Source organism: Streptomyces sp. NPDC045998 (assembly GCF_056430285.1).
Genome location: NZ_JBWKLJ010000003.1, coordinates 57672 through 285340 on the forward strand (window position 1 = coordinate 57672; position 227669 = coordinate 285340).

A 227669-nucleotide genomic window follows, 5' to 3' on the forward strand; every position below is an offset into this window, starting at 1 on the left:
GTCCATCTCCTCACGGACGACGCGGGCGACGTTCTCCAGGACCTTCATGCCGAGCGGCAGCCACGACCAGATGCCCGCGGCGTTGCGGCGTACGTAACCGGCGCGGACGAGCAGTTTGTGACTGAGCGTCTCGGCGTCCGCCGGGTCGTCGCGCAGTGTCTTGACCATCAACCGGGACATGCGCTGGACCTGGGCCATGGGGAACTCTCCTGCGGTGAAAAGTGTGATGCCTAGGAGGTTAGCCGTGGGTCACCGCCCGGCGGAAATCAGTTCCCGCGCGGGGCGTCGCCGCGCCGCCGCAGCGGGAGCGGCGCGCCCATCACCGCGTACGGCCGCGCCGCGCTCGGGAAGTGGACCCTGCGCGCGAGGTCGTGGTAGCCGAGGGAACGGTAGAGCATGCGGGCCGGGCTCTCCGTGTCGATGGCGGAGAGGATCGAGCGCGGCTGCGCGGCGGCGTCCGTGATGGTGGTGATCAGCTCGCGGCCGATGCCCCGGCCCTGGTACGCGGGGTGGACGTGGAGCTCGGTGATGACGAAGGAGTCGTCGAGCCAGCCCTCGTTGCCCTCGCGGACGAGGTAGGGCTGGACGACCGTCGACCACCAGTGGGCGCGGTCGTTGGGCATCCCGTACACGAAGCCGACGAGCCGCCCGTCGGGCGTGGTCGCGCCGTAGGAGGTGGCGCCGGGGCAGAGCAGGTGGCGCAGCACGATGTGGCGGCGTACGCCGATCTCGTCCTCGCTCAGTCCGAAGGCGAGGGCCTGCACGGCGAGGGCCGCGTCCACGCGCGCGGCGAGGTCGACCGGCCCGACCGCGACGCCGTCGACGTCGTCCGCGTCCCGCACGTCATCCACGTCTTCCATGGGCGAACCCTAGCCTCAGAACAGGACGCTCATGAAGGCCCCGACCTCGCGGAAGCCGACGCGGCGGTAGGCGGCCCGGGCGGGGGTGTTGTAGTCGTTGACGTACAGGGAGACGACCGGTGCGACGTCGGCGAGGGCGTAGCGCAGGACGGCCGCCATGCCGGTCTCGGACAGGCCGCGGCCGCGGTGTTCGGGGGCGACCCAGACGCCCTGGATCTGGCAGGCCTGCGGGGTGGCGGCGCCGATCTCGGCCTTGAAGACGACCTTGCCGTCCTCGACGCGGGCGAAGGCGCGGCCCGCGCCGACGAGCTCGGCGACGCGCGCCTGGTAGAGGAGTCCGCCGTCGCCGGCGATCGGCGAGATGCCGACCTCCTCGGTGAACATCGCCACGCACGCCGGCATGATCACGTCCATCTCGTCCTTGCGGACGCGGCGGACGAGCGGGTCGGGGTCGACGTCCGGCGAGGGCCGCTCGGTGACCATGAGCGGCTGGTGGGGGCGGACGTCGCGGGCCGGGCCCCAGCTCGGTTCGAGCAGCCGCCACAGCTGGGCGGTCGGTTCGGCGGGGCCGACGATGGAGGAGCAGCGCCGCCCGGCGCGGCGGGCGCGGTCGGCGAAGGCGCGGACGGCCTCGGGGCCGGCGCAGATGGGGACGAGGTTGGCGCCGGAGTAGCACAGCGAGGTGAGCCGCCCGTCGGCGTACCAGCCCCACATCTCGCCGCCGAGGCGCCACGGGTCGAGCCCGGCCGCCCGCACGCGTGCGGTGACGAACGCGTTCTGGACGGGGTCGCTTTCGAGGATGGCGAGCGCGGCGCCGAGGTCGCCGGGTTCGAGGACCCGGGTGGTGGTCTGCGTCAGCACGAGGGGGCCTCACCGTGTTCCGACAGGGTCCTGGCACTGTACCTGGCGGCGCGGGAGGAGGGGCAGGACGGCCGGGACGGCGACGAGCCCCGCCGGGGGTGCGGCGGGGCTCGTCGGTGTGCTGGCCGGCGTGCTCGTCGGCGTACGTACGGTGGGGTCAGCCGGCGACCGAGACGGTGGGCTCGCCGGAGGCGATGCCGTCCTTCTCCATCTGCTCGGCGATCTTCAGGGCCTCTTCGATGAGGGTCTCGACGATCTTCGACTCCGGCACGGTCTTGATGACCTCGCCCTTGACGAAGATCTGGCCCTTGCCGTTGCCGGAGGCGACGCCGAGGTCCGCCTCGCGCGCCTCGCCGGGGCCGTTGACGACGCAGCCCATGACCGCGACGCGCAGCGGGACCTCCATGCCCTCCAGGCCCGCCGTGACCTCGTCCGCCAGCTTGTAGACGTCCACCTGGGCGCGGCCGCAGGACGGGCAGGAGACGATCTCCAGGCGGCGCTGGCGGAGGTTCAGCGACTCCAGGATCTGGATGCCGACCTTGACCTCCTCGGCCGGCGGCGCGGACAGCGAGACGCGGATGGTGTCGCCGATGCCCTCGCTCAGCAGCGCGCCGAAGGCGACGGCCGACTTGATCGTGCCCTGGAACGCCGGGCCCGCCTCGGTCACGCCCAGGTGCAGCGGGTAGTCGCAGGCCGCGGCCAGCTGGCGGTAGGCGGCGATCATCACGACCGGGTCGTTGTGCTTGACGGAGATCTTGATGTCGCGGAAGCCGTGCTCCTCGAAGAGGGAGGCCTCCCACAGCGCCGACTCGACCAGCGCCTCGGGGGTGGCCTTGCCGTACTTCTGGAGCAGGCGCCGGTCCAGCGAGCCCGCGTTCACGCCGATCCGGATGGGCACACCGGCGTCACCGGCGGCCTTCGCGATCTCCTTGACCTTGTCGTCGAACTGCTTGATGTTGCCGGGGTTCACGCGGACCGCCGCGCAGCCCGCGTCGATCGCCGCGAAGACGTACTTGGGCTGGAAGTGGATGTCCGCGATGACCGGGATCTGCGACTTCTTCGCGATCACCGGCAGCGCGTCCGCGTCGTCCTGCGTCGGGCAGGCCACGCGGACGATCTGGCAGCCCGAGGCCGTCAGCTCGGCGATCTGCTGCAGCGTGGCGCCGATGTCGGACGTCCGGGTGGTCGTCATCGACTGCACCGAGACCGGGGCGTCGCCGCCGACCGGGACGCTGCCCACCATGATCTGCCGCGACGTGCGCCGGTCGGCGAGCTTGGTGGGAACGGACGGGATACCGAGAGAAATCGCGGTCATCTGGTGTGCAACCCCAAGGTGTGGATCGAGGTCCCGAGATCGGCGGGCTCCAGGTTTGAGGTTACAGCCCCGGGGTGAAGGGGCCGGACACCACGGGGTGTCCGGCCGCCCGTCCCACTCGCACGGCTGTACCCACTCGAAGGGGGACGGCCGCCGCTAGGAGATCCTCACCGGGTTCACGATGTCCGCGACCAGCACGAGCAGCGTGAAGCAGATGAAGATGCCCGCCACGACGTACGCCACCGGCATCAGCTTCGCCACGTCGAACGGCCCCGGGTCGGGGCGCCGGAAGACCTTGGCCACGGTGCGGCGCAGGGACTCCCACAGGGCGCCGGCGATGTGCCCGCCGTCCAGCGGCAGCAGCGGCAGCATGTTGAAGAGGAACAGCGAGAGGTTGAACATCGCCAGGGTCAGCAGGAGCGTCGCCACGATGTTCGGCGCCGGGATGTCGAGGTTCATGACCTCGCCGCTGATCCGGGCGGCGCCGACCACGCCCACCGGGGAGTCGGCCTTGCGCTCGCCGTCGCCGAAGGCCGCGTCCCACAGGTCGGGGATCTTCGACGGCAGGGCGATGACGGAGTCCACGCCGTCCTCGATCATGTCGCCCATGCGGGACACGGACTCGCCGAAGGTGAGCGGCTCGATCACGGTCCGCGCCTCGAAGCCGAGGTAGCCGGCCCGGACGTACTTCTCGGCGATCACCTCGCCGTCGGCGTCCTTGGCCATCACCGTGTTCTCGATGAGCTTGGGGTGCAGGACCACCTCCTGGCCGTCGCGCACGACGGTGACGGTGGCCGGGCCGATGGTGGAGCGGATGCGCTCGGAGAGCGTGGGCCAGTCGTGGACGGGGTCGCCGTTGAAGGCGACGATCCGGTCGCCCACCTTGAGTCCGGCCGCCTGGCCGGGCGAGACCGGGTCGCCCGCGGCGCACTTCTGCCGGTCCTCGCTCTGCTGGATGACGCACTTCTGGACCCCGGCGACCTCGGTGGTCTGCTTCTGCATGCCGAAGGTCATGCAGACGCCCACGAAGATCGCGACGGCGAGCACCAGGTTCATGAAGGGGCCCGCGAACATCACGATGACGCGCTTCCACGGCGCGCGCGTGTAGAACAGCCGCGTCTCGTCGCCCGGCCGGAGCTCCTCGTACGCCGCCGAGCGGGCGTCCTCGATCATGCCCCGGAAGGGCGAGGTGGAGCGCGCCTCGATCCGGCCGTCGTCGCCGGGCGGGAACATGCCGATCATGCGGATGTAGCCGCCGGCGGGGATGGCCTTGATGCCGTACTCGGTCTCGCCCTTCTGCCGCGACCAGAGGGTGGGGCCGAAGCCGACCATGTACTGCGGGACGCGGATGCCGAACATCTTGGCCGTGGTGAGGTGGCCGAGCTCGTGCCAGGCGATGGAGACGAGCAGGCCGACGGCGAAGACCGCGATGCCGAGGAACGTCAACAGGATCGTCATGCGCGAGCCTCCGCCATGGTTTTCTCCGCCAGTTCACGGGCCCGGGCGCGGGCCCAGGTCTCCGCCTCCAGGACGTCCGGCACCGTCAGTGAGGTTCCCGAGCCGGGTGTGCCGTGTTCCGCGACGACCGCGGTGACCGTGTCCATGATCCCCGTGAAGGGCAGCCGGCCGTCGAGGAACGCCGCGACGCACTCCTCGTTCGCGGCGTTGAAGACCGCCGGGGCCGTGCCGCCGAGCTCGCCGACGTGCCGGGCGAGGCCGACGGAGGGGAACGCCTCGGTGTCCAGCGGGAAGAACTCCCAGGTCGAGGCCGTGGACCAGTCGAAGGCGGGGGCCGCGTCCGGGACGCGCTCGGGCCAGCCGAGCCCGATGGCGATGGGCCCGCGCATGTCCGGCGGGGTCGCCTGGGCGAGGGTCGAGCCGTCCGTGAACTCCACCATCGAGTGAACGTACGACTGCGGGTGCACGACGACCTCGATGCGGTCGAAGGGGATGTCGTAGAGCAGGTGCGCCTCGATGACCTCCAGGCCCTTGTTGACCAGGGTGGCGCTGTTGACCGTGATGACCGGCCCCATGGCCCAGGTGGGGTGCGCGAGGGCGTCCTCGCGGGTCACGTGGGCCAGCTCCGCCTTCGTACGGCCGCGGAAGGGGCCGCCCGAGGCGGTGACGACGAGCTTGCGGACGTCGGCGCGGGTGCCGGCGGCGAGCGCCTGGAAGAGCGCGGCGTGCTCCGAGTCGACCGGGATGATCTGGCCCGGCTTGGCGAGCGCCTTGACCAGCGGCCCGCCGACGATGAGCGACTCCTTGTTGGCGAGGGCGAGGGTGCGGCCCGCTTCGAGGGCGGCGAGCGTGGGCGCGAGGCCGATGGAGCCGGTGATGCCGTTGAGCACCGTGTGGCAGGGGGAGGCCGCGACTTGGGTGGCGGCGTCCGGACCTGCGAGGATCTCCGGCAGCGGCTCCGAGCCGGGGCCGGAACCGTACAGCTCGGTGAGCGCCTCCCGCAGCGCCGGGACCGCGTCCTCACGCGCCACGGCCACCGTGCGGACCCGCAGCCGGTGCGCCTGCTCGGCGAGGAGCCCGGCCCGGCCGCCCGCGGCGGACAGGGCCGTGACACGGAACCGGTCGGGGTTGCGCAGGACCAGGTCGATGGCCTGCGTACCGATGGACCCGGTGGAGCCGAGGACGACGATGTCCCGGCGGCCTTCGGCCGGATCGAAGGCGATGTGCGGGTCTGCGAGGGGAGATGGGCTGTCGCTCATGCCCCCATTCTTGCCGCAACGGGCGGGTGCCGGGACCGCGCCCCTACGCGCCGCCGCCCGTGGCCGACTGGAACTTCTCCCACTGGGCGGTGACGACCTCCTGCGGGACGCCGCCGAAGTCCTTGGTGTCGAGGACGTCGGCGCGGAAGGCGAGGGTGGTGGAGCCCGAGCGGACGACGGTGAGGTACTCGTACAGCCTGAGATCCTTGTTCTTGACGTCCTGGAGGGTGAAGCGGAACGCCTTCGCCTCGTCGCCGACGGCGGGCGCCTTCAGCGGCTCGACCTTCAGGTAGCGCGCCTCGACGAGGGCCCGGTCCTCGGTGAAGCCTGCCGCGCAGGCGGTGCCCGCCTTGGTCAGGGCGGCCATGACGGCGGTGGCGTCCTTCGCCGCGTACGAGCGGAGCTGGACGGTGACGTCGACGGAGCGCAGCTCGCCGTCGACGGAGAGCCTGCGGTTCACCTCCGCGACCGGGTCGTGGGCGGTCGCGCCCTTGACGAGGCTGACGAACGGCTGGCAGACGGCCGGGTCGGCGGTGTAGGCGTCACGAAAGGGGCCGTCGCCGCCGAGGAAGGGGCTCGCGGTGTACGCGCCCGCCTTCTCGTCCTCGGCGAAGGCGGCGGCGGTCAGCTGGGCCTCGGTGAGGGGCGCGGGGGCTTTCGCACGCGCGGAGGGCTTGGCCTTGGGGTCGTCGGGCTCCCCCGCGCCGCACCCGGCCAGCAGGAGCATGCCGCCGAGCGCGGCGGCGACGCGCCCGGTCCGTCCGTACCGCTTTCCCGCCCCGTACATCCGTGCTCCCGTTCGTCGTCGAGATCGTGGTGATCTCGGCTCGATTATGGGTGCCGGTCGTGCCGGGGCGGGCCCGGGGGCCGAAAACGGCGGGTCAGCGGATCGGGCGGTGGACGTTCTCCCTGGTCGAGGGGCCGGGGGTCGCGTCGGCGATCCAGGGGCCGTCGCCACTGGGGTCGAGGACCCCCTCCTCCAGCCAGGTGTACGTGCCCGAGAGCACGCCCTGGACGACCTTGCGGTCCAGGTCGTCGGTGTTGTGCCAGAGCCGGCCGAAGAGCTCCTCGACGCGGATGCGGGACTGGCGGCAGAACGCGTCCGCGAGCTGGTACGCCTCGCGGCCGTGCTCGTCGGCGGAGCGCAGCAGCTCGGCCCGGACGCACGCGGCGCTCATGGCGAAGAGCTCGGCGCCGATGTCGACGATCCGGGCGAGGAAGCCCTGCTTGGTCTCCATGCGGCCCTGCCAGCGGGACATGGCGTAGAAGGTGGAGCGGGCCAGCTTGCGGGAGGTGCGTTCGACGTAGCGGAGGTGGGCGGCGAGGTCCGGGTGGCCGGCGGGGTGGAACTCGGCGTACGAGCGCGGCAGCTGGCCGGGGCCGGCGACGAGCTTGGGCAGCCAGCGGGCGTAGAAGGCGCCCGCCTGGACGCCCGCCTTCGCCTTGTCGCCGAGCGTCTTGTCGGGGTCGATGATGTCGCCGGCGACCGCGAGGTGGGCGTCGACCGCCTCGCGGGCGATCAGCAGGTGCATGATCTCGGTCGAGCCCTCGAAGATGCGGTTGATGCGCAGGTCGCGCAGGAGCTGTTCGGCCGGGACGGGCCGCTCGCCGCGGGCAGCGAGGGAGTCGGCGGTCTCGAAGCCGCGGCCGCCGCGGATCTGGACCAGTTCGTCGGCCATGAGCCAGGCCATCTCGGAGCCGTACAGCTTGGCGAGGGCCGCCTCGATGCGGATGTCGTTGCGGTCCTCGTCCGCCATCTGGCTGGAGAGGTCGACGACGGCTTCGAGGGCGAAGGTGGTGGCGGCGATGAAAGAGATCTTCGAGCCGACCGCCTCGTGGAGGGCGACGGGCTTGCCCCACTGCTCGCGTACGCCGGACCACTCGCGGGCGATCTTCAGGCACCACTTGCCGGCGCCCACGCACATCGCGGGCAGCGAGAGGCGCCCGGTGTTGAGGGTGGTCAGCGCGATCTTCAGACCGGCGCCCTCGGGCCCGATGCGGTTTGCGGCGGGGACGCGCACCTGGTGGAAGCGGGTGACGCCGTTCTCCAGGCCGCGCAGGCCCATGAAGGCGTTGCGGTTCTCGACGGTGATGCCGGGTGACTGGGCCTCGACGACGAAGGCGGTGATGCCGCCCTTGTGGCCCTCGGACTTCGGTACGCGGGCCATGACGACGAGCAGGTCGGCGACGACGCCGTTGGTGGTCCACAGCTTCACGCCGTCGAGGACGTACTCGTCGCCGTCGGGGACGGCGGTGGTGGCGAGGCGCGCCGGGTCGGAGCCGACGTCGGGCTCGGTGAGGAGGAACGCGGAGATGTCGGTGCGGGCGAGCCTCGGGAGGAAGGTCTCCTTCTGCTCGGTGGTGCCGAAGATCTTCAGCGGCTGCGGTACGCCGATCGACTGGTGCGCGGAGAGCAGGGCGCCGACGGCCGGGCTGACGGAACCCACCAGGGCGAGGGCCTTGTTGTAGTACACCTGGGTGAGTCCGAGGCCGCCGTACTTGGGGTCGATCTTCATGCCGAGGGCGCCGAGCTCCTTGAGCCCGTCGATCACGGCGTCGGGGATGCGGGCCTCGCGCTCGATCAGCGCGCCGTCGATCTTCGTCTCGCAGAAGTCCCGCAGTTTGGCGAGGAACTGCTCCCCCCGCTGGACGTCCTCGTCGGGCGGGAGCGGGTGCGGGTGGATGAGGTCGAGCCGGAAACGGCCGAGGAACAGCTCCTTGGCGAAGCTGGGCTTGCGCCAGTCCTGTTCGCGGGCGGCCTCGGCGACCTGGCGGGCTTCGCGCTCGGAGACCTTGGGCTTGTGGTGGGGGCCGGACATGGTGGGCTCACCTCGCCGCAGTCGGGGGCGGCCGGCCGGTGCTCGGGCCGACCGGTTACTCGACCGTACCTACCCGATTCCGGCCCAGACGAAAAGGCGGCCGGAGCCCCCGCACAGTGGGCTCCGGCCGCCGGTCTGGGCCGTACGAGTGACGGGCTGTTACAGGGCCAGGCCCGTGAGGACCAGCACCCGCTCGTACGTGTAGTCGTCCATCGCGTACCGCACACCCTCGCGGCCGACGCCCGACTGCTTGACGCCGCCGTACGGCATCTGGTCGGCGCGGTAGGACGGAACGTCGCCGACGACCACGCCGCCGACCTCCAGGGCGCGGTGGGCGCGGAAGGCGGTCTGCAGGTCGTGCGTGAAGACGCCGGTCTGGAGGCCGAACTTGGAGTTGTTGACCTCGGCGAAGGCGGCGGCCTGGCCGTCGACCTTGTGCAGGGTCAGGACCGGGCCGAAGACCTCCTCGCAGGCGAGGGTGGTGTCGGCGGGCAGGTCCGCCAGGACGGTCGGGGCGTAGGTCGCGCCCTCGCGCTTGCCGCCGGTGAGCAGCGTGGCGCCGCCCTTGACGGCCTCGTCGACCCAGGACTCGACGCGCTTGGCGGCGTCCTCGCTGACCAGCGGGCCGACGTCGGTGGTGTCGTCGGACGGGTCACCGGTGCCCTGCGCCTCGACGGCGGCGACGACCTTCGGGACGAGCCGGTCGTAGACCGACGCGTCGGCGATCACGCGCTGCACGGAGATGCAGGACTGGCCGCCCTGGTAGTTCGAGAAGGTGGCGATGCGGGTCGCCGCCCAGTCGAGGTCCTCCTCGGAGGCCCAGTCGGCGAGGACGACGGCCGCGGCGTTGCCGCCGAGCTCCAGGGTGCAGTGCTTGTGCGGCACCGACTCCTGGATGGCGTAGCCGACCTTGTCGGAGCCGGTGAAGGAGATCACCGGCAGGCGCTCGTCCTTGACCAGGGCGGGCATGGCCTCGTTCAGGACGGGCAGGACCGACCAGGAGCCGGCCGGCAGGTCCGTCTCGGCGAGCAGCTCGCCCAGGATCAGGCCGGAGAGCGGGGTGGCCGGGGCGGGCTTGAGGATGATGGGGGCGCCGACGGCGATGGCCGGGGCGACCTTGTGGGCGCACAGGTTCAGCGGGAAGTTGAACGGCGCGATGCCGAGGACGACGCCCTTGGGGAAGCGGCGGGTCAGGGCCAGGCGGCCGACGCCACCGCCGTCGGTGTCGAGGCGCTGGGCCTCGCCGCCGTTGAAGCGGCGGGCCTCCTCGGCGGCGAAGCGGAACACGGACACCGCGCGGCCGACCTCGCCGCGGGCCCACTTGATCGGCTTGCCGTTCTCGGCGGAGATCAGCTGGGCGATCTCCTCGGTGCGCTCGGCCAGGCGCTTGGACACGTGGTCCAGGGCGGCGGCGCGGACGTGGGCGGGGGTCGCGGCGAACTCGTCGACGACCGCGTGCGCGGCGGCCACGGCCTCTTCGACCTGGGCCTCGGTGGGAACGCTGACCTGGCCGACGAGGCGGCCGTCCCACGGGGAGGTGACGTCGAAGGTGGTCTCGCCGGTGGCCTGGCGGCCGGCGAGCCAGAAGGCGGTGGCAGTCATGTGCGATCCCGGCCCTTTCGAAGCTGTGCGGAAGATGGGGGGTTCTGCGTTCTGTTCACACGGTAGGGCCGGGCGGCCGGGCCGTGGTTTGTCCGGGATGGAGTGGTGCGGGGAGCCGGTTTCGCCGTTCCGTACGTTACGACCGGCGCGCGGGGCTTCCCGGGCGGCGCTCCGTGCTCACGATGAGGCACACGCCCGCCACGACGATCGCGCCACCGAGGGCGATGGGCCAGGTCACGGCCTCGCCCAGGACCAGCGCGCCGAGGGCGACGGCCACGACGGGGTTGACGTACGCGTACGTCGCGACGAGCGACAGCGGGGCGGTGTGCAGGAGCCAGGCGTACGCGGTGAACGCGAGCAGCGACCCGAAGAGGACGAGGTAGGCGAAGGCGGTCCAGGACCGGGCCGAGACGGCGGCCGGATCGAGGCCGTGGTGCTCGCCGCGGACGAGCCCGAGCGCGAGGCAGCCGAGGCCGCCGACGACCATCTCGTACGCGCTGGTGGTGAAGGGGTTCTTCGGCATCCGCAGGCGGGAGGAGGAGAAGGAGCCGACGGACCACAGGAGGGCGGCCGCGATCACCGTGAGCACGCCCCCGATGCGAACGTCGCCGCTGAGGCCCGGGAGCGTGAGGATCGCGAGCCCGGCGAGGCCGAGCAGCACGCCGGCGTACGCGCCGGGGCCCGGGCGCTCGCCGGCCGCGGTGCGCAGCAGGACGACCCAGGCGGGCACGACGGCGACGAGCAGCGCGGCGAGGCCGGACGGCACGGAGGTCTCGGCGAGGACGACGAGGCCGTTGCCGCCGAGGAGCAGCAGCAGTCCGACGACGGCGGTGGAGGCGAGCTGCGCGCGGGTCACCTTGAGCACGCCGGGGCCGTGCCGCCACGCGAGGAGCGCGGCGAGCAGCACGCCGGCGACGACGAACCGGGCGCCGGCGGAGAGGAACGGGGGCATGGTCTCGACGACGACCCGGATGCCGAGGTAGGTCGAGCCCCACACGACGTACACGATCGCGAGCGCGGCCCAGACGGCGCCGCCGATGCGGCGGCCGCCGGGCGGAGGGGTCGGGGGTGTGGTGGTGCCTGCGGCGGCCGGATCGACGGCGGGGCTTGTCATGCACTGGAGATTATGGATTCCCGGGGCCCGCCATCAAGAAATCTGCCCGATTCCGGGCAGGATGAGGACGGTTGGCTGGATTCCCGCCCCCCGCGGGCTGGTACGCGGTCGTCGCCAGCTCCCGGGCGGTGCGGACGAACTCCCGCACCGCGCCGGTCGCGTGCGCGGCACGCCACACCAGGCCGTAGCCGAGGGGGGCGGCCCCCGCGAGCGGTACGTAGGCGACGCCGGGCCAGGCGTGGTACGTGGCGAGGTGCGCGGCGGCGAGCAGGCCGCCCCGGCCACCGGCGACCATCGTCAGGGCCTCCTGGAGGTTGGTCACGGCGGGGCCCCGGCCGATCGGGCGGCCGCCGGGCGTGCGCGCCGGGCTGTGGAGCTCCCGGCGGTAGGGCGGGAGGTCGCCGTCGACGGTGAGCAGCGGCAGGCCGGCCAGGTCCTCGTACGCCACCGACGCGCGCGCCGCCAGCGGGTGGCCCGAGGGGACCGCCAGCACCCGGGCGTCCGACAGCAGGGCGGGGCTCGCGGCCAGGTCGTCCTCGCGCACCGGCAGTTCGATCAGCTGGACGTCGAACTCGCCGCCGCGCAGCTTGCCGTACGGGTCGGCGAGCGGCACCTCGCAGACCTCGACGGCCAGCCGGGGGTGGCGGGCGCGCAGGGTCTCCACCGTGCGCATCACCAGCTCCCCCGTGAGCGGCGTGGAGAACCCGGCGTACAGCACGCCCGTCACGCCGCGCGCCTCGGCGGTGGCGCGGGCCATGGCCTCCCCGATGGCCCGGTGGTGGGGCGCGACGTCGTCGCGCAGGCGCCGGCCCAGGTCGGTGAGGGCGACGCGGCGGCTGGTGCGGACGAAGAGCGGCGCGCCGACGCGGCGCTCCAACCGCTGGACGAGCTGGCTGACCCGGGCCCGGGACAGCCGCATCCGGTCCGCCGTACGGCCGAAGTGCAGCTCCTCGGCCAGGAGCAGGAAGCACTCCAGTTCGTCGCGTTCCACGGTCGGTCCCCCCGCGTGAGCCTTGCGCCTCGATCGGTAAGCGTGACTGAACGAACGTCGCGCTCTTCGCCGTTGTTCCCCCGGACCGGCCCGCCGAGGGTGGTGGGGACACCGACTCCCCACTCTCCCAAGGGACTTCCATGAGCACGCAGACGACAGAGACGAGAACGCGGACGGGTACGTCGGGGCTGCGGCCACGCGAACGGGGCATGCTCTTCGTCCTGTGCGGCGCGATCTTCCTCGAAGGCATCGACGTGGCCATGCTGAACGTGGCGCTGCCCGCCATCCGTGCCGATCTGGGCCTGTCCACCGGCGCGCTGCAGTGGGTCATGAGCGCGTACGTCCTCGGCTACGGCGGCTTCATGCTGCTCGGCGGGCGCGCCGCCGACCTCTTCGGCCGCCGCCGGATGTTCGTCTTCTGGCTGACCGTCTTCCTCCTCTTCTCCGGGCTGGGCGGCTTCGCCACCGAGGGCTGGACGCTGATCACCGCGCGGTTCGTCACCGGCGTGGCCGCCGCGTTCATGACCCCGGCGGGCCTCTCGGTCATCACCACGCACTTCGAGGAGGGGCCGCGCCGCACCAAGGCGCTGCTCGTCTACTCCGGTACGGCGGCCGGCGGCTTCTCCATCGGGCTGGTGGCCGGCGGTCTGCTCGCGGCGGCCGACTGGCGGTGGGTGTTCTTCGCGCCCGTCGCGCTGAGCGCCGTGATCCTGCTGGGCGCGCTCGTCTTCGTACCGACGTCACCGCGCCCGGACCGGGCGGGGCGGGGCATGGACCTGGCGGGCGCGGTCAGCGTCACCGCCGCGATCGTGCTGCTGGTGCTGGGCGTCGAGCGGGCCGCGCACGGCGGACTCGGGATGACCCTGGCGACCGTGGGCGGGGGCCTCGTGTGCCTGGCGGTCTTCGTGGCGGTGGAGCGCCGCTCCCCGGCGCCGCTGGTGCGGCTGGGGATCCTGCGGTCCGGGGCGCTGGTGCGGGCGAACCTCGCCGGGCTGCTCTTCGCCGCCGGTTTCTTCGGCTTCCAGTTCCTGGTGGTGCTCTACCTCCAGGAGCTGCGGGGCTGGTCCACGCTGCAGACGAGCTTCGCGATGATCGTCATCGGGGTCGACGCGATCCTGTCGCCCACGCTCACGCCGAGGCTGGTGAACCGCTTCGGCAACGGCCGGGTGATCTTCGGCGGGCTGCTGCTGGCCGCCCTGTCGTACGCCCTGTTCCTGCCGGTCGGCGCGGACTGGACGTACCTCGCGATGTTCCCGAGCCTGATCGTCCTCGGGCTCGCGTTCTCGCTCGCGTACGGGCCGCTGACCATCGTCGCCACCGAGGGGGTCGACGAGGAGGAGCAGGGGCTGGCCGGGGGGCTGCTGTACACGTCGTTCCAGTTCGGCGCGGCCCTCGGGCTGTCCGCCGCGGCCGCGGTCAACGCCGCCGCGACCGGGGACGCGGGTACGCCCGAGGCCCTGCTCGACGGCTACCGGGCGGCCCTGTGGGTGCCGCTCGCCACGGCGCTGGCGGCGGTGGCCGTCGGCGCGTTCGGGCTGCGGGCGCGGGGCGGTACGCAGGGGGCCGGGGGGCCGGCGGACGTCTCGGAGCCCGCCGCGGCGCGCTGAAACGAATCAGCGGAAGCGTCAGCGGGGCGCCGGGGCCTCGCCCGTGGCCTTGAGGGCGAGCCACAGCTCCATGCGCGCGTCCGGGTCGTCCAGGGAGCGGCCCAGGATCTCCTCGACGCGGCGCATGCGGTAGCGCAGCGTGTGGCGGTGGACGCCGAGGTCCGCCGCCGCCGCGTCCCACTGGCCGTGGCGGGAGAGCCAGGCGCGCAGCGAGGCGACCAGGTCGCCGCGGCCGGTCGCGTCGTGTTCGTGCAGCGCGCGGAGCAGGCCGTCGGCGAAGGCGCGCACGGCGTCGTCGGCCAGCAGCGGGAGCACCGAGCCGGCGGCCAGCTCCTCGTGCTCGACGAGCGCGCGGCCGCGGCGGCGGGCCACCGAAAGGGCCTGCTCCGCCTGCTTGTACGCGGAGGCGGCGGCCGTCGGGCCCGTCGGGGCGGACAGGCCGATCACCAGCCCGGCCTCCTCCGCCTCCTTCTCGGCATACGCGTCGCACGCGGCGGCCACCGCTCCCCCGTCGGCCGCGAGCACCACCAGCCGTTCCTCGCCCTCGGGCACCGTCAGCACCGTCTCGCCGGTGCGGGCGGCCGCCGTCTCCAGGGTCTCGGCGAGGGCGGTGAGGGCGGGCTCCGCGCCCGGGTCGCGGTCGCCGGCCGGTTCGGCGATCAGCAGCCGGAACGGGGCGTCCAGGATCCCGCCGTACAGGTCGCCCGCGACCGCCCGGGCGTGGTCGGGCTGGCCCGCGAGCATCATCCGCAGCACGGCCGCGCCGAGCCGCTGCTCGGCGGCCTGGAGGGAGCGGGACCGTTCGGTGGTGAGGGTGAGCAGGGCGATGGCGGAGTGGACGGCGTACCGCTCCGCCGTGCCGAGCGGGGCGCCCGTGCCGACGGCCAGCGCGCCGCGTACGCGCCGCCCCGTGCCGAGCGACTGGAGCTCGACCCGGTCGTCGGTGCCGCCGACGACCGCGCTCGCCGGGGCCGACCGCTCCCGCAGCCGCTCGACGTCGGCGGTCAGCCGGGCCGCGCGCCGGGCGGCCCAGTCCGGCGCCGCCGCGAGGACCTGGCCGGAGGCGTCGTACAGCGCGGCCCAGCCGTCGACGTGCGAGGCGAGCCGTGCCACGACCGCCGCGGGGCCCTCCGCGAGCGCCGCCCGCGTCATCTCGCGCTGTGCCTCGAAGCCGGCCGTCACGGCCCGGTACTGGTCGGCCGCGAGCGCCGCCGAGACCGCCTTGGAGATGGCGAGGAACGGCGTGCGGCGCGGCACCTCCAGCAGGGGCAGGTCGGCCTCGCGCGCCGCTTCCAGCAGCGCGTCGGGGATCTGGTCGTAGTTGACGCCGACCGCGAAGCCGAGGCCGACCACGCCCGCGTCGGCCAGCCGCTTCACGTAGCGGCCCATGGCCTCGCGGTTCCCGGCGTCCAGCTTCATCGCGGTGACCAGGAGCAGCTCGCCGCCCTCCATGTACGGGACGGGGTCGGCGAGCTCGCTGACGTGCGCCCAGCGGACGGGTGTGTCGAGGCGGTCCTCCCCGGCGCGGACGGTGAGCTTCAGCGCCGAGTGCTGGACGAGCGAGGCGAGCGTGAGCGGCATGGCGGAACCGTCGGACTTTCGAGGAGGGATTTTCGCCGTCCCGTATGAACGGCTCCCTTCAATTCTGCCAGCACGTATGACAACCGTCTTACGTGCGCAGATCGACCAGAAGCGGAGGGGTGTGTTCCCCTCGGACGCCTGTCAGGGACAGTACGGCATGCCCCGGCGGCACCGCGTGGGCGAGGTCCGAGGCGGACCAGCGCTGCCGCTCCACCTCCCGCACCGTGACCGCCTCGGCCGTCGCGGCCTTGCCGGTCACCAGGCGGCGCAGGAAGTGCAGCGCCTTGGTGAGCGGCTCCTCCGCGATGATCTGCCGGTTGGTCACGTCCCGGGTCTGCACCCACTCCGTGCCCCAGGTCTCCGCGAACCGGCCCCCGTCCCACGCCGCGAGCCCCGCGAACGCCATCCGGCACCCCACCGCGCCCAGCAGCGGCCCGCGCAGCGCCTCCGGTACGTCCTCCAGGGTGCGCAGCGCCAGGACGACACCGGCGTGGGCCGAGCGCAGCCGCTGGATGGCGCGTACGGAGTCGGCGGTGACGGTGTACGTGGCGTCGTCCAGCACCAGGCAGGCGAAGAGGGACCGGTCGCCGCGCGCGAGGGCCGCCTCGGTGAACTGCGCGAGCAGCAGCCGCGCCACGATCCGGGAGGCTTCGGCGTGCCCGCGCTCGGGCAGGTCGACGCGGACGCGCAGCGGGTGCTCGATGGCGCGCAGCGAGAAGACCGGGGTGGCGCTCCCGCGACCGCCGCCGCCCTCGCCGCCCTCGCCCCCTTCGCCGCCCCCGCGGAAGAACCGGGCGAACGCGGGCCGGTCCAGGAACGCGATCCGCTCCGCGAGCAGCACCGCGACGTCGTCGCCCCGCTCCGCCTGGCGCGCCCGGGCGTCGAGCTCCCGCAGCTGCGCCGGGTCGCCCGCGACGGCCGCGCGCAGCGCGGCCAGCGCCTCGGGCGCCCCGCCGAGCAGCTCGCGCAGCTCCGGCACCGCCGGGAAGTGGCCGTACGCGGCGCGGTACGGCCCGATGAGCTGGGCCAGCGCCGTCGCCGCCCGGCGGCTGTCCGGCACGAGGTCGCCGACGAGCGCCTCGGCGAGCATGCGGGCGGCCTCGTCGGGGTCGTCGGCGCCGCCGTACAGGTCCAGGTCGTGCGTGGAGTCCGGGCGCCCGACGCGTACGACGACGTCGAAGGCGGCGTCCGGCGCCAGGGCGGCGCCCTGGGCGGTCACCGCGACGACGGCGGCGCGGTTGGCGAGGGCCTGGAGGCACAGGGACTCCACCACCGGCCGGATCACCCGGACGGTCTTGCCGGACCCGGCGGGCCCGACCGCGACCAGCGAGGTGCCGAGCACCCCGGGCTCCAGCGCGACGCCGGTGGTCCGCCGCGCGTAGGGGTTGCGCGGGTGGTCGGCGGCGGTGCCGATCCGCACCTGCCCGGTCGCCAGGTCGTGCACGGCGGTCCGGACGGGCAGGTCCCGCACGCCCGAGGGGTGCGCGCAGGCGGCGGCGCCCTGCGCCCGTACGGCGTCGGCGAAGGCCGCGAGCCGCTCCGGGTGCGTCCGTACGCCCTGCCAGGCGCGCCGGATGCGGGCGTAGTCCACGTCGCCGAGGGCGCCGGAGCGGGTGGCCTCGGCGAGCCGCGCGGCGGCCTCGGCGAGCCCGGCGGCCCGCAGCTCGGGCCAGTCGGCGGGGTCGGCCTGCGGCTCGGCCTGCGCAGGCGTCGGTCCGGTCCGCCGACGCCCGAACACGGGCCAGGTACCGATCCTCCCGAGCACTGCGACGACAGCGACCGTCAGGCCCACGTAGTAGAGATTCGACGTCCACTCCAGCCACCAGACCGTGCGCGGCATCTCACGCCACACACTCGGCAAGAGGATGAACAGCGGCCACAGCGGTACGCCATACCGGTGCCAGATCTCACTCCAGGCGCCGACGCGTCCCATGCCGACCGCGAGCAGGCTCAGACAGAAGGCGTAGTAGGTGTAGGAGGCAAATACCTGCGCCACGTTCCCTCGCCAGGAGACCGGCGTGAAAACGTCCAAGGGCCAGACCCAGTAGGAGCCCAAGTATCCGTTCCACAGCAGCGACCACAGGAGCCAGCCGCTGAGCAGGGCGATGAGTGCGCCGGCGAAGAGGCGGCGGGCCGGTACGGCCTCGGGCTCCTCCTGGGGCCGGGGGCGGTGGCCGAACCGCCACACCCCGGGCTCGGCGTCCGGCCGTGGGGTGCGCAGCCAGGCGACGACGCCGCCGGTACCCCCGCCGGTGGGCGCGGCGGGCGGGTGCGCGGGCCGCGGCGGGTGCGCAGGCGGCGGTACGGCGGGGGCGCCGGCGGTGCCGCCGCCGGACGCCCCTTGCGTCCCCTGTGCCCCCTGCGTTCCGTACGTGCCGTACGTACCGTCGGTGTCCATGAACCCCTGCCCCCTGACCAGCCGGGTCGCGCGCGTCTGTGCACCTGTCAATCTAGTGGGCGGACCCCTCCGGGGACGCGGATCGGCGGTCCTATGTCCGCAGCGGACAACGACACGTCCTTCATCACTCCCTATCGGCGCATGCCCCCACCCCTTCCCCCCGCCTAGCCTGCGGAAGAAAGAGCAATAGCGTCCGAAAGACCCCTTCCCAGGAGCCCCGCATGACCGAAATCCCGCAGGAGCGCCGCGTCGTCACCGCCATTCCCGGCCCGAAGTCGCAGGAGCTTCAGGCCCGCCGTCTGTCCGCGGTCGCGGGCGGCGTGGGCTCCGTACTGCCGGTGTTCACCGCCCGCGCGGGTGGCGGCGTCATCGAGGACGTCGACGGCAACAGCCTGATCGACTTCGGTTCCGGCATCGCCGTGACGTCCGTCGGCGCGTCCGCCGAGGCGGTCGTGCGGCGGGCGAGCGCCCAGCTGGAGCAGTTCACGCACACCTGCTTCATGGTCACGCCGTACGAGGGCTACGTCGAGGTCTGCGAGGCGCTCGCCGAGCTGACCCCGGGCGACCACGCCAAGAAGTCCGCGCTGTTCAACAGCGGTGCCGAGGCCGTCGAGAACGCGGTCAAGATCGCCCGTTCGTACACCAAGCGCCAGGCCGTCGTCGTCTTCGACCACGGCTACCACGGCCGTACGAACCTGACGATGGCGCTCACCGCCAAGAACATGCCGTACAAGCACGGCTTCGGTCCGTTCGCCCCCGAGGTCTACCGTGTGCCGGTGGCGTACGGCTACCGCTGGCCGACCGGCCCGGAGAACTGCGGCCCCGAGGCCGCCGCGCAGGCGATCGACCAGATCACCAAGCAGATCGGCGCCGAGAACGTCGCCGCGATCATCATCGAGCCGGTGCTCGGTGAGGGCGGCTTCATCGAGCCGGCCAAGGGCTTCCTCCCGGCGATCGTGAAGTTCGCCAACGACAACGGCATCGTCTTCGTCGCGGACGAGATCCAGTCCGGCTTCTGCCGCACCGGCCAGTGGTTCGCGTGTGAGGACGAGGGCATCGTCCCGGACCTGATCACGACCGCCAAGGGCATCGCGGGCGGTCTGCCGCTCGCCGCCGTCACCGGCCGCGCCGAGATCATGGACTCCGTGCACGGCGGCGGCCTCGGCGGCACCTACGGCGGCAACCCGGTGGCCTGCGCCGGTGCGCTCGGTTCCATCGAGACGATGAAGGAGCTCGACCTCAACGGCAAGGCGAAGCGCATCGAGGAGGTCATGAAGGGCCGCCTCTCCGCCATGCAGGAGAAGTACGAGATCATCGGTGACATCCGTGGCCGCGGCGCCATGATCGCCATCGAGCTGGTCAAGGACCCGGCGACCAAGGAGCCGAACCCGGAGGCCGCCGGCGCGCTGGCGAAGGCCTGCCACGCCGAGGGCGTGCTGGTCCTGACCTGCGGCACCTACGGCAACGTGCTGCGCTTCCTGCCGCCGCTGGTCATCGGCGAGGACCTGCTGAACGAGGGCCTGGACGTCATCGAGGCCGCGTTCGCGCGCATCTGACGCACGGGCTCTTCACACGCGGTCCGACGCACCTGTGAAGAGGTTGTGGGGGGCCGATGGCGGGATGGAGATCCCGCTGTCGGCCCCCCGCTTCTCTGCCGTACGGTTTCCGCAGATGAGAGAGACACCTTCCAGGCCGGAGCCTCCCCAGCCCCGTCCTGGGCGTGCCTTCGCGCACACCACCGGGGCCTTCGGCTCCGGAACTCCTCACCGATCGGACAGTCGCCCGCCCCATACCCCCCGGGGCGTGCGGCGCACCGGTCACGGCGACCGCCCCGGAACAACCCCCCCTGTTCCGGGGCGGTCGGCATTCCTCCCCGTGGCGGCCCTGGTGCTGTTCGCGGTCGTCACCTGGCAGGTCGCGGTCCACGGGCCGCTCGCCCGGCTGGACGAGCGCGCCGGGCGCGCCGTCGCCGGACGCGGACCGGCCCCCCTCACCGAACTCCTCGCCGACCTCGGCAACCTCCAGGTCGCCCTGCCCGTCCTCGCCGTCGCCCTCGCGTACGCGGTGTGGCGCGGGCGCCGCCGGGCGGCGCTGTGCGCGGGGCTGGCGATGGCGCTCGTGCCCGCCGTGGTGGTGCCGCTGAAGGTGCTCGTCGACCGGGTGGGGCCGCTGACCGCCGAGACCGGCTACTACCCGTCCGGGCACACGGCGACGGCGCTGGTGGCGTACGGCGGGGCGGCCGTCCTGGTCCACCGGCGACGGCTGCTGCCCGTCGCCGCCCTGCTGACGGTGGCGACGGGCGTCGGGCTGGTGCTGCGCGGCTACCACTGGCCGCTGGACGTGCTGGGCAGCGCGTGCCTGTTCGCGCCGGTGCTCCTGGGCCTGGGTTACGCCGCCCGCCGCTGAGCCAGCAGCTCCGCCAGGCGCGCCGCCGTGTGGTCGGTGAACGGCACGCTCGCCATCAACTCGCAGGGCGCCGCCCCGATCGTGCGGGTGCGGACCAGACCGGCGGCGCGGGCCTCGGCGCCCAGGCGGGGGAAGAAGGTGCCGTTGTCGTCGCCCACGTCCGGCGCCTCGACCCACACCCGCCGCCCGCCGATCGGGTACGGGAAGCGGCGCAGCTTGCGGCGGTGGTGCGGAACCAGCGACTCGGCGTAATGGAGGAACGAGTTCCGGTTGTGGCCGACGCCCAGGAGGAGGATGTGGGCGCCGAGTTCGTACAACCGGGCGAAGGCGGATCCCGCGCCCAGGGCGTACGCCAGGGGCCGCCCCTCCGTGAGGCTGCGGGCGTGCGGGCCGATGGCGGCGACGGAGGCCTGGGGGTGGCCGCCGCGCAGTCGGCCGGGGTGGGCCAGCACCGCGTTGGGGAGGGCGCCCATCGGGGTGGGCAGCGCGTCGTGGAAGTCCGGCACCGCCCTGCGGGCGCTCTCCACCTCGGGGTCGAAGGGGTCGCGGGCGTACGGCGCGGGGTCGGCGACCTGGGGCGTGAAGGTGGGGACGACGACGGTGCCGGAGTCCCCGACGCAGCCGAGCAGCGCGTCCAGGACGGCGCGGGCCCCGCCCTCCACCCTGCCGAAGGCCGACAGGGACGCGTGCACCATCACGACGGCTCCCCGGGGCAGGCCCAAGGCCTGGAACTCCGCCCGCAGGCGGGCCGTGTCGAGAGCCACCTACTCCGCCCAGGGGGAGCCGGTGATGACGTCGACGAAGTTCGGGCGGACGTAGCCCTCGGTGTAGCGCTCCAGGACATCGGCCTTGACGTTGCCGAAGGTGGTGTGGGGGCGGTGTGCGATGCCGTCGTTGAAGGCCTGGAGGATGCGGCGCTTGAAGTCGGGGCGCGGGTGCGCGGCGACGACCGCGGCCCGCTGCCCGTCGGAGACGTCGTCGTAGCCGATGCCCAGGACGTCGAGCTCGACGCCCGCCGTGACGAGGGCGATCTCGGGGGCCATGTACGCGGGGATCTCGGGCGTGGTGTGCAGGGCGATGGCCTCCCACACCACGCGGGCGCTCTCCTCGGGCACCCCGTGCCGGAGCAGGAACGCCCGGGCGTCCTCGGCGCCGTCGATCTCGAAGCGGCGGGTGGACCCGCGGTGCGCCTCGGTGAGTCCGAGGTCGTGGAACATGGCGCCCACGTAGAGCAGTTCCGGGTCGAAGACCAGTCCGCGGTTGCGGCCCTGGAGCGCTCCGAAGAGGTAGACGCGGCGCGAGTGGTGGTAGATCAGCTCGTCGGCGGTGTCGCGTACGAGCTCGGTGGCCTCCTTGGCGAGGGCGCTGTCGGGGATCGCGATGTCGGCGATGGTCATGCGGGGGCTCCCTGAAGAGAGGTGGAGGGCGGACCGTGTTGCCAGGACGGTAGGGGCGGCGCGCCCGGCGCCGCCCGTCCCGGAGCGCCACTTCGTCAGGTCGCGCCCCGGCCCGCCCCCTCGCTCACGGCCTGTGCCGCCGCCTCGCGAGCTGTCCCGCCGCCGCGTGCAGCGCCAGCTCCAGCAGCGCCGGGTCCGTCAGGGTCCCCCCGCCGTCCGGCCACACCAGCCAGCGCGTGCCGCCGGTCGCCCGGCCCGGACAGGGGTACGGCACAACGAGCCAGGTGCCGCGCCCGGCGGCGCGCATGCCGGTGCCGACCCAGCGGGCGGCCGTGCCCGGCGGGACGAAGAAGCCCATGCGGGCGTCGCCGAAATCGGCGAGGACCGGGCCGGGGTGGTCGACGAGCCGGGAGAGCACGTCGAGGGCCGGGTAGCCGAGCTCGCCGGGCACGATCAGCACGTCCCAGCGCCGCCCCGCCGGGAGTAGCACCACCCCCGCGGGGCTGCGCTCCCACTCCCACCGGCACGCGACGGGGTCCGGCGCCGCCGACACCAGCCACTCCACCGCGCCCTTGCCACCCGAAGCCCCCCAAGCCCCCGAACCGGTCATCGTCCACAGCCTCCCTGTCCGTGCCTGTGCCTGCCCTGCCGGGCAGTGCGTTCACACGGGGAGAGGCGGGTGAACCCGGATCATTACGCGGGTCGCGCCGATGGCGTGGTCAGCTGTCGAAGCCCAGCCCCAGCCGGTCCATCGTCCGCAGCCACAGGTTGCGCCGGCCGCCGTTGGCGTCGGCCCTCGCCAGGGACCACTTGGTCAGGCCGATGCCCGCCCACGCGAGGGGTTCCGGCGGGAAGGGCAGCGGCTTGGAGCGGACCATCTGCAGCTCCGTGCGCTCGGTGCGCTCGCCCGAGAGGAGGTCGAGCATCACGTCCGCGCCGAAGCGCGTCGCGCCGACGCCCAGGCCGGTGAAGCCGGCCGCGTAGGCGACCCGGCCGGCGTGGGCCGTGCCGAAGAAGGCGGAGAAGCGCGAGCAGGTGTCGATGGCGCCACCCCACGCGTGGGTGAAGCGGACGTCCTCCAGCTGCGGGAAGCAACGGAAGAAGTGCTCGGCGAGGGTCAGGTACGTCTCGGGGCGGTGGTCCAGCTCGGAGCGCACGCGCCCGCCGAAGGGGTAGACGGCGTCGTAACCGCCCCACAGGATCCGGTTGTCGGCGCTGAGCCGGAAGTAGTGGAACTGGTTGGCGCTGTCGCCGAGGCCCTGGCGGTTCTTCCAGCCGACGGCCTCCAGCTGCTCGTCGGTGAGCGGCTCGGTCATCAGGGCGTAGTCGTAGACGGGGACGGTATACGCGCGGACGCGCTTGACGAGCGACGGGAAGACGTTGGTGCCGAGCGCGACCTGCCGCGCGAGGACCCTGCCGTACGGGGTCCGCACGGCCATGCCGCCGCCCGCGCGGACCAGGTCGAGGCCCGGGGTGTTCTCGTAGACGCGTACGCCCTGTTCCAGGCAGGCCCGCTTGAGGCCCCACGCCAGCTTGGCGGGGTTGAGCATGGCGACGCCGCGCCGGTCCCACAGGCCGCCGAGGAAGGTCGGGGAGTTCACCTGGGCGCGTACGGCGTCGCGGTCGAGGACCTCCAGCCCGTCGGCGAGGCCCAGGCGGGCGGCCGCCTCGTACACCTCCGTCAGCTCGGCGAGCTGGTGCGGTTCGGTGGCGACGTCGATCTCGCCGGTGCGCTCGAAGTCGCAGTCGATGCCGTACGCGGCGACGGCGGCCTCGATCGCATCCAGGTTCTGCTCGCCCAGCCGCTCCAGCGTGGCGAGCTCGTCCGGCCAGCGGGCGAGACCGTTGCCGAAGCCGTGGGTGAGGGAGGCGGCGCAGAAGCCGCCGTTGCGGCCGGAGGCGGCCCAGCCCGCCTCCCGGCCCTCGATGAGCACGACGTCCCGCTTCGGGTCGCGCTCCTTGGCGAGGAGCGCGGTCCACAGGCCGCTGTAGCCGCCTCCGACGACCAGCAGGTCGCAGTGGTCGGTGCGGGTGAGGGCGGGCTGTGGGGCGGGCTTGCCGGGGTCTTCCAGCCAGAAGGGGACGGGCTGGGCGTCCGAGAGTGATGGTGCAGCGGTACGCATGGCGGCTGGGGCCATGGTTTCCAACTCCCTCAGGTTTCTAGGGTTGTGCGGTGCGCTTCCGCCGGTTGGCCGCGACCTGTCCGGCGAGGACCACCAGGACCGCGATGACGAACATCGCCGTGCCGATGACGTTGATCTGTACGGGCGTGCCGCGCTGCGCCGAGCCCCACACGAACATGGGGAAGGTCACGGTCGAGCCCGCGTTGAAGTTGGTGATGATGAAGTCGTCGAACGAGAGCGCGAAGGCGAGCAGCGCGCCGGCCGCGATGCCGGGTGCGGCAATGGGCAGCGTGACCCGCAGGAAGGTCTGCACGGGACCGGCGTACAGGTCGCGGGCGGCCTCCTCCAGGCGCGGGTCCATCGACATCACGCGTGCCTTGACCGCCGTCACGACGAAGCTCAGGCAGAACATGATGTGCGCGATGAGCACCGTCCAGAAGCCCAGGTCGGCGTTCATGTTGAGGAAGAGCGTCAGCAGGGAGGCGGCCATGACGACCTCGGGCATCGCCATCGGCAGGAAGATCAGCGAGTTGATCGCGCCGCGCGCCCGGAAGCGGTAGCGGACCAGCGCGAAGGCGATCATCGTGCCGAGGACGGTGGCGCCGAGCATGGCCCAGGCGGCGATCTGGAGGGAGAGCGCGAGCGAGCCGCACAGGTCGGCGACGCCGCACGGGTCGCGCCACGCCTGGGTGGAGAACTCCCGCCAGGTGTAGTTGAAGCGCCCCGCCGGGTCGTTGAAGGAGAACACCATCACGACGACGTTCGGCAGGATCATGTAGGCGAGGGTCAGCAGACCCGCGATGACGACGAGGTTCTTGCGGAGCCAGCGCATCAGACCAGGTCCTCCGTTCCGGCCCGGCGGATGTAGACGGTGACCATGATCAGCACGATCGCCATCAGGATGAAGGACAGCGCGGCCGCCGTCGGGTAGTCGAGCACCCGCAGGAACTGTGACTGGATGACGTTGCCGACCATCTTGGTGTCGGTAGAGCCGAGCAGCTCGGCGTTGACGTAGTCACCGCTGGCCGGGATGAAGGTGAGCAGCGTGCCGGAGACGACGCCGGGCATGGACAGCGGGAAGGTCACCTTGCGGAAGGTGGTGGCGGGCGACGCGTACAGGTCCTTGGCGGCCTCGTGCAGCCGGCCGTCGATGCGCTCCAGCGAGGTGTAGAGCGGCAGGATCATGAAGGGCAGGAAGTTGTACGTCAGGCCGCAGACGACCGCCATGGGCGTGGCGAGCACCCGGTCGCCCTGGGTCCAGCCGAGCCAGTTGGTCACGTCGAGGACGTGCAGCGCGTCGAGCGCGCCGACGACCGCGCCGCCGTCCGCGAGGATCGTCTTCCACGCCAGCGTCCGGATGAGGAAGCTGGTGAAGAACGGCGCGATGACGAGGACGAGCAGCAGGTTGCGCCAGCGGCCCGCCTTGAAGGCGATGAGGTACGCGAGCGGGTAGCCGAGCAGCAGGCACAGGAAGGTCGCGGTACCGGCGTACAGCAGGGACCGCACGAACTGCGGCCAGTACTCGGTGAAGGCCTCCCAGTACGTCCGGAAGTGCCAGGTGACCTCGAACCCCTTCTCCAGGGAGCCGGTCTGCACGGAGGTGGAGGCCTGGTAGACCATCGGCAGCGCGAAGAAGACGAGCAGCCAGAGGATGCCGGGCAGCAGCAGCCAGTACGGGACGAGCCGCTTGCGGGCGGCCGGCTTGCGTACGGCCGGCTCAGGTGCGGCGGCGGGTGGGGCTTCGGGGACTTCCGTGGTCGTCGTCACGCGGCGTCCTCCACCTTTTCCACGCCCGCGTCGATGTCCTGGGCCGCGTCCAGACCGAAGGTGTGCGCCGGGTTCCAGTGCAGGACGACCTCGGCGCCCGGCGCCAGCCGGGAGTCGCGCTCGATGTTCTGCTCGTACACCTGCAGGCCCTGGCCGGCCGGGCCGTCCACGACGTACTGCGTGGAGACGCCGATGAAGGAGGTGGCGGTGATCCGGCCCCTGACCTGGTTGCGCCCCGTGGGGATCGCGCTCGCGTCGTCGGCGTGAGCGAGCGAGATCTTCTCCGGGCGGATGCCGACGAGCACCTTGCCGCCGACGGTGGTGGGGGCGGAGCACCGGTCGGCGGGCAGCCGCAACGTGGCGCCGCCGGCGGTGGCGGCGAGGTCGGAGCCGGCCTCGACGACCTCGGCCTCGATGAGGTTGGAGGTGCCGAGGAAGTTGGCGACGAAGGTGGTGCGCGGGTTCTCGTAGAGGTCGGCGGGGGCGCCGAGCTGCTCGACGCGTCCGCCGTTCATCACCGCGACCGTGTCGGCCATGGTCATGGCCTCCTCCTGGTCGTGCGTGACGTGGACGAAGGTGATGCCGACCTCGGTCTGGATCCGCTTGAGCTCCAGCTGCATCTGGCGGCGCAGCTTGAGGTCGAGGGCGCCGAGCGGCTCGTCGAGGAGGAGGACCTGCGGGTGGTTGATGAGCGCGCGGGCGACGGCGACGCGCTGCTGCTGGCCACCGGAGAGCTGGTGCGGCTTGTGCCCGGCCTTGTCGCCGAGCTGGACGAGCTCCAGCATCTCGTCGACCTGCTTCTTCACGGACTTCACGCCGCGGCGGCGCAGCCCGAAGGCGACGTTCTCGTAGATGCTCAGGTGCGGGAAGAGGGCGTAGCTCTGGAAGACGGTGTTGACGGGCCGCTTGTACGGGGGCAGGTCGGTGACGTCCTTGTCGCCGAGGTGGACGGTGCCCGTGGTGGGCTCCTCCAGGCCGGCGATCATGCGCAGGGTGGTCGTCTTGCCGCAGCCGGAGGCGCCGAGGAGGGCGAAGAAGGAGCCTTGCGGGACGGTGAGGTCGAGGGGGTGGACGGCGGTGAAGGAGCCGTACGTCTTGCTGATCCCGGAGAGGCGGACGTCGCCGCCGGTGGTGTTCGTGCTGTCAGTCATGGGTTGCGGTCCCCAGGGGGTGTCGAGGTCGGACGAGGGGGTGGGCTCAGGCACCGATGAGCTTGGCGAACTTCTCCTCGTACGCCGTCTCTTCCTCACCGCTGAGGGAGCGGAAGGCGCGGGACTTCGCGGCCATCGCCTTGTCCGGGACGATCAGGGTGTTCGACGCCAGCTCGGGGTCGATCTTCGCCAGCTCGTCGCGTACGCCCTCGACCGGGCAGACGTAGTTGATGTACGCGGCGAGCTGCGCGGCGTTCGGCAGCTCGTAGTAGTAGTCGATGAGCTTCTCGGCGTTGGTCTTGTGCCGGGCGTTCGCCGGGACCAGGAGGTTGTCGGTGGAGGTCATGTAGCCGGCCGCCGGGATCGCGAACTTGATGTCGGGGTTGTCGGCCTGGAGCTGGATGACGTCGCCGGCCCAGGCGAGGCAGGCGGCGATGTCGCCCTTGTTGAGGTCACCGGTGTAGTCGTTGCCGGTGAAGCGGCGGATCTGCTGGGTGTCCACGCCCTTCTGGAGGCGGCCGACGGCGGCGTCGAAGTCCGCGTCGGTGAACGTCCCGGGGTCCTTGCCCATGTCGAGGAGCGTCATGCCGATCGAGTCGCGCATCTCGGACAGGAACGCCACCCGCCCCTTGAGCTTGGGGTCGTCGAGCAGCTGGGTGACGGAGTCGACCGTGCGGCCGCCGGTGGCCTTCGTGTTGTACGCGATGACCGTGGAGATGCCGGTCCAGGGGTACGAGTGGGCGCGGCCGGGGTCCCAGTCGGGACGGCGGAACTGGCTCGACAGGTTCGTGTACGCGTTGGGCAGGTTCGCCGGGTCGAGCTTCTGGGCCCAGCCGAGGCGGATGATGCGGGCGGCGAGCCAGTCGGTGACGCAGATCAGGTCGCGGCCGGTGTCCTGGCCGGCGGCGAGCTGCGGCTTGACCTTGCCGAAGAACTCGACGTTGTCGTTGATGTCCTCGGTGTACTTGACCGTGATCCCGGTGCGCTTGGTGAACGCCTCCAGGGTGGGGCGGTGCTTCTCGTCCTCGCTGATGTCGATGTACTGCGTCCAGTTGGAGAAGGCGAGCCGCTTCTCCTTCGCCGAGAAGTCCGTGGAGGCGGGACCCTCGCCCTCGCGCTTGGCGGGTGGGATGCCACAGGCGGTCAGGCCGGTGAGTCCGCCGAGCGTGAGCGCGCCGACGCCCGAGGCGCGCAGCATCGAACGGCGGGTGAGGGCTCCTCTGCCGTTCGTCAGGCTGCGCCGCATCGCGGCGAGTTGTGCCGCGGAGAGGCTGTCGGGCTCGTACTGCTCCATGCGCTGTTGCCTTTCGGTGCGGGCCGTTACGGGCTATCGGTCCCCGAAGATCGTGCGGTGCCAGTCCTTCCGGGCGACCGCCGTGTTGTCGTACATCACGTGCTTGACCTGCGTGTACTCCTCGAAGGAGTAGGTTGACATGTCCTTTCCGAAGCCGGATGCCTTGTAGCCCCCGTGCGGCATCTCGCTGATGATCGGGATGTGGTCGTTGACCCAGACGCAGCCGGCCTTGATCGCGCGGGTGGCGAGACCGGCGCGGTAGACGTCGCGGGTCCAGGCGGAGGCGGCGAGGCCGTACGGCGTGTCGTTGGCCAGCCGGATGCCTTCCTCGTCGCCGTCGAAGGGCAGCACGACCAGCACCGGGCCGAAGATCTCCGCCTGGACGATCTCGCTGTCCTGCGGAGCCCCGGTGATGAGCGTCGGCCGGTAGTAGGCGCCGTCGTTGTGGGGCGCCACGCCGCCGGTGACGACGGTGGCGTACGCGCGGGCCCGGTCCACGAAGGCGGCGACGCGGTCGCGCTGGGCGTGGCTGATGAGCGGCCCGAGGTCGGTGCTCTCCTCGAACGGGTCGCCCAGGCGTACGGTCGCCATCAGGTCGGCGACCTGCTCCACGAAGGCCTCGTACAGCGGGCGCTGCACGTAGGCGCGGGTGGCGGCCGTGCAGTCCTGGCCGGTGTTGATGAGCGCGCCGGCGACCGCGCCGTGGACGGCGGCCTCCAGGTCGGCGTCGTCGAAGACGACGAAGGGCGCCTTGCCGCCGAGTTCGAGGTGGAGGCGCTTGACGGTGGCGGTGGCGATCTCGGCGACGCGCCTGCCGACGGCGGTGGAGCCGGTGAACGAGGTCATCGCCACGTCCGGGTGCCCGACGAGGTGCTCGCCCGCCTCCTTCCCCGCCCCGGTGACGATGTTGACGACACCGTCCGGGATGCCCGCGTCCGTGGCCGCCCGCGCGAACATCAGCGAGGTCAGCGGGGTCAGCTCGGCGGGCTTCAGCACGATGGTGTTGCCCGCGGCGATGGCCGGCAGGACCTTCCAGGCGGCCATCTGGAGCGGGTAGTTCCACGGCGCGATGGAGCCGACGACGCCGATGGGCTCCCGGCGGACGTACGAGGTGTGGTCGCCGCTGTACTCGCCCGCCGACTGGCCCTGGAGGTGGCGGGCCGCGCCCGCGAAGAAGGCGGTGTTGTCGACGGTGCCGGGCACGTCGAACTCCCGCGTCAGCTTGATGGGCTTGCCGCACTGCAGCGACTCCGCCTGCGCGAACTCCTCGGCGCGCTCGGCGAGTACGCCCGCGAAGCGGTGCATCGCCTCGGACCGCTCGCCCGGAGTGGCGCCCGCCCAGCCGGGGAGCGCCTCGCGCGCGGCGGCGACGGCCGCGTCCACGTCGGCCGTCCCGGCGAGCTCGTAGGTGAGGACGTCCTCGCCGGTCGCGGGGTCCACGACGGTGTGCGTACGCCCGGAGGTCCCGGCCCGTGCTCGCCCGCCGATGTACTGCGCGCCGGCCGCGAAGCGGTCCCGCACGTCCTTCACCTGGAAGCGGTTGCCCATGACGCTCTCCGTTGTCCCGGCCTGAATTGAGTGCCGATCCTGACAGAGGCCCGCCTACCCAACAAGGGATTCCGTTGTTGCCTTTTGGTTACGCGACGGAATCGGTCGACCATGTGTCGCGTGGGCGCGGGAAACCCGGTACGGAGTGTCCGTGGCGGCTGTCAGACTCCCGTGCATGGAGAAGATCGAAGACCTGTTGGCGCAGGTCAACAGCGGTAAGCGGGTGAAGTACCTGCACTTCTGGGGCCACCGGCCGAGGCCCGACGGCACGATCGGCGCGAGCTGCCTGAGTCAGTGGTGGCCGGCGCCCTTCACCGTCGACGGCGTGCGGTACGCGACGGCCGAGCACTGGATGATGGCCGAGAAGGCGAGGCTCTTCGGGGACGCGGACGCCGAGCGGGCCGCCGTGGAGGCGCGGAGCCCGGCGGCCGCGAAGACGGCGGGGCGGCTGGTGCGGGGCTTCGACGAGGCGATATGGGAGCGGGAGCGGTTCGCCATCGTGGTCGCGGGCAGTGAGCACAAGTTCGGGCAGCACCCCGAGTTGCGGGAGTACCTGCTCTCCACGAACACCCGCGTCCTGGTGGAGGCCAGCCCGCTGGACCGCGTCTGGGGCATCGGCCTCGCCGCCACGGACCCCGACGCCTCGAACCCCGCGAAGTGGCGGGGCCTCAACCTCCTGGGGTTCGCGCTGATGCGGGCGCGTACGACGCTCCGCGCGGCGGGGGTCTGACGGACGCGCCCGCGAGCCCCCCGCCGTCCGGCGGGAGGTCAGTCGCGGGAGACGACCAGCGACGTGGCGAAGGGGTCGCGGTCGTCCCGGGAGCTCTCGCTCTCGACGATCGCCCAGATGATGAACGCCAGGAACGCCGCGCTGATCACCGTGCCGATCGCGCCGAGGATGATGCCCGCCGTCGCCATCTCACTGTTCGTGGCCTCGCCGCGCTGCACCCTCTTGCGGCCGATGATGCCGAAGATCAGCGCCAGGACGCCCGGGATGATGCCGAGCCCGTAGAAGCAGAAGCCGACGACGGCGACGATGCCGAGGACCATCGCCGCGATGCCCAGGCCGTTGGCCGGGGCGGGCGTCCAGCCGGTGTGGCGGCCGTAGGACGGGGGCGGGTAGGCGGCGGGGGCGGGGTAGGGCTGGGTCGGGTAGCCGTAGCCACCGGGGGACGTCGGGGCCGAGGCGGGCGCCGGGTAGCCGTACGGCCCCGGGGCCGGCTGGGCGGGCCCGCCGGGGGCTATCGGGGGCGGCGGGACGTCCCCGCCCGCCGGCATGGACGTCACCGTCGGCTGCTCGTGGACCGCCGGCGGCTTGACCGGCTCGACCCGGTCCTGGGGCGGCCTGCTCTCCGGCGGAGCCCAGGGATCGTTCGCTTCGCTGTTCTCTGGCATGGGCCTCCCCCATCGTGTCCCGCCATGCTAACGACCGCCCTACGATGATCCCTGACCAGCCCGGCCGCGCACCCAGGAGGCCCCGATGACCGATCCGCACCCCTTCATCGCGGGGCTGCCCAAGGCCGAGCTCCACGTCCACCACGTCGGCTCCGCCTCCCCCCGCATCGTCGCCGAACTGGCCGCCCGGCACCCCGACTCCAAGGTACCGACGGATCCCGAGGCGCTCGTCGACTATTTCGTCTTCACCGACTTCGCGCACTTCATCGAGGTGTACCTGTCGGTGGTGGACCTGATCAGGACGCCGGAGGACGTCCGGCTGCTCACCTACGAAGTCGCCCGCGACATGGCCCGGCAGAACATCCGGTACGCCGAGCTGACGGTCACGCCGTTCAGCTCGACGCGGCGCGGCATCGACGAGAAGGCGTTCATGGCGGCCATCGAGGACGCCCGCCTCGCGGCCGAGAGCGAGCTCGGGGTCCTCCTGCGCTGGTGCTTCGACATCCCCGGCGAGGCCGGCCTGGAGGCCGCCGAGGAGACCACGCGGCTCGCGGTCGACCTGCGCCCGGAGGGCCTGGTGTCGTTCGGGCTGGGCGGCCCGGAGATCGGCGTGGGGCGCCCGCAGTTCAAGCCGTACTTCGACCGGGCCCTCGCGGCCGGCCTGCACTCGGTGCCGCACGCGGGCGAGACGACCGGGCCGCAGACCATCTGGGACGCGCTGCGCGAGCTGCGCGCCGAGCGCATCGGCCACGGCACCAGCGCGCCGCGGGACCCGGAGCTGCTGGCGTACCTCGCGGAGCACCGCATCCCGCTGGAGGTCTGCCCGACCTCGAACATCGCCACCCGCGCGGTCACGGACATCGAGCAGCACCCGATCAAGGAGATGGTCGCCGCCGGGGTGCTGGTCACCGTCAACTCCGACGACCCGCCGATGTTCGGCACCGACCTGAACAACGAGTACGCGGTCGCCGCCCGGCTGCTGGAGCTGGACGAGCGCGGCATCGCCGAGCTCGCCAAGAACGCCGTCGAGGCGTCCTTCCTGGACGCGGCCGGCAAGGCGAGGATCGCCGCCGAGATCGACGACTACACCGCCGCGTGGCTCGCCCGCTGATGCCCCCGGTCACCGTCGTCGCGCACCGGGGCGACCCGTACCGCGTCCGCGAGAACACGACGGCGTCGATCCGTTCGGCGCTCGCGCGCGGCGCGGACGCCGTCGAGATCGACGTACGGCTCACCCGCGACGGCGTCCCGGTGCTGCTCCACGACGACACGCTGAAGCGGCTGTGGGGCGTCGACCGGCGGCTGGACCGGCTCACCCTCGCCGAGGTGCGCGAGCTGACCGGCGCGGAGGGCGTGCCGACGCTGGTGGAGGCGCTGGACGCGATCGGCGGCGGGCACCGGGTGATGATCGACCTGCCCGGCGCCACGGAGGCGGCGGTGCGGACCATCGTCGGGACCGTGCACGACTGCGGCGCGGCCGAGCGCGTGTACTACTGCGCCGGCTCCGCCGCGATGCTGCCGGTACGGGCGGCCGACCCGGCCGCCGAGATCGCGCTGACCTGGACGACGCTGGCCCCGCCGCGTCCCGTGCTGCTGGACGCGGTGGCGCCGCGCTGGCTCAACTACCGCTTCGGGCTGGTCAGCCGCGCGCTGACCGAGCGCGTCCACCGCGACGGGCTGCTCGTCTCGGCGTGGACGGCCGACACCCGCAGGACCATGCGCCGGCTGGTCGCGTGCGGCGTCGACTCGATCACCACCAACCGGGTGGACACGCTCACCTCGGTCCTGCGCGGCCGGTAGCGGTCTCAGACGGGGAGCGCGCGGCGCACCCCGCCGACCGGTTCCGTCAGCGACTCCAGGCGCTTGATCATGCGGTGGACGATCAGCAGCGGGATGACGCCGAAGACCCCGAAGGACATGTCGATCACCGACCACCAGAAGGGGATGTCCCGGATGGGCCCGCAGATCAGCGCCAGCGGGACGATCCCGGCGCAGGCGATCATGCCGAACTCGATGACCCAGATGTTGCGTACGGGGTCGCGGTAGGGCCCGTAGAAGGCGACCGCGATGACGAGGTGCGCGAAGGCGAGCCAGTCGGTCCCGTAGAGCAGGAAGGGGTAGCGCTGGTCGGCGGTGTCGAGGCCGACGCGGACGCGCCCGATCCACTCCGCCAGACCGGGGAAGGTGTCGGCGACCGGTGACGCCCAGCCGTTCAGGGCGCTCTCGGCGAGGTGGAGCTCGGTGACGAGCGGAAAGGCCGTCAGACCGCTCAGCACCAGACAGACGATGAAGAACACCAACCACATGCGTATACGCCGCAGAAGGGCGCGGGTCTCGCTCATGTCCGCAGCGTACGCCGGTGTTTACGCGGCCTTTACCCCACCCCCGGCACTCGGGGCGCCGCTGTGCGAAGATCCGAGCGTGCAACCGATCACCGCTGAAGACCCGGCCTGGATAGGCCCGTACCGCCTTCTCGGACGCCTGGGCGAGGGCGGGATGGGCCGTGTGTACCTCGCGCGCAGCGAGGGCGGCCGGACCGTCGCCGTGAAGCTGATCCTCCGTCAGCTCTCGCAGGACGGTGAGTTCCGGCAGCGGTTCGCCCAGGAGGTCGACGCGGCGCGGAGGGTCGGCGGGCGGTGGACGGCACCGGTCCTCGACGCCGACACCGGGGCCGCGATGCCCTGGGTGGCGACCGGGTACATCCCGGGCCCCTCCCTCTCGGAGGTCGTCGGCAAGGACCACGGGCCGCTGCCCGAGGAGTCGGTACGCGCCCTGGCGAGCGGGCTGTCCCAGGCGCTGGGGGCCATCCACTCCGTGGGCCTGGTGCACCGCGACCTGAAGCCCTCCAACATCCTGGTGACCGTGGACGGTCCGCGGGTGATCGACTTCGGCATCGCCCGCGCGCTGGACGCGCACAGCGCCGCCGGTGACGTCAGGACCCGCACCGGCGCGGTCGTCGGCTCGCCCGGCTTCATGGCGCCGGAGCAGGTGCGCGGCGGGGCCATCACCCCGGCGTCGGACGTGTTCTGCCTGGGTGCGGTGCTCGCGTACGCGGCGACGGGGCGGACGCCGTTCGGCAGCCTCGACAGCGGCGTGCACAGCGTGATGTACCGGATCGTGCAGGAGGAGCCGGACCTGACGGGTGTGCCGCCGAGGCTCGCCGGGCTCGTCCGGGCCTGTCTGATCAAGGACCCGGCCGGGCGGCCCTCCGTCGCGGAGCTGATCGAGGCCACACGGGACGCCGAGCCCGCCGGGGCCTGGCTGCCGGGCGCGCTGCTCGCGCAGCTCGGGCAGCGGGCGGCGCGGCTGCTGGACGCGGAGGCGCCCGCCTCGGCGGCGGCCACCGTCGTGCCGGGGCCCGCCCCGGCGCCGGCGCTCCGGCAGCTGCCGCAGCAGCCGACGCCGCCGCCGCACCCGGGGCCGTACGGGCCCACGGCGTTCCCGACCCCGCCCCCGGGGCCCGGCCCGTATCCGTACCCGCACCAGCCCACCCCGCCCCCGGCCACCCGGCCGCCGATGAGCGGCGGGCGGGTGACGCTGATCGTCCTGGGCATCGTGTTCGGGCTGCCGCTGGCGGTCATCGTGCTGCTGGTGATCATCGGTGTGCTCGTCGGCGAGGAGGAGGAGCCCGAGATCAAGGAGCCGGTGGGCGCCGTACCCGGCGCCTATCTCGGCTCCTGGGAGGGCACGATGGGGTCGGGGTCCAAGAGCGAGTTCGCGGGGCGCCTCGACATCGTCCAGGGGCAGAAGAACGAGACGGTCGCCACGGTCACGTACACCCTGCCCCACGCCCTGTGCGAGGACCGCGTACCGCTGGTGTCCGCCGGTCGCGAGAAGATCGTCCTGGGTGCGGGCACCCGGGTCCGGCACGTACCGGAGGACACGAAGGACTGCGACGAGCCGGCCGCCGAGCAGACCCTCAAGGCGCAGCCGGACGGCACACTGCTGTGGCAGGCGGGGGGCAAGTCGACGACGCTCCGCCCGGCCGAGACGGGCGACACCGCCGTGCCCGCGCGGTTCCTGGGCACCTGGGGCATGGCGGTCACGCCCGGAGGCAAGGCTCTGACGCTGACGATCGAACAGGGCGCCGTCGGCACCCAGGCCGTCACGGCGCGCCGTGCGGATTCGTCCGAGGAGAGCTGCCAGTGGAAGGGTGAGCTGTCCGGCGCGCAGGGCGACCGGCTCGTCGTCGGGCCGCTCCTCCCGGCCAAGGCCGCCTGCCGCGAGCAGGGGTCGATGGTGCTCACCCCGGCGGACGACGGGAAGCTCTACGTGAGCCGCCCGGAGGCGCCGAAGGGCGTGGACCGGGAAGTACTCAGCCGCGTCCCCTTCGCTACCGGCGGCCCTGGGGTCGCTCAGTAACCGTGGGCACCCCCCACGACGGCCCGGGGCGCGCCTCCTGACGGCGGGCGTGGTGCACGACGGCCCGCGGGCCGCTTACTGAACGGCGGGCGCGGTGCGCGACGGGTCGGGGCCTGCTCACTGCCCGTGGGCGTCGCCCTCGACCGCTCGGGGCGCGCCTACTGACCGTGGGCGTCGTCCTCGTCCGCCTCGACCCCCTTGAGCGGCTCGCCGCCGCCCGTCCCCTCACCGGGGCGGAAGCCCTCCGCGGCGCTCGCCGTACCGGGGACGGTGCGGTGGCCCGCCTGGCGCTCGGCGCCCGAGTGGGCCCCGGGCTCCTTCTCCGCCCGCTCGCGGGCGCGTTTCTGCGGCGTCTTGTCCGGTGTCCTGTCGGGCGTCTTGTCGTTCATGGCCCGCGGGTACCCGCCCGGGAGACGCCCATACGCCGGAAAACGCGGACCGGGAAACGCCGAGCGGGCGGACCGGAGACCCGGCCCGCCCGCGACGGTATTCCCGAGGGGATCAGCCCAGCGAGGTCATCACGTGCTTGATGCGCGTGTAGTCCTCGAAGCCGTACGACGACAGGTCCTTGCCGTAACCCGACTTCTTGAAGCCGCCGTGCGGCATCTCCGCGACCAGCGGGATGTGGGTGTTGATCCAGACGCAGCCGAAGTCCAGGTTCTTCGACAGGCGCATGGCGCGGGCGTGGTCCTTGGTCCAGACGGAGGAGGCGAGGGCGTACTCGACGCCGTTCGCGTACGCGACGGCCTGCTCCTCGTCCGTGAAGGACTGGACGGTGATGACCGGGCCGAAGACCTCGTTCTGGATGATCTCGTCGTCCTGCTTGAGGCCGGAGACGACGGTCGGGGCGTAGAAGTAGCCCTTGTCGCCGACCCGGTGGCCGCCCGCCTCGACCTTGGCGTGGGCGGGGAGGCGCTCGATGAAGCCGCTGACCTGCTTCAGCTGGTTGGCGTTGTTGAGCGGGCCGTACAGCACGTCCTCGTCGTCCGGCTGGCCGGTCTTCGTCTCGGCGGCGGCCTTGGCGAGCGCGGCGACGAACTCGTCGTGGATGGACTCCTGGACGAGCACGCGGGTGGCCGCGGTGCAGTCCTGGCCGGCGTTGAAGAAGCCCGCGACCGCGATGTCCTCGACGGCCTTGGCGATGTCGGTGTCCTCGAAGACGACGACCGGCGCCTTGCCGCCCAGCTCCAGGTGGACGCGCTTGACGTCCTTGGCGGCGGACTCGGCGACCTGCATGCCGGCGCGTACGGAGCCGGTGATGGAGGCCATCGCGGGGGTCGGGTGCTCGACCATGGCGCGGCCGGTGTCGCGGTCGCCGCAGATGACGTTGAAGACGCCCTTGGGGACGATCGAGCCGATGATCTCGGCCATCAGCACGGTGGACGCCGGGGTGGTGTCCGACGGCTTCAGCACGACGGTGTTGCCCGCGGCGAGGGCCGGGGCGAACTTCCAGACGGCCATCATCATCGGGTAGTTCCACGGGGCGACCTGGGCACAGACGCCGACCGGCTCGCGCCGGATGATGGAGGTCATGCCCTCCATGTACTCGCCGGCGGACTTGCCCTCCAGCAGGCGGGCGGCGCCGGCGAAGAAGCGGATCTGGTCCACCATCGGGGGCACCTCTTCGGTGCGGGTGAGCGCGAGGGGCTTGCCGGTGTTCTCGGACTCGGCGGCGATGAGGTCCTCGGCGCGCTCCTCGAAGGCGTCCGCGATCTTGAGGAGGACCTTCTGGCGCTCCGCCGGGGTGGTGTCCCGCCAGGCGGGGAAGGCGGCCGCGGCGGCCTCCATGGCGGCGTCGACGTCGGCCTGCCCGGACAGCGGGGAAGTGGCGTACACCTCGCCGGTGGCCGGGTTGACCACGTCGATGGTCCGTCCGTCGGCGGCGTCCCGGAACTCCCCGTTGATGTAGTTGCGCAGACGACGCAGCTCGGTGGTCACTTGCCACCCCTCCTGTCGGTCTCGTGGTGCTCGGTGCTCGGTGTCCAAGTGCTGGACAGGCCCACCCTAGTCGCTGTGGCGACGTTTTCGACAGGCCCGACGCTCTAGAACTTCGGATTCAGTGGTATTCGATCACCAGAACAACGAATTTCCTCGTTCTCGGCTTGCGCGAGTGACGAGACTCGGTGCACAGTGGATGCGTGGCCAGTCGAAGCGCAGAGACCAGGACCGGGAATGGATCGTCCCCCGCGATCGATGCCGTGTCCCTGGCGATCATCGAACAGCTCCAGGAGGACGGACGCCGTCCGTACGCCGCCATCGGCAAGGCCGTGGGCCTCTCCGAGGCGGCCGTGCGCCAGCGCGTCCAGAAGCTCCTCGACCAAGGCGTCATGCAGATCGTCGCCGTCACCGACCCGCTCACCGTGGGCTTCCGGCGGCAGGCGATGGTCGGCATCAACGTCGAGGGCGACGTGGAGCAGGTCGCGGACGCCGTGACGGCCATGGCCGAGTGCGAGTACGTGGTGATGACCGCGGGCTCGTTCGACCTCATGGTGGAGATCGTCTGCGAGGACGACGACCACCTGCTGGATGTGATCAACCGGCGCATCCGCACACTCCCCGGCGTGCGCTCCACCGAGAGCTTCGTCTACCTCAAGCTCAAGAAGCAGACCTATATGTGGGGAACCCGATAGCCGTGAGCAAGGACCTCTCCAAGACCGCCTACGACCACCTGTGGATGCACTTCACCCGCATGTCGTCGTACGAGAACAGCCCCGTCCCCACCATCGTCCGCGGTGAGGGCACCTACATCTACGACGACAAGGGCAAGCGCTACCTCGACGGCCTCGCCGGCCTGTTCGTGGTCCAGGCCGGCCACGGCCGCAAGGAGCTCGCCGAGGTCGCCGCCAAGCAGGCCCAGGAGCTCGCCTTCTTCCCGGTGTGGTCCTACGCCCACCCGAAGGCCGTCGAGCTGGCCGAGCGCCTCGCCAACGAAGCCCCGGGCGACCTCAACAAGGTCTTCTTCACCACCGGTGGCGGCGAGGCGGTCGAGACCGCCTGGAAGCTCGCCAAGCAGTACTTCAAGCTGGTCGGCAAGCCGACCAAGTACAAGGTCATCTCCCGCGCGGTCGCCTACCACGGCACCCCGCAGGGCGCCCTGTCGATCACCGGCCTGCCGGGCCTGAAGGCCCCCTTCGAGCCGCTGGTCCCCGGCGCGCACAAGGTGCCGAACACCAACATCTACCGCGCGCCGCTCTTCGGTGACGACCCGGAGGCCTTCGGCCGCTGGGCCGCCGACCAGATCGAGCAGCAGATCCTCTTCGAGGGCCCCGACACCGTCGCGGCCGTCTTCCTGGAGCCGGTGCAGAACGCCGGTGGCTGCTTCCCGCCGCCGCCCGGGTACTTCCAGCGGGTCCGCGAGATCTGCGACCAGTACGACGTGCTGCTCGTCTCCGACGAGGTCATCTGCGCCTTCGGCCGCCTCGGCACGACCTTCGCCTGTGACAAGTTCGGCTACGTGCCGGACATGATCACCTGCGCCAAGGGCATGACCTCGGGCTACTCCCCGATCGGCGCCTGCATCATCTCGGACCGCCTGGCCGAGCCGTTCTACAAGGGCGACAACACCTTCCTGCACGGCTACACCTTCGGCGGCCACCCGGTCTCCGCGGCCGTCGGCCTCGCCAACCTCGACATCTTCGAGAGCGAGAAGCTGAACCAGCACGTGCTCGACAACGAGGGCAACTTCCTGTCGACCCTGCAGAAGCTGCACGACCTGCCGATCGTCGGCGACGTCCGCGGCAACGGCTTCTTCTACGGCATCGAGCTCGTCAAGGACAAGGTCACCAAGGAGTCGTTCAACGACGACGAGACCGAGCGCGTCCTGTACGGCTTCCTCTCCAAGGCGCTGTTCGACAACGGTCTGTACTGCCGTGCCGACGACCGTGGCGACCCGGTCATCCAGCTGGCTCCGCCGCTGATCTCGAACCAGTCCACGTTCGACGAGATCGAGCAGATCCTCCGGGCCACCCTCACCGAGGCCTGGACGAAGCTCTGATCGAAGAAACGTTCCGGGACCGCCCTCACGGTCCTTGATCGTCCGATCGTAGGCTGAACGCGGCCCGGGTTTGCCCCATCCGAGTGATGTGGGCGACCCGGGCCGTGTGCTTTTCGTACGCCCGGTCATGTATTCCTACGGTGCGCAGTGACCGATCGGCCTGACCTTCGTTCCCCCGTACGGGGGAATCCGATACGAGCTGAGACCGAGGTGTACGCCATGGTGGCCCCGCCGGACAACGACGTGCTCTGGGCACGTTCCCTCCACCACACCCACAGCGGCTCCCCCGCCCTCAGCGGTGTCTCGCTCGGTGTGCGCGAGGGCGAGATCCTCGCCGTGACGGGCCCCCGGGGGTGTGGCAAAACGACACTGCTGCGCTGCCTCTCCGGCCAGCTCGTCCCCCAGGACGGCGAGGTCTGGTTCAACAGCACCCCCGTCCACACCATGAACGCCCTCCAGCGCGAGCGGCTGCGCCGCGACCGGCTCGGCTGGATCGACCCGCACCCCGCCCTCCTCCCCGAGCTGCGGGCCTGGGAGAACGCCGCCCTGCCGCTGCTGCTGCGCGGCTCCTCGCACCGCGCCGCCAAGGCCGCCGCCATGGAGTGGCTGGAGCGGCTCGACATCGGCGACTGCGCCCGCAAGCGCCCCACCGCGCTGACCCAGGCACAGCGCCAGCGCGTCGCCGTCGCCCGCGCCCTGGTGCCCATGCCGACGGTGCTCTTCGCCGACGAGCCCACCGCGCCGTTGCACCGCGCCGACCGGGCGCAGGTGCTGCGGACGCTGACCGCCGCCGCCCGCTCGCACCGGATCACCGTGATCCTCGCCACGCACGACGCGGACGTGGCCGCCGTCGCCGACCGCACCCTCCACCTCCTCGACGGGCGGCGCGTCAACGCCGACGCCGTACGGCTCCACGACGCGGAGGGGCGCGACGCGTGCTCGCTCTCCGTCTAGCCCTGGGCGCCCACCCCCTGGTCCTGCTCCGCAGGCTGCTCGTCGCGGCCGCCTCGGCCGGGGTCGGCTTCCTGCTGCTGTGCGCGCTGGGGTACGCCGTCGGCCACCCCGGCGAGTCCGCCGCCGCCCTGCGGCGCCTGCTGTGGTGCGCGCTGCCGCTGGCGGCGACCGTGCACCTCGCCGTCGCCGTGGCCCGTACGGACCCCGGTACGCGGCCGCGCCCGGGCCTGTCGGCGATCGGGCTCGGCCCCGCGCGCATGACCGCGCTCGCCGCCGCGTCGACCGCCGTGTCCAGCGCGCTGGGCTCGGCGGTCGCCCTGCTGGTCTTCCTGCACCTGCGCGGCGACCTCACGGGTCTGCCGTTCGACGGGGCGGCGTCCGAGCTGCTGGCGGCCGGGCAGCCGCTGCCCCTGGCGGGCGCGCTCACCCTGCTCGCCGTCGTCCCGCTGACCGCCTCCACGGCGGCGGCCCTGGTGCTGCGCCCGCGCCGCACGCCCCTCCCCCGGGACGGGGGCGCCCCGCGGGAGCACGAGGAGCCGGCCGCGCGCCGCCCCCTGACCACCCCGGCCGACCTGCCGTGGGGCGTGGCCCTGATGGCGGTCGGCCTCGCCCTCGGGACGTACGCGGCGCGCGGCGCCTCCGCCGAGGCGGCGGTGCCTCCCCGCGGCGTGCTCGGCGGGTGGGTGCTCACCGCCGTGGGCCTCGTCCTCACCGGGCCGGGCGTCGCCCACCTGTGCGGGCGGGCCCTCCAGGCGCTGCGGCCGGGCGCCACGCGACTGCTGGCCGGGCGGGCCCTGATGGCGGAGGCCCGGCGCATCGGGCGGCCGCTGGGCGTGGCCTGCGCCGTGGCGTCCGCCACCCTCACCGCGACGATGCTGTACGGGGACGGGAGCGTGCGCCCCTTCGGCCCGCTGACCGGACTGGGCGCGAGCCTCGTCCTCGGCTGCGCCGCGGCCACCCTGCTCACCGCGGCGCTGGAGTCCCGCCAGACCCGTGTCGACACCAAGGACGCGCTGCTGCGCCTGGGCGCCTCGCGCGCCCTGCTGCGCATGGCCGCGGGCCTGCGCGCCCTGGTGCTGCTGGTGGTGTTCGCGCCACTGACCTGGGCCGTCGCGGAGCTGGCGGCGCTCCCGCTGCGCCGGTGAGGCGCCCGGCTCCGGTGCCTCCACCCGCACCCCGGTCGTAGGGGGCCGTCCGTCCCCGGAACGACGGGGGGCCTCCGGTCCGTCCCAGGACGGACCGAGGGACGGGCTCACGGGAGGAGGTGGCCGCAGCGCCCGCTGCCTAGCGTGATCCGCGTGAACCGGCTGCCCCGCGGCGCCACCGCCGCCCTGATCGGCCTGTCCCTCCTCGCCCTCGGCGCCGGCACGGCCCAGGCGTTACCCGCGCCCGCCACGCCGCCCCACGCCGTCGCTCCGCCCGCCGTGGGCGAGCGCGTACGCCTCGAACTGCCCCGCCCCACCGGGCCGCTGGCCGTGGGGCGCGACACCCTGCACCTGGTGGACTCGGGCCGCCCGGACCCGTGGGTCCCGGAGGCCGGGGCGCGGGAACTGATGGTCTCGCTGTACTACCCGGCCCGCCCCGGACACGGCCGGACGGCGCCGTACATGACCACCGAGGAGGCGCGGGCCTTCCTGGAGGACCGGAAGCTCGCCGGCACGGTGCCGGCCGAGACGCTCGCCGGCACCCGTACGCACGCCCGCCCGGGCGCGGCCCCCGCACGCGGCACCTTCCCGCTCGTCGTCCTGTCGCCCGGCTTCACCGCAAACCGCGCGACCCTCACACTGCTCGCCGAGGACCTGGCGAGCCGGGGGTACGTCGTCGCCGCCGTCGACCACGCCCACGAGTCGGTGGGCACCGCGTTCCCCGGCGGCCGGCTCCTCACCTGCGTCGCCTGCGACAAGGTGCCGGAGGCCGGGATGGAGGCGGTTCCGCGCCCCCGCGCCCTGGACGTCTCGTTCCTGATCGACCGGCTCACCGGTCGGCACCCGGCGTGGCGGCACGCGCGCCTGATCGACCGCACGCGGATCGGCATGGCGGGCCACTCCGTCGGCGGCGCCTCCGCCGCCGCCACCATGGCGGGCGACCCCCGCGTGCGCGCGGGGGCCAACCTGGACGGCGGCTTCTTCGGCGCGGTGCCCGCCGGCGGTCTCGGCGGCCGGCCCTTCATGGTCATGGGCACCGAGAAGAACCACGACTCGTGGGTGGAGAGCTGGCCGAGCCTCGACGGCTGGAAGCGCTGGCTGACGGTGACCGGTTCCGGGCACTACACCTTCACCGACGTACCCGTCCTCGCCGACCAGCTGGGCCTCCTCCCGCCGGACGAGCCGCTGTCGGGCGACCGCTCGCAGGCGATCACCCGCCGCTACGTGGCGGCCTTCTTCGACCTCCACCTCAAGGGCGCGGCGCAGCCCCTCCTGGACCGCCCGTCGGCGGAGCACCCGGAGGTGGTTATCCACAGGTCCGGCCGACCGGCTCGGTGACGCCTATCGTGGCCGCATGGCACACACTCACCGGCACGGCCACGACCGTGAGATCGAGACCCTGCGGGAGTTCGACGAGGTCGTCGCGCGCGGCGGTCTCGTGGGATACCGCGTCCAGTCCGTCGACCTGACGGACCGTACGTCCGCGCTGCTCGCCACCCCGGTGACCGGCGCGATATTCCTCGGCTGCCCGATGGAGCCGGACGCGGCGGCGAAGGTGCGCGCCGAGGGGGCGCTCGTCTTCCCGCCCGTACCGGACCTGCCGTTCGACCCCTATCGCGGCCTGCTGTACTCCCCGGACGAGCTGTACGCCGGCCTCGACGGCGGCGGGTACGAGGCGACGGCCGACGCCCGCGCGTACGCGTGGTTCCAGCGGACCAAGGCGGACGGGGACGTCTTCGCCTCGATGCTGCGCGCCGTGCACGACGACTCGGTCTCCGACGCGCTCGACGAACACCTCGCCGGGGCGCGGGTCGTCGGCGTGATGGGCGGCCACGCCATGGCGCGCGGCACCGACGCGTACGCCGGTGCGGCGCGCCTCGGCCGCACCCTCGCCCGCACCGGGCTGACGGTCGCGACCGGCGGCGGGCCCGGCGCGATGGAGGCGGCCAACCTGGGCGCGTACGCCGCCCCGTTCGAGGACGCCATGCTGGAGGAGGCGCTGCTGCTCCTCGGCAAGGAGCCGTCGTACGGCGCGTCGGTGGGCGACTGGGCGCGCGCGGCGTTCGAGGTGCGGTCGCGCCGGCCCGGGGGCGGCGACTCGGTGGGCATCCCGACGTGGTTCTACGGGCACGAGCCGCCGAACGCGTTCGCCGGGCACATCGCCAAGTACTTCTCCAACGCCACACGTGAGGACGGCCTGCTGGCCCGCTGCACCGCGGGCGTCGTCTTCCTGCCCGGCGCGGCCGGCACCGTGCAGGAGATCTTCGACAACACGACCCCCAACTACTACGAGTCGCGCGGGGAGCCGACCCCCATGGTGCTGGTGAACCGCACGCACTGGACGGACCACCTGCCGGCCTGGCCCCTGCTGCGGGCGCTGGCCGCCGAGCGTTCAATGGAGGCCCGGATCGCGCTGGTGGACACGGTGGACGAGGCCCCGGAGGCGCTGGCGCGGCTGACGGCCGCGTAGGAGCACGCGGGAGGCGGTGGGCCGGGCGCCGTTTCGGGGGCGGAATCGGGGCAACCTGCGAGACCAACAGCCTTTGGGCACAAGCGGATCGAGGAAGGCAGTCCATGTCCACTGTCCTGATCGTCGTCGCCCTCGTGGTGTTGGTGGCCCTCGCGGGCGCGGCGTTGTACTTCTGGAAGAGCCGGTCACGCGGGCTCGACGGCCCCGCGCTGAAGCAGCGGTTCGGGCCCGAGTACGACCTGGCCGTCGCCCGCCACGGCGGCGACACCGAGGCCGCCGAGCGGGAGCTCGCCGGGCGGGTCGAGCGGTACGGCCGCCTGCGGCTCCAGCCGCTCGCGCCCGAGGCCCGCGAGCGGTACACCGAGCGCTGGGAGGCGCTGCAGAAGCGGTTCGTGGACGCGCCGCGCGAAGCGGTCGCGGAGGCGGGCGCGCTGCTGGACGGGCTGGCGCAGGAGCGCGGCTTCCCCGCCGCCGCCGACCACGCCCACGACGAGCAGGTGGCCGCCCTGTCGGTGCACCACGCCGGGAGCGTCGACGCCTACCGCCGCGTACGCGGCCGGGCCACGGGCGCGGCGGACGGCGTCGGCGCCGGTACCAGCGCCAGTACCGGCACGGAGCAGCTGCGTACCGAACTGCTCGAAGCCCGTCGCCTCTTCGACGAGCTGATAGCCGACGGGCGCCGGACGCCCCACCGGCACCCGGAGGCGCGCGGCGGCCGCCATGTGCCGCGCCCGCGCCTGTCGCGGTCCTGAGCGGAAGGCCGCTGTGACGACCTCCACTCGCCCGCCGGCCTCCACAGGACCGGCTTCCACGGGCACCGGGGCCGCCGCCCGCCCCGGTGCCCCTTTCCGGCGCCCGCGCCTCCGGCTGCGTGACGTCGTGCTGGCCGCCGGGCTGGTGGGCATCGTCCTCTGCGGCACCGCGACCATCGCCCGCGCCGCCGCCGACGACGCGTCGGGCGTGCCGGGCGCCGTGCTCGCGGCCCTCGGCCTGGTGGCGGTCGCCGCGGTCCTGGTCCGGGCCGCGGCGCGCCACCGCCGCCGGGCCGCCGCCGCGAAGGCTCCCGCGGACCCCGTCGACTACGACGCCATGGACCCGAACGCGTTCGAGCTGGCCGTGGCGGAGCTCTGCGTCCGGGACGGCTGCGTGGACGTCGAAGTCGTCGGCGGCGCGGGCGACCTCGGCGCCGACGTGGTCGCCACCGCGCCCGACGGGCGGCGCGTGGTGCTCCAGTGCAAGCACTACGGCCCGGGCAACAAGGTCGGCTCCCAGGACCTCCAGCGCTTCGGCGGCACCTGCTTCGCGGTCCACGAAGCCGACGTCGCCGCCCTCGTGACGAGCAGCGACTTCACCGAACCGGCCGCGGAGTACGCCGCCCAGTGCGGCATCGTCTGCTGCGACCGCGCGGCGCTCGACGCCTGGACGGAGGGCACGGGCCCCGCTCCGTGGTCCCCCGGCCGGTGAACCCCGCGAAAAGAGCCGCGCCGGAAAGAGCCGCGCCGGAAAATCCGGTGCCCCGGGCCGGCTCGGCTCGCTACTCTCGCTGACGCGCCGTCACACGATCGCGGCGCGCCATCCGGCCATCGAGCCGACCGGCCATCGAAGGGAGCCCGACGTGCGTGACCACACCGCCGTCGCCGTTCCCCGGTCGCGGTACGACGTGATCCCGGTGTCCTCGTGGGCCCGGTGGCGGCTGCGCGGCCGCCACCGGATGCCCGTGACGAGCATCTGACACCTCACCCTCGCCGCCGCACGCCGACGCACGCCCGCGTCGGCGTGCCCCGGTCCGCCCGTCCCGGGAATCGCGCCGCCCTGTTCGCGATCACCCGAAAGGCCCCAGGCCATGCGCACGCCCATGCGTACCGTACGCAACCTCGGCATCCTCGCCCACGTCGACGCCGGGAAGACCACCCTCACCGAACGGATCCTGTACGCCACCGGCGCCACCCACAAGCGCGGCGAGGTCCACGACGGGACGACCGTCACGGACTTCGACCCGCAGGAACGCGACCGGGGGATCACCATCTTCGCCGCGGCGGTCGGCTGCGTCTGGGACGGCCACCGGATCAACCTCATCGACACACCCGGCCACGTCGACTTCTCCGACGAGGTGGCCAGATCGCTGCGGGTCCTCGACGGAGCGGTCGTGGTGTTCGACGCCGTCGCGGGCGTCGAGCCGCAGAGCGAGGCGGTGTGGCGCCAGGCCGACCGGCACGGCGTGCCGCGTATCGCCTTCGTCAACAAGCTCGACCGGGCCGGTGCCGACCTCGACACGGCGGTCGCCTCCTTGCGGGACCGGCTGGGCGCGGTCCCGCTGGTGGTCCAGCTGCCGATCGGCCGCGAGGGAGGTTTCACGGGCGTGGTGGACCTGGTCCGCATGCGCGCGCTGCTCTGGGAGGGGGAAGGCGCCGGCTCGTACGCGGAAGGCCCGGTCCCCGACGCGCTCCGCGACGAGGCGTACCGGCGCCGCCGGCTGTTGGAGGAGGCCGTGGCGGAGCTCCATCCGGCGGCGCTGGAGGAGTTCTGCACCGGGTCCGGGGTATCGGACGGGACGCTCGCCGCGGCGCTGCGCGACCTGACCCTCGGGGGCGAGGGCGTGGTGGTGCTGTGCGGTGCGGCGTACCGCGACCGCGGGGTCGAGCCGCTGCTGGACGCCGTCGTGGCGTACCTCCCGTCGCCCGCGGACGTCCCGCCGGTGCGCGGCACGCTGGACGGCGCGGTGCGGGAGCGGCCCGCCGACCCCGGGGCGCCGTTCGCCGCGCTGGTCTTCAAGGTGCAGGCGACCGCCACCGGCCGGCTGTCCTGCCTGCGCGTGTACGCGGGCACGGTACGGAAGGGGGACGCGGTGCTGGACATGGGCACGGGCCGTACGGAGCGGATCGGCCGGATCCTGCGCGTCCAGGCCGACCGGCACGCGGAGGTGGACCGGGCGTCGGCCGGGGACATCGTCGCGGTGGTGGGGCTGAAGGGCGCCCGCGCCGGGACCACCCTGTGCGCGCCCGGCGACCCGCTGGTCCTGGAGCCGCCCACGGTGACGGACCCGGTCGTGTCGGTTGCGGTGGAGCCCCGCCGCGGCCTGGACACCGACCGGCTGGCGACGGCGCTGGCCCGGCTGGTCGAGGAGGACCCGTCGCTGACGGTGCGGACCGACCCGGAGACGGGTCAGACGGTGCTGTCGGGGATGGGCGAACTGCACCTGGAGGTGGCGGTGGAGAAGGTCCGCCGGGCCCACGGCCTGGAGGTCCGGGTCGGCCGGCCGCGCGTGGCCTATCGGGAGACGGTCGTGCGCGGGGTGTCCGGGCTGACGTACCGGCACGTCAAACAGGACGGCGGCGCGGGCCAGTTCGCCCATGTCGTCCTGGACGTCGAACCGGCCGACGGCGAGCAAGAGAGCGGGGACGAAGGGTTCGTCTTCCGGTCGGCCGTCGTGGGCGGGCGCGTACCGCAGGAGTACGTCCGGGCCGTGGAGGCCGGCTGCCGGGACGCCCTAGCCGAGGGGCCGCTGGGCGGCCATCCGGTGACCGGGGTGCGGGTGACCCTGACCGACGGGGCCACGCACGTCAAGGACTCGTCCGAGACGGCCTTCCGCACCGCCGGCCGGCTGGCGCTGCGTGAGGCGCTGCGCGCGAGCGTGGTGACGCTGCTCGAACCGGTCGTCGAGGTCACGGTGACCGTGCCCGACGACGCCGTGGGCGGTGTGCTCGGCGACCTGGCGGCACGCCGCGGCCGGGTGTCGGGCTCCACCACCCGGGCCGGCACCGCCGTGCTCACGGCGACCGTGCCGCTGGCGGAGCTGTTCGGTTACGCGTCCCGGCTGCGGGGCCGCACCCAGGGCCGCGGCACCTTCACCACGCGGCCGGCCGGGTACGCGCCCGTACCGGCGGGGGTGACGGAGCAGGTGCCGAAGGTGGCGTCCCGCTGATGCGCGGGCGGCCCCGCCCCCGGTCGGGCGGGGCCGCCTCGGCGGCGGCGGCCCTACCGCTCCTGCTCCCGCAGGAAGGCCCGCAGCGGCTCCACGTGCCGGTCGGGGCGGCGCCACAGGGCGCGCAGGTCCTCCAGCAGGTGGCGCTCGGCGGCGATCTCGCCGTGCCTGTAGCGGCGGATCACCGGGTGGAGGAACGCCGACTCGTGGGCCCGCTCGGGCACGGGGCTGCGGCGGATGGCGAAGATGTCGGCGTGCTCCTGGCGGCCCCAGCGCAGGCCCAGGGTGTAGAAGTCCTCGCGGTCGCCGAAGCGGGCCACCGCGTAGTCCTCGGGCAGGTCCTCGTAGTGCCGTACGCGTACGCGCCCGTCAACGGTGTCGAGGACGAACACGTCGACCAGGTACTCGAACTGGGTCCACAGCGCCGAGGACCAGTTGACGCGGTCCAGCATCGTGTCGGCGAGACGGTCGGGATCGGCGTCGACGACGGCGTACTCCAGCGGGCGACCGTCGTACCGCTCGGCGAGGAGGCGCGCCAGGGTGCGCAGGTTGTAGCGGAAGCCGTCGATGAAGGGCGAGGCGGCGTGCTTGGTGTCGCGGGCCTGGGCGAGGGTGCCGGCGAAGTAGAGCCCGTCGACGTTGGCCGACTGCCAGTCCGGCCCGGTCGCGGGAAAGCGCCCCGACGCCACGAGCTCCGGGCGGCAGTCCTCGCCGAAGGGCGTGTCGTCCATCCGGAAGCCGGTGCACCGGATGACGGTGTCGTACTCCAGCGACTCGCGCTCCCCCTCGGCGAGGGTGTAGGTGATGTCGACCCGGTACGCGTCGCCGGCCGGGCGTATCTCGTCGATCTCGCACTCCAGGACCCCGTGCAGGGTCTTGAACCAGTAGCCGTCCAGCAGCGCGCCGTACTGTCCGCGTACGTCGCCGGGGTGCTTGCTGTGCCAGGCCAGGCGCGTCGGGTGCGGGGAGGCGAGGTGGAGGAGGGCCGCGTGGTCGAGGAGCGGGGTCGCGGTCTCGAAGGCGGAGTTGCCCTTGCCGATGATCAGGACGCGCTTGCCCCGGTACGCCTCGGGGTCGAGGGGCGCGGACTCGTAGCCCTGCGCGTACTCGATCCCCTTGACGGCGGGGACGTACGGGCCGCCCCACCCGGTGGCGACGATCAGGCAGTCGCAGGTGAAGAGGCGTCCGTCGGCGGTGGTCAGGCGGAAGCCGCCGCCGCCGCGGCGGATCTCCGTGACGTCGGCCCCGAAACGTACGTGCGGGACGTGGGCGCGCTGGAAGTCCTCCAGGTACGCGGTCATGGTGTCGGCGTGCGGGAACCAGTCGCCGCTGTAGTCGGGGAACAGCGGCCGCGCGGTGGGGGACAGCAGCGAGTTCCAGTCCCAGCGGAGCCGGATCTCCGGGTCCTCCTCGACGGTGTGCACCTTGTTGAGGGAGATCAGCCGCCGGTGGCGGGGGTAGCGCCGGAAGAAGCCGCCGGGCGCGTCCTCCCGTTCCAGTACGACGTGATCGGCGCCGGCCGCCGTCAGGAAGCACCCGAGCTGGAGCCCCGCCGGCCCCGCCCCGAGCACCACGTAGCGGTGGTGCTCGCCCGTCCCGGCTTTCCCGTCCGCTGTCACCATCGGCGCCTGCCCCCTCCGCCGCGCTCCGGATCGCATGGTGCCGCCATCATCGCCCGGTGGCGGCCGCCGCGCAGGGCGGTCACCGGCCACTGCGCCACGCCTACGCCGTCCGTCCCGCGCGCGGGACCGTCCTGTGCGTAGGGCCCGTCAACGGCGGCCCGGGTCGGGGAATCCCTCCGCCCCCGTCTGCGCGGCCAGCCACCGCACGGCACCGGCGAGCGAACCCGCCGCGGCGGCCGCGGCCCGCTGCCGCGCGGCCCCGCAGCCGTGGCGCAGGAGCCACCGCAGCCCCGTCTCCACCAGGTCGGCGTCCCCGTGGCGCACCAGCGCCGGGCGGGCGTACGCGACCATCCGCTCGGCGAGCAGCGGCGCGGGGACGGCCCTGCCGGTGGCCACGTCGAGCCCCACGCCGTCCAGCCCGTCCCGGGCCGCCCGCCAGTAGGCGGCGCGCAGCACCTCCGCCGACGGCGCGGGCGCGGGCTCCCCGCGCTCGCCCTCCCGCAGCGCCACCGTGACCAGGGCGCGCACCAGGGCCGCGAGGAACGCCGATTCGGCCGCGGTGCCGGTCATGTCGGCGACGCGCACCTCCAGGGTGGGCAGCCGCGCCGAGGGGCGTACGTCCCAGAAGACGGTGCCGCGGTCGACCAGCGCGCCCGACTCGGCCAGGGCGCCGAGGACCTCCTCGTAATGCGCGGGCGAGTGGAAGTACGGCGGCGGGCCCGCCACCGGCCAGCGCCCCCAGGCGAGCGCCCGCCAGGTGGCGTAACCGGTGTCGCGGCCCGCGAAGTACGGGGAGTTGGCCGACATCGCGAGCAGCACCGGCAGCCAGGGGCGCAGCCGGTTGCCGACGTCCAGGGCGCGGGGCAGGTCGGGGATGTCGACGTGCACCTGGAAGGCGCACATGGACATCTCGTCGTGGAGGGCCCGGTAGGTCGCCATGCCCTCGGCGAAGCGCTCCCCTTCGGTGAGGGGCGGCGGGACGACGTCACCGAGGACGGGCAGCCCGGACGCGACGACCCGCAGCCCTTCGCGCGCGGCGGCGCGGGCGACCGTGCGCCGCAGGGCGAGCAGTTCGTCGCCCAGGTCGCGGGCGTGGCGGTGCGGGGCGCTCTTGGTCTCCACCTGCAGCGTGGTGATCTCCGCGGAGAACCGGCCGGCCGCGCCGGGGGCGCTCGCGCAGTGCTTCAGTACGGCCGGGGCGCCGGGCGCGGCGGCCAGGGTCGCGGCGTCGACGAGGAGGAGCTCCTCCTCGACCCCCATCGCCGGCATGTCGTACGCGTCCATGGAGCCCTCCCACCACGGTTCGGGTGCCGTGCGGACCGCGCCCACCATGACAGGGAGCTGACGGACCGTCAACGACGCGCCGCCGCCCGCCGCCTCAGTCCAGCACCACGACCTCGTCCGCCGCGAACGTCACCCCGACCACCGCGCCCTCCTCCGGCGCGTCGCGCAGGGCGCACTCCGCCTCCAGCGGCGGGCCGGTCTCCGGGCGGAGCCGTACGGCGACGTGGTGGCCGCGGAAGGTGCGGGCGTCGACCTGGCAGCGCAGGCCGTCCGCCGGGTCGCCGAGCCGGACCCCGGCGGGGCGGACGAGCAGGCGGGCGGCGCCCTGCGGGGCACCGGCGGGCACGGGGACCTTGCCCCACGCGGTATCGGCCGCCTCGCCGGCGACCGTCGCCGCCACCACGTTGTCGAAGCCCAGGAAGCGGGCGACGAACTCGGAGGCCGGGCGGCGCCACACCTCCAGCGGCGTGCCGCTCTGCTCGACGCGCCCGGCGCGCATCACGACGACCCGGTCGGCGAGCGCGAACGCCTCGCCCTGGTCGTGCGTGACGGCGAGCACCGTCGTCCCGAGCCGCCCGAACAGGTGCCGCAGCTCCACCACGAGCCGCTCCCGCAGCCCCCGGTCCAGCTGCCCCAGCGGCTCGTCGAGCATGAGCAGCCGGGGGCTGGGCGCCAGGGCGCGGGCGAGGGCCACGCGCTGCTGCTCGCCGCCGGAGAGCGCGGCCACCGCCCGGCGCCCGGCGCCCGGCAGGCCCACCAGCTCCAGCAGCTCGGTCACGCGGGCGGCCTGCTCCCGCTTCGGGGCGCCGCGCATGCGCAGCCCGAAGGCGACGTTCCCGGCGACGTCCCGCTGGGGGAAGAGCTGGTGGTCCTGGAACATCAGCCCGACGCCGCGCCGGTGCACCGGCACCCCGGCCTGGTCCGCGCCGTCCAGCAGCACCCGGCCGCCGTCCACGGGCTGGAGACCCGCGACGACCCGCAGCAGGGTCGACTTGCCGCTGCCGCTCGGGCCCAGCACGCACACGATCTCGTGGTCGGCGACCGCGAGGTCCACCGCGTCGAGGGCGGCGCGGGCCCCGAAGCGTACGGTCACGCCGTCTAGGCGCAGCATGGTCAGAACTCCCCGGAGCGGTTGACACGGATACGTTCGAGCAGCAGCAGCGCCACCGCGCACACCACCATGAGGATCGTCGACAGGGCCATGGCCTGTCCGTAGTTGAGCTCCCCGGGCCGGCCGAGGAGCCGGGCGACGGCCACCGGCAGCGTCGGGTTGTCGGGCCGCGCGATGAAGACGGTCGCCCCGAACTCGCCCAGCGACACGGCGAACGCGAACCCCGCCGCCACCAGCAGCGCCCGCCGCACCAGCGGCAGGTCCACCTCGCGCCACACGCGCCACGGCGACGCCCCGAGCACCGCCGCCGCCTCGCGCAGCCGCTCGTCCACGGCCCGCAGCACCGGCAGCATGGTCCGTACGACGAAGGGCACGCCGACCAGGGCCTGGGCCAGCGGCACCAGGATCCACGACGAGCGCAGGTCGAGCGGCGGCTCGTCCAGCGTGATGAGGAAGCCGAAGCCGACGGTGACGGCGGACACGCCGAGCGGCAGCATCAGCAGCGCGTCGAAGCCGCGCACCAGCCGCCCGGCCCGCCGGGTGAGCGCCGCGGCCGCGAGCCCCCCGACGGCCAGCGCGATCGCGGTGGCGGCGAGGGCGTACTGGAGCGAGTTCCCGATCGCCTCGACGGGCGGCACGAGGAAGGTCCCGCCGCCCGCGTCGGCGTCCTGCAGGGCCCGGTAGTAGCCGAGCCCCCCGGCGAAGGAGCGCTGCACGAGCACCGCGAGCGGCAGCACGAGCAGCAGCGCGACCGTCACGAGGACGGCACCCAGCAGCGCCCACTGCCCGGCCCCGCGCGGCCGCCGCGCGGTCAGTCCGGCGTCCACCAGCTTCAGCGCGGTCTCCCGCCTGCGGACGGTCCAGGCGTGCACGGCGAGGACGGCGCCCACGGCGGCGAACTGCACCAGGGTGAGCACGGCCGCCGTCTCCAGGTCGAGCAGCTGGGCGGTCTGCCGGTAGATCTCCGCCTCCAGCGTGGCGTACGCGGGCCCGCCGAGGATCTGTACGACGCCGAAGGAGGTGTACGTGAAGAGGAAGACCATCAGCGCCGCGGCGGCCACGGCGGGCGCGAGCGCGGGCAGCGTCACCCGCCGCCACGCCCCGAACCGGGAGGCGCCGAGCACCCGCGCGGCCTCCTCCTGGCGCGGGTCGAGCTGCGCCCACAGGCCGCCGACCGTGCGGACGACGACGGCGTAGTTGAAGAAGACGTGCGCCAGCAGGATCGCCCACACCGTGGTGTCCAGCCGTACGCCCCACAGCCCGTCGAGGAGCCCGCCCCGCCCGACGAGCGCGAGGAAGGCGGTGCCGACGACGACGGTCGGCAGCACGAACGGCACGGTCACCACCGCCCGCAGCACCTGCTTGCCGGGGAAGTCGAAGCGGGCGAAGACGTACGCGCCCGGCAGCGCGACCAGCAGGGTCAGCGCGGTGGAGGCGAGCGCCTGCCAGGTGGTGAACCAGAGCACGTCCAGGATGTCCGGGCGGCCCAGCACCTCGCCGAGCCGCCCGACCTCCCAGGCCCCCTCCCCCGTCCGCAGGCCCCGGCCGACGATCGCGGCGACGGGGTAGGCGAAGAAGAGGGCGAAGAAGGCCACGGGCAGGACCATGAGCCCCGCCCGCAGGCCCGTACGCCTTACTTCAGGACGAGCGAGGACCACGACTTGATCCACTGGTCACGGTTCTCGGCGATCTTGGCAGGGGCCAGGGTGTGCGGCTTGTCGACCGTCACTCCGTGCTTGGTGAACAGCTCCGGCAGCGTCGCGTCCTTCGCGACCGGGTGCACGAACATCTGGAGCGGCATGTCGTCCTGGAACTTCTTCCCGATCAGGAAGTCGATCAGGGCCTTGCCGCCGTCCGGGTTCTTCGCGCCCGTCAGCAGGCCGGCGAACTCGATCTGGCGGAAGCAGGTGCCGGTGGAGACCCCGGTCGGCGCCTCGGCCGGCTGCGGCGTGGCGTACAGCACCTCGACCGGCGGGCTGGAGGCGTACGACACGACGAGCGGCCGGTCGCCCTTGGCCTGCTTGCCGCCGGCGGAGCCGGAGAACTCCTGGTTGTAGGCGAGCTCCCAGCTGTCGACGACCTTGACGCCGTTGGCCTTCAGCTTCTTCCAGTAGTCCTGCCAGCCGTCGTCGCCGTACTGCGCGGCCGTGCCGAGCAGGAAGCCGAGGCCGGGCGAGGACCGCTCGGGGTTCTCGACCACGAGGAGGTCCTTGTACTGCGGCTTGGCGAGGTCGTCGAAGGTCTGCGGCGGCGCGAGCTTCTTGTCCGCGAAGTACTTCTTGTCGTAGTTGACGCAGATGTCGCCGGTGTCGACCGGCGTGACACGGTGCTTGTCCTGGTCGAGCTGGACGTCACCGGGGACCCGGTCGAGGCCCTTGGCCTCGTACGGCTCGAAGAGGCCGTTGTCGAGGGCGCGCGACAGCAGGGTGTTGTCGACGCCGAAGAAGACGTCGCCCTGCGGGGCGCCCTTGGTGAGGATCGCCTTGTTGACGGCCTCGCCGGCGTCGCCGCTCTTCAGCACCTTGACGGTGTAGCCGGTCTCCTTGGTGAACTCCTTCAGGACGGCCGGAGAGGCGTTGAAGGAGTCGTGGCTGACGAGCGTCACGGTCTTCGACTTCGTCCCGCCGCCGGCGGAGTCCTTGGCGGACTCTCCGCCGCAGGCGGTGAGCGTCGTGACGCCCAGCGCGGCGGCGAGCGCGCCGACCGCGATCTTCTTGGTGGTGCTCACTGAGATTCCTCCTGGGGGTGTCCAGGAAGAGACGCGGCCCCGCCCGCCGCGATCGTGCGGCGGGCAGGGCGCAACAGCTCGAGTAACGACCGAACTTCCTACCCAGAATGACCTGGGCGAGGTTCAGAGGGTCTGCGGCCTGGACGGTTGCCGCACTCTCAGCGCTGTGGCGCTCCCCTGTCGGAATATGCAGATGTGTTCGAGCTCAGACTACAAGGTCAGCGTTCCGCGGCCGCGAGCTGTCCACAGGCGCCGTCGATCTCCTGCCCGCGGGTGTCCCGGACGGTGACCGGTACGCCGTGGGCGGCGATCGCCTCGACGAACGCCTTCTCGTCCTCGGGGCGCGAGGCGGTCCACTTGGAGCCGGGGGTCGGGTTCAGCGGGATGAGGTTGACGTGGACGCGCTTGCCCTTGAGGAGGCGGCCCAGCAGGTCGCCGCGCCAGGCCTGGTCGTTGATGTCGCGGATGAGGGCGTACTCGATCGAGACGCGGCGGCCGGACTTCTCGGCGTACTCCCAGGCGGCGTCCAGCACCTCGCGGACCTTCCAGCGGGTGTTGACGGGCACGAGGGTGTCGCGCAGCTCGTCGTCGGGCGCGTGCAGCGAGACGGCGAGGCGGCACTTGAAGCCCTCGTCGGCGAAGCGCAGCATCGCGGGCACGAGGCCGACGGTGGAGACGGTGATGCCGCGCTGCGACAGGCCGAGGCCGTCGGGCTCGGGGTCGGTCAGCCGCCGGATGGCGCCCACGACCCGCTTGTAGTTGGCGAGCGGCTCGCCCATGCCCATGAAGACGATGTTGGAGAGGCGGGCGGGGCCGCCCGGCACCTCGCCGTCCCTGAGCGCCCGCATGCCGTCGACGATCTGGTGCACGATCTCGGCGGTCGACAGGTTCCGGTCGAGGCCGGCCTGGCCGGTGGCGCAGAAGGGGCAGTTCATGCCGCAGCCCGCCTGCGACGAGATGCACATGGTCACCCGGTCCGGGTAGCGCATGAGGACCGACTCGACGAGCGTGCCGTCGTGCAGGCGCCACAGGGTCTTGCGGGTGGTGTCGTCGTCGCACGAGATGTGCCGTACGACGGACATGAGGTCGGGCAGCAGCTCGGCGGCGAGCTTCTCGCGCGAGGCGGCCGGGATGTCGGTCCACTCGGCGGGGTCGTGCGCGTACCGCGCGAAGTAGTGCTGGGAGAGCTGCTTGGCGCGGAACGGCTTCTCGCCGATCGCGGCCACGGCTTCCTTGCGCTCGGCGGGCGTGAGGTCGGCGAGGTGCCGCGGCGGCTTCACGGCCCCGCGGGGGGCGACGAAGGTGAGCTCTCCCGGGGCGGGGCGTGGCATGACCTGGTACTCCTCAGTAAAGACGAGGCCGCGGTACGTGAGCCGGGTGACCTCACCGGATGGTCCCCGTCCCGAAGGGGCCACGGGGCCGAAAGGGCCCGCCGCTCCGATGCGACGAGCCCTTCCAGGGTAACCGGACGGCGGTTCGGCCTGTTCCCGTCAACCCGTGCCGACGAACAGCACCAGCAACAGCCACACCACCGGCGCCGTCGGCAGCAGCGAGTCCAGCCGGTCCATACCGTGCCTATATGCGGCTACCGCCGCGTGGCGCCATGGCCACCGTCAACCCGTGCCCACGAACAACACCAGCAACAGCCACACCACCGGCGCCGTCGGCAGCAGCGAGTCCAGCCGGTCCATGATGCCGCCATGGCCCGGGAGCAGGGTGCCCATGTCCTTGATGCCCAGGTCCCGCTTGATCATCGACTCGCCGAGGTCGCCGAGCGTGGCGCTCACCGCGACCGCGAGGCCCAGCAGCAGGCCCTGCCACCAGGCGCCGCCGTCGATGGCGAACTCCATGCACAGCGCGCCCGCCGCCATGGCGAACGCCACCGCGCCGACCAGGCCCTCGCGCGTCTTGCCGGGGCTGATGCGCGGCGCGAGCTTCCGCTTGCCGAAGCGCCAGCCGACCGCGTACGCCCCGGTGTCACTGACCACGGTCAGCAGCAGGAAGGTCAGCACCCGCCACGATCCGTCGTCGGCGGTGAGCATCAGCGCCACGAAGGTCGCCAGGAACGGCACGTAGAAGGCGGCGAAGAGACCGGCGGTGACGTCCTTGAGGTAGCCCTCGGGCGGTTCCGTCATCCGCCACACGAGCACGGCGAGCGCGGTCAGCGCCATCGCCACCCATGCGCCCTCGGCGCCGCGTACGTACCCGGCGACGACCATCGCCACGCCGCCCACCGCGAGCGGCACGAGCGGGGCCTTGATGGACTTGCGCTCCTGCAGGCGCGAGGTGAGCTCCCACAGCCCGACCACGACGGCGACCGCGACGACGCCGACGAACACGTCCTTGAGGATGAAGAGCGACGCGATGACGACCGCGCCGAGGCCGACGCCGACCCCTATGGCGGCCCGCAGGTCGCGCCCGGCCCGCTTCTTCGGCGGAGACTGGTGGGGCTGACCCGGCTGACCCGGCTGCTCCGGAGGCTGCGTCGCTCCCGACGGCGGCGTGGGCATGGGCTCCTGCGGCATCTCGTCACGGAACAGGGGACCGCTCAGCCGAGCGGTCCCCCGGTCACGGTGGTCGTCGTCCTGGTCTCCGCCGACGTGTCCTCCGGCGTATCCGCCAGGGGGAACATCGGCGGGTACGACGGGCATGGGGCGGGTCCGGCCCGCTTCATGCCCCTCATATGCGGGGCCCGCCGGGGTCTCCGGGGCGTGTGCCCCCGGAGCGTACCCCTGGTCGGGCGGACCCCAGTGGCCGCCTTTCGGCGGGGTCCCCCAGGAAGAGTCGTTCATCAGACCTCGAGCAGCTCGGCTTCCTTGTGCTTGAGCAGCTCGTCCACCTGCGCGACGTACTTGTGGGTGAGGTCCTCGAGGTCCTTCTCGGCGCGACGGCCCTCGTCCTCACCGATGTCGCCGTCCTTGACCGCCTTGTCGAGGGCGTCCTTGGCCTTGCGGCGCACCGAGCGGATCGACACCTTCGAGTCCTCGGCCTTGCCCTTGGCGACCTTGATGTACTCGCGGCGGCGGTCCTCGGTGAGCTCGGGGAACACCACCCGGATGATGTTGCCGTCGTTGCTCGGGTTGACGCCGAGGTCCGAGTCGCGGATGGCCTGCTCGATGTTGCGCAGCGCGCTCTTGTCGAACGGGGTCACCACGGCCATGCGCGGCTCCGGCACGGAGAACGACGCCAGCTGGTTGATCGGGGTCACCGCGCCGTAGTAGTCCGCGACGATCTTGTTGAACATGGCGGGGTGCGCCCGTCCGGTACGGATCGCGGCGAAGTCCTCCTTGGCGACCAGGACGGCCTTCTCCATCTTCTCCTCTGCCTCGAGGAGGGTCTCTTCGATCACCACTTGCTCCTGCGTGTCTTGAGTAGGCGCGTCTTTACGCTCTGCACGGTGTCCGACCGGCAGGGCTTTGTCCATCCCCGGGATCAGGGCACCGGGGAGGGTGGGTCAGTTCCTGGTGCCCTGGTCGCTCACGAGAGTGCCGATCTTCTCACCCTTCACCGCGCGGGCGATATTGCCCGCCGCGAGCAGCTCGAAGACCAGGATCGGGAGGTTGTTGTCGCGGCAGAGGGTGATGGCGGTGGCGTCGGCGACCTTGAGGTCGCGCGAGAGGACCTCGCCGTACTCCAGCGCGTCGAACTTCACCGCGTCCGGGTTGGTCTTCGGGTCGGAGTCGTAGACCCCGTCCACACCGTTCTTGCCCATGAGAAGCGCCTCGGCGTCGATCTCCAGGGCGCGCTGCGCGGCGGTGGTGTCGGTGGAGAAGTAGGGCATGCCCATACCGGCGCCGAAGATGACGACGCGGCCCTTCTCCAGGTGACGGACGGCGCGGAGCGGGATGTATGGCTCGGCGACCTGGCCCATGGTGATGGCGGTCTGGACGCGGGAGTCGATGCCCTCCTTCTCCAGGAAGTCCTGGAGGGCGAGGCAGTTCATGACCGTACCGAGCATGCCCATGTAGTCGGAGCGGGCCCGGTCCATGCCGCGCTGCTGGAGCTCGGCGCCGCGGAAGAAGTTGCCGCCGCCGATCACTACGGCGATCTCCGCGCCGTCGCGTACGACCGCGGCGATCTCGCGTGCGATGGCGTGTACGACGTCGGGGTCGACGCCGAGGCCGCCTCCGCCGGCGAACGCCTCACCGGACAGCTTCAGCATGAAGCGGCCGGCCTTTTTGCCGTGGTTGTCGTCGCCTTGTGCGGCGCCCTGATTCATGGAGATCTCCTCGTGCACATACGAAGAAGGCCATTGCCGGGGTAACTGCTCTCCCTAGCGGCAATGGCCTCCTCGTCAGATCTGCGGGCGTCCGGTCGCTCACGCGCCGACGTCCACGTGGGCAACCCTACTGGGCGGCCCGGTCGATCGCGTACCGGCTCAGATGCCGACCTTGATGCGGGCGAAGCGCTTCAGGGTGACACCGGCCTCGTCCAGGACCTTCTGGACGGACTTCTTGTTGTCCAGCGCGTACGGCTGGCCCAGGAGGGTGGCGTCCTTGAAGAAGCCGTTGAGGCGACCCTCGACGATCTTCGGGAGCGCGGCCTCCGGCTTGCCCTCGGCGCGGGTGGTCTCCTCGGCGACGCGACGCTCGGCCTCGACGACCTCGGCCGGGACGTCGTCCTTGGAGAGGTACTTCGGGGCGAACGCGGCGATGTGCTGCGCGATACCCTTCGCGACCTCGGCGTTCTCCTTGTCGAGCTCGACGAGGACGCCGATCTGCGGGGGCAGGTCGGGCATGGTGCGGTGCATGTACGCGGTGACGAAGCCGTCGCCGAACTGCGCGAAGCGGTCCAGGACGATCTTCTCGCCGAGGTTGGCGTTGGCCTCGTCGACGTACGCCTGGACGGTCTTGCCGGGCTCGATCTCGGAGGCGAGGAGCGCCTCGATGTCGGCCGGGGAGGTCTTGGCGACGTGCTCGGCGATCGCGTTGGCGACGGCCTGGAACTTGTCACCCTTGGCGACGAAGTCCGTCTCGCACTTCAGCTCGACGAGGACACCGGAGGTGTTGTCGCCGGCGATGAGGGAGACGACGGCGCCGTTCTCGGCGGAGCGGCCCTCGCGCTTGGCGACGCCCTTCTGGCCCTTGATGCGCAGGGCCTCGACGGCCTTGTCGACGTTGCCGTCGGACTCGTCGAGCGCCTTCTTGCAGTCCATCATGCCGGCGCCGGTGAGCTCGCGGAGCTTCTTGACGTCAGCGGCGGTGTAGTTCGCCATGATCTGTGAATCTCTCTCGAAGTCTGGAAGATCTACGAAGATCTACGGGTGGACGGCGGGGGCAACGCGCGCCCCCGCCGTCATCCGAACCTTGAAAGGTCAGGCCTGCTCGGCGTCCGCGGCCGGAGCCTCGGCAGCGGCCTCGGGGGCCTCGGCGGCCGGAGCCTCGGCAGCGGCCTCGGCCGGCTTCTCGGCGGCCTCGGGAGCCTCCTCGGAGGCCTCCTTCTTGTCGCCCTCGAGCAGGTCGCGCTCCCACTCGGCCAGCGGCTCGCCGGCGGCCTTGTCGCCCGGCTTCTGGTCGCCGGTGGCGGCGCCGGAGCGGGCGATGAGGCCCTCGGCGACGGCGTCGGCGATCACGCGGGTGAGCAGGGTGACGGAGCGGATCGCGTCGTCGTTGCCCGGGATCTTGTAGTCGACCTCGTCGGGGTCGCAGTTGGTGTCGAGGATCGCGACGACCGGGATGTGGAGCTTGCGCGCCTCACCGACGGCGATGTGCTCCTTCTTGGTGTCGACGATCCAGACGGCGCTCGGCACCTTCTGCATCTCGCGGATACCGCCGAGGGTCTTCTCCAGCTTGGCCTTCTCGCGCGAGAGCACGAGAAGCTCCTTCTTGGTCAGACCGGACGCGGCGACGTCCTCGAAGTCAATCGCCTCGAGCTCCTTCAGACGCTGAAGGCGCTTGTAGACGGTGGAGAAGTTGGTGAGCATGCCACCGAGCCAGCGCTGGTTGACGTACGGCATGCCGACGCGGGTCGCCTGCTCGGCGATGGCCTCCTGGGCCTGCTTCTTGGTACCCACGAACATGATGGAGCCGCCGTGCGCGACGGTCTCCTTGACGAACTCGTAGGCGCGGTCGATGTACGACAGCGACTGGAGCAGGTCGATGATGTAGATGCCGTTGCGCTCGGTGAAGATGAAGCGCTTCATCTTCGGGTTCCAGCGACGGGTCTGGTGACCGAAGTGGACGCCGCTCTCCAGCAGCTCCCGCATCGTGACGACGGCCATGGCCGTATCTCCTTGGAATCTCGGTTGTGTCCTGACGCCCCGACGCGCTGCTGCCACAAGGGACCGAAGAGCGCTACCACGACTTTTGAGGGCGGTGGCGGGGCGTGCGAAGTCGACCCGGTGGCCCGGGTCGCCAGAAGAAGTGTACGGGACCCGGGCACCGCCGGGTGACGGCGCTGTCCACAAGACCTTCGGAATCCACAGCCCCCGGCGGGCGCGGCTCCGGTGCCCCACAGTCGCCCCATGCGCCTGATCACTCTGCTGCTCACGCTCGCGACCGCCCTGACGGGCTCGACCGTCCCGCCGGTCCCGCCGGTCCCGCCCGGCTCGGCCGTCCCGCCCGGCTCGGCGGGCACCTGGCCGGTGGGGCCGCCGCGACCACCGGTCGTCCGCGGCTGGGAGCCGCCCGCCTCCCGGTACGGCCCCGGCCATCGGGGCGTGGACCTGGGCGCCGCACCCGGCACCCCGGTCCGCGCGGCGGCCGCCGGCCGGGTCACGTTCGCGGGGCCGGTGGCGGGCCGCGGCGTCCTGACGATCACGCACCCGAGCCCGGGGCCGCCCCTGCGTACGTCGTACGAACCGGTCGAGCCCCTGGTCCGCGCGGGCGCCGAGGTCGCGAAGGGCCAGGTGGTGGCGGTCCTGACCGCCGTGCGGCCCCACTGCGCCCCGACCTGCCTCCACTGGAGCCTGCGCCGGGGCGACACGTACCTGAACCCCCTGGCGCTGGTGCCGCGCCGGCCGTCGCGGCTGCTGCCGCTGACGGGCCCGTGAGGCTCCTCGGCGGCGCGCCCGCCCGGCAGGCCGCCCGGCGGGCGCGGCGTACCGGCTGTGCGGGGGCCCGGCGGGCGCGGCGTACCGGCCGGGTGGGGGTCCGGCGGCGCGGCGGTCAGCTCGCGGTGCCGCCCACGCCCCGCAGGGCCAGCGCCACCGCCGCCTCGGCGATGGACGACGGCTCCTCGGCCGCGCCGAGCTCGATGCGGCGGACCGCCGCGTCGACCATGCCCTGCAGCAGCATCGCCGTCAGCCGGGGCTGCTCCTGCCCCAGCTCCCCGAGCGCCTCGACGATCATGGCGATGAGCCCGCCGTGCGCGGCGCGGATCTTCTCGCGTGCGCCGTCGTCCAGTTCGCCGGCCGAGATCGCGACGACGGCCCGGTGGCGCCGGTCCCCGACCAGCTCCAGCTGCTTGCGGACGTACGCCTCGACCTTGCCCTCGGGCGTGTCCGCCCGCTCCATCGCCGCCTCGACCTCCGCCGCCCACACGGGGAAGTCCACCGCGCACAGCTCCTCCACCACGGCGGCGCGCGAGCGGAAGTACTCGTACACGGAGGACCGGGCCAGGCCGGTGCGCTCGGCGAGGGCGGGGAAGGTCAGCGCCTCCGTACCGCCCTCGGACAGCAGGGAACGCGCGGCGTCCAGCAGGGCGCCGCGCTGCATGGTCCGGTGCTCGGCCACGGAGGCCGCTCGAATCCTGGGCACGGCTCCACTTTACGGTTTACGGCCGTCCGTTCGACCTCGGCGTGAGAGATCGGCGGCTCAGCGGCCGACGTCCGCCAGCTTGGCCCGCAGCTGGAGCACGGACTTGGTGTGGATCTGGCTGACCCGGCTCTCGGTGACGCCGAGCACGTTGCCGATCTCGGCGAGGGTCAGCCCCTCGTAGTAGTACAGGGTCACCACGGTCTTCTCCCGCTCGGGCAGCGTGTTGATCGCCCGGGCGAGCAGCCGCCGCAGCTCGCGGTCCTCGGCGACCTCGACGGGGTCGTCCGCCGCGGTGTCCTCCAGCGTGTCCATCAGGCTGAGCCGGTCGCCGCCCTCACCGCCGACGTGCAGCAGCTCCTCCAGGGCGACGACGTTCGCCAGCGACAACTGGCTGAAAACCGCGTGCAGTTCCTCCAGCGCGATGCCCATCTCGGCGGCGACCTCGCTCTCGGAGGGAGTGCGCCGCAGCTGCGCCTCCAGCGTGGCGTACGCGCGCTCCACGGCCCGCGCCTTCTGCCGCACCGACCGGGGGATCCAGTCCAGCGCCCGCAGCTCGTCGATCATCGCGCCCCGGATCCGGGTGATCGCGTACGTCTCGAACTTGATCGACCGACCGATGTCGAACTTCTCGATCGCGTCGATCAGCCCGAACACCCCGGAGGAGAAGAAGTCCGCCTGCTCCACGTTGGACGGCAGGCCCACGCTGACCCGCCCGGCCACGTACTTCACCAACGGCGAGTAGTGCAGGATCAGCTGTTCCCGCAGCCGCTCGTCGCCCGTGTCCTTGTACGACCGCCACAGCTCCTCGAGTGACGAGGGAGCGGGCGGGCGCACGGCACCCCGTGCAGCGGGGGGCACCGCTGCGCGGTCGGACCCGGAGGTGTGCTGGGGCATGCGTCGCCTTGAGCCGTTCTGGGTGTGTGGGGGGACGGGGGAACGAAGGAGGGCCGAATAGCGGAAGGGGTAATTCTGGTGAGCGTAGCGTGACTGACCGGTCGCGGTGAGCTAAGGGATGCGCATCATGCCTCCTCGGGGGCGTGCCGTCGGCCGCATCTTCGAATAGTCCGCACGCTTCGAAAACGTCGGCAGCCACGAGGGGGGCCGACGGGGCCGTCGGCGCACGCACCGGCCCCTCGGGCGGTTCCGGGAGCGCTACGGACGTCATCGGCATCACCTTTTCACCCGAATGCTGCAGGTCAAGCACCGCCTCGCCGGGTGTTCGGGCGGCGCGTGGCCTCCGCGGTCAACTGCCAGCCCTGGCCGTGGCGTTCGACGTAACCGAGGGAGTGGAGTTCGTACAGGCTGCCGAGGGTTTCGTCAACGCCGGTGCCGGCGCCGCGCGCCGCGTCCCGCGCGGTGACGGGCGTGCCGCGCGGCGGGAGGGCTTCGAGTACGCGGGCGCTCACCGGGCCGAGCAGGTCGCGCGGCAGTACGGGCCCGCGCCGGGCGGGCGCGAGCTCGCCGATGTCCCCGACGAGTTCGGCCACTTCGGCGGCGTCGGTGACGAGGACGGCCTCGCCGCGCAGCAGTTCGTGCACGCCCGCCGACAGCCCGCTGGTGGCGGGCCCCGGCACGCCCATCGTGTACCGGCCGAGCCGCTGCGCGCTGCGCGCGGTGACGAGCGACCCGCTGCGGTACTCGGCCTCGACGACGACCGTGCCGCGGGTCAGCGCGGCGATGACCCGGTTGCGGAGGATGAAGCGGCTGCGTGTCGGATGCGCGCCGGGTGGCAACTCGCCGATGACGAGGCCCTGTTCGGCGATGCGCCCGATCAGGCCGGCGTGGCCGCGCGGGTAGGGGACGTCGACGCCGCAGGCGAGGACGGCGACGGTGGCGCCGTCCACGGCGAGCGCGCCGCGGTGCGCGGCCCCGTCGACGCCGAAGGCGGCGCCCGAGACGACCACCCAGCCGCGCTCGGCGAGCCCGGAGGCGAGGCTCGCGGCCATGTGCGCCCCGTACGGCGTACACGCCCGCGCGCCGACCACGGCGACGGAGCGCAGCGCCCAGGGGCGCAGCCCGGCCCGCCCGCGCACCCAGAGCCCCACGGGCCGGGCGTCCCCGAGGTCGTCGAGCTGACGGGGCCACTCCGCGTCGCCGGGCACGACGAACCGCCCGCCGACGGCGTCCACCGCCGCCAGGTCCCGCTCGGGTTCGGCGCCGGCGGCCCGTATCCGCAGGCCCTGGAACCGCCGCTCGGTCACGCCGCCGAGGGCTCCGCGCCGGTACGGCTCCCAGGTCAGCCGGGCGAGCAGCTCCCGGGGCCCGAGCTCCCGCAGCCAGCGCCCGCCGTGCTCGTCGCCCGGCTCCAGGACCCGCGTCAGCGCGGCCCGCGCCAGCCGCTCCTCGTCCCCCACGCCGCCGCCCCCGCTCTCCGCCCCGTTCGTGGTGCTCACGGCGCCGCCCCCGCCTCCACCGGCACACCCCGGGCGATGCCGGTGCGCAGCTCCAGCGCCAGGGCGACGTCGCCCGCCCCCGGCCGGTCGCGGCCCGCCAGGTCGGCGAGGGTCCAGGCGACCCTGAGCACCCGGTCCAGGCCCCGTGCGGTGAGCAGGCCGCGCTCGACGTCCCGCTCCGCCGCGTCGAGCGCTCCGGGCGCGACGCGCCAGCGCGTGCGCAGTTCGTGGCCGGGCACCTCGGAGTTGACGGTCCACGGGGTGCGGTCCAGGCGGGCGGCGGCGCGCGCCCGGGCCTCCAGCACCCGCGCGGCGACCGCCGCGCTGGGCTCCCCGCGGCCGCCCTGCCCCATCAGGTCGGCGCGGCCGACCGGGGCGACCTGCACGCGCAGGTCGACGCGGTCGAGCAGCGGCCCGGACAGCCGCGCCTGGTAGCGGCGGATCACCGAGGGCGGGCACTCGCAGCCGGCCCCTTGCAGGGTGTGCCGTCCGCACGGGCAGGGGTTGGCGGCGAGCACCATCAGGAACCGCGCGGGCAGCCGCACCACGCCCGCGCTGCGGGCGACCACCACGTGCCCCGACTCCAGCGGCTGGCGCAGCGCGTCGAGCGCCTTGCCGGAGAACTCCGGTGCCTCGTCCAAAAAGAGCACCCCGCGGTGTGCGAGCGAGACCGCGCCCGGTCTCGGCAGCCCGTTGCCGCCGCCCACGAGGGACTGCATCGTCGCCGAGTGGTGCGGGGCGCAGTACGGCGCCCTGCGCACCAGCGGCTCGCCGGGCGGGAGGATGCCGGCCACCGAGTGGACGGCGGTCACCTCCAGGGACTCCTGCCGGGTCAGCGGCGGCAGCACGCCGGTCAGCCGCTCGGCGAGCATGGTCTTGCCCGCGCCCGGTGGCCCGGAGAGCAGCAGGTGGTGCCCGCCGGCCGCCGCGGCCTCCAGGGCCAGGCGCGCGGCCCGCTGTCCGGCGACGTCCGCGAGGTCGGGGGCGTCGGCCGGGTCGGGGGCGAGCCCCGTGCCGACCCCGGCGCCGGGTACCAGGAGCCCGGCGAGCATGGCGTCGGGCCGCCCCTCCTCGTCGGGGTCCTCCTCGGGCACCGGCTCGTCCGCGAGCACGGCGATGAGCTGGCGCAGGGTGCGCACGCCGAGGACCGAGACGCCCGGGACCAGCGCGGCCTCCCCGGCGGTCCGCTCCGGTACGACGACCTGCCGGTAGCCGGCCTCGGCGGCGGCGAGCACAGCCGGCAGGACGCCGCGTACGGGTCTGACCCGGCCGTCAAGGCCCAGCTCGCCGATGAGGACGAGGTCGGCGATGGTCCGGGGGTCGATGCGCTCGGCGGCGCCGAGCACCGCGGCGGCGACGGCCAGGTCGAAGCCGGAACCGCTCTTGGGTACGGAGGCCGGGCTGAGCCCGACCGTGAGCTTCTTCTGGGGCCACTCGGCGCCGGAGTTGACGATGGCCGCCCGCACCCGGTCGCGGCTCTCCGAGAGGCTCTTGTCGGGCAGTCCGACCAGCGTGAACGCCGCCACGCCGGGCTCCAGGTCCGCCTGGACCTCGACCACGACCCCCTCGACGCCGACCAGCGCCACCGAGCACGTACGCGCGAAGCCCATGTCAGGCCACCCCCCGTGCGTGCTCGACCACGGGGGCGCCGCGCCGGGGCAGCAGCACGCCGATCAGGTCGATGCGTAGCCCGCCGGGCGGCGGGCCGCCGTGCCGGTCCAGCCAGCAGGCGGCGAGCCGTCTGAGGCGGTCCGCCTTGGCGGGCGTGAGCGCCGCCATGGGGTGCTGGTAGTCGCCCGCCCTGCGGGTCTTGACCTCGCAGACGACCACCGTGTCGCCGTCCCGGGCGACGATGTCGATCTCCCCGGTCCGTCCGCACCGCCAGTTCCGTGCGAGCACGGCCATCCCGGACTCGCTCAGCCGGCGCACCGCCAGCTCTTCGCCGTACGCGCCCAGTGCCCCCGTCGCGTTCATTCGGCACCACCTCCGGCACCGACTGTGACGGGTCGGCGCCGGACTATTGGATCTTGGTGGATAACCGAACGCTTGTGGACAACCTGCTCACCCACACCGGTGAGCCGGGGTCCCGGGACTCAGCTGCCGGGCAGCTCCAGATCGCTCTTGTTGAGCTCCTCGATGTTCACGTCCTTGAACGTCAACACCCGTACCTGCTTGACGAACCGCGCCGGCCGGTACATGTCCCAGACCCACGCGTCCGCCATCGACACTTCGAAGAACACCTCGCCCTGCACCGAGTGCACCTGCATCTCGTAGTCGTTGGTGAGGTAGAAGCGACGCTCGGTCTCGATCACGTATTTGAACAGACCGACGACATCGCGGTACTCCCGGTAGAGCTTCAGCTCCATCTCGGTCTCGTACTTCTCGAGGTCCTCGGCGCTCATGGCATGTTCCCCTTCAGCCGTGCGTCCCCCCATTGTGCGCCAGTCACCTGCACCCCTAGACGATTTCCGGAGCCAGGACCACCGGCGCACTCGGGGGCCCCTCGACGAGCAGCGTGCGCAGCAGCTCGGCGAGTCGTGTCGGGTACACCGTCTCACGGGCCGCCGACAGTTCGGCGGAGGTCCACCACCTCAGCCCCGTGACACTGCGCGCCTCCAGCTCCGTCGGGTCCGCCAGGGCCACCGCCGCCGCCGGCCGCCGCGTACGGGCGAGGTAGTACCACTCGTCCTGGTCCCAGCGCCGCCCGGCGAACGGGAAGGAGCAGAACCGCTGCCACACCACCGGCCCCAGCTCCACGTCCGTGAGCCCGGTCTCCTCGGCCAGCTCCCGCAGGGCGGCCTCCTCGCGGCTCTCGTCGCCCTCCACGCCGCCCCCCGGTGTGAACCACCAGGTCACGGCGGGGTCGTCCGGCTCGTACCCGTGCAGCAGCAGAATCCGGTCGTCGGGGTCGAGCAGCACGACCCGCGCGACCCTGCGTGCGGCCTCACCCACGGGCGACCGCCCCCGCCCGGGTCCGGCGCCGCGACAGCAGCCCCGCGACCGGCCCGTACGCCGCACCGGCGAGGATCAGCACCGCGCCGGCCACCACCGCGCCCACCACCAGCACCACCGGCCCCGGTCGTGACACACCCCCGGGGAGCGCGGCGAACGCCCGCGGCCGCTCCACCATGCCTTCGGCCGGCCACGCCACCGCGTCCACCCGGGCGCTCACCGCGCTGCGCGGCACCGACCCCCGGGCGGCGTCCTGGAGGTGTACGCGCGAGTCCTGCGAGCCCATGCGCTCGTCGCCGAGCAGGAAGAGCCGCCCCTCGGGCACGGTCACGGAGAACGGCGACGAGGCGGCCGCCTGCGACCGCAGATACGGTTCTTCAATCGACGTGCCGTTCACGGTCAGCCGGCCGTCCGCCCCGCAGCAGGCCACCTTGTCGCCGCCGACGCCGACCACCCGCTTGACCATCGGCAGATCGCCCCACGTCGAGTCGGTGAAGACCACGACGTCACCGCGCCGCACCTCGGCGCCGTCGATCCGCTGCGCCAGCACCCGGTCCCCGGCGGTGACGGTCGGCGACATGGAGTCCGTCGGCACGGTGTACGGCTGGTACTGGACCGCTCCCCAGGCGAATCCGCCGAGGAAGAGCACACAGCCGACGGCCACGACCAGTCCCGACAGCACACTGCCGAGACGGCCGCGGCCGTCGTCCGTTCGCTCACGTCGCGTTCGGCTCATCCCAGCGCTCCCCACGTTCGGAGATCGACGATCTGGGACGGAACCCTACCCGCGGTGCCCTACCAGGCGGTACGCCTCGGGCCGTACGCCTCAGGCGGCGGTACGCCGCTTCCTGCGCCACAGCACGACCGGCAGCGCGCCCGCGAGCCCGAGGGCACCCGGACCGACGGCCGCCGCGGCGGCCGCGCTCAGGCCCGGCTGCTCGAAGGTGTCCGGCACCGGCAGCGTGGACCAGCGGTCGAGCGGCCAGGCCACCACGATCGCCCGCCCGACGACCCGCTCGGTGGCGACGGTGCCGTTGCCGGGCAGCTCCTGGTGGTAGCGGGAGTCCAGCGAGTTCTGCCGGTTGTCGCCCATCACCCAGATGCGGTCCTGGGGCACCTTGATCGGCCCGAACGGCTCGTCGTCGCACGGCGTGGAGCCGGGCGCGATGTACGCCGTCTCGTCGAGCGGCTTGCCGTTGAGGATGACCTTGCCGCCCTTCTTGCACTCCACCGTGTCGCCGCCGACCGCGATGACCCGCTTGATCAGGTCCTTCTCCTCCGAGGAGGGCATCAGCCCGATGAAGCTGAGGAACTCCTGGAGGATGTTCGGCTCCGGCGTCGGTTCGCCCTCCAGCCAGCCGCCCGGGTCGTGGAAGACGACGACCTCGCCGCGCTCGGGCTCCGAGCCGAACCACGGGGTGAGCTTGTCGACCAGGACCCGGTCGCCGCGCTGCAGCGTGTTCATCATCGAGTCGGACGGGATCGAGAAGGCCTGCACCAGGAAGGTCTTGATCAGCAGCGCCAGCAGCAGCGCGATACCGATCAGCAGGGGCAGCTCCTTCCAGAAGGAGCGGGGCTTCTTCGGCCCGTCGTCACCCGTGCCGCCGTCCGCGTGCGCCGCGTCCGCCGGGGGGCCCTCAGCGCGCCCGGTTCCGGGGGAGGGCTCCCCGCCCGACCCGGAAGGCCCTGCGGCAGAGGACGCGGAGGGCTGCTCCGGCCTCTCCTCCGGCCCGTCGTGTCCGGATCGTGCGCCGACCGCCAAATCCCCCACATCCACTCCTCACTCCGTGCAACCGCCCGCCCCACAGCAGGGGTGGGCCCACCACTCCCATAACGAGCGGGAGTTCCGCAGGGCTCGGGAGCCGGATGGTTCCGTTCGTTCCGTTCAGAATCTGAGAGGACCACACTATGCGAAGCGCCGAGCGACATCGCAGTCCCGCCCCGCGAGTCCCCCGAGTCCGCCCGGCTCCCCCACTACCCCGAGTCCGCCAAGCCTCCGGGGACGCCCGGACCCCGCCCGTCCGGGACGGAGGCGAACGTCCCCGGCTCCTCCAGCCGGCGCCAGTGGTCGAACGGCCAGGCGATGACGAACGCCGTCCCCACCACCTCCTCCTCCGACACCGTGCCCTGGAACGCCTCGTCCAGGTGGAACCGCGAGTCCGCCGAGTTGGAGCGGTGGTCACCCAGCACGAACAGCCGTCCCTCCGGGACCTTCACGTCGAACGTGATGGTCGAGGGAACGTTTCCGGGGTGCAGGTACGGCTCGTTCAGCGGTACGCCGTTGACGGTGACGCGGCCGTCCGCGTCGCAGCACTTGACGTTGTCCCCGCCGACCGCGACGACCCGCTTGATCAGGTCCTGCTCGTCGTCGGACGGGAGCAGCCCGATGAAGGTGAGGGCCTGCTTGACCTGCTTGACGACGACCGGGTCGTCCTTCTTCGGAGCGTTCTCCTCCTGGAGCCAGCCGCCGGGGTCCTTGAAGACCACGACGTCCCCGCGCTGCGGCTTGGACCCGAACCAGGGCGTGAGCTTGTCGACCAGCACCCGGTCGTCGATCCGGATCGTCTGCTCCATCGATCCCGAAGGGATCACGAAGGCCTGCACCAGGAAGGTCTTCAGTACGAGGGCGATGACCAGCGCCACGGTGATGAGGAGCGGTATCTCCTTCACCGCCGACCTGCGCCTGCGCCGCTTCACGCGCCGGGCGAGCTTGCGCCGCTCCGCGCGCCCGGGCAGGGCGCGGGCGCCGTCCGTGGGCCGGGAACCGGTGGGCAGCCGCGTATCGGCCCGGTGGCCGCCGCGCCTGGCCCGGTTACCCATGGCCCCCGCCCGCCGGATGCGCCGCGCCGGGTACGTCGCGGAAGGCCGGGGTCGGCTCGATCGACGACCATCGGCCGAAGGGCCAGCCGATCCAGTCCGCGCGGCCGATCACCTTCTCCACCGGGACCACGCCGCCGCCCGGTTCGCCGAGGTGGTCGCGGGAGTCGCGCGACTGGCTGCGGTGGTCGCCCATGACCCACAGGGTGCCCTGCGGCACGACGATGTCGAAGGGCACCTGGGAGGGTGCGTCGCCGGGGTGCAGATACCCCTCGCTCACCGGTACGCCGTTCACCTCGACCCTTCCCCCCTTGTCGCAGCACTTCACGCGGTCGCCCCCCACGCCGACCACGCGCTTCACGTAGTCGGTCTCGGCGGGCTCGGTCAGGCCGAGGGCCGCCCCCGCCGCGTGCAGCAGCGCCGTGAGCGGGTTCTCCTCCGGTGCCTCGCGTACGAAGGACCCGGTGCCGTCGAAGACGACCACGTCCCCGCGCTGGGGCTCGGAACCGAAACGGTACGCCAACTTGTTCACCAGCACCCGGTCCCCGACCTGGAGGGTGGGTTCCATGGAGCTGCTGGGGATCTGGAAGGGCTGCACCACGAAGTGGCTGAACAGCAGCAGGAACACGGCGCAGGCGACGCCGATCAGCCCGGGCGTCCGCCACGGGGACCCGCCGCGCCCCTCGCGCCCGCCGGAACGCACGGAGCGCGACCCCTCCCCCGTATCGGAGGAGGAGCCGCGCTCGGTGTGCTGTGCTTCGGTGTCCATCGGGGCCAGATGCTATCCGGCCCTCCTGTGGACGCCCGAACGACGGAGCTGAGCCGGGGCTCAGTTCTCGCGCTTCTCCTTGATCTTCGCGGCCTTGCCGCGCAGCTCACGGAGGTAGTACAGCTTGGCGCGACGGACGTCACCGCGGGTCACGAGCTCGATCTTCTCGAAGATCGGGCTGTGCACCGGGAAGGTGCGCTCGACGCCGACGGAGAAGGAGACCTTGCGGACCGTGAAGGTCTCGGAGACGCCCGAGCCCTGGCGGCGGATGACGACACCCTTGAACTGCTGGATACGGGAGCGGTTGCCCTCGATGACGCGAACGTGGACGTTCACGGTGTCACCGGGACGGAACGCCGGGACATCGGTCCGCAGGGACGCGGCGTTGACGGCGTCAAGCACGTGAGACATGTTTGTCTGCTTCCTCGCTGATGCCACAGGTCATCAGCGGCAACTAGAGATGGGGTTGAAGAGCCGTACCGTCGGGCCGGCGCGTGTCCCCCTGTGGCAGGGGCGCCGCTCGGACGTACAGCAGCCGCCTATTCTTCCACGCCGCCGGGCCTGCGCCAAAATCGGCCACCCGGCTCCGGTGCCCAGCCCAGCAGGGAGAGCGTCTCGCGGTCCTTCTTGTCGAACGCGGCCGGGTCGGTCCGCTCGATGAGCTCGGGCCGGTTCCGGGCGGTCCGCCGCAGCGCCTCGTCCCGCCGCCAGCGGGCAATCTTCCCGTGGTGGCCGCTGAGCAGGACGTCGGGGATGCCGCGCCCGCGCCACTCGGGCGGCTTGGTGTAGACGGGGCCTTCCAGGAGGTTGGCCATGGCGCCGGGGGCGAAGGAGTCGTCGCGGTGGGACTCGGCGTTGCCCAGGACGCCGGGCAGCAGCCGGGCCACGGCCTCAGTGACCACCAGGACGGCGGCCTCGCCGCCCGCCAGGACGTAGTCGCCGATGGAGACCTCGTACACCGGTATCCGGGTGGCGTACTCGTCGATCACGCGCCGGTCGATGCCCTCGTACCGGGCGGGCGTGAAGACCAGCCAGGGGCGCTCGGACAGCTCAACGGCGAGCTCCTGGGTGAAGGGCCGCCCGCTGGGCGTGGGCACGACCAGCGCGGGGCCGTGGGCGCCCGCCTCGTACCCGGCGGCGAGCGTGTCGTCCAGGGCTTCGCCCCAGGGGTCGGTCTTCATGACCATGCCGGGGCCGCCGCCGTACGGGGTGTCGTCGACCGTGTGGTGGCGGTCGTACGTCCACTGGCGCAGGTCGTGTACGTGGACGTCGAGGACGCCGCGCGCACGGGCCTTGCCGACGAGCGAGACGTTCAGCGGGTCCAGGTACTCGGGGAAGATCGTGACGACGTCGAGCCGCATCAGGCCCCGTCCTCCTTGCCGGAGGGCTCGGCCGCGTCGCGCGACGAGGCGATCTCGGCCCGGTCGTCGATGAGGCCGGGCGGCGGGGTGATGACCGCCTTCTGCTCGGCGAGGTCGATGTCGGTGACGATCTCCTCGACGAACGGGATCATGACCTCGCTGCCGTCGGGCCGCTCCACGACGAACAGGTCCTGGGACGGCAGGTGCGAGATCTCGGTGATCCGGCCGACCTCCGTGCCGTCGGCGAGGACGACGTCCAGGTCGATGAGCTGGTGGTCGTAGTACTCGTCGGGCTCCTCCGGCCGCTCGTCCGGGTCCACCTCGGCGATCAGCAGGGTGTTGCGCAGCGCCTCGGCGGCGTTGCGGTCCCGTACGCCCTCGAAGCGGAGCAGCAGCCGGCCGCTGTGCACCCGGCCGGTCTCGATGGTCAGCGGTCCGGCGGAGGCCGGGTCCGTGGCCAGTACGGCGCCGGGCGCGAGCCGCAGCTCCGGCTCGTCCGTCCGCACCTCGACGGTGACCTCGCCCTTGATCCCGTGGGCGCGGCCGATCCGTGCGACTACCAGCTGCACTGCTCACCTCTCCAAACGACGTACACGCGACGTACCACACGAACACGGGCCGGGGTGGGCCGTAGCCCTCCCCGGCCCGTGCCGGTGCATCTAATGCAAAACAGCCAACTTGTTCAGCGGACCTGGTCCACGTCGACGAGGTCGACCCGGATGCCACGACCGCCGAGGGCCCCCACGACGGTACGCAGAGCGCGAGCGGTGCGGCCGTTGCGGCCGATCACCTTGCCGAGGTCGTCGGGGTGGACCCGGACCTCCAGCACGCGCCCGCGGCGCAGGTTGCGCGAGGCGACCTGCACGTCGTCGGGGTTGTCGACAATGCCCTTCACGAGGTGCTCGAGAGCCTCCTCGAGCATGCTCAGGCCTCGGTCGACTCGGTGGACGCGGCCTCGGCCTCGTCCGCCTTCTTGTCGGCCTTCTTCGCCTTCGGGGTGATGGCCTCACCCTTCGCCTCGTCGCCCTCGAGCGCCTTCGCGAAGGCGTCGAAGGAGGCGCGCTTGTCTTCCTTGGTCGCCGGGGCGAGCAGCGGCTTCTCCGGGGCCGGCAGGCCCTTGACCTTCTGCCAGTCGCCGGTGAGCTTCAGGATCGCGAGGACCGGCTCGGTCGGCTGGGCGCCGACGGACAGCCAGTACTGCGCACGCTCCGAGTCGACCTCGATGCGCGACGGGTTCTGCACCGGGTGGTACAGGCCGATCTCCTCGATGGCCCGGCCGTCACGGCGGGTACGGGAGTCGGCGACGACGATGCGGTAGTGAGGCGAACGGATCTTGCCCAGACGCTTCAGCTTGATCTTGACTGCCACGGGTGTGGTGTCTCCTGGTCTTGACGTGGTTGGGCACAACGAGATGCCACGTGGGGTTGCGGTACTCGGGTGCCCGATGGACGCGTCAGCCGGAGGAGAGAGGGGTCCTGTTCGACTGTCGAGTACAGCTAGCCATTGTGCCACACCACGCGGGGTCAGCTCGCCGCGCCCACCGCTTCGGGAATGCGGAACGGCTTCCCGCAGCCGCCGCAGACGATCGGCGCCTGTGCGAGGACGGAGGGGACCACGCGGACGTTCCGCCCGCAGTCGCAGACCGCCTTGACCCGCACCCCGCCGCCGGAGGAGCCGTGGCGCGCGGCCGGCCCCCGGAAGGAGCGCTTGGTGTCGGCGGCCGTGGCGGCCGTGTGCGCCTTCAGGGCGCGCTGGAGCCGCTCGATCGTCGGACGGTACCGGCGCTTGGCCTCGGGGCTGAGCGTGACCAGCGAGAAGCCGCTGCTCGGGTGCGGCTCGTCCGGGTGGTCGAGGCCCATCTCCTCGGCGATCGCCAGGAATCTGCGGTTGTGGTAGCGGCCGGCGCGCGAGGTGTCGCGGACTCCTCGGGCGGCGGCGATGCCGTGGACTGCCTCATGGAGCAGTCGTTCGAACGAGAGCTCGGCGCCACAGGCGGACGACGACTCTCCGATCAGGGATTCGGGCGCGGCGAGATCGGGCAGCTCGGGGTGGTGCCGCTGAATGTCGGCCCACGCCTGTGCCAGCTCTGCGGCGAGAACAGGTGGTGTCGTGCTCACGTCGTGACAACGAGCCGGAGTGCCTGTGGGTTCCATTCCGGGGCATCCCAAATAATTTGCACGTACCCGTCAGTTGCCGTTGATGCGTCCTGACGAGGGCCAGTGCGCCGATGTACGGAGAAGGCTCACAGCTCGCACCAAGGTGGTACGTAGTGCCGCGCACGCCCCCGCGCCCACACTCCGGCGCGGAGCGCTCGCGGAGGGCGGCCGCGGTGTGACAGTACTCCGGCGCGCGGGGGCGCGCGGCACCGGCCCGTTGCCATGGCGGGATTCGCTCGCCGCCCCCACTATGAGAGAAGTTCGTGCCGACTCGGGGGCGCACGCCCGGGGCACGCAAGCATTGCGTCCCGACCCCTGGACACCGGGGGCGGATGCGGAGTTCCCTGGGCGTCGGGGAATGCGCGCGCACGCACACGGGGGCTGTCAATCAGGGCACAGACGCACAGATGGACCTCTCGGCGGATTGGGGCGCTTTCGATGACACCTATGCTCGTCCAGCACCACCCCCACCCGGCTTCGGCTCCTCCGGCGACGGACGGGCCCGGCCGAGCCCGCGACTGGGCGGAGATCCAGGAGCGGATGCTCGTCCCGCTCTACGAAGCGGTGTACCAGCACCTGGAGGTCGGCACCGGGACGCGGCTGCTGGGTCTCGGTTGCGGCTCGGGACTCGCCTTGCTGATGGCCGCCTCCCGCGGCGCGCAGGTCACGGGCTGCGACACCGACCACGCGCGCGTGGAGCTGGCCAGGAAGCGGCTGCTGCCCGACGCGGGGGCGCACGCCCCGCAGGACTCCGCGGGCTGCGGCGAGACCAGACTCCTGTACGGCGGGCCCGACGAGGCCGCGGACCCCACCCGTCCGGCGTACAACCTCATCACCGCCTTCCAGCCGATCGGCTGCACCGCCGGAGACTCCGAAGGGCTGGTCCCCGCCCTGCTCGGCGGCGTACGGCTGGCGGAGCGCGGCAGCGCCGTGGTGCTGGCGGGCTGGGGCCCGCCGGAGCGCTGCGCCACCTCGACCGTGCTGCGGGTCGCGGGACGGCTCACCGAGCGGCTGCGCACGCGGGCCGGCTGGCGCCCGGCGAACCGCGACGACCTGGAGGACGTGGCCGCGCGGGCCGGGCTGAACCCGTTCGGCTCGGGACGGGTGGCGTGCCCCTTCGGGTACGCCGACATCGAGAGCGCCGTCCGCGGCCTGTTCTCGACGGGGCTGTTCGACGCGGCGGTGGAGGCCTCCGACCAGGCGACCGTCGAGAAGGAGGTCACCGAGGCCCTCCACCCGTACGTACGGCCCGACGGCACGGTGTGGATGCCGAACGTCTTCCGCTACCTGGTGGCCAGGACGCCCTGAGCCGTCACTCCTCCGCGTGCGCCTTGGCGAGGCGGGGGACGCCGGCCGCACGGTAGGCCTCGGCCTCCTCCAGCGTCTCGTTCTCCAGGAGCGCCGCCGCCAGCGCGTCCAGCTTGGGGCGGTGCTCCTGGAGGAGCCGGCAGGCGTGTTCGTAGCACTCGTCGACGATGCGGCGCATCTCGTGGGCCACCGCGTCCAGGGTCGCGGGCGCGGCGGAGAGCCCGTACGCCTGCTGCGCGTCGCCCGGGATCGCGCTGAGCCGGCCGACCCGGTCGCTCATGCCCCAGCGGCCCGCCATGCCGCGGGCGATGTTGGTGACCTGCTCCAGGTCGCTCTCCGAGCCGGTCGTGACGACTCCGAAGACGACGTGCTCGGCCGCCATCCCGCCCAGCGCGCCGATGATCCGGCCGCGCAGGTAGTCCTCGGTGTACGCGTACTTGTCGGCGTCCGGCGTCGACAGGGTCACGCCGAGGGCGCGCCCGCGCGGCACGATGGTGACCTTGCGGACGGGGTCCGCGCCGGGCTGGAGCATGCCGAGGAGCGCGTGGCCGCTCTCGTGGTACGCGGTGCGGCGGCGCTCCTCCAGCGGCATGACCAGCGCGCGCTCGGCGCCGAGCTGGACCTTCTCCAGGGCCTCGGAGAGGTCCGTCTGGGTGACGCGCGGGCGGCGGCGCTTGACCGCGATCAGGGCGGCCTCGTTGGCGAGGTTGGCCAGCTCGGCGCCGGTCATGCCGGGGGTCGTACGGGCGACGCGGGCCAGGTCGACGTCCTCGGCGAGCGGGATGTCGCGGGTGTGGATCCGGAGGATCGCCTCGCGGCCGCCCCGGTCGGGCGGGCTGACGTGGACGATCCGGTCGAAGCGGCCGGGCCGGGTCAGGGCCGGGTCGAGGACGTCGGCGCGGTTGGTGGCGGCGATGACGATGACGCCCTCGGAGCCGGAGAAGCCGTCCATCTCGGTGAGGATCTGGTTCAGCGTCTGCTCGCGCTCGTCGTGCCCGCCCATGGCGGCGGAGCCGCCGCGTACGCGCCCGATGGTGTCGATCTCGTCGATGAAGATGATCGCGGGGGCGACCTTGCGGGCCTCGTTGAACAGCTCCCGTACGCGCGAGGCGCCGACGCCGACGATCATCTCGATGAACTCGGAGGCCGACGCCGAGAAGAACGGCACCCCCGCCTCACCGGCCACCGCCCGCGCGAGGAGCGTCTTGCCGGTGCCCGGCGGGCCCGCGAGCAGCACACCGCGCGGCATCTTGGCGCCCATGCGCCAGTACGCGTCCGGGTTCTTCAGGAAGTCGACCACGTCGTTGAGCTCCCCCTCGACCTCGTCGATGCCGGCCACGTCGGCGAAGGTCGTGCGCTGCCCGGCCGTGACCTCGACCGGCTTCGGCGGCGCCTTGCGGCCGAGCATGCCCCCGGCACCGCCCAGCCCGGCGCTCATCCGCCGCGAGATGAACACCCACAACAGGACCAGGAGGAGGATCGGCGCGAGTGAGAGCAGCAGGTTGGCGACGAAGCTGGGCCTTTCGACCACCGGCTCGGCGGTCACCGTGACCTTCTGCTTGGTCAGCTCGGACCAGAGTCCGTCGTCGGCGAAGGCGGGCCGCTGGGTGGTGAACCGCTGGCCGTTCTCCAGCTCGCCCTCGATGGCGTCACCCTTGGAGTAGATCTTGGTGACCTTGCCGTCGGTGACCTGCCGGCTGAACTCGGTGTACGAGATGGTCTTCCCGTCGCCGTCGCCGAAGTACGACAGGGCGAGGTTGGTGAGGACGAACACGGCCACCGCGGCGAGGATGAGCGCGATCCACCCGCCGGGCATCTTCCGGCGCGGCGGCGGTGGCGGAGGCGCGCCCTCGGAGCGCCAGGGCTGGTCGGTGCGGTCGCGTGGGGGTACGGAATTGGCCACGTTGCCATCATGCGAGACCGCCGTGAAAGCGGCATTACGGGCGCCGCGCGCCGTGGTGGGCGTACGGCGAAGAGACCGAAGGGGCGCCCACCACCTGGTGGACGCCCCTTGCGCTCAGCCTCGTACGCGGCCGTCAGACCGTGATCAGCCCATGAACTTCTTGAACTCGTCGGGGAGCTCGAAGTCCTTGCCCGGCTGGCCGGCCGGCAGGCCGAAGGCGTTGCCCTGCTGGGCCGCCTGCTCGCGGCGGGCGGCCTCGGCCGCCTCCTCGGCCTTCCGCTTCATCGGGTTGCCGCTCTTGCGCTTGCCCTTGGCCTGCTTCTGCTGCTTCTTCTGACGGCCGGGGCCGCCGCCCATGCCGGGGATCCCCGGCATGCCCGGCATCCCGCCGCCCTGCGCCATCCGGGACATCATCTTGCGGGCCTCGAAGAACCGCTCCACCAGGTTCTTCACCGCGCTGACGTCGACACCGGAGCCCTTGGCGATACGGGCGCGGCGCGAGCCGTTGATGATCGTCGGGTCCTGGCGCTCGCCGGGCGTCATCGACTTGATGATCGCGGCCGTGCGGTCGACGTCCCGCTCGTCGATGTTGTTGATCTGGTCCCGCATCTGCGCCATGCCCGGCAGCATGCCGAGCAGCTTGGAGATGGAGCCCATCTTCCGGACCTGCTCCATCTGGGCCAGGAAGTCGTCGAGGGTGAAGTCCTTGCCCTTGCTGCTCGCCAGCTTGGAGGCCATCTTGGCGGCCTCTTCCTGGCTGAAGGTCTGCTCGGCCTTCTCGATCAGCGAGAGGACGTCACCCATGCCGAGGATGCGGGACGCCATGCGGTCCGGGTGGAACGCGTCGAAGTCGTCCAGCTTCTCGCCGTTGGAGGCGAACATGATCTGGCGGCCGGTGACGTGCGCGATCGACAGGGCGGCACCACCGCGGGCGTCGCCGTCGAGCTTGGACAGCACGACGCCGTCGAAGCCGACGCCGTCGCGGAAGGCCTCGGCGGTGTTGACCGCGTCCTGACCGATCATGGCGTCGACGACGAAGAGGACCTCGTCGGGCGAGACCGCGTCGCGGATGTCCGCGGCCTGCTGCATCAGCTCCTGGTCGATACCGAGGCGCCCCGCGGTGTCGACGATGACGATGTCGTGGAGCTTGGTCTTCGCATAGTCGATCGAGTCCTTGGCGACCTGCACCGGGTCACCGACGCCGTTGCCCGGCTCGGGCGCGTACACGGCGACACCCGCGCGCTCGGCGACGACGGCGAGCTGGTTGACGGCGTTCGGCCGCTGGAGGTCACACGCGACGAGCAGCGGCGAGTGGCCCTGGCCCTTGAGCCAGAGGCCGAGCTTTCCGGCGAGGGTGGTCTTACCGGCACCCTGGAGACCCGCGAGCATGATCACGGTGGGCGGGTTCTTGGCGAACCGCAGCCGGCGGGTCTCGCCACCGAGGATGCCGATGAGCTCCTCGTTGACGATCTTGATGACCTGCTGGGCGGGGTTCAGCGCCTGCGAGACCTCCGCGCCGAGGGCCCGCTCCTTGATCTGCTTGATGAAGGCCCGCACGACGGGCAGGGCCACGTCGGCCTCGAGCAGCGCGATACGGATCTCACGTGCCGTGGCGTCGATGTCCGCCTCGCTGAGGCGGCCCTTGCCTCGGAGGTTCTTGAAAGTCGCTGCAAGGCGGTCGGAGAGGGTATCGAACACGGCGGTCGCGGATCCTCGGGTGTAGGGGGCGGGCGGACAGTCGAACCCAAGGGTATCGGGCTTGAGCCGATCCGCAGCAGCCCCGTCATGCCCGCAGTGCTGCTTCCAGGGTGCGTGCCACTTCCGCCGCCTCCTCGGGGGCCAGCGGGGCGCCGGCGGCGTCCGTGACGTAGAAGGCGTCCACCGCGTTCGCCCCCAGCGTCGAGACGTGCGCGCTGCGCACCCGTACCGCCGCCGACTCCAGCGCCCGCCCGATGCGGTGCAGCAGGCCCGGGGCGTCGTGGGCGCGGACCTCGATGACCGTGGCCAGCGCGGAGCCGGCCGGGGCGACCGTGACGCGCGGTGGCGGGGCCGCGGCGCCGTGGCGGCGGGGGTAGGCGGCCTCGCGTTCGGCGAGGCGGGAGCGGATGTCGAGGGAGCCGTCCAGGACGCGGACGAGGTCCGCGCGCAGCCGGGCGGCCTGCGGCAGGGAGCCGTACTCGGCGGCGACGCGCCAGTTCAGTACGAGGACCGCCCCGCCGCCGCCGAGCTCCGTCGGCAGGTCGATCGCGCGGAGGTCGGCGGAGCGGACGGTGAGGCGGTGCAGGGCGAGGACGCCGGCCACGGCGGGCAGGACGCCCGGCCGGTCGGGGAGGGCGATGAGCAACTCGACGCCGACGGGTTCGGGTGCGTCGCCGTCGGCCGGGCCGTCGGCGTGCAGTGTGAGGACGGGTTCCCCGGTGCGCAGGGCCTCCACGGCGAGGCGTTCCTCCTCGGCGCCGGGCGCGGCGGGTTCCGGGGCCGGGGGTGCCTCCCCCGCGAGGGCGCCGGCGACCCGCTTGACCAGGTCCGCGACGAGGGAGGCGCGCCAGGAGGACCAGGCGGCCGGGCCGGTGGCGAGCGCGTCGGCCTCGGTGAGGGCGTGCAGGAGCTCCAGCGTGGACGCGGAGCCGACGGCCGCGGCGACGGAGTCGACGGTCGCGGGGTCGTCGAGGTCGCGGCGGGTGGCGGTCTCGACGAGCAGGAGGTGGTGGCGTACGAGGGTGGCGACGACGGCGGTGTCGTGGGGGTCGAAGCCGATGCGAGCGGCGATGTCGCGGGCGAGGGGCTCGCCCACGACCGAGTGGTCGCCGGGCAGGCCCTTGCCGATGTCGTGGAGGAGGGCGGCGACCAGCAGGAGGTCGGGGCGCCCGACGCGGCGGGCCATGGCGGAGGCGCGTACGGCGGTCTCGACGAGGTGCCGGTCGACGGTCCAGGTGTGGACGGGGTTGCGCTGCGGGCGGCAGCGCACGTGCTCCCATTCGGGCAGCAGGCGGCTGATGACGCCCTCCGCCTCCAGGGCCTCCCAGACGGGCACGGTGGACTCCCCCGCGCCGAGCAGGGTGACGAGCGCCTCGCGGGCCTCGGCGGGCCAGGGCACCGGCAGCGGCTTGCCGGCGGCGGCCAGGCGGCGTACGGCGTACGGGGAGAGGGGCAGGTCCGCCTGGGCGGCCGCCGCGGCGGCGCGCAGCGGCAGGGCCGGGTCGCGTTCGGGGCGGGCGGTGCGGGCGAGGACGGCCTCGCCGTCCATCTCGACGACGCCCTCGGCGAGCGGGGAGCGCACGGCGGGCTGCCGTCCGAGGAGGGCGCGCAGCCGGGGGCGTACGGCCCGGGCGCGCAGGACGCGGTTGACCTCGCGCCAGGTGACGTCGCCCGCGTACGAGAGGGTGCGGGCGGCTTCGTAGACGCTGCGGAGCAGGGCGTCGGCGTCGGGCAGGCCGAGGGCGGCGGCGACCTGCGTCTGCTCCTGGAGGGCGAGCCGGTCGGTGGCGCGTCCGGTGACGAGGTGGAGGGCGTCGCGGGTGTCGAGGAGGGTGCGGCGGGCTTCGGCGAGCCCTTCGCGGGGGGCGTCGGCGAGCCAGGAGGCGGCGACGGCGCGCAGGGCGGTGGCGTCGCGCAGTCCGCCGCGGGCCTCCTTGAGGTCGGGTTCGAGGAGGAACTGCAGCTCGCCCTGGCGTTCGGCGCGCTCGCGGCAGAGCGCGTCGAGTTCGGGGAGGCGTTTGGGGGCCTGGTTGCGCCAGTCGGCGAGGACGGCGGTGCGCAGGGCGGTGACGAGGCCGAGGTCGCCGGCGAGGTGGCGGGCGTCGAGGAGGCCGAGCTGGACCTTGAGGTCCTCGGCGGCGGTCTTGCGGGCCTCGGTGAGGGTGCGTACGGAGTGGTCGAGGGCGAGGCCGAGGTCCCAGACGGGGTACCAGATCCGGTCGGCGAGCGCGGCGATGGCGGCGGGGTCGGCGGTGCCGTCGTGGAGGAGGAGCAGGTCGAGGTCGCTGCGCGGGGAGAGCTCGCCGCGCCCGTACCCGCCGACGGCGACGAGCGCCACGCCGCGCGCGGGGGCCGCCGGGGCGAACAGGGCCGTCAGCCAGTCGTCGGTGAGACGGGAGAGGGCGGCGCGGCGCGGCGGCCCGGACCGCGCCTCCTGGGTCAGGAGGTGCAGCCGGGCCGCCGCGTAGCCGCTGGGTCCCGAGTCGTCGGCTTTCAGGTCGGTGCTCGTCACCCAGGGCTCCTTGGAAGGCGTGTTCTACAGGGCGTCGGGGCCGCGTTCGCCGGTGCGGACCCGGACGGCGGTGTCGACGGGGACGCTCCAGACCTTCCCATCGCCGATCTTGCCGGTGCGGGCGGCCTTGACGATGACGTCGATGAGCTGTTCGGCGTCGTCGTCCTCGACGAGGACCTCGACGCGGATCTTGGGGACGAGGTCGACGGTGTACTCGGCGCCCCGGTAGACCTCGGTGTGGCCGCGCTGGCGGCCGTAGCCGCTGGCCTCGGTCACCGTCAGTCCCTGGACCCCGAAGGCCTGGAGGGCCTCCTTGATCTCGTCGAGCCGGTGCGGTTTGACGACCGCCGTGATCAGCTTCATGCGTCCACCTTCTTGTCCACCTTCTTGTTCTCCACCGCGGGAAGGGCCTCCGTGGCCGGGGCGGGCTTGCGCGAGCCGGTTCCGCCGCCGGCGCCGCTGAAGTCGTACGCCGTCTCGGCGTGCTCGACGCGGTCGATGCCGGAGACCTCGTCATCCTCGCTGACCCGCATGCCCATCACCTTGTCGATGACGAAGGCGAGCAGCGCGGAGACGATCAGGGAGTAGGCGAGGACGGCGAAGACGCCGACGGCCTGCTTGCCGAGCTGCTCCAGGCCGCCGCCGTAGAGGAGGCCCTTGGCGTCGGACTGGACGCCGCCGGTGGCGAAGAAGCCGACGAGCAGCGAGCCGGCCACGCCGCCGACGAGGTGGACGCCGATGACGTCGAGGGAGTCGTCGTAGCCGAACTTGTACTTCAGGCCGACGGCCATGGCGCAGAGCAGACCGGCGATGGCGCCGATGGCGATCGCGCCGAGCGGGGAACAGGAGCCGCCCGCCGGGGTGATGGCGACGAGGCCGGCGACCGCGCCGGAGGCGGCGCCGAGGGTCGTGAAGGCGCCGTGGCGGATCTTCTCGTACGCGAGCCAGGCGCACATGGCGGCGGCGGTGGCGACCTGGGTGTTGAGGAACATGACGGCGCCGACGCCGTCGTCGTTGCCGAGCCAGGAGCCGGCGTTGAAGCCGAACCAGCCGAACCAGAGCAGCCCGGCGCCGAGCATGACCAGCGGGAGGCTGTGCGGGCGCATCGGGTCCTTCTTGAAGCCGACGCGCTTGCCGATGACGAGGATCACGCCGAGCGCGGCGGCGCCGGCGTTGATGTGGACGGCGGTGCCGCCCGCGAAGTCGATGACGCCCATTTCGAAGAGCCAGCCGCCGGCGCCCCAGACCCAGTGGGCGACGGGGAAGTAGACGACGGTGACCCAGAGGGCGATGAAGAGCGCCCAGGCGGTGAACTTCACGCGGTCGGCGAGGGCGCCGCTGATCAGCGCGGGGGTGATGATGGCGAACATCAGCTGGAAGGCGGCGAAGACGTACACCGGGATGGTGTAGCCGTCCCAGAGCTCGGTGATGCCGATGCCGCTGAGGCCGACGTACTCGGACGACCACCCGATGAGGGAGCCGGAGTCGGTGCCGAAGGCGATGCTGAAGCCGTACAGCACCCACAGGATCGTGACGATCCCGAGGCTGATGAAGCTCATCATCAGCATGTTGAGGGTGGACTTCACCCGGACCATGCCTCCGTAGAAGAAGGCGAGGGCCGGTGTCATCAGCATCACCAGGGCGGAACAGATGAGCATGAACCCGGTGTTCGCGGCAGACAGCGTGGGTGCGTCTGCGGCAAGGGTCGTGATGCCTGGGGGCATCGGCGTCTCCTCGTCTCGGTCGGCCTGTGCGGGGCGGTGCCGGTGGTGGCTACACGGCTATGAGGGGTGGCCGGTTATGAGCACCGAGGTTGGCGCAGCGCGGTTTCGGTCGATGCCGCACGATGTTTCGCCGCAGTGACGAAGAGCCCCCGCGTGTTACGCGGCGGTGAAGCGCAGGGTCACGGGAATGTAACGCGGGTACCGTGCGGGCGCGGCCCGGCACCAGCCCCGCGCGGAGTCCGGCACGGCGCGGGACCGGCCGCGACGGTCACCCTGTTGACCTGGCGTGAGGGAGCCGAGTCGGGCTGTACAGGGGTGACGGTCGCGGCCGGGGTCTGGGTGGCCCGCGCGGTCAGACCGCTTCGGCGGTCTCGGGGAGCTGGGCGGTGAGCTTCTCGGTGAGCCGGGCGACTTCCGGTACGTCGCCGAAGTCGCGGGCCGCCGTGTCGACGGTCTTGCGCAGCCGGGTGTTGACCCGCTCCGACCGGACCCGCTTGGCGACGTGCAGGGCCTGCTCGGCGAGGGCGGTGGACTGCTCGGGCTCGCGCTTGAGCAGGTGCACGGTGGCCATGCCGATGAGGTTGAGCGCGTACGACCGCTGGTGCTCGTCGTCCTTGCGGAACAGCTCGACGGCGCGCTGCATCACGGGCTCGGCGAGGGAGGCGTACGTGGGGCTGCGACCGGCCACATAGGCGAGGTCGCGGTAGGAGTGGGCGTTCTCGCCGTTGAGCTCGGCTTCGGAGAAGAAGCGGATCCAGTCGGGCTCGGGCTCGCCGTCGAGGCCCGCGTCGGCGAAGGTGTCCTCGGCCATCCGTACCGCGCGCTTGCACTTGCTGGGCTGGCCCATGTTGGCGTACGCGCGGGCCTCCATCGCATACAGCATGGCCTGGGTGCGCGGGGTGGCGCAGTCGCGGCTGCCGTACTGGGCGAGGTGGATGAGTTCCAGCGCGTCGTCGGGCCGCCCGAGGTGGATCATCTGGCGGCTCATGGAGGAGAGGATGTACGAGCCGAGGGGCTTGTCGCCGGCTTCCTTGGCGGCGTGCAGCGCGAGCACGAAGTACTTCTGGGCGGTGGGCTGGAGGCCGACGTCGTAGCTCATCCACCCGGCGAGCTCGGCCAGTTCGGCGGCGCAGGTGAAGAGGCGGCGGGCGGTGGCGGCGGGGTGCGGCTCCTGCAGGAGGTCGGTGACCTCGTGGAGCTGGCCGACGACCGCCTTGCGGCGCAGTCCGCCGCCGCACTGGGCGTCCCACTGGCGGAACATGGCGGTGGTGGACTCCAGCAGGTCCAGTTCCGGTGTGGACAGCCGGGTGGGGCGGCGCGGTCCGCCGGACTGCTCGGTGCGGCCGCCGGTGTCACCGGCGGGGGTCGGGACGAGCCAGCGCTGCATGGGCTCGATGAGGGCGGGGCCGGCGGCCAGGGCGAGGGACGTGCCGAGGAAGCCGCGCCGGGCGAGCATGAGGTCGCTGCGGGAGAAGTCGCTGAGCAGGGCGACGGTCTGGGGTCCCGCCCAGGGCAGGTCGACGCCGGACACCGAGGGTGACTGGTGGGCGGTGCGCAGGCCGAGGTCCTCGACGGCGACGACCGTGCCGAACCGCTCGGAGAACAGCTCGGAGAGGATGCGCGGAATGGGCTCGCGCGGCTGCTCGCCGTCGAGCCAGCGCCGTACGCGCGAGGTGTCCGTGCTGATGTGGTGTGCGCCCATCTGGCGCGCCCGGCGGTTCACTTGGCGCGCGAGCTCGCCCTTGGACCAGCCGCTGCGCACGAACCACGAGCTCAGTTGCTCGTTCGGGCGCTTGCCGGCATTCGTACCGTCTGCGCCACTGCCGCCCACTGGAACGCCCCCATCCGCTGTCGTCGCTTGTCGCGCGAACCGTTGTCAGAATGCCGTCGATCGCGACCGTCCGCGTACGAAACGCGGAACCGGCTTGCCCCCGGCATACCCAAGAGGAACGGCCACCACCCCGGTTTCATGTACCGAAAGTAATCCTACGATCACCGATCAGGCGAGGTCGTTTCCATAAACGCCACCATTCGCCACCCCTTCGAATGAACTCGCCGCGCCCCAGGCGCGATTCACTTGACGCACGACGACCAGGAGCCGGCGGATCGTCGCACCGCGAGGCGCGCGTGACGGCTCGCACGACCCTCGATGCCTCCGCGCGCCACCCGTCGGGGCATGGCGGCGACGCAGCGTTACGAGAAGACTCCGCGTCGTAACCACCGGCGAGTTCACCCGTTGGAGGGGGCATGGGCTTCACGATCGGCTCGACCCGGACCCGCACCCGCATCCGCGACATCCGGCGCCGCGGCATGCGCACCGCGGAGTGCACCGTGGTGGCGGAGTACACCGGCCTGTGGGGCTGGGACGTGGTCCCGGGCGCCCGCGCCGCCTCGGGCCGCTGCTCCTGCGGCGACCCGGCCTGTACGGCCCCGGGGGCGCATCCCCTCGACTTCGCGCCCGAGGTGCCGGCTGGCGCGACGCTCGACACCGTCACCGAGGCGTGGTCCCGGTTCCCCGGCGCCGCGCTGATGCTGCCCGTGGGGCGGACGTTCGACGTGCTGGAGGTCTCCGAGCCGGCGGGCCGGCGGGCGCTCGTCCGCCTGGAGCGGATGGGCCTGCCGCTGGGGCCGGTGTGCGCCACTCCGACGGGGCGCGCGCAGTTCTTCGTGGCGCCCGGCGCGGCGGCGGAGCTGCCCGAGCTGCTGTACCGGATGGGCTGGGACGACGCGGACCTCGACCTGCAGTGCCTGGGCCCCGGCGCGTACATCACGGCCCCGCCGTCCGACCACGCGGGACTGGGCCCGGCCCGGTGGCTGCGGGCGCCGTCGCTCGACGCGGGGGCACCGCCGCAGGCGCGGCTGCTGCTGGGGACGCTGGCGTACATCTGCCACCGCTCGGCGGGCTGACGCGAAAACGGGCTGAGGCGAAAAAAGGGGCCCGGGGGGTGAACCCCGAGCCCCGGACCCCGCGCTGGGATCAGTCGCCGATCGATCAGTCGCCGATCAGCGCGTCGACGAACGCCTCCGGCTCGAAGGGAGCCAGGTCGTCCGGGCCCTCGCCGAGGCCGATGAGCTTCACCGGGACGCCCAGCTCGCGCTGGACCGCGACGACGATGCCGCCCTTGGCCGTGCCGTCCAGCTTCGTCAGGACGATGCCGGTGATGTCGACGACCTCGCGGAAGACGCGCGCCTGCACCAGGCCGTTCTGACCGGTGGTGGCGTCGAGGACCAGCAGGACCTCGTCCACCGGGCCGTGCTTCTCGACGACGCGCTTGACCTTGCCGAGCTCGTCCATCAGGCCCGTCTTGGTGTGCAGCCGGCCCGCCGTGTCGATCAGGACGACGTCGGCGCCCTCCGCGATGCCCTCCTTGACCGCGTCGAACGCGACCGAGGCCGGGTCGCCGTTCTCGGGGCCGCGGATCGTGCGGGCGCCGACCCGGTCGCCCCAGGTCTGGAGCTGGTCGGTGGCGGCCGCGCGGAAGGTGTCCGCCGCGCCCAGGACGACCGAGCGGCCGTCCGCCACCAGTACGCGCGCGAGCTTGCCGGTGGTCGTGGTCTTGCCGGTGCCGTTCACGCCGACGACCATCACGACGGCCGGGGTCTCGAGGTCGCTCTCCGTCTTCAGGGAGCGGTCGAAGTCCGTGCCCACGAGGGTGAGCAGCTCCTCGCGCAGCAGCGCGCGCAGCTCGGCCGGCGTCCGCGTACCGAGCACCTTCACGCGCTCGCGCAGCCGCTCCACCAGCTCCTGGGTGGGCGCGACGCCGACGTCCGCCGTGAGGAGGGTGTCCTCGATCTCCTCCCAGGTGTCCTCGTCGAGGTGCTCCCGGGACAGCAGGGTGAGCAGCCCCTTGCCGAGGGAGGTCTGCGAACGGGCGAGCCGGGCGCGCAACCGGACCAGCCGGCCCGCGGTGGGCTCCGGGACCTCGATCTCGGGCGCGGGCGGCGCCGCGACGAGCGGGTCCTCGACGGCCGCCGGCGCTTCGAGCGCCTCTTCGGCCGTGGGGAGGTCCACCTCCTCGATGGTGCGGCGCGGTTCCTCCCGCGGTGTCTCCGCCTCCTCGCCGACGTGCGGCTCGGCGGGCGGAGCGGTGATGGTCGGCGTGGACGACGGCGCCTGGGGCGGAGGCAGCTGCTTCTTCTTGCGGCTGCTGACCACGAGGCCGCTGATCGCGCCGACCGCGACCAGAGCGATGACTACAGCAAGGATGAGGATTTCCATAACGCGACCAGTATCCCCCAGGGCCGTAGGCCCCTATCTGGAGCTTTTGGGGTGAATGTACGATGTCGTGAATCCCCCACCACTCGCACGGAGCTGATCCATGCCCCACGCCTCCGAAGCCGAAGGCGCGATAGAGACCCGCGGCCTCGAACCCGTCCCCGACGGGGAACGCACCGGCCATGTCCGGGAGCTGTTCCCGACCTGGGTGGCCGCGAACATCAGTGTGCTGCTCCTCACCATGGGCGCCGGCCTCATCGTCTTCAACGGCCTGAACATCTGGCAGGTCCTGGTCGTCGCGCTCACCGCGCCCCTCCTGTCGTACGGGATCGTCGGCCTCATCTCGATCGCGGGCAAGCGCGGCGGGTCGCCCGGCATGGCGCTGTCGCGGGCGGTCTTCGGCCAGCGCGGCAACCTCTTCCCCGGCTCGCTCATCTGGGTGGCCCGCTGGGGCTGGGAGACGATCAACGCGGTCACCGGCGCGTACGCCGTGCTGACCGTGCTGGACCTGCTCTTCGGCGTGAAGAGCAGCACGCCGCTGATCGTCGTCACGCTGCTGTTCTTCGTCGCCGCCACGTTCGTGGTGTCGGGGCTCGGCATCAACGCGCTGCGCGTGTGCAGCACCTGGTCCACGTACCTCTTCGGCGCCTTCTCCGTGCTGGTGCTGGTCTACCTCGTCGCCGACACCGACTGGGGCGCGGTCTTCGACAAGCCGGCCGGGTCGACGGCGATGCTGATCGCGGGCATCGGCACGATCGCGGCGGGCGGCATCAGCTGGGTGCCCTCCGGTCCGGACTTCACCCGTTACCTGCCGCGTACGGCGTCGAACCGGGCCGTGGTCGGCTCGACGGTCGGCGGCGCCGGGATCGTGGTGCTGCCGATGGTGCTGATGGGCGCGGTGATGGCGGTGTCCACGCCGGACCTGGCGTCCGCGCAGGACCCGGTGTCGTTCATCGGCGAGCTGCTGCCGGCCTGGATCTCGGTGCCGTACCTGATCATCGCCCTCATCGGCATGCTGCTGATCAACTCGATGTCGATGTACTCGGCCGGCTTCACGGCCCAGACGCTCGGCATCAACGTCCCGCGCGCCTGGGCGGTCAGCGTGAACGCCGTCATCTCGCTGGTCTTCGGCTTCCTGCTGATGGTGGTGGCGACCAGCTTCATCGGCTCGTTCATCTCCTTCCTGACGCTGCTGGCGGTGGCGTTCTCGGCGTGGATCGGCGTCTTCGGCGTCGACATGCTGCGCCGCCGTTCGTACGACGGCGAGGCCCTGATGGACACCACGCGCACCAGCGCCTACTGGTACCGGGGCGGCTTCGCCCCGCAGGCCATGGCGGCGTGGGCCGTGGCGCTGCTGGTGGGCCTGGCCTTCACGAAGGTCGACTGGTTCGCCGGGCCGCTCGCGGACTCCTGGATCGGCCGCAACGGGCTGGGCTGGCTGGTGACGATCGTGGTCGCGGCGGTGCTGTACGCCGTGCTGCCGCGCGCGGCCGCGGCGGCTCCCGTCGAGGCGTCGGACGAGGCGTCGGACGAGTCCGAGCGGGCCGCGGTCTCGGCCTGAGCCCCGGCGCCGCGCCGACTGCTGCTTCGCCTGTGCCCCTTCGCCGGACGTGTTTCCGGTGAAGGGGCATCTCCATGCCCGGGTCAAGGCGTCGGCGGGGCCGGCGCCCGTGTCCGACCTGCGCTGGTGTGCGTTGGCGGTGCATGAACCGTATGCACGTCACTGGCGCGCTGGCGCTGCTCACCGCCGCCGGCAGCCTTCTCGGCAACGCTGCACCCGCGAGCGCCACCTCCATCATCGGCTTCGGCAACGCGGCCTTCGACAACGCCTGCGCCAACATCGGTGGCCCTCGTGCCGGTGGCGCCACGAGGCAGCACAGCGGCATCATCACCGGCCTCGGTGTCGCCGTGCCCGCCGGCAGTCCGGGCAACCAGTGCGGCACCCTGGGACTGCCCAGCGTCCTCCACGAGATGGGTGGTGTGGATGTGATCGGCACATTGACGGGCGGGGAGGTGTAGCCGCACGGCTGCGAGCGATCACCTCACCCCACTCCGACACCGCCCGCCTCACGCGTACTGCCCCGGCTCGCACCTTCGCAGGCGCGGGCCGGGGCAGTCTCGTGGGTGAGGAGAGGGGCAGCGGGGTTTAGCCCATCTCCTCCAACGCCTTGCCCTTGGTCTCCTTGACGTACCGCAGTACGAAGGGGATGGAGAGCACGGCGAAGACCGTGTAGATGATGTACGTGCCGGAGAGGTTCCAGTCCGCCAGGGACGGGAAGCTCGCGGTGATGGCCCAGTTGGCGATCCACTGCGCGGAGGCGGCGACGCCGAGGGCCGCGGCGCGGATGCGGTTGGGGAACATCTCGCCGAGGAAGACCCAGACGACCACGCCCCACGACAGGGCGAAGAAGAGCACGAAGAGGTGCGCGGCGATCAGGGCGACGATGCCCTGGGTCTCCGGGAGCTTGCCGCCGACCAGGTCCGCGGAGAAGGCCCAGGCCTCGAAGGCGAGGGCGATCGCCATGCCGGCGGAGCCGACGAGGGCGAGCGGCTTGCGGCCCACGCGGTCGACCAGGACCATCGCGATCACGGTGCCGATGATGTTGATGATCGACGTGGTGAAGGAGTAGAAGAACGAGCTCTCCGGGTTGACGCCGACCGACTGCCACAGCGTGGACGAGTAGTAGAAGGCGACGTTGATGCCGACGAGCTGCTGGAAGACCGAGAGGCCGATGCCGACCCAGACGATCGGCAGGAAGCCGAAGCGGCTGCCGAGCAGGTCCCGGAAGCTGGACTTGTGCTCGCGGCGCATGGCCGTCTCGATCTCGGCGACGCGGGCGTCCAGGTCGACGCCCTTGCCCTCGACCTCGGCGAGGACCTCCTTGGCGCGGTCGTGGCGGCCGACGGAGATCAGGAAGCGCGGCGACTCGGGGATCGCGAAGGAGAGCAGGCCGTACAGCACGGCCGGGACGACCATGACGCCGAGCATCCACTGCCAGGCCTCGATGCCGGCGATCTCGCCGCGCTGGTCGCCGTCGGCCATGTTGAGGATGGCCCAGTTGACGAGCTGGGAGACGGCGATGCCGATGACGATGGCGGCCTGCTGGAAGGAGCCGAGCCGTCCCCGGTACGCGGCCGGCGCGACCTCCGCGATGTAGGCGGGGCCGATGACCGAGGCCATGCCGATGGCGAAGCCGCCGATCACGCGCCACATGGCGAGGTCCCACAGCGCGAACGGCAGCGCGGAGCCGATGGCGCTGACGGTGAAGAGCACCGCGGCGATCTGCATACAGCGGATGCGTCCGATGCGGTCGGCGATCCGGCCGGCGGTGGCGGCGCCGATGGCGCAGCCGATCAGGGCGATCGCGATGACCTGCGCGAGGGTGCCGGAGCCGATCTCGTACCGGTGGCGGATCGCCTCGACGGCGCCGTTGATGACGGAGCTGTCGTAGCCGAAGAGGAAGCCGCCCATCGCGGCGGCGGCCGTGATGAAGATGACATGGCCGAGGTGGTCGGGGTGGGCCTCGCGGGCGCCCGACGCGGGTGGCTGCGCGGCGGGTGGCTGGGCGGTGCTGGTCACGTGAACTCCTGGGCCCGGCAGCGTCGCCGAGCATGGGGGGCGAGCCCTTCCAGTGGCGCACAACATGACGCCGCCCACCACTTGAAGGTAAAAGCAACGTTGCAGAGACTATGCCTTCAAGTTTCGAAGTCAAGGGTTGAAGGTCTGTGAATTTGCCCAGACGGCGTGTCGGCTTGCGTTCAGGACTTGAAGACAACTCAGCGAAGGCGCTGGCTGATCACCTTGGACACGCCATCGCCCTGCATGGAGACGCCGTAGAGGGCGTCCGCGACCTCCATGGTCCGCTTCTGGTGCGTGATCACGATCAGCTGTGAGCTCTCCTGGAGCTCCTGCATGATCCGGATCAGCCGCTGCAGGTTGGTGTCGTCGAGCGCCGCCTCGACCTCGTCCATCACGTAGAACGGGCTGGGCCGGGCCTTGAAGATCGACACGAGGAGGGCGACCGCGGTCAGCGACCGCTCCCCGCCGGACAGCAGCGACAGCCGCTTGACCTTCTTGCCCGGCGGGCGGGCCTCGACGTCCACGCCCGTGGTCAGCATGTTGTCGGGGTCGGTCAGGACGAGCCGTCCCTCGCCGCCGGGGAAGAGGCGGGAGAAGACGCCTTCGAACTCGCGGGCCGTGTCCCGGTACGCCTCCGTGAAGACCTGCTCGACGCGTACGTCCACCTCCTTCACCACCTGAAGAAGGTCGGCACGCGTCTTCTTCAGGTCCTCAAGCTGCTCCGAGAGGAACTGGTGGCGTTCCTCCAGCGCCGCGAACTCCTCCAGGGCGAGCGGATTCACCTTCCCGAGCTGTTGGTACGCCCGTTCGGCGGTCTTCAGGCGCTTTTCCTGTTCGGCACGGACGAAACGCCGGGGCTGGTTGCGCGGATGCTGGGGGTCGTCCGGCAGCTCCTCGCCCTCGGCGGGCGGGGAGGGCGGCACCGGCTGGTCGGGGCCGTACTCGGCGATGAGGACGGCCGGCTCCACGCCCAGCTCCTCCAGCGCCTTGGTCTCCAGCTGCTCGATCCGCAGCCGCTTCTCGGCGCCGAGCACCTCACCCCGGTGGACCGAGTCCGTGAGCTTGTCGAGCTCGCCCTTGAGCTCGCGGCCCCGGGCCCGGGCGGCCGCCAGGTCCCGCTCGCGCGCCGCCTTGGCGGACTCGGCGGCGGCCCGCTCCCGCTCGGCCCGTACGAGGGAGACCTCGACGTGCGCGAGGAGCTGGCGGGCGCCGGAGGCGACGGCCGTGGCGACCTCGGCCTCGTGGCGCAGCCGGGCGCGGCGCTGCTCGGCGCGGGCGCGGGCCTCGCGTTCGGCGCGGGCGGCCCGGTCGAGGGAGTCGGCGCGGCCGGCGAGGCCCTTGACCCGCTCCTCGTGCGTACGGACCTGGAGGCGGGCCTCCATCTCGGTCTGGCGGGCGTTGGCGCCGTCGGCGGCCAGCCGGTCGCGTACGGAGGTGTCGGGTTCCTCGTCCCCTCTCTCCCCGAAGGGGGACGCCTCCTCGGCGACCGCGAGCCGCTCGGCGAGCTCCTCGGCCTCCTCGGTCGCCTTCTCCAGGGCCTCCTGCGCGCGGGCGGCGGCCGCGGCGGTGCGCTCGGCCTCGCCCGCGGCGCCCCGGGCCTGGCCGGCGAGCCGCCCGAGGGCCTGCGCGACCTGGGACTTCTCGCGGTCGGCGGCCCGGCGCCGATCGCCCAGCTCCTCCACGCGGGCGGCCGCGGCGCGGCGCCGCTCGGCCGCCTCGGTCTGCGCGGCGGCGAGCTCCTCGCACCGTACGGCCAGCTCGGCCAGCTCGGCGGCGGCCTCGTCGACGGAGGCCTGGACCTCCAGGAGGCTGGGCGCCCCGGCGGAGCCGCCCTGCGCGACGTGCGCCCCGAGGACGTCGCCCTCGGCGGTGACGGCGACCGCCTCGGGGTGCGCCGCGACCAGGTCCTCGGCGTCCTCCAGGGTTCCGACGACCACCATGCCGCGCACGAGCCTGCGCACGGCGGCGACGAGCCCTTCGGGGCCCTGCACGAGGTCGGCCACCCGAGTCCCGCCGGGCACCGGGGGCTCGGCCTCGTACGCGGGGGCGCCGGCGACCAGCAGGGCCGCCCGGCCCGCGTCCTGCTTGCGCAGCAGGCGGATGGCGTCGGCGGCCGTCGCGGGGTCGCGGACCGCGAGGGCGTCGGCGGCGGCCCCCAGGGCCGCGGCGACCGGTACCTCGTGGCCGGGCGTCACGGTGAGCAGCTCGACCGCCGGGCCCAGCAGCCCGGCCAGCCGGTCGCCGGCGGCGAGCAGGGCGCCGGTGCCGTCCTTGCGGCGCAGCCCGAGGGCGAGGGCCTCGTGGCGGGCCTGGGTGGCGGCGCGCTTGCGTTCCGCCGCGGTGGCGGCCTCGCGGGCCGCCGTGAGCGCTGCCTCCGCGTCGGCGAGCTCGCGCTTGGCGGCCTCGTGGCGCTCGGCGAGTTCGGCGTCGCCCGCGTCGAGGCCGTCGACCTCGGCCTGGAGCGCCTCGTACTCCTCCTGGGCGGCGGCCGCGCGCTCGCGGGCCTCGTCGCGGGCGGCGGCCAGCCGGTCGATCTCGGCCTGCGCGGCGGCGGCGCGCGACCGGGCCGCGCCCACCTGCCCGGACAGCCGGGCCAGGCCCTCGCGCCGGTCGGCGATGGCCCGCGCCGCGTCCTTCAGGCGCCGCTCCTCCGCCGCGAGCTCCCGCTCCAGCTCGGCGCGGTGCGCGACGGTGTCCTCCAGGGCCCGCTGCGCCGCCTCCAGCGCGGCCTCCAGCTCCGCCTCCTGCTCGCGGACGCGGGCGGCCTCACGCTCCAGGTCCTCGGGGTCCCGGCCGCGCCGCTCCTCCACGGGGGGCGCGGTGGCGCTCTTCACGCGGGCGTCGGCCAGCGAGACGGTCCCGCGTACCCGCTCGGCGAGCTGCGACAGCTCGTACCAGGTCTGCTGGGCGCGCTGGAGCCGCGGGGCGAGCCGGCGCACCTCGTCCTCCAGGTCGGCCTCGCGGGCGAGGGCGGTCTTGAGCTCCGCCTCGGCCCGCTCCTTGCGCTCCTTGAGCGCGGCCTCGTCGGCGAGCTCCGTCCGCAGCGCCTCCCGGAGGCGTACGAGGTCGTCGGCGAGGATCCGGAGCCGCGCGTCGCGCAGGTCGGCCTGGATGACGGCGGCCCGCCGTGCCACGGCCGCCTGCCGCCCGAGGGGCTTGAGCTGGCGCCGCAGCTCGTCGGTGAGGTCCTGGACCCGGGCGAGGTTGGCCTGCATCGCGTCGAGCTTCCGCAGCGCCTTCTCCTTGCGCCTGCGGTGCTTGAGGACGCCCGCGGCCTCCTCGATGAACGCCCGCCGTCCCATGGGATCGGCGTGCAGGACGGAGTCGAGCTGGCCCTGCCCGACGATCACGTGCATTTCCCGGCCGATACCGGAGTCGGAGAGGAGTTCCTGGATGTCCAGCAACCGGCAGGTGTCCCCGTTGATCTGGTATTCGCTGCTGCCGCCGCGGAACATGATCCGCGTAATGGTGACTTCGGCGTAGTCGATGGGGAGCGCGCCATCGGAATTGTCGATGGTGAGGGACACCTCGGCGCGGCCCAGCGGCGGCCGCCCGGTGGTGCCGGCGAAGATGACGTCCTCCATCTTTCCGCCGCGCAGCGACTTGGCGCCCTGTTCGCCCATGACCCAGGAAAGGGCGTCCACCACATTGGACTTCCCGGAACCGTTCGGCCCCACGACACACGTGATGCCCGGTTCGAACCGCAGGGTGGTGGCGGAGGCGAACGACTTGAAACCACGCAGGGTCAGGGCCTTGAGGTGCACGCCCCCGGACTCTACCGGGCGTCCTCCGTTTGACCCATGAACACGAAGGGCAGACCAGACCGTAAGGAGCGGGGATACAGCAGATGAACATGGGGAACCCGAGGCTCATGGGGCTGGTGGGTCCCATGGGGCGGGAGCGGAAAAGAAAGAAGGGACGCCGCAGGAGCGTCCCTTGCATATCTAGGGAGAGTGTTTCTCACCTGCCCGTGGGGGCTGTGGTCAGGTGAGCGCAGGCTCCGCCTTGGATACGTCGATGTCGATGCCGTCGAGCAGCGACTCGCCGCTGTGCGCGGCAGCTGCGTTCAGCGCGTCGTTCTCGGACTGGATCCGTACGAGCTCGGATTCCAGGTCCTGGACGCGCTGCTGAAGCCGCCGCATCTCGGCGAGAAGTCGCGGGTCGGAACCGCCGACATAACCGAGAAGCGCCTTTGCCATGATGGATGGTCCTCCACACTGAGTGACCGACCGAAGCGGTGTGGGTCGTGAGGGTTCGCACCCGCGGTGTCCGGCAGCAGAGAGTGGTGCCGCTGCGGTTCCCACTGCCAAACAGCTAAGGTGCGCGGGGCTTCCAGAGTCTCACCAAAAAGTTTGACGGTCAACACGATCACGCCCCGCATCAAGGGCCAACCGGGGGGTCTGCGGCCGCGGATGCTGCGGCGGCGCCTCGCGCACGGTGCCCTCGGGGGCGTGTCGATCATCGTTTCCCGCGCAGCCTGGCACGCGGCGCCGTTCTTGGCAACCACCAGGGGCTTTTCCCCGCACGGGGGAACGCGCGGCACTGCGTGCCGGGGGCCGCGCGGGGGTTTCCCGGCGCCCCCCGACGCCCCCGGACCAAGATCGTCAGCGGACCTCGAAGCCGTCGTAACCGCCGCGCGGCGTGTCCCAGATCTCAGTGACTCCGTCAACACGGCCGGGAGTGTCGCCGGAGCCGAGCCACTCCAGCAATTGGTGGCAATTCTCACTCGGCCCCTCGGCCACCACCTGGACCCTCCCGTCTTCGAGGTTCAGGGCGAATCCGGTGAGCTCACCGATGCGCAATGCGTTTGCCCTGGTGAACCAGCGGAAGCCCACTCCCTGTACGCGGCCGCGCACCCAGGCGGTGAGCCTTACGTGATCATTCATGGCTGCACGCTAACCGGCGAATTGCTCAAGCGGCACTTCTCCCCCACGCGTCATGGCGTACAGTCCCGACGCAATGAGCGTCACCCATACGGGTGAGTTAGTCATCAGGAAGGCAGAGCAGATGGGACGCCACCGGAAGAAGCGGGCCGTAGTGCCCGTACGCACCGGTCTGCTCGGCGCCTCCGCCGCGGTGGCGGTGGGCGCCGTCGCCGTCGCCTCCGGGCTGCTGCCGGGCGGCGACACGTACAAGGTGGGCGGCGGCCCGTCCGCCGAGCACATCCGCACCGGGGCCCCGGAGCTGCGGACCCAGGGCGAGGCGAGCGCCACGCCCACCGGCCGCGCGCCGGCCTCCCCGAGCCCGAGCCGGAGCGCTGAGCGCCCGCAGACGCCGTCGAAGACGCCCACGGCGAAGCCCACGCCCACCCCCAGCCCCACGAAGCCGTCGGCCACGCCGTCGAAGCGCGCGAAGGCCCCGGAGCCGTCGGCGTCCACGCAGCGGGCCACGCCGAAGAGCGCGAGCCCCTCCCGTACGGCCACGGCGACGCCCCAGCGGACCGTCGAGTCCACGACGGCCCGCGTGGCGAGCAAGGAGCGGGCCGCCGAGGCCGCCGTGCTGAGCCTCGTCAACGCCGAGCGCGCCAAGGTCGGCTGCAGCCCGGTCCGCCCCAACGCCGAGCTGGCGTCGCTGGCGGGGGCGTTCAGCCTCGACATGGCGCAGCGGAACTTCTTCTCGCACACCGACCCCGACGGGGACTCCCCCTGGGACCGCGCCGCGCAGGCCGGCGTGTCCGGCCTCGCCGCCGAGAACATCGCCCGGGGCCAGTCCGACGCCCAGGCGGTGATGGAGTCCTGGATGAACAGCGACGGCCACCGCGCCAACATCCTCAACTGCGACTACACGACGCTCGGCGTCGGCGTGCACTTCGCCGAGGGCGGCCCGTGGTGGACGCAGGACTTCGGCTTCTGAGCCGTTCCGTTACGCCGCGCTGACGGCGCGCGGCGGGCGCTGGCAGCGCGGGCAGAAGTAGCTGGACCGGTTCATCCAGGGGCGGCGGCGCATCGGGGTGCCGCAGCGGCGGCAGGGCTCGCCCTCGCGGCCGTAGGCGTCCAGGGAGCGGTCGAAGTAGCCGGACTCGCCGTTGACGTTGACGTACAGGCTGTCGAAGCTGGTGCCGCCGACGGCGAGCGCGGCCGTCATGACCTCCCGTACGTGGCCGAGGAGCTCGGCCGAGCGGGGGCGGGTGAGGGTGGCGGTGGGCCGGTCGTAGTGGAGGCGGGAGCGCCACAGCGCCTCGTCCGCGTAGATGTTGCCGACGCCGCTGATCAGCGACTGGTCGAGCAGGGCCCGCTTCACCGTCGTACGGCGCAGGCGCAGCGCGGTGTGGAAGGCGGCCTCGTCGAACGCGGGGTCGAGCGGGTCGCGGGCGATGTGCGCGATGGCCTGGGGCAGCCCCTCGGGGGTGTTCTCGTGGAGTGAGAGCCCGCCGAAGGTGCGCTGGTCGACGAAGCGCAGCTCGGTGCCGAGGGAGTCGTCGAAGCGGACGCGTATCCGCAGGTGCTTCTCGTCCGGGGCGTCCTCGGGCTGGACGAGCAGCTGGCCGCTCATGCCGAGGTGTCCGAGCACGGACGCGTCGGTCTCCTCCAGCGGCAGCCACAGGTACTTCCCGCGCCGCCGTGCGACTCCGAAGCGCTGCCCCTTCAGCCGGGCCGCGAAGTCCTCGCCGCCCGCCAGGTGCCGCCGTACGGCGCGGGGGTGCAGGACCTCCGCCTCGCGGACGGTCCGCCCGCTGATCCAGCGCTCCAGGCCGCGTCGTACGACCTCGACCTCGGGCAGCTCGGGCACGGGGCACCTCCGGTGGGCGATGTGGAGGGGGATATGGGGAAACCCCGCCGCACCGCGGAAACGGTGCGACGGGGGCGGAAGCGAGCAGTGGCTCAGGCCGTGGCCGAGTCCGCGGTGTGCGCGGCCTCGGGGACCGAAGAGGTGTCGGCGGCCTCTTCGGAGCCGGAAACAGAGCCGGAAACGGAGTCGCGGCCGGTTTCGGATCCGCCGGAAGCGGAATCCGTGCCGGATTCGGCCGCGGCCTTCGCCGCCGCCTCCCGCTCGTCCGCGGCGGCCCGGATGGCCCGCCAGGCGGACTCCGCGGCCTGCTGCTCCGCTTCCTTCTTGCTGCGGCCGGTGCCGGTGCCGTACGAGACACCACCGACGCGGGCAGCAGCAGTGAAGGTCTTCTCGTGGTCCGGTCCGGTCTCGGTGACCAGGTACTCCGGAACGCCGAGGCCCTCGGCCGCGGTCAGCTCCTGGAGGCTGGTCTTCCAGTCCAGGCCGGCGCCGAGGTTCGAGGACTTCTCGATCAGCGGGTCGAAGAGCCGGTGCACCAGCTCGGACGCCGCTTCGAGGCCCTGGTCGAGATAGACCGCACCGATCACCGCTTCGAGGGTGTCGGCGAGGATGGAAGCCTTGTCCCGGCCCCCGGTGCCCTCTTCACCCCGGCCCAGCCGGATGAAGGAGCCCAGGTCGAGGCCGCGGCCGACCTCCGCCAGCGCACGCGAGTTGACCACCGCGGCCCGTAGCTTGGCCAGTTGGCCCTCGGGCAGGTCGGGGTGGGTGCGGTACAGCGTGTCCGTGACCACCAGGCCGAGCACGGAGTCCCCGAGGAACTCCAGCCGCTCGTTGGTGGGCAGACCGCCGTTCTCGTACGCGTACGAGCGGTGCGTCAGCGCACGCACCAGAAGGGCGGACTCGAGCTGATACCCGAGCCGCCCTTCCAGAAGCGTGTGGGACGAGGCCGTGTTCTCCGCCTGCTTCTTGGCGTCATCCGCCGTTTTGTGGCTAGACACGGTGCCTCTCACCAGCCCGCTCAGACCGAGAGGACCTGGCGCTTGTTGTACGTGCCGCAGCTGGGGCACGCGATGTGCTGCTGCTTCGGCTCCTGGCAACGCTCACACGAAACCAGGGTGGGGACCGCAGCCTTCCACTGCGACCGGCGGTGGCGCGTGTTGCTGCGCGACATCTTCCGCTTCGGAACAGCCACGGCTACTTCTCCTGCTTCTCGTCGACGCCCGGTTCGGCGCCGCTCATGTTGTCCTTCTCCCCGGTCCCGAGTGAACCGGCGAGTCCCTGCAGTGCCGCCCAACGGATGTCGACGGCGTCATGGTGGTGGTCCGGGTCGTCGTTCAGGCTGACCCCGCAGTCGGGGCACAGGCCGGCACAGTCCTCCCGGCACACCGGCTGCAACGGCAGTGCGAGCACCACCGCGTCACGCAGCACGGGCTCGAGGTCGAACATGCCGTCCTCGAGGGGGGTCATGTCCTCGTCGTCCTCGGCATCGTCGTCCGCGGCCCCCTTGCGGTGGCCCCGGTCATCGGTGTCGGGGTACGAGAACATCTCCTGGAAGTCCGCCACAACATCCTGGTGCAGCGGCTCCAGACACCTTACGCACTCCCCCTCGGCGCGTGCACGGGCGGTGCCCGTGACGAGCACCCCTTCCATGACGGACTCGAGGCGGAGCTCCAGCTCGACCGGCGAGCCCTCGGGCACGCCGATGACCTCGGCGATCCCGAGGTCGGCCGGGGCCTGGACCGAGCGGGAGAGCCGCTGGAGGGCACCAGGACGCCGCCCCAGCTCGTGCGTGTCGAACACGAGGGGGTTGCGGTGGTCGAGGCGCGTACTCAGGGCTCTTCCTGCTTTCGGAAATCGTCTGGGGGGCGGCCCGGCATCAGGACTGACGCCGACGCGGGCACGCCGAATCGCGGATGTACTCGCGACCGAAGAGCCAGGATACTTGACGCTTCGCTCACAGCCCAATCCGGGGCCGTCCGCTCCGGATGCGCGGGCCGCTCAGCGCCCCTGCTCGTAGCGGCGCAGCTGCTCCATGTCGATCATGCTCGTGTCGAAGAAGCTGGTCTCGTCGAGCGCCGCGGCCTGCTGGCCGCCCTCCGGCACCGGCTGCGGCTGGTGCTGCTGCCCGTACGCGTACGGATCGGCGTAGGCCTGATCGTAGCCACCCTGCTGCTGGTAGCCGGCGTAGAGGTCCTGCTGCGGGTAGCCGTACGCCTCCTGGGGGGCGCTCTCGGGCACGTACGTATACGGGTCGGGCGTCAGGGCCGGGGCCGCCGGGACGGGCGGCGTGGAGGCCGCGGAGGCGGCGGAGGCGGCGGAGGCGGCGGAGGTCGCGACGGGCTGCCGACGGGCCGGCTCGGGGTCGGCCAGCTCGGCGAGGCCGGCCAGGTAGTCCGCGTCGCTGGTGTGCCGCTGCTGGGGGAAGCCGGCCGCGTCCTGCGCCGCCATGTGGGCGCCGAGCTCGTCGGTGGCGATCCGGCCGTGCAGCTTCTGGCGGCCGCGGCCGACGGCCTCCAGGGTCTTGGAGAGGACCGCCTCGAAGGCGCCGAGCTTGGCGTCGACGTACTCGTCGGCGCGGTGGACGAGGATCTGCGGGTCGGCGCTGTACTCGGGGGCGTCATCATCGCCGTAGCCCTGCGCGTCGACGCCCGGGCCCCGTCCGAGGAGCTTCTCGCGGCCGCGGTCGACGGAGCCGATGGTCTTGGTGAGGACGACCTCGAAGTTGGCCAGCTTGGAGTCGACGTACTCGTCGGCCTCGGCGCGGATCTCCTCGGCCTCGCGGCGGGCCTCGGCGAGGATGCGGTCGGCCTCCTCCTGGGACCGCCGGGCGATCTCGGTGTCGGAGATCAGCGAGCCGCGCTCGGCGTGGGCGGCCTCGATGATCCGCTCGGCCTCGGCGCGGGCCTGCTCGACCAGCTGCTCACGGCCGCCGATCAGCTCCTGCGCCTGGGCCAGGGAGCCGGGCAGGGCCTGGCGCACCTCTTCGAGCATCGCGAGCAGCTCGGCGCGGTTGACCACGCAGGAGGCCGACATGGGCATGGAACGGGAGTTCCTGACCGTCTCGACGATCTCGTCGAGCTTCTTCTGCACGTCCACCGTGTGCTCGCCACTCTCTACAGCCGGGTTGGAGACGGACGGGTCGACTGTACGGCCAGAGGGCGCGGCCCCGACAGCGGGTGACGGGACGTCAGTCGCTCACTGCCCGCGCAGGCGCCGCACGAGGGCCTCGTGGACCACCGGGGGCAGCAGGTGCGAGACGTCGCCGCCCCAGGCGGCGACCTCCTTGACCAGGGAGGAGGAGAGGAAGCTGTAGGTCGGGTTGGTCGGCACGAAGAGGGTCTCGACGCCCGAGAGGCCGTTGTTCATCTGGGCCATCTGCAGCTCGTAGTCGAAGTCGCTGACCGCGCGCAGGCCCTTGACGATCGCGGGGATGTCGCGTTCCTTGCAGAAGTCGACGAGCAGGCCGTGGTGGGACTCGACCTTGACGTTCCCGTAGTCGCTCGTCACCTGGCGGATGAGGTCCATCCGCTCCTCGACGGTGAACAGGCCCTTCTTGGACTGGTTGATCATCACCGCGACGTGCACGACGTCGTACAGCTTGGAGGCGCGGGCGATGATGTCGAGGTGTCCGTTGGTGATGGGGTCGAACGACCCCGGACAGACTGCGCGGCGCAACTGAAGTCCCTCGCTCCCAGGTCCGGTCATCGTGCGTCTTCGCACGGAGAGGCGGCGCGACCGTACCAAAACGTTCCCTCGCCGTAGCGACGGGACCGCAGCGGCTCGAAACCGTCCGGCCAGGGGAATTCCCCGCCTCTGGTGCTGCGCTCCACGGTGACGAGCGCATCGTCCGCGAGCCAGCCCTGCGCGCGGAGTGTGAGGAGTATCTCCCCAAGATCGCCGTCGGCGACGGCGTAGGGCGGGTCGAGGAAGACGACGTCGTACGGCGTCGTCGGCGCCGGTCCCGTCACGATCTGTTCGGCTTTGCCGTGGCGGACCTCGGCGCCGGGCAGGGCCAAAGCGCGGACGTTCTCCCGGAGGGTGCGGGCGGCCCGGGCGTCGGCCTCGACGAGCAGGGCGTGGGCCGCGCCGCGTGAGAGCGCCTCCAGGCCGACGGCGCCGGAGCCGGCGTACAGGTCGGCGACCCGGATGCCGTCGAGCGTGCCGAGGAGCGCCTCCCAGGTGGAGAAGAGGCCCTCGCGCGCCCGGTCGGAGGTGGGGCGGGTGCCCTGGCCCGGGGGCACCGCCAGGCGGCGTCCGCCGGCTACGCCGGCGATCACGCGGGTCATCTCGGTCCTTGTCGTCGTCCCTGGTGGTCTGTGTCTCCACGATATGGGCTCGGGCCGCATGTGCACGGGTCAGCCCGCTGTCAGCCCTTCTCGAGGAACTCCTCCCGCTCCTTGTCGACCAGCGCGTCGAGCGCCGTGCGCAGCTCGGGCAGGTGCTCCAGGTCCGGGTCGGCGGCGACGACCGCGGCGGCCTCCTCGCGGGCGGCGGCGATGATCTCCTCGTCCTCGATGACGGCGAGCATGCGCAGGCTGGAGCGCGCGCCGGACTGGGCCTGGCCGAGGACGTCGCCCTCGCGGCGCTGTTCGAGGTCGATGCGGGAGAGCTCGAAGCCGTCGAGGGTGGAGGCGACGGCGGCGAGGCGCTGCCGCGCGGGACTGGCCTCCGGCATGTCGGTGACGAGGAGGCACAGGCCGGGGGCGGAGCCGCGGCCGACGCGGCCGCGCAGCTGGTGGAGCTGGGAGACGCCGAAGCGGTCGGCGTCCATGATGACCATGGCGGTGGCGTTGGGGACGTTGACGCCGACCTCGATGACGGTGGTGGCGACCAGGACGTCGGCCTCGCCCGCGGCGAAGCGGCGCATGACGGCGTCCTTGTCGTCGGGGGCCATCCTGCCGTGCAGCACCTCGACGCGCAGTCCGGCGAGCGGGCCCTTGGCGAGCTGGTCGGCGACCTCCAGGACGGCGAGCGGGGGCCGCTTCTCCGCGTCGTCCTCGGGGGACTTCCTCTTGGCCTGGGCCGCCTCGTCGTCGGAGTCGCCGATCCGGGGACAGACGACGTACGCCTGGTGGCCGTTCTCCACCTCCTCGCGGACCCGCTCCCAGGCGCGGGCCAGGAAGTGCGGCTTGTCGGCCGCCGGGACGACGTGGCTGGCGATCGGGGAGCGGCCGGCCGGGAGCTGGTCGAGGACGGAGGTCTCCAGGTCGCCGAAGACGGTCATCGCGACCGTACGGGGAATGGGCGTGGCGGTCATGACCAGCAGGTGCGGGGGCTGCTTGCCCTTGCCCCGCAGGGCGTCGCGCTGTTCGACGCCGAAGCGGTGCTGCTCGTCGACGACGACGAGGCCCAGGTCGTGGAACTGGACCTTGTCCTCGATCAGGGCGTGGGTGCCGATGACGATGCCGGCCTCGCCGGTGACCAGGTCCAGCAGCGCCTGGCGGCGGGCCGCGGCGCCCATGGAGCCGGTGAGCAGCACGACCTTGGTGCCCTGGTCGGAGCCGCCCAGCATCCCCGCTTCCGCGAGGTCGCCCATCATCTCCGTGATGGAGCGGTGGTGCTGCTGGGCGAGGACCTCGGTGGGGGCCAGCATGGCCGCCTGGCCGCCCGAGTCGACGACGGCGAGCATGGCGCGCAGGGCGACCATCGTCTTGCCCGAGCCGACCTCGCCCTGGAGGAGGCGGTGCATGGGGTGTTCGGTGGCCAGGTCGTCGAAGATCTCGCGGGAGACCTTCTCCTGGCCCTCGGTGAGCGTGAACGGCAGCCTGGCGTCGAAGGCGTCCAGCAGCCCGCCGGGCGCGGGTTTGCGGGCGACGGCGGGCAGTTGGGTGTCGGCGTACCGGCGGCGGGCGAGGGCGACCTGCAGGACGAACGCCTCGTCCCACTTGAGGCGGTCGCGGGCCTCGGCGACGTCCGCCTTGGTGCGCGGCCGGTGGATCTTGCGCAGGGCGTCCGGCAGGGCGGTGAGCCCGCGGCCCTCGCGCAGCCGGGGCGGCAGCGGGTCGAGGGCCTCCGCCGCGCTGGGCAGGACGGCGTCGACCGCCTTGGCGATCTTCCAGGACTCCAGCTTGGTGGTGGCGGGGTAGATCGGGATGAGCGCCCCCGCCCAGCTGTCCACGGCGCTCTCGCCCTCCTCGCCGCGCAGCAGTTCGTACGCGGGGTGGGCGAGCTGCGTCTTGCGGTTGAAGACGGAGACCTTGCCGGCGAACATCGCGCGGGTGCCCGGCAGCAGGTCCTTGTGGGGCTTGTGGACGCCCTTGCCGAAGAAGACCAGCTGGAGGCGGCCGCTGCCGTCGGTGATGGTGACTTCGAGCCGCTGGCCGCGCCCCTTGGCGCCGTTGAAGGTCAGCAGGCGCGCGTCGGCCACGCGGGCCACCACGGTGACGTGCTCGTCCAGCGGCAGGTCGGCGAGGGTGGTGAGCTCGCCGCGCTCGGCGTACCGCCGCGGGTAGTGGTGCAGCAGGTCGCCGACGGTGTGCAGGTCGAGGTGCTCGGCCATCACCTTGGCGGTGGCGGCGCCGAGCTGCTTCTTCAGTGGTTCGTCGAGGGCTGACACGTCTCCCATTGCACACCACGGCACTGACAGCCGGGCACACCTGTGGACGGACGCGCTGTTCGGCACGGTCCGGGCGCTGTGCGCGCGCTATTCGACGCCGATCAGCAGCAGCGGGGCCTGCGGGCCGCCGGAGTAGGTGACCGTGTCGACCGCCAGGTGCGTTTCGCGGACGTGGGTCTCCAGGCGGCGGGCGAGGGAGTCCGGGGCGTCCTCGGCGACGACCAGGGTGACCAGTTCGCCGCCCCCCGAGAGCATCCGGTCCAGGACCGTCTCGGCCGTGGTGGCCACGTCGTGGCCGATGACCGCCACGTCGCCGTCGATGAGGCCGAGGACGTCACCGGCCTGGCAGACGCCCGCCGAGGTGAAGGAGCGGTGCTCGGCGACGGCCAGTTCGCCGTAGCGGGTGGCGCCCGCGGCGGCGGTCATCGCGACCACGTCCTCGTCGAAGCGGCGGTCCGGTTCGTGGACGGCGAGGGCGGCGATGCCCTGGACGGCGGCGCGGGTCGGGACGAGCGCGACCCGGATGCCCTGCGCGCGGGCCTGTTCGGCGGCGGCCGCGGCGGTGTGCCGGAGCTCGGCGTCGTTCGGCAGGAGGACCACTTCGCGGGCGTGGGCCCGGCGGATGGCGTCGAGGAGCTCCCCGCTGGCGGGCGGTTCGCCGGGCCGAGCCAGTACGGTCGTGGCGCCCGCCTCGGCGCAGAGCGCCGCGAGGCCCTCGCCGGGCAGGACGGCGACGACGGCGCGCCCCGCGCGCTCCTGGGGCGCCTGGGTGCCGGGCGTACCGAAGTGGGTGATCCGGATCCGGTACGGGCGTCCCGCCTCGACGCCGGCCTCCACGGCCGCGCCCGCGTCGTCGACGTGGACGTGGACGTTCCACAGGCCGTCGCCGCCGACGACGACGAGGGAGTCGCCGAGCGCGTCCAGCCGGTCGCGCAGCCGTGCCACGGCCGTGTCGTCGGCCTCCAGGAGGTAGATGACCTCGAAGGCGGGCCCGCCGTCGGCGCAGGGCTCGCCGGGTGCGGCCACGGCCGCCCTCGGCGCCCGTACCGGCCGCGTGGGCGGCCGCTCCCGCACCGGCTGCCCCGAGACCGCCTCGACCAGCGCTCCCAGCACCGTGACCAGCCCGCGCCCGCCCGCGTCCACGACTCCGGCGCGCTCCAGCACGGCGAGCTGCGCGGGTGTGCGCTCCAGCGCCGTACGCGCCCCCTCGTACGCGGCGCGCGCCACCGCCACCACGTCCGCGCCGTCCGGAACGGTCGAGTCCGCCGCCGCGGAGGCCACGCTCAGGATGGTGCCCTCGACCGGGTGGGCCACGGCCTGCCGCGCGGAGGCGGCAGCCAGGCGCAGCGCCCGTGCCAGGTGATCCCCGTCACGGCCCTCGGCCAGCACCTCGCTCATGCCGCGCAGCAGCTGCGCCAGGATCGTCCCGGAATTGCCCCGCGCCCCGATCAGCGCGCCGTGCGCCATGGCCCGGACGGCGTCGGCGAAGTCGGGCGCGGCGATGGCGGTGAAGACGGCGTCCACCGCCTGGGAGGCGGATTCGACGGTGAGGTAGAGGTTGGTGCCGGTGTCCCCGTCGGCGACCGGATAGACGTTGATCGCGTCGATCTCCTCGCGCTCCCGGCCCAGCGCCTGCAGCGCGAGTGAGCACCAGGTACGCACCACGGTGGAGTCGAGAGTCTGCGGCACCGGGGCGGTCCTCCTTGGCTAAGGGCCTGGGGCTGCACCGCAGGGTAGACCCCGCCCGGCACCGGGGCCCCACGCGGGGGCCGGGCGGGCCGTGGTAGTTTCGTTGTACCGAAGCGGACGTTGTATGCTGCTCCGGTTGCCCGATGAAAATCGGGCCGTACCCCCCGGCAACGCCACTTCAGTCACCAGATCTGATTCCGGCTCGCCGGATTTCACTGTAAGTGCATCTGAAGTCTTTGGAGTGACCCGTGGCTGCCAACTGCGACGTCTGCGGCAAGGGGCCGGGCTTCGGCAACAACATCTCGCACTCGCACCGCCGTACGTCCCGTCGCTGGAACCCGAACATCCAGCGCGTGCGTGCCGTGGTCAGTGGGACGCCGAAGCGGCTCAACGCCTGCACCTCGTGCATCAAGGCCGGCAAGGTCTCGCGCTAATACCGGCGACGTGTCGTCGTAGCGCAGCCTCTGCGGTTGCCTTGAAAAGCCGGTCCACCTCGGTGGACCGGCTTTTTGCCGTGCCTAGGAGCGCCGGTTCCACCCGTGGTCGACCGGGCCGATGCCGCCGCCCAGCGCGAACCCGGCCGCGATGGCCCCGGTCACGTACTCCTTCGCGGCCCGTACGGCCTCCGGCACCGCGAGGCCCTTGCCCAGGCCCGCCGCCACGGCCGAGGCGAGCGTGCAGCCCGTGCCGTGGGTGTGCCGGTTGTCGTGCCGGGGCGCGCGCAGCCAGTGCTCCTCGGAGCCGTCCGTGAGCAGGTCCACGGCGTCACCGGCGAGATGACCGCCCTTGATCAGCGCCCAGCGCGGCCCGTACTCCAGCACCGCCGCGGCGGCCCGCCGAAGGTCGTCCTCGCCCTCCACGGTCACACCGGTGAGCTGGGCGACCTCGTCCAGGTTCGGCGTCGCCACCGTCGCGACGGGCAGCAGCCTCGTCCGTACGGAATCGAGCGCGGAGGCCGCCAGCAGGGAGTCCCCGTGCTTGGAGACCCCCACCGGGTCGACCACCACGGGCGCGTCCGTCCCGGCCAGCAGCTCCGCCACCGCCTCCACCAGGGGCGCGGACGCCAGCATGCCGGTCTTCACGGCCTGGACGCCGATGTCGTCCACGACGCTGCGGTACTGGGCGCAGACCGCCTCCACGGGCAGTTCCCAGGCGCCCTGCACGCCCAGGGAGTTCTGCGCGGTGACGGCGGTGATCACGCTCATGCCGTGGACGCCGAGCGCCAGCATGGTCTTCAGGTCGGCCTGGATGCCGGCGCCGCCGCCGGAGTCGGAGCCGGCGACGGTCAGGACGTTCGGGAGCGCACGGCGGGTCACTCGCCCTCCCCGAAGTGGTCCCAGCCGCCCTGGGTGTGCCAGGGGGCGCCGTCGACGGTCACCTGGGGCAGGGCGGACGGGTTGAGCACCTCGCCGATCACCTTCCAGCGCGCGGGCAGCTTCACGTCCGGCGGGAAGGTGGCGACGATGGCGTGGTCCTCGCCCCCGGTGAGGACCCACTGCATGGGGTCGACGCCGACGGCCTGCCCGATGTCGTTCATCTGGGTCGGGATGTCGATGAGCCCGGAGCGCAGGTCGATGCGGACCTTGCTGGCCTCGGCGATGTGACCGAGGTCGGCGATCAGACCGTCGCTGACGTCGCACATGGCGGTGGCGCCGAGCCCGGCCGCCGCGGGGCCCGCGTGGTAGGGCGGTTCGGGCCGCCGGTGCGCCTCGACGAAGGCGCGCGGCGAACGGAAGCCGCGCGAGAGGACCGCGTAACCGGCCGCCGACCAGCCGAGCCAGCCGGTGTACGCGACGACGTCGCCGGGCTGCGCGCCGCCGCGGGTGACCGGCTCGTGGTTGCGCAGGTCGCCGAGGGCGGTGATGGAGACGGTGATGGTGTCGCCGCGTACGACGTCGCCGCCGACCACCGCCGCGCCCGCGACCTGGCACTCGTCGCGCAGGCCGTCCATGAGCTCGGTGGGCCAGGTCACCGGGAGTTCGGCGGGCACGACCAGGCCGAGCAGCAGCGCGGTCGGTACGGCGCCCATGGCGGCGATGTCCGCCAGGTTCTGGGCGGCGGCCTTGCGGCCGACGTCGTAGGCGGTGGACCAGTCGCGGCGGAAGTGCCGTCCCTCCAGCAGGATGTCCGTGCTGGCCACCACGCGCCGGTCGGGCGCGGCCACGACCGCGGCGTCGTCGCCCGGCCCGATCCGTACCGCCGGGGTGGAGGTGAGCCGGGAGGTGAGCTCCCTGATGAGCCCGAACTCGCCGAGCTCTCCGACAGTGCCCTTCACCGAGGTTCACCTCTCCATGTCATCGTGGACGCACCGTGCGACGGGTCGCGGCCCGTCGTCGCTCTCGGTACCGTCACGTAGGTCAAGTAGACCGTCAACTGTTCCGTGCCTGTACGCCGACCGTGCACGCCACCGGCCGCGCAGGTCTCCCCGCGGCCCGCGGCGACGCGGTACCGTGGCGTCCCTTTCTCTTTCCACAAGATCCTCGTGGCCGCCCTGGAGGTTCCGTGGTTCAGGCGTACATCCTTATTCAGACCGAGGTGGGCAAGGCGTCGACGGTCGCCGAGACCATCTCCAAGATCCCGGGGGTGATCCAGGCCGAGGACGTGACGGGCCCGTACGACGTGATCGTGCGCGCCCAGGCCGACACGGTCGACGAGCTCGGCCGCATGGTCGTCGCGAGGGTCCAGCAAGTCGAGGGCATCACCCGCACTCTGACCTGTCCGGTCGTGCATCTCTAGCCCCCGTCTACCCTTGGCCGGTGATGTCTCGACACCGGTCCTCGCCCTCCCCGTCCGCCACCGCCGTCCGCGGCGCCCTGGCGGCCGTCGCGGCCGCCGCCGTCCTGCTGGCCTCCGCGGGTTGTTCCGCCTTCGGCGACGACGCCGGGCCGTCGGTCGCGGTTCCCCGCCCGTCGGCGGAGGAGGCGGCCGTCTGCCGGGCGCTGGACAAGGAGCTGCCCGCGACCGTCGCCGGACTCGACCGGAGTGATCCGGAGCCGGAGTCGGAGCTGACCGCCGGATGGGGGGACGGGGCGATCGTACTGCGCTGCGGCGTCCCGCGGCCCGCCAGGATGAGCGACCCCAAGGCACAGGGGATCGAGGCGAACGGCGTGAACTGGCTGCTGGAGCAGCGCGAGGGCACCGGACCGCGCTTCACCTCCACGTACCGCAAGGCGTACGTGGAGGTGTCGCTGGACGAGCGGTACGCGCACGACGCCGGCCCGCTGGCGGTCTTCGCCGAGCCCGTGAAGAAGGCCGTCCCGCCGAGCCTGTGAGGCGCCCGGCGGGTTCCCGCCCCCGGCCGGTCAGCGCGGCCCGCTCACGCGGAACGGTCAGCGCAGGCCGGTCGAGCGGTTCAGCGCGGCCTGGATCAGCCGGTCGATCAGCTCCTGGTAGCCCACGCCGCTCGCCTCCCACATGCGCGGGTACATCGAGATCGGCGTGAAGCCGGGCATCGTGTTGATCTCGTTGATGACGAACTCGCCGTCGTCGGTGAGGAAGAAGTCCGCGCGGACCAGGCCTTCGCAGGAGACCGCCTCGAACGCGGCGATCGCGAGCCGCTGCACCTCGGCGGTCTGCTCCGGGGTGATCGGGGCGGGCACCACGCCGGAGGCCGAGTCGATGTACTTGGCCTCGAAGTCGTAGAACTCGTGGTCGGTGACCGGCGGGATCCAGGCGGGCGCGCTGGCGCGCGGGCCGTCCTCGAACTCCAGCACGCCGCACTCGATCTCGCGGCCGGTGAGCAGCGCCTCCACGAGGATCTTGGGGTCGTGGCGCCGCGCCTCCTCGATGGCCTCGTCGAGCCGGGAGGGGTCGTCGACCTTGGTGATGCCGAAGGAGGAGCCGGCCCGGGCGGGTTTCACGAACAGCGGCCAGCCGTGCTCGTCGGCGAAGCGGAGGATCCTGTCGCGGGCGGCGGAGGGGTCCCGCGCCCACTCGCGGGGGCGGATGACCTCGTACGGGCCGACGGGCAGCCCGTACGACTGGAACACCCGCTTCATGTACTCCTTGTCCTGGCCGACGGCCGAGGCGAGCACGCCGGCGCCGACGTACGGCACCCCGGAGAGTTCCAGCATGCCCTGGAGCGTGCCGTCCTCGCCGTACGGGCCGTGGAGCATCGGGAAGACCACGTCGACGTCGCCGAGCGCCTTGGGCACGGCGCCCGGCTCGCTGTAGACGACCTCGCGGCTGCCGGGGTCGACCGGGAGGACGACCGTGCCCTCGGCCGACTCGGTGAGGTCGGCGACGCTCGGCAGCGCGCGGTCGGCGATGGCCATCCGCTCCGGCTCGTCGGCGGTCAGCGCCCAGCGGCCGTCCGTGGTGATGCCGATGGGCAGCACGTCGTACTTGCTCCGGTCGATGGCGCGCAGGATGGCGCCGGCGGTGACGACGGAGATGGCGTGCTCGGAGCTGCGGCCGCCGAAGACGACGGCCACGCGCGGCTTGCGCCCTGGGCTGGTGGGGAGGTTCTCGCTGCTCATATCGCGATGAGCGTACCTGCTCCCTCCCCCCGCGTCAGCGACCGAGTGGCCGTCTGTTCGGGTCAGCGCCGCTCGGGCTTGGCGGCGCGCGCCATCAGCTCCTTGAGGGCGACGATCGGCGGCTTGCCCTCGTGGACGATGCCGACGACGGTCTCGGTGATGGGCATGTCGACGCCGTGGCGCCGGGCCAGATCCAGCACCGACTCACAGGACTTGACGCCTTCGGCGGTCTGCCTGGTGACCGCGATGGTCCCCTCCAGGGTCATGCCCTTGCCGAGGTTGAAGCCGAAGGTGTGGTTCCGGGAGAGGGAGGAGGAGCAGGTGGCGACGAGGTCGCCGAGGCCGGCGAGGCCGGAGAAGGTGAGCGGGTCGGCGCCCATGGCCATGCCGAGCCGGGTGGTCTCGGCGAGGCCCCGGGTGATGAGGGAGCCCTTGGCGTTGTCACCGAGGCCCATGCCGTCGGCGATGCCGACGGCCAGCCCGATGACGTTCTTCACGGCGCCGGCGAGCTCGCAGCCGACGACGTCGGTGTTGGTGTACGGGCGGTAGTACGGGGTGTGGCAGGCGGCCTGGAGCCGGCGGGCGACCGCTTCGTCGCGGCAGGCGACCACGGCGGCGGCCGGCATGCGGGCGACGATCTCCTTGGCGAGGTTGGGGCCGGTGACGACGGCGATCCGGTCCGGGGAGACGTCGGCGACCTCCTCGATGACCTCGCTCATCCGCTTGGCGGTGCCCAGTTCGATGCCCTTCATCAGGGAGACGAGGACCGTGCCGGGGGCCAGCTTGGGTGCCCAGTCGGCGAGGTTGCCGCGGAGGGTCTGGGAGGGGATGGCGAGGACCGTGAAGTCGGCGTCGTGCGCCGCTTCGGCGGGGTCGGTGGTGGCGCGTACGGAGTCGGGGAGCCGGGCGCCCGGGAAGTAGTCCGGGTTGGTGCGGGTGGTGTTGATCGCGTCGGCGATCTCCCGGCGGCGGCCCCACAGGGTCACCTCGCAGCCGGCGTCGGCGAGGACCATGCCGAAGGCCGTGCCCCAGGAGCCGGTTCCGAAGACGGCCGCCTTGACGGGTGCCTTGGCGGACTCCTTGGCGGGTGCCTTCTCCGGCGCACCGGCGGGTGCCTGGCGCGGGGCCGGGCCCGCCGAGTCGGGGTGTGTCACTTCGCTTCCTCCCCTGCGGCCCTGCGCCGCTGTTCCAGGCGGGCCTTGCGGTGGTCGTACGGCTGGTCGGGGGCCTTCTCCCCGCGGACCTCCTCCAGCAGGGAGGTGATCGCCGCCATGATGGCCTCGGTCGCCTCGCGCAGCACCTCGGGCGTGGGTTCCTTGTCGTAGAACCGGTCGAGGTCGACGGGCGGCCCGGCCTGCACGATCAGGGTTTTGCGCGGGAAGAGGCGGAGCTTCTTCTCCTTGGCGTACGGCGGCATCGCCAAGTTGGCGCCCCACTGGGCGACCGGGATGACGGGCACCTTGGTCAGCAGGGCGACGCGCGCGGCGCCGGTCTTGCCGGCCATCGGCCACATGTCGGGGTCGCGGGTCAGGGTGCCCTCGGGGTAGAAGGCGACGCACTCGCCGCGCTCGATGGCGGCGACGGCGGCGCGGAAGGCGTCCAGGGCGTTGGTCGTCTCGCGGTAGACGGGGATCTGTCCGGTGTTGGTCAGCATCATGCCGACGAAGGAGCCCTTGAAGAGCCCGGCTTTCGCCAGGAAACGCGGGACCCGTCCGGTGTTGTACTGGTAGTGGGCGTACGACAGCGGGTCCAGATAGGAGTTGTGGTTGACCGCGGTGATGAATCCGCCCTCGGCCGGAATGTGCTCCATTCCCCGCCAGTCCCGCTTGAACAGAACCACCAGTGGTGGTTTTGCGATGACCGCCGCCAGGCGGTACCAGAAGCCGATTCTGCGGCGGGACACTCGGACACCTTCCTCTGGGCTGCTTTGCCGGGGGTCAAGTGTCGCCCCAGGCCCCTGGTCTGTCGAGAACACCGTACGCCCCGCCTCGGACAGCGCCCGTCCGGGCTGTGGACAATGGGCGCGATGCGCAAGGACGGAGAGCTCCCCGCGAACACCACCGGACCGGCCGGTCCGACCGGCCCCTGGTCCCTGGTCGTACCCCTCAAACCCCTGCCGCTGGCCAAGAGCAGGCTCGCCGACGCCGTCGGCCCCCTGCTCAGGCCCCGGCTCGCGCTGGCGTTCGCGCAGGACACGGTGGCCGCGGCGCTGTCCTGTCCGGCGGTGCGGGATGTGGTGGTCGTCACGGACGACCCGCTGGCGGCGGAGGCGCTGAGCGCGCTGGGGGCCGCCGTGGTGCCGGACGCCCCGGCCGCGGGGCTGAACGCCGCACTGGCGTACGGGGCGGACGTGGCCCGCGCGCGGCACCCCGGCGCTCCGGTCGCGGCCCTCAACGCGGATCTGCCGGCGCTGCGCCCGGCGGAGCTGGGCCGGGTCCTGGGAATGGCGGAGCAATTCCCGCGGGCATTTCTGTCGGATGCCGCCGAAATCGGTACGACATTGCTGGCGGCCGCGCCCGGAATGGAATTGCGCCCGGCTTTCGGCGGCGCGTCCAGGCTCCGCCATTTGTCGTCGGGCGCGGTGGAAATTCCGCCGGCCGGCGTGGTGTCCGTACGCCGGGACGTGGACACCGGCGCGGATCTGCGGGCCGCCCTGGAGCTCGGCGTGGGCCCGCGGACCGCCGAACGCTGGCCCGTGGGCGAACCTCCGGCCCGCGTCGTGCGGACGGGCGGATAGGCTGCGGTCCATGCAGGCCACCGCGTACACGTACGACCCCGAATCCCGCAGCGGCAGCGTCCTCCTCGACGACGGCACGCCGGTGCCCTTCGCCGCCCCGGCCTTCGACGCCGGCGGTCTGCGGCTGCTGCGTCCGGGGCAGCGGGTGCGGATCGAGACGGAGGGCGAGGGCGACTCCCTCCGCATCACGCTCATCACGCTGCAGACGTTCTGACCGACCGGGCCTGACGTCCGGGCCCGACCGACCGGGCCCGACCGAGCGGGTTCTCGACGACGCACCGCGGGCCGGGCTCCCCTTCTGGGAGCCCGGCCCGGCGCGTGAGGGGCCCGGTGGGCCTGCGGCGCTTACTTGCGCGCGGCGGTGGTCTTCTTGGCGGTGGTCTTGCGGGCCGTCGTCTTCTTGGCGGGGGCCTTCTTCGCGGTGGCCTTCTTCGCCGGCGCGGTCTTCTTGGCGGCCGTGGTCTTCGCCGGGGTCGCCTTCTTGGCCGCCGCCGTGGTGGTCTTCTTGGCGGGGGCCTTCTTCGCGGTGGTCTTCTTCGCGGCGGTGGCCGTGGTCTTCTTCGCCGGGGTCGCCTTCTTGGCGGCCGCCGTCTTCTTCGCCGCGGCGGCGGTGGTCTTCTTGGCGGCGGCCTTCTTGCCCACGGCCTTGGCGATGGTGGGCGGCGCGCCGGAAAGGCTGCCCTTGGGCGCCTTCTTGACCGCCACCTCGCCGCCCTTGGGCAGCTTCTTGGAGCCGCTCACCAGGTCCTTGAAGCCCTGACCTGCGCGGAAGCGCGGAACCGAGGTCTTCTTGACCCGTACGCGCTCACCGGTCTGCGGGTTGCGGGCGTAGCGGGCCGGACGGTCCACCTTCTCGAACGAGCCGAAGCCGGTGACCGAGACACGGTCACCGGCGACCACGGCACGCACGATCGCGTCGAGCACCGCGTCGACGGCATCGGCGGCCTGCTGGCGACCGCCCATCTTGTCGGCAATCGCTTCTACGAGCTGCGCCTTGTTCACGTCTTCCCCTTCGGAGACATTGCCGGAACGAAAGTGTTCAAGCTTTTTCGCACGTTAGGCAGATATATACCGCAAATCAAACACGAAACGGGCTAATCACCCTAGTGCCGCAACGAAGTAGGCGGCTGCGGAGTTCGGAGTGTTAGTCACCTTCAGGGAATCGGCCCTCGTCGAGGTCCTTCATCAACCGGTCCAGGCGCTGTGCGGCGCCTGCGAGATCGTGCTTCGCCGCCGCCGTGATGGCCAACAGCTTCCGGGACAGCGCCATCCTTACGCCCTCCGGGACTTGCAGTGCGCGCACGCGGGTGTGCGCTTCTTTTAGTCGGGCTGCGACCGCCTCGTAGAGCTGGAGTTGGCTGTCGCGTTCCATGCACCGATTGTGCCATCTGGGGCGAGTTGTCGCCTCCGTAGGGGGTAACTGTCATGCCCCAACGGCCTTTCACCGCTTGCCCGGACGGCATTCGGGTACCCCCGGGCCGGGCCTCAAACCCCCTTTGTACGGGGTGAGTTGGGGTGCGCCGCGCCGCGCCGGAAAGGCGGCTCCGGAGAAGCCGCGACACACGCGGGAGGTGTCAGCCGGATGGCCCCGCGCACGTCATTCCACTGCCCGGCAAGGTCACTTTCACGCCAACCTGAAGAAGCTGCCGGAGGGCGCACACACCGGTGCCCCCGGCCGTCGATCGGCCGGGGGCACCGGAAGGGGCGTGGTGGGTCAGACCGGGAGGGTCCGCGGCTTGTAGGCGGGGCGCTTCGCCTCGTACGCCGCGATGTCGGCCTCTTCCCGCAGCGTGATGCTGATGTCGTCCAGGCCGTTCAGCAGCCGCCAGCGGGCGTTCTCGTCGAGCTCGAAGTCGGCGACGATGCCCTCGGCGCGCACCTGTCGGTCCTGGAGGTCGACGGTGATCTCGGCCTGCGGGTCGGCCTCGGTGAGCTCCCACAGCGCGTCCACGACCTTCTGGTCGAGGACGACCGTGAGCAGGCCGTTCTTCAGCGAGTTGCCGCGGAAGATGTCCGCGAAGCGGGACGAGATGACGGTCTTGAAGCCGTAGTTCTGCAGCGCCCAGACGGCGTGCTCGCGCGAGGAGCCGGTGCCGAAGTCCGGACCGGCCACCAGGACGGTGGCACCCTGCCGCTCGGGGCGGTTGAGGACGAACTCGGGGTCCTTGCGCCAGGCCTCGAACAGCCCGTCCTCGAACCCGTCCCGGGTGATCTTCTTCAGCCAGTGCGCCGGGATGATCTGGTCGGTGTCGACGTTGCTGCGGCGCAGCGGAACGGCCCGGCCGGTGTGGGTGGTGAAGGCTTCCATGGTTGCTCAGACTCCGGCGGTCGCGGGGGCTTCGGACAGGTCGGCGGGCGAGGCCAGATGGCCGAGCACCGCGGTGGCGGCGGCGACCTGCGGCGACACCAGGTGGGTGCGGCCGCCCTTGCCCTGCCTGCCCTCGAAGTTGCGGTTGGAGGTGGACGCGGAACGCTCACCGGGCGCCAGTTGGTCGGGGTTCATGCCCAGGCACATGGAGCAGCCCGCGTGCCGCCATTCGGCGCCGGCCTCCTTGAAGACCTTGTCCAGGCCCTCCTCGACGGCCTGCAGGGCCACCCGGACCGAGCCGGGGACGACCAGCATCCGTACGCCGTCGGCGACTTTGCGGCCGTCCAGGATGCCCGCCGCGGCGCGCAGGTCCTCGATGCGGCCGTTGGTGCAGGAGCCCACGAAGACGGTGTCGACCTTGATGTCGCGCAGCGCCTGCCCGGCGGTCAGCCCCATGTACTCCAGGGCCTTCTCCGCCGCCAGCCGCTCCGAAGCGTCTTCGTACGAAGCGGGGTCGGGGACGTTCGCCGAAAGCGGCGCGCCCTGGCCGGGGTTGGTGCCCCAGGTGACGAACGGGGACAGCGCGGTGGCGTCGATGACGACCTCGGCGTCGAAGACGGCGTCGTCGTCCGTCTTCAGCGTCTTCCAGTACGCGACCGCCGCGTCCCAGTCCTCGCCCTGCGGGGCGTGCGGGCGGCCCTTCAGGTAGGCGAAGGTGGTCTCGTCCGGGGCGATCATGCCCGCGCGGGCGCCGGCCTCGATCGACATGTTGCAGATGGTCATCCGGGCCTCCATCGAGAGCTTCTCGATGGCGGAACCGCGGTACTCCAGGACGTAGCCCTGGCCGCCGCCGGTGCCGATCCGGGCGATGATCGCCAGGATCAGGTCCTTGGCGGTGACGCCCTCGGGCAGCTCGCCGTCCACGGTGATCGCCATGGTCTTCGGGCGGGCCATGGGCAGCGTCTGGGTGGCCAGCACGTGCTCGACCTGGGAGGTGCCGATGCCGAACGCCAGAGCGCCGAAGGCGCCGTGCGTGGAGGTGTGGGAGTCACCGCAGACCACGGTGGTGCCCGGCTGGGTCAGGCCCAGCTGGGGTCCCACGACGTGGACGACGCCCTGCTCGACGTCGCCCAGCGGGTGCAGGCGGACCCCGAACTCGGCGCAGTTCTTGCGCAGGGTCTCCAGCTGCGCCCGGGAGACCGGGTCGGCGATGGGCTTGTCGATGTCGAGGGTCGGCGTGTTGTGGTCCTCGGTGGCGATGGTGAGGTCGAGCCGCCGCACCTGCCGGCCCGCCTGGCGGAGCCCCTCGAAGGCCTGGGGGCTGGTCACCTCGTGCAGCAGGTGCAGATCGATGTAGAGGAGGTCGGGCTCGCCTTCGGCGCGCCGGACGACGTGGTCGTCCCAGACCTTCTCCGCGAGAGTCCTACCCATCGCTTTCCCTCCGGCCGGCGTCTTGGGCCGGCACCTCTAGAGATCTGTGGGGCCCGCGTCCGTACCCCGTTCCACGTGCCGGACGCCGGCTTGGGACCCGTTGGTCCGCGGGCCGTGAGTACAGGGTCGCAAGTTCCCTGGAAAATTGAACTTGCGTTTCACAGAGTGAGACGTGAATATCGTTGCATGGACAACTCTAGCGGCGTCGGCGTTCTCGACAAGGCAGCTCTGGTTCTGAGCGCCCTGGAGTCCGGTCCGGCCACCCTCGCCGGGCTGGTCGCGGCGACCGGGCTCGCACGACCCACGGCACATCGCCTTGCCGTGGCACTGGAACACCACCGGATGGTGGCGAGGGACATGCAGGGCCGGTTCATCCTCGGACCGCGGCTGGCGGAGCTCGCCGCCGCGGCCGGTGAGGACCGCCTGCTGGCCACGGCCGGACCGGTACTGACTCATCTGCGTGACGTGACCGGGGAGAGCGCGCAGCTCTACCGGCGCCAGGGCGACATGCGCATCTGCGTCGCCGCGGCGGAGCGGCTGTCCGGTCTGCGGGACACCGTGCCGGTCGGCTCCACGCTCACCATGAAGGCCGGCTCCTCGGCCCAGATCCTCATGGCCTGGGAGGAGCCGGAGCGGCTGCACCGCGGCCTCCAGGGCGCCCGCTTCACGGCGACGGCCCTGTCGGGCGTGCGGCGCCGCGGCTGGGCCCAGTCGATCGGCGAGCGCGAGCCGGGCGTGGCGTCGGTCTCCGCGCCCGTACGGGGCCCGTCGAACCGCGTGGTGGCCGCCGTGTCCGTGTCGGGCCCGATCGAGCGTCTGACGCGCCACCCGGGGCGCATGCACGCCCAGGCGGTCATCGACGCGGCCGCGCGCCTGACCGAGGCGCTGCGCCGCTCCGGCTGACCCCGCCCTGCTTCCCTCTTCGACCCCGCCGCTTCAACGCCGCAGCGGCGGGGCGGAGTTGTCCCTTTACACCAGGAACGCGCCAGGAACGCGAAGAAGCCCTCCCCTGCTGGGGAGGGCTTCCTCTATGCGTACCCCCGACCGGATTCGAACCGGCGCTACCGCCTTGAGAGGGCGGCGTGCTAGGCCGCTACACAACGGGGGCAAGATCTGTACGCTGTACGATCCGCTGGCCTACCTGGACTCGAACCAAGACTAACTGAACCAGAATCAGTCGTGCTGCCAATTACACCATAGGCCACTGGTGGTTTAGACCAGTTGGTACCCCCGACCGGATTCGAACCGGCGCTACCGCCTTGAGAGGGCGGCGTGCTAGGCCGCTACACAACGGGGGCCCTAGCGATCCTGCATCGTGACCATGGGAGCTACCCAGGCGGTCACGCGGGAAGGATCTGTACCCCCGACCGGATTCGAACCGGCGCTACTGCCTTGAGAGGGCAGCGTGCTAGGCCGCTACACAACGGGGGCTTTGCAGATGAGCTCTGCGAGCTGGCCTACCTGGACTCGAACCAAGACTAACTGAACCAGAATCAGTCGTGCTGCCAATTACACCATAGGCCACCAAAACTCAACCCCCTCGCGAGGGTTTTGTTCGGGTTACGCTCTGGAGTTTCGGGCTTTTCGGCCCGCTCCCCTCGGCGCAGGAAGAACATTACCCGAAGGTGTCCTGGGCTCCAAAACGGGTATCGCCGCGCAGCCGGCGGAGCACCCCAGGGAGCTGGTCGAGGCCGGTGATCCTGATCAGCTCGGGCCGCCCGCCGACCCCCGTGCGATCCAGCCATATGCCCTTCAGGCCCGCCTCGACGGCGCCCCGGGCGTCGATGTCGGGCTGGTCCCCCACGTACGCCACCTCCTCGGGCGGCAGGTTCATGACGTCGCAGGCGGCGTGGAACGCCTCCGGCGCGGGCTTGGCGACGCCCAGCTCGGCCGCGCACAGCAGCGCCTCGAACCGGTCGCGCACGCCCAGGGACCGCAGCTTGCGCTCCTGGTTGCGGATGCTGGAGTTCGACAGGACGGCGTGGCGGTAGTCGGCCGCCAGGACGTCCAGCACGGGCAGGGTGTCCGGGAAGAGCACCCAGGCGGCCTCGTAGTGCCGCAGGTACCGCCCGAACCACTCGTCGGCCTCCGCGTCGCTCAGCGACCGCCCCACGAAGTCGCGCACCCGGTCCCGGCGCTGGTCCTCGAAGGCCACGCCACCCGCCTCGAAGCGGCGCCAGTGGTGCGTGGTGAGCTCCTTCCAACGGCTGAGGGCCTGGTCGACGGAGTCGTATCCGTCCACCAGGCCCTCGGCCTTCAGATGGTGCAGCATTCCGGCGCGGTCGGCGCTGGCGTAGTCGAAGATCGTGTCGTCGATGTCCCAGAGGACCGCGCGGATCGGCATGGTGCAACCGTATCCCCGAGCGCCGCCCCTGCTGGGGGTTCGGGGGTTATCCCCCGAATCGGCACAGTGTCGATGTCCCAGAGGACCGCGCGGATCGGCATGGTGCAACCGTATCGCCGAGCGCCGCCCCTGCTGGGGGTTCGGGGGTTATCCCCCGAATCGGCACAGTGTCGATGTCCCAGAGGACCGCGCGGATCGGCATGGTCCCGACGGTACCGCCGGGCCGGGGTCAGGCGCCGAGTTTCGCCAGGGCCGCGTCGATGCGGGCCAGCGTGCGGTCCTTGCCGAGGATCTCCAGGGACTCGAAGAGCGGCAGGCCGACCGTGCGGCCGGTGACCGCGACGCGGACCGGGGCCTGGGCCTTGCCGAGCTTGAGGCCGTGCTCCTCGCCGGCGGCGAGGACGGCCTCCTTGAGGGACTCGGGGCTGGTCCAGTCGGCCGCCTCCAGCTTGGCGCGGGCCGTGCGCAGCAGGGCGTCGGAGCCCTCCTTCATGGCCTTCTGCCAGGACGCCTCGTCCTCGACGGGCTCCGGGAGGAAGAGGAAGTCGACGTTCTGCGTGATCTCGGAGAGCACGGTCAGACGGGTCTGGGCGTGCGGCGCGATGGCCTCCCAGGCCGCGCGGTCGAAGTCCTCCGGGGCCCAGGGGGCGTGCGGGGCGCGCAGCCAGGGCTCGCAGGCCTCGGCGAACGCCTTCACGTCCAGGCGGCGGATGTGGTCGGCGTTGATCGCCTCGGCCTTCTTCAGGTCGAAGCGGGCCGGGTTGGCGTTGACGTCCGCGATGTCGAACTTCTCGACCATCTCGGGGATGGTGAAGACGTCCTGGTCGGCGGAGAAGGACCAGCCGAGGAGCGAGAGGTAGTTCAGCAGGCCCTCGGGGAGGAAGCCGCGCTCCCGGTAGAGGTTCAGCGAGGCCTGCGGGTCGCGCTTGGAGAGCTTCTTGTTGCCCTCGCCCATGACGTACGGCAGGTGGCCGAAGGCGGGGATGGTCTTGGCGACGCCCAGCTCGATCAGCGCCTTGTAGAGGGCGATCTGGCGCGGGGTGGAGGAGAGCAGGTCCTCGCCGCGCAGGACGTGGGTGATCTCCATCAGCGCGTCGTCGACGGGGTTGACGAGCGTGTAGAGGGGGGCGCCGTTGGCGCGGACGATGCCGTAGTCCGGGACGTTCTCCGAGGTGAAGGTGAGCTCGCCGCGGACCAGGTCGGTGAAGGTGATCGGCTCGTCGGGCATCCGGAAGCGGACGATCGACTCGCGGCCCTCCGCTTCGTACGCCGCCTTCTGCTCGGCGGTGAGGTCGCGGCACGTGCCGTCGTAGCCGGAGGGCCTGCCGGCGGCGCGGGCGGCCTCGCGGCGCTCGTCGAGCTCGGTGGCGGTGCAGTAGCAGCGGTACGCGTGGCCGCCGGCGAGCAGCTTGTCGGCGATCTCCTTGTAGATCTCCATGCGCTGCGACTGGCGGTACGGCGCGTGGGGGCCGCCGACCTCGGGGCCCTCGTCCCAGTCGAGGCCGAGCCAGCGCAGCGAGTCGAGGAGCTGGTGGTAGGACTCCTCCGAGTCGCGGGCCGCGTCGGTGTCCTCGATGCGGAAGACCATGGTGCCCTGGTGGTGCCGGGCGAAGGCCCAGTTGAACAGGGCGGTGCGGACCAGGCCCACGTGGGGGTTGCCGGTCGGCGAGGGACAGAAACGTACGCGGATCGCGTTAGCCACGCTTGATCACCTTGTTGGTGAGAGTGCCGATGCCTTCGATGGTGACGGCGACCTCGTCGCCGACGTTGAGCGGTCCGACTCCGGCCGGGGTGCCCGTGAGGATGACGTCGCCGGGGAGCAGCGTCATGGCCTCGGTGATGTGGACGACCAGGTCCTCCACGGAGCGGATCATGTCGCTCGTACGACCCAGCTGGCGCTGTTCGCCGTTGACCGTGCACTGGATCGTGAGGTCGCCCGGGTCGAGGTCGGTCTCCACCCAGGGGCCGAGCGGGCAGGAGGTGTCGAAGCCCTTGGCGCGGGCCCACTGCTTCTCGCGCTGCTGGACGTCGCGCGCGGTGACGTCGTTGGCGCAGGTGTAGCCGAAGACGACGTCCTTGACGCGCTCGCGCGGGACCTCGCGGCACATGCGGCCGATCACGACGGCGAGCTCCGCCTCGTGGTGGAGCTCGTTCGAGAAGGTGGGGTACTCGATGGCGTCGCCGGAGCCGATCACCGAGGTGGTGGGCTTGAAGAAGGCGACGGGGACGTCGGGGACCTCGTTGCCGAGCTCCGCGGCGTGCTCCGCGTAGTTGCGGCCGATGGCCACGACCTTGTTCGGGAGGACGGGCGGCAGGAGGCGGACCTTGCTCAGCGGGACCTTGGTCCCGCTGAGTTCGAAGTCCCCGTACGGAATACCCTTGATGATGTCGAGGACGAGACCGCCCTCGGTGCCGGGGGCGGCGTCGCCCTCGACCGCGCCGAAGGCGACATTGCCGTCGATGGAGAACCTGGCGATGCGCACGGGATGCCGTGCCCCTTACTTCCGCTGGTGACTGGAGTCTGACGCTCCAGGCTAACGCGGGAGGCGCGGCCGACCTGCCGGATTACCGCGCGGCGGGGACCGGGGCGTCCATGAGGGTCGTGCGCCGCGGGTTGGCGGTGCTGGCCGGGAGGTCCGTCGGGTGCTCCGGCTTCACGCCCTGGGCGAGCTCACCGGCGTCGGCCAGGTGCGCCAGGGTGGTGCGGCGGGGGTTGGCGATGGAGCGGATGATCATCGTCGTCTTCATCGGTGGGTCGGACCTCGGCAGGTAGGGGCTTACAGAACGGGTGTCTATGTAAAGCGTCAGGCTAAACATTCGATTCCCCGCCCATAGCGGTAAGAGGCACCGATCTATATGTGAGTTTGCTCACGACAGCATGGACAATCCGGACGTTTCAGGCCGCTGGTTGGACCAGTGAAAACGGACATTGCACGTGTGAAGCGCCCATTCCGCTCCTGATCATGGCGACTAGGACACCCCCCGCCCGTAAGCGACTCGTCCACTGAAGTCCGTTTCCTCCCCTAACGGCTTCCACGTACGGTGAGCCGCCGCGCACACTCCGCGACCGGGCCCGGGGTGGGTACCGTCGCCCTTGTTGGAGTTCCGGCACTGTGCTGGAATTCCACGCACCGCCGCGGAATCAGACCGGCGCGCAGCGGGCGCAACGCAGCGCCGAAGCGGCGGCGGGAAGGGGATCTGCGCCGGTCACTCACGACCACCATGGAGCGCGACTCGCGCTCCACGACGCCGACATCGTCCTCTCCGTTCACGCGGAGGGACGCCTGGTCCAGAGGTTGCGACGCTAGTGCAGGGACGTTTCAAGAGGGATGGCATGGGGTCTCCCCCGGCCCGCAAGGGCCGAGGGGAAGCTGCGGCGGAGCAGGAGCCGCGCGGCGGGACCGACCGCGGCTCCTCACCCCAGCGCACCCAGAACCCCGGACAGGCGGCCGCCGGTGACGGCGCCGGCCGCGGGAGTGCCGCACCGGGCGGCTCCGAGTCCCCGGCCGCTCCGAAGGGCAAGGGTGTCAAGGGCACCAAGGCCGCGAAGGGCGCCAAGGGCAAGGGCGCCGGGCCGAGTGACGCCGGCTCCCGAATAGCCCTGCGCAACTGGCGCATCAGCACCCGTCTCGTCTCCCTGCTCGCCCTGCCCGTGGTCGCCGCGACCACGCTGGGTGGACTCCGTATCAACGAGTCCATGAACGACATGGAGCAGCTGGATCACATGCAGCTGCTCACCAAGCTCACCAAAGAGGCGACCGACCTCGCCCAGGCGCTCCAGGAGGAGCGCGACCTGACGGCGGGCCCGCTCGCCAACCGCACCGACGCGGACGGTCCGATTAGCTCGGACTACAAGATCACCGAGAAGCGCAAGACGGCCGACCTCGCGCAGAAGGCCTTCCTGGACGCCACCGAGGAGATCGGCGACACCCAGGACGACGAGGCCCTGCAGTCGATCCGGTCGAACGTGAACCAGATCGCCACCCAGGTGATCACCCTCGGGGACATCCGCAAGGACGCCTACAAGGACGGCGTGCAGCACTCGCAGACGGTCGAGCGCTACAGCCGGCTGATCGAGTCGCTGCTGAGCCTCTCCCAGGACATGGCCCAGGCGACCAGCAACCCCGACATGATCAAGCGCACGCGTGCGTTGGCGGCGTTCTCGTCCGCCAAGGAGTACGCGTCCATCCAGCGCGCGATCATCGCCGCCGCGCTGCCGAAGAGCGACCGGGAGAAGGGCAACCTCAACCCGAACGACCGCCTCTACGGCCAGGCCGCCCGCAGCAACGAGCGCGCGGCCCTGCAGTCCTTCCAGGCGATCTACTCGTCCTCCGGCGGCGACGCCACGGACCTGCTGGCCCCGCTCAACACCGGCAACCCCAACATCGTCGAGGCCGACAAGTACGCGGACCGCGTGCTGAACGACGCCAGCGGCATGGAGACCCAGCCGCCGCGCGGTTACCTGGACTGGACCGACGAGTACGACTCCAAGATCCAGGCCATGAAGCGCATCGAGTTCCAGCTCCTCGGCGAGATGGACACCAAGGCCCGTGAGCTGCGCCAGGAGGAGCAGCGCGACGCCATCATCAACGGTGCGCTCATCCTGCTCGTCCTCGGCGTCTCGCTGATCGGCGCCTTCGTGGTGGCCCGCTCCATGATCCGCTCGCTGCGCCGCCTCCAGGACACCGCGACCAAGGTCGCCCAGGAGCGCCTGCCCGAGCTGGTCAAGCAGCTGTCCGAGTCCGACCCGCAGGACGTGGACACGTCCGTGGAGTCGGTCGGTGTGCACTCCCGGGACGAGATCGGCCAGGTGGCCGCGGCCTTCGACGACGTGCACCGCGAGGCGGTCCGCCTCGCCGCCGAGCAGGCCCTGCTGCGGGGCAACGTCAACGCGATGTTCACCAACCTCTCGCGCCGCTCCCAGGGTCTGATCCAGCGTCAGCTGTCGCTTATCTCCGAGCTGGAGTCGCGCGAGGCCGACCCGGACCAGCTGTCCTCGCTCTTCAAGCTCGACCACCTCGCGACGCGTATGCGCCGTAACGGTGAGAACCTGCTCGTCCTCGCCGGTGAGGAGCCGGGGCGCCGGTGGACCCGGCCCGTCCCGCTCGTCGACGTGCTCCGCGCCGCCGCGTCCGAGGTGGAGCAGTACGAGCGCATCGAGCTCGCCTCGGTCCCGGCGACCGAGGTCGCCGGCCGCGTCGTCAACGACCTCGTGCACCTCCTCGCCGAGCTGCTGGAGAACGCCACGTCGTTCTCCTCGCCGCAGACCAAGGTGCGCGTCACCGGTCACGCCCTGCCCGACGGGCGCGTGCTCGTCGAGATCCACGACACCGGCATCGGCCTCTCCCCCGAGGACCTCGCCGCGATCAACGAGCGACTGGCGTCGCCGCCCACCGTGGACGTGTCGGTCTCCCGGCGCATGGGTCTGTTCGTGGTCGGCCGCCTGTCCCTGCGACACGGCATCCGCATCCAGCTGCGGCCGTCCGACTCGGGCGGTACGACGGCACTGGTCATGCTCCCCGTGGACGTCGCCCAGGGCGGCAAGCTCCCGGGCAAGCCGGGCCAGGGCGGTCCGGGCGGCCCCGGTGGCCCCGGTGGCCAGGGCGCGATGCCGCAGGGCCCGGCCGGTGGCCGGGCGGGTCTGACCGGCGGCCCGGGTGCGGCCGGTGGCGGTCGGCCCGGCCTGCCCGGTGGTCCCGGCGGCCAGGGCGGCCCCGGTGCGGGCTTCGGCGCCGGAGCCGGTGTCGGTGCCGGTGCCGGTGCGGCGCGCGGTCAGGTGGGCGGCGCGGGCTCCGCGGGCCGGACGGCGCAGGCCGGTCAGCCCGGTCAGCCCGGCGGTCAGCAGCCTGCGCGGCAGGGCCAGCACGCCCGGCCGAACCAGCCGCAGCAGACCCAGCACCAGCAGCCGCAGCAGCCCCAGTCCCCGCAGCCGCAGGAACCGCAGCGTCAGGACGCGGGCCTCGCGGGCTCCTTCAACGGCGCCGGTGACCCCGCGACCGGGGGCATCCCGACCCGCTCGGACATCTGGCAGAACACCCAGGCCCCGCAGACGGGCGCCTCACAGGCGAACGCCCCGCAGGCCGGACCCCAGCGGGGCCGGCAGCAGGGCCAGCAGCCGGCCCGGCGCCGGCAGCAGCAGCTGCCCGGGGCCTCCGGCGGTCCGCGTGCCGAACTGCCCGGAGGCTCCCCGCAGCAGCAGCAGCCGCAGCAGGCACGCCAGCCCCAGCAGCCGGCCCAGCAGCAGCCGCAGCGCCCCTCGCGCCCGCAGACCACCAGCTGGGGCAGCGACCAGGCCCCCGTGCCCCCGCAGCAGCGGACCACGCCGCTGGACGCGCCGCGCGGCCACGAGGAGCCCGAGGCCACCGGTCAGTACGCGCTGCCGGCCGCTCCGCAGTCGGGGGACGGTCGCACGCCGCTGTACGACACGCTGGAGACCAACTGGTTCCACGGTTCCGCGCAGCAGGACGGCCGCCAGGCCCAGCAGCCGAACCAGCAGGCCCAAAACCAGCAGGCCCAGCCGCAGCAGTCCCAGCAGCAGCACCAGCAGCAGGCCCAGCAGCAGGCCCAGCAGCAGCAGGACCGGTTCGCCGCGCACGACCAGACGGTTCCCGTCCCCGTCGTACCGCAGCAGCCGGCCCAGCAGCAGCGCGCGGCCGCCCGGCCGGACGCGGCCACCACGGCCGCCTGGCGCACGTCCCCCAACGACGAACTGGTGCGCCAGGCCGAGCGGGTCCGCAAGCCCGCGGCCGGTGGCGTCACCACGTCCGGCCTGCCCAAGCGGGTGCCGCGCGCCAACCTGGTGCCGGGCACCGCGCAGGAGCAGCAGCACCAGTCCGGTCCGCAGGTCTCGCGCGCGCCCGACGACGTGCGCGGTCGGCTGACCAACCTCCGACGGGGCATCCAGCAGGGCCGCCAGGCAGGCGGCTCGACGACTGGCAGCTTCAATATCGGCCCCACTCACCCGCAGGAGCGTTAGTTGAGCCCGATGAGCCAAGCGGCGCAGAACCTGAACTGGTTGATCACCAGCTTCGTGGACAACACCCCCGGGGTGTCCCACACCGTGGTGGTCTCCGCCGACGGCCTGCTGCTGGCCATGTCGGAGGGATTCCCCCGCGACCGCGCGGACCAGCTCGCGGCCGTGGCGTCCGGACTGACCTCGCTGACCGCGGGGGCGTCCCGGATCTTCGAAGGCGGGCCGGTCGCGCAGACCGTGGTGGAGATGGAACGCGGTTTCCTCTTCATCATGTCGATCTCGGACGGCTCCTCCATGGCGGTGCTCGCGCACCCCGACTGCGACATCGGCCTCGTCGGCTACGAGATGACGCTGCTGGTCGACCGGGCCGGCAGCGTTCTGACCCCGGACCTCAGAGCCGAGCTCCAGGGCAGCCTGCTCCGTTAGCTCAACCCCGGGGCGGTACGTACTCCCTCCCCCCTCGTGTACGTACCGCCTCTCGTTCTTGTTCATTTGTCGGCCGCCCCATCCGGCCCCCCACCGGCCCCGTCACGACGGCACGCAGTGGACCTGCTGTCACGACCCGGAGGATCCATGACCCCGCCCACCGCCTCTCACGATCCGTACGGCGCGTCCTTGGACGCCGCGTACGGACACGAAGGCGATCAGCCGCTGGTCCGTCCGTACGCCATGACCGGCGGACGGACCCGGCCGCGCTACCAGCTCGCCATCGAGGCGCTGGTCAGCACGACCGCCGACCCGGCGCACGTGGGAAGCCTGCTTCCCGAGCACCAGCGGATCTGCCACCTGTGCCGTGAGGTGAAGTCGGTGGCGGAGGTGTCGGCGCTGCTGTCGATGCCGCTGGGTGTGGCGCGGATCCTCGTCGCCGACCTGGCGGAGGCGGGCATGGTGGCGATCCACCAGCCGGGCAATGGAGAGGCCGGCGGTACGCCGGACGTGACGCTGCTGGAAAGGGTGCTCAGTGGACTTCGCAAGCTCTAGCGGCGGCGCCGGAGGCGGCGGCCGTTCGACCACCAGCGCGAAGATCGTGGTGGCGGGCGGCTTCGGCGTGGGCAAGACCACGTTCGTCGGTGCCGTCTCGGAGATCAACCCGCTGCGTACCGAGGCCGTCATGACGTCCGCGTCCGCCGGAATCGACGACCTCACCCACACCGGCGACAAGACCACCACGACCGTGGCCATGGACTTCGGCCGCATCACCCTGGACCAGGACCTGATCCTGTACCTCTTCGGTACCCCCGGACAGGACCGCTTCTGGTTCATGTGGGACGACCTCGTCCGCGGCGCCATCGGCGCCGTCGTCCTGGTGGACACCCGCCGCCTCGCCGACTGCTTCCCCGCCGTCGACTACTTCGAGAACAGCGGGCTCCCCTTCGTCATCGCCCTCAACGGCTTCGACGGCCACCAGCCGTACACCCCCGACGAGGTCCGCGAAGCCCTCCAGATCGGCCCCGACACCCCCATCATCACCACCGACGCCCGCCACCGCGCCGACGCCAAGAGCGCCCTCATCACGCTCGTGGAACACGCACTGATGGCACGGCTCAAGTAGGCGTGGATATACGGTAGTTGTCGTAGACATCCAGTGAATGGAGAGCGGGTCGGCATGTGTCCTGGGACACGGTCGGCCCGCGCAAACATAACGTTTCGACAGAGAATTGGGGCGCGCCGGACACGACCCGCGTTCGCGCGGTGCCGCTGCGCTCACGTGAGCCCCGCCTTTTGGCGGGGCTCGCTCTTTATGCCCGTTTTATCGGGGGTCTGGACCAGTGACGGCGGCCGAATCCCGCTGTTTGGAACGCGGCGGCTTTACGTGCTGCAATGCGACGAACTCCCGAGTAGTACGGCCCTGAACAGAAAAACGGCACAACGTAGGTGCCGGCGCCGAGAGGTTGTTGGTCGAGTGAGGCGAAGCAAGAACAGCGCCGCGGAGCAGCAGGCGCGGGGAAACTTCACCCCGCCCGCGCGCACTGCGGTGCCGCCTGCCGATGCGCCCGGAACACCGTCGGACGGCCCCGCCGCCGGCACCGGCAGCACAAGCAAGTTGTCCCCGCGCAACTGGCGGGTGCCGACCAGGCTGAACGCGATCCTCCTCATACCCGTGCTGGTCGGCCTCGTCATGGGCGGCTTCCAGGTGAAGTCGTCCATCGACACCTGGAACGAAGCCCAGGACGCCGAGAAGACGGCCCTCCTCGTGCGCGCCGCCTCCGAGTACGGCGGGGCCCTCCTCAACGAGCGTGACCTCACCGCCGCGCCCCTGCTGACCGCGAAGAGCGCCGAGGACCGCGAGGCCGCCCCGGTCAAGGAGGCGTACGCCAAGACCGACGCCGCCAAGGCGAAGTTCGACGCCGCCGTCCAGAACATGCCCGACGACCCGGGCCTCCAGCGTCGTCTGAAGCTCTTCCGCGCGGAGGAGCCCACCCTGGAGCAGCTGCGCGAGACCGCGTACACCAGGGCCATGGACCCGACGAAGACCGAAGAGGGCTACGTCAAGGTCCAGCACTCGCTGATGGAGTTCGCCAACGAGCTGGGCCTCGGTACCGGCAACGTCACCGCCTACGGCCGTACGGTCTACGCCATCCAGCTCGCCAAGGCCGCCGAGTCGCTGCAGCGCTCCATCGGCATGCACCTGCTGACCCGGCCGAGCAAGGACGACGCCACCTTCGCCGAGCAGTCCGTCGCCTTCAACTCGTACAACTACCTGGAGCAGATCGCCCTCGGCGAGTACGTCTCCGGCGGCACCGCCGAGGACCAGGAGAAGCTGGTCCAGGTCATGACGGGCAAGGCGACCGAGGGCGCCAAGCGGCTCAAGGAGGCGGGCCTCGACCCGCCCCAGGACAAGCAGGGCTCCGTCTTCGGGGGCATGGCCGCCGAGATCGGCAAGGCCAAGGACGCCGATGCCATCAAGGACCTGCGGGAGAAGCACATCACTCCCGAGACCTGGATGGGCGCCGCGACGGCGAAGTTCGAGGGCTACAGCGAGATCGAGTCCGACCTCGTCACCAAGGCCGTGGAAGAGGCCGAGAACATCTCCGCCGACGCCCAGACGGACGCGTTCGTCACCGGTGGCATCGTCGTGATCGCCCTCCTCGCCGCGTTCATCCTCGCCGGGATGATGGCCCGCCAGATGAGCACATCGATGCGCCGGCTGCGTACCGCCGCCTTCGACGTCGCCGAGCAGCGCCTGCCGATGCTGGTCGACCAGCTCTCGCGCACCGACCCGGGCCGCGTGGACACCCGCGTGCAGCCCATCCCGATCAACTCCCAGGACGAGATCGGCGAGGTCGCCCGCGCCTTCGACCAGGTCCACCGCGAGGCCGTCCGGCTCGCCGCCGAGCAGGCCCTCCTGCGGGGCAACGTCAACGCGATCTTCACCAACCTGTCGCAGCGCAACCAGTCGCTGATCGAGGGCCAGCTGACCCTGATCACCGACCTGGAGAACAACGAGGCCGACCCGGACCAGCTGGAGAACCTCTTCAAGCTGGACCACCTGGCGACCCGTATGCGCCGCAACGGCGAGAACCTCCTCATCCTCGCGGGCGAGGAGCCCGGCCGCCGCTGGAACCAGCCGGTTCCGCTGGTGGACGTCCTGCGCGCCGCCTCCTCGGAGGTGGAGCAGTACGAGCGCATCGAGCTCACCGGCGTACCCGAGTCGGAGATCCACGGCCAGGCCGTGACCGACCTCGTGCACCTGCTCGCCGAGCTGCTGGAGAACGCCACCACGTTCTCCTCGCCGCAGACCAAGGTCCGCGTCACCGCGACCCGTCTGCCCGACGGCCGCGTGATGATCGAGATCCACGACAAGGGCATCGGCCTGACCGCCGAGGACTTCGCGGACATCAACCACAAGCTGGCGAACCCGCCGACCGTCGACGCCGCGATCTCGCAGCGCATGGGCCTCTTCGTGGTCGGCCGCCTCGCCGACCGGCACGGCATCCGCGTCCAGCTGCGCCCCTCGGGCGAGCAGGCCGGTACGACGTCGCTGGTCATGCTCCCGGACGCGATCACCCACGGTGGCGGTGGCGACCCGGCGATGGAGGACGACTTCACCGTCTCCCAGATCATCCCGGAACAGCAGGCGTACGAGGCCGCCCCGGTGCGTACGGCGGCGGAGCTGGGCTTCGACGACTCGCGCTACGAGCAGGGCTCGGGCCAGGACACCGCGCTGGACCCGGTGGGCCGCTCGCTGATGCGCGAGGAGCGCCGTGCGGCGCTGGGCGCGCAGCTGTTCCGCGACGAGTCCGACCAGCAGCCCCAGGGCGCCTACGGGCAGCCCCAGGAGGCGTACGAGCCGCAGCGCGACCCCTACGAGGCGCAGCGCGAGCAGCAGCAGTACGACCAGCAGTACGACCAGCAGCAGCAGGCGTACGAGCCGCAGGCCGCGTACCCGCAGAACGGCTACGACCAGTTCGGCGGTCAGGAGTACCCGACCGGCGAGTACGCCACGGGTGAGTACGCGACCGGTGAATACGCCACGGGCGAGTACCCCGAACCCGGCTATACGGAATCGGTGTTCCCGGACCGGGACGGTCAGCAGCAGCAGTACGACGGCTCCTTCGAGACCAGTGCCCACCAGGGCGACTGGCCGGATCAGGGTGCGTACGCGGGCGGCTACGAGGAAGCGTTCGGTACGGAATCGGAATCTGCGCAGGACGGTCACACGAACGGCCCTGAGCGCGTAGGCTTCTCCTCGGGTCCCGCCCCGAGCAACGGACACGAGCTGACCGACGCCGGTCTGCCGCGCCGTGGCAGCAGCGGCCAGCAGCAGCCCACGCGGCAGCAGGCTCCGCAGCAGCAGGACCGGTCGCAGGAGCGGTCGCAGCAGCAGGCGCAGCAGACTCCGCAGCAGCAGGGTTCGCAGCAGCAGGCTTCGCAGGGCGAGGACGGTTCCGAGAGCTGGCGTTCGACGAACGACGAGCGCTGGCAGCGGGCCGAGAAGCTCCGCAAGCCCGCGGCCGGCGGGGTCACCCCCTCCGGACTGCCGCGGCGGGTACCCAAGGCCAATCTGGTCGAGGGCAAGGCAGAGCAGACCCCGCAGGGCGGCCCACAGGTCTCCCGCGCCCCTGAGGACGTGCGAGGCAGGTTGAGCAACCTGCGCCGCGGCGTCCAGCAGGGACGCAACGCGGGAACGGACACGAACGGACCGGGCCTCGGCCCGGGTAGCACCTACAACCAGGAGCGTTAGTGTGAGCCCGATGAGCCAGGCGGCGCAGAATCTGAACTGGTTGATCACCAACTTCGTGGACAACACCCCCGGGGTGTCCCACACGGTGGTGGTCTCCGCCGACGGACTCCTGCTGGCGATGTCCGAGGGTTTTCCCCGTGACCGTGCCGACCAGCTCGCCGCCGTCGCCTCCGGACTGACCTCGCTGACCGCGGGGGCGTCCCGGATCTTCGAAGGCGGTGCGGTCAACCAGACCGTGGTGGAGATGGAGCGCGGCTTCCTCTTCATCATGTCGATCTCGGACGGCTCCTCGCTGGCCGTCCTCGCCCACCCGGACGCCGACATCGGTCTCGTCGGCTACGAGATGGCGCTTCTGGTCGACCGTGCGGGCACTGTCCTTACCCCGGATCTGCGGGCGGAACTCCAGGGAAGTCTTCTCAACTAGCAGACGGACCGTGCGTTTATCGCCACCGCGCCATAAGGTGCGGTGGCGCGGGTCCACAGGGACATGGACCGGCGAACGGTAGTCGGAGGAGGAAGAAACGTGGCAACACCCCCGGGCGGACACCACCCATACGACGGTGCGCATCAGTCACAGGGTGAGGCAGGCCAGAACCGCTTCAACTTCCCTTCGGCGCCGAGCGGACACGGCACCCAGCAGCCCTACCAGGGACCTCCGTCGTACGTACAGCCGCAGGCTCCGCGCATCCAGCCGGGGCAGCAGCGGCGCAGGGGCCCGCAGTCGGGTTCGGCCTCGTCGTCGGGCTCCGCGGGGAACACCCACAATCCGTTGGTCCGTCCGTACGCCATGACCGGCGGCCGGACGCGGCCGCGTTACCAGCTCGCCATCGAGGCGCTGGTGTCGACCACGGCCGATCCGTCGCGGCTGCAAGGGCAGTTGCCCGAGCACCAGCGGATCTGCCGGCTGTGCTTCGAGATCAAGTCGGTGGCTGAGATCTCGGCGCTTCTCTCCATCCCCCTCGGCGTTGCCCGGATCCTCGTCGCCGACCTGGCGGAGGCCGGACTTGTCGCCATCCACCAGCCCGGCGGCGACGAGTCCGCCGGCGGCCAGCCAGACGTGACACTGCTCGAAAGGGTGCTCAGTGGACTTCGCAAGCTCTAGCGGCGGTGCAGCCCGCTCAACCACCAGCGCGAAGATCGTGGTGGCGGGCGGCTTCGGCGTGGGCAAGACCACGTTCGTCGGTGCCGTCTCGGAGATCAACCCGCTGCGTACCGAGGCCGTCATGACGTCCGCGTCCGCCGGAATCGACGACCTCACCCACACCGGCGACAAGACCACCACGACCGTGGCCATGGACTTCGGCCGCATCACCCTGGACCAGGACCTGATCCTGTACCTCTTCGGTACCCCCGGACAGGACCGCTTCTGGTTCATGTGGGACGACCTCGTCCGCGGCGCCATCGGCGCCGTCGTCCTGGTGGACACCCGCCGCCTCGCCGACTGCTTCCCCGCCGTCGACTACTTCGAGAACAGCGGGCTCCCCTTCGTCATCGCCCTCAACGGCTTCGACGGCCACCAGCCGTACACCCCCGACGAGGTCCGCGAAGCCCTCCAGATCGGCCCCGACACCCCCATCATCACCACCGACGCCCGCCACCGCGCCGACGCCAAGAGCGCCCTCATCACGCTCGTGGAACACGCGCTGATGGCCCGCCTGCGGTAGGTCTTCGGGGGTTCACGGAAAGGCCCGCGCACCGAAAAGGTGCGCGGGCCTTTCCCGTGTCGGCCGTACGCCCCTGTGGGCATGGCGAAGGGCCCCGCGTTCCGTGAGGAACGCGGGGCCCTTCGTCGGTGCCGGGGTGTCAGCCCTGCCAGCTGTGCGGGGCGCGGAAGCCGGACTGGCGCTCCAGGCGGCGCCAGCCGGCCGTGGAGCGGCGGGGCTCGGTGGCCGCGTCGGCGGGCCGGGCGCCCGCGCGGGCCATGAGGATGGCGGTGATGGCGGCCAGTTCCTCGGGGTCGGCGTGGCCCTTCTCGACGCGGAGGAGGGAAGCGTTGGTCACGAAGGTCTCCTACGGGGTCTTACTGGGGCGGGTTGCCGTGCTTGCGGGACGGCAGGTCGGCGTGCTTCGTGCGGAGCATCGCCAGCGAGGCGATGAGCACGGAGCGGGTCTCGGCGGGGTCGATGACGTCGTCCACGAGACCGCGCTCGGCGGCGTAGTACGGGTGCATCAGCTCGGCCTTGTACTCCTTGACCATGCGCGCGCGCATGGCCTCGGGGTCCTCGGCGTCGGCGATCTGGCGGCGGAAGATGACGTTGGCCGCGCCCTCGGCGCCCATGACCGCGATCTCGTTCGTCGGCCAGGCGTAGGTGAGGTCGGCGCCGATGGACTGGGAGTCCATGACGATGTAGGCGCCGCCGTAGGCCTTGCGCAGGATCAGCGAGATGCGCGGCACGGTGGCGTTGCAGTACGCGTACAGCAGCTTGGCGCCGTGGCGGATGATGCCGCCGTGCTCCTGGTCGACGCCCGGCAGGAAGCCGGGGACGTCCAGCAGCGTGATGATCGGGATGTTGAAGGCATCGCACATCTGGACGAAGCGGGCGGCCTTCTCGGACGCCTCGATGTCCAGCACACCGGCCAGCGTCTGCGGCTGGTTGGCGACGATGCCGACGACCTGGCCGTCGAGGCGGGCCAGGGCGCAGATGATGTTGCGCGCCCAGCGCTCGTGGATCTCCAGGTAGTCGCCGTCGTCGACGAGCTCCTCGATGACCTTGGCCATGTCGTACGGCCGGTTGCCGTCGGCCGGGACCAGGTCGAGCAGGACGTCCGAGCGGCGGTCCGCCGGGTCGTCGCTCGTGTGCGTCGGCGGGTTCTCGCGGTTGTTGGACGGCAGCATCGACAGCAGGTAGCGCACCTCTGCGATGCAGGTCTCCTCGTCGTCGTACGCGAAGTGCGCGACGCCGCTGGTCTCGGCGTGGACGTCGGCGCCGCCCAGGCCGTTCTGGGTGATCTCCTCGCCCGTCACCGCCTTGACCACGTCGGGGCCGGTGATGAACATCTGCGAGGTGTCGCGGACCATGAAGACGAAGTCCGTCAGCGCCGGGCTGTAGGCCGCGCCACCCGCGCACGGGCCGAGCATCACGCTGATCTGCGGGATGACACCCGAGGCGCGCGTGTTGCGCTGGAAGATGCCGCCGTAGCCGGCGAGCGCGGAGACGCCCTCCTGGATACGGGCTCCGGCGCCGTCGTTCAGGGAGACCAGCGGCGCGCCGGCCGCGATGGCCATGTCCATGATCTTGTGGATCTTGGTGGCGTGGGCCTCGCCCAGCGCGCCGCCGAAGATCCGGAAGTCGTGCGCGTAGACGAAGACCGTGCGGCCCTCGACCGTGCCCCAGCCGGTGATCACACCGTCCGTGTAGGGCTTCTTGTTCTCCAGACCGAAGCCGGTGGCACGGTGTCGGCGCAGCTGCTCGACCTCGTGGAACGAGTCCGGGTCCAGGAGCAGCTCGATGCGCTCACGCGCGGTCAGCTTGCCCTTGGCGTGCTGCGCTTCCGTCGCACGGTCACTCGGGCCACGGCGGGCCTCCTCGCGCAGGGCGTGCAGCTCGGCCACACGCCCCCGGGCGTCGGTCGGCTCGCTCTGGGTTTCGTCGACAACGGTCATGTACCGACCCTACGAAGCCGACCAAGAAAATCCCGCCGTCGACTCCGTACAGTCTCCAGACTGATCTGCTGTGAGCCTTGAACAGAACCATTCGGCCGAGCGGTGGAAGTGCCAGCCCCCGGCCGCTCACCCTTGTGGGGGTCCGACAAGGGTCAGCTCACCGCCACCTCGCAGCGGTGGCCCGCCCCGGCCGTGCCCGGGGTGACGCGCAGCCGCAGCGTACGGCCGGTCGCCAGGACCTCGACGGCCGGATCACGGCCGAGGACGCGGTGGGCGGGATGGTGCCAGGTGATCTCCAGGGGTGCGCCGGTGCGCGGCGGCTCGCTGATGTGGAGGGTGGCGGTCCGGCCCCGCCGGCGGACGAGCACGCTCGCCGGGGCGGTCGCGCTGAGCGGCCCCACCGTACCGGGCTGCCAGAAGTTCGCGGCGGTCAGGCCGAGGGAGCGTACGGCGACGGCCTGCTGGGCGGCGGTGTTGGCGAGGACCTTCAGCCAGTGGGGGTCGTGCGCGCGGGCGGCGACGGTGCGCACGGCGGCGCCGGGCATCAGGACGTACGCGTACGAGGCGTCGGCCGGGTCGGTGCCGTGGTCCAGCCAGAGGGTCTGGTAGCGGCGGGTGCGGCGTTCGGTGGTGGAGGTGGTGTTGATGTCGCGCCAGGCGCCGGTGCGGTCCTCGCGCAGGGTGCGCAGCGCCGCCGTACCGTCCGGGAGGATCCAACCGCCGTGGCCTTCGAGGTGGGCCCAGTGGGTGCCGGTGGTGAGGCGCTGCGTACCGGCTTCGCCGAGGCAGCGGTTGTCGACGATCGTCTCGACGGGGACGCCGTCGGCGGCGGTGATGCCGGCGCCGAGGCAGACCACGGCGTCGGCGGCGCAGAACCAGGACTTGCGGGCGTCCAGGGTCGAGCCGAGGCCGCGCAGGTGCTGGCCGACGGCGGCGTACTCGCCGTCCGTCACCCCGCCGACCCAGCGCACGTCGGGCTTGGGCGCACCCCATTCGCCGCCCGCGCGGTCGGGGAGCCGCTTGGTCGACACGGTGGTGCCGGGGAGCCGGTACCAGTCGACGGTGGGCCAGAACCAGTCGGTGTACTGGCCGCCGGTCGAGTCGGTCCACCAGGAGAGCATTCCGGCGCCGGTGTGCCAGCCGCGCGGGTTCTCGCCGTTGCCGCACTCGTAGTACGCGATGCGGTCGGAGGCCATGGCGATGTTGGCGGCCCAGCCGGGGCGGCGGTGCACGGCTCTCGCCATGGAGGCGAAGAGGGTGTGCCCGACGGGTTCGGGCGCGGCGGGGACGGGCGAGGCGGCGACCGCGTGCAGCCGGGCGAGGTCGGCGACGCCGAACTGACCGGCGGTGAGGACCGGGGAGACGGTGTCGCGTTCGATCCAGCCCTTCACGCGCGCGTGCCAGCGGGCGCGCTCGGCGGGGCCGGCGGCGGCCGCGAGCAGCGCGATGGCGGCCATGACGCCCTGCCCGTGGTAGTGGTCGCTGCGCATCGTGCCCCGGACGTCGTTGCGGAGCAGTCCGCGGCTGATGGCGCGTCCGTTGACGCTGTCCATCATCAGGCCGTTGTAGAGGAGGGGCGCGTACGCCTTCTCGACCGAGTCCAGGACGATCTGGCGGGCGGGGTCGGTGACCTCCCACGGGGAGCCGGCGAGCAGGGCGAAGAGGCGGCCGAGGCCGTCGAGCATGACCTGTCCGTACGTGCCCGAGTACGCCACCCACGTGTGCTGCACGAAGCCGCCGTCGGCGTAGAGCCCGTCACCGGAGGTGACGTACGGGAAGACGGGCGAGAGTGCGTCGCGCGCGAGGGCGATCTTGTCGGGGCGGCGGCCGAGGACGCCGCGCAGGGCGACGGAGCGGCACAGGTCGACGCGGTTGGCGCCGGTGGAGGTGCCGCTGTAGTCGGTGAGCACCGCGTCCGGGATGAAGTGGTCGACGGCGGCGCAGGCGGCCTCGACCCGGGCCGGACCCAGCTCCTCGTACAGGGTGGCGGTGATGTCCATGAGGAGGCGGGGGCTGCCGATCTGCCACTCCCACCAGTTGCCGTAGCGGGTGGTGGAGGGGTGGTAGACGCGCTCGGAGAGGTGGTCGATGCCGCGCAGGACGTCGGCGAGGAGGCCGGGGTCGCCGGTGTGGCCGGTGCCCGGCTGGGCGTACGCCTGGGTCATGGCCCACAGGCGGTGGTAGCTCTGGGTGATGCCGGAGGGCGGGTCGAAGGGGTAGCCGGGCCACAGGGTGGTGGCGGTGGGGGCCATGGAGGCGCGGAAGCGGGCGGCGAGGTCGCCGGTCTCGGCGAGGCGGGAGGCGTACGGTTCGGCGGCCGGGTCGTAGCCGGTGCCGAGCTGGAGGCCGAGCCAGCGGCGGCGCAGCCCCTCGAAGTCGGCGTCGGCGTCGTCGGCGTGGGCGTCGGGGGCTGCTGCTGTCACGTTCCATCCCAGAGCGGTGACGCAGGTGGCGGCGGCGAGAAAGGTGCGGCGAGTCCAGTCGGGCACGTTCGGCGGCACGGGAGCCTCCCGGGGGAAGTGGTGTGGACCGGTTGAGCGCGGTTCACGCCAGTCGCACCACCGCCTTGTGGACGGCGCCCAGTGTGCCGGGCGTGATCCGCAGCGTCAGCGCGGAGCCGGTCGACAGCACCTGGACGGAGGGGTCCTTGGACACGACGGACGCCACGGCCCGGCGCCAGGTCAGGTCGATCGCGGCGCCGTCCCGCAGGGGCCCGGAGACGCACACGGTGGCGGTGTCGGCGGTCTCGCGGACGAGGACGCTCGCGGGCGCGGAGACCGTCACCGGCCCGGCCGTCCCGGCGAGCCAGAAGGTGACGCCCGTGAAGCCGAGCGCGGGCACGCGGACTCCCTGCTGGTCGTTGGTGTTGGCGAGCACCGCCGACCAGGAGGCGTCGGCGGCGCGGGCCGAGGTCTGCGCGGCCGTGGCGCCCGGCATGAGGACGTAGGCGTACGTCGCCCACGTGGGATCGGTCCCGTGGTCGAACCAGAGCGTCAGATAGCGGCGGGTGACAGGGTCCGTGCTCGCCCCCTTGTTGATGGTGGACCAGGCGCCCGTGCGTGCCTCGCGCAGCGCCTTGAGGCCGCTGGGCGCGCCCCCGGGGAAGACATACCCGCCGTGCCCGGCGAGGTGCGCCCAGCGGGCGCCGGTGAGGGCGGCGCTCCAGCCGGGGGCGGTGGACTGGGCCGCGCCGTCGACGGTGAAGCCGTGGACTCCGGCGGCGCCCAGGTTGCGGTTGTCGACGGTCGACTCGACGCGGGCTCCGTCGCGGCCGTGGATGCCGGCACCGAGGCAGATGACGGCGTCATCGAGGAAGAACCAGGACTTCTTGGCGAGGAGCGTGGAGGACAGGCCCTTGAGGTACTGGCCGACGGCGGCGTACGTGCCGTCCGTGGTCCCGCCGACCCAGCGCACGTCGGGCCGCGCCACGCCCCACGCCCCGCCCTCGGCATCGGCCAGGGCCTTGCGGGAGGCGGTGGTGCCGGGCAGCCGGTAGGGGTCGACGGTGGGCCAGAAGTCGTCGCTGTACTGGCCGTTGGCATAGGTGTCGCCCCACCAGTAGAGCATTCCGGAGCCGCTGTGCCAGGCGCGCAGGTTCTCGCCGTTGCCGTTCTCGTAGTACGTGATGCGGTGCGAGGCCATGGACAGGGCGGCGGCCCAGCCGGGGCGGCGGTGGACGGCGCGGTCCATGGCGGGGAAGAGCCGGTGGCCGACCGGTTCGGGGCTGGGGGCGGTCGGGCCGTCGGCGACGGCCTTGAGGCGGGAGAGGGCGGCGACGCCGAGGGCCGGGCTGGAGAGGAGGGGGCTGAAGTACGCGCGGGCGATCCAGCCCTTGACCATGGACTCCCAGCGCGCCTTCTCGGTGGCGGAGGCGGTGCGCGCGAGCAGCGCGACGCAGGCGATGAGGGAGTGCCCGCGCAGGTGGTCGTCCTGGCGGACCCGGCGGGTGTCGGCCTGCTGGACGCCCCGGCTGACGGCCCGCCCCGAGACGCCGTCCATCGCGAGGCCGTTGTAGAGGAAGGGCGCGTACGCCTTCTCGACGGAGTCGAGGACGACCTGCCGTCCGGGGTCGGTGACCTCCCACGCCGACCCCTTCAGCAGGGCGAAGAGGTGGGCGAGCCCGCCGAGCATCACGGCGCCGTACGACCCGGCGTACGGCACGTACAGGTGCTGGATGAAGCTGCCGTCGGCGTACAGCCCGTCGCCGGAGGTGACGTACGGGAAGACGGGCGAGAGCGCGTCGCGCGCGAGGGCGAGCTTGGCGGGGGTCTTGCCGAGGACGCCGCGCAGGGCGAGGACGCGGCACAGGTCGACGCGGTTGGCGCCGGTGGAGGTGCCGGAGTAGGCGGCGACCGCGCTGTCGGGGACGAAGTGGTCGACGGCGGCGCAGTGTGCGGCGACGCGGGCGGCGCCGAGGTGGTCGTACAGCAGGACATCGATGTCCAGCAGGGCCTGCGGGATGCCGATCTGCCAGTTGTACCAGTTGCCGTAGCGGGCCTGGGAGGCGTGGTACGCCTGGTCGTGGAGGTGGTCGAGCCCGGTGAGGATCTCGGCGCGCAGGGTGGTGTCACCGGTGAGTCCGGTGCCGGGCTGGGCGTACGCCTCGGCCATGGTGCGCAGGCGGTGGTAGCTGGTGCCCAGGTTGCCGGAGTACGCGTACGACTCGGCGTCGGTGTCCGGTTCGGGGTCGGCGTAGGGCAGGTCGGGCCACAGGGACCCGGCCGCCGGGGCCATGGCGGCGCGCAGGCCCCGGGCGGTGGTGCCGAGGTCGGCGAGCTTGGTGGCGTACGGCTCGGCGGTGGGGGTGAAGCCGGTGCCGAGGATGAGGTCGCGCCAGGTGAGGCGGAGGGTGTCGTAGGCGTCGGTGGCGGCGGGGGAAGCCGAGGGGACCGACGCGGTGAGGGGGGCGGTGAGGGGGGCGGTGGCGGCGGCGAGCAGGAGGGCGCGGCGGGAGGGCACGGGGAACCTCCGGGGAGGGGCGGTATGTCGTTGAACCCGGGACCACTCGGGTGAACGGTTTTTCCCACACGTACGAACAAGTGGTCAATGAATCGCGCACGATCGTTCAAAAGCGATCGAACGTTCAACCGTCCACCCGAGTGCCGGGACGTCAGCCGCCGCAGTGGAAGCGGGCGTTCCCCCAGTCCGCGTGGTCGTTGCCGTTGCCGTCGCCGCCGTCGCCGACGACCAGGTCGACAAAGGACGCGCCCGTGACGTCGGCCGTCAGGGACCAGGCGGCGTCAGTCGCCCGCAGCACCGGTGACGCGGCCTTCTCCACGCCGTCCGCCGTGACGGTGAACCGCACGCTCCCCCGCGTGGCCTGGGCGTCGTCCACGCCCACCTCGGCGGTGAAGGCGGTGCACTTCCCGCCCAGGTGGTAGCGCACGGTCGCCGGAGCGTGGGTGCCCAGCCCCTTGGCGTACGCCACTCCCCCGATCCGCAGCGGGCCGCCGTCGCCCACCGCCGTCCCGCCGTTGGACATGTCCCGCTCGACGGGCCCCCAGCCGCTGCGGGCCGACGCCCAGTCCAGGTCGCTCGCCCAGGCGTCGGCGGTCGGCGGGGGCGGCAGGGTGCGGACGGACGTGGCGGCGGTGAGGCTCCGCTCCGTGCCGCCGAGCGCGTACGCGGCCGAGGACGTGAGCGCGTACGCCCGGTACGGCGCGTCCACCGGGGGCGTGACCTTCCAGGTGGCGGTGGCCTTGGCGCCGGGCGCGACCGCGCCCAGCGTGACGGGACCGGACGGCTCGGCGGTCCAGCCCTCCGGCAGGGCGAGCGTGACGGACGGGGTCACGGCGGTCGCCTCGTCGTTGCCGAAGGTCGCCGTGACGTCGTGTCCCCGCCCCGGCTCCAGGGGTTCGCCCGCGGCGAGGACGAGCGTGCCGCAGGCGGCGGGCCGGGCGGCCGGGCCGAGGTCGGTGACGGTGAACCGGTCGAGGACGACGTCGGCGCCGTCCGGGGCGTCCGCGCGCTTGCGCAGCCCCGTCCAGGTGTCGCCGCACCCGGCGGTCACGGTCTCGCCGAACCGCCCGGTGGTCCTCTGCGCCGGGATCGGCGTGCGGCGGGTCTCCGCCGAGGTGCCGTCGGCCCGGTCGTACCCGGTCACCCACTCGTACGCGCCCGCGTGGCTGGACTGGTAGTCGTACTCCACGCGGTAGCTGTGCCCGTCCTTCATCGGCACGGTCCACGGGGCGGTGCGGTAGACGAGGCCGGTGTTCTCGTCGTGGGCCTTGAGGGACTCGCGGCCCTCCAGGACGTCGTCGATCGCCTTCCCGTTCCAGCCCGCCTGCGTGTAGGGCGCGTGCAGTTGGCTCACGTGCGTACGGGGGTCGTTGGTCCCGCCCGCGTCGCCCTTCAGGAACGGTCCCCACCCCTGGTCGACGGCCTCGAAGTCCTCGTACACCACCGCGTCCTGCCGGGCAGCGGGGTCGTTGGCGACGATCCGTACGTCGTCGACGCGTACGGTCGCCGCGCTACCGCCCTCGGCGCGGATCGCGAGCGTGGCGCGGCCGTCGGCGGGTGCCGCGAAGTGGACCTTGGCACGCTGCATGCGTGTCCCGTGCCAGTCGGAGGCGGCGATCCGGTTCGGGACGGCCGAGCGGTCGACGGCGACGGAGGCGCCGCCGATGGACAGGGTCGTACGGCGCGTGGCGCCCGGCTGGACCTCGATCCAGGCGGAGGCGCTGTACCGCTCGCCGGGTGTGAGTCCCTCGATCCGCTGGGCAAGCCCGGCGGCCGCCGCCCCGGTCAGCGCGGCGCTGGTGCGGCCCTGCTCGTCGGTGTGGCGGGCGACCGCCCCGGTACGGGTCCAGGCGCCCAGCCGGGCGTCGTTGAAGCCGGGGTCGGCGACCGGGGTGCCCTCGCCCCAGCGCGGCTCGGGGAGCGGCGGGGCGGGTGTCCGGTCGGGGTAGAGGACGTACGCCTGCCCGGCGGTGGCCGTGAGGGTGATCCGGCCGTCCGGGGCGGGGCGTACGGTGCCGGTCTTCACGCGCCCGTTGTCGGTCAGCTTGTAGATCGTGTACGCGCCAGAGCCCGGCGGCACGGCCCAACTGGTACTGCCTCCGGCCGTGTTGTAGTGGTACAGCTTGCCCTGCCACGGGAGCAGATAGCGATCCCCGTCCAGGACCTTGCGGCCGTGCTCGTAGAAGGTGCGGCGGCCGTTCTCGACGGTGCCGCGTACGCCGCCGGTGAAGGTGATGTCGTCGCCGTTCCAGCGGAGGATCTTCTGCCGCTGGAGGTACTTGGCGGGCAGGTTCTTCTGCCAGACGTTCGCGGTGAAGGCGGTGAAGTCGGTCTCGCCGGTCCAGCCCTCGAAGTCCTCCAGGGCCGTCTGGCCGAGGACGGGGTGGTCGTTCCAGACGTCCTTCTCGCCGTTGCGGATGAAGCGGATGATCTTCGAGTTGAGGCCCTTGTTGGTGGCGCCCCCGTAGTCGAGGTCGTTGGCCCAGTGCGACCAGAGCGAGGCCCGCTCGAACTTGTCGGCCCACTCCGTGCCGACGTGCCACCCCTGCGCCTGCACGGCCTGGAGGGTCTTGTCGGCGATCCAGCCGTGTGTGTAGTACACGTCGATGTAGAGGAAGCTGAGGTTGCGGTCGGTCTCGTCGCGCAGCCGCTGGAAGCGGCGGGCCAGGTCGCCGCTGGTGACGTCGCGGCGCTGGTTGATGTAGTAGCTCTGGTTGAGCCAGTTCCAGCCGGGCTTCGTCTTGTCGACGAGGGTTTCGCTGAAGTGCCGGGCCTCCGGATACGACTCGGTGGCGTTGACGTGGACGCCGAAGGTGGCGCCCCACTTCTCTCCGGTGCGCAGCAGTGTGTTGAGGTCGTCGAGGCCGCCGGCGCGCTTGTTGTAGTTGCCGCCGTAGTCGGGGTGGGCCGAGTCGTGGCCCTCGGAGCCGTATCCCTTGAGGACCGCGAGCTGGCCGAGGCCGTCCGTGGCGAGCGAGACGCGCTTGACGTCGTCGAGGGTGCGGGCGAAGGGGTGGGTGGCCTGGCTGGCGAAGTTGAACGGGATGTGGGTGACCACCCGGTCGGGCGTCCGCTCGCTGCCGGGCGCCTTGATCCCGATCGTGCGGAAGGCGACGGCGCCGTCCTGCCAGTCGGTCCGGCCGTCGCCGTTGGCGTCCGGCGTGACGACGACCTTGGCCCAGGGAAGGCCGTCGCCGCTCTCGGGCCGGGGCGCGCCGTCGCCCCGGTAGGTCCACTGCCCGGACCACACGCCGACGCGTACGCCGCCGTCGCCCGCCGCCTCGCGGGCCTGGTGCCAGAAGCGGGCGTCGTCGCCGTTGGTGGGGCCGGAGGGCTTGTCGTAGCTGGAGTTGGACTCGACGGCGGCGGCGAGGGCGCCGGTGTTGACGAGGGCGTACGACGCCCCTTGGGGTGCCGCTTCCGCCCGTTCCGGCACGGGCGCGAACACATCGGCCGTACGCGTCGAGTCGGGGTCGAGGCGGGTGAACGCGGTGGCGGCGCCCGGTTCGGCCGCGCCGACCGAGACCAGGTCGTGCCCGGGTATCTCGATGGTCCCGACCCGGAAGGCGTCGGTGTCGCGGACGGCGGTCACCTTGAAGGTGGTGACGCGCCCGGAGACGGTGAGCGCGGCGTCGACCTCGACCCCCGGCAGCCCGCCGAAGCCGAGGGTGTAGCGGACGCCGGTGGCGGTGGCGACGGGGTCGGCCGCGAGCCGCACCGCGTACGCCGTGCCGTTCAGGGTGACGTGCGTGACCGGGCTCGTACTGCCGAGGAGCCGCGCCCCGCTCGCGCGGTCGGTGTACGACAGGACGCGGGGGAAGTCGCGGGCGACGGCGACGGTGAGCTGCGGGGATCCGATGAGCAGCGGCCCGTCGGGGATGGCGGGCGGCGGGGCGGCGGTGGCCGGGCCCGCCAGGGCGAACACGACGGAGGAGGCGGCGGCGAGGGCGCACACCGCACGGAATCGTGGCGACATGGCCACTGGCGTAACGGTCGCCTCGCGGCACCGTCAACGAAACGGACTCCGTGCGGCGACGCCAGTCCAACAACGCCCCCGGTTAATCCAAGTGCCGGGCCTCAGCCCTGCGCGGGAAAGAGGAAGAAGCCCTTCGCCGTGCTGATGTAGCCATACCCGGACTGCTTGGTGAACAGCGGGATGTTCTCCTCGGGCAGGCTCTTGGCGAGCACCTTCTTCGTGCGGCCGTCGACGGCGAGGAAGACCTCACCGACTCCGCCTTCCTGAAGCGTCCTGCCGTACAGCACCCCGCCGGGCGAGAAGCGCAGCGGCGTCATCGCGTTCTCACCCTCCTGCTGCTTCCACACCTCCTTGCCTGCGGCGGGCTGCCACACGGCGGTGCCCTCCTCCGTGGCGGCGGCGGCCAGGGTGTGGTCGGGGGAGAAGACGGACGTCCCCTTGGTGCTGATGGTGTCGCCGGGGAAGTCCTCGTACGCGTACGTCGTGGAGCCGCCGATCTGCTTGCCGGTCGCGATGTCGTACGTCGCCGTCACCATCGTGTCCAGCGTGAAGGCGCTCGCGCCCCAGGCGGTGAGAACGCGGCCGTCGCGCACGTCGAGCACCCTCACCGCACCGCTGGTCCGCTTCCCGTCCTCGTCCAGCTTCACGCCCGCGGGCGGGGTGACGTCCGCGGTGCTCCACACCTTCTTGCCGGTGACGAGGTCGGACATGACGATCTGTTCCGGATCGGTCTCGTAGGTCGTCGCGTTCTCCACGTGGAAGACGTGCTTGCCCGTGATCAGGGGGGCGTGGGCCTGCGCGCCGTCGATCTCCTTGGTACGCGGGTCGAAGGAGCAGCTCGCCTCCTTCCCCGGGCAGGTGACCTTGTGGACGGTCCCGCCGTCGATACGCGTGAGCTTCAGGCTCTCGTCGCCGTCCTGCTCGATGATGTGGCCCTCGTGGACGTGGAACGCGTCACCCTCGCGCTGGGCCTTGCCCAGCTCCTTGCCGTCGGCGCCGTAGACGGTGACCGTGGTGGTCGTCTTCTCGGCGCTCAGGCCGTCGGACTCGGTCGTGGCGCGGGTGAACACCGCGACCGCCGGGACGCCGTCGTGCCAGGTCGTGGCGGACACGCGCGCGGCCGGAACCGTGAGGGTCTTGCGCACCTCGCCGGTCTTCAGGTCCCGGAACTCGAGGGTGGCCGGCTCCTGGCCGTCACCGGAGTGCAGGATGCCGACCGTGCCGTCGACCGGAGCGTCCTCGTCCCCGCCCAGGGCGTACGTGCCTTGGGCGTCCTTGACGAACAGCAAGGTGTCGCCGAGGTCGATCGCTTCGGCACGCGGCAGGCTCCACGCCGGCTTCGCGGCGAGGCCGGGTATCGCCGGGCCGCTGTAGGCGGGCCCCTTGGGCGCGGCACTGGCGCTCGGAGCCGCCGAGCTGCCGTCCTTCGGCTTGGCGGTGGCGGTCTCCTCGCCGTCGGAGGAGCTGCAGCCCGTGACGAGCCCGAGCGACAGGAGGAGGCCGGTGGCCATCACTGTGTACTTGTTCATGTCCCCGTGAGTTTCAGCAGGCGATCTTGAAATGCTCACGGCAGCATAGGCCGCCTGGCCGGACGCGCGATCACGGAACCGCACTTGTCCCCGGTTTCGACGTCCGATTGACGGTTGATCACCTTCGCTGTCGACTGCCAGGATCGCCTGACGGAGTGACAGGCCGCCGCAGCGGCCGCTTGTCGAGCAACGGAGCAGGGGGCGCGGTCTTGAGGAGCAGCATGGGCTCGGGTGCGGCTGTGGTCGTGGCGCTGGCGGCCTTCGCCACCGGCTGCGGAGGCGGCGGCTCCGACACGGTCGCGGCGAAGCCGCCCGCGGCGGACAGCTCCGGAGCCGAAGCGGGCACGGGAGCGGGATCGACTCCGGGCAAGCCGGCGGTTGGCAAAGTGGACTTCGACACCGTCTTCACGACGGAGGAACGGTTCAAGCAGGCGCTGCCCGATCCGGCGTCGATGGCCGGGTGGACGCCGAAGAACGCGAGCGCGCGCATCGAGGAGTCGCCCAAGCCCGCGGCGGAGTGCGGCGCGGACACGCACTGGGACTGCACCAGCATCGCGCGCGGCGATGCCAACTTCGAGGCGTTCGGCGAGATGGCCCTCTTCGACCTCGTGGCGTATGCCGACAAGAAGGCCGCCCAGGACGCGTGCCGAAAGGAGAAGACCTGGTCGGCTGGGTACGCCAAGGCGGAGGTGGCTCCCGTCCCCGGGGTCGAGAGCCACGCGTACTACCGCAATGCCGGTGGCCTGGACGGTCTCAACCTGACCATGTGCCTGGGCACGGTCATCGCCCAGGTGAGGCTGGAAGGGGAGGGCAGCTCCCTGGACCCGGCCACCGCCCACTCCATGGCCCGGATGTTCGTCCCCCGGATCCAGAAGGCCGCCGCGGCTTCCTGAACCACGCTGAGGAGAACACGCCGGTATCAGAGGCCCAGCGCCTGCGCCGCCAGTTCCGTTCCGCGTACACGGGCCTCGATCTTGGCGAAGGCGAGGTCGCGCGAGGTGGAGCTGTCGTCCGCGAAGGGCGCGAAGCCGCAGTCGTCGCAGGTGCCCAGCTGGTCGACCGGAAGGTGGCGGGCCGCGAGCAGCACCCGGTCGCGTACCTCCTCCGGCGTCTCGACCCTCGGGTCGATCGGGTCCGTCACACCGACGAACACCCGGATGCCCGGGCGCAGTTGCTCGGCGATGATCCGGAGTACGCGCTCGGGGTCGGGCTCGCTCGCCAGCTGGACGTAGAAGTTCCCGGCCTTGAGCTGGAAGAGCTTGGGCAGCAGCTCCGCGTAGTCGATGTCGAGGCTGTGCGTGGAGTCCTGGTCGCCGCCCGGGCAGGTGTGGACGCCGATGCGGGCCCGCTCGTCCTCGGAGAACCGGCTCAGCACCACGTTGTTGAGCTCGATGAACTGGTCCAGCACCCCGCCACTCGGGTCCAGTTTGAGCGACAGCCGCCCTTCGGTGAAGTCGAGCTGTACGCCGTGGGCGCCCGCCTCCAGGCAGCCCCGGATGTCGGCCTCCGCCTCATCGGCGAGGTCGGACAGGAAGGCCTCGCGGGAGTAGCCGTCGATGCCGTCGCCCGGGTAGAGCAGGCTGAGGGCGGACGGCGCGATGACCGCCTGCTTGATCGGGTGGTCGGTGTGGTTCTGGGCGTTGCGCAGATAGGTGTCCGCGTGGACCTGGTAGCGGAACGGCCCGGCGGTCAGGTGGGGCAGCTGACGGGTGTGGCCGTCGGCGAAGGGGATGACGGCGCCGTCCGGGGCGAGACCGGGGAGCCCCGCGATCGGGTACGTGACGAAGCTCGGCTTGGACTGCTCGCCGTCGACGAGTACGGGGCAGCCGAGCTGCTCCAGCCGGGCGAGGGTGTCGGCGGTGGCCTGCTTCTGGAGTTTCGCCAGTTCCTCGTCGCCCAGCCGCCCTGCCGCGTGCTCGGCGAGGGCCTGCTGGAGGGCGCGCGGGCGGGGGATGCTGCCGATGGGCTCGGTGGGGATGCTCATGGCGCGGACCCTAGGAAGCGCCCCCTGTCCGATCAAGAAGCCGAGATCGCCCGGCCCTCGCGGCGGGGCGGTGATCGCCGCAGGTCACAGCAGCCGGGCGGGGTAACGGCCGATCACCCGTCGGGGTGACGGAAGTTCACTGGATCAGGGCCCGACGCGGGGCGGCGAATTGACCGGGCGGACTGGCGGACTACGTCCGGTCAGGCGAACGGATTGCCGTGGCCCGGCGGCCGCCCGCCCGGCGGCAGGTACCGCGACCGCCCGCCCGGCTCGGTCACCGGCGTGAACCCGGCCGCCTCCAGCTGGGCGGCGTACTTGGCCTTGTAGCGGCGGCTGCCGCGGAGCAGGACCGGAATGAGGAGCATCAGCACGACCCAGAGGACGCCGGCGACGACGAAGTCGGCCGCGTCCGCCCCGAACTCGAGGGCGAGGCTCAGGGCCGCCACGGTGAAGCCCACGCCGACGATCACCGTCAGCTGCTTCTCGGTGTACCTGGCGGCGAGGTCGAAGGTGATGCGGGCCCTGAGCAGCTCGACCGCATCGGGCACGAGGGGCGGCAGCGCGCCCCCGTCGGCGGCGTTCGGGTACCGCGCCCGGTTCCGCGCGGCACGTTCCCGGGCCTCGGGGCCGGGGTCGGGCACGAGCAGCATGACGAGCCCCTTTCCCTGTGGCCCACCGCCCTGCCGTGCGTCCGCGTACGCGTAACCGAACTGCTCGGCGATGAAGGCGAGTCGGGCGAGCTTCCTGCTCGACGCCATGGCGCTGGTGACCCGGACGGGCTCCCCGCTCGCCATCTGTCGCAACATCTTCCGCACGTGTCGCTTCTTCATCGGGACCCCCTCGTTTCCGGCGGACAGAGCTCAGGGAGCGATCGGCAGCTGCCGCTTGTGCTCGGTGAGTTCGTAGCGGCGGACGATGGCCGCGAAGGCGGCCTCGGAGACCGGCTTGCCCTCCAGGAAGTCGTCGATGTCGTCGTACGTGACGCCGAGCGCCTCCTCGTCCGGCAGGCCCGGCTTCAGGGTCTCCAGATCCGCGGTGGGGGTCTTCCACACCAGCGAGGCCGGGGCGCCCAGGGCCTCCGCGACGGCGCGGACGCGGCGCTTGGTGAGGCCGGTGAGCGGGACCACGTCGGCCGCGCCGTCGCCGAACTTGGTGAAGAACCCGGAGACCGCCTCGGCGGCGTGGTCCGTGCCGACCACCAGGCCGTCGTACGCGCCCGCGACCGCGTACTGGGCGATCATGCGCTGCCGGGCCTTGATGTTGCCGTGGACGAAGTCCTGGTGGTGCGCGTCGCGGAAGGCCGTGCCCCCGGCCAGCGAGGCCTCCAGCGCGGCGTCGCTGGCGGGCTTGACGTCGACGGTCAAGACCCGGTCGGCGCGGATGAAGTCGAGCGCCACCTGCGCGTCCTGCTCGTCGGCCTGGACGCCGTACGGCAGGCGCATCGCGTAGAACGTGGCGTCCTGCCCGGCGGCCCGCACCCGCTCGACCGCGAGCTGGCACAGGCGGCCCGCGGTCGTGGAGTCCACACCGCCGCTGATGCCCAGCACCAGGGAGCGCAGGCCCGTGGAGGTCAGCCGGCCGGCGAGGAAGGACACCCGCCGCTCGATCTCCTGCCGGGCGTCGAAGGACGCGCTCACCTGGAGGTCCTGGGCGATCTGCTGCTGGAGGGATATGGACGCCGGGTCGGTCACGGCTGCTCCTCGCGCGTACGTGTCTGGGTATGAGGGGACGGAAGCACTTTAGACCGGAACCCGCACCCCACGGGCTCGCCGGGGTCCGCTCCCCCACGCCCCGGGTGGACGGCCCGGTCCTCACACCCCCTGGGCCTTGCGGGCCAGGAGCTGCACCTCCTGGAACTGCCGCCGGTCGGTGGGCTGCGGCTCGCACACCATCCGGGCCACCTCCATCAGCCCCGCCGTGCGCAGGAGCGCGGCGAGATGATCGGGCGACCACCGATAGGCCGGTGCCACCGCGTGATCGAAGACCTGGGTCGGGCGGGACGGGTCTTCGGTCGCCGAGAAGCCGATCAGCAGGTGGCCGCCGGGCACCAGCACGCGGTGGAACTCCCTCAGGATCGCGGGGACTTCCTCCGGCGGCGTGTGGATGAGGGACCAACGGGAGAGTACGCCGCCCAGTTCGCCGTCGGGGATGTCCAGCGCGGCCATCGAGCCCACCTCGAACCGCAGGCCCGGATGGGCCCGCCGCGCCAGCTCGATCATCGCCGGAGAGGCGTCGACGCCGAACGCCGCCAGCCCCTGATCGGCCAGGTACGCGGTGACGTGGCCGGGCCCGCACCCGAGGTCCGCGACCTCACCGGCTCCGCCCGCCGTGACGACCTCGGCGAAGGCACCCAGGATCGCGCGGTCCAGCGGCCTGTCGCGGAGCGAGTCGCGGAACAACTCCGCGTAGGTGGCGGCAGCGGCGTCGTAGGCCGCGCGGGTGGCGCTGAGAGCATCGTGTTCGACCATGGTCGCCGACAGTACGGGGAGAGCCGCGCGCAGCGCTCACAGACCGCCGCAGCCGCCGCCTCCGCAGCCGGCGTCTCCACCGCACCCACCGCCTGGGCCGTGCCCCCCGTCGCCCCCGCCCCCCGTGGAGGAGGAGTCCCTGTAGTCATGGGTGCCGAGGATGCCCACGTAGAGCCATGAGCAGAACGCGAGACCCGCCATGACCATCGCGAACCCGGAGAGCGGCGCCCAGGGGACCGCGAAGGCCGCGACGATGGTGGCCACCGCCGTGGCGGTGATCACCGAGGCACCGACTATCCGCCGCCGTCGCATACCGCACCCCCCGAGCCGGTGGCCCCCACGTGCTCCGGTCCTACCCTGCGCCTGACCAGGGAACACCGGCGTCCGGTTGCCCGGCCCGCCGCGGTGCGGTCAGTCGCCTCCACAGCCGCTTCCGCAACTGCTCCCACAGGAGCTACCGGCGTCGCCGTCCGCGCCGCCGCGCTCCCACCAGCTTTCGGACCGGCTGGAGCGGTACGCGTGCGACCGCAGTGCGGCCAGCGCGGCGGGGTCCTCCTCCCCGAGCGCCGCGCGGAGCAGGTCGCCGCAGTACGCCCGCAGCCGTAGCAGCCCGGGGCGGGGGTCGCCGTCCGGCCAGGCGAAGGCCGTCAGGGTGGCCAGCCCCCACAGCGGGATCCAGGCGAAGATCCACCACCCGCCGTCGCCGAGCCACGGCACCGGGGCACTCACCGCCAAGGCGTGCAATCCCATGCCGAGCATCAGGACGAAGGCCGCCACGCCCACCGGGATACGGCTGCTGTCCGTCATCCGGCCGATCCGCGCCTCGTGGGGAATCCGCCGTACGGCCTCCTCCCGCAGCCGCCGGTAACCGGCGAACTCCGGGTCCGCCTCGCGCACCTCGTACAGCTTGGTACCGGAGGGCCGCGCGCCGATCGCGTCCCGCAGCGCTTCCAGGGCCGCCCGGCCCGTACCGCTGTCGACGGCGGGCGCCGGCTCACCCGTCGGCAGGATCAGCCCGTCGGCGTCGACCCGTACCGCGCGGCCGGCGAGCAGGAGGCGTACCGCGAGGGCGTCGACATCGCGCGGGTCGGCGAGGTGGGCGGCCTGCACCAGGTTGGGGCGGGAGGCGATGACCTCGTCCACGACCTGCCGGTCGGTGCGCAGGCGTACGAGCCGGCACACGAGAAAGCCGGTATGGACCAGGCCGAAGAGTCCCAGCCAGAGAAGTGCGACCCGTACGCCTTCGCTCATACCGGCCCCCCCGGCCTCCGCCTTCCCCGGCGCCGCGCCGGGTCAGGCCGAGTATCGGGGGCGGGGGTACCGGTCACAAGGTGCTCGGGACACCCGGAAGCGTTTCGTCAGAACCCTCCCCCGCCGAAGTCGCCGCCGCCGAAGCCGCCACCGCCGCCCCAGTCGCCGCCACCACCGCCGAAGTCTCCGGCGCTGAAGTCGGCGCCGGAGAAGTCGCCGCCCTCGTACCCGCTGAACTCGCCGCCGCCGTACTCCGACGCGTACGCCGGGGTGGACAGCATCGAGCCGAGCATGGTGCCCATCAGCAGGCCGGGCAGCAGGCCGCCGCCGAAGTAGCCGCCCGCCCAGGGGCCGTAGGCCGGGCCGGCCTCCCAGTAGGGGCGGCGGCCGTAACCGGTGTCGACGGTGCGGGCCATCGGCTCCTCGCCCTCCGCGAGGCGTGCCGCGTCCGCCGCGCAGACCGGCACCTCGCGGACCGCGCCGCCGGCGGGGGCCCACGGGGCCTCGGTGGCCGCCGGGCCGTGGCGCGGGTCGAAGAAGCAGGGTGCCCGCCGCTCGGGAAGCGGGCGGCCCTCGCGGCGGGCGGCGAGGACGGCCAGCGCGAAGCGGCCGTCCTCGAGGGCCTCGGTCACGCCCCGGACGTCATGGGGGTGCCGGGCCTGGCCCATCTGGGACTTGGCCTTGTCGTACGCGTCGAGGGCGTGCTCGTAGTCGGCGCGCATCGCGTCGTCGGCGCCGGGCTCGGCCGGGTGGAAGTCGAGCCGGTCCAGCTCCTCGCCGAAGGCGGTGATGTCCTCGTCCACGACGACCCGCATCCGCTCCAGCGCCTCGCGCTCCTCGGCCTCGCGCCGGAGCCGCCTGCGCCGTACGACCGTGAAGGCGGTGGCGCCACCGGCCGCGGCGACCGCACCGAGGGTGATCAGCCCGCCGACGGGCACGCCGTCACCGGGGACGCCTTCCCAGGCGCCGGGGGCGGAGCCCCGGGCCAGTGGGAGGGCCTGGTCGACGAAGTTGTTCAGCTGGGTCGCGGCGTCCGCGCCGGGCTGGCGCACCGCGCTCACGATGTTGCCCACGGCCTGGTTCGACATCACGGCCCGGTCGGCCCCGGCGGCGAACGCGTCACCGAGGCGTACCGCGTACACACCGGTGATGCCGGTCTCGGCGCGCAGGTTGCGCAGCAGGTTCTCGCGGGGGAACTCTGCGCTCGCGGGGAGCACGGCCACGAAAATCGGTTTGTCGGCGTTCTCGATGCGCTCCGCCAGCGCGTCCGCCTCGGCGGGCGGGAGCTGGTCGGACGCTGCGGGGTGGACGTACACCGGCCCCTTCTTCAAGGCGGCCGCGGCGTCCTCCAGGCCCGTGGCCGCGCCCGCCGAGGGGGCGAAGGCCATGAGCAGTATCAGTGCCAGCCCCGCCAGGGCCGACAAGAAGGGGAACGGCCTGGTCCTCATACCATCGACGCTACCCGAACGCACACAAATGGGACATAGGTTCGTGTGAGAAAGGTCCGTCTTCACGGCTTCGAGGCCGGGACGGCCAAGGTGGCAGGATGGCTCACCATGGACATCCGCAGCAGGAACAACGTGTCGATCACCGGGCCCGCCGACAGGCCGGCGGTGGTGCTGGCGCACGGCTTCGGCTGCGACCAGAACATGTGGCGGCTGGTGACGCCCGCCCTGCAGGAACGTTTCCGCGTGGTGCTCTTCGACTACGTCGGCTCTGGTGAGTCCGACCTGGCGGCCTGGAGCCCGGAGCGGTACGGAACGCTCGACGGCTACGCCGAGGACGTCCTGGACGTGTGCCGGGAATTGGACCTGCGCGACGCGGTCTTCGTCGGCCACTCGGTCAGCGCCATGGTCGGCGTCCTGGCCGCCGCCAAGGAGCCGGAGCGGTTCTCCCGGCTCGTCCTGGTGACGCCGTCGCCCTGCTACGTCGACGACGAGGGCTACCGCGGCGGCTTCAGCCGCCAGGACATCGACGAGCTGCTGGAGGCCCTGGAGGCCAACTACCTCGGCTGGTCGACCACCATGGCCCCGGTGATCATGGGCAACCCCGACCGCCCCGAGCTGGGCGAGGAGCTCACCAACAGCTTCTGCCGCACCGACCCGGAGATCGCCCGCGTCTTCGCCCGCACCACCTTCCTGACCGACAGCCGGGCCGACCTCGCCACCGTGCGAGTGCCGACCCTGATCCTGGAGTGCGCCCAGGACGTGATCGCCCCGCGGGAGGTGGGCGCGTACGTCCACGCCGCGATCCCGGGCAGCCGGCTCGTCACGCTGGACGCCACCGGGCACTGTCCGCAGCTGAGCGCCCCGCAGGCCACCGCCCACGCCATCCTCGCCTTCCTCGGGGACGACGTGTGACGGCCCATGCCCCGCACGGCCCCCGGCCCCCGGGCGAGCGGCACGAGACGGACGCGCCGGTCTTCGCCGCGCTGCTGGAGGACAGCGTCGAGGACCTGTACGAGAACGCTCCGTGCGGCTACCTCTCCACGCTCATGGACGGCACGGTCGCGAAGGTCAACGCCACGCTGCTGGGCTGGCTGGGCCACCGCCGCGAGGACCTGGTGGGGCGCCGGACCTTCTCCGACCTGCTCACGGTCGGCGGCAAGCTGTACCACGAGACGCACTTCGCCCCGCTGCTGCACCTCCAGGGCGAGGTGCGCGGCATCGCGCTGGAGATGCGGACCGCGGACGGCGGACGGCTGCCCGTGTTGGTGACCTCCACCGTGAAGCGGGACGCCGCGGGCGAGCCCCTGCTGATCCGCACCACCGTCATCGACGCCCGCGACCGGCGCTCGTACGAGGAGGAGCTCCTGCGCGGCCGCCAGGCGGCCGAGGAGGCCCGCCGCCAGGCCGAGCAGGACCGCAAGCGCCTCCAGGACGTCCTCGCCACGCTGCAGCGCAGCCTGCTGCCGCCCGCCCTGCCCACGGTGCCCGGCCTCGAATCCGCCGCGCACTACCACACCGCATCGCCGGACCACCTGGGCGGCGACTTCTACGACCTGTTCGCCCTCGGCGGCGGGCGCTGGGGCTTCTTCCTCGGCGACGTGTGCGGCAAGGGCCCCGAGGCCGCGGCCGTGACCTCGCTGGCGCGCTACACCCTGCGGGCCGCCGCGATGAACGACCCGGACCCGCAGGCGGTGCTGCGGACCCTCAACACCGTGCTGGCCGACCAGTACACGGGGGGCGACCCGCGCTACTGCACCGCGATCTTCGGCGTCCTCGACCCCCGGGGGCCGGACGGCGACGCGACCGGCGCGGACGGCGCGCACGGCTTCGAGGTCACGCTCGCCAGTGGCGGACACCCGTCGGCCCTGGTGCTGCGCGGCGAGGGCGGGGCCGCGTACCTGCCGACGCCGGGCGGCGTCCTCATCGGCATCCTGCCCGACGCCCCGATCTCCGTGGCCCGCGCGTCCCTCGCGCCGGGCGACACCCTGGTCCTCTACACCGACGGACTCACCGAGGCGCGGACCGGCACGGGACGCTACGGTGATGACGCCCTCCTCGGCTTCGCCGCCCGTCTGGCACCCTGTGGCGCCGAAGCGACCGTCAAGGCGCTCGCCGACCTCCTCGACGGCTTCGGCGAGGGCCTGGACGACGACACCGCCGTCCTCGCGCTCGGCGCCCCCGCCCTCGGCAGCCCCTCCCCCGACCCCCTCACCACGACGACACCATGCTGACGATCACCACCACGCGCACGCCCGCCGCGACCGTGCTCCACATCGACGGCGACCTGGACTTCCGCACGACCCCCCAGTTCCGTGACGCCCTGGGGGACGTGGCCCTCGACCGCGGGCAGCGGCTCGTGCTGGACCTGGCCGGCCTGCGGTTCTGCGACTCCAGCGGCATCACCGCCTTCCTCGCCGCGCGCCACCACGCCGCGGCGGCGGGGGCGGACGTGGCCCTCACCGCCGTACCGGACAACACGGTGCGCGTCCTGCGCATCGTGGGCCTCGACCAGGTCCTGGCGATCGAGGAGCCCCTGACAGAGGCGGACAGGCCCTAGTCCGTGGGCTCGACGCCCGCCCGCAGCAGGCCGTACGTGTACGCGTCCTCCAGCGCCTGCCAGGACGCGGCGATGACGTTCTCGCCGACGCCGACCGTCGACCACTCACCGGCGCCGTCGCTCGTGGTGATCAGGACGCGGGTCGTCGACTGCGTACCGTGCACGCCCTCCAGGATGCGGACCTTGTAGTCCACCAGCTCCAGCTTGGCGAGCTGCGGGTAGATCCGCTCCAGCCCGGCGCGCATGGCCAGGTCCAGGGCGTTGACCGGGCCGTTGCCCTCGGCGGTGGTGACGATGCGCTCGCCCTTGGCCCACAGCTTCACGGTGGCCTCGTTGGCGTGGGTGCCGTCGGGGCGGTCCTCGACGATCGCGCGCCACGACTCCGTACGGAAGTAGCGCCGGGACCTGCCCTCGACCTCCGCGCGCAGCAGCAGCTCGAAGGAGGCGTCGGCCGCCTCGTACGTGTAGCCCTTGAGCTCGCGCTCCTTGACGCGCTCGACGACCCGGCCGACCAGCTCGCGGTCGCCGCCGAGGTCGATGCCGAGCTCCTTGCCCTTGAGCTCGATGGAGGCGCGGCCGGCCATGTCGGAGACGAGCATCCGCATGGTGTTGCCGACCAGCTCGGGGTCGATGTGCTGGTAGAGGTCCGGGTCGACCTTGATGGCGGAGGCGTGGAGGCCGGCCTTGTGGGCGAAGGCGGAGAGACCGACGTACGGCTGGTGGGTGGAGGGGGTCAGGTTGACCACCTCGGCGATGGCGTGCGAGATGCGGGTCATCTCGCGCAGGGAGCCCTCGGGGAGGACCTTGCGGCCGTACTTCAGCTCCAGCGCGGCGACGACCGGGAAGAGGTTGGCGTTGCCGACGCGCTCGCCGTAGCCGTTGGCGGTGCACTGGACGTGGGTGGCGCCCGCGTCGACGGCGGCGAGGGTGTTGGCGACGGCGCAGCCGGTGTCGTCCTGGGCGTGGATGCCGAGGCGGGCGCCGGTGTCGGCGTGGACGGTGGAGACGACGGCCTGGATCTGGGCGGGGAGCATGCCGCCGTTGGTGTCGCAGAGGACGACGACGTCGGCGCCGGCCTCGTACGCGGCGCGGACGACCGCCTTGGCGTAGGCGGGGTTCTCGCGGTAGCCGTCGAAGAAGTGCTCGCAGTCGACGAAGACGCGGCGGCCCTGCTCGCGCAGGTGGGAGACGGTGTCGGCGACCATCGCGAGGTTCTCGTCCAGCGTGGTGCGCAGAGCCAGCTCGACATGACGGTCGTGCGACTTGGCGACCAGCGTGATCACCGGGGCGCCGGACTCCAGGAGCGCCTTGACCTGCGGGTCCTCGGCGGCGGTGGTGCCGGCGCGGCGGGTGGCGCCGAAGGCGACGAGCTGCGCGTGCTTCAGGCGCAGCTCGCTCGCGGCGCGGGCGAAGAACTCGGTGTCGCGGGGGTTGGCGCCGGGCCAGCCGCCCTCGATGAAGCCCACGCCGAAGTCGTCCAGGTGCCGGGCGATGGTCAGCTTGTCGGCGACGGTGAGGTTGATCCCCTCACGCTGGGCGCCGTCGCGCAGCGTGGTGTCGAAGACATGGAAACTGTCGTCGACCGGGCTCGCGTCGGCGGAATGGCTGTCGGTCTCCGTGGTCATGACGGTGATGGCTCCTGTTGGATACGGCTCCGGACGTTTAGCTCCACTGCCCCCATCGTCGCGCGCCGCTCGCTTCCGCCGGGGGTAGGTGCCGGAAAACGAAAAAACCTCTCGCGGGTGCGAGAGGTCTGCGCGCGGGTCTGGGGCATGGTGTCCACTGCCGCGGGGATTCTTCCGCGATTCAGCGGTCACTGCGGACCGGCGCGCTGCTGCCCATAATCATGGTGGTAGCAAGCACCCGGGCAGTTTGCCACAGATGGCACGACCGGTGGGCGCGGGTCTCACGATGCGGTCGACACGGACATGCGGTCGATGCGTGGACCCGCCCCCCTCTCGCGGTCATGGTCCGGGGGTCACGGTATGAGGCTGTCCTCGAGGAACTCCCGGACGTGGTCGAGCACCTGCGCCCGCCCCGTGCCCGGGATGCCCACGGCGACGTGCACGCTGAACCCGTCCAGCAGCGCGCGCAGCCGCGCCGCGTACCGGTCCGGGTCGACGGGCCGCAGCTCGCCGCGCGAGACGCCCTCGGCGAGCAGCGCCACCAGGTCGCGGTGCCAGGCCCCCTCGATGGCGGCCTGGCGCGCGCGGGCGTCGTCGTCGGCGTTCTGCGACCGGTTCCACACCTCCAGCCACAGCGTCCAGTGCGGGTCGCGCGGCCCGTCGGGCACGTACAGGTCGACGTACGCCGCGAGCCGCTCCCGCACCGGGGCCGACTGGCGCGAGAGCAGCGCGCTGCGCTCGGCGCCGAGCCGGCCCTCGCTCCACTCCAGGGTCTGGAGCAGCAGCTCGTCCTTGGTGCGGAAGTAGTAGAGCAGGTGCCCGCTGCTCATCCCGACTTCGCGCCCCAGCCCCGCCATGGTGAGCCCTTCGAGCCCGCGCTCGGCGATGGTCTCCATGGCGGCGGCGAGCACCTCCTCGCGCGGCGGCGCGGCGTTGCGGCCTCGCCGCCGCGTACCGGAGGTGACCTGGGGCGCCTGGGGTTCGTTCACTCGTACGTTGTACCCGATCCCGCTCAGACCTTGGGCTGCTGCTGGGTGATGCAGTGGATGCCGCCGCCGCCCGCGAAGATCGCGCGGGCGTCGACCAGCGTGACCGTGCGGTCCGGGAAGAGGCGGCGGAAGATGCCGGCCGCTATCTCGTCGCGCGGGTCGTCGAAGGCGCACAGCACCACGCCGCCGTTGCAGATGTAGTGGTTGATGTAGGAGTAGTCGACCCACTCGCCGTCCTCCTGGAGGACGGTCGGCGCGGGGATCTCGACGACCTCCAGGCGGCGGCCCTTGGCGTCGGTCTGGTTGCGCAGCAGTTCGACGTTGGCCTTGCACAGCTCGTGGTCCGGGTGGGCCGGGTCGGGCTGGGTGTGGACGACGACCGTGCCGGGGCGGGCGAAGGCGGCGACGATGTCGACGTGGCCGCGGGTGCCGTACATGCCGTAGTCACCGGTCAGGCCGCGCGGCAGCCAGATCGCCTTGGTGGTGCCGAGCTTGGCGTGGATCTCCGCCTCGACCTGCTCGCGGGTCCACTCCGGGTTGCGCTCGGGGCCGAGCTGCACCGTGTCGGTGAGGAGGACGGTGCCCTCGCCGTCGACGTGGATGGCGCCGCCCTCGTTGACGAGCGGGCTGCTGTGCACCGGCACGCCGGCGATGTCCGCGACATGGCGGGCGATCTTGGAGTCGTGCTCCCAGCGCGCCCAGTCGGCGGCGCCCCAGCCGTTGAAGACCCAGTCCACGGCGGCGAGCTGCTCGCCGTCGGTGACGAAGGTGGGGCCGATGTCGCGCATCCAGGCGTCGTCCAGGTCGCGCTCGACGAGGTCGATGTCCGGGCCGAGGAGCGCGCGGGCGGACTCCTCCTGGCCGGGGCCGTGCACCACGGTGACCGGCTCGAAGCGGCGTACGGCGCGGGCGACCGACGCCCAGGCGCGGCGCGCCTCCGCCAGCTCCTCGTCGTTGGTGAAGGTCGGGTTGGGGCCGGGCCAGGCCATCCAGGTGCGCTCGTGCGGGGCCCATTCGGCGGGCATGCGGAACATCGTGTGGTCCTTCACGGGAGGTACTTCAGAGGAAGTAGAGGCGGTTGAGGGAGACGGAGTCGGCGGGGTCCGAGCGGACCGGGTCGCCGTCGAGCGTGACGAGCCCGGTGCGCTCGTCGACGGCCACCTCTCCGATACGGGAGTTGAGGAGCAGGTTTCCGGGGCCGATGCCGCGCGTGCCGCGCACCGCGACCCGGCGCCGGCGCGTGGGCATCGTGTCGGCGCCGAGCTGGGCGGCCGCGCCCGACACGAAGGCGACGGAGATGTCGGCGGCGGTGGCGCCGTGCGCGCCGAACTGCGGGCCGAGCACGAGCGGTTCGCAGGTGTCGGTGGCGGCGTTCGGATCGCCCACGACCCCGTACGCGGGGAAGCCCGACTTCAGGACGAGCTGCGGCTTGGCGCCGAAGAACTCCGGCCGCCACAGCACGATGTCGGCAAGCTTGCCGACCTCGATCGAGCCGACCTCGTGCGCGAGGCCGTGGGCGATCGCCGGGTTGATGGTGAGCTTGGCCATGTAGCGCAGGACGCGGGCGTTGTCGTCGCCGTCCCCGTCGCCGTCCAGCGGGCCGAGCTCGCCCTTCATCTTCCCGGCCATGGCGAAGGTCCGGCGTACGGTCTCGCCGGCCCTTCCCATGCCCTGTGCGTCCGACGACGTGATGCCGATCGCGCCCAGGTCGTGCAGCACGTCCTCCGCGCCCATCGTCCCGGCCCGGATCCGGTCGCGGGCCATGGCCGCGTCGCCGGGCAGGTCGGTCTTCAGGTCGTGGACGGAGACGATCATGCCGTAGTGCTCGGCGACCGCGTCCCGCCCGAAGGGCAGGGTGGGGTTGGTGGACGAGCCGATGACGTTCGGCACGCCCGCCATCTTCAGGACGTTGGGGACGTGGCCGCCGCCGCAGCCCTCGATGTGGAAGGCGTGGATGGTGCGGCCCTCGAGGACCTTGAGGGTGTCCTCCACCGAGAGGCACTCGTTGAGGCCGTCGCTGTGCAGCGCGACCTGGACGTCGTACTCCTCCGCCACGCGCAGCGCCGTGTCCAGCGCCCGGGTGTGCGCGCCCATGTCCTCGTGGACCTTGAAGCCGGAGGCGCCGCCCTCGGCGAGCGCCTCGACCAGCGGGGCCTCGTGGGAGGACGAGCCGCGGCCGAGGAAGCCGATGTTGACGGGCCAGGCGTCGAAGGCGTTGAAGGCGTGGCGCAGCGCCCACGGCGAGTTGACGCCGACGCCCCACACCGGGCCGAACTCCTGGCCGATGATCGTGGTCACGCCGGAGGCGAGCGACGCCTCCATGATCCGCGGGGACAGCAGGTGGACGTGGGTGTCGACGGCGCCCGCGGTGGCGATGAGGCCCTCGCCGGAGACGATCGACGTGCCGGTGCCGATGACGACGTCGACACCGTCGAGGGTGTCGGGGTTGCCGGCGCGGCCGATGGCGTGGATGCGGCCCTCGCGGATGCCGATGGACACCTTGCGGATGCCCTGGACGGCGTCGATCACGAGCACGTTGCTGATCACGACGTCGCAGGTCTCGCGGACGGCCGCGGCCTTCAGGTGCAGGCCGTCGCGGGCCGTCTTGCCGAACCCGGCGAGGAACTCCTCGCCGTACGCCTGCGAGTCGGACTCGACGCGGACGGTCAGGCCCGAGTCGCCGAGGCGGACGCGGTCGCCGGCGCGGGGGCCGTGGGTGGCGGCGTACTCGTACGGGGTGAGGCGGCGCGCTTCGGCGGGGTGGCCTCCGGGGCGGCTCATCGCTCGACCTCCTGCTCAGTGGTGTCCGGTACGCCGAGGTAGCCGCAGGCGGCGGCGCGGCGCAGTGCTTCCTCGCGGGCGCCGGGCGCGTCCAGCGGCCCGTCGACCAGCCCGGCGAAGCCGATCGCGATCCGGTCGCCGCCGATCGGCACCAGGCCGACCTCCTCGCTCTCGCCCGGGCCGAAGCGCACGGACGATCCGGCGGGGACGGCGAGCCGCATGCCGTAGGCCGCGGCGCGGTCGAAGTCGAGCCGGGGATTGGCCTCGAAGAAGTGGAAGTGCGAGGTGACGGAGACCGGCACCTTCGCGGTGTTGGTGACGAGGAGCCGCACCACGGGCTCGGGGTCGGTGTGCTCCGGCCCCGGCAGCAGCGCGCCCGGGGCGTGCTCGCCCAGGCCGCCGCCACCGATGGGGTCGCCGACCACGGCGAGCCGGGAGCCGTCGTCGAAGACGGCCTCGACATGGACCTCGGTCACGACGTCCGCGACGCCCGGCAGGACGTCGTCGGGTCCCAGCACCGAGCGGGCGGCCTCGATCGCCTCGGCGAGGCGCTTGCCGTCCCGGGCGGCCTCGCAGACGGTGTCCGCGATGAGGGCGGTCGCCTCGGGGACATTGAGCTTGAGGCCACGGGCCCGGCGGGCCCGGGCGAGCTCGGCGGCGCCGAAGAGCAGCAGCCGGTCGCGTTCCGTGGGGGTCAGTCGCACGTCACCACACCTTCCTGTTTGAGCACCACTCTAACCACAAGATTTCTTTCCAAGAAGCATTGACGCGGGCGCGCGGCGTAGGTCACATTGAGCGCCGCTCCAATTAGAGCGACACTCAAACCAGACCCCCACCAGCTGACGGAGCTGAGAGCAGGGAGCAGCGCATGCAGATCGAACAGCGCGGAGTCGACACCATCCCCGAGGCGGAACGCACCAGCGGGCCGCGTGACCTCGTCTCGATCCTGCTCGGATCGAACCTGTGCCTGGGCGTGATCGTCTTCGGCTGGCTGCCGGTCTCGTTCGGCCTCGGCCTGTGGCCCGCCGTCACCTCGGTGCTGGCCGGAACGGTCGTCGGCGTCATCGTCACCGCGCCGCTGGCGCTCATCTCGCTGCGCACCGCGACCAACCTCTCCACCTCCAGCGGCGCCTTCTTCGGCGTACGCGGCCGGCTCGTCGGCTCGGTCGTCGGCCTCCTGCTGTCGCTCGGGTACACCGCGCTCACGCTGTGGATCGGTGGCGACGTGATGCTCGGCACGCTGTCGCGCCTCTTCGGCGTACCGACCGGCGCCTTCGCGCACACGCTCGTGTACGTGCTGCTCGCCGGCTGCACGGTGGTCGCCGCCGTCTTCGGCTACCGGCTGCTGCTGCGCCTCAGCAGGGCCCTCGCCATCGGCATGACGCTGCTGCTCGCCCTCGGCATCGTCGCGTACGCGGGCGACTTCACGGCCGCGCCGCCGCCGGACACGCCGTACCTGCTGGGCTCCTTCTGGCCGACCTGGCTGCTGTCCGCCGTGGCGGCGGGCCTGAGCGGGCCGATCGCCTTCATCACCCTGCTCGGCGACTACACGCGGTACGTCTCGCCCGAGCGGCACAGCCCGCGCACCGTGTGGCGGGCCACCTGCGTCGGCCTGTTCGCGGGCCTGCTGGTGCCGCAGCTCTTCGGTACGTTCACGGCCCTCGCCGCCCGCGCCGGGCTGGACTACGCCGGGCCGCTGGTGGAGACCGCCGCGCCCTGGTACCTGGTGCCGCTGCTGATCGCGGCGAGCGCGGGATCGGTCGGCAACGCGGGGCTGATGCTCTACTCGATGGGCCTCGACCTGGACGCGATCATCCCGCGCGCCACGCGGGCCACGTCCACGCTCGTGGTGGCGGCCGTCGCGACGGCGTTCGTCTTCGCGGGGCACTTCGCGTGGGACGCGCAGTCGGCGATGACGTCGTTCGTGCTACTGCTGACCGCGATCGGCACGCCGTGGGCGGTCATCACGCTGATGGGCCACATCGGCTGCGGCGGCGCGTACGACCGCGAGGCGCTCCAGGTCTACAACCGCCGCGCCAAGGGCGGCATCTACTGGTACCGGGCCGGCTGGGAGCCGCGCGCCACCCTGGCGTGGGCGGTGGGTGCGGCGGTGGGCCTGGCGGCCGTGTCGACCCCGCTCTACGAGGGCCCGCTGCTGCTCGTGACGGGCGGCGTGGACTGCAGCTTCATCCTGTCGGGCCTGGTGGGCGGCGGCGTGTACACGGCGCTGACCCTCAACAGCCGGGCGGCGTTCCCGAGGCCCGACGAGGCGGCCACGGCGCCCGCGTCCGAGACGCCGGCTCCCGAGACGTCCGCCCCCGAGACCGCCGCGTCCTGACCCGCGGCGCAGCGGAACGCCCGCACCCTCGAGCGGGGGGTGCGGGCGTTTCCATGCTCCGGCGGGACCGGCTCAGCCGATCCGGTGCGTCCAGCCGTGCGGGTCCTCCGCGGCGCCGGTCTGGATGTCCAGCAGCGCCTTGCGCAGCTTCAGCGTGACCTCGCCCGGCTCGCCGCCCGACTGGGTCCACTCGCCCTGCTCCGACTTGACCAGGCCGACCGGCGTGATGACGGCGGCGGTGCCGCAGGCGAACACCTCGGTGAGGGTGCCGTTCTCGGTGTCCCGCTGCCACTGGTCGGTGGAGATGCGGCCCTCCTCGGACTCGTACCCGAGGTCGTGGGCGAGGCGGAGGAGCGAGTCACGGGTGATGCCGGCGAGGAGGGAGCCGGTGAGCTCGGGGGTGACGATCTTGTTTCCGTACACGAAGTACAGGTTCATGCCGCCCATCTCCTCGACCCACTTGTGCTCCAGCGCGTCGAGCCAGACGACCTGGTCGCAGCCCTTGGCGGCCGCCTCGGCCTGCGCGAGCAGCGAGGCGGCGTAGTTGCCGCCGGTCTTGGCGAAGCCCATGCCGCCGGGGACGGCGCGGACGTAGTTCTCCGACAGCCAGACCGAGACGGGCTTGACGCCGCCGGGGAAGTACGCGCCGGCGGGCGAGGCGATGACGATGAAGAGGTACTCGTTGGCCGGGCGGACGCCGAGCCCGACCTCGTTGGCGATCATGAACGGGCGCAGGTACAGCGACTCCTCGCCGCCGTGCGGCGGCACCCACGCCTCGTCCTGGCGGACCAGCGCGTCACAGGCGGCGACGAACGTCTCGACGGGCAGCTCCGGCATGGCCAGGCGGCGGGCGGACCGCTGGAACCGCTCGGCGTTGGCCTCCGGACGGAAGAGCGAGATCGAACCGTCGGGGCGGCGGTACGCCTTCAGGCCCTCGAAGATCTCCTGCGCGTAGTGCAGGGTCATGTTGGCCGGGTCGATCGACAGCGGCGCGTACGGCGTGAGCTGGGCGTCGTGCCAGCCGCGCCCTTCCGTCCACTTGATCGTCACCATGTGGTCGGTGAAGTGGCGGCCGAAGCCGGGGTTGGCCAGGATCGCCTCGCGCTCCGCGTCGGACAGCGGGTTCGAGGAGGGCTTGAGCTCGATCGTGGGCGTCGTCGTCATGAGTGCTGTGTCCTTCACCGGTTGGTTGTGACGGACCGCGCTCACGCCGCTACGACTTGCTAGGACGTCCGAGCTTTCCCGCATGCCGCGGCCCCGCGTTCGATTATCGCCCGGGTGGCCCCGTGAACGAAACGCGTGGGTGGGGAGCGGTTGAGTGCGGTCCAGGGGTTGATGGTGGCACCCGGGGCCGCACAGGAGAAGCCGCCGGGTGCGGAATGCGACCCGGCGGCTGTGTCTGGGGTTTCTCCAGTCGGCGGGTCAGCTCGCTACGCGTACCGCGAGCGCGTCGCCGATCTCGTCCGTCGTACGCGGCGTCGAGCCGTCCCGGGCGGCCAGGTCCGCGGCCACGGCGTCCTCGATGCGGACGGCCTCGGCCTCGTACCCGAGGTGACGCAGGAGCAGCGCGACGGAGAGGATCGTCGCGGTGGGGTCGGCCTTGCCCTGGCCCGCGATGTCGGGCGCGGAGCCGTGGACGGGCTCGAACATCGACGGGAACGCGCCCGTCGGGTTGATGTTGCCGGAGGCCGCCAGGCCGATGCCGCCGGTCACGGCGGCGGCGAGGTCGGTGAGGATGTCGCCGAAGAGGTTGTCGGTGACGATGACGTCGAAGCGCTCCGGCTGCGTGACGAAGAAGATCGTCGCGGCGTCGACGTGCAGGTAGTCCGTGGTGACGTCCGGGTACTCCGCGCCGACCTTGTCGAAGATCTTCTTCCACATGTGGCCGGCGTAGACGAGCACGTTGTTCTTGTGGACCAGCGTCAGCTTCTTGCGCGGGCGGGCGTTGGCCCGCTCGTACGCGTCGCGGACGACGCGCTCGACGCCGTACGCCGTGTTGAGGCTGACCTCGGTGGCGACCTCGTGCTCCGTACCCGTGCGGAGCGAGCCGCCGTTGCCCGTGTACGGGCCCTCGGTGCCCTCGCGGACGACGACGAAGTCGATATCGGGGCGGCCGGCCAGCGGGGTCGCGGTATTCGGGAAGAGCTTCGACGGACGCAGGTTCACGTAGTGGTCGAAGGCGAAGCGCAGTTTCAGCAGCAGCCCGCGCTCCAGGACGCCGGACGGCACCGACGGGTCGCCGATCGCGCCGAGCAGGATCGCGTCGTGGTTCTTGAGCGCGTCCAGCTCCGCGTCGGGGAGGGTCTCACCGGTGCGGTGCCAGCGCTGGGCGCCGAGGTCGTACTCCTTGGTCTCCAGCTTCACATCCTGCGGAAGGACGGAGCGAAGGACCTTGAGGCCCTGGGCCACGACCTCCTGGCCGATGCCGTCACCGGGGATCACTGCGAGATTGATGCTGCGAGACATGACGGCACCCTACTCCCGGGTCCACTGCCCGGACATGTGGAGTCCAAGATGTGGACGCCGCGCGTCCGGGTGACCGCACCCGTGTTCGTCGGATTTCGTTCATCCGGAGTCTGGCGGCGCGTCGGAAGTTACTGGCAAGTTGCCTGCCATGACTGAAGACACCCCACGCTTCGGCATCCCCGAGCCCCTCGCCCGCCGCATGTCCATGCCCGAGCAGCACGCGTACCTGCGGGCGAAGCTCTCCCGTCGGCGGGTGCTCGCGGGCACGGCGGCCGGCGCGGCGGTGGCCGGCCTGCCGGCGACTCCCGCTGCGGCCGCCTCCCCCTCCTCCCCCACCCTCGTCACGACGCCCGCGACCGCGGGGGTCGACGGCTCGCTCGTGGCCCCCTTCGGGCGCCACCTCGCCTTCGGCGCCGACCCCCGCACGCAGATGCGGATCTCCTGGCAGGTGCCGCTCGCGGTGACCCGGCCGTACGTACGGATCGGGCTCACTCCCTGGGAGCTGAGCCGGAAGATCGAGGCCGAGGTGCGGCCGTTGCACACGCCGTCGCTGTCGCGCAGGCTCCCGGCGGTCGACCAGTACTACCTGCACGCCGGCCTGGACGGGCTGCGGCCGGGGACGACGTACTACTACGGCGTCGGGCACGACGGCTTCGACCCGGCCGCCCCCGCCCGGATGGGCACGATCGGCTCGTTCCGTACGGCCCCGGCGACACCGCCCGAGCGGTTCGTCTTCACGGCCTTCGGCGACCAGGGGGTGAGCTACCACGCCCTGGCGAACGACCAGCTGATCCTGGGGCAGGGTCCGGCGTTCCACCTCCACGCGGGCGACATCTGCTACGCGGACGACAGCGGGCACGGCAAGGAGTCCGACACGTACGACGCGCGCGTGTGGGACCAGTTCCTGGCGCAGACGGAGAGCGTGGCGGCGAGCGTGCCGTGGATGGTGACGACCGGCAACCACGACATGGAGGCGTGGTACTCGCCCCACGGCTACGGCGGCCAGTCGGCCCGCTTCTCGCTGCCGGACAACGGACCGGACCCGGCGCGGGCGCCCGGCGTCTACTCGTTCGTCTACGGCAACGTCGGCGTCGTCGCGCTGGACGCGAACGACGTGTCGTACGAGATCCCGGCCAACCTGGGCTACACGGACGGCGCCCAGACGGCCTGGCTCGACCGGCGGCTCGGCGCGCTGCGGCGCGACCCGGCGGTGGACTTCGTCGTGGTCTTCTTCCACCACTGCGCGTACTCGACGTCGACCCACGCCTCGGACGGCGGGGTGCGCGACGCGTGGGTGCCGCTGTTCGCCAGGCACCAGGTGGATCTGGTGATCAACGGCCACAACCACGTCTACGAGCGCACCGACGCGATCAGGGGCGGCGAGGTGGGACGACCGGTGCCGATCGGCGCCACCACCGATCCGGTGCGGGACGGGATCGTGTACGTGACGGCGGGCGGCGCCGGCCGGGACCTGTACGGCTTCGGGCCGGGCGTCCGGGACAGCTACGAGGGGCGCGTGCACGACCACGACCACATCGTGACGTTCCACTGGACCAAGGCGCGGCTGCCGGACCCGGACGTCGTGGAGTGGTCACGGGTGCGGTACACCGGCTTCTCGTTCCTCGCGGTGGAGGCCGCGAGCGGTGCTTCGCCGGTGCTGAAGGTGTCGGCGCTCGCGGAGAGCGGGCGGCGGATCGACCACTTCGAGGTGCGGCGTTCCGGCTGAAGGCCGAGCGAGGCCGGGGCGGTCAGTGCCCGGTGGCGCCGCCGTTGTCCCTGCGGTCGAGGGCCCGCTGGAGGGCGGCGGCGGCGTTCTTGCGCTCGGCGTCGGTGGGGCGGGCGGCGGTGTGGCGGACGCGGCGGCGGAGGGCTTGAGTGGCCATGGTGGTCGACTCCTTGAGATCAGCTGGTCAACTGGGGGATCAGCGAGATGATCGAAGGCGCCGGAAGGGGCGGGGAGCGCTGCCGCAGGGGTGGCCTGCCGGGGCACGGGCGCTCGCGGACCGCCATTCGCTGGATGGAGCGAGACGTTCGGCTTCTACAACGCTACGCGCGGGCCACGCTTCTGTCTCCACAATTACTCGGACTTCCTACTATCTGAGACGCGGCCGCCCCGCGGGGCGGCTCGCGAGGCCCCCGCGGGGTCGCTCGGGGGGTGCCCGGGGTGTTACAGCACGTCGCCGTCGCGCCAGTCGAACATCAGCGCGCCCTTCTCCGCCGCGGGGAGCGGCCTCCCGTCCGACGGGAACAGGTAGGTCGAGTCCTCCTCGTGCGGCAGGTGCACCACGCCGCGCGGCCCGTACGCCTCGATCCGGCCGTTCCACAACTGCCAGCCCCGCGCCCGGTACAGCTCGGCACCGTCGTCGGACGCCGACAGCGCCCCGAACGCGTAGGCGCCGTCGATGACCTCCTCCAGAGCGGCCATCACCCGGCTGCCGAGGCCCTGCCGGCGCCGGTCGGCCCGTACGGCGACGCCCTCGACGTACCCGACGCGGTGCGCGCGCCCCGCGTGCACCACCCGCCGCATGATCACGCTGCCGTGCGCGACGACGCCGTGCTCGTCCTCGACGTACGCGTGGACGCCGCCGAGCCCGTGGTCCCAGTCCTCGTCGCCGAAGTCCCCGTCGAAGGCGGCCACCAGCATCGCGCGGACGGCGTCCAGCACGGCGGGGGCGAGCGCGTAGGTGTGCGCGGTGCGCAGGAGGTCGGTGGCCCGAGGGGCGGTGCGCGGTGCGTCGGTCATACGGCCCACTGTGGCAGGCCCGGCACGGCCCGGGGTGAGGATCCGGTCAGGTGTGCGGGGCGGTGGCGGCGTACTCCTGCCACGGCCTTCCCGTGGGCCGCACCCGCGCCGCACACTCGGCCTCATGTCACCCACATCCGAACGACGGTGGACGCCCACCCACGGCGCCGCCTACCGCCCCGTCCCGTACCGCCCCGAGCGGATGTCCGCCGCCGAGTCCCTGGCCCGCGCGGCCGAGCTGCGCGCGCGCATGGACCAGCGGCGCACGGTACGGCAGTTCGCGCCCGATCCGGTTCCGGAGCAGGTGGTGCGCGACGCCATAGCGTGCGCGTCGACCGCTCCGTCCGGCGCGCACCAGCAGCCGTGGACGTTCGTCCTCGTCAAGGACCCGGACGTCCGCCGGCGCATCCGTGAGGCCGCCGAGCGGGAGGAGCAGGTCTCCTACGACGGCCGGCTCGGCGAGGAGTGGCTGGCGGCGCTGCGCCCGTTGGGCACGGACGCCGTGAAGCCGCACCTCACGGACGCCCCGGCGCTGATCGTGGTCTTCCAGCAGCGCTACTGGCTGGGCGCGGACGGCACCAAGCACAAGCACTACTACGTGGACGAGTCGGTGGGCATCGCGGTCGGCATGCTGCTGACGGCCCTGCACCTGTCGGGCCTGGCGGCCCTGGTGCACACGCCGAGCCCGATGCGCTTCCTGTCCGAGGTGCTGGGCCGCCCCGAGAACGAGAAGGCGTTCGCGGTCATCCCGGTGGGTTACCCGGCGGACGACTGCGAGGTGCCCGATCTCGTACGGAAGTCCCTGGACCAGGTGCTGGTCGACGTGTGACCCCGGGCTTACAGGCGGCCGCCCGTGAGGCGCGACAGCGGTCCGCGCTGCCGCAGGCCCGCGCGGCGGCCGAGCACGTAGGACCCGGCCACGGCGGTGGCGACACCCGCGCCCGCCCCGGCCACCGCGGCCTTGCGGGCCTTGACCACCGTCCACACGACGCCCGCCGTGCCGGCGGCCCGCTCGGCGGCCGTCGACGCGGCGGACACGGCGGTCCGCTGGACGGTCCGTGCCGTGGCGAGCGCCTTGTCGGCGGTCACCCCGCCGATGCCCCGCGCCGATTCGGTGGCGTTCTGGGCGGCGTTCTGGGCGGCCTTCTTCGGGGCCGCGGTGGATTCCTGCTTCTGGTTCGTTTTCGTCGTCTGCGCCATGGGGCGCGTGTAACCGGTTGACGCGCTCCAAAACTGACCGCCCTTCACCTGGCCGAATTTTCCTAACCGCTCAGCGGGCGTTGACGGGTTGAGCACTGGCGTGATTCCCTCACTTCTAACTACTCAGACACTCATAGGGAGTTAGGCATGCCCGTGCACCACCGCACGCTCACCGTCCGCGGCCACGAGATCTTCTACCGGGAGGCCGGACCCGAGGACGCCCCCGCCCTGCTCCTGCTGCACGGCTTCCCCACCAGCTCGCACATGTTCCGCGACCTGATCCCCCGGCTCGCCGACCGCTACCGCGTCATCGCCCCCGACCACCTGGGCTTCGGCCACTCCGCCGCGCCCTCCGCCGACGCCTTCCCCTACGGGTTCGCCGAACTGGCCGCACTGACCGCCGAGTTCACCGAGCAATTGGGCCTCACCCGGTTCGCGCTCTACGTCCAGGACTACGGCGCCCCCATCGGCCTGCGCCTCGCCCTCGCCCACCCCGAGCGCATCACCGCGATCGTGACCCAGAACGGCAACGCGTACGAGGAGGGGCTCGGTGCCGAGGCGTGGGCGCCGGTCCTGGCGCTGATCGCCGACCGCACGCCGGACACCGAGGCACCGGTACGCGCGATCCGCTCGCTCGACGGCATCGCGTGGCAGTACACCCACGGCGTACCCGACGACCTGCGGTCGCTGCTCAACCCGGACGCCTGGCACCACGACGCGGCCCTGATGGCCCGGGAGGGCCAGGACCGCATCCAGCTCGACCTGATCGCCGACTACGGCTCCAACTTCGCCCTCTACCCCGCCTTCCAGGCGTACTTCCGCGACAGCGGGGTGCCGCTGCTCGCGGTCTGGGGGGCGTACGACGAGATCTTCGTGCCGGCCGGGGCGGAGGCGTTCCGGCGGGACTCGCCGGACGCGGAGGTGCACCTCCTGCCGACCGGCCACTTCGCGCTGGAGACCCACGCGGCGGACATCGCCGCCCTGATGGACGACTTCCTCGCCCGCCGCGTGGTCGCCCGAGGCACCGCCGCCTGACGCGCCTGCGTGACGCGTGGGGCGTGGGGCGTCAGTAGAGGGAGACGCCGTACGCGCTCAGCGCCTCGCGCACCGGCTGGTGGATGGCCGAGCCGTTCGTGCCCGTGCAGCCCGAGCTGCCGGAGTGGATGCCGAGCGCGACCGAGCCGGCGAAGTGGGCGCCGCCGCTGTCGCCGCCGGCCGAGCAGGCGGTGGTGCGGACCATGCCGTAGACCGGGCCGTCGCTGTAGTTGACGGTGACGTTCACGGCGGTGACCGTCCCGCTCGTCACCTTGGTCGTGGAGCCGCTCTTCTTGATGGCCTGGCCCACGACCGCGTCCGCCGCGGACGCGATGTCCTGGAAGGAGCCGTTGTAGAGGTTGACGCTGCCGGGCGTGTTGGCCGTGTTGGTGTAGCGCACGAGGCCGTAGTCGTTGGTGGGGAAGCTGGTGCCTTCCCGGACGCCGATCTGCGCGCCGCCGGAGGTCGCCGACCAGCTGGAGGCGGCGTTGGTGCAGTGCCCGGCCGTCAGGAAGTACCTGGTGGTCCCCTTCTGGACGTTGAAGGCGGCCGAGCAGCGGTAGCCGCCGCCGTGGATGGCGTCGCCGCCCGCGACCTCGCGCGTGAAGACGCCCGGGACGCGGCTGATCCGTACCGCGCCGTCGAGCGAGGCGGCGACCGCCCGCAGCCGGGCCATGGCACGGGGCGAGACGGAGGAGTCGGCTTCGACGGCGATCTGGTTGGTGCGCGGGTCCAGGCCCCATGAGGTGCCGGGGATCTTCGCCTGGGCCTCCAGGGCGGCCATGGCGGCGTCGAGTTCGGCGGCGCCGCGCTCCACCAGCCGCGGCACGGCCCCGGCGGCGCGGGCCCGCTCGGCGGCGGCTTCGGAGGTGACGGTGGCGATCAGCCGGCCGCCCTCGACGTACGTACCCGCGCTGTCGGCGCCGAGCCGGCGCTCGACGGCGGAGTCGACGGTGTGGACGTCGACGGTGTGGACGTCCACGGGGGCCGCGGCTCCGACGGGGGTGGCGCCGAAGCCGAGCGAGCCTAAGACGAGTGCGGCGGACAGGGCGATGCGCGCACGAGTGGTGCGTCGTCTCATCCCGGGTCTCCTTCGTCGTGAATGACGGGTGGGGTACTCGGGAATTTGACATGTGCATCACATGAGCACAAGAGTGCGCGCGCACCCGCGCAGCGAGCCGCCCCCGTCCGGCGTGGGGGCCGGGACGGGGGCGGCGTTCGGGGCCCCTGCGAGGGGCGGGGCGGACCTCAGCCCATGTGCGGGTACGTGTAGTCCGTCGGCGGGACCAGCGTCTCCTTGATGGCGCGGGTCAGCGTCCAGCGCATCAGGTTCTGCGGGGCGCCCGCCTTGTCGTTCGTGCCGGAGGCGCGGCCGCCGCCGAAGGGCTGCTGGCCGACGACGGCGCCGGTCGACTTGTCGTTGATGTAGAAGTTGCCCGCGGCGTACCGCAGCTTCTCCATCGTGTACGCGGCGGCGGCGCGGTCGTTGGCGATGACGGAGCCCGTCAGGGCGTACGCCGACACCGACTCCATCTGCTCCAGCATCGCGTCGTACTGGTCGTCCTCGTACACGTACACCGCGAGGATCGGACCGAAGTACTCGGTCGTGAAGACCTCGTTCTCGGGGTCGGTGCACGCGATGACGGTCGGGCGGACGAAGTAGCCCACCGAGTCGTCGTACGTGCCGCCCGCGACGATCGTGCAGGACGGGTCGGCCTTGGCGCGGTCGATGGCCGCCTTGTTCTTGGCGAAGGCCCGCTCGTCGATGACGGCGCCGATGAAGTTCGTCAGGTCGGTGACGTCACCCATCTTGATGCCGTCGACCTCGGTGGCGAACTCCTCCTTGAAGCCGGAGTTCCAGATCGAGGCCGGGATGTACGCGCGCGAGGTCGCCGAGCACTTCTGGCCCTGGAACTCGAAGGCGCCGCGGGTCAGCGCGGTCTTCAGGATCGCGCGGTCGGCGCTCGGGTGCGCGACGACGAAGTCCTTGCCGCCCGTCTCGCCGACGATGCGCGGGTAGGAGCGGTACTTCTCGATGTTGTTGCCGACCGTCTTCCACAGGTGCTGGAAGGTCTTGGTCGAACCGGTGAAGTGGATGCCGGCGAGCATCGGGTGGTTCAGGGCCACCTCGGAGACGGCGATGCCGTCGCCCGTCACCAGGTTGATGACGCCCTTGGGCAGCCCGGCCTCCTCCAGCAGCTCCATGAGCAGCACGGCGGCGTGGGTCTGCGTCGGGGACGGCTTCCAGACGACCACGTTGCCCATGAGCGCCGGGGCGGTGGGGAGGTTGCCCGCGATGGCCGTGAAGTTGAACGGCGTGATCGCGTAGACGAAGCCCTCCAGCGGGCGGTGGTCGAGGCGGTTCCACACACCCGGGGAGTTGGCCGGCGGCTGCTCGGCGAGCAGGTCGCGGGCGTACTTGACGTTGAAGCGCCAGAAGTCGACGAGCTCGCACGGCGTGTCGATCTCGGCCTGCTGGGCGGTCTTCGACTGACCGAGCATGGTCGAGGCGGCCAGGGTCTCGCGCCACGGGCCGGCCAGCAGCTCGGCGGCGCGCAGGATGATCGCGGCGCGGTCGTCGAAGGACATCGCGCGCCACGCCGGGGCGGCGGCGAGGGCCGCGTCGATCGCGTCCTGGGCGTCCGCCTGCGTGGCGCCCGCGAAGGTGCCGAGGACCTTGGCGTGGGCGTGCGGCTGCACGACGTTCACGCGCTCGCCGCCGCCCATCCGCTTGACGCCGCCGATGGTCATCGGCAGGTCGATCGGGTTCTCGGCGAGCTCCTTGAGCTTGGCCTCGAGGCGGGTGCGCTCGGCCGAGCCGGGGGCGTAGGTGTGGACCGGCTCGTTGACCGGAGCGGGGACCTGGGTCACAGCGTCCATGAGTTCCGAATCTCCTTCTGATTCTTCAGTTCTTGGTGATCATCGAGCGGACGAAGAACAGCAGGTTGGCCGGCTTCTCCGCGAGGCGGCGCATGAAGTACCCGTACCAGTCGGTTCCGTACGCGGTGTAGACGCGCATCCGGTGCCCCTCGGCGGCGAGCCGCACGTGCTCGTCGCTGCGGATCCCGTACAGCATCTGGAACTCGTACTCGTCCAGTTTGCGCCCGGCGCGGCGCGCGAGCTCCTGGCCGACGGCGATGAGCCGCGGGTCGTGGGACCCGATCATCGGGTAGCCGTCGCCCTCCATCAGGATCTTCAGGATCCGGACGTACGCCTTGTCGATCTCGTGCTTGTCCTGGTACGCGACCGAGGCGGGCTCCTCGTAGGCGCCCTTCACGATCCGTACGCGGCTGCCGTTCGCGGCGAGGCGGCGGGCGTCCTCCTCGGTGCGGAAGAGGTACGCCTGGATGACGCAGCCCGTCTGCGGGAAGTCCTTCCGCAGCTCCTCGTGGATGGCGAACATCGAGTCGAGGGTGGTGTGGTCCTCCGCGTCGAGGGTGACCGTGGTGCCGATGGAGGCGGCGGCCTCGACGACGCGGCGGACGTTGGCGAGCGCCAGCTCGTGCCCGCCCTCCAGGGACTGGCCGAACATCGACAGCTTCACCGACATCTCGGCCTTCTCGCCCAGCCCGAGCTCCTCCAGGTGCTCGATCAGCTCCATGTAGGCGTCGCGGGCGGCGTGCGCCTGGTCGCGCGTGGTGATGTCCTCGCCGACCACGTCCAGGGTGACCTCCAGGCCCTTGTCCGCCATCTCACGGACGAGCGGGACGACCTGGTCGACCCTCTCCCCCGCGATGAAGCGGGCGACGACCTGCTTGGTGCCCGGGGCGGCAGAGACGAAGCGGCGCATCTTGTCACTGCGCGACGCGGCAAGGATCACGGGACCCAGCACGGGGCACCTCCACGGAACACGGAGAGAAGGAGGCCATTCCGGTACAGATCCGGAACAGCACGGAGAACCACCGTGAAACCTAAGGATCGCGCGCACGCGCTGCCATCGACAGCTGTCACGCATCCGTGCCCCACCTCTCATACATCTGTCTGAAGTCGGGGAACAAGAGTGACAGAATGCCCGGGTGAAGGCGGATTACCAGGACCTGGTCGACGAGATCTCGGCGCTGCTGGGCGCCCCCGCGACGCTGGAGAACCGGGATTTCGGGCTCATCGCCTTCGGCGCGCACGACAGCGACGACGACGCCGCGATGGACCCGGTGCGGACGCGGTCGATCCTGACCCGGAAGTCGACGCCCGCGGTGCGCGCCTGGTTCGAGGGTTTCGGCATCACCCGGGCGACCGGCCCCGTCCGTATCCCCGCCGCCCCCGACGCGGGCGTCTACCGGGGCCGGATCTGCCTGCCGGTACGCCATCGGGGTGTCGTCCTTGGGTACGTCTGGCTCCTCGACGCCGACCCGGGCCCTTCGCCCGAACGGCTGACGGCGGCCATGGAGGTGGCCTCCCGGATCGGCGCGCTGCTCGCGGACGAGGAGCGCGCGGGCGCCGACCTCTCGCGCGAGCTGCGCGCGGTGCTCACGGCCGAGCGGGGCTGGCAGTACGACATGGCGCTGGCGGCGCTGCGCACGGCCCTGGGCCCGGACGCGGAGGGCCTGCACGCCCTGGTGTGCGTGGCCCCGTGGCCGGACGCGGACACCCCGTCGGTACGCGTCGCACCGGGCGCGGCGGCCCTGTGCACGCTGCCGTGGCCGGGCCGGGAGGCCCCACAGCCGCCGGCCACCGGCCCCCGCTGCCTCGCCGCCCTGATCCGGCTCCGCTCCGCCGACTCCCCGGCCCCCGCGCTCACCGCGGCCGGCCGCCTCCGGGACGCGGCCGGCGGCACGCCGGCCCCGGCGGCCGCCACGCCCACGGCCGCGTGGGCGACCCGCGGCGCGAACGCCGCCGTCGCGGGGGTGGCCGACCCGCGGCGCGGGCTGGGCGACCTCGCGGAGGCGTGGCGGGAGGCGGCGTCCGCCGCCCGCGCGGCCATGGCCCAGCCCCGGCTCGGGCCGCTGGCCCCGTGGGCGTCGATCGGGCCGTACCGGCTCCTCACAGCCCTCCCGGCGGACGCGCCCCACGACCCGGCGGTCCGCGCCCTGCTCACCCCCGCGCACACGGAACTGGCCCGCACCGCCGAGGTGTTCCTCGACTGCGCGGGCCAGGCGGGCCGCACGGCGGCGGCCCTGGGCATCCACCGGCAGACGCTCTACTACCGGCTCTCCCGCGTGGAGCAGCTGACCGGCCTCGACCTCGACGACGGCGAGGACCGGCTGCTGCTCCACATGGCGCTCAAGGAGGCCCGGCTGTGACCGGGCCGATCACCGTGCAGTGGGTCCGCACCACGTGGACCACGACCTCACGCGGCGGCAAGGCCGCCGCCCGGCGCAATGCCCTGCCCACGGGTTTCCCCCTCCCGGGTGACACCGATGGCCCGTTCGCCCATCGCGTGCGCATGGACGAGTGGCGCGGCTTCACCCCGGAGGCGTCGGTCCGGACCCTGGGCGACACGCCCGTCCGGCTGCTGGAGCGGGACGGGCTGCTGTCCGTGCTCCCCCGCGTGGACCCGATGCACGGCATCCCGCCCCGGCGGCGCCGGCCGCCCGCCGTGCGGCTGGCACGGGGCGAGTGGCTGCGCTGGCAGCTCAATTACCGGTTCAGCTCGGCACTCGGCATCCGGGGCTGGACGTACTGGCTGGACACCTTCAACGTCGCCTACGGGCCCGTGGGCCCCGGGGTCTTCCTCGGCGAGCCGACCCGCCTCATCGACGAGACCGGCCCGGTGCGCTGAACGCACCGGGCCGGTCTCAGGACGAGCGTGGAACGGGTCAGGCCAGGTTCACCGAGCGGGCCGACGTGGCGCCGATCTCCTCCGCGACCTCGGTCAGGACCTGCTGCGGGACCGTGTCGTCGACGGTGAGGACCGCGAGGGCCTCGCCGCCCTCGGCCGCGCGGGCGACCTGCATGCCGGCGATGTTGAGCCCGGCCTCGCCGAGGATGCGGCCCACGGTGCCGACGACACCGGGACGGTCCTCGTAGCGCAGGACGACCATGTGGTCGGCGAGCGCGAGGTCCACGTCGTAGTCCCCGACGGCGACGATCTTCTGCAGGTGCTTCGGGCCGGCCAGGGTGCCGGAGACCGCGACCTCCTCGCCGTCCGAGAGCGTGCCGCGCACGGTGACCACGTTGCGGTGGTCGGGCGACTCGGAGCTGGTGGTGAGGCGGACCTCGACACCGCGCTCCTGCGCGAACAGCGGGGCGTTGACGTACGAGACGGTCTCGTCGACGACGTCCTCGAAGACGCCCTTGAGCGCGGAGAGCTCCAGCACCTTGACGTCGTGCTGGGTGATCTCGCCGTAGACCTCGACGTCCAGCCGTACGGCGACCTCGCCCGCGAGGGCGGTGAAGATCCGGCCGAGGTGCTCGGCGAGCGGCAGGCCCGGCTTGACGTCCTCGGCGATGACACCGCCCTGGACGTTGACCGCGTCCGGCACCAGCTCACCGGCGAGCGCGAGCCGCACCGAGCGGGCGACCGCGATACCGGCCTTCTCCTGCGCCTCGTCCGTCGACGCGCCGAGGTGCGGGGTGCACACGACCTGGTCGAGCTCGAACAGCGGGGAGTCGGTGCACGGCTCCTTCGCGTACACGTCGAGGCCCGCGCCCGCGACGCGGCCCTCCTTGAGCGCCGCGTACAGCGCCGCCTCGTCGACGATCCCGCCGCGCGCGGCGTTGACGATGCGGACGGCCGGCTTGACCTTGTGCAGCGCCTCGTCGCCGATGAGACCGAGCGTCTCGGGGGTCTTCGGCAGGTGGACGGTGATGAAGTCGGAGACCTCCAGCAGCTCGTCCAGCGAGAGCAGCTTGACACCCATCTGCGCGGCGCGCGCGGGCTGGACGTAGGGGTCGTACGCGACGATCTTCATGCCGAAGGCCGACATGCGCTGGGCGACCAGGACGCCGATGCGGCCGAGGCCGACGACGCCGAGGGTCTTCTCGCTGAGCTCGACGCCGGTGTACTTGCTGCGCTTCCACTCGCCGTTCTTGAGGGCGGTGTTGGCCTGCGGGATGTTCCGCGCGGTGGCGATGAGCAGGCCGCACGCGAGCTCGGCGGCGGTGACGATGTTGGAGGTCGGCGCGTTGACGACCATGACGCCGGCCTTGGTGGCGGCGGAGACGTCGACGTTGTCGAGGCCGACGCCGGCGCGGGCGATGACCTTCAGCCGCTTGGCGGCGGCGATGGCCTCGGAGTCGACCTTGGTCGCGGAGCGCACCAGGATCGCGTCCACGTCCGCGATGGCGGGGAGCAGTTCGGCCCGGTCGGCGCCGTTGCAGTGCCGGATGTCGAAGTCCGGTCCCAGCGCGTCGACAGTGGCGGGCGACAGCTCTTCAGCGATGAGTACAACCGGCTTTTTCGTGGGGTGCGAGCTCACGTGAGTCCTCACAAGTCCAGTGCGGAGGCCGTCCCGACGGCCGCAGGCGGTGGAGGGGGCATGCCGCGTGGAAGACGCACGACGCTGTGGGCCTGACGCGTTGTTGTTCAGAAGTGTAGTGCGGATGAGGGGTTTCTTTTCCGCCACTGCGGAAGGATCACCCATCCGTGGTTGGCCTCGGTGTCCAACCCTGACGGAGGCCGGCCGACACCGGCCGACACGAAGGCGGCGGGTCCGGAGCTCCCCTCCGGACCCGCCGCCAAGAGGCTTACGCCTCCTCGTTGTCGACCCAGCTCATGAGCTTGCGCAGCTCCTTGCCGGTGGTCTCCAGCAGGTGCTGCGAGTCCTGGGTCTTGTACTCGTGGTACTTCTTCAGACCGCCGTGGTACTCGTCCATCCAGTTCTTGGCGAACGTGCCGTCCTGGATCTCGGCGAGGACCTTCTTCATCTCGGCCTTGGTGGCGTCGGTGACGATGCGGGGGCCGGTGACGTAGTCGCCCCACTCGGCGGTCTCGGAGACCGACCAGCGCATCTTCTCCAGGCCGCCCTCGTACATCAGGTCCACGATCAGCTTCAGCTCGTGGAGGCACTCGAAGTAGGCGATCTCCGGCTGGTAGCCGGCCTCGACCAGGGTCTCGAAGCCCGCCTTCACCAGGGCGCTGGCGCCGCCGCACAGCACGGCCTGCTCGCCGAAGAGGTCGGTCTCGGTCTCCTCGGTGAAGGTCGTCTTGATGACGCCCGCGCGGGTGCCGCCGATGGCCTTGGCGTACGACAGGGCGAGCGCGAAGGCGTTGCCGGTGGCGTCCTGCTCGACGGCGGCGATCGCCGGGACGCCGCGGCCCTCCTCGTACTGGCGGCGGACCAGGTGGCCCGGGCCCTTCGGGGCGACGAGCGCGACGTCGACGCCGGCCGGGGGCTTGATGAAGCCGAAGCGGACGTTGAAGCCGTGGGCGAAGAACAGGGCGTCGCCGTCCTTGAGGTTGTCCTTGATGGACTCCTCGTAGACCTGGGCCTGGATCGGGTCCGGGATCAGGATCATGATGACGTCGGCCTCGGCGGCGGCCTCGGCCGGCGTGACCACGCGCAGGCCCTGCTCCTCGGCCTTGGCCTTGGACTTCGAGCCCTCGTGCAGACCGACGCGGACGTCGACACCCGAGTCACGGAGCGACAGCGCGTGGGCGTGGCCCTGGCTGCCGTATCCGATCACCGCGACCTTGCGGCCCTGGATGATGGACAGGTCGGCGTCGTCGTCGTAGAACAGCTCGGCCACTGGGTTTCTCCTTGGTGTGCTGATGGTGCGTCCCACCGTACGGCGGGGAGGGATGTGAAAGTTGAGGGGTCTCGCTACGCGAGAAACCAGGGTTACGCGGAACGGTCCAGGGCCCGCAGGCTGCGGTCCGTGATGGACCGGGCACCACGCCCTATGGCGATCGTGCCGGACTGGACCAGCTCCTTGATGCCGAACTGCTCCAGCATCTTCAGCATGGCGTCGAGCTTGTCACTCGAACCGGTGGCCTCGATGGTGACCGCCTCGGGGGAGACGTCCACGGTCTTGGCGCGGAACAGCTGGACGATCTCGACGATCTGGGAGCGGGTCTCGTTGTCGGCGCGGACCTTCACCAGGACGAGCTCGCGCTGGATCGCGGCGCTGGGCTCGAGTTCGACGATCTTCAGGACGTTGACCAGCTTGTTGAGCTGCTTGGTCACCTGCTCCAGCGGCAGGTCCTCGACATTGACCACGATGGTGATGCGGGAGATGTCGGGGTGCTCGGTGACACCGACGGCGAGTGAGTCGATGTTGAAGCCGCGGCGGGAGAACAGGGCGGCGATCCGGGCGAGGATGCCGGGGGTGTTCTCCACCAGGACGGAGAGCGTGTGCTTGGACATGTTTCTTGACTCAGCTCTCTCTCAGTCGTCTTCGCTGTCGCCGAAGTCGGGGCGGACACCACGGGCGGCCATGACCTCGTCGTTGGAGGTGCCGGCGGCGACCATGGGCCAGACCTGGGCGTCCTCGTGGACGATGAAGTCGATGACGACCGGGCGGTCGTTGATGGCGTTGGCCTCGGCGATGACCTTGTCCAGGTCCTCCGGGCGCTCGCAGCGCAGTGCCACGCAGCCCATGGCCTCGGACAGCTTCACGAAGTCCGGGATGCGGGTGCCGGCGCTGGGCTCCTTGCCGGTGGCCTCCGGGCCGGAGTGCAGCACGGTGTTGGAGTAGCGCTGGTTGTAGAACAGGGTCTGCCACTGGCGGACCATCCCGAGGGCGCCGTTGTTGATGATGGCGACCTTGATCGGGATGTTGTTCAGCGCGCAGGTGACCAGCTCCTGGTTGGTCATCTGGAAGCAGCCGTCGCCGTCGATGGCCCAGACCGTGCGGTCCGGCATGCCGGCCTTGGCGCCCATGGCGGCCGGGACGGCGTAGCCCATGGTTCCGGCGCCGCCGGAGTTCAGCCAGGTGGCCGGCTTCTCGTAGTCGATGAAGTGGGCGGCCCACATCTGGTGCTGGCCGACGCCGGCCGCGTAGATGGTGCCCTCCGGGGCCAGCTGGCCGATGCGCTGGATGACCTGCTGCGGGGCGAGGGTGCCGTCCTCGGGCTGGTCGTAGCCGAGGGGGTACGTCTCGCGCCAGCGGTTGAGGTCCTTCCACCATGCGCTGTAGTCGCCGGTGTTGCCCTCGGTGTGCTCGGCCTGGACGGCCTGGACCAGGTCGGCGATGACCTCGCGGGCGTCGCCCACGATCGGGACGTCGGCGGCGCGGTTCTTGCCGATCTCGGCCGGGTCGATGTCCGCGTGGACGATCTTGGCGAACGGGGCGAAGCTGTCCAGCTTGCCGGTGACGCGGTCGTCGAACCGGGCGCCGAGGGCGACGATCAGGTCGGCCTTCTGCAGCGCGGTGACGGCCGTGACGGCGCCGTGCATGCCGGGCATGCCGACGTGCAGCGGGTGGCTGTCGGGGAAGGCGCCCAGGGCCATCAGGGTGGTGGTGACCGGGGCCTGGGTCAGCTCGGCCAGGACCTTCAGCTCCGCGGTGGCGCCGGCCTTGAGGACGCCGCCGCCGACGTACAGGACGGGGCGCTTGGCCTGGGTGATGAGCTTGGCGGCCTCGCGGATCTGCTTGGCGTGCGGCTTGGTGACCGGGCGGTAGCCGGGCAGGTCGAGCTGCGGCGGCCAGCTGAAGACCGTCTTGGCCTGGAGGGCGTCCTTGGCGATGTCGACCAGCACCGGGCCGGGGCGGCCGGTGGAGGCGATGTGGAACGCCTCGGCGATCGTCTTCGGGATGTCCTCGGCCTTGGTGACCAGGAAGTTGTGCTTGGTGATCGGCATGGTGATGCCGCAGATGTCCGCCTCCTGGAAGGCGTCCGTGCCGATGGCCTTGGAGGCGACCTGGCCGGTGATCGCGACCAGCGGGACGGAGTCCATGTGGGCGTCGGCGATCGGGGTGACCAGGTTGGTGGCGCCGGGTCCCGAGGTCGCCATGCAGACGCCGACCTTGCCGGTGGCCTGGGCGTAGCCGGTCGCGGCGTGGCCCGCGCCCTGCTCGTGGCGGACCAGGATGTGACGGACCTTGGTGGAGTCCATCATCGGGTCGTAGGCGGGGAGGATGGCGCCGCCGGGGATGCCGAACACCGTGTCGGCGCCCACTTCCTCGAGAGAGCGGATGAGGGACTGCGCACCCGTGACGTGCTCAACGGTGGCGGAGGAGGTTCCCTGTCCGCCGGTACGGGGCCGCGGCTGCGGATGGTGGGCCCCGGTGGCCTGCTCGGTCATCGGCATTCTCTTCTCGAAGCTGAGGGTTTTTGCGTGGGTTTAGCTGGTTCGGCGGGGTGCCAGTGCAACAAAAAACCCCTCGTGCCGTGAGGCAAGCGAGGGGAGCGCGCCGGTGTGGGTCCGCACGGCCGTCGAGGGGCCGTGCTCAGCCGACGCGCTTTCCAAGTACGAGAATTCGGGTGCGCATGGCATTGACCCTCCACCCGGCGCACCATGAGTGTCAAGTGGGTGGGACGCGCGTCTCATTATGTGAGCGCATCGGGGGAAGGGACGCGGGCAGGACGGGCAGGGTCGCGGGCACGGTGGAGCCGACGGTGGACCCGGTCGCGCAGCCCGTGGTGGAGCCGGTGAGGACGGGGAGGGCGACGCCGCCGGGGACCGGGAACTCGTCCCGGACCAGCGCACGGCGCAGCCGGTACTCGTCGAGCGGCCCGGAGAAGGCCATTCCCTGTCCATGCGTGCACCCCATCGCGCGCAGCGCCAGCACCTGCTCCGGTACGTCCACGCCGTCGGCGACCGACTGCATGCCGAGGTCGCAGGCGATGCGGAGCAGCCCGCTGGTGATCTTGTGCAGCCGAGAGGACTCGACCACACCTTCCACCAGTCCTCTGTCCAGTTTCAGTATGTCCACGGGGAGGCGGCGAAGCGCGGTGATGGCGGCGTATCCGCTGCCGAAACCGTCGAGGGCGACGCGTACGCCCAGGCGGCGCAGGGCCACCAGGCGGTGCTCCAGCTCGTCGAAGGAGAGCCGCGGATCGCTGTCGGCGAGCTCGATGATCAGGGAGCCGGAGGGCAGGGCGTGCCGGGTGAGCAGCGCTTCGACGGTCGGCAGCGGCAGGGACCGGTCGAGCAGCCCGCGGGCCGGCAGGCGGACGGTGACGGGCACGTGGTGGCCGCTGCGGCCGCGCTCGGCGGCCGCGTCGACGGCCGCTTCGAGCAGCCAGCGGCTGAGCTCGCCGGTGCGCTCGCCGTCCTCGGCGACCCTGAGGTACTCCGCCGGGGTGAACAGGATGCCCTGGGGGGAGCGCCAGCGGGCCTGGGCGGCGACGGCGGCGACCCGGCCGGTGGCGAGGTCGATCACGGGCTGGTGGAGCAGCGCGAACTCGCCGTCCTTCAGCGCGCTGCGCAGCCGGGTGGCCAGGGTCGTACGGCGGACGACCTCGGCCTGCATCTGGGGGGCGTACAGCTCGACGCGGTTCTTGCCGCCCGCCTTGGCGCGGTACATGGCGAGGTCGGCGTTGCGCAGGAGGTCCCCGGCGTTGATGCCGGGCTCCGCGAAGGCGACGCCGATGGAGGCGGCGACGCGCACCTCCTGGCCCTCGACCCGGTAGGGCTCGGAGAGCGTGAGCCGCAGGCGGTCGGCGATCTCGTGGACCTGGATCTCGCGCTCGCCCTGTTCGTGGCCGCCGTCGCCGAGGATGAGCGCGGCGAACTCGTCGCCGCCGAGCCGGGCGGCGGTGTCCCCGGCCCGTACCGAGTCCTGGAGGCGGCGGGCGGCCTGGACGAGCAGCTCGTCGCCGGCCTGGTGGCCGAGCCGGTCGTTGACGCCCTTGAAGCCGTCGAGGTCGATGAAGAGCACGGCGGTGCCGGAGTCGCCGGCCCGGCGGCCGCTGAGGGCCTGGCGGACGCGCTTGGTGAACAGGGCGCGGTTGGGCAGGTCGGTGAGCGGGTCGTGCTCGGCGTTGTGCTGGAGCTGGGCCTGGAGGCGGACCCGTTCGGTGACGTCCCGGCTGTTGAAGATCAGGCCGCCCTGGTGGCGGTTGACGGTGGACTCGACGTTGAGCCACTCGCCGGTGCCGGACTTGAAGCGGCACTCGATGCGGGTCGTGGGCTCCTCCGCGGGGGAGGCGGCCAGGAACCGCCGCACCTCGTGGACCACGGCTCCGAGGTCGTCGGGGTGGATGAGGGAGGCGAGCTCGGAGCCGATGAGCTCATCGGCCTCCCGCCCGTACACCCCGGACGCGGCCGGGCTGACGTAGCGCAGGACACCGGTGGGCGCGGCGATCATGATGACGTCGCTGGAGCCCTGCACGAGCGACCGGAAGTGGTTCTCCTTCTGGGCCAGTTCGTGGGTGAGGGCGATGTTGTCGACGAGCATGATGCCCTGCCGTACGACGAGGGCGAGGACGACGGTGCAGCCGGTGAAGACCACGACGCGGTCCACGCGGCGGCCCTCGATGACGTTGTAGAGGATCCCCAGGGTGCAGACGGCCGCCGCCAGGTACGGCGTGAGGGCGGCGAGGGAGCCGGCTACGGGCCGGCCCGGGTGGCGCGGGTGCCCCAGGTGGCGCGGGCCGCGCGGCGGCGCGGCGCTCTCGACGGTGCGGCGCGCGCCCCAGGGGGCGTACGCGAGGAGCAGCGACCCGGCGAACCAGCCGGCGTCCAGCAGCTGGCCGGAGCGGTAGTTCTCGCGCAGCAGCGGTGAGGTGAACAGGGCGTCGCACAGGACGGTCAGCGCGAGGGCCGCGATGGCCGTGTGGACGGCGGACCGGTTGGCCTGGGAGCGCCGGAAGTGCAGCGCCAGGACCATGCTCACCAGCACGATGTCGAGCAGCGGGTACGCGAGCGAGAGCGCGGCCCGGGCGACGCTCTCGCCCTCGAAGCGGGCCGTGTGCGTGAGGGCCAGGCTCCACGACAGGGTGAGCAGGGAGCCGCCGATGAGCCAGGAGTCCAGCCCGAGGCAGACCCAGCCCGCCCGGGTGACCGGGCGCTTGGCGAGGACGAGCAGCCCGACGATGGCGGGCGGCGCGAAGAGCAGGAAGAACAGGTCGGCGAGGGACGGGCTCGGCACCTGCCGGTCCAGGACGACTTCGTACCAGCCCCAGACGCAGTTCCCGGCGGCGGCCATGGCCGAGGAGAACGCGAACAGGAACCAGGCCGGGCGGAAGCGGCTGCCCCGCGCGCGGGCGTACAGGAAGCAGGAGACGGAGGCGGTGATCGCGGCGGCGCTGAGGCCGAAGTCGCCCATCACCTGGGCCATCTTGTCGGAGCCCCAGCCGAGGGCGGCGCCGGTGGCGTAGGCCGCGCAGACGAGGGCGAGGGCGAACTGGCAGACCAGACTGCCCGCGCCGCCCGCCTCACCGCCCCTTCCCGGCCCGTGGCCGCCGCCGTGGGCGACGGACGGGCGCTCGATCAGCATGCCCGGGGCGCTCATCGGAACCCTCCGGCACGGGTGTGCCGCCGGGGCGGCCGGATCGGTGCCGACGCGGGCGCCGGCGCGCTCGCCGGTGCACCGGCTGGTGCGCCGACCGGTGTGCGGCGGGATCGCAGCCGAGTGCCCCGTCGCGTCGGTTCGTTGGTCCATCGACCGTGCATCGCCCGTCGCCCCCCTCGGATTCTGATCGGCAATCACGTCGCTCCCCTGCGTCTTTCCGTGTCGACGCGTGCCCCCAGATCGGGACGATACACCAGATCCGTCACGCAGGGACAGGGGCTATCTACGCTCCGTAACGATCATCTGAGTTACGGGTGCGTACCGCGCGCGTTTGGCTGCGCAGCGTATTCACGTGGTAATGAGCACCTCGTTCCGCAGCGGCTCGCCCTTGGCGAAGAGGGTGAGCTGCTCGGCCAGCAGCCGCTTGGCGCGGGGCATGAAGGCGGAGGTGGAGCCGCCGACGTGGGGGCTGATCAGGACGCCGGGCGCGTGCCACAGCGGGTGTCCGGCGGGCAGCGGCTCGGGATCGGTGACGTCCAGGGCGGCCGTGATCCGGCCACGCTCCGCCTCGGCGAGGAGCGCGTCGGTGTCGAGGACCGGGCCGCGCGAGACGTTCACGAGGAGGGCCCCGTCCTTCATGCGGGCCAGGAAGCCCGCGTCGGCGAGGTGGCGGGTCTCGGGGGTGAGGGGCGTGGCGAGGACGACGACGTCGGCCTGCGGGAGGAGCGCGGGCAGGTCGGTGAGCGCGTGGACGGGCCCGCGCTCGGTGGTGCGGGCGGAGCGCGCGACGCGCATGACCCGCGCGCACTCGAAGGGCGCGAGCCGGTCGTCGATGGCGGCGCCGATGGATCCGTACCCCACGATCAGCACGGACTTGTCCGCGAGCGCCGGGTAGAAGCCGGCCCGCCACTCCTCGCGGTCCTGACCGCGCACGAAGCCGGGGATGCCGCGCAGCGAGGCGAGGATCAGCGCCAGGGTGAGCTCGGCGGTGCTGGCCTCGTGGACGCCCTTGGCGTTGCACAGTGCCACGCCGGGCGGCAGCGAGCCGAGGCCCGGGGTCACGTGGTCTATCCCGGCGGAGAGCGTCTGGACGACGCGTACGGAGGTCATGGCGGCGAGCGGGCGCACCGCGATCTCGCTCGGCTTCATGTACGGGACGACGTAGAAGGCGCAGTCGGCGGGGTCGGCCGGGAAGTCCGGGGCGCCGTCCCAGAACCGGTAGGTCAGGCCGGATTCGGCGGGAGCGGGCAGGCCGTCGATCTCGTCGGCGGGAACGGGGAGCCACACGTCAGCAGTCATGGTCAGGAGGTTAGTTTGGGAAACGGCACGAGGAGGGGTACGGGGAGTTGGAGCGCAGGACAATCGGGGCGACAGCGCTCGAGGTGGGGGCGGTCGGCCTGGGCTGCATGCCGATGAGCTGGGCCTACAGCGCCTCTCAGCAGCACGGCGAGCGCTCCCTGCGCACCGTGCACGCCGCGCTCGACGCCGGTGTGACCCTGCTCGACACGGCCGACATGTACGGGCCGTTCACCAATGAGCTGCTGCTGGGGCGGGTGCTGAAGAAGCGGCGCGCGGACGCCTTCGTGTCGACGAAGTGCGGACTGCTGGTCGGCGACCAGCACATCGTGGCCAACGGCCGCCCGGGGTACGTGCGGCGGGCGTGCGACGCCTCGCTGCGGCGGCTCCAGACGGACGTCATCGACCTGTACCAGCTGCACCGCGCCGACCCGGAGGTGCCCGTCGAGGAGACGTGGGGCGCGATGGCGGAGCTGGTGACGGCCGGCAAGGTGCGGGCGCTGGGGCTGTGTGCGATGGCGGTGCGGTCGGGGCGGCGGGGGGCCGCCGGGCCGGGTGCGGATCTCTACGACGGAACGATTCGCCAGCTGGAGCGGGTGCAGCAGGTCTTCCCCGTGAGCGCCGTACAGGCGGAGCTGTCGGTGTGGTCGCCGGAGGCGCTGCGGCGGCTGCTGCCGTGGTGCGAGGCGCGGGGTGTGGGCTTCCTGGCGGCGATGCCGCTGGGCAACGGCTTCCTGACCGGGACGCTGACGCCGGGCAGTGGTTTCGAGCCGGAGGACCTGCGGGCCCGGCACCCGCGGTTCACGGCCGAGATGATGGCGGCGAACCAGCCGGTGGTGGCGGGCCTGCGCCGGGTCGCCGCGCGGCACGGCGGGCCGGCGGCCGGGGTGACTCCGGCGCAGGTGGCGCTGGCGTGGGCGCTGTCGCGCGGACCGCACGTGGTGCCCGTACCGGGGACGAAGCACGAGCGGTGGGCGGTGGAGAACGCGGGCGCGGCGGCGCTGAGGCTGGCGCCGGAGGACCTCGCGGAGATCGCGGCGCTGCCGCCGGCGCAGGGTTCGTGGGACTGACCGCACGTGCGTGGCGGTCTGAGCGGCGCGCGCGGTGTATCAAGAGTGTCGTGCAGCTCGCACCGCCGCCGGCGAAGGGATTCGTACTGTGCAACGTCCTGATGTGAGGGCCGGGTTGGCCGTATCGGCCGCAGCCTCGCTCGTGTTGGCCGCCGGCTGTTCGGGGGGTGGCGGCGCCGGTCCGACGGACGGCCGGAGCGCCGCGTCCCCGGCGCCCGCCACGTCCGCACCGGCCTCCCCCGCCTCCCCGTCCCCCGCGGCGCCGCCCGCGAAGGGCACGGTGAAGGTGGTGCGGACGCTCACCGAGGGGCTGAAGTCGCCGTGGGGGCTGGCCGCGCTGCCCGACGGCGATCTGCTGGTCTCCTCCCGGGACGAGGGGACGATCACCCGCGTCGACGGGGAGAGCGGCGAGCAGACCGTGCTCGGCTCCGTACCCGGAGTGGCCCCGGCGGGCGAGGGCGGGCTGATGGGCCTCGCCCTCTCGCCCTCGTACGCCTCCGACCACCTCGTCTACGCGTACTTCACCACCGAGTCGGACAACCGCATCGCCCGCATGCTGTACGACGAGAAGAAGCCGGCCGGACAGCAGCTCGGCGCACCGGACACGGTCCTGCGGGGCATCCCCAAGGGGACGGTCCACAACGGCGGGCGGATCGCCTTCGGCCCGGACAAGATGCTGTACGCGGGCACGGGCGAGACGGGTGAGACGGGCCTGGCGCAGGACAGGGCGTCCCTGGGCGGCAAGATCCTGCGCATGACCCCGGACGGGCAGCCGGTCCACGGCAACCCCTCGGCGGACTCCGTCGTCTACTCGTGGGGGCACCGCAATGTGCAGGGGCTCGCGTGGGACGCGGACAAGCGGCTGTGGGCGGCCGAGTTCGGGCAGAACACCTGGGACGAGCTGAACGCGATCCAGCCGGGCGGGAACTACGGCTGGCCCGAGGCCGAGGGCAAGGCCGGGCGGTCGGGATACCTCGACCCGGTCGCCCAGTGGAAGCCGGCCGAGGCCTCGCCGAGCGGTATCGCCGTGTCGCAGGGCTCCGTCTGGCTGGCGGGGCTGCGCGGTGAACGGCTGTGGCGCGTCCCGCTGGCCGGAGCGGAACCTTCCGCGCAGCCGCAGGCGTTCCTGGGAGAGGAGTACGGCCGGCTGCGCACGGTGGCGCCGGCGGGCGGGAACAAGCTCTGGCTGGTCACGAGCGAGACGGACACGAGGGGCACGCCGGGGCCTGGCGACGACAAGATCCTCCTGCTGGAGGTGACCTGAGAGGCGGCAGCCAGTGTTCAACCTGATGGAGGAGCTCTTCGCACCGGGACGCAAGCACACCCGCGACGAGGAGCGCCGGCTCGCGCTCACCCGCCAGGACCTCGGGGACAACGATCCCTCGCGCGGCCCGATAGACCTCGGCTCGGGCAAGGTCACGATCCGCGTCGAGGCCCCGGCACCGGAGGCCCGTGAGGAGCGGGAGGCCCGCGAGACGCGGGAGGAGCGGGAGACGCGGGAGGAGCGGTAGGCGGGGCCACCGGCCGTCGCGCCGGGCACCGGTCGGGCCGGGCCCGGGTCAGGTGTCCAGGGGGTGCCAGGCGGGGCCGTCCCCGCCGCGCCGGACGCGTCCGAACTGCACGTCGGCGAAGTGGACGCCGAAGCCGATCGTGTCGGGGCGCTCCAACTCGGCGAGGAGACGGCGGCGGTGGGCCGCCGAGCGGACGGGGTCGCCGTCGAAGGCCGACGACCATGCGGGGTGGCCGGCCTGGATCGGGGAGTGCAGGGCGTCGCCGAAGGCGATCAGCCGCTGTCCGCCCGAGGCGAGGGTGTACGCGGCGTGCCCGGGCGTGTGGCCCGGGGTGAGCCGTACCCGTACGCCGGGGAACACCTCCTCCCCGTCCGCCACCGTACGGACGCGGGGCGCCAGGGCGGCGATCTCCTCGTCCGCGTCGCCTCGTGCCGCCGATGCCGCGTGAGGCGCCCATTCCGGTGCGGTCACCAGATGCGCGGCATGGGCGAAGGCGGGCCGGTCCGCGCCCGGGGCGGGGTACGAGGCCCAGCCGGTGTGGTCGGCGTGGAGGTGGGTGAAGGCGACGGCCTCGACGTCCTCGGGGCGGCGGCCCAGCCGGGCCAGGTTGTCCAGCAGGGCGCCGCCGTGGATCCGACCGCGCGGGCCCTGCGGGTCGGCCGGCCACTCCCGGGGGCCGAACCCGGCGTCGATCAGGAGGGCGCGGTCACCGTGCTCCACCAGCAGGCCGCCGATGCTCGCCACCAGGAAGCCGGACGCGTCCAGGAGCTCCGGCCGGGCGGCCCACACGGCGTCGGTGGTGTCCGGGAGCAGGTCGCGCGGCCTGAGGCGCACATCGCCGTCCGGTACGTACGTCACCTTCAGGTCGCCCAGCCGCACCGAGCGGATGCCCGCCGGTCGTCGCGACCGCTCGCCCGGCGTGTGCCGCTCCGTCGTCGTGTTCGTCATCAGCCTTCTCCCCATGGGCCGTTGGTGGCGTCGCCGCCCCCGCTGGAGCGACGACGCCACCATATGCATCAAGCTAGAACCATGCAAGCTTTAATTATTCTGGCTTGATGGAGTTGCTAGCATGAACCCATGACGAAGCAGCCGGAGACCCCGCTGGACGCCCGGCCGGAAGCGCGGGCCGCCGCCGCCGAGCGCGAGCTGTGCGGCCTGGTGAACGGACTGGCCCAGCGCATCACCGAGCACGTGCGCGAACGCGCCGTCACCCTGGGCCTCACCGCGGCTCAGGCGACGGCCCTGCGGGAGATGACCGGGCCGATGACGATGCGGGAGCTCGCCGAGCGCATGAGCTGCGAGCCGTCCAACGCCACCTTCGTCATCGACAAGCTGGAGAAGCAGGGCCTGGTCGAGCGCCGCGCCCACCCCACGGACCGCCGCGCCAAGCACCTCGTGCTCACCCCCGAGGGCGAAGCCCTGCGGGAGCGGCTCCTCGCGCTGCTGGTCCAGGACTCCCCGCTGGCCGGACTCACCGCCGAGCAGCAGGGAGTCCTGCAGAGCCTGCTCGAACAGGCCGTCACCCGCTCCTGAGCCGTTCCCGACCCGCTCCTGAGCCGTCGCCGGGCGCGGTGCTACCCGGCGTAGGTCTCGAACTCGGCGACCCGGGGCGTGGCGGTCGAGCCGGTGATCTCGAAGGTGATCTTGCTCAGTGAGGTACGGGGCACGGGGATGGCACCCGCCCCGCTGCCGGAGGCGAGAACGGCGCCGGTGTCGGCATTGACGACCCGCCAGGTGCCGACCCTGCCGGTGGCGCCCGCCGCCTCCCGGATGGCGATCAGGGACACCGTCGCCGGAGAGCCCCACTTGATAGAGACGGAACCGGTCGGGCCGGCCGGCGACCAGTAGGTGGTCATGTCACCGTCCCGGACGTTGCCGTAGCTGGTCCCGTCGGCCTTGCTGGAGCCGTCGGAGCCGGCCCCGATGCTGAGGTTGGTCCCGCCCGGCTGTGTCGGCCCCGGCGTGGGTGTGGGTGTGGGTGTCGGGGTCGGGGTGGGGGTGGGCGTGGGGGTCGGGGTGGGGGTGGGCGTGGGGGTCGGGGTGGGCGTCTGCGGCGAGCAGGCGCCGTCCGAGACGCGCAGCCCCTTGTCGGCGCCCGCCGTCCGGCTCACGACGTCCGGCACGCAGGCGGCCTGGTCGAGGGCGTACGCGTACGGGATGGCGACCGTGGTGGTGGAGCGGGGGTTCGGGCCGGCCGGGTTGTAGTCGGTACCGGGGCTGGACCAGGTCACGTTGTCGAAGACGTTGCCGCTCACCTGCCAGTAGCCGGCCGCGTCCGTGTAGAACGTGCCCAGGACGTCCTTGGAGTCCTCGAAGTAGTTGTCGTCCACCTTGGCGCGGGCACCGGCGCGGGAGTTGATGCCGGAGTCGTTGAGGCGCACGTAGTGGTTGTTGTAGAGGTGGGCCGTGCCGCCGCGCAGCAGCGGCGCGCGGGAGTCGATGTTCTCGTACAGGTTGTGGTGGAAGGTGACGAAGCCGTTCGAGAGGTCGCTCTCGCTGGACCCGATGAGGCCACCGCGGCCGGAGTTGCGCAGGATGCTGTAGGACAGGGTCACGTACTGGGTGTTGTCCTTCATGTCGAAGAGGCCGTCGTACCCCTCCGACTCCCCGCCCGAGGCCTCCAGGGTGACGTGGTCGACCCAGACGTTGCGGACGTTGCTCTCCATGCCGATGGCGTCGCCGCCGTTGGACGTGGGTGAGCCGGACTTCTTGACGTTCCGGACGGTCACGTTCTGGATGACGATGTTGCGGGCGTCGCGGATGTGGATGCCCAGCTGGTCGAAGACGGCGCCGCCGCCTACGCCGACGAGCGTGACGTTGCTGATCTGCTTGAGCTCGATCACGCCGTCGGCGGTGCTGCAGCTGGGACCCGACACCTTGCCGGTGTTGGCGTGGTTGATGGTGCCCTCGACCTGGATGGTGATGGGGGTGCTGCTGCTCGCCCGGCCGCACAGGGCCGCGTGGATCGCGGTTCCCGTGGTGGCCCGTACCGTCTGGCCGCCCGCGCCACCGGTGGTGCCGCCGTTCTGGGTGGCGTAGCCGGTGGCGCCGGCGGTCGCCGCCGACGCCTCGGGTACCGACAGCGCCACACCGGCCGCGGCCGCGAGGGCCGCGGTGGCCAGCGCCGCGGAGAGTCGCAGCGCGGCCGTTCGTCCCTTCCCCGTCGCCGTTCTCCCCGTCGCCGTTCTCGTTCTCGTCGCCCTCGTTCTCGTCGCCCTCGTCATCGCCTGGCCCTTCGTCGTCGAAGACCGGATACCGGTTGCACACCCTGGTCGTCGCTGAGGCCGTCGGGGTTGCCGCGGGGCGAGGGATCAGGCCGGGGTCTCCTGGAGGAGGCGGAGGCGGTGGGCCAGCGCGGCCGCCTCGCCGCGGCCGGAGACGCCGAGCTTCGCGAGGATGTTGGAGACGTGGACGCTCGCCGTCTTCGGCGAGATGAAGAGCTCCTCGGCTATCTGACGGTTCGTCCGACCCATCGCCACCAGGCGCAGGACGTCCTGCTCGCGGGGCGTGAGCCCGAAGCCGGCGTCCGGCTCCTCCTCCCGCGGCTCGGCGGCGGGGCCGGGAGCGGGCGCCGTCAGCGGGAGGCGGGCGCGGGCGGCGAGCAGTTCGACGTCCTCGCGCAGCGGGCGGGCGCCGAGGCGGACGGCGACCGGGTGCGCCTCGCGCAGCAGCTCGGCGGCCCGGTCCCGGCCGCCGCCCTCGGCCAGCAGGGCGTCGGCCCAGCGGTGGCGTGCGCGGGCGAGCTCGTACGGGCGCTCCAGCGGGCCGAAGGCGGCGGCCACCTCGGCCCAGCGGTCGGCGCGGCCGCGGCCCCCGGCGCGGTCCAGTTCGGCGGCGACGAAGAGGCTGTAGGCCCGCCATACGGCGACGGGCGTGGGGAGCCGCCTGGCCTGGGTGCGGATGAGGTCCAGCACCTCGGGGCGCCCTTCGTCCGCGGCGGGCAGGCCGAGGGCGTCCGCCTCGGCGGTGGCGGCGGTGAGGAGAAGCGGCCAGGCGTACCGGTAGCTGCCGGTGGTCGGGAAGCCGCCCCCGGCGGTGTCGGCCAGTCGGGCCCGTACGTCGGCGAGGCGGCCGCGGGCGGCGGCGAGGGCGAGTTCGAGGGTGATCACCGGCAGCTGGTACTGCATCATCGGGTCGTGCGTGCCGTACGCCTCGCGGGCCAGGGCCAGGCGCTCCTCGCACAGGGTCAGTTCACCGCGGAGTAGCGCGAGTTGGGCGCGCTTCAGGTGGGCGGTGCCGCGGGGCCTGGGACTGTAGGCGATGCGCTGGAGCCGCTCGGCGCCCTCGCTCGCCTCGTCCCAGTGGCCCAGGGAGATCTGGGCCTCGATGAGGTTGCCCAGGACCCAGCCCTCGCTGTCGAGGAGGCCGCGGGTGCGCGCGTACTCGATGCCCTCGGTGGCGATGCGGGCCGACTCGCGGGACCGGCCGGAGGCCTCCAGGGAGGAGGAGAGGTTCACGTAGGCGCGGCCGGCCTCGGTGCGCAGGGACAGCTCCCTGGCCCGGTCGCGTACCGCGTACATCGCGGCGAGGCCCGACTCGATGTCACCGGCGTCGACCATGAGGCCGCCGAGGGTGAGGCGGGCGTTGAGCTCGATCGGCTCCGCCTGGACGAGCCGGGCGTACTCGACGGCCTGTTCGGCGGCGGCGAGGCTTTCGGGGCCGGGGGCGTGCAGCATGCCCCAGCCGGCGGCGACGGCCAGCACCTGGGCGTGCACGGCGGATGGCGGCAGGCCGCGCACCAGCTCCTGGGCGGTGGCGATCTCGGCCCAGCCGTCGCCCCGCCCGAGGTTCGAGATGAGCCGGGAGCGCTCGGTCCAGAACCAGGCGGCGCGCAGGTGGTCGTTGTCGCCGTCGAGGAGGCGCAGCGCGCGCTTCACTATCTTCAGGGCCCGTTCGCGCTCGCCGCACAGCCGGGCGGCGACGGCGGCCTCGGCCAGCAGGTCGAGGTAGCTGAGGGGGGTGTTGTCGGGGTCGCAGCCGCAGGCGGGGTAGGCGTCGGCGTAGTCGATGGGCCGCAGGGAGGCGCGGACCTGGGCGGGGACGTCGTCCCACAGCTCCATGGCCCGCTCCAGCAGCCGCAGTTGCTCGGCGTGGGCGTGGCGCTTGCGGGCCTCGGAGGCGGCCCGCAGGACGACGGGGAGCGCCTTGCTGGCGTCGTGGGCGTGGTACCAGTAACTGGCCAGCCGGGTGGAGCGCTCGTCGGCCCGTACGAGGCAGGGGTCGGCCTCCAGTGCTTCGGCGTACCGGCGGTTGAGGCGGGAGCGCTCGCCGGGCAGCAGGTCGTCGCTGACGGCCTCGCGCACCAGGGAGTGGCGGAAGCGGTAGCCCTCGCCGTCGGGGACGGCGAGCAGGATGTTGGCGTTGACGGCGGCGCGCAGCGCCTCGATGAGGTCGTCCTCGGGGAGCCGGGCGACGGCGGCGAGGAGCCCGTACTCCACGGTGGAGCCGCCCTCGGCGACGATCCTGACGACCTTCTGGGCGTCCTCGGGGAGCCGCTCGACGCGGACCAGCAGCAGGTCGCGCAGGGAGTCGCTGAGCTCGCCGGGGGCGCCGCTCTCACGGCAGACGACGAGCTCCTCGACGAAGAAGGCGTTGCCGTCGGAGCGGCCGAAGATGTCGTCGACGAGGGCGGGGGCGGGCTCGGCGGCGAGGATGCCGGTCAGCTGGCGGTGCACCTCGGTGCGGGTGAAGCGGGACAGCTCGATGCGGCGCACCGTGCGCATCCGGTCGAGCTCGGCGAGGAGGGGCCGCAGCGGATGGCGGCGGTGGATGTCGTCGGACCGGTAGGTGCCGACCACGACGAGCCGGCCGCGGCGCAGGGTGCGGAAGAGATAGGCGAGGAGGTGGCGGGTGGAGGCGTCGGCCCAGTGGAGGTCCTCCAGGGCGAGGACGACCGTGCGGTCGGCGGCGATGCGCTCCAGCAGACGGACGGTCAGCTCGAAGAGGCGGGCGGTGCTGTCCTCGTTGTACGGCTCGTGGCCGTAGGCGTCGCCGCCGAGCTCGGGCAGCAGCCGGGCCAGCTCGCCCTCCTGGCCCTCGGCGGCGGCGGCCAGCTCCTCGGGGAGCCGGCGGCGCAGCGAGCGCAGCGCGGTGGAGAACGGCGCGAAGGGCAGGCCGTCGGCGCCGATCTCGACACAGCCGCCGACGGCGACCACGGCGCCCTGCCGGCACACCTCGTCGAGGAACTCCTCCAGCAGGCGGGTCTTGCCGACGCCGGCCTCACCGCCGACGACCAACGCCTGGGGCTCCCCCGCGGCGGCGCGGGAGAGCGCTTCGGTGAGCGCGGTCAGTTCACCGGCTCTGCCGACGAACACCGGGCTGACGGACCTGGTTTCCACGATGCCGAGCATCGCACAGGCGTCTGACATCGCGGGACCTGTTTCTCCGGAGGGGTCCGCATACCGGGACGGGCCCGGCCCCGCCGGGAAACCGGTACCCGTACCGGTACGGATGCCGGGCCGGTACGGAGGCCGGACCGGTACGGATGCCGGGCCGGGCCCCGATCCCCCGACGGGGCCCGGCTTCCCGACTGCCTCCGTCGGGCGGGGGGGGTCAGGCGGCGGGGGCGAATCGCTCCCGCTCTCCGCCGCCGCCGGTACTCACCCGCCCCTCGGGCCCGTGGCCGCCGGACCGGCGGCGGGCGGTACGCCGCGCCTTGCGCGCGGCCCGGGCCAGCCGCTCGGCGTCGGCCTCGCGGAGAAGTTCGGCGTGGCGGTCCCGGTGCGGTTCGTACGTGAGCATCTCGGTCTCCCTGAGTCCTGAGCGAGGTGTGGTTCGCGGCGCGTTCGCCGCATGCCTCGACTCTCGCGTCCCAGGGGGTGCTCCCACATCGGGAGAGTGCCGCATGTTGGCGCCCCGGGGGGCCTTAGACGCCGGCCGACCCTACCTAGGGGGGTACCGGGTGGGACTCACGGCACCAGTTCGCCGTCCTCGCTCGCGCGCTGGCCGGCGATCCTCGTCGGGGTGGTGGCGCGGCGGTCGGGGGTCTCGATGCTGATGCGGGGCAGGAGGCGGTCGAGCCAGCGGGGAAGCCACCAGTTGGCGCCGCCGAGCATGTGCATGAGGGCCGGGACCAGCAGGGTGCGGAGCACGAAGGCGTCGAGGGCGACGGCGGCGGCGAGGCCGATGCCGAACATCGCGATGACGCGGTCGCCGGAGAGGACGAAGGCCAGGAAGACGGCGATCATGATGACGGCCGCGGAGTTGATGACCCGGCTGGTCTCGGCGAGGCCGACGCGGACCGCGCGGCGGTTGTCGCCGGTCTCCAGCCACTCCTCGTACATCCGGCTGACGAGGAAGACCTGGTAGTCCATGGAGAGGCCGAAGAGGACCGAGACGGCGATCACCGGGAGGAAGGGTTCGATGGGGCCGGCCCGGCCGAGGCCGAGGAGCTCGCTGCCCCAGCCCCACTGGAAGACCGCGACGACGATGCCGAAGGCGGCGGCGACGGCGGCGATGTTCATCGCGGCGGCCTTGAGCGGGATGCCGAGGGAGCGGAAGGCGACCAGGAGCAGCAGACAGCCGAGCGCGATGACGACGCCGACGAAGAGCGGCAGTTTGCCGACGATGACCTGCGCGAAGTCGTCGTAGCCGGCGGTGATGCCGCCGACGTACACCTCCAGGGAGGTGCCGTGCTCGGCGCCCGGCAGGACGTCGCCGCGGAGGCGTTCGACGAGCTCGCTGGTGTGCTGGGACTGCGGCGCGGAGTCCGGTACGACGGTGAGGACGGCGGTGTTGCCGCTGCCGCTGTACGCGACCGGGCTGACCGCCTCGACGCCCTTGGTGGCGCGCAGCACCTCGGGCAGCCGGGCCAGCGCGATCCGGTCGTCGGCGCCGTCGAGCTCGGCGACCAGGGTGAGGGGCCCGTTGACGCCGGGGCCGAAGCCCTCGGCGAGGAGGTCGTACGCCTTGCGGGTGGTGGTGCCGGCCGGGTTGTTGCCCTGGTCGGAGGTGCCCAGGTGGAGGCCGAACGTGGGCAGGGCCAGGACCAGCATGACGACGGCGGCGAGGGAGCCGAGCAGCTTGGGGTGGCGTTCGACGAAGGCGGACCAGCGGGCGGCGAAGCCGGTGGGCAGCTCCGGCTGCGGGCCGTGCTCGGCGAGGCGGCGGCGTTCGCGGCGCGAGAGGGCCCGCATGCCGATGAAGGACAGCAGTGCGGGCAGGAGGGTGATGGACGCGGCGACGGTGAGGATGACGGTGAGCGACGCGGCGAGGGCGACGCCGTTGAGGAAGCCGAGCCGCAGGATGAGCATGCCGAGCAGCGCGATGCACACGGTGGCGCCGGCGAAGACGACGGCCCGGCCGGTGGTGGCGACGGCGTTCTCGGCGGCTTCGGCGACCGACAGGCCGCGTTTGAGGCCCTTGCGGTGCCGGGTGACGATGAAGAGCGCGTAGTCGATGCCGACGCCGAGACCGACGAGCATGCCGAGCATGGGGGCGAAGTCGGCGACCGTCATGGCGTGGCCGAGCAGTCCGATGCCCGCGTACGCCGTGCCGACGCCGACGATCGCGGTGGCGATGGGCAGGAGGCTGGCGGCGAGGGAGCCGAAGGCGAGGAACAGGACGACGGCGGCGACGGCCACGCCGACGATCTCGGCGGCGTGCGAGGTGGGGGCCTCGGTGAGCGCGATGGCGCTGCCCCCGAGCTCCACCCGGACGCCGTCGGAGGCGGCCTCGCGCGCGGTGTCGACGACGGCCCGGGCCTGCTCCTCGGGGATGTCGTCGACGGGGTGCTCGAAGGTGACGGTGGCGTAGGCGGTGCGGCCGTCCTCGCTGATCTGGCCGGAGGCGGCGCCGTACGGGCTGGTGACGGCGGCGACGCCGGGGAGCTCGGCGACCTCGTCCAGCATGTCGGTCATGCGCTGTTCGAGAGCGGTGGCGCGGACGCTGCCGCGGTCCGTGTGCCAGACGATGGTGTCGCCGTCACCGCCGGCGCCGCCGAAGCCCTCCTCCAGGAGGGCCGCCGCGCGCCCGGACTCGGTGCCGGGGACGCCGTAGTCGTTGGAGTACGCGGGGCCTGCGGCGCTCGCGGCCGCCGTGACGCCGCCGAAGGCAAGGAGCCAGAGCAGGACGGCGACGAGGCGGTGGTTGATGCACCACCGTGCGAGGGCTGCCAACGGGTTTGCTCCCTGAGTGGTTCTTGCTCTTTATCGGGAACTGCCCGCAAAGAACGCATGACCTTCGGATAGTCACTCTGGCAGCCTAAAATGATCGTTTGTCCGTTTCGTGGGCTTACTCACAGCGTTGACCGCGACCGCTGCGAGCAGGCCCACCCCGGACTCGGCACTCAGCCCGAGACGCTCGCGCGCCCGTTCTCGATGTGGCCCATGAGGCGGCGCCGGAAGCCGTCGGGGCCCGTCACCTCGATGTCGTACCAGCCGTGCGCGTCGGCGGCGGAGTGCACGACGGTACGGCTGCGGCCGGGCTTCACGGTGAGGGTGCGAGTCCAGTCGCCGAGGTCGGCCTCGTCGACGTACCCGAGCGGGCGGACGGTGAAGGCGGCGGGGGCGGTGCCGTCGTTGCGCAGCGTGAGGTGGACGTCGCGCTCGGCCGGGTCGAGGTGCGAGGTGACCTGGGCACCGCCGGAGACCGGGCCGGCGAACTCGCGGCGGAAGCCGTTGGGGCCGGTGATCGTGAAGCGGTAGGCGCCCCCGGTGAGCCCGGTAAGGGGCACCCTCCATTGCGCCGTGCCCCTTACATCGCGGTGCTGCGGGGTGGCGAACTCGCCCGCGTACGGATAGAGGGCGAGCGGGGCACTGGCCGCGCCGCTGTTGCTGAGCGTGACGGTCAGGGTGTCGCCGTCGACGCGCCCGTACGCGTCCGGCTGGTACGGCAACGGGCGCGCGGGGCGGGTACCGGGCTCCTGGACGGGCATGTGCTGGACCAGCGGGGGCTGCGGCCGCCAGCGGCCGGTGAAGGGCGGGACCGCGCCCGGCCGGTCGACCTCCGGCTGCGGGCGGCCGCGCCGGAAGTCGAAGGCGGAGGTGAGGTCGCCGGTGACCCGGCGGCGCCAGGGTGTGATCTGGGGTTCCTGCACCCCGGTCCACTTCTCCAGGAAGCGGATCACCGAGGTGTGGTCGAAGACCTCGGAGCAGACGTAGCCGCCGACCGTCCAGGGCGAGACGACGAGCAGCGGCACCCGGATGCCGAGCCCGGTGGGCAGGCCCTTCCACCGCTCGTCGGTGTCGTCGGCGGGCGGCACGGGCGGCGGGACGTGGTCGAAGAAGCCGTCGTTCTCGTCGTAGTTGATCAGCAGGACGGTGTGGCGCCAGACCTCGGGGTGGGAGGCGAGGGCGTCCAGCACCTTGTAGACGAGGGTGGCCGAGGCGATCGGGGAGGAGGAGCCGGGGTGCTCGGAGTCGATCGCGGACGGTACGAGGTAGGAGACCTCGGGGAGCGCGCCCGCGGCCACGTCGGCCCGGAAAGCGTCCGCGAGCGTGCCGGACTCGACGCGCCGCAGCCCGCGCTCGAAGAGGGAGCGCTCCGGCGGGGTGAGCGTGGCGACGCCCTCCTCCAGGGCGGCGAGCAGCCGGGCCCGCTCGGCGGCGTCGCCGGTGTCGCGCACGGCCGCGTAGAACGACTCCATGTAGGTGTGGCCGCCGGTGCGGGCCAGGGCCTTGCGGGCGATCTTCTTGAAGGTGGTGAAGAACTCGATGTTGTTGTCGGTGAAGTTCTCCCACTCCGTGTACGTCTTCCAGCTGCGGCCCGCCTTCTCCAGGCGCTCGGCGTAGGTCGGCCACGGGTAGCCGGGGTGGGTGCCCTCGGCGTACGCGGCGTTCGTCACGGCGCGCGACCCGTCGGCCTCGAAGCCGGTCCAGCCGGACCACAGGTGGTTGCGGTTGGGGCTGGTGGAGGTGTGGATGGAGGAGTGGTACGCGTCGCAGATGGTGAAGGTGTCCGCGAGCTCGTAGTGCAGCGGGATGTCGCGCCGGTCGTAGTACGCCATGGTGGCGGCGGTCTTCGCCGAGACCCAGCCGTCCATCCAGCCGTCGCGCCACGCCTTGGCGCCGCCGCTCCAGGAGTGGTCGAGGTCGCCGATGTACTGGAGGTCCTTCTTCTGCGCCTCGGCGGCGTCCCGGACGGGGAAGGGCAGCACGGTGCGGCCGAGCGACGCGGGCTGCTCGAACACCGGCTTGCCGGAGGGCAGTTCGACGGCGTTGCGGTCTCCGAAGCCGCGAACGCCGCGCAGGGTGCCGAAGTAGTGGTCGAAGGAACGGTTCTCCTGCATCAGGATCACCACGTGCTTCACGGCGCGCAGCCCGCCGCCGGCCGGCTCGGCGGCGAGCGCGGACCGCAACGACGGTGGCAGGAGCGACCCGGCGGCAGCGGCGCCGAGGACGCCTGCCCCGAGCGCGAGCACGTTCCTGCGCGATGTCCCCCGCGGGTTCTCCGGTGACAAGCCCGACCTCCCAGTCGACGTCCCAAGTCACCCAATGGTCCGGGTGCGATCCATTGAGTGGTACGGGCCGGACGGTAGTGAGCCCACGTGGACCTGGGAAGGCTCCGGGAGGGCCGGAAGGTGAACGTCCAACAGGTCGTGAGGGAAGTCCAAGCGAGGGACGGGGGCCGGACGGACGGGAGCAGCGGGTGGTTCCGGGCCGGACCATTGGCGCCACCGGGCCGCCGGTTCCTGGCCAGAACACGCCATGGGCGCATGCCGCGCGCGACAGTGGGCAGCAGATCCTCACCCCCCACGGGACATCGCCCGGTCCCCGGTCGCGGCCCGCGCCACCCCACACGGGTGGCGAGCACCGCCGCCGGGACCGGGCGACCCACGCCGACGCGGCCGTACGCGTACAGCGCTCGCGCACGCGCACGAAGACCCCCACACCACGGCCGAGTGCCCCATGGCCCCTCGCCTGTCGAGGCCTCGGAGGAGTCACACCGGGAGCCCGTCAGCGGAAACGCCGACGGGCGGTACGGCCGCCTTGCGACAGCCGTACCGCCCGTCGATCCACTCGCGCCCTCCCGTCCCACCGCTCAGCGCGGTGGGTGCTCACCCGGTCCGCTGATGTTGTCCGCCAGGGGCGTGGGCGAGAGGGCGCTGTCCTCCTCGCCGGGCTCCAGCAGCGTCTGCGCGGCTCCGATGATCAACGGGTCGGGCTCTCCGACCACCTCCGGGTCCTTGCGGTCGTAGTCGATGCGCCAGAGCAGGTGCCGCATCGCCTCCAGGCGTGCGCGGCGCTTGTCGTTGGACTTGACGACCGTCCACGGCGCCTCCGCCGTGTCGGTCGCCCGGAACATGGCGACCTTCGCCTCGGTGTAGTCGTCCCACCGGTCGAGGGACGCGAGATCCGTCGGCGAGAGTTTCCACTGCCGTACGGGATCCACCTGGCGGATCGCGAATCGGGTCCGCTGCTCGGCGCGGGAGACCGAGAACCAGAATTTGACCAGGAGTATCCCGTCCTCGACCAGCAGCCGCTCGAATTGGGGGCATTGCCGCAGGAACAGTTCGTACTGCTCCTGCGTGCAAAAGCCCATCACCTTTTCCACGCCGGCCCGGTTGTACCAGGACCGGTCGAAGAAAACGATCTCACCGGGTCCCGGGAGATGGGAGACGTAACGCTGGAAATACCACTGTCCGGCCTCCCGTTCGGTCGGTTTGTCCAGGGCGACGACCCGGGCGCCGCGGGGGTTGAGGCGTTCCATGAACCGTTGTATGGTCCCGCCCTTGCCCGCGGCGTCCCGGCCTTCGCAGATCACGGCCAGCCGCCCACCGGTGTCCTTGATCCACCGCTGGAGCTTCAGCAGCTCGATCTGCAGCACGCGTTTGGCGTGCTCGTATTCCGCGCGCCGCACTTTGCGGTCGTACGGGTAATTCTCCTGCCACGTACGGATGGGTTTCCCGTCCCCGTCCAGCAGGATGGGCTGCTCGGGCCGGCTGTCATCGACGGTCAGCCCGTTCAGCAGCTCCTTGTCCCGGTGCACCGGAACCGCCTACCAGCGATACCAGCGACCGCGCGTTCCGGTCGGCCCTGTGGACCGCATCACGAAACCGAGCAGCCACACCACGAGGACGATGACGGCTATCCACCACAGAGCCTTCAGTGCGAATCCCGCACCGAAAAGGATCAGGGCGAGAAGAAGAACGAGAAGCAAGGGAACCATTGTTTTCCACCTCCGCTCCGCCGTATGCCCCGCTCCGGCGGGCGCACACGTCTTCGAGTCGGCGGCAGTGGAACGAAGAAAACCCGGCACGGCGCAGGCATGGGCCGGAGGATCCGGGGCACAAGCACGGCAGCCCCCCTCTGGGACGGTGATCCGTCCCTCACCGACGGCCCCCTGCCGCTCTTCCCCCCGGCGGCAGGGGGCCGCACCCTTGCCGGGGGCGGAACGCGCCCGGCCCCCGCACTCCGCGCGGGAGTACGGGGGCCGGGGCAGGGGGCCGCCAGGGGCGGGTCAGCCCTCGGTCACGCCGAGCTTCTCCAGGATCAGCTCGCGCACGCGAGCCGCGTCCGCCTGGCCGCGGGTGGCCTTCATGACCGCGCCGACCAGGGCGCCGGCCGCGGCCACCTTGCCGCCGCGGATCTTGTCCGCGATGGCGCCGTTGGCGGCGATCGCCTCGTCCACGGCCGCGCCCAGCGCGCCCTCGTCGGAGACGACCTTCAGGCCGCGCTTCTCGACGACGGTGTCCGGGTCGCCCTCGCCCGCGAGCACGCCCTCGATGACCTGGCGGGCCAGCTTGTCGTTGAGGTCGCCGGACGCGACGAGCTCGGTGATGCGGGCGACCTGCGCCGGGGTGATGGGCAGCGCGTCCAGGGAGGTGCCGGACTCGTTGGCGTTGCGCGCCAGCTCGCCCATCCACCACTTGCGGGCCTGGTCGGACGGGGCGCCCGCCTCGGTCGTGGCGACGATCAGGTCGACCGCGCCCGCGTTGAGGATGGCCTGCATGTCCAGCTCGGAGACGCCCCACTCCTCGCGCAGCCGGTTGCGGCGCACGCGCGGCAGCTCCGGCAGCCCCTGGCGGAGCTCCTCGACCCACTCGCGGGACGGGGCGACCGGGACGAGGTCGGGCTCCGGGAAGTACCGGTAGTCCTCGGCCTCCTCCTTCACCCGGCCGGAGGTCGTGGAGCCGTCCTCCTCGTGGAAGTGGCGGGTCTCCTGGATGACCGTACCGCCGGCGTTCAGCACGCCCGCGTGGCGGCTGATCTCGAAGCGGACGGCCCGCTCCACGGAACGCAGCGAGTTGACGTTCTTGGTCTCGCTGCGGGTGCCGAACTTCTCGACGCCGTGCGGGCGCAGCGACAGGTTCACGTCGCAGCGCATCTGGCCCATCTCCATGCGGGCCTCGGAGACACCGAGCGCCTTGATGAGCTCGCGCAGCTCGGCGACGTACGCCTTGGCGACCTCGGGGGCGCGCTCGCCGGCGCCGGTGATCGGCTTGGTGACGATCTCGATCAGCGGGATGCCGGCGCGGTTGTAGTCCAGCAGGGAGTGGGACGCGCCGTGGATACGGCCGGTGGCGCCGCCGACGTGCGTCGACTTGCCGGTGTCCTCCTCCATGTGGGCGCGCTCGATCTCCACGCGGAAGACCTCGCCGTCCTCCAGCTGGACGTCCAGGTAGCCGTTGAAGGCGATCGGCTCGTCGTACTGGGAGGTCTGGAAGTTCTTCGGCATGTCCGGATAGAAGTAGTTCTTCCGGGCGAAGCGGCACCACTCGGCGATCTCGCAGTTGAGGGCGAGGCCGATCTTGATGGCGGACTCGACGGCGGTCGCGTTGACCACCGGCAGCGAGCCCGGCATGCCGAGGCAGGTCGGGCAGGTCTGCGCGTTGGGCTCGGCGCCCAGCTCGGTCGAGCAGCCGCAGAACATCTTGGTCCTGGTGCCGAGTTCGACGTGCACCTCGAGGCCCATGACGGGGTCGTAGGCGGCGAGGGCGTCCTCGTACGGCACCAGTTCGGTGATGACGGTCACGGTGAAACTTTCCCTCTCAGCCCAGCAGGACGTCGTCGTCACCGGCGCGCTTGAGCTCGCGCATCAGGATGGCGAGGCCGGTGGCGATGGCGGCGGCGGACACGACGGCGTCGAGCAGCAGGAGCGTGTCGCTCTCACCGCGGGCCTTGCGCAGCTGCTTGACCACGCTGACGGCGCCGAAAGCGGTGGTGCCGATGGACAGATACGTACCGGTCTTGGACTTCTTGAAGCCCTTGGCCTTGGTCAGTGCGCTCACAGCGACGGAGCCTCCTCCAGCAGCGGGTGGCCCCAGCGTGCCACGAAGGCGGCCTCGACGGCCGCACCGACCTTGTAGAGGCGGTCGTCCTTCATGGCGGGGGCGATGATCTGCAGGCCGACCGGGAGGTTGTCCTCCGGGGCGAGGCCGCAGGGCAGCGACATGGCGGCGTTGCCGGCCAGGTTGGTCGGGATGGTGCACAGGTCGGCGAGGTACATCGCCATCGGGTCGTCGGCGCGCTCGCCGATCGGGAAGGCGGTGGTCGGGGTCGTCGGGGAGACGATCACGTCAACCTGCTCGAAGGCCTTCTCGAAGTCCCGGGTGATGAGCGTGCGGACCTTCTGCGCCGAGCCGTAGTACGCGTCGTAGTAGCCGGAGCTGAGCGCGTACGTGCCGAGCATGATGCGGCGCTTGACCTCGGGGCCGAAGCCGGCCTCGCGGGTGAGGGCGGTGACGTCCTCCGCGGAGCGCGTGCCGTCGTCGCCGGCCCGCAGGCCGTAGCGCAGGCCGTCGAACCGGGCGAGGTTCGAGGAGCACTCGGACGGGGCGATCAGGTAGTACGCGGAGAGCGCGAGGTCGAAGGACGGGCAGTCCAGCTCGACGATCTCGGCGCCCAGCTCGCGCAGCAGCTCGACGGACTCGTCGAAGCGCTGGAGCACGCCGGCCTGGTAGCCCTCGCCGCGGAACTGCTTGACCACGCCGACGCGCATGCCCTGCACCGAGCCGTTGCGGGCCGCCTCGACGACCGGCGGGACCGGGGCGTCGATGGAGGTGGAGTCGAGCGGGTCGTGGCCGGCGACGACCTCGTGGAGCAGCGCCGCGTCCAGGACCGTACGGGCGCAGGGGCCGCCCTGGTCGAGGGAGGACGAGAACGCCACCATGCCGTAGCGGGAGACGCCGCCGTACGTCGGCTTGACGCCGACCGTGCCGGTGACGGCGGCGGGCTGGCGGATGGAGCCGCCGGTGTCCGTGCCGATGGCGAGCGGGGCCTCGTACGCGGCGAGGGCGGCGGAGGAGCCGCCGCCGGAGCCGCCGGGGATGCGGGTGAGGTCCCACGGGTTGCCCGTGGGGCCGTACGCGCTGTTCTCGGTGGAGGAGCCCATGGCGAACTCGTCCATGTTGGTCTTGCCGAGGATGACGACGTCGGCCGCGCGCAGCTTCTGCACGAGCGTCGCGTCGTACGGCGGGATCCAGCCCTCCAGGATCTTGGAGCCGACGGTGGTCGGCATGTCCCGGGTGGTGAAGATGTCCTTCAGGGCGAGGGGCACGCCCGCGAGGGGGCCGAGCTTCTCGCCCTTGGCGCGCTTCTCGTCGACGGCGCGGGCCTGCGCGAGGGCGCCCTCGCGGTCGACGTGCAGGAAGGCGTGGACCTTCTCGTCGACGGCCTCGATCCGGGCGAGGTGGGCCTCGGTGACCTCGACGGCGGTGAGCTCGCCGGAGGCGATCTTCTCCGCGATCTCGGCGGCGGTGAGCCTGATGATGTCCGTCATGGTCTTAGTCCTCCCCCAGGATCTGCGGCACCTTGAAACGCTGCTGCTCCTGGGCGGGCGCGCCGGAGAGCGCCTGCTCGGGGGTGAGCGAAGGACGGACCTCGTCCGGGCGCATGACGTTGGTCAGCGGCAGCGGGTGGGAGGTCGGCGGTACGTCTTGGTCGGCGACCTCGGAGACGCGGGCGACCGCGCCGATGATGTCGTCGAGCTGTCCGGCGAAGTGGTCGAGCTCTTCGCCCTTCAGTTCCAGACGCGCCAGCCGGGCGAGGTGGGCGACCTCCTCGCGCGTGATGCCAGGCATGCAGCGATCCTCAGGGGTGAGTGTGATGGTTTTGGCCCAATCCTATGGGGCCGGGCCCCGTGCCCGTGAAACGGTTTGCCGGGCGGCCCCCCGACGGGGGCCCCACGGGGCGGGGCTACTGGACCACCTGGTCCGCGTTCTGCGGGGACGGGGGCGCGGCGGCCGGGAGTTCGGCCGGGGCGAGGGGCGCCGGGGCGGCGGTCTGGGGGTCGCGGGCGCGGAGCCAGGCGGTGGTTTCGGCGGGGGGCATCGCGGCGGCGACGAGCCAGCCCTGGACGGCGTCACAGCCCAGGTCCCGCAGGCGCTCCCAGGTCTCGTCGTCCTCGACGCCCTCGGCGACGACGAGGAGGCCGAGGGAGTGGGCGAGGTCGACGGTGCAGCGGACGATCTCGGCGTCCTCGTTGTCCACGGCGAGGCGCGCCACGAAGGAGCGGTCGATCTTGAGCTCGCTCACCGGGAGGCGGCGCAGGTGGACCAGGGAGGAGTAGCCGGTGCCGAAGTCGTCCAGCGACATCTTGACGCCGTGGCCGGTGAGGCCCGCCAGGGTGTCGGCGGCGCGCTGGGGGTCCTCCAGGAGGACGTGCTCGGTTATCTCCAGTTGCAGGAATCCGGCGGGCACCCCGTGGCGGGCCAGCCGGGCGGCGACGGCGCCGGCGAAGCCGGGGCTGTGGACGTCGCGCGGGGAGACGTTCACCGCGACGGGGACCTCCAGGCCCTGGGCGCGCCACTTGGCGACCTGGCCGAGGGCCGTCTCCAGGACGTACTCGGTGAGGTGGGGCATCAGGCCGGAGGACTCGGCGATGGCGATGAACTCGTCCGGGGGGACCCGTCCGCGCTCCGGGTGCACCCAGCGGACCAGGGCCTCCAGGCCGGCCACGTGCCCGTCGAAGCCGACCTTGGGCTGGTAGTGGAGCTCCACCTCGCCGGCGTCCAGGGCGCGGCGCAGGTCGCCGAGGAGGCCGAGGCGGTCCGGGGTGTTGGAGTCGCGCTTGGACTCGTACACCTCCACGCCCGTGCGGTCCCGCTTGGCCTGGTACATGGCGACGTCGGCGCGCTGGAGGAGCCCTTCGGCGTCGCGCGCGTGGTCGGGGAAGACCGCGACGCCCGCGCTGGCCTCCAGGACGAGCGTGAGCCCGTCGAGGTCGAGCGGCGAGGAGAGCTCGGCGGCGAGCTGGCGGGCCACGCGCTGGGCGCTGGTCGTGGAGTCGGCGGTCGGCAGGAGGACGGCGAACTCGTCGCCGCCGAGCCGGGCCGCCTCCGCGCCGCGCGGCAACGCCAGCCGGAGCCGGTCGGCGATCTGGAGCAGCAGCCGGTCGCCCGCCAGATGGCCGAGCGTGTCGTTGACCGACCGGAAACGGTCGAGATCGATCAGGACCAGCGCGGCCCGGACGCCCTCGCCCTCCGCGTCCTCCAGGGCGGTCCAGGTCCGCTCCAGCAGCCACTGGCGGTTGGGCAGCCCGGTCAGCGGGTCGCGCAGCTGCTCCTCGGCCCGCGCGCGGGCGATCCACAGCGTGGAGTCCAGCGCGATCAGCGGGACGGCGAACAGCGGCAGCAGCACCGGCAGGGAGACCGCCACCACGCAGATCAGCGGCGCGATGCCGAGCAGGGCGACCGCCACGAGCCCCTGGCGCAGCAGCGCCGTGCGGGCGGCCGTGGGCAGTCCGCCGCTCGGCGGGGCGAGCGTGTACCACAGCAGCAGCCGGGTCACCACCAGATACGCGGTGGCCGCCAGCGCCACCTCCGGTACGGCCTCGATCCCCCATTCGAGGGGCCGCCAGGGGCGTTCGACGCTCGGTACGTCACCGAAGGCGGCGAGCACCAGGGCCGCGGCCCCGATGCCGAGGATGTCCGCGGCGCCGTGCAGCAGCCCCTGCCGCCAACGGTGACGCCGGGCCACGCCCACCAGGACGACGACGGCGAGGCTGACCAGTCCGGCGGGCACCCATCCGTACAGCAGCAGCACCGCGAGGGTGAGCGCGGCGCCGGAGCCGGTGCCGCCCCACCAGCGGTCGCGGCCCAGGGCCACCAGGTGGCCGACGATGATGCCGGTGAGCACGGCGAGCGACCAGCCCTCCGCGCCGCCGGGGAAGAGCGCGTGACCGTCGCGGACCGCGCTGACGAGCCCGGTCGCGAGCAGCAGCCCGGCCAGGACCACCACCATGGCGGGGAGCCTCGCTGCGATGCCCTCGCAGGCCGCGTACACACACGGCCGTGAGACCGGGGCGGCGCTCTCGGTCGGTTTCATTCCGTCCCTCTCACAGCCGGCTGTGCCGTTGCCACGTGATGGCCCTGTTGTCATGCCACCACGGCCGAAACCGGTCTCCGCGGCCGTGCACGACAGGCGCACGTCTCAACAGTAGGCCGCGGAAGGCTTCGACGGGCACCGCTCTACAGCTCTTGCCCGAATGCGACCCGGCCACCCTTATCCATCTGGTATGCGCTGAACGGGTGATGATTTCCCATCGTTCCGTGTCCGGAACCCGCCCTTTCGTGGCTACTGCTCGAGCGGGAGCGCCGCGTCCTTCGCCGCGTCAGGACCCTGCTCCAGCAGGACGGTGAAGCCGTCCTCGTCCAGAACCGGAAGCTTCAGCTGCATCGCCTTGTCGTACTTGGAACCGGGATTGTCGCCGACCACCACGAAGGACGTCTTCTTCGAAACGGAACCCGTCACCTTCGCTCCGCGGCTCTGGAGCGCCTCTTTCGCGCCATCCCTGGTGTAGTTCTGCAGGGTGCCGGTCACGACGACCGTCAGCCCCTCCAACGGGCGCGGCCCCTCGTCCTCCCCGGTGCTCTCCTCCTCCAACCGGACCCCGGCGGCCCGCCACTTGCGCAGGATCTCGCGGTGCCAGTCCACCTCGAACCACTGCTTGAGCGAGGCCGCGATGGTGGGGCCGACGCCCTCGACGGCCGCCAGCGCCTCCTCACTCGCCTGCTCGATGCGGTCGATGGAGCGGAACTCGCGCGCCAGCGCCTCCGCCGCCACCGGGCCGACGTGACGGATCGACAGGCCCGTGATGATGCGGGCCAGCGGGCGCTGCTTGGCCGCCGCGATGTTCTCCAGCATCGCCAGGGCGTTCTTGCGGGGCTCGCCCTGCTGGTTGGCGAAGACGGTGACGATCTTCTCCTCGCCCGTCTTGGGGTCCCGCTTGGGCAGTCCGCTGTCCTGGTCCAGGACGTACGCCTTGATGGGCAGCAGCTGCTCGATCGTCAGGTCGAACAGGTCGCCCTCGTCGACCAGGGGCGGCTCGGCCGGCTCCAGGGGCGCGGTCAGCGCGGCCGCCGCCACATAGCCGAAGTTCTCGATGTCGAGGGCCTTGCGGCTGCCAAGGTAGAAGAGCCGCTCGCGCAACTGCGCGGGGCACGTCTGCCCGTTCGGGCAGCGGAGGTCGACGTCGCCCTCCTTCATCGGGCGCAGCGGCGTGCCGCACTCGGGGCACTCGGACGGCATCACGAACTCCCGCTCGGTGCCGTCCCGCAGGTCGACCACGGGGCCGAGGATCTCCGGGATGACGTCACCGGCCTTGCGCAGCACCACCGTGTCGCCGATGAGCACGCCCTTGGCCTTGACCACGTCCTGGTTGTGGAGCGTGGCGAACTCGACCTCGGAGCCCGCGACCGTGACCGGTTCGACCTGGGCGTAGGGCGTGACCCGGCCCGTGCGGCCCACGCCCACCCTGATGTTGATCAGCTTGGTGTTGACCTCCTCCGGCGCGTACTTCCAGGCGATCGCCCAGCGCGGCGCGCGCGAGGTGGAGCCGAGGCGCCCCTGGAGGGGGATCTCGTCGAGCTTGACGACCACGCCGTCGATCTCGTGCTCCACGGAGTGGCGGTGCTCGCCGAAGTACGCGATGAACTCCCGGACGCCCTCGATGCCGTCGACCACCTTGTTGTGCCGGGCGGTCGGCAGGCCCCACTCGCGCAGCAGGCCGTACGCCTCCGACAGCCGGCCGATCTCCAGGCCGTCGCGGGCGCCGATGCCGTGCACCACCATGTGCAGCGGGCGCGTCGCGGTGATCTTCGGGTCCTTCTGGCGCAGCGAACCGGCCGCGGCGTTGCGCGGGTTGGCGAAGGGCTTGTCGCCGGCCTCCACCAGGCGGGCGTTGAGCTCCTCGAACTTCTCCATCGGGAAGTAGACCTCGCCGCGGATCTCGACGAGGTCCGGGATCCGGTCGCCCCTCAGCCGGTCCGGGACGTCCGCGATGGTGCGGATGTTCGGCGTGATGTCCTCGCCCGTGCGCCCGTCGCCGCGCGTCGCGGCGCGCGTCAGGCGCCCCTTCTCATACGTCAGGTTCACGGCGAGGCCGTCGACCTTGAGCTCGCACAGGAAGTGGTACGCGGAGGTGCCGACCTCCTTGGCGACGCGGTCCGCCCAGGCGGCCAGCTCCTCGTCGTCGAAGGCGTTGTCCAGCGAGAGCATGCGCTCGCGGTGCTCGACGGCGGTGAACTCCGTCTCGTACGCCCCGGCGACCTTCTGGGTCGGCGAGTCGGGCGTCCGCAGCTCCGGGTACTCCTCCTCCAGCGCCTCCAGCGAGCGCAGCAGCTTGTCGAACTCCGCGTCGCTGATGACCGGCTGGTCCTTCACGTAGTACCGGAAGCGGTGCTCCTCCACCTGCTCGGCCAGCTGCGCGTGCTTCTCCCGTGCCTCGGCCGGCACCGCGTCCTGCTGTTCGACAGCCACCGTCATCCTCCCGTTGCCTACGTTACTCAGGGTTGTCCGCGAGCGATCTCGCCGCCCTGACGCAGTGGGCGAGCGCCGCCCGGGCGTAGGCGGGCGAGGCGCCCGCCAGCCCGCACGACGGGGTGATCACCAGCGACTCCGCGAGAGCCCCCGGATGCAGCCCCAGCCTGCGCCACAGCGTCCTGACACCCATGACGCTACCGGCAGGGTCTGACAACGGGGCGTCGGTGGACCCCACGACGCCCGCGAAGAGCTTCGTGCCGCCCTCGACCGCCTCACCGATCTGGTCGTCGTCACGCTCGGTGAGCAGGGAGAAATCGAACGAGACGCCCGCGGCGCCCGCCCGGCGCAGCAGGGCGAACGGCACGTCGGGGGCGCAGGAGTGCACGACCACCGGGCCGTCGCTCACGCCGACGATGTCCCGCAGCGTGCCCTCCACGACCTGCCGGTCCACCGCCCGGTAGGTCCGGTAGCCGCTCGCGGTCCGCACCTGCCCGCGCAGGACGGCGGTGAGCGACGGCTCGTCCAGCTGCAGCACCACCCGCGCGCCCGGCACCCGGCGCCGTACCTCCGCGAGATGGGCCCGCAGCCCCTCGGCCAGCGACTCCGCCAGGTCCCGGCACGCGCCGGGGTCGCCGAGAGCCGCCTCGCCGCCGCGCAGTTCCAGCGCGGCGGCCAGCGTCCAGGGGCCGACGGCCTGCACCTTGAGCACGCCCCCGTACCCCTGCGTGAACTCCTCCAGGGCGTCGAGGTCCTCCCCGAGCCAGGACCTGGCCCGCCGGGTGTCGCGGCCGGGGCGGTCGCTGATCCGCCAGCCGCTCGGCTCGACGTGCGCGTACATCTCGACCAGCATCCCGAGGGTGCGCCCGATCATGTCGGCGCCGGGGCCGCGCGCGGGGAGTTCGGGGAGGTACGGGAAGTCCTCGAAGGACCCGGTGACGGTCTTGACGGCCTCACGCGCGTCGCCGCCCGGCATGGACCCGACCCCGGTCGCCGGGCCCCAGCTGAAGTCGTTGTTCTCGCTCACCCGGGAAGCGTACGCGCCGGCACGAGGGCCGGCGCCTCCCCCCGCGGTCGGCGCTACCGCCCCGGTCGCACCGACAGGTCGTTGATCTCCGCGTCGCGCGGCAGGTCGATCGCGGTGAGGATCGCGGTGGCGACGGACTCCGGGTCGATCCAGCGGGAGGCGTCGTACTCCTTGCCCTCCTGCTGGTGCACCTTGGCCTGCATCGGGCTGGCCGTACGGCCCGGGTAGACCGAGGTCACGCGTACGCCGTTGGCGTGCTCCTCGTGGCGCAGCGCGTCGGCCAGGGCCTTCAGGCCGTGCTTGGAGGCGGCGTACGCGGCCCACTCGGCGTGCGCGTTGAGCCCGGCGCCGGAGTTGACGAAGACGACGTGCCCCTGGGAGAGCCGCAGTTGCGGCAGGAGCAGCCGGGTGAGCTCGGCGGGGGCGAGCAGGTTCACGTCGAGCTGGTGGCGCCAGGTCTTGGGGGTCAGGTCGCCGACCGGGGCCAGGTCGACGACGCCCGCGACGTGCAGCAGCGAGTCGAGCCGGTCCGGGAGGGACTGGTGCGAGAAGGCCCAGGAGAGGCGGTCGGGGGTGGCGAGGTCGCCGACGAGCGTACGGGCGCCGGGGTAGGTCTCGGCCAGTTCCTTGGCGCGCCCGGCGTCGCGGGCCAGCAAGACGAGGTCGTCACCCCGCGCGTGCAGCCGTCGCGCGACCGCCGCGCCGATGCCCGACCCTGCCCCGGTGATCAGATGTGTAGCCATACGGGCCATGCTCGCATCACCCGGCGCCTCAGCGGATCCCGGCGGCCTCTTCCAGGTACGCGAGCGCCGCGACGCCGTCCTCCGCGAAGAACACCAGCTCGCTGAGGGGCACGGGCAGGAAGCCCTCCGCGTCCATCCGCCGGAACTGCTCCTTCAGGCCGTCGTAGAAGCCCGCCGTGTTGAGCAGCACCACGGGCTTGGTGTGCAGGCCGTGCTTCTTCAGCTCCAGGATCTCGGTGGCCTCGTCCAGGGTGCCGGTGCCGCCGACCATGATGACGACCGCGTCGGACTTGGCGAGCATCAGCGCCTTGCGCTCGGCGAGGTCCTTGGCGACGACCATCTCGTCCACTCCGCTCCTGGCCTTGTGGACCAGGAACTCCACGGAGACCCCCACCAGCCGCCCGCCCGCCTCCTGGACCCCGTCCGCCACGACCTTCATGAGACCGGCGTCCGAGCCGCCCCAGACGAGCGTGTGGCCGCCCTTGGCCAGCAGCTCGGCGAATTCGCGGGCGGGCACGGTGTAGCGGTCGTCGAGGTCCGCGGCGGAGAGGAAGACGCAGATGTTCATGGCGCCACGGTACGGGGAATCGGAGGCCGCCCGCCGCCGTTGGACCGGTCATGACGACGACAGGACACCGCATCACCGTTGAGCCGGGCACGGAGCACGTACGGGTCCTGCACGAGGGCCGGGTGATCGCCGAGAGCCGGCGGCCGCTGGTGCTGCGCGAGACGGGCTGCCCGGTGCGCTACTACCTGCCGCCCGCGGACGTACGGATGGACCTGCTGTCCCCCTCGGACACGCACACGTACTGCCCGTTCAAGGGGACGGCGTCCTATTGGTCCCTGGCCGGGGCGAAGGACGCGGCCTGGGCGTATCCCGACCCCAAGGCGGAGGTCGCCGCGATCAAGGACCACCTCTGTTTCTACGAAACAGAGGTGGTGTGACGCCGCGCCGATGAGTTTCGCGTCCGGCGCCGGTCTGCCCCCGTATGGAGAAACTGAACAGGACGGTGCCGGCGTACGAACGGCGCGGCGACGGGCCACCGTTGATCCTGGTGGGCAGTACGTCGGGCACGGACGCGGGCGCGGGTGAGGCGGCGCTCGCACGGCTGCTGGCGCCGCGCTTCACCACCTACACCTATGGCCGGCGCGGTGGCGCGGCCGAGCTCGGCGACCTGGCGGCGCTCATCGCGGAGGCGGGCGGCAGCGCGTACGTACACGGCACCGCCTCGGGCGGTGTGCTCGCCCTGGAGGCGGCCGCGGCCGGGCTGCCGATCCGCCGGCTGTCGGTGTACGAGCCGCCGTACGGCGCCGCGCCCTCCCCGCTGGCCGCCGTCACCGCGCGCGTACTGGTCCTCGACGGCGGTGCGAGCCCGGCCCGCACGCGCGACACGGCCCGCGCGGTCGCCGCCGCCGTACCGCGCGCCCGCCACACCACGCTGACGGGCCAGACGCACGAGGTGGCGCCGCAGGTGCTGGCGCCGGTGCTGGGGCGCTTCTTCGCGGAAGCAGCCGACTGAGGCGGGCCTCAGGCCGTCGTGGCCGGCTCCGGCGCCTCGCGGCGCGTCGTCGTCGCGATCGTCGCGGAGCCGACCACGCGGGTGCCGTCGTAGAGGACGATCGCCTGGCCCGGGGCCACGCCCCGGACCGGCTCGGCGAAGGTGACGTGGAGCTCGTCGCCGACGAGGGCGGCGGTCACCGGAGTCTCGCCGCCGTGGGCCCGGAGCTGGGCCGTGTAGGTGCCGGGGGCCGAGGGGGCCGTGCCGCACCAGCGGGGCTTGATCGCGGTGAGGGCCGTGACGTCGAGGGCCTCGGCGGGGCCGACGGTGACGGTGTTGTTCACCGGGGAGATGTCCAGGACGTAGCGGGGCTTGCCGTCGGGCGCCGGGTGGCCGATGCGCAGGCCCTTGCGCTGGCCGATGGTGAAGCCGTACGCGCCCTCGTGGGTGCCGAGCTTGGTCCCGGACTCGTCCACGATGTCGCCCTCCGCCTTGCCGAGGCGCGACGCCAGGAAGCCCTGGGTGTCGCCGTCGGCGATGAAGCAGATGTCGTGGCTGTCGGGCTTCTTGGCGACGGCGAGGCCGCGCCGCTCCGCCTCCGCGCGGATCTCGTCCTTGGTGGTGAGCGTGTCGCCCAGCGGGAACATGGCGTGGGCGAGCTGCTTCTCGTCGAGGACGCCGAGGACGTACGACTGGTCCTTGGCCATGTCGGAGGCGCGGTGGAGCTCCCGGGTGCCGTCCTCCTTGGTGACCACGGTCGCGTAGTGGCCGGTGCAGACCGCGTCGAAGCCCAGCGCGAGCGCCTTGTCCAGCAGCGCCGCGAACTTGATCTTCTCGTTGCAGCGCAGGCAGGGGTTGGGCGTGCGCCCCGCCTCGTACTCGGCGACGAAGTCCTCGACGACGTCCTCGCGGAACCGCTCGGCCAGGTCCCACACGTAGAACGGGATGCCGATGACGTCGGCCGCGCGGCGCGCGTCCCGCGAGTCCTCGATGGTGCAGCAGCCGCGCGCGCCGGTGCGGAAGGACTGGGGGTTCGCGGAGAGGGCCAGGTGCACCCCGGTCACGTCGTGGCCGGCTTCGGCGGCACGGGCGGCGGCGACGGCGGAGTCCACACCGCCCGACATGGCGGCGAGGACACGGAGGGGGCGCTGGGGGGTGGTCCGCTGCGGAGTCTGAGTCATAGCCCTATCAGGGTACGGGTCCGGGCGGAGCGTCCGGGAACCCAATACGTACGCGCGTGCGTTCACGATCACATGGGGCGTACGGACGGGGCGGGGAAGCGGCGGATCGGCCGGCGCGCGGTGCTGATCGGCGGCGGCGCGGCCGTGGCGGGCGCGGCGGTGCTGGCCCGTGACGAGCTGGAGCGTGCCTGGTGGCGGCTGCCCGGCATGGAGAAGAAGCGCGTCGAGGGCGAGCTGGACCACCAGGGCGCGGAGTGGACGGCGGCCGCGCGGGCCAACTGGCGGCGCGCGGACCGCCCGGACGACTACACCATCGACCGGGTCGTGATCCATGTCGTCCAGGGCAGCTATCCGACCGCGCTGAGGGTCTTCAAGAACCCGGGGCACGGCGCCGCGACCCACTACGTCATCCGCAAGGACGGGCACATCGCCCAGATGATCCGCGAGCTCGACGTGGCCTTCCACGCGGGCGACCGGGAGATGAACGAGCGCAGCATCGGCATCGAGCACGAGGGCTTCATCGACCGCCCGAAGGACTTCACGGCGGCGATGTACGAAGCGTCGGCGCGGCTGACGGCCGGGATATGCGCGCGGTACGGCATACCCGCCGACCGGGAGCACATCATCGGCCATGTCGAGGTGGAGGGCACGGACCACACCGACCCGGGCCCGCACTGGGACTGGGACCGGTACATGAAGCTGGTGCGCGCCGCCGCGGCCGCCGGGGCGGGTCCCGGGGCCTCGGCCGCTCGCTGAGGCGGTCTGCCGCCGAGCCCCCGCTCGCTGAGGCCGTCTGCTCGCCAAGGCCCGCCGCCCGCTGAGGCCGTCGGCTGGCGGACGCCCGCCGCTCGCTGAGGCCCTTCCGCTTAGCTGAGGCCCGCCGTCCGCGCCCGTTCCACCGCCGGGCCGATGGCCTTCGCGACCGCCTCGACGTCCGCGTACGTGGACGTGTGGCCGAGCGTGAAGCGCAGGGTGCCGCGCGCCAGGTCGGGGTCGGTGCCGGTGGCGAGCAGGACGTGGCTGGGCTGGGCGATGCCGGCCGTACAGGCGGAGCCGGTGGAGCACTCGATGCCCTGGGCGTCCAGGAGCAGCAGCAGCGAGTCGCCCTCGCAGCCGGGGAAGGCGAAGTGCGCGTTGGCGGGCAGGCGGCCCGCCGGGTCGGGGTCGCCGCCGAGGACGGCGTCCGGGACGGCCGTGCGGACGGCGTCGACCAGCGCGTCGCGCAGGGCGCCGACCTCGCGGGCGTGCGCCTCGCGGCGCTCGGCGGCGAGCCGCCCGGCGACGGCGAAGGCGGCGACGGCCGGCACGTCGAGGGTGCCGGAGCGGACGTGGCGCTCCTGGCCGCCGCCGTGCAGCACCGGGACGGGGGTGTACTCGCGGCCCAGCAGCAGGGCCCCGATGCCGTACGGGCCGCCGATCTTGTGGCCGGAGACCGTCATGGCGGCGAGGCCCGAGTCGGCGAAGGAGACCGGGACCTGGCCGAGGGCCTGCACGGCGTCGGAGTGCAGGGGGACACCGAACTCCCGCGCGACGGCGGCGAGTTCGGCGACCGGCAGGACGGTGCCGATCTCGTTGTTGGCCCACATCACGGTGGCGAGCGCGACGCTGTCCGGGTCCCGCTCGATGGCCTCGCGCAGGGCGTCCGGGTGGACGCGCCCGTACGCGTCGACGCGCAGGTACTCGACCGTGGCGCCCTCCTGCTCGCCGAGCCAGTGCACGGCGTCCAGGACGGCGTGGTGCTCGACGGGGCTGGCGAGCACCCGCACGCGGCGCGGGTCGGCGGCCCTGCGGGCCCAGAAGAGGCCCTTGACGGCGAGGTTGTCGGCCTCGGTGCCGCCGGAGGTGAGGACGACCTCGCTGGGGCGGGCCCCCAGCGCCTCGGCGAGGGTCTCGCGGGCCTCCTCGACGGTACGGCGGGCCCGGCGTCCGGCGGAGTGCAGCGAGGACGCGTTGCCGGTGACGGGGAGCTGGGCGGTCATCGCCTCGATCGCCTCCGGGAGCATCGGAGTCGTCGCGGCGTGGTCGAGGTAGGCCATGGTGCCTCGATTCTACGAGGCGGGGGCCGGGCGGCGGCGCCGACCGCGAGCGCCCGGCCGGGCCGGGGCTACGGCCGGGGCGCGCGGGCGAGTTGGCGGGACTGGGCGACCAGGCGGTCGGCGCTGTCCCAGACCTCGGCGTCCTCCTCCAGGAAGCCGCCGGCGAGGTTGCGCGTGGTGATGGCGACCCGCAGCGGCCCGGGGGCGGGGCGGCAGCGTATGTGGGTGGTGAGTTCGACGGTCGGGGTCCAGCCCTTGAGGCCCAGCTCGAAGGAGGTCGGCGGCAGCGCGTCGACGGTGAGGAGGAGGGACAGCGGGTCGGGCTCGCGGCCGTCGGCGAGGCCGAACCAGCCGCGCATCTCGCCCTTGCCGGACGGGGCGCCGAGCGCCCAGCCGAGGGTCGCCGGGTCGAGTTTGATGTCGAGGCGCTCGGTGATCGCGGACGAGCCCGGGATCTTCGGGGCCGGGCCGTCGGAGGGGCCGAAGCAGTGCTCGCGCGGCGGGATGGCGGGCGGCTTGGCGGTGGTGCGGACGTCGTCGGGGAGCGCGTCGAGGTCGCCGTAGGAGGCGAGGACCCGGATGCGCTCGACCTCGGAGCCGTCGTCCGCGTACTGGAAGAGGGACGCCTGGCCGGTGGAGAGGGTCCGGCCGGTGCGGACGGTCTCGGTCCGGATGACGGCGGGTCCGGGTACCGAGGGCGTCAGGTAGTGCGCCGAGATCGTGAACGGGTCGGGGTGCGGCAGGGCCTGCCCGAGGGCGCGGCCCAGCAGGGCGAGGAGGTAGCCGCCGTTGACGGCGTGGATGATCGTCCAGCCGGCGGAGAGCTCGGCGTCGTAGACGCCCGGCTCGCGCAGGGTCACCGCGGTGTCGCGGTCGAACTCGTACTCGAACTCGGACTCGAACTCGCTGTTCATGGCACGGAACCGTACAGCAGGAAACTACTAAGCGGTAGCTTTCTGCGGGAGTTCGTCCTCGGAGCGGGCGGAGCGGCGGTTCCACGCCCGCGGCGCACGCCAGTGGAACCGCAGGGCGAGCAGGCGCAGGACGAACGTGGTGAGGGCGGCGAGACCACTGGTGAAGGGGTTCAGCATCTCGAAGCGGATGCAGAGCGCGACCATGGTGGCGCCGACGATCGCGGGCACCGCGTACAGGTCCCGGTCCCAGCGCAGCAGCGACGGCACCTCGTTCGCGAGCACGTCGCGCAGCACGCCGCCCCCGACGCCGGTGGCGAGGCCGAGCACGGCCGAGAAGGTCAGGCCCAGGCCGTGCTCGTACGCCTTCGTCGTGCCGGACACGCAGAAGAGGCCGAGGCCGGCGGCGTCGAAGACGTTCACGGCGGTCTGGGTGCGCTCCACCTGCGGGTGCAGGAAGAAGACCAGGACCGTGGCGACCAGCGGCATCACGAAGTAGCCGAGGTCGGTGAAGGCGGCGGGCGGTACGGCCCCGATGACCAGGTCCCGGAACAGCCCCCCGCCCAGCGCGGTGACCTCCGCGAGGACCGCGATGCCGAACACGTCGAAGTTCTTGCGTACGGCGAGCAGCGCGCCGGAGATCGCGAAGACGAAGATCCCGACGAGCTCGAGCGCGTGTTGGACGGAGGGCGTGAAGAGTTCCTGGAGCACCGGACAGTTCTACATGGTCCGGTGCTCCGGGCCGTCATACGACCTCGCCGGCCTTGTCCTCCACCTTGGCGGCCGGCTCCCCGGACGCCGGCGCCTCGGGCTCCGACGCCACCGCCGCCGTCTCCGTGACCGCCTCGATGCCCGTCGCGCGGGTCCGCTCGACCGTGCCCGCCTCGATCTCGGCCGCGAAGTGGCAGGCCACCTTGTGCCCGCCGCCCACGTCCCGCAGCTCCGGCCGGTCCGTCGCGCACAGCGTGTCCTGCTTCCACGGGCAGCGCGTGTGGAAGCGGCACCCGGTGGGCGGGTTGGCGGGCGACGGGAGGTCGCCGTGGAGCAGGATCCGCTCCCGGCGGTCCTCGACCTCCGGGTCCGGCACCGGCACCGCCGACATCAGGGCCTTGGTGTACGGGTGCTTCGGCGCGGCGTACAGCGCGTCGCTCGGCGCCTCCTCCACGAGCGACCCCAGGTACATCACGCCGATGACGTCCGAGATGTGGCGCACCACGGCCAGGTCGTGCGCGATGACCAGGTACGTCAGGCCGAGCTGCTCCTGGAGCTCCTCCAGGAGGTTGATCACCTGGGCCTGGATCGACACGTCGAGCGCGGAGACCGGCTCGTCGCAGATGATCAGGTCCGGTTCGAGCACCAGCGCGCGGGCGATGCCGATGCGCTGGCGCTGGCCGCCGGAGAACTCGTGCGGATAGCGCGACAGGGCGTTGTCCGGGAGGCCCACCCGCGCGAGGATCGCCTTGATCTTCTCGCGGCGCTCCTCCTGGTTGGCGCCGATCCCGTGGGCGGCCATGCCCTCGGAGAGGATCGACTCGATGTTCTGGCGCGGGTTGAGGCTGCCCAGCGGGTCCTGGAAGACCATCTGGAGGCGGCGCCGGAAGCGGCGCATCTCCTCGTCCGGTAGCTTCGCCAGGTCCGTACCGTCGAAGACGGCCTCGCCGTCCGTGACGTCGACCAGGCGCAGCACCGCGCGCCCCAGCGTGGTCTTGCCGCAGCCGGACTCGCCGACGAGCCCGTACGTCTGGCCCGCCTCGACGGACAGCGAGACGCCGTCGACCGCGTACACATGGCCGACCGTACGGTCGAAGAGCATGCCCTTGCGGATGGGGAAGTGGACCTTGAGGTCGTTGAGTTCGAGCAGGCTCATGCCGAGACCTCCGCCGTGGGCAGGACCGGGGGCAGGACCGGGTTGACGCAGCGCACCTGGTGTCCGGCCGCTCGTGGTTCGGTCAGTTCGGGGGTGCCGGTGAGGCACTCCATCGTGTAGTGGTCGCAGCGGGGCGCGAAGGCGCAGCCGTCGGCCCAGGCGATCTTGTCGTTGATGGAGCCGCGGATGGGGTTGAGCGGCTCACCGCGGGGGGCGTCCAGGCGCGGGATGGAGCCGAGCAGGCCGTGCGCGTACGGGTGGGTGGGGTGCGCGAACAGCTCGCGGCGGCCCGCGGACTCCACCACCTTGCCCGCGTACAGGACGTTGACCTGGTCGCACAGGCCCGCGACGACGCCCAGGTCGTGGGTGATCATCAGCAGGGCGGTGCCCTCCTGGTCCACCAGCTCCTTGAGCAGCTCCAGGATCTGCGCCTGGATGGTGACGTCCAGGGCGGTGGTCGGCTCGTCGGCGATGAGCAGGCGGGGGGCGCACGCGACCGCCATGGCGATCAGCGCGCGCTGGCGCATACCGCCGGAGAGCTGGTGCGGGTACTCCTTGAGGCGCCGGGCCGGGTCCGGGATGCCGACCCGGTCGAGCAGGGACGCGGCCTCCTTGCGGGCGGGCTCGCCCTTCAGGCCCCGGTGGCGCTCCAGGATCTCGGTGACCTGGACCCCGACCGGTACGACCGGGTTCAGCGACGACAGCGGGTCCTGGAAGATCATCGCCAGTTGGCTGCCGCGCATGTCGCGCAGCTGCTTGGGGCTCATGGTCAGCAGGTCGGCGCCGTCGAACGCGGCGCGGCCGGTGACCGTGACGCCCTTGCGCGGCAGCAGGCCCATCAGCGCGAGCGAGGTCACGGACTTGCCGCAGCCCGACTCGCCGACCAGGCCGACGACCTGGCCCTGGTCGACGTCGAAGGAGACGCCGTCCACGGCCGTCGAGGGCGTACGGCCGCGCCCGCCGAAGGTGACGGTGAGTTCGTCAACAGAGAGCAGTGGCATGGCAGTTCAGCCTCGCAGCTTCGGGTCGAGGGCTTCGCGCATGGCCTCGCCGAGCAGCGTGAAGCCGAGGGCGGTGATGATGATCCCGATCGCCGGGAAGAGCGACATCATGGGCGCGTTGTCGAAGAACCGCTGCGCCTGGGAGAGCATCACGCCCCACTCGGGGACGGCCGGGTCCGGGTTGCCGAGGCCGAGGTAGGAGAGGGCCGCCGCCTCGATGATCGCGGTGGCGAGGCTGAGGGTCGCCTGGACGATCACGGGGCTGAGGGAGTTCGGCAGGATCTGGGTCATGACGATGCGCCGCTTGCGCACGCCCAGCGCACGGGCCGCGAGGACGTAGTCGGAACCGCCCTGGGTGAGCATCGAACCGCGCAGCAGCCGGGCGAAGATCGGCACCTGCACCACGCCGACGGCGATCATCACGGTGGTGAGGGACTGGCCCATCACCGCGGCGATGGAGACGGCGAGCAGCAGCGACGGCAGCGACAGCATGATGTCGGTGATGCGCATGACGACGGTGTCGATCCGGCGGCCCGCCGGGCCGCCGAGCGTCGCCGCGGCGCCGGAGAGCAGCCCGATGAGCGCGCCCACGATCAGACCGATGAGCATCGACACGACACCCACGAGCAGGGTCTGCCGGGCACCGACGAGGAACCGGGACAGCTGGTCGCGGCCGAGGTGGTCCAGGCCGAACCAGTTGTCGCCGCGCGGCCCGACGAACTTGCCCTGGTTGGGGAAGACCTCGCCCCGCCAGGTCTGCGCGGTGGGGGCGTACGGCGCGATCCACGGCCCGATCACGGCGACGACGACGAACACGGCGATGACCGCGGCACCGACGAGCGCCATCTTGCTGGCTTTGAGGCGGCGGAAGGCCTCGCGCCACAGGCTGCCGCCGGCGGTGGCCTCGCTCCGTACGGTGAGCTGGGCGAGGCGGTCGATCTTGTCAGTCTTGGTGCTCACGTCAGTGCACCCGCACTCTCGGGTCAATGAGGCTGTACGCCAGGTCGACCAGCAGGTTGATGAGGACGTACACCATGGCGATGAACATGATGAAGCCGACGAGCACGGGGTAGTCGCGGTCGTCGATCGCGGTCCGGATGAAGGAGCCGATGCCGCCGAAGGCGAAGACGGACTCGGTGAGCACCGCGCCCGACAGCAGCGATCCGGTCAGCAGGCCGATCGTGGTGACCACCGGCAGCAGCGCGTTGCGCAGCACGTGCCGGCCGCGTACGACACGCTTCTCCAGGCCCTTGGACTCGGCGGTGCGGACGTAGTCCTCGCCGAGCACCTCCAGGACGCTGGCGCGGGTCATGCGGACGATGACCGCCAGGGGGATGGAGGAGAGGGCGACGGCCGGCAGCACCAGGTGCATGAGCGCGTCCCAGGAGGCGTCGAACTCGCCGGTCAGCAGACCGTCGAGGACGGCGAAGCCGGTGACCTCGGTGGCGTCCATGCCGGTCGACAGCCGGCCGTAGCTGGGGAAGAGGCCCAGGTTGACGGCGAAGACGCCCTTGAGCAGCAGGGCGAGGAAGAACACCGGGACGCAGATGCCGACCAGCGAGCCGGACACCGCCGTGACGTCCAGCCAGCTGCCGCGCCGCCGGGCCGCGAAGTACCCCAGCGGGATGCCGACGACGACGGCGATGAGCATCGCCGTCAGGCCCAGCTCGACCGTGGCCGGGAAGCGCAGGACGAACTCGTCCCACACCGGCTGGCCGGTCTGGGTGGAGGTACCCAGGTCGAGCTCGGAGAGTCGCTTGAGGAAGCGCCCGTACTGCACCCAGACCGGCTGGTCGAGGCCCAGAATGCGGTTGATGCGCGCCACTTCGGCTTCGGTCGCCCGCTCGCCCAGGATCGCTGAGGCGGGTCCGCCGGGCAGCCGGTTCAGCCAGAGGAAGAGCAGAACCGACAGGCCGAGCAGGGTGGGTATGAGCTGTAGCAGTCTTCGTACGACGAGTCGCAGCACCCCGCATGCCCCTTTCTTAACGTGCGTGAGATGCGGGTCCGCCCGGCCACCGACGATGCCGTGGCCGGGCGGACCCCGCGTGGGATGCGATTACTTGAAGGAGACCTCGGCGAAGTTCTCCTGCGTCAGCGGGGAGACCTTCGGCGGGTTGACGTTCTTGCCGAACGCGATGGCGGGCGGCGAGGAGGAGATCGGCAGACCCGGCAGGTAGTCCATGATCACCTCGTTGGCCTTCTTGTACGCCTCGACGCGCTTGACGGGGTCCGCCTCCTTCGAGCCGGCGGTCACCGCCTCGAAGACCTTGGCGTCCTTGAAGCCCCACTGCTTGTCGTACTCGGCGAACCAGGTGCCGATGAAGTTGTAACCGTCGTTGTAGTCACCGGTCCAGCCGAGCATGTGCAGGGCGCAGGCACCGGCCTCGGTGGCGTCCAGGTAGTCCGGGGCCCACTTCATGGGCTTGGGGGTGACCTTGATGCCGGCCTTCTCCAGGTCGGACTTCATCAGCTCGAAGATGTCCTGCGGAGCGGGCATGTACGGGCGGGTGACCTCGGTCGGGTAGCAGAACTCGATGCTCAGACCGGACGCGCCCGCGGACGCGAGGAGCTGCTTGGCCTTGTTGGTGTCGAACGGGTACTTCTTCACCTTGTCCGAGTGGCCGGCGATCGTGTCCGGCATGAACTGCGTGGCCGCCTTGCCGCCCTCGGGGAGCTGCGTCTTGACGATGTTCTCGCGGTCGATGGCGTGCGCGATGGCCTGGCGCACCTCGGGCTTCTGCAGCGCCGGGTTCTTCTCCTGCGAGAAGCCGACGTAGAAGATGTTGAAGACGTCACGGGTGGGGACCTGGAAGCCCGCGTTCTCCAGGGTCTTCACATCGGCCGGGGCGACGAGGTCGTAGCCGTCGATGTCACCGGCCTGGAGGGCCTGGCGGCGGCCGTCCTCGGTGTCGATGGTGCGGAAGACCAGGTTCTTGATCTTGGCCTTCTCACCCCAGTAGTCGTCGAAGCGCTCGAGGGTGACTTCCTTGTTGCCCTTGTTCCACTTCACGATCTTGTACGGGCCCGTGCCGGCGACCGTGCCGGCCTCCTGGCTGTACTTCGGGTACGTGATGGCCTCGCCCTTGGCGGTGGCCTCCTGCTTCTCGTACTCCTTGAGGGCCTTCGGCGAGTGGATCGCCAGGGCCTGGAGCGAGAAGCCGCCGGGGAGCGTGGCGGAGGGCTCGTTCACCGTGATGACCGCGGTGTTCTCGTCCTTGGCGGCGCAGGACTTGTAGTTGGGCTTCGGGGCTTCCTTGTCCTCGTTCTTGGCGAAGCCGCCGAGGATGCTCTGCCAGTAGTACGAGACCGCGCTGGACTGGTACGTGCCCTTCCAGTTGAACCAGTGGTCGTAGTTCGCGCAGACGGCCGCGGCGTTGAACGCCTCGCCGTCGTGGAACTTCACGCCCTTGCGGAGGTTGAACGTCCACACCGTGCCGGTCGGGTCGCTCGACCACTTCTCGGCCAGCCCGCCGACGAGCTTGCTGCCGCCCGACTCGTGCTCCAGCAGCGCCTCGAACGCCTGCCGGGTCACCCGGAAGGTCTCACCGTCGCTCGCCAGGGCGGGGTCGAGGGAGGAGGGGTCACCTGCGCCGGCGAACACGAAGGTGTCCTTGTCACCGGCCTTGTCGTCGCCCTTGCCGCGCTCACTGGCACAGCCCGTGGCGATCATCCCGACGGCCAGCGCCGCCGTGATCGCCCGGACGGACCGGGACTTGAATATTCGCATGGGTCCCCCCAGGGGTTCCGCCGTGACGGGAGAGTGGTGGTCTTGACCGGCCGAACACTACCCACGCGTACCTCGGCGGAGAACAGTCCGCATAGCGGTGATACCTACCTGAGACCCGGACACTCGCCAAACCGGTCAGTTCCGGGACAAGCACGTGGGGAGGCGTAACACCCGTGACATGTGGGGCGGTTCGGCGGGCCGCTCCGGCGGGGTGTGGAGGGAGGCGTCGCGGGGTGGGTGTCCAAGGGGCGGGCCTGGCCCGCGCGGGCGATGTGGCGCAATCACGCGGCTCTGTTTTGACGAGGGCATGCCATGCTTGCCCGGTCTTGCCCGTGACCGTTCACGATCCCGCCGCACCGGGCGGTGGGGCCGGTCGCCGGCGGCAGGGGGAACGTGACGTGTTACGAAGATCGAGAGCTGCCCTCGCACTGGCCGTGACCACGCTCGTCATGGCGCTCTCCGCACCCGTCGGGCAGGCCCGGCCGAGCGCCCCCGCGGAGCGGGTCGCCGCCCAGGCGTCCCACGACGACGCCGTCTACGTCGTCCAGCCGCGAGCGGACGGGACCACCTACACGGCGGTGTACGACCCCGCGCCCGGCGTCAGCGCGGACCAGCTGCGGGCCAGCCTGCGGCGGCAGGGCGTCCGCGGGGTGCAGGACGCCGACGGCAAGACCGGCAAGACCGGCATCGGCGCGTTCGGCTGCGCGCCCTACGTCGGCACCGCGTCCGCGTGGTGCGGGGCCAAATGGGCCTACGGGCCGTTCAACGACCCGCAGGTGTACTTCCTCGACCACACCAGCGACTCCTGGCCGGTGACGGACGCCCGGGTCGACTGGTACCAGGCGCCCGGCATCGACGCGTACTACCGCTGGCACACGGCAGGGTGCCCCGGGGGCGGCCGTCACTGCGTCCACGTGTACAGCGGCAGTTACGGCAGCGAATGGTACGGACTGACCGAGGCGACGACGTCCGGCGGCTACTTCGTCGACGGGTCGGTCACCGTCAAGCTCAACGACCAGATCACCCCCAACACCTACGCGGCCCGGCGCAGCGTCGCCTGCCACGAGATGGGGCACGCGCTCGGTCTCGACCACAACGGGTCGACCAACAGCTGCCTGTCCGTACCCGAGTTCCCGCAGCACCCGTCCTCGGACGACTTCGGCGTGCTGAACCTGCTCTACCCCAAGCCCGGCACCTGACAGCCGGACGTGCCGCACCGCGCCGGGCCTCCCCCCGCCCGGCGCGGTGCCCCTCGCGCGCGGTGGCCGTCAGGCGCCGCGCGGGGGGTAGCCGTAGCCGCCGCCCGGGAGCATCGGCGCCGTCGCGTGGGCCTCGCGGTCGTAGAACGGGCGCGCGTTGGCGCGCAGCCACAGGGTGACGGGGTCGTACTCGTCGGACATGGCGACCGTCGAGACGGGCAGCCCGTCCGGCACCGCCACGATCGACTCGCGCATCATCGCGCGGACCGCGTCGACCGAGGCCTGGCTCGTGTCGTACAGGTCGAGGCCGATGGCGAGGTACGGCGAGCCGAGCGCGGGCTGGACCCAGGCGCGGCGCAGGGAGCGGACGGCCGGGGTGCGGTGGGCGTTCTGCGTGAGCAGGGCGTAGAACTGCGGGATCTGGATGCCGGGTTCGGACAGCTTGAGCGGTCCCGCGGGCATCCGGTCGAGGCCCGTGGCGATGCGGCGGAGGTCGGGCCAGGGGATGCCGACGCCGCCACCGGGGGCGTGCGGGTTGAGCCAGACGCCCCAGCGGTCGGGGTAGAGCGCGCGGGCGATGTCGCGGCCGGTGATGACCTCGTGGGCGCGGTTCCAGCCGGAGACGGCGAGCTCCTGGGCGGAGGTGACGCAGGGCGCGTAGCCCATCCCGTCGACCTCCATGTTGCCGTACTGGGCGTCGGGCGAGCCGGCCTGGCCGTGCCAGAGCAGCATCATGAGCGGGGCCTCGGCGAGGGCCGTGAGCAACGCCTCGTACGCGTCGTAGCGTCCGGGCGTGACGTTGCTCAGCAGCTGCTCGATCGGCCCCGCCGCCGTGGTGCTCTGCACGCTCACCCTGGGTCCCCCTCTTCGGTCCACCGCACCAGCTTAGGGGGTGTCCCGCGGATCGGGCCGAGCCCGGCGGGGTCCAACGACGCCCCTAGGGGGTGTCCGCAAAGTAGCGTCGTCCGCCCGGAGGGCGGGCCTGGCGGCGTCTGGGGGCACGCTCCCCGGTGCTTGTTCGGCTGAACGTGCGTCGGTAGGTCTGCGGGCTGACGCCGGTGGTGCGTTTGAAGCGGTCACGGAAAGTGGTCGGCGAGCCGAAGCCGACCTGGCGGCCGATGCGCTCCACGGAGTGCTCCGTGGTTTCCAGCAGGTGCTGTGCCTGGCGGATGCGGGCTCGGTGGAGCCACTGGAGCGGGGTGGTGCCGGTCTGGTCGCGGAAGCGCCGGATCAGGGTTCGGGTGCTGGTCCCGGCCCGCTCGGCGATGTCGGCGAGGGGCAGGTCGCGGGCCAGGTTCTCCTGTAGCCAGGTGAGCAGCACCTCGAGTTCGGAGCCCTGCGGTGTGGGTGCGTGATCGTGGACGATGAACTGCGCCTGTCCGCCTTCCCGTTCGAGAGGCATCACTGACAGGCGTGCGGCGTCGGCGGCGACGGCCGAGCCGTAGTCACGGCGGATCATGTGCAGACACAGGTCCATACCCGCCGCGGCACCGGCCGAGGTGAGCAACTGGCCGTTGTCGACGTAGAGGACGTCCGGGTCGACGTCGATGTCCGGGTGAGTGGCGGCCAGAAGACCGGCCGCGCGCCAGTGGGTCGTGACGCGCAGCCCGTCGAGGAGCCCGGTGGCGGCCAAGGGGAAGGTGCCCACGCAGATGGACGCGATCCGGGTGCCGACG

200 protein-coding genes, 5 tRNA genes and 1 pseudogene (2 of these 206 cut by a window edge) are annotated in these 227669 nt (G+C 72.3%); 54 read left to right on the plus strand and 152 right to left on the minus strand.

The window, feature by feature from the left end:
- The 11 genes from AC07FJ_RS09275 to AC07FJ_RS09325 form a co-directional block, all read right to left on the minus strand.
- A protein-coding gene (locus tag AC07FJ_RS09275; protein WP_479047030.1) for a proline--tRNA ligase crosses the window boundary here: on the minus strand, positions 1–198 show its 5' portion. The gene continues 1497 nt to the left of window position 1, outside the view; 198 of the gene's 1695 nt are visible here — the first part of the coding sequence; it begins with the start codon at positions 196–198; its stop codon lies off the left edge, out of view.
- Positions 199–266: 68 nt separating this feature from the next.
- On the minus strand, positions 267–860 hold the full coding sequence (locus AC07FJ_RS09280; RefSeq protein ID WP_479047031.1) for a GNAT family N-acetyltransferase: 594 nt from the start codon (positions 858–860) through the stop codon (positions 267–269).
- Positions 861–875: 15 nt separating this feature from the next.
- Entirely contained in the window at positions 876–1721 is an 846-nt protein-coding gene (locus tag AC07FJ_RS09285) for a GNAT family N-acetyltransferase (protein WP_479047033.1), read from the minus strand.
- A gap of 157 nt (positions 1722–1878) precedes the next feature.
- Positions 1879–3036 carry a flavodoxin-dependent (E)-4-hydroxy-3-methylbut-2-enyl-diphosphate synthase gene (ispG, locus tag AC07FJ_RS09290; RefSeq protein ID WP_468285452.1) on the minus strand — a complete coding sequence of 386 codons (1158 nt, stop codon included), beginning with the start codon at positions 3034–3036 and terminating at the stop codon, positions 1879–1881.
- 156 nt (positions 3037–3192) lie between these two features.
- Positions 3193–4494: a M50 family metallopeptidase gene (locus AC07FJ_RS09295; protein ID WP_479047036.1), complete on the minus strand. Its 1302-nt coding sequence runs from the start codon at positions 4492–4494 to the stop codon at positions 3193–3195.
- Positions 4491–5753, minus strand: a complete 1263-nt coding sequence (dxr, locus tag AC07FJ_RS09300; protein WP_479047038.1) for a 1-deoxy-D-xylulose-5-phosphate reductoisomerase — start codon at positions 5751–5753, stop codon at positions 4491–4493. The genes AC07FJ_RS09295 and dxr overlap by 4 nt, the downstream gene beginning before the upstream one ends.
- Before the next feature lie 43 nt (positions 5754–5796).
- Positions 5797–6540: a hypothetical protein gene (locus AC07FJ_RS09305; protein WP_479047040.1), complete on the minus strand. Its 744-nt coding sequence runs from the start codon at positions 6538–6540 to the stop codon at positions 5797–5799.
- A gap of 94 nt (positions 6541–6634) precedes the next feature.
- Complete coding sequence (locus tag AC07FJ_RS09310) at positions 6635–8572, minus strand: acyl-CoA dehydrogenase family protein (protein WP_479047042.1); 1938 nt, start codon at positions 8570–8572, stop codon at positions 6635–6637.
- A gap of 159 nt (positions 8573–8731) precedes the next feature.
- Complete coding sequence (locus tag AC07FJ_RS09315; protein WP_479047043.1) at positions 8732–10174, minus strand: aldehyde dehydrogenase family protein; 1443 nt, start codon at positions 10172–10174, stop codon at positions 8732–8734.
- Positions 10175–10310: 136 nt separating this feature from the next.
- Positions 10311–11288, minus strand: a complete 978-nt coding sequence (locus AC07FJ_RS09320; protein WP_479047045.1) for an EamA family transporter — start codon at positions 11286–11288, stop codon at positions 10311–10313.
- 10 nt (positions 11289–11298) lie between these two features.
- Positions 11299–12279: a LysR family transcriptional regulator gene (locus tag AC07FJ_RS09325; RefSeq protein WP_479047048.1), complete on the minus strand. Its 981-nt coding sequence runs from the start codon at positions 12277–12279 to the stop codon at positions 11299–11301.
- Between the two features lie 140 nt (positions 12280–12419).
- Here AC07FJ_RS09325 and AC07FJ_RS09330 point away from each other — a divergent pair, with 140 nt between their 5' ends.
- Positions 12420–13886, plus strand: coding sequence for an MFS transporter (locus AC07FJ_RS09330; protein ID WP_479047050.1), 1467 nt, complete (start codon positions 12420–12422; stop codon positions 13884–13886).
- Positions 13887–13904: 18 nt separating this feature from the next.
- Here the strand turns inward: AC07FJ_RS09330 and AC07FJ_RS09335 are convergent, their stop codons facing one another.
- Together AC07FJ_RS09335 and AC07FJ_RS09340 are read right to left on the minus strand one after the other, a co-directional pair.
- Entirely contained in the window at positions 13905–15467 is a 1563-nt protein-coding gene (locus tag AC07FJ_RS09335) for a PucR family transcriptional regulator (RefSeq protein ID WP_479047051.1), read from the minus strand.
- Between the two features lie 88 nt (positions 15468–15555).
- Complete coding sequence (locus AC07FJ_RS09340) at positions 15556–17865, minus strand: ATP/GTP-binding protein (RefSeq protein WP_479047053.1); 2310 nt, start codon at positions 17863–17865, stop codon at positions 15556–15558.
- 221 nt (positions 17866–18086) lie between these two features.
- Here AC07FJ_RS09340 and gabT point away from each other — a divergent pair, with 221 nt between their 5' ends.
- Complete coding sequence (gene gabT / locus AC07FJ_RS09345) at positions 18087–19421, plus strand: 4-aminobutyrate--2-oxoglutarate transaminase (protein WP_361427981.1); 1335 nt, start codon at positions 18087–18089, stop codon at positions 19419–19421.
- A 115-nt stretch (positions 19422–19536) separates the two neighbouring features.
- Positions 19537–20271 carry a phosphatase PAP2 family protein gene (locus AC07FJ_RS09350; RefSeq protein ID WP_479047054.1) on the plus strand — a complete coding sequence of 245 codons (735 nt, stop codon included), beginning with the start codon at positions 19537–19539 and terminating at the stop codon, positions 20269–20271.
- Here AC07FJ_RS09350 and AC07FJ_RS09355 read toward each other — a convergent pair.
- The 9 genes from AC07FJ_RS09355 to AC07FJ_RS09395 form a co-directional block, all read right to left on the minus strand.
- Entirely contained in the window at positions 20253–21035 is a 783-nt protein-coding gene (locus AC07FJ_RS09355; RefSeq protein WP_479047057.1) for an AAC(3) family N-acetyltransferase, read from the minus strand. The genes AC07FJ_RS09350 and AC07FJ_RS09355 overlap by 19 nt on opposite strands.
- On the minus strand, positions 21036–21668 hold the full coding sequence (locus tag AC07FJ_RS09360) for an HD domain-containing protein (RefSeq protein ID WP_479047060.1): 633 nt from the start codon (positions 21666–21668) through the stop codon (positions 21036–21038).
- A gap of 124 nt (positions 21669–21792) precedes the next feature.
- Complete coding sequence (locus AC07FJ_RS09365) at positions 21793–22278, minus strand: hypothetical protein (protein ID WP_479047063.1); 486 nt, start codon at positions 22276–22278, stop codon at positions 21793–21795.
- 109 nt (positions 22279–22387) lie between these two features.
- A complete protein-coding gene (locus AC07FJ_RS09370; protein WP_479047064.1) occupies positions 22388–23806 on the minus strand; it encodes an NAD(P)/FAD-dependent oxidoreductase in 1419 nt (472 codons plus the stop codon).
- A 22-nt stretch (positions 23807–23828) separates the two neighbouring features.
- Positions 23829–24623, minus strand: coding sequence for an ABC transporter permease (locus AC07FJ_RS09375; protein ID WP_361427993.1), 795 nt, complete (start codon positions 24621–24623; stop codon positions 23829–23831).
- Positions 24623–25558 (minus strand): ABC transporter permease, encoded by a 936-nt coding sequence (locus AC07FJ_RS09380; protein WP_479047067.1) that lies wholly within the window; start codon positions 25556–25558, stop codon positions 24623–24625. The genes AC07FJ_RS09375 and AC07FJ_RS09380 overlap by 1 nt, the downstream gene beginning before the upstream one ends.
- Positions 25555–26709, minus strand: coding sequence for an ABC transporter ATP-binding protein (locus AC07FJ_RS09385; protein ID WP_479047068.1), 1155 nt, complete (start codon positions 26707–26709; stop codon positions 25555–25557). The genes AC07FJ_RS09380 and AC07FJ_RS09385 overlap by 4 nt, the downstream gene beginning before the upstream one ends.
- 46 nt (positions 26710–26755) lie before the next feature.
- Positions 26756–28003 (minus strand): polyamine ABC transporter substrate-binding protein, encoded by a 1248-nt coding sequence (locus tag AC07FJ_RS09390; RefSeq protein ID WP_479047070.1) that lies wholly within the window; start codon positions 28001–28003, stop codon positions 26756–26758.
- 33 nt (positions 28004–28036) lie between these two features.
- Positions 28037–29551: a gamma-aminobutyraldehyde dehydrogenase gene (locus tag AC07FJ_RS09395; protein ID WP_479047073.1), complete on the minus strand. Its 1515-nt coding sequence runs from the start codon at positions 29549–29551 to the stop codon at positions 28037–28039.
- A 175-nt stretch (positions 29552–29726) separates the two neighbouring features.
- Here AC07FJ_RS09395 and AC07FJ_RS09400 point away from each other — a divergent pair, with 175 nt between their 5' ends.
- Complete coding sequence (locus AC07FJ_RS09400; RefSeq protein ID WP_479047076.1) at positions 29727–30281, plus strand: NADAR family protein; 555 nt, start codon at positions 29727–29729, stop codon at positions 30279–30281.
- A gap of 38 nt (positions 30282–30319) precedes the next feature.
- Here the strand turns inward: AC07FJ_RS09400 and AC07FJ_RS09405 are convergent, their stop codons facing one another.
- Positions 30320–30946: a DUF4190 domain-containing protein gene (locus tag AC07FJ_RS09405; protein WP_479047077.1), complete on the minus strand. Its 627-nt coding sequence runs from the start codon at positions 30944–30946 to the stop codon at positions 30320–30322.
- An 85-nt stretch (positions 30947–31031) separates the two neighbouring features.
- On the opposite strand from AC07FJ_RS09405, the gene AC07FJ_RS09410 reads away from it, so the two are divergent.
- Positions 31032–32057 carry an adenosine deaminase gene (locus tag AC07FJ_RS09410; protein ID WP_479047079.1) on the plus strand — a complete coding sequence of 342 codons (1026 nt, stop codon included), beginning with the start codon at positions 31032–31034 and terminating at the stop codon, positions 32055–32057.
- Positions 32057–32746 carry a glycerophosphodiester phosphodiesterase gene (locus AC07FJ_RS09415; RefSeq protein ID WP_479048275.1) on the plus strand — a complete coding sequence of 230 codons (690 nt, stop codon included), beginning with the start codon at positions 32057–32059 and terminating at the stop codon, positions 32744–32746. Before AC07FJ_RS09410 ends, AC07FJ_RS09415 begins: the two co-directional genes overlap by 1 nt.
- 5 nt (positions 32747–32751) lie before the next feature.
- Here AC07FJ_RS09415 and AC07FJ_RS09420 read toward each other — a convergent pair whose 3' ends face one another.
- Entirely contained in the window at positions 32752–33288 is a 537-nt protein-coding gene (locus AC07FJ_RS09420) for a hypothetical protein (RefSeq protein WP_479047081.1), read from the minus strand.
- 79 nt (positions 33289–33367) lie between these two features.
- Here AC07FJ_RS09420 and AC07FJ_RS09425 point away from each other — a divergent pair, with 79 nt between their 5' ends.
- Positions 33368–35308, plus strand: coding sequence for a serine/threonine-protein kinase (locus AC07FJ_RS09425; protein ID WP_479047082.1), 1941 nt, complete (start codon positions 33368–33370; stop codon positions 35306–35308).
- A 158-nt stretch (positions 35309–35466) separates the two neighbouring features.
- On the opposite strand, the gene AC07FJ_RS09430 is transcribed toward AC07FJ_RS09425, so the two are convergent.
- The gene (locus AC07FJ_RS09430) at positions 35467–35697 is read right to left on the minus strand and encodes a hypothetical protein (RefSeq protein WP_479047084.1); all 231 of its coding nucleotides are present in this window, start codon (positions 35695–35697) and stop codon (positions 35467–35469) included.
- Between the two features lie 112 nt (positions 35698–35809).
- Positions 35810–37246 carry a gamma-aminobutyraldehyde dehydrogenase gene (locus AC07FJ_RS09435; RefSeq protein ID WP_361428014.1) on the minus strand — a complete coding sequence of 479 codons (1437 nt, stop codon included), beginning with the start codon at positions 37244–37246 and terminating at the stop codon, positions 35810–35812.
- Between the two features lie 185 nt (positions 37247–37431).
- Between AC07FJ_RS09435 and AC07FJ_RS09440 the strand changes: the two genes are divergently transcribed.
- The 9 genes from AC07FJ_RS09440 to fusA all read left to right on the plus strand — a co-directional run bounded on the left by AC07FJ_RS09440 (position 37432) and on the right by fusA (position 47793).
- Entirely contained in the window at positions 37432–37938 is a 507-nt protein-coding gene (locus AC07FJ_RS09440) for an Lrp/AsnC family transcriptional regulator (protein WP_355356189.1), read from the plus strand.
- Positions 37923–39302 (plus strand): aspartate aminotransferase family protein, encoded by a 1380-nt coding sequence (locus AC07FJ_RS09445; RefSeq protein ID WP_479047086.1) that lies wholly within the window; start codon positions 37923–37925, stop codon positions 39300–39302. Before AC07FJ_RS09440 ends, AC07FJ_RS09445 begins: the two co-directional genes overlap by 16 nt.
- A 219-nt stretch (positions 39303–39521) precedes the next feature.
- A complete protein-coding gene (locus tag AC07FJ_RS09450; protein ID WP_479047087.1) occupies positions 39522–40256 on the plus strand; it encodes an ABC transporter ATP-binding protein in 735 nt (244 codons plus the stop codon).
- Complete coding sequence (locus AC07FJ_RS09455) at positions 40238–41401, plus strand: hypothetical protein (protein ID WP_479047089.1); 1164 nt, start codon at positions 40238–40240, stop codon at positions 41399–41401. Before AC07FJ_RS09450 ends, AC07FJ_RS09455 begins: the two co-directional genes overlap by 19 nt.
- Positions 41402–41554: 153 nt before the next feature.
- Entirely contained in the window at positions 41555–42739 is a 1185-nt protein-coding gene (locus tag AC07FJ_RS09460; RefSeq protein WP_479047091.1) for an alpha/beta hydrolase family protein, read from the plus strand.
- 16 nt (positions 42740–42755) lie between these two features.
- Positions 42756–43871, plus strand: coding sequence for an LOG family protein (locus AC07FJ_RS09465; RefSeq protein ID WP_479047094.1), 1116 nt, complete (start codon positions 42756–42758; stop codon positions 43869–43871).
- 104 nt (positions 43872–43975) lie between these two features.
- Entirely contained in the window at positions 43976–44623 is a 648-nt protein-coding gene (locus AC07FJ_RS09470; protein WP_479047096.1) for a hypothetical protein, read from the plus strand.
- Between the two features lie 13 nt (positions 44624–44636).
- Complete coding sequence (locus AC07FJ_RS09475) at positions 44637–45335, plus strand: restriction endonuclease (protein WP_479047099.1); 699 nt, start codon at positions 44637–44639, stop codon at positions 45333–45335.
- 391 nt (positions 45336–45726) lie between these two features.
- Positions 45727–47793: an elongation factor G gene (gene fusA, locus AC07FJ_RS09480; RefSeq protein ID WP_479047101.1), complete on the plus strand. Its 2067-nt coding sequence runs from the start codon at positions 45727–45729 to the stop codon at positions 47791–47793.
- A gap of 53 nt (positions 47794–47846) precedes the next feature.
- Here fusA and AC07FJ_RS09485 read toward each other — a convergent pair whose 3' ends face one another.
- The 11 genes from AC07FJ_RS09485 to rpsB form a co-directional block, all read right to left on the minus strand.
- Entirely contained in the window at positions 47847–49415 is a 1569-nt protein-coding gene (locus tag AC07FJ_RS09485; RefSeq protein WP_479047104.1) for an NAD(P)-binding domain-containing protein, read from the minus strand.
- 147 nt (positions 49416–49562) lie between these two features.
- Entirely contained in the window at positions 49563–50747 is a 1185-nt protein-coding gene (locus AC07FJ_RS09490; protein ID WP_479047105.1) for a carboxylate-amine ligase, read from the minus strand.
- A gap of 46 nt (positions 50748–50793) precedes the next feature.
- The gene (locus tag AC07FJ_RS09495; RefSeq protein ID WP_479047108.1) at positions 50794–51810 is read right to left on the minus strand and encodes an ABC transporter ATP-binding protein; all 1017 of its coding nucleotides are present in this window, start codon (positions 51808–51810) and stop codon (positions 50794–50796) included.
- A gap of 2 nt (positions 51811–51812) precedes the next feature.
- Complete coding sequence (locus AC07FJ_RS09500) at positions 51813–53432, minus strand: ABC transporter permease (RefSeq protein WP_479048277.1); 1620 nt, start codon at positions 53430–53432, stop codon at positions 51813–51815.
- Between the two features lie 11 nt (positions 53433–53443).
- The gene (locus tag AC07FJ_RS09505; RefSeq protein ID WP_479047110.1) at positions 53444–54538 is read right to left on the minus strand and encodes a thiamine ABC transporter substrate-binding protein; all 1095 of its coding nucleotides are present in this window, start codon (positions 54536–54538) and stop codon (positions 53444–53446) included.
- A 218-nt stretch (positions 54539–54756) separates the two neighbouring features.
- On the minus strand, positions 54757–55869 hold the full coding sequence (gene rlmN, locus AC07FJ_RS09510) for a dual-specificity RNA methyltransferase RlmN (RefSeq protein WP_355356219.1): 1113 nt from the start codon (positions 55867–55869) through the stop codon (positions 54757–54759).
- Between the two features lie 282 nt (positions 55870–56151).
- A complete protein-coding gene (locus tag AC07FJ_RS09515) occupies positions 56152–57330 on the minus strand; it encodes a phosphatidate cytidylyltransferase (protein ID WP_479047112.1) in 1179 nt (392 codons plus the stop codon).
- A complete protein-coding gene (gene frr, locus AC07FJ_RS09520) occupies positions 57330–57887 on the minus strand; it encodes a ribosome recycling factor (protein WP_361428042.1) in 558 nt (185 codons plus the stop codon). The genes AC07FJ_RS09515 and frr overlap by 1 nt, the downstream gene beginning before the upstream one ends.
- A 105-nt stretch (positions 57888–57992) precedes the next feature.
- The gene (gene pyrH, locus AC07FJ_RS09525) at positions 57993–58757 is read right to left on the minus strand and encodes a UMP kinase (RefSeq protein WP_355356225.1); all 765 of its coding nucleotides are present in this window, start codon (positions 58755–58757) and stop codon (positions 57993–57995) included.
- Between the two features lie 159 nt (positions 58758–58916).
- Positions 58917–59753, minus strand: a complete 837-nt coding sequence (tsf, locus tag AC07FJ_RS09530) for a translation elongation factor Ts (protein WP_468285332.1) — start codon at positions 59751–59753, stop codon at positions 58917–58919.
- 99 nt (positions 59754–59852) lie between these two features.
- On the minus strand, positions 59853–60758 hold the full coding sequence (gene rpsB, locus AC07FJ_RS09535; RefSeq protein WP_479047115.1) for a 30S ribosomal protein S2: 906 nt from the start codon (positions 60756–60758) through the stop codon (positions 59853–59855).
- Positions 60759–61001: 243 nt separating this feature from the next.
- On the opposite strand from rpsB, the gene AC07FJ_RS09540 reads away from it, so the two are divergent.
- Positions 61002–61529 (plus strand): murein hydrolase activator EnvC family protein, encoded by a 528-nt coding sequence (locus AC07FJ_RS09540; protein WP_479047117.1) that lies wholly within the window; start codon positions 61002–61004, stop codon positions 61527–61529.
- 115 nt (positions 61530–61644) lie between these two features.
- Here AC07FJ_RS09540 and AC07FJ_RS09545 read toward each other — a convergent pair whose 3' ends face one another.
- The 17 genes and pseudogenes from AC07FJ_RS09545 to AC07FJ_RS09625 form a co-directional block, all read right to left on the minus strand.
- Positions 61645–62211: a TetR/AcrR family transcriptional regulator gene (locus AC07FJ_RS09545; RefSeq protein WP_479048280.1), complete on the minus strand. Its 567-nt coding sequence runs from the start codon at positions 62209–62211 to the stop codon at positions 61645–61647.
- Between the two features lie 81 nt (positions 62212–62292).
- On the minus strand, positions 62293–63129 hold the full coding sequence (whiG, locus tag AC07FJ_RS09550) for an RNA polymerase sigma factor WhiG (protein ID WP_361428052.1): 837 nt from the start codon (positions 63127–63129) through the stop codon (positions 62293–62295).
- A gap of 302 nt (positions 63130–63431) precedes the next feature.
- Positions 63432–64628: a DNA-processing protein DprA gene (dprA, locus tag AC07FJ_RS09555; protein WP_479047119.1), complete on the minus strand. Its 1197-nt coding sequence runs from the start codon at positions 64626–64628 to the stop codon at positions 63432–63434.
- Complete coding sequence (locus AC07FJ_RS09560; protein ID WP_479047122.1) at positions 64625–66238, minus strand: YifB family Mg chelatase-like AAA ATPase; 1614 nt, start codon at positions 66236–66238, stop codon at positions 64625–64627. Before AC07FJ_RS09560 ends, dprA begins: the two co-directional genes overlap by 4 nt.
- Position 66239: 1 nt before the next feature.
- Positions 66240–66602 carry a YraN family protein gene (locus AC07FJ_RS09565; protein ID WP_479047124.1) on the minus strand — a complete coding sequence of 121 codons (363 nt, stop codon included), beginning with the start codon at positions 66600–66602 and terminating at the stop codon, positions 66240–66242.
- A gap of 119 nt (positions 66603–66721) precedes the next feature.
- A complete protein-coding gene (locus AC07FJ_RS09570; RefSeq protein ID WP_005311352.1) occupies positions 66722–67030 on the minus strand; it encodes a DUF2469 domain-containing protein in 309 nt (102 codons plus the stop codon).
- Positions 67031–67085: 55 nt separating this feature from the next.
- The gene (locus tag AC07FJ_RS09575; RefSeq protein WP_479047126.1) at positions 67086–67580 is read right to left on the minus strand and encodes an NUDIX hydrolase; all 495 of its coding nucleotides are present in this window, start codon (positions 67578–67580) and stop codon (positions 67086–67088) included.
- Positions 67573–68316, minus strand: a complete 744-nt coding sequence (gene lepB / locus AC07FJ_RS09580; protein ID WP_479047129.1) for a signal peptidase I — start codon at positions 68314–68316, stop codon at positions 67573–67575. Before lepB (AC07FJ_RS09580) ends, AC07FJ_RS09575 begins: the two co-directional genes overlap by 8 nt.
- 90 nt (positions 68317–68406) lie before the next feature.
- Entirely contained in the window at positions 68407–69342 is a 936-nt protein-coding gene (lepB, locus tag AC07FJ_RS09585) for a signal peptidase I (protein ID WP_479048282.1), read from the minus strand.
- Positions 69248–70400: pseudogene (gene lepB / locus AC07FJ_RS09590) on the minus strand (signal peptidase I); the annotation flags it as partial. The gene lepB (AC07FJ_RS09585) and the pseudogene lepB (AC07FJ_RS09590), both read right to left, overlap by 95 nt.
- On the minus strand, positions 70393–71166 hold the full coding sequence (lepB, locus tag AC07FJ_RS09595; protein ID WP_479047131.1) for a signal peptidase I: 774 nt from the start codon (positions 71164–71166) through the stop codon (positions 70393–70395). The gene lepB (AC07FJ_RS09595) and the pseudogene lepB (AC07FJ_RS09590), both read right to left, overlap by 8 nt.
- Before the next feature lie 60 nt (positions 71167–71226).
- Positions 71227–71577 carry a 50S ribosomal protein L19 gene (rplS, locus tag AC07FJ_RS09600; RefSeq protein WP_023586326.1) on the minus strand — a complete coding sequence of 117 codons (351 nt, stop codon included), beginning with the start codon at positions 71575–71577 and terminating at the stop codon, positions 71227–71229.
- A gap of 128 nt (positions 71578–71705) precedes the next feature.
- The gene (trmD, locus tag AC07FJ_RS09605) at positions 71706–72527 is read right to left on the minus strand and encodes a tRNA (guanosine(37)-N1)-methyltransferase TrmD (RefSeq protein WP_479047134.1); all 822 of its coding nucleotides are present in this window, start codon (positions 72525–72527) and stop codon (positions 71706–71708) included.
- On the minus strand, positions 72527–73096 hold the full coding sequence (gene rimM, locus AC07FJ_RS09610) for a ribosome maturation factor RimM (protein WP_361428072.1): 570 nt from the start codon (positions 73094–73096) through the stop codon (positions 72527–72529). The genes trmD and rimM overlap by 1 nt, the downstream gene beginning before the upstream one ends.
- A 113-nt stretch (positions 73097–73209) precedes the next feature.
- Positions 73210–73449 (minus strand): RNA-binding protein, encoded by a 240-nt coding sequence (locus tag AC07FJ_RS09615; RefSeq protein ID WP_030267150.1) that lies wholly within the window; start codon positions 73447–73449, stop codon positions 73210–73212.
- A 2-nt stretch (positions 73450–73451) separates the two neighbouring features.
- A complete protein-coding gene (gene rpsP, locus AC07FJ_RS09620; RefSeq protein ID WP_031074686.1) occupies positions 73452–73895 on the minus strand; it encodes a 30S ribosomal protein S16 in 444 nt (147 codons plus the stop codon).
- A gap of 155 nt (positions 73896–74050) precedes the next feature.
- Positions 74051–74680 (minus strand): hypothetical protein, encoded by a 630-nt coding sequence (locus tag AC07FJ_RS09625; protein ID WP_361428076.1) that lies wholly within the window; start codon positions 74678–74680, stop codon positions 74051–74053.
- 441 nt (positions 74681–75121) lie between these two features.
- Between AC07FJ_RS09625 and AC07FJ_RS09630 the strand changes: the two genes are divergently transcribed.
- The gene (locus tag AC07FJ_RS09630) at positions 75122–75991 is read left to right on the plus strand and encodes a methyltransferase domain-containing protein (RefSeq protein ID WP_479047137.1); all 870 of its coding nucleotides are present in this window, start codon (positions 75122–75124) and stop codon (positions 75989–75991) included.
- A gap of 4 nt (positions 75992–75995) precedes the next feature.
- Here AC07FJ_RS09630 and ftsH read toward each other — a convergent pair whose 3' ends face one another.
- The 6 genes from ftsH to nsdA form a co-directional block, all read right to left on the minus strand.
- Positions 75996–77894, minus strand: coding sequence for an ATP-dependent zinc metalloprotease FtsH (gene ftsH / locus AC07FJ_RS09635; RefSeq protein WP_479047140.1), 1899 nt, complete (start codon positions 77892–77894; stop codon positions 75996–75998).
- A 144-nt stretch (positions 77895–78038) separates the two neighbouring features.
- Positions 78039–79592: a signal recognition particle protein gene (gene ffh / locus AC07FJ_RS09640; RefSeq protein WP_479047142.1), complete on the minus strand. Its 1554-nt coding sequence runs from the start codon at positions 79590–79592 to the stop codon at positions 78039–78041.
- An 85-nt stretch (positions 79593–79677) separates the two neighbouring features.
- The gene (locus AC07FJ_RS09645; protein ID WP_479047144.1) at positions 79678–82104 is read right to left on the minus strand and encodes a [protein-PII] uridylyltransferase; all 2427 of its coding nucleotides are present in this window, start codon (positions 82102–82104) and stop codon (positions 79678–79680) included.
- Between the two features lie 24 nt (positions 82105–82128).
- Positions 82129–82467 (minus strand): P-II family nitrogen regulator, encoded by a 339-nt coding sequence (locus AC07FJ_RS09650; RefSeq protein ID WP_468285289.1) that lies wholly within the window; start codon positions 82465–82467, stop codon positions 82129–82131.
- The gene (locus tag AC07FJ_RS09655) at positions 82464–83828 is read right to left on the minus strand and encodes an ammonium transporter (protein ID WP_479047146.1); all 1365 of its coding nucleotides are present in this window, start codon (positions 83826–83828) and stop codon (positions 82464–82466) included. Before AC07FJ_RS09655 ends, AC07FJ_RS09650 begins: the two co-directional genes overlap by 4 nt.
- A 352-nt stretch (positions 83829–84180) precedes the next feature.
- Positions 84181–85659, minus strand: coding sequence for a transcriptional repressor NsdA (nsdA, locus tag AC07FJ_RS09660; RefSeq protein ID WP_361428090.1), 1479 nt, complete (start codon positions 85657–85659; stop codon positions 84181–84183).
- A 416-nt stretch (positions 85660–86075) separates the two neighbouring features.
- On the opposite strand from nsdA, the gene AC07FJ_RS09665 reads away from it, so the two are divergent.
- A complete protein-coding gene (locus AC07FJ_RS09665; RefSeq protein ID WP_479047149.1) occupies positions 86076–86735 on the plus strand; it encodes a bifunctional DNA primase/polymerase in 660 nt (219 codons plus the stop codon).
- 85 nt (positions 86736–86820) lie between these two features.
- On the opposite strand, the gene ftsY is transcribed toward AC07FJ_RS09665, so the two are convergent.
- Positions 86821–88047: a signal recognition particle-docking protein FtsY gene (gene ftsY, locus AC07FJ_RS09670; protein WP_479047151.1), complete on the minus strand. Its 1227-nt coding sequence runs from the start codon at positions 88045–88047 to the stop codon at positions 86821–86823.
- A 100-nt stretch (positions 88048–88147) separates the two neighbouring features.
- On the opposite strand from ftsY, the gene AC07FJ_RS09675 reads away from it, so the two are divergent.
- Together AC07FJ_RS09675 and AC07FJ_RS09680 are read left to right on the plus strand one after the other, a co-directional pair.
- A complete protein-coding gene (locus tag AC07FJ_RS09675; protein WP_479047154.1) occupies positions 88148–89605 on the plus strand; it encodes a cytosine permease in 1458 nt (485 codons plus the stop codon).
- Positions 89606–89757: 152 nt separating this feature from the next.
- Positions 89758–90063 carry a hypothetical protein gene (locus AC07FJ_RS09680; protein ID WP_479047157.1) on the plus strand — a complete coding sequence of 102 codons (306 nt, stop codon included), beginning with the start codon at positions 89758–89760 and terminating at the stop codon, positions 90061–90063.
- Between the two features lie 127 nt (positions 90064–90190).
- Here the strand turns inward: AC07FJ_RS09680 and AC07FJ_RS09685 are convergent, their stop codons facing one another.
- The 4 genes from AC07FJ_RS09685 to AC07FJ_RS09700 form a co-directional block, all read right to left on the minus strand.
- Positions 90191–91624, minus strand: coding sequence for a sugar porter family MFS transporter (locus AC07FJ_RS09685; protein ID WP_361428098.1), 1434 nt, complete (start codon positions 91622–91624; stop codon positions 90191–90193).
- A gap of 197 nt (positions 91625–91821) precedes the next feature.
- A complete protein-coding gene (gene smc, locus AC07FJ_RS09690; RefSeq protein ID WP_479047159.1) occupies positions 91822–95388 on the minus strand; it encodes a chromosome segregation protein SMC in 3567 nt (1188 codons plus the stop codon).
- Positions 95389–95607: 219 nt separating this feature from the next.
- On the minus strand, positions 95608–95823 hold the full coding sequence (locus AC07FJ_RS09695) for a hypothetical protein (RefSeq protein ID WP_361428102.1): 216 nt from the start codon (positions 95821–95823) through the stop codon (positions 95608–95610).
- 405 nt (positions 95824–96228) lie between these two features.
- Positions 96229–96510 (minus strand): acylphosphatase, encoded by a 282-nt coding sequence (locus AC07FJ_RS09700; RefSeq protein ID WP_361428104.1) that lies wholly within the window; start codon positions 96508–96510, stop codon positions 96229–96231.
- A gap of 121 nt (positions 96511–96631) precedes the next feature.
- On the opposite strand from AC07FJ_RS09700, the gene AC07FJ_RS09705 reads away from it, so the two are divergent.
- Positions 96632–97477: a CAP domain-containing protein gene (locus tag AC07FJ_RS09705; protein WP_479047162.1), complete on the plus strand. Its 846-nt coding sequence runs from the start codon at positions 96632–96634 to the stop codon at positions 97475–97477.
- Positions 97478–97486: 9 nt separating this feature from the next.
- Here AC07FJ_RS09705 and mutM read toward each other — a convergent pair whose 3' ends face one another.
- The 9 genes from mutM to AC07FJ_RS09750 form a co-directional block, all read right to left on the minus strand.
- Positions 97487–98353, minus strand: a complete 867-nt coding sequence (mutM, locus tag AC07FJ_RS09710; protein ID WP_479047164.1) for a bifunctional DNA-formamidopyrimidine glycosylase/DNA-(apurinic or apyrimidinic site) lyase — start codon at positions 98351–98353, stop codon at positions 97487–97489.
- A gap of 92 nt (positions 98354–98445) precedes the next feature.
- A complete protein-coding gene (rnc, locus tag AC07FJ_RS09715; protein ID WP_361428110.1) occupies positions 98446–99363 on the minus strand; it encodes a ribonuclease III in 918 nt (305 codons plus the stop codon).
- A gap of 8 nt (positions 99364–99371) precedes the next feature.
- On the minus strand, positions 99372–99545 hold the full coding sequence (gene rpmF / locus AC07FJ_RS09720) for a 50S ribosomal protein L32 (RefSeq protein WP_030496967.1): 174 nt from the start codon (positions 99543–99545) through the stop codon (positions 99372–99374).
- A gap of 2 nt (positions 99546–99547) precedes the next feature.
- The gene (locus AC07FJ_RS09725) at positions 99548–100186 is read right to left on the minus strand and encodes a YceD family protein (protein WP_479048285.1); all 639 of its coding nucleotides are present in this window, start codon (positions 100184–100186) and stop codon (positions 99548–99550) included.
- Positions 100187–100351: 165 nt separating this feature from the next.
- Positions 100352–101449, minus strand: a complete 1098-nt coding sequence (locus AC07FJ_RS09730) for an ATP synthase F0 subunit B (protein WP_479047167.1) — start codon at positions 101447–101449, stop codon at positions 100352–100354.
- 99 nt (positions 101450–101548) lie between these two features.
- The gene (coaD, locus tag AC07FJ_RS09735) at positions 101549–102028 is read right to left on the minus strand and encodes a pantetheine-phosphate adenylyltransferase (protein WP_361428116.1); all 480 of its coding nucleotides are present in this window, start codon (positions 102026–102028) and stop codon (positions 101549–101551) included.
- A 26-nt stretch (positions 102029–102054) separates the two neighbouring features.
- Positions 102055–102639, minus strand: coding sequence for a 16S rRNA (guanine(966)-N(2))-methyltransferase RsmD (rsmD, locus tag AC07FJ_RS09740; RefSeq protein ID WP_479047169.1), 585 nt, complete (start codon positions 102637–102639; stop codon positions 102055–102057).
- An 80-nt stretch (positions 102640–102719) separates the two neighbouring features.
- A complete protein-coding gene (gene recG / locus AC07FJ_RS09745; RefSeq protein ID WP_479047171.1) occupies positions 102720–104918 on the minus strand; it encodes an ATP-dependent DNA helicase RecG in 2199 nt (732 codons plus the stop codon).
- A gap of 78 nt (positions 104919–104996) precedes the next feature.
- Complete coding sequence (locus AC07FJ_RS09750) at positions 104997–106598, minus strand: DAK2 domain-containing protein (protein WP_479047174.1); 1602 nt, start codon at positions 106596–106598, stop codon at positions 104997–104999.
- A 248-nt stretch (positions 106599–106846) separates the two neighbouring features.
- Here AC07FJ_RS09750 and rpmB point away from each other — a divergent pair, with 248 nt between their 5' ends.
- The gene (gene rpmB, locus AC07FJ_RS09755; RefSeq protein WP_064070327.1) at positions 106847–107032 is read left to right on the plus strand and encodes a 50S ribosomal protein L28; all 186 of its coding nucleotides are present in this window, start codon (positions 106847–106849) and stop codon (positions 107030–107032) included.
- An 84-nt stretch (positions 107033–107116) separates the two neighbouring features.
- Here the strand turns inward: rpmB and thiD are convergent, their stop codons facing one another.
- Both thiD and AC07FJ_RS09765 read right to left on the minus strand, forming a co-directional pair.
- Positions 107117–107914: a bifunctional hydroxymethylpyrimidine kinase/phosphomethylpyrimidine kinase gene (gene thiD / locus AC07FJ_RS09760; protein ID WP_479047176.1), complete on the minus strand. Its 798-nt coding sequence runs from the start codon at positions 107912–107914 to the stop codon at positions 107117–107119.
- On the minus strand, positions 107911–108873 hold the full coding sequence (locus AC07FJ_RS09765) for a thiamine-phosphate kinase (protein ID WP_064070329.1): 963 nt from the start codon (positions 108871–108873) through the stop codon (positions 107911–107913). The genes thiD and AC07FJ_RS09765 overlap by 4 nt, the downstream gene beginning before the upstream one ends.
- A 227-nt stretch (positions 108874–109100) precedes the next feature.
- Between AC07FJ_RS09765 and AC07FJ_RS09770 the strand changes: the two genes are divergently transcribed.
- Both AC07FJ_RS09770 and AC07FJ_RS09775 read left to right on the plus strand, forming a co-directional pair.
- On the plus strand, positions 109101–109334 hold the full coding sequence (locus AC07FJ_RS09770) for an Lrp/AsnC family transcriptional regulator (RefSeq protein WP_479047179.1): 234 nt from the start codon (positions 109101–109103) through the stop codon (positions 109332–109334).
- A gap of 23 nt (positions 109335–109357) precedes the next feature.
- The gene (locus AC07FJ_RS09775; RefSeq protein ID WP_479047183.1) at positions 109358–109870 is read left to right on the plus strand and encodes a DUF3515 domain-containing protein; all 513 of its coding nucleotides are present in this window, start codon (positions 109358–109360) and stop codon (positions 109868–109870) included.
- A gap of 57 nt (positions 109871–109927) precedes the next feature.
- On the opposite strand, the gene AC07FJ_RS09780 is transcribed toward AC07FJ_RS09775, so the two are convergent.
- The 3 genes from AC07FJ_RS09780 to AC07FJ_RS09790 all read right to left on the minus strand — a co-directional run bounded on the left by AC07FJ_RS09780 (position 109928) and on the right by AC07FJ_RS09790 (position 112979).
- Positions 109928–111076: a D-alanine--D-alanine ligase family protein gene (locus AC07FJ_RS09780; protein ID WP_479047185.1), complete on the minus strand. Its 1149-nt coding sequence runs from the start codon at positions 111074–111076 to the stop codon at positions 109928–109930.
- A 62-nt stretch (positions 111077–111138) separates the two neighbouring features.
- Entirely contained in the window at positions 111139–112230 is a 1092-nt protein-coding gene (locus AC07FJ_RS09785; RefSeq protein WP_479047188.1) for an NAD(P)H-dependent glycerol-3-phosphate dehydrogenase, read from the minus strand.
- The gene (locus AC07FJ_RS09790) at positions 112227–112979 is read right to left on the minus strand and encodes a lysophospholipid acyltransferase family protein (protein WP_361428130.1); all 753 of its coding nucleotides are present in this window, start codon (positions 112977–112979) and stop codon (positions 112227–112229) included. The genes AC07FJ_RS09785 and AC07FJ_RS09790 overlap by 4 nt, the downstream gene beginning before the upstream one ends.
- Positions 112980–113102: 123 nt before the next feature.
- Between AC07FJ_RS09790 and cofC the strand changes: the two genes are divergently transcribed.
- A complete protein-coding gene (cofC, locus tag AC07FJ_RS09795; protein WP_479047190.1) occupies positions 113103–113813 on the plus strand; it encodes a 2-phospho-L-lactate guanylyltransferase in 711 nt (236 codons plus the stop codon).
- Between the two features lie 10 nt (positions 113814–113823).
- The gene (locus AC07FJ_RS09800) at positions 113824–114027 is read left to right on the plus strand and encodes a hypothetical protein (protein WP_361428134.1); all 204 of its coding nucleotides are present in this window, start codon (positions 113824–113826) and stop codon (positions 114025–114027) included.
- A 131-nt stretch (positions 114028–114158) separates the two neighbouring features.
- Here the strand turns inward: AC07FJ_RS09800 and AC07FJ_RS09805 are convergent, their stop codons facing one another.
- The 4 genes from AC07FJ_RS09805 to leuC form a co-directional block, all read right to left on the minus strand.
- Positions 114159–114815: an HU family DNA-binding protein gene (locus tag AC07FJ_RS09805; protein WP_468285231.1), complete on the minus strand. Its 657-nt coding sequence runs from the start codon at positions 114813–114815 to the stop codon at positions 114159–114161.
- Between the two features lie 142 nt (positions 114816–114957).
- Positions 114958–115185, minus strand: a complete 228-nt coding sequence (locus tag AC07FJ_RS09810; RefSeq protein ID WP_361428138.1) for an SCO5555 family protein — start codon at positions 115183–115185, stop codon at positions 114958–114960.
- Positions 115186–115527: 342 nt separating this feature from the next.
- Positions 115528–116121 (minus strand): 3-isopropylmalate dehydratase small subunit, encoded by a 594-nt coding sequence (gene leuD / locus AC07FJ_RS09815; RefSeq protein ID WP_355356326.1) that lies wholly within the window; start codon positions 116119–116121, stop codon positions 115528–115530.
- 6 nt (positions 116122–116127) lie between these two features.
- On the minus strand, positions 116128–117552 hold the full coding sequence (gene leuC, locus AC07FJ_RS09820) for a 3-isopropylmalate dehydratase large subunit (RefSeq protein ID WP_479047194.1): 1425 nt from the start codon (positions 117550–117552) through the stop codon (positions 116128–116130).
- Between the two features lie 186 nt (positions 117553–117738).
- Here leuC and ndgR point away from each other — a divergent pair, with 186 nt between their 5' ends.
- Positions 117739–118455, plus strand: a complete 717-nt coding sequence (gene ndgR, locus AC07FJ_RS09825; RefSeq protein ID WP_355356330.1) for an IclR family transcriptional regulator NdgR — start codon at positions 117739–117741, stop codon at positions 118453–118455.
- A gap of 132 nt (positions 118456–118587) precedes the next feature.
- Here ndgR and AC07FJ_RS09830 read toward each other — a convergent pair.
- The 9 genes from AC07FJ_RS09830 to AC07FJ_RS09870 all read right to left on the minus strand — a co-directional run bounded on the left by AC07FJ_RS09830 (position 118588) and on the right by AC07FJ_RS09870 (position 122644).
- Positions 118588–118660, minus strand: a tRNA-Glu gene (locus AC07FJ_RS09830).
- Positions 118661–118684: 24 nt separating this feature from the next.
- A tRNA-Gln gene (locus AC07FJ_RS09835) sits at positions 118685–118756 on the minus strand.
- A gap of 18 nt (positions 118757–118774) precedes the next feature.
- A tRNA-Glu gene (locus tag AC07FJ_RS09840) sits at positions 118775–118850 on the minus strand.
- A gap of 60 nt (positions 118851–118910) precedes the next feature.
- Positions 118911–118983 (minus strand) — tRNA-Glu (locus AC07FJ_RS09845).
- Positions 118984–119004: 21 nt separating this feature from the next.
- Positions 119005–119076, minus strand: a tRNA-Gln gene (locus AC07FJ_RS09850).
- Between the two features lie 91 nt (positions 119077–119167).
- Positions 119168–119896: an HAD family hydrolase gene (locus AC07FJ_RS09855; protein WP_479047197.1), complete on the minus strand. Its 729-nt coding sequence runs from the start codon at positions 119894–119896 to the stop codon at positions 119168–119170.
- Positions 119897–120125: 229 nt separating this feature from the next.
- Positions 120126–121598 carry a glutamate--tRNA ligase gene (gene gltX, locus AC07FJ_RS09860; RefSeq protein ID WP_479047199.1) on the minus strand — a complete coding sequence of 491 codons (1473 nt, stop codon included), beginning with the start codon at positions 121596–121598 and terminating at the stop codon, positions 120126–120128.
- Entirely contained in the window at positions 121591–122379 is a 789-nt protein-coding gene (locus AC07FJ_RS09865; protein WP_468285217.1) for a fumarylacetoacetate hydrolase family protein, read from the minus strand. The genes gltX and AC07FJ_RS09865 overlap by 8 nt, the downstream gene beginning before the upstream one ends.
- Before the next feature lie 82 nt (positions 122380–122461).
- Complete coding sequence (locus AC07FJ_RS09870; protein WP_361428148.1) at positions 122462–122644, minus strand: hypothetical protein; 183 nt, start codon at positions 122642–122644, stop codon at positions 122462–122464.
- A 586-nt stretch (positions 122645–123230) separates the two neighbouring features.
- On the opposite strand from AC07FJ_RS09870, the gene AC07FJ_RS09875 reads away from it, so the two are divergent.
- From AC07FJ_RS09875 to AC07FJ_RS09910, 8 genes are all read left to right on the plus strand, one after another.
- Positions 123231–126872, plus strand: a complete 3642-nt coding sequence (locus AC07FJ_RS09875; protein ID WP_479047201.1) for a sensor histidine kinase — start codon at positions 123231–123233, stop codon at positions 126870–126872.
- 9 nt (positions 126873–126881) lie between these two features.
- Positions 126882–127295 carry a roadblock/LC7 domain-containing protein gene (locus tag AC07FJ_RS09880; RefSeq protein ID WP_361419743.1) on the plus strand — a complete coding sequence of 138 codons (414 nt, stop codon included), beginning with the start codon at positions 126882–126884 and terminating at the stop codon, positions 127293–127295.
- Between the two features lie 147 nt (positions 127296–127442).
- Entirely contained in the window at positions 127443–127850 is a 408-nt protein-coding gene (locus AC07FJ_RS09885) for a DUF742 domain-containing protein (RefSeq protein WP_479047203.1), read from the plus strand.
- A complete protein-coding gene (locus AC07FJ_RS09890; RefSeq protein ID WP_479047206.1) occupies positions 127831–128421 on the plus strand; it encodes a GTP-binding protein in 591 nt (196 codons plus the stop codon). Before AC07FJ_RS09885 ends, AC07FJ_RS09890 begins: the two co-directional genes overlap by 20 nt.
- Positions 128422–128772: 351 nt before the next feature.
- Entirely contained in the window at positions 128773–132054 is a 3282-nt protein-coding gene (locus tag AC07FJ_RS09895; RefSeq protein ID WP_479047208.1) for a sensor histidine kinase, read from the plus strand.
- Positions 132055–132064: 10 nt separating this feature from the next.
- Positions 132065–132478: a roadblock/LC7 domain-containing protein gene (locus AC07FJ_RS09900; protein ID WP_030980891.1), complete on the plus strand. Its 414-nt coding sequence runs from the start codon at positions 132065–132067 to the stop codon at positions 132476–132478.
- Positions 132479–132577: 99 nt separating this feature from the next.
- Complete coding sequence (locus AC07FJ_RS09905; protein ID WP_468285208.1) at positions 132578–133156, plus strand: DUF742 domain-containing protein; 579 nt, start codon at positions 132578–132580, stop codon at positions 133154–133156.
- Positions 133137–133718 carry a GTP-binding protein gene (locus AC07FJ_RS09910; RefSeq protein ID WP_069978110.1) on the plus strand — a complete coding sequence of 194 codons (582 nt, stop codon included), beginning with the start codon at positions 133137–133139 and terminating at the stop codon, positions 133716–133718. The genes AC07FJ_RS09905 and AC07FJ_RS09910 overlap by 20 nt, the downstream gene beginning before the upstream one ends.
- A 139-nt stretch (positions 133719–133857) precedes the next feature.
- Here the strand turns inward: AC07FJ_RS09910 and AC07FJ_RS09915 are convergent, their stop codons facing one another.
- From AC07FJ_RS09915 to AC07FJ_RS09940, 6 genes are all read right to left on the minus strand, one after another.
- Positions 133858–134055 carry an acyl-CoA carboxylase subunit epsilon gene (locus AC07FJ_RS09915; protein WP_479047211.1) on the minus strand — a complete coding sequence of 66 codons (198 nt, stop codon included), beginning with the start codon at positions 134053–134055 and terminating at the stop codon, positions 133858–133860.
- A 19-nt stretch (positions 134056–134074) separates the two neighbouring features.
- On the minus strand, positions 134075–135658 hold the full coding sequence (locus AC07FJ_RS09920; protein WP_361418503.1) for an acyl-CoA carboxylase subunit beta: 1584 nt from the start codon (positions 135656–135658) through the stop codon (positions 134075–134077).
- Between the two features lie 152 nt (positions 135659–135810).
- Positions 135811–138159: a polysaccharide lyase 8 family protein gene (locus AC07FJ_RS09925; protein ID WP_479047214.1), complete on the minus strand. Its 2349-nt coding sequence runs from the start codon at positions 138157–138159 to the stop codon at positions 135811–135813.
- Between the two features lie 43 nt (positions 138160–138202).
- Entirely contained in the window at positions 138203–140617 is a 2415-nt protein-coding gene (locus AC07FJ_RS09930) for a polysaccharide lyase 8 family protein (RefSeq protein ID WP_479047217.1), read from the minus strand.
- 151 nt (positions 140618–140768) lie between these two features.
- Positions 140769–144593 carry an endo-alpha-N-acetylgalactosaminidase family protein gene (locus AC07FJ_RS09935; protein WP_479047219.1) on the minus strand — a complete coding sequence of 1275 codons (3825 nt, stop codon included), beginning with the start codon at positions 144591–144593 and terminating at the stop codon, positions 140769–140771.
- Positions 144594–144694: 101 nt separating this feature from the next.
- Complete coding sequence (locus tag AC07FJ_RS09940) at positions 144695–146122, minus strand: hypothetical protein (protein WP_479047222.1); 1428 nt, start codon at positions 146120–146122, stop codon at positions 144695–144697.
- Between the two features lie 221 nt (positions 146123–146343).
- Here AC07FJ_RS09940 and AC07FJ_RS09945 point away from each other — a divergent pair, with 221 nt between their 5' ends.
- Positions 146344–147015 (plus strand): hypothetical protein, encoded by a 672-nt coding sequence (locus tag AC07FJ_RS09945; RefSeq protein WP_479047224.1) that lies wholly within the window; start codon positions 146344–146346, stop codon positions 147013–147015.
- A gap of 26 nt (positions 147016–147041) precedes the next feature.
- Here AC07FJ_RS09945 and AC07FJ_RS09950 read toward each other — a convergent pair whose 3' ends face one another.
- The 7 genes from AC07FJ_RS09950 to AC07FJ_RS09980 all read right to left on the minus strand — a co-directional run bounded on the left by AC07FJ_RS09950 (position 147042) and on the right by AC07FJ_RS09980 (position 153273).
- Entirely contained in the window at positions 147042–148106 is a 1065-nt protein-coding gene (locus tag AC07FJ_RS09950) for a cobalamin-independent methionine synthase II family protein (protein ID WP_479047226.1), read from the minus strand.
- A 200-nt stretch (positions 148107–148306) separates the two neighbouring features.
- Positions 148307–148936 (minus strand): hypothetical protein, encoded by a 630-nt coding sequence (locus AC07FJ_RS09955; RefSeq protein ID WP_479047228.1) that lies wholly within the window; start codon positions 148934–148936, stop codon positions 148307–148309.
- Between the two features lie 30 nt (positions 148937–148966).
- A complete protein-coding gene (gene nadE / locus AC07FJ_RS09960; RefSeq protein ID WP_479047231.1) occupies positions 148967–149797 on the minus strand; it encodes an ammonia-dependent NAD(+) synthetase in 831 nt (276 codons plus the stop codon).
- A 120-nt stretch (positions 149798–149917) separates the two neighbouring features.
- The gene (locus tag AC07FJ_RS09965) at positions 149918–150574 is read right to left on the minus strand and encodes a class I SAM-dependent methyltransferase (RefSeq protein WP_479047233.1); all 657 of its coding nucleotides are present in this window, start codon (positions 150572–150574) and stop codon (positions 149918–149920) included.
- Between the two features lie 36 nt (positions 150575–150610).
- Positions 150611–150856 (minus strand): hypothetical protein, encoded by a 246-nt coding sequence (locus tag AC07FJ_RS09970; protein ID WP_479047236.1) that lies wholly within the window; start codon positions 150854–150856, stop codon positions 150611–150613.
- Between the two features lie 129 nt (positions 150857–150985).
- Positions 150986–151825, minus strand: a complete 840-nt coding sequence (locus AC07FJ_RS09975) for a hypothetical protein (RefSeq protein WP_479047238.1) — start codon at positions 151823–151825, stop codon at positions 150986–150988.
- A gap of 107 nt (positions 151826–151932) precedes the next feature.
- Positions 151933–153273 carry a hypothetical protein gene (locus AC07FJ_RS09980; protein ID WP_479047241.1) on the minus strand — a complete coding sequence of 447 codons (1341 nt, stop codon included), beginning with the start codon at positions 153271–153273 and terminating at the stop codon, positions 151933–151935.
- Between the two features lie 108 nt (positions 153274–153381).
- Here AC07FJ_RS09980 and AC07FJ_RS09985 point away from each other — a divergent pair, with 108 nt between their 5' ends.
- Genes AC07FJ_RS09985 through AC07FJ_RS09995 form a run of 3 tightly spaced genes read left to right on the plus strand, consistent with a single transcriptional unit; the run spans position 153382 to position 155830 of the window.
- The gene (locus AC07FJ_RS09985) at positions 153382–154185 is read left to right on the plus strand and encodes an alpha/beta fold hydrolase (protein ID WP_479047244.1); all 804 of its coding nucleotides are present in this window, start codon (positions 153382–153384) and stop codon (positions 154183–154185) included.
- On the plus strand, positions 154182–155504 hold the full coding sequence (locus AC07FJ_RS09990) for a PP2C family protein-serine/threonine phosphatase (RefSeq protein ID WP_479047247.1): 1323 nt from the start codon (positions 154182–154184) through the stop codon (positions 155502–155504). Before AC07FJ_RS09985 ends, AC07FJ_RS09990 begins: the two co-directional genes overlap by 4 nt.
- Positions 155498–155830, plus strand: a complete 333-nt coding sequence (locus AC07FJ_RS09995; RefSeq protein ID WP_479047250.1) for an STAS domain-containing protein — start codon at positions 155498–155500, stop codon at positions 155828–155830. The genes AC07FJ_RS09990 and AC07FJ_RS09995 overlap by 7 nt, the downstream gene beginning before the upstream one ends.
- Here AC07FJ_RS09995 and cimA read toward each other — a convergent pair.
- The 5 genes from cimA to ureA all read right to left on the minus strand — a co-directional run bounded on the left by cimA (position 155827) and on the right by ureA (position 161929).
- Positions 155827–157455: a citramalate synthase gene (gene cimA, locus AC07FJ_RS10000; RefSeq protein ID WP_361418551.1), complete on the minus strand. Its 1629-nt coding sequence runs from the start codon at positions 157453–157455 to the stop codon at positions 155827–155829. The two genes, AC07FJ_RS09995 and cimA, sit on opposite strands and share 4 nt — an antisense overlap.
- A gap of 353 nt (positions 157456–157808) precedes the next feature.
- Positions 157809–158351: a TetR/AcrR family transcriptional regulator gene (locus AC07FJ_RS10005; protein WP_479048289.1), complete on the minus strand. Its 543-nt coding sequence runs from the start codon at positions 158349–158351 to the stop codon at positions 157809–157811.
- A 116-nt stretch (positions 158352–158467) separates the two neighbouring features.
- Positions 158468–159478, minus strand: a complete 1011-nt coding sequence (locus AC07FJ_RS10010) for an agmatine deiminase family protein (RefSeq protein WP_361418554.1) — start codon at positions 159476–159478, stop codon at positions 158468–158470.
- A 25-nt stretch (positions 159479–159503) separates the two neighbouring features.
- Positions 159504–161225: an urease subunit alpha gene (locus AC07FJ_RS10015; protein ID WP_361418557.1), complete on the minus strand. Its 1722-nt coding sequence runs from the start codon at positions 161223–161225 to the stop codon at positions 159504–159506.
- Positions 161222–161929: an urease subunit gamma gene (gene ureA / locus AC07FJ_RS10020; RefSeq protein ID WP_479047253.1), complete on the minus strand. Its 708-nt coding sequence runs from the start codon at positions 161927–161929 to the stop codon at positions 161222–161224. The genes AC07FJ_RS10015 and ureA overlap by 4 nt, the downstream gene beginning before the upstream one ends.
- A gap of 164 nt (positions 161930–162093) precedes the next feature.
- Here ureA and AC07FJ_RS10025 point away from each other — a divergent pair, with 164 nt between their 5' ends.
- Entirely contained in the window at positions 162094–163563 is a 1470-nt protein-coding gene (locus tag AC07FJ_RS10025; protein WP_479047256.1) for a cytosine permease, read from the plus strand.
- A 72-nt stretch (positions 163564–163635) separates the two neighbouring features.
- On the opposite strand, the gene AC07FJ_RS10030 is transcribed toward AC07FJ_RS10025, so the two are convergent.
- Entirely contained in the window at positions 163636–164727 is a 1092-nt protein-coding gene (locus AC07FJ_RS10030) for a branched-chain amino acid aminotransferase (RefSeq protein ID WP_479047258.1), read from the minus strand.
- Between the two features lie 258 nt (positions 164728–164985).
- Positions 164986–166029 carry a 3-isopropylmalate dehydrogenase gene (locus AC07FJ_RS10035; RefSeq protein ID WP_361418569.1) on the minus strand — a complete coding sequence of 348 codons (1044 nt, stop codon included), beginning with the start codon at positions 166027–166029 and terminating at the stop codon, positions 164986–164988.
- Positions 166030–166177: 148 nt separating this feature from the next.
- Between AC07FJ_RS10035 and AC07FJ_RS10040 the strand changes: the two genes are divergently transcribed.
- Complete coding sequence (locus AC07FJ_RS10040; protein ID WP_479047261.1) at positions 166178–167755, plus strand: purple acid phosphatase family protein; 1578 nt, start codon at positions 166178–166180, stop codon at positions 167753–167755.
- Positions 167756–167777: 22 nt separating this feature from the next.
- On the opposite strand, the gene AC07FJ_RS10045 is transcribed toward AC07FJ_RS10040, so the two are convergent.
- A complete protein-coding gene (locus AC07FJ_RS10045) occupies positions 167778–167912 on the minus strand; it encodes a hypothetical protein (RefSeq protein WP_361418575.1) in 135 nt (44 codons plus the stop codon).
- 284 nt (positions 167913–168196) lie between these two features.
- Complete coding sequence (locus tag AC07FJ_RS10050) at positions 168197–168772, minus strand: GNAT family N-acetyltransferase (protein WP_479047264.1); 576 nt, start codon at positions 168770–168772, stop codon at positions 168197–168199.
- Positions 168773–168896: 124 nt separating this feature from the next.
- On the opposite strand from AC07FJ_RS10050, the gene AC07FJ_RS10055 reads away from it, so the two are divergent.
- Positions 168897–169601: a nitroreductase family protein gene (locus tag AC07FJ_RS10055; protein WP_479047267.1), complete on the plus strand. Its 705-nt coding sequence runs from the start codon at positions 168897–168899 to the stop codon at positions 169599–169601.
- 8 nt (positions 169602–169609) lie between these two features.
- On the opposite strand, the gene AC07FJ_RS10060 is transcribed toward AC07FJ_RS10055, so the two are convergent.
- Entirely contained in the window at positions 169610–169972 is a 363-nt protein-coding gene (locus tag AC07FJ_RS10060) for a hypothetical protein (RefSeq protein ID WP_479047270.1), read from the minus strand.
- A gap of 147 nt (positions 169973–170119) precedes the next feature.
- On the opposite strand from AC07FJ_RS10060, the gene AC07FJ_RS10065 reads away from it, so the two are divergent.
- Positions 170120–171007: an alpha/beta fold hydrolase gene (locus tag AC07FJ_RS10065; RefSeq protein ID WP_479047273.1), complete on the plus strand. Its 888-nt coding sequence runs from the start codon at positions 170120–170122 to the stop codon at positions 171005–171007.
- Positions 171008–171038: 31 nt separating this feature from the next.
- On the opposite strand, the gene AC07FJ_RS10070 is transcribed toward AC07FJ_RS10065, so the two are convergent.
- From AC07FJ_RS10070 to AC07FJ_RS10080, 3 genes are all read right to left on the minus strand, one after another.
- The gene (locus AC07FJ_RS10070) at positions 171039–172088 is read right to left on the minus strand and encodes a S1 family peptidase (RefSeq protein WP_479047276.1); all 1050 of its coding nucleotides are present in this window, start codon (positions 172086–172088) and stop codon (positions 171039–171041) included.
- A gap of 167 nt (positions 172089–172255) precedes the next feature.
- The gene (gene pruA, locus AC07FJ_RS10075; protein ID WP_479047278.1) at positions 172256–173887 is read right to left on the minus strand and encodes an L-glutamate gamma-semialdehyde dehydrogenase; all 1632 of its coding nucleotides are present in this window, start codon (positions 173885–173887) and stop codon (positions 172256–172258) included.
- A 25-nt stretch (positions 173888–173912) separates the two neighbouring features.
- Positions 173913–174839, minus strand: a complete 927-nt coding sequence (locus AC07FJ_RS10080; RefSeq protein WP_479047281.1) for a proline dehydrogenase family protein — start codon at positions 174837–174839, stop codon at positions 173913–173915.
- 184 nt (positions 174840–175023) lie between these two features.
- On the opposite strand from AC07FJ_RS10080, the gene AC07FJ_RS10085 reads away from it, so the two are divergent.
- Complete coding sequence (locus AC07FJ_RS10085; protein WP_479047284.1) at positions 175024–176247, plus strand: PucR family transcriptional regulator; 1224 nt, start codon at positions 175024–175026, stop codon at positions 176245–176247.
- Positions 176244–176726, plus strand: a complete 483-nt coding sequence (locus AC07FJ_RS10090; RefSeq protein ID WP_479047286.1) for a hypothetical protein — start codon at positions 176244–176246, stop codon at positions 176724–176726. The genes AC07FJ_RS10085 and AC07FJ_RS10090 overlap by 4 nt, the downstream gene beginning before the upstream one ends.
- 37 nt (positions 176727–176763) lie before the next feature.
- Here the strand turns inward: AC07FJ_RS10090 and serA are convergent, their stop codons facing one another.
- The 6 genes from serA to AC07FJ_RS10120 all read right to left on the minus strand — a co-directional run bounded on the left by serA (position 176764) and on the right by AC07FJ_RS10120 (position 186586).
- Positions 176764–178365 (minus strand): phosphoglycerate dehydrogenase, encoded by a 1602-nt coding sequence (gene serA / locus AC07FJ_RS10095; RefSeq protein WP_361418602.1) that lies wholly within the window; start codon positions 178363–178365, stop codon positions 176764–176766.
- A 268-nt stretch (positions 178366–178633) separates the two neighbouring features.
- Positions 178634–179635: a ketol-acid reductoisomerase gene (ilvC, locus tag AC07FJ_RS10100; RefSeq protein ID WP_479047289.1), complete on the minus strand. Its 1002-nt coding sequence runs from the start codon at positions 179633–179635 to the stop codon at positions 178634–178636.
- 92 nt (positions 179636–179727) lie between these two features.
- A complete protein-coding gene (ilvN, locus tag AC07FJ_RS10105) occupies positions 179728–180252 on the minus strand; it encodes an acetolactate synthase small subunit (protein ID WP_019889675.1) in 525 nt (174 codons plus the stop codon).
- 21 nt (positions 180253–180273) lie between these two features.
- A complete protein-coding gene (locus tag AC07FJ_RS10110) occupies positions 180274–182139 on the minus strand; it encodes an acetolactate synthase large subunit (RefSeq protein ID WP_361418608.1) in 1866 nt (621 codons plus the stop codon).
- Between the two features lie 214 nt (positions 182140–182353).
- On the minus strand, positions 182354–185287 hold the full coding sequence (locus tag AC07FJ_RS10115; protein ID WP_479047292.1) for a putative bifunctional diguanylate cyclase/phosphodiesterase: 2934 nt from the start codon (positions 185285–185287) through the stop codon (positions 182354–182356).
- 348 nt (positions 185288–185635) lie between these two features.
- Positions 185636–186586: a 2-hydroxyacid dehydrogenase gene (locus tag AC07FJ_RS10120; RefSeq protein ID WP_479047295.1), complete on the minus strand. Its 951-nt coding sequence runs from the start codon at positions 186584–186586 to the stop codon at positions 185636–185638.
- A gap of 47 nt (positions 186587–186633) precedes the next feature.
- Here AC07FJ_RS10120 and AC07FJ_RS10125 point away from each other — a divergent pair, with 47 nt between their 5' ends.
- The 3 genes from AC07FJ_RS10125 to AC07FJ_RS10135 all read left to right on the plus strand — a co-directional run bounded on the left by AC07FJ_RS10125 (position 186634) and on the right by AC07FJ_RS10135 (position 189164).
- On the plus strand, positions 186634–187653 hold the full coding sequence (locus tag AC07FJ_RS10125; protein WP_479047298.1) for an aldo/keto reductase: 1020 nt from the start codon (positions 186634–186636) through the stop codon (positions 187651–187653).
- An 88-nt stretch (positions 187654–187741) separates the two neighbouring features.
- Positions 187742–188917, plus strand: a complete 1176-nt coding sequence (locus AC07FJ_RS10130; protein WP_479047301.1) for a PQQ-dependent sugar dehydrogenase — start codon at positions 187742–187744, stop codon at positions 188915–188917.
- A gap of 13 nt (positions 188918–188930) precedes the next feature.
- Positions 188931–189164: a DUF6191 domain-containing protein gene (locus AC07FJ_RS10135; RefSeq protein ID WP_479047303.1), complete on the plus strand. Its 234-nt coding sequence runs from the start codon at positions 188931–188933 to the stop codon at positions 189162–189164.
- A 48-nt stretch (positions 189165–189212) separates the two neighbouring features.
- Here AC07FJ_RS10135 and AC07FJ_RS10140 read toward each other — a convergent pair whose 3' ends face one another.
- A complete protein-coding gene (locus tag AC07FJ_RS10140) occupies positions 189213–190112 on the minus strand; it encodes an MBL fold metallo-hydrolase (RefSeq protein ID WP_479047305.1) in 900 nt (299 codons plus the stop codon).
- Positions 190113–190241: 129 nt separating this feature from the next.
- Here AC07FJ_RS10140 and AC07FJ_RS10145 point away from each other — a divergent pair, with 129 nt between their 5' ends.
- A complete protein-coding gene (locus tag AC07FJ_RS10145) occupies positions 190242–190697 on the plus strand; it encodes a MarR family winged helix-turn-helix transcriptional regulator (RefSeq protein WP_361418626.1) in 456 nt (151 codons plus the stop codon).
- 41 nt (positions 190698–190738) lie between these two features.
- Here the strand turns inward: AC07FJ_RS10145 and AC07FJ_RS10150 are convergent, their stop codons facing one another.
- From AC07FJ_RS10150 to AC07FJ_RS10225, 16 genes are all read right to left on the minus strand, one after another.
- Positions 190739–192388 (minus strand): pectate lyase family protein, encoded by a 1650-nt coding sequence (locus tag AC07FJ_RS10150; RefSeq protein ID WP_479047308.1) that lies wholly within the window; start codon positions 192386–192388, stop codon positions 190739–190741.
- A gap of 87 nt (positions 192389–192475) precedes the next feature.
- Entirely contained in the window at positions 192476–195514 is a 3039-nt protein-coding gene (locus AC07FJ_RS10155) for a helix-turn-helix transcriptional regulator (protein ID WP_479048292.1), read from the minus strand.
- Positions 195515–195716: 202 nt separating this feature from the next.
- Positions 195717–195905: a hypothetical protein gene (locus tag AC07FJ_RS10160; RefSeq protein ID WP_361418635.1), complete on the minus strand. Its 189-nt coding sequence runs from the start codon at positions 195903–195905 to the stop codon at positions 195717–195719.
- Between the two features lie 167 nt (positions 195906–196072).
- Positions 196073–198280 (minus strand): MMPL family transporter, encoded by a 2208-nt coding sequence (locus tag AC07FJ_RS10165; RefSeq protein ID WP_479047311.1) that lies wholly within the window; start codon positions 198278–198280, stop codon positions 196073–196075.
- 170 nt (positions 198281–198450) lie between these two features.
- Positions 198451–200562: a phosphocholine-specific phospholipase C gene (locus AC07FJ_RS10170; RefSeq protein ID WP_479047313.1), complete on the minus strand. Its 2112-nt coding sequence runs from the start codon at positions 200560–200562 to the stop codon at positions 198451–198453.
- Between the two features lie 581 nt (positions 200563–201143).
- Positions 201144–202091 carry a polyphosphate kinase 2 gene (ppk2, locus tag AC07FJ_RS10175; protein ID WP_479047316.1) on the minus strand — a complete coding sequence of 316 codons (948 nt, stop codon included), beginning with the start codon at positions 202089–202091 and terminating at the stop codon, positions 201144–201146.
- Between the two features lie 9 nt (positions 202092–202100).
- On the minus strand, positions 202101–202271 hold the full coding sequence (locus AC07FJ_RS10180) for a DUF5670 family protein (protein ID WP_361418644.1): 171 nt from the start codon (positions 202269–202271) through the stop codon (positions 202101–202103).
- A 291-nt stretch (positions 202272–202562) separates the two neighbouring features.
- Positions 202563–204077, minus strand: coding sequence for an Asp-tRNA(Asn)/Glu-tRNA(Gln) amidotransferase subunit GatB (gene gatB, locus AC07FJ_RS10185; protein ID WP_361418647.1), 1515 nt, complete (start codon positions 204075–204077; stop codon positions 202563–202565).
- Between the two features lie 16 nt (positions 204078–204093).
- Entirely contained in the window at positions 204094–204333 is a 240-nt protein-coding gene (locus AC07FJ_RS10190) for a hypothetical protein (RefSeq protein ID WP_361418651.1), read from the minus strand.
- Positions 204330–205823, minus strand: coding sequence for an Asp-tRNA(Asn)/Glu-tRNA(Gln) amidotransferase subunit GatA (gatA, locus tag AC07FJ_RS10195; protein WP_479047319.1), 1494 nt, complete (start codon positions 205821–205823; stop codon positions 204330–204332). The genes AC07FJ_RS10190 and gatA overlap by 4 nt, the downstream gene beginning before the upstream one ends.
- 4 nt (positions 205824–205827) lie before the next feature.
- Positions 205828–206124 (minus strand): Asp-tRNA(Asn)/Glu-tRNA(Gln) amidotransferase subunit GatC, encoded by a 297-nt coding sequence (gene gatC / locus AC07FJ_RS10200; protein WP_355363428.1) that lies wholly within the window; start codon positions 206122–206124, stop codon positions 205828–205830.
- A gap of 115 nt (positions 206125–206239) precedes the next feature.
- Entirely contained in the window at positions 206240–208285 is a 2046-nt protein-coding gene (locus AC07FJ_RS10205) for a putative bifunctional diguanylate cyclase/phosphodiesterase (RefSeq protein WP_479047321.1), read from the minus strand.
- A 333-nt stretch (positions 208286–208618) separates the two neighbouring features.
- Positions 208619–210808, minus strand: coding sequence for an NAD-dependent DNA ligase LigA (ligA, locus tag AC07FJ_RS10210; protein ID WP_479047324.1), 2190 nt, complete (start codon positions 210806–210808; stop codon positions 208619–208621).
- A gap of 16 nt (positions 210809–210824) precedes the next feature.
- Positions 210825–211829 carry a methionine synthase gene (locus tag AC07FJ_RS10215; RefSeq protein ID WP_479047326.1) on the minus strand — a complete coding sequence of 335 codons (1005 nt, stop codon included), beginning with the start codon at positions 211827–211829 and terminating at the stop codon, positions 210825–210827.
- Positions 211830–211882: 53 nt separating this feature from the next.
- A complete protein-coding gene (locus AC07FJ_RS10220) occupies positions 211883–212572 on the minus strand; it encodes an SDR family oxidoreductase (protein WP_479047328.1) in 690 nt (229 codons plus the stop codon).
- Positions 212573–212600: 28 nt separating this feature from the next.
- The gene (locus AC07FJ_RS10225) at positions 212601–213140 is read right to left on the minus strand and encodes an LOG family protein (RefSeq protein WP_479047330.1); all 540 of its coding nucleotides are present in this window, start codon (positions 213138–213140) and stop codon (positions 212601–212603) included.
- Between the two features lie 50 nt (positions 213141–213190).
- Between AC07FJ_RS10225 and AC07FJ_RS10230 the strand changes: the two genes are divergently transcribed.
- Positions 213191–213517, plus strand: a complete 327-nt coding sequence (locus AC07FJ_RS10230; protein ID WP_479047333.1) for a DUF427 domain-containing protein — start codon at positions 213191–213193, stop codon at positions 213515–213517.
- A 44-nt stretch (positions 213518–213561) separates the two neighbouring features.
- The gene (locus AC07FJ_RS10235; RefSeq protein WP_479047336.1) at positions 213562–214092 is read left to right on the plus strand and encodes a hypothetical protein; all 531 of its coding nucleotides are present in this window, start codon (positions 213562–213564) and stop codon (positions 214090–214092) included.
- An 8-nt stretch (positions 214093–214100) separates the two neighbouring features.
- On the opposite strand, the gene mnmA is transcribed toward AC07FJ_RS10235, so the two are convergent.
- On the minus strand, positions 214101–215252 hold the full coding sequence (gene mnmA / locus AC07FJ_RS10240) for a tRNA 2-thiouridine(34) synthase MnmA (protein WP_479047339.1): 1152 nt from the start codon (positions 215250–215252) through the stop codon (positions 214101–214103).
- 72 nt (positions 215253–215324) lie between these two features.
- On the opposite strand from mnmA, the gene AC07FJ_RS10245 reads away from it, so the two are divergent.
- Positions 215325–216008: an N-acetylmuramoyl-L-alanine amidase gene (locus tag AC07FJ_RS10245; RefSeq protein ID WP_479047341.1), complete on the plus strand. Its 684-nt coding sequence runs from the start codon at positions 215325–215327 to the stop codon at positions 216006–216008.
- A 110-nt stretch (positions 216009–216118) separates the two neighbouring features.
- Here AC07FJ_RS10245 and AC07FJ_RS10250 read toward each other — a convergent pair whose 3' ends face one another.
- The 8 genes from AC07FJ_RS10250 to AC07FJ_RS10285 all read right to left on the minus strand — a co-directional run bounded on the left by AC07FJ_RS10250 (position 216119) and on the right by AC07FJ_RS10285 (position 224794).
- Positions 216119–217288 carry a cysteine desulfurase family protein gene (locus AC07FJ_RS10250; protein WP_479047344.1) on the minus strand — a complete coding sequence of 390 codons (1170 nt, stop codon included), beginning with the start codon at positions 217286–217288 and terminating at the stop codon, positions 216119–216121.
- 68 nt (positions 217289–217356) lie between these two features.
- The gene (locus AC07FJ_RS10255) at positions 217357–218202 is read right to left on the minus strand and encodes a thioesterase family protein (protein ID WP_479047347.1); all 846 of its coding nucleotides are present in this window, start codon (positions 218200–218202) and stop codon (positions 217357–217359) included.
- 27 nt (positions 218203–218229) lie between these two features.
- Positions 218230–218910, minus strand: a complete 681-nt coding sequence (locus AC07FJ_RS10260) for a trimeric intracellular cation channel family protein (RefSeq protein ID WP_355358540.1) — start codon at positions 218908–218910, stop codon at positions 218230–218232.
- Between the two features lie 34 nt (positions 218911–218944).
- On the minus strand, positions 218945–220066 hold the full coding sequence (locus tag AC07FJ_RS10265; protein WP_479047350.1) for an ABC transporter ATP-binding protein: 1122 nt from the start codon (positions 220064–220066) through the stop codon (positions 218945–218947).
- Entirely contained in the window at positions 220063–221067 is a 1005-nt protein-coding gene (locus AC07FJ_RS10270; protein ID WP_361418694.1) for an ABC transporter ATP-binding protein, read from the minus strand. Before AC07FJ_RS10270 ends, AC07FJ_RS10265 begins: the two co-directional genes overlap by 4 nt.
- Positions 221068–221073: 6 nt before the next feature.
- Positions 221074–222027 (minus strand): ABC transporter permease, encoded by a 954-nt coding sequence (locus tag AC07FJ_RS10275; protein WP_361418697.1) that lies wholly within the window; start codon positions 222025–222027, stop codon positions 221074–221076.
- A 1-nt stretch (position 222028) separates the two neighbouring features.
- Positions 222029–223033, minus strand: a complete 1005-nt coding sequence (locus AC07FJ_RS10280; RefSeq protein ID WP_479047353.1) for an ABC transporter permease — start codon at positions 223031–223033, stop codon at positions 222029–222031.
- Positions 223034–223123: 90 nt separating this feature from the next.
- On the minus strand, positions 223124–224794 hold the full coding sequence (locus AC07FJ_RS10285) for an ABC transporter substrate-binding protein (protein WP_479047356.1): 1671 nt from the start codon (positions 224792–224794) through the stop codon (positions 223124–223126).
- A 434-nt stretch (positions 224795–225228) separates the two neighbouring features.
- Here AC07FJ_RS10285 and AC07FJ_RS10290 point away from each other — a divergent pair, with 434 nt between their 5' ends.
- The gene (locus AC07FJ_RS10290; protein WP_479047359.1) at positions 225229–225993 is read left to right on the plus strand and encodes a zinc metalloprotease; all 765 of its coding nucleotides are present in this window, start codon (positions 225229–225231) and stop codon (positions 225991–225993) included.
- Positions 225994–226062: 69 nt separating this feature from the next.
- Here AC07FJ_RS10290 and AC07FJ_RS10295 read toward each other — a convergent pair whose 3' ends face one another.
- Positions 226063–226845, minus strand: coding sequence for an enhanced serine sensitivity protein SseB C-terminal domain-containing protein (locus tag AC07FJ_RS10295; protein ID WP_479047362.1), 783 nt, complete (start codon positions 226843–226845; stop codon positions 226063–226065).
- Between the two features lie 85 nt (positions 226846–226930).
- Positions 226931–227669, minus strand: partial view of a GlxA family transcriptional regulator gene (locus AC07FJ_RS10300; protein ID WP_479047365.1) — the 3' portion only. 281 nt of this gene lie beyond the right edge of the window; the window shows 739 of its 1020 coding nt (coding positions 282–1020); its start codon lies beyond the right edge, outside the window; it ends in the stop codon at positions 226931–226933.

Bases quoted from the DNA above. Each gene is read 5' to 3' on its own strand.
- AC07FJ_RS09280 (WP_479047031.1), bottom strand. From the start codon at position 860: ATGGAAGACGTGGATGACGTGCGGGACGCGGACGACGTCGACGGCGTC.
- ispG (WP_468285452.1), bottom strand. From the start codon at position 3,036: ATGACCGCGATTTCTCTCGGTATCCCGTCCGTTCCCACCAAGCTCGCC.
- AC07FJ_RS09295 (WP_479047036.1), bottom strand. From the start codon at position 4,494: ATGACGATCCTGTTGACGTTCCTCGGCATCGCGGTCTTCGCCGTCGGC.
- dxr (WP_479047038.1), bottom strand. From the start codon at position 5,753: ATGAGCGACAGCCCATCTCCCCTCGCAGACCCGCACATCGCCTTCGAT.
- AC07FJ_RS09305 (WP_479047040.1), bottom strand. From the start codon at position 6,540: ATGTACGGGGCGGGAAAGCGGTACGGACGGACCGGGCGCGTCGCCGCC.
- AC07FJ_RS09310 (WP_479047042.1), bottom strand. From the start codon at position 8,572: ATGTCCGGCCCCCACCACAAGCCCAAGGTCTCCGAGCGCGAAGCCCGC.
- AC07FJ_RS09315 (WP_479047043.1), bottom strand. From the start codon at position 10,174: ATGACTGCCACCGCCTTCTGGCTCGCCGGCCGCCAGGCCACCGGCGAG.
- AC07FJ_RS09320 (WP_479047045.1), bottom strand. From the start codon at position 11,288: ATGACAAGCCCCGCCGTCGATCCGGCCGCCGCAGGCACCACCACACCC.
- AC07FJ_RS09330 (WP_479047050.1), top strand. From the start codon at position 12,420: ATGAGCACGCAGACGACAGAGACGAGAACGCGGACGGGTACGTCGGGG.
- AC07FJ_RS09335 (WP_479047051.1), bottom strand. From the start codon at position 15,467: ATGCCGCTCACGCTCGCCTCGCTCGTCCAGCACTCGGCGCTGAAGCTC.
- AC07FJ_RS09340 (WP_479047053.1), bottom strand. From the start codon at position 17,865: ATGGACACCGACGGTACGTACGGCACGTACGGAACGCAGGGGGCACAG.
- gabT (WP_361427981.1), top strand. From the start codon at position 18,087: ATGACCGAAATCCCGCAGGAGCGCCGCGTCGTCACCGCCATTCCCGGC.
- AC07FJ_RS09350 (WP_479047054.1), top strand. From the start codon at position 19,537: ATGAGAGAGACACCTTCCAGGCCGGAGCCTCCCCAGCCCCGTCCTGGG.
- AC07FJ_RS09360 (WP_479047060.1), bottom strand. From the start codon at position 21,668: ATGACCATCGCCGACATCGCGATCCCCGACAGCGCCCTCGCCAAGGAG.
- AC07FJ_RS09365 (WP_479047063.1), bottom strand. From the start codon at position 22,278: ATGACCGGTTCGGGGGCTTGGGGGGCTTCGGGTGGCAAGGGCGCGGTG.
- AC07FJ_RS09370 (WP_479047064.1), bottom strand. From the start codon at position 23,806: ATGGCCCCAGCCGCCATGCGTACCGCTGCACCATCACTCTCGGACGCC.
- AC07FJ_RS09375 (WP_361427993.1), bottom strand. From the start codon at position 24,623: ATGCGCTGGCTCCGCAAGAACCTCGTCGTCATCGCGGGTCTGCTGACC.
- AC07FJ_RS09385 (WP_479047068.1), bottom strand. From the start codon at position 26,709: ATGACTGACAGCACGAACACCACCGGCGGCGACGTCCGCCTCTCCGGG.
- AC07FJ_RS09390 (WP_479047070.1), bottom strand. From the start codon at position 28,003: ATGGAGCAGTACGAGCCCGACAGCCTCTCCGCGGCACAACTCGCCGCG.
- AC07FJ_RS09395 (WP_479047073.1), bottom strand. From the start codon at position 29,551: ATGGGCAACCGCTTCCAGGTGAAGGACGTGCGGGACCGCTTCGCGGCC.
- AC07FJ_RS09400 (WP_479047076.1), top strand. From the start codon at position 29,727: ATGGAGAAGATCGAAGACCTGTTGGCGCAGGTCAACAGCGGTAAGCGG.
- AC07FJ_RS09405 (WP_479047077.1), bottom strand. From the start codon at position 30,946: ATGCCAGAGAACAGCGAAGCGAACGATCCCTGGGCTCCGCCGGAGAGC.
- AC07FJ_RS09410 (WP_479047079.1), top strand. From the start codon at position 31,032: ATGACCGATCCGCACCCCTTCATCGCGGGGCTGCCCAAGGCCGAGCTC.
- AC07FJ_RS09415 (WP_479048275.1), top strand. From the start codon at position 32,057: ATGCCCCCGGTCACCGTCGTCGCGCACCGGGGCGACCCGTACCGCGTC.
- AC07FJ_RS09420 (WP_479047081.1), bottom strand. From the start codon at position 33,288: ATGAGCGAGACCCGCGCCCTTCTGCGGCGTATACGCATGTGGTTGGTG.
- AC07FJ_RS09430 (WP_479047084.1), bottom strand. From the start codon at position 35,697: ATGAACGACAAGACGCCCGACAGGACACCGGACAAGACGCCGCAGAAA.
- AC07FJ_RS09450 (WP_479047087.1), top strand. From the start codon at position 39,522: ATGGTGGCCCCGCCGGACAACGACGTGCTCTGGGCACGTTCCCTCCAC.
- AC07FJ_RS09465 (WP_479047094.1), top strand. From the start codon at position 42,756: ATGGCACACACTCACCGGCACGGCCACGACCGTGAGATCGAGACCCTG.
- AC07FJ_RS09470 (WP_479047096.1), top strand. From the start codon at position 43,976: ATGTCCACTGTCCTGATCGTCGTCGCCCTCGTGGTGTTGGTGGCCCTC.
- fusA (WP_479047101.1), top strand. From the start codon at position 45,727: ATGCGTACCGTACGCAACCTCGGCATCCTCGCCCACGTCGACGCCGGG.
- AC07FJ_RS09485 (WP_479047104.1), bottom strand. From the start codon at position 49,415: ATGGTGACAGCGGACGGGAAAGCCGGGACGGGCGAGCACCACCGCTAC.
- AC07FJ_RS09490 (WP_479047105.1), bottom strand. From the start codon at position 50,747: ATGGTGGGCGCGGTCCGCACGGCACCCGAACCGTGGTGGGAGGGCTCC.
- AC07FJ_RS09495 (WP_479047108.1), bottom strand. From the start codon at position 51,810: ATGCTGCGCCTAGACGGCGTGACCGTACGCTTCGGGGCCCGCGCCGCC.
- rlmN (WP_355356219.1), bottom strand. From the start codon at position 55,869: ATGCCACGCCCCGCCCCGGGAGAGCTCACCTTCGTCGCCCCCCGCGGG.
- AC07FJ_RS09515 (WP_479047112.1), bottom strand. From the start codon at position 57,330: ATGAACGACTCTTCCTGGGGGACCCCGCCGAAAGGCGGCCACTGGGGT.
- pyrH (WP_355356225.1), bottom strand. From the start codon at position 58,757: ATGAATCAGGGCGCCGCACAAGGCGACGACAACCACGGCAAAAAGGCC.
- tsf (WP_468285332.1), bottom strand. From the start codon at position 59,753: ATGGCGAACTACACCGCCGCTGACGTCAAGAAGCTCCGCGAGCTCACC.
- rpsB (WP_479047115.1), bottom strand. From the start codon at position 60,758: ATGGCCGTCGTCACGATGCGGGAGCTGCTGGAGAGCGGCGTCCACTTC.
- AC07FJ_RS09540 (WP_479047117.1), top strand. From the start codon at position 61,002: ATGCGCCTGATCACTCTGCTGCTCACGCTCGCGACCGCCCTGACGGGC.
- whiG (WP_361428052.1), bottom strand. From the start codon at position 63,129: ATGCCCCAGCACACCTCCGGGTCCGACCGCGCAGCGGTGCCCCCCGCT.
- AC07FJ_RS09560 (WP_479047122.1), bottom strand. From the start codon at position 66,238: ATGGGCTTCGCGCGTACGTGCTCGGTGGCGCTGGTCGGCGTCGAGGGG.
- AC07FJ_RS09565 (WP_479047124.1), bottom strand. From the start codon at position 66,602: ATGAACGCGACGGGGGCACTGGGCGCGTACGGCGAAGAGCTGGCGGTG.
- AC07FJ_RS09570 (WP_005311352.1), bottom strand. From the start codon at position 67,030: ATGAGCGCCGAGGACCTCGAGAAGTACGAGACCGAGATGGAGCTGAAG.
- lepB (WP_479047129.1), bottom strand. From the start codon at position 68,316: ATGAGCCGAACGCGACGTGAGCGAACGGACGACGGCCGCGGCCGTCTC.
- lepB (WP_479047131.1), bottom strand. From the start codon at position 71,166: ATGGACACCGAAGCACAGCACACCGAGCGCGGCTCCTCCTCCGATACG.
- rplS (WP_023586326.1), bottom strand. From the start codon at position 71,577: ATGTCTCACGTGCTTGACGCCGTCAACGCCGCGTCCCTGCGGACCGAT.
- trmD (WP_479047134.1), bottom strand. From the start codon at position 72,527: ATGCGGCTCGACGTCGTCACGATCTTCCCCGAGTACCTGGACCCGCTG.
- AC07FJ_RS09615 (WP_030267150.1), bottom strand. From the start codon at position 73,449: ATGCTCGAGGAGGCTCTCGAGCACCTCGTGAAGGGCATTGTCGACAAC.
- AC07FJ_RS09625 (WP_361428076.1), bottom strand. From the start codon at position 74,680: ATGGAACCCACAGGCACTCCGGCTCGTTGTCACGACGTGAGCACGACA.
- AC07FJ_RS09630 (WP_479047137.1), top strand. From the start codon at position 75,122: ATGACACCTATGCTCGTCCAGCACCACCCCCACCCGGCTTCGGCTCCT.
- AC07FJ_RS09650 (WP_468285289.1), bottom strand. From the start codon at position 82,467: ATGAAGCTGATCACGGCGGTCGTCAAACCGCACCGGCTCGACGAGATC.
- AC07FJ_RS09655 (WP_479047146.1), bottom strand. From the start codon at position 83,828: ATGCCCCCAGGCATCACGACCCTTGCCGCAGACGCACCCACGCTGTCT.
- AC07FJ_RS09665 (WP_479047149.1), top strand. From the start codon at position 86,076: ATGGGCTTCACGATCGGCTCGACCCGGACCCGCACCCGCATCCGCGAC.
- ftsY (WP_479047151.1), bottom strand. From the start codon at position 88,047: ATGGAAATCCTCATCCTTGCTGTAGTCATCGCTCTGGTCGCGGTCGGC.
- AC07FJ_RS09675 (WP_479047154.1), top strand. From the start codon at position 88,148: ATGCCCCACGCCTCCGAAGCCGAAGGCGCGATAGAGACCCGCGGCCTC.
- AC07FJ_RS09680 (WP_479047157.1), top strand. From the start codon at position 89,758: ATGCACGTCACTGGCGCGCTGGCGCTGCTCACCGCCGCCGGCAGCCTT.
- AC07FJ_RS09695 (WP_361428102.1), bottom strand. From the start codon at position 95,823: ATGGCAAAGGCGCTTCTCGGTTATGTCGGCGGTTCCGACCCGCGACTT.
- AC07FJ_RS09700 (WP_361428104.1), bottom strand. From the start codon at position 96,510: ATGAATGATCACGTAAGGCTCACCGCCTGGGTGCGCGGCCGCGTACAG.
- AC07FJ_RS09705 (WP_479047162.1), top strand. From the start codon at position 96,632: ATGGGACGCCACCGGAAGAAGCGGGCCGTAGTGCCCGTACGCACCGGT.
- rsmD (WP_479047169.1), bottom strand. From the start codon at position 102,639: ATGACCCGCGTGATCGCCGGCGTAGCCGGCGGACGCCGCCTGGCGGTG.
- recG (WP_479047171.1), bottom strand. From the start codon at position 104,918: ATGGGAGACGTGTCAGCCCTCGACGAACCACTGAAGAAGCAGCTCGGC.
- AC07FJ_RS09775 (WP_479047183.1), top strand. From the start codon at position 109,358: ATGTCTCGACACCGGTCCTCGCCCTCCCCGTCCGCCACCGCCGTCCGC.
- AC07FJ_RS09780 (WP_479047185.1), bottom strand. From the start codon at position 111,076: ATGAGCAGCGAGAACCTCCCCACCAGCCCAGGGCGCAAGCCGCGCGTG.
- cofC (WP_479047190.1), top strand. From the start codon at position 113,103: ATGCGCAAGGACGGAGAGCTCCCCGCGAACACCACCGGACCGGCCGGT.
- AC07FJ_RS09800 (WP_361428134.1), top strand. From the start codon at position 113,824: ATGCAGGCCACCGCGTACACGTACGACCCCGAATCCCGCAGCGGCAGC.
- AC07FJ_RS09810 (WP_361428138.1), bottom strand. From the start codon at position 115,185: ATGGAACGCGACAGCCAACTCCAGCTCTACGAGGCGGTCGCAGCCCGA.
- leuD (WP_355356326.1), bottom strand. From the start codon at position 116,121: ATGGAAGCCTTCACCACCCACACCGGCCGGGCCGTTCCGCTGCGCCGC.
- leuC (WP_479047194.1), bottom strand. From the start codon at position 117,552: ATGGGTAGGACTCTCGCGGAGAAGGTCTGGGACGACCACGTCGTCCGG.
- ndgR (WP_355356330.1), top strand. From the start codon at position 117,739: ATGGACAACTCTAGCGGCGTCGGCGTTCTCGACAAGGCAGCTCTGGTT.
- AC07FJ_RS09855 (WP_479047197.1), bottom strand. From the start codon at position 119,896: ATGCCGATCCGCGCGGTCCTCTGGGACATCGACGACACGATCTTCGAC.
- AC07FJ_RS09870 (WP_361428148.1), bottom strand. From the start codon at position 122,644: ATGAAGACGACGATGATCATCCGCTCCATCGCCAACCCCCGCCGCACC.
- AC07FJ_RS09875 (WP_479047201.1), top strand. From the start codon at position 123,231: ATGGGGTCTCCCCCGGCCCGCAAGGGCCGAGGGGAAGCTGCGGCGGAG.
- AC07FJ_RS09880 (WP_361419743.1), top strand. From the start codon at position 126,882: ATGAGCCAAGCGGCGCAGAACCTGAACTGGTTGATCACCAGCTTCGTG.
- AC07FJ_RS09885 (WP_479047203.1), top strand. From the start codon at position 127,443: ATGACCCCGCCCACCGCCTCTCACGATCCGTACGGCGCGTCCTTGGAC.
- AC07FJ_RS09900 (WP_030980891.1), top strand. From the start codon at position 132,065: ATGAGCCAGGCGGCGCAGAATCTGAACTGGTTGATCACCAACTTCGTG.
- AC07FJ_RS09920 (WP_361418503.1), bottom strand. From the start codon at position 135,658: ATGACCGTTGTCGACGAAACCCAGAGCGAGCCGACCGACGCCCGGGGG.
- AC07FJ_RS09935 (WP_479047219.1), bottom strand. From the start codon at position 144,593: ATGTCGCCACGATTCCGTGCGGTGTGCGCCCTCGCCGCCGCCTCCTCC.
- AC07FJ_RS09940 (WP_479047222.1), bottom strand. From the start codon at position 146,122: ATGAACAAGTACACAGTGATGGCCACCGGCCTCCTCCTGTCGCTCGGG.
- AC07FJ_RS09945 (WP_479047224.1), top strand. From the start codon at position 146,344: ATGGGCTCGGGTGCGGCTGTGGTCGTGGCGCTGGCGGCCTTCGCCACC.
- AC07FJ_RS09950 (WP_479047226.1), bottom strand. From the start codon at position 148,106: ATGAGCATCCCCACCGAGCCCATCGGCAGCATCCCCCGCCCGCGCGCC.
- AC07FJ_RS09955 (WP_479047228.1), bottom strand. From the start codon at position 148,936: ATGAAGAAGCGACACGTGCGGAAGATGTTGCGACAGATGGCGAGCGGG.
- AC07FJ_RS09965 (WP_479047233.1), bottom strand. From the start codon at position 150,574: ATGGTCGAACACGATGCTCTCAGCGCCACCCGCGCGGCCTACGACGCC.
- AC07FJ_RS09975 (WP_479047238.1), bottom strand. From the start codon at position 151,825: ATGAGCGAAGGCGTACGGGTCGCACTTCTCTGGCTGGGACTCTTCGGC.
- AC07FJ_RS09980 (WP_479047241.1), bottom strand. From the start codon at position 153,273: ATGAGGACCAGGCCGTTCCCCTTCTTGTCGGCCCTGGCGGGGCTGGCA.
- AC07FJ_RS09985 (WP_479047244.1), top strand. From the start codon at position 153,382: ATGGACATCCGCAGCAGGAACAACGTGTCGATCACCGGGCCCGCCGAC.
- AC07FJ_RS09995 (WP_479047250.1), top strand. From the start codon at position 155,498: ATGCTGACGATCACCACCACGCGCACGCCCGCCGCGACCGTGCTCCAC.
- cimA (WP_361418551.1), bottom strand. From the start codon at position 157,455: ATGACCACGGAGACCGACAGCCATTCCGCCGACGCGAGCCCGGTCGAC.
- AC07FJ_RS10005 (WP_479048289.1), bottom strand. From the start codon at position 158,351: ATGGAGACCATCGCCGAGCGCGGGCTCGAAGGGCTCACCATGGCGGGG.
- AC07FJ_RS10010 (WP_361418554.1), bottom strand. From the start codon at position 159,478: ATGTTCCGCATGCCCGCCGAATGGGCCCCGCACGAGCGCACCTGGATG.
- AC07FJ_RS10015 (WP_361418557.1), bottom strand. From the start codon at position 161,225: ATGAGCCGCCCCGGAGGCCACCCCGCCGAAGCGCGCCGCCTCACCCCG.
- AC07FJ_RS10025 (WP_479047256.1), top strand. From the start codon at position 162,094: ATGCAGATCGAACAGCGCGGAGTCGACACCATCCCCGAGGCGGAACGC.
- AC07FJ_RS10030 (WP_479047258.1), bottom strand. From the start codon at position 164,727: ATGACGACGACGCCCACGATCGAGCTCAAGCCCTCCTCGAACCCGCTG.
- AC07FJ_RS10035 (WP_361418569.1), bottom strand. From the start codon at position 166,029: ATGTCTCGCAGCATCAATCTCGCAGTGATCCCCGGTGACGGCATCGGC.
- AC07FJ_RS10040 (WP_479047261.1), top strand. From the start codon at position 166,178: ATGACTGAAGACACCCCACGCTTCGGCATCCCCGAGCCCCTCGCCCGC.
- AC07FJ_RS10045 (WP_361418575.1), bottom strand. From the start codon at position 167,912: ATGGCCACTCAAGCCCTCCGCCGCCGCGTCCGCCACACCGCCGCCCGC.
- AC07FJ_RS10050 (WP_479047264.1), bottom strand. From the start codon at position 168,772: ATGACCGACGCACCGCGCACCGCCCCTCGGGCCACCGACCTCCTGCGC.
- AC07FJ_RS10055 (WP_479047267.1), top strand. From the start codon at position 168,897: ATGTCACCCACATCCGAACGACGGTGGACGCCCACCCACGGCGCCGCC.
- AC07FJ_RS10060 (WP_479047270.1), bottom strand. From the start codon at position 169,972: ATGGCGCAGACGACGAAAACGAACCAGAAGCAGGAATCCACCGCGGCC.
- AC07FJ_RS10065 (WP_479047273.1), top strand. From the start codon at position 170,120: ATGCCCGTGCACCACCGCACGCTCACCGTCCGCGGCCACGAGATCTTC.
- AC07FJ_RS10070 (WP_479047276.1), bottom strand. From the start codon at position 172,088: ATGAGACGACGCACCACTCGTGCGCGCATCGCCCTGTCCGCCGCACTC.
- pruA (WP_479047278.1), bottom strand. From the start codon at position 173,887: ATGGACGCTGTGACCCAGGTCCCCGCTCCGGTCAACGAGCCGGTCCAC.
- ilvN (WP_019889675.1), bottom strand. From the start codon at position 180,252: ATGTCCAAGCACACGCTCTCCGTCCTGGTGGAGAACACCCCCGGCATC.
- AC07FJ_RS10110 (WP_361418608.1), bottom strand. From the start codon at position 182,139: ATGCCGATGACCGAGCAGGCCACCGGGGCCCACCATCCGCAGCCGCGG.
- AC07FJ_RS10115 (WP_479047292.1), bottom strand. From the start codon at position 185,287: ATGAGCGCCCCGGGCATGCTGATCGAGCGCCCGTCCGTCGCCCACGGC.
- AC07FJ_RS10120 (WP_479047295.1), bottom strand. From the start codon at position 186,586: ATGACTGCTGACGTGTGGCTCCCCGTTCCCGCCGACGAGATCGACGGC.
- AC07FJ_RS10140 (WP_479047305.1), bottom strand. From the start codon at position 190,112: ATGACGAACACGACGACGGAGCGGCACACGCCGGGCGAGCGGTCGCGA.
- AC07FJ_RS10145 (WP_361418626.1), top strand. From the start codon at position 190,242: ATGACGAAGCAGCCGGAGACCCCGCTGGACGCCCGGCCGGAAGCGCGG.
- AC07FJ_RS10150 (WP_479047308.1), bottom strand. From the start codon at position 192,388: ATGACGAGGGCGACGAGAACGAGGGCGACGAGAACGAGAACGGCGACG.
- AC07FJ_RS10155 (WP_479048292.1), bottom strand. From the start codon at position 195,514: ATGCTCGGCATCGTGGAAACCAGGTCCGTCAGCCCGGTGTTCGTCGGC.
- AC07FJ_RS10160 (WP_361418635.1), bottom strand. From the start codon at position 195,905: ATGCTCACGTACGAACCGCACCGGGACCGCCACGCCGAACTTCTCCGC.
- AC07FJ_RS10180 (WP_361418644.1), bottom strand. From the start codon at position 202,271: ATGGTTCCCTTGCTTCTCGTTCTTCTTCTCGCCCTGATCCTTTTCGGT.
- gatA (WP_479047319.1), bottom strand. From the start codon at position 205,823: ATGACGGACATCATCAGGCTCACCGCCGCCGAGATCGCGGAGAAGATC.
- gatC (WP_355363428.1), bottom strand. From the start codon at position 206,124: ATGCCTGGCATCACGCGCGAGGAGGTCGCCCACCTCGCCCGGCTGGCG.
- AC07FJ_RS10205 (WP_479047321.1), bottom strand. From the start codon at position 208,285: ATGGTGGTGGTCCTGGCCGGGCTGCTGCTCGCGACCGGGCTCGTCAGC.
- ligA (WP_479047324.1), bottom strand. From the start codon at position 210,808: ATGACGGTGGCTGTCGAACAGCAGGACGCGGTGCCGGCCGAGGCACGG.
- AC07FJ_RS10220 (WP_479047328.1), bottom strand. From the start codon at position 212,572: ATGGCTACACATCTGATCACCGGGGCAGGGTCGGGCATCGGCGCGGCG.
- AC07FJ_RS10225 (WP_479047330.1), bottom strand. From the start codon at position 213,140: ATGAACATCTGCGTCTTCCTCTCCGCCGCGGACCTCGACGACCGCTAC.
- AC07FJ_RS10230 (WP_479047333.1), top strand. From the start codon at position 213,191: ATGACGACGACAGGACACCGCATCACCGTTGAGCCGGGCACGGAGCAC.
- AC07FJ_RS10235 (WP_479047336.1), top strand. From the start codon at position 213,562: ATGGAGAAACTGAACAGGACGGTGCCGGCGTACGAACGGCGCGGCGAC.
- mnmA (WP_479047339.1), bottom strand. From the start codon at position 215,252: ATGACTCAGACTCCGCAGCGGACCACCCCCCAGCGCCCCCTCCGTGTC.
- AC07FJ_RS10245 (WP_479047341.1), top strand. From the start codon at position 215,325: ATGGGGCGTACGGACGGGGCGGGGAAGCGGCGGATCGGCCGGCGCGCG.
- AC07FJ_RS10250 (WP_479047344.1), bottom strand. From the start codon at position 217,288: ATGGCCTACCTCGACCACGCCGCGACGACTCCGATGCTCCCGGAGGCG.
- AC07FJ_RS10255 (WP_479047347.1), bottom strand. From the start codon at position 218,202: ATGAACAGCGAGTTCGAGTCCGAGTTCGAGTACGAGTTCGACCGCGAC.
- AC07FJ_RS10265 (WP_479047350.1), bottom strand. From the start codon at position 220,066: ATGAGCCTGCTCGAACTCAACGACCTCAAGGTCCACTTCCCCATCCGC.
- AC07FJ_RS10270 (WP_361418694.1), bottom strand. From the start codon at position 221,067: ATGCCACTGCTCTCTGTTGACGAACTCACCGTCACCTTCGGCGGGCGC.
- AC07FJ_RS10285 (WP_479047356.1), bottom strand. From the start codon at position 224,794: ATGCGAATATTCAAGTCCCGGTCCGTCCGGGCGATCACGGCGGCGCTG.